This is a genomic window from Ruegeria sp. ABD4_443 (assembly GCF_056160865.1).
Genome location: NZ_JBSWYA010000004.1, coordinates 223,751 through 414,348 on the forward strand (window position 1 = coordinate 223,751; position 190,598 = coordinate 414,348).

Below are 190,598 nucleotides of genomic sequence, written 5' to 3' on the forward strand. Positions count from 1 at the left end.
CGGCAATGGGCCTATGCCATGGGCACGATGGCGGCCTATTTCGCCCTTGGCCTGGTGACTTGGCTGGCGGCGCGCCGTGCGCTGGTAACCGGGTGGGCTACCTGGGTGGTTTCAGCGGCGGATTCGCTGTTTCTTGTCGTCAGTGTCTGGCTGGGCATGCGCAATGTCGGCTTGTCCGGTGACGCGGTTTTCGTTCTGCCGTCGGTCTGGCTGGTCCCGGTTGTTCTGGCGTTTGGCGTGTTGCGCGGCAATGCCCGCGTCATGGCGGTGCAGGTGTCATTGCTGGTGGTGGGGTTGCTTGCGCTGGTGGGCCTGAATGCGGCATCGGCAAGAGGCCAGCAGGACAACGCGATCTGGCTGTTCCTGTCATTGCCGCCAAACCTGATCCGGGTTTTCATGATTTCCCTTGCGGGCGTCGTCATGATCATCGCGGCGCGGCGGGTGCATGCGCTGCTGTTTAAGTCGCTTGCCGAGGCCGAACAGAGGGCCAACCTGACGCGGTACCTGCCTGCGCAGGTGGTTCAGGATCTGGGCAGCGCGGGCCTGGAGGCGCTGAAATCCGGACGCCGCCAGATGGCCGGGCTGATCTTTATTGACCTGCGCGGGTTCACGCGCCTGTCCCAGCAATTGCAGCCCCAGCAGGTCTCGGAACTGATCGCGGATTTCAGGCGCCGCGTGGCTGGGGTTGTGCGCCGTGAAAACGGGATTATCGACAAATTCATCGGCGATGCCGTGATGATCGTCTTCGAAGGTGACCGCGCCGCCGAACGATGCCTGGCCTGCGGGTGCGGGCTGCGCAGGGAAATGCTGCGCTGGACGGCCGAACGCCGGCAGGCGGGGCTTCCTTCGATCGGGGCGGGGCTGGGCATGCATTGGGGCGAGGTGTTCATCGGCGTCATAGGCGACGAAGAACGGCTGGAGTTTTCCGTCTTTGGTGATGCCGTCAACATCGCAGCCCGGCTTGAAGGTCTGACGCGGTCGCTGGACATGGACCTGGTCGTGTCGGCAGACCTTTTAGATGCGGCGGGGGCGTCGGCGGATGGGCGCGTTGACGGCGATGTCCTTGTGCCGCTTCCGCCGATCCAGGTCCGCGGCCGCAGTGGCACGTTGGACCTGCTGGGGTTTGCATCTTGTGAAACGGGGAAAGACGCGCCGGGATCATGACCCCCATTCTATTGAATGGACAGATCCAAAGTGTAGCCAACGGTTTTGCCCGTATCCCTGTCATTGCCCATCAGATAGACTCGGATTGTGTAATCCCCACTTTCCGGCAGGTCGATAGTCGTGGCGTTTCCATCAATCGAGCCGTTGTAGATCGCGCCACCGTCGCTGCCCGGAGGCAGGATGTTGAAGTAAATGACCCCATGTCCGTTCGTGTCGCTGACGGTTAGCTCTGCGAACATCTTCTGGTTCGCCTGTGCGTCCAGGTGATAGTCGAAATAACCGTCCCCGGTGATCGTTCCGCTGACCGTTGTGCCGTAGTTTCCCGGCTCAAACTTCACCACGGCCGTTTCCTGCGCCGCGCAGATCGTTGCCGGACCCGTCATCAAAATGACCAAAGCAAGTGTTCTGAACATACCATACTCTTTCTGAATTTCCCGGACCGCACCCAGTGTCGCACGCCTTTGCGCATGGCACAAACCGCGCCCGCGTTTGCGTGAGATCAAAGACGCGCCCGTCCGGGGGTGGTTGTGATAGATTGAAACCGCGAACGCAGGAGAAGACATCAATGTTGGAGATTTCGGCAAGAAAAGTCGCCCAGGTCGCGATGATGGCCCGCGAGCTTGATCGCGCCGAAGGAGAATTGCGCGCCTTCATCGACCGCATGAGCGAGGATGAACAGGCAGAGCTTGTGGCCGTGATGTGGGTCGGGCGGGAAAGTTTCTTTGCCGAAGACCTGGCCGAGGCCATTTCAACCGCCAAGTCCGAAGCCTCGACCCCCTGCGCGGATTATTTGCTGGGCACACCTCACCTGGCAGACCACCTTGAGAACGGGCTGGATGCGCTGGGAATTTCTGCCGAGGATGTCGAAAACGGCCTGATGTAGCCGCGGGTGCGGATGCGCGCGGGGCGCGCATCGCAGGGGCTGCGCGTCCGGGTGTCAGGCCAGGTGATCCACCACCTGCAGATGCTGGGCCAGCCTGTCAATTTCGGCCATCCAGTCGCCAACCAGTTTCGGGTCGCTTGGGGCCGCGTGAACTCCGGCGGGGATGGAACGGGTCAGAACGGCCTCGACCGCCAGCGAAACCGGGACCGATACCAGCCGCGCCATCGCCGTGCCGCGCGCATCGCCCCAGGCATCCATGACATAGGTTTTGTGCCAGATTTCAGTGCCGTCTTTCTCGGCTTTCAGCCCCACGCACAGGACAACCCGGTCAGGTTCGCCCTCGTCATAGGCGTTCTCGGCCCAAAACTGATCCGACATCTCTTTCAGGCGCGCGTCGCCTTCGGGGCCGGAAAGGGTCTCGATCTCGGTGAACACGTCCGACCATGCATCTGCCCAACCGTTCAGGCGCAGGGTACCGCGGACGAATTCCTTGACCGGCCAGTGATCCTCGAACTGGTACTGCGCCATGAAGGGGAGCGAGTCGCGGTTTGGATAAACCTCAAAGCTTTCCGGCGCGGGCAGCGGCGCGATATAGCTGCTGATCGCGTCCCAGGGGCGGGCAACGTCCAGCGGGGCATAGTCGCGGATCGACTTGGATGGTGAGCGCAGCGCCTTCAGAACACCCAGGGGCGACCAGCTGAATTTGTACCGGAACGGGTTCGGGTTCTTGGGGATGCCGCCGCAATACGAGATAAAGCTCAGGTGGTTTTGCGGATCGAACGCGGCCGAGGCGCGGTAATCATCGACCAGCGCATGCGCCATCAGGTGGTCGATGCCCGGATCAAGCCCCACCTCGTTGACCAACGCCACACCGGCCTCACGCGCCCTGTCGTCCAACGCGCGCATTTCGGGCGCGATGTACGACGACGAGACGAAATTGGCCTGTTTCAAGATCGCCAGTTCCGCCAGCGGCACATGCCAGTCGCCTGGCAGCATCGACACGATCACATCGCCTTTCTCCAGCACCGCACCGAGGGCGTCGATGTCAAAGGTGCGAATGTCATCGGTCAGGTCACCGACTTCGGCCCTGGCTTTTTTGATTGTCCGGTTCCAAACCACCACATTGTGTCCGCCCTGAAACAGGCGGCGCAGGCCGGGGATGGCCGACAGGCCGGTGCCGCACCAGTGAATCATCATTTCTCAGATCCCTTTGATATGGGTTTTGAAGGTTGCTTCTGCCCGGCCCCAGACGCCGCTGTCCAGGTCGGTCAGGGTCAAAAGGGACGGCAGCAATTGCGCCGCATAATCCGCCGAGCTTTCGACCGGCAGCATCGACGGCAGGTTGTCGATCGCCGTCACGTCCATCACCGGATCGGTTGCCACCCGCAGGGCGGGGGCCTCCCAGGTGGTGGCGCGGTCATAGACCGGCACCGGGTTGTAATCGCTGTCCGGGTCGCAGGCCACGTCGCCGATGGCGGTCAGGTTGCGCGGGGCGGTCAGAGCATCGCGCGGAACAAAGACCGGCGTCCCAGGACGCGCAAGGATGCAGTTCAGGAACAGGTCATGATCCAGTATCTGGGGAAAAGGCCCGCCGCTGGCGGTTTCGGCCATGTCCCACTTGGTGACGCTGACGCCCATCGCTTCGCATAGGTCTGCCGCGCCTGCACCCACGCGGCCCAGCGCGCCGATGACTATGGCGCGGGGGCGGTCTGTGGCACTTGCGTCCAGTTCGGCCAGGACCTCGGCGTTCAGGGCGTCCTTGCTTGGGTAAACCCCGACGGGCGGACATTCTTCACCGCGTTGCTGCGCCGCCCATGTTTTCAGCGTGACCGCAGCCCCGGCATACCCGGCCCAATAGCCAAAGGCGGCAACCCGGCGGCCGTCCTCATCCACCAGGTATTCAAGGTCATAAAGCGTTCCGCCACCGGCCTTGAACCGCTCCAACAAGGCGCGGCCGGAATGCTGCCCCTTGTAGGCATGGCCAAACATGATGTGGCGATGGGGCAGGGGCGTGCCGTCTTCGGGCAGTTCCTTGAGCCCGAAGATGATCGCATCCAGCGGCGCGTCGGGCCACGCGTTCTCGGCCGCGATTTCACAGCCCGCTTCCTTGTAGCCGTCCAGCGGGATCGCACGGACCGAGCTTTCTTCGACGGTCACGCGGATGCCCGCGGCGATCAGCCTTTCGGCACCTTCGGGGGTCAGCCCCACCCGTTCTTCATTCGGGCGCTGCTCGGCCCGGACCCACAGATGTGTCATGTGATATCCCTTATGTCACAAGAACCCGGCGGCTCGGATCGCCTGAACCGAAGGCCGCGCTTCCATCGCCGCGCGAAAGGCGACTATTGCCGGAAAGGCCGAAACATCGACGCCATCACCTTCCAGCCAGTTGCACACCACATAGAGGTAGGGATCAGCGATCGAGAATGCCTCACCCAGAACAAATGGCCCGCGCAGCCCGTTTGACGAAATATAGGCGCAGGACTCAGTCATGGTCTCGGCGACCTTGTTGGTCATGTCCGCCCGGCTGGCATCCTTGTCGGCCCAGCGATGCCCGCGCTTTTTATGCGCGTGGTTCACATGCATGGTCGAGGCCAGATAGTACATCACCTCGCGCATCCGCGCCGCCAAAAGCGGGTCGGCAGGAACCAGCCCGGCCTCGGGGGCCTTGGCGGCGATATACTCCAGCAGCGCACCGGTCTCGGTCAGGATGCCGCCATCAACCACCAGCGCCGGCACCCGGCCCTTGGGGTTGATCTGCTTGTATGCAGGCCCGGTCTGCTCGCCCTCGGCGACGTTCAGTTGGATGGCCTCATAGTCAAGGCCGCTTTCTTCCAGCGCAATCGCGACAGCGACCGAGATCGTCAGCGGGGCACAGTAAAGTTGCATCGGGAAACCTCCGAGGGGCTACAGGTGGGTCTGCGCGAATTGCCGGTCGCGCGCTTCAAGATGGGGAACGGCGTTGAACAAGACCGGGCTCATCCGTGCGCCAATCGGGTGCAGACGATGCATCGAGGTGTTCATGATGGCAAGGGCAACCCGCGCCATGGCCGGGATATCCAGCCCCATCGCCTGACGAACCGCCATCGAAATCAACCCGCCCGAGGTCACGACGATGGCCGGGCCCGGTTCCGTTCCGATATCCCTCAGCGCGCCGGCCACACGGGTTTCGAAGTGTTCAAATGTTTCGGGCGTATCCTGGATGTCACCATTGGCCCATGCTGCAAACGTCATGGGAAGATGTTCGACAAAGCCTTCGCGATCGGTGGGAATCGCGACCCCATGCTGTTCTTCGAACAGTTTTGCTATGGTGAAATACTCGATCTCATTCAGGCGCTCGTCCTGGGACGGGGCGGGCAAACCCATGCTGCTGGCGGTTTCGACATGCCGGACAAGCGTCCCGCAATAGACGCGGGGATAGTGCGCGCCGGTCTCGTTCAGATGTGCCCCCAACCAGCGGGCCTGCTGATGTCCAAGGTCGCTGAGCTTGTCGTAATCGGCCTCGTTCCGGGCCTCAGTGTTGGCCTGGCCGTGGCGCACCAATGTTATATATGACATTCGGGTCCCTCTGCTGGGCAGAGTCTTAGGGCAGGTTCTTTCCGGGGGCCAGAGGGGTTCGAAGCTCAAGCCCGCTTTTCCCGGTCCACGCCAGTCAGCGCCTGCTGCGAAACCTCTGCCCGACCGGGCCAAACGGTCGATTTCTCATGTTGCGTAACGGAAAAAAGTTTCCTATAGGATACAAAACCGCCGCATGCGGCCGTATACCCCACATACCCGAGCCAGATTTGGGCACGCCCATGACCGCTGAAAACACAAACATGTCGTCGTGCGACGCCGGTTCACAACCACCGGTGTCAAACCACTGTTGCCCGATGCCGACAGGGTATCACAGACCGCGCAACATGACCGGGCTGGCGCTGGTCGCGCAATTCAACAGGAAAGGTCCCTGAGATGGCCGATGCTCTGAAACGAACCCCGCTATATGACCTCCACGTCGAACTCGGCGGCAAGATGGTCGATTTTGCCGGGTGGGACATGCCGGTCCAATACCCGATGGGCATCATGGGCGAACACAAGCAATGCCGCGAAAAGGCCGCCCTGTTCGATGTCAGTCACATGGGTCAGGTCATTCTGCGCGGGCCGGATGTCGGCCAAAAGCTCGAAACCCTGTGCCCACAGGCCTATGCGACACTTCCGGAAGGCAAGGCGCGGTACGGCTTCTTTACCAACGCCTCGGGCGGGATCATGGACGACCTGATCGTGTCGAATGCGGGCGATCACTACTTTGTCGTGGTGAACGCGGCGCTGCGCCACCAGGATATTCCGCATATGCAGGCCAACCTGGATGGCGTCGAAGTGACCGAAATCTTTGATCGTGCCCTCATTGCCATCCAGGGCCCCGCCGCCGAGGATGTGGTGGCGGCCCACTGCCCGGCGGCCCGTGACCTGACCTTCATGGAAACTACGGTTGCGCGGATCATGGGCGCCGAATGCCGAATCTCGCGGTTGGGTTACACCGGTGAGGACGGTTACGAAATCTCGATCCCCGAAGGCAAGGCCGTCGAGATTGCCCGTGCCTTCCTGGCGCATGACGATTGCGAACCAGCAGGCCTAGGCGCCCGCGACAGCCTGCGGCTCGAGGCCGGCCTGTGCCTCTATGGCAATGACATCGACCAGGGCACATCGCCGATCGAGGCGGCGCTGGGGTGGGCCATTCAGAAACGCCGCAAGGCCGAAGGCGGCTTTCCGGGTGCGGCACGTATCCAGAAAGAACTGGCCGAAGGCCCCGCACGAAAACTGGTCGGTATCAAGCCCGCAGGCCGCGCACCCGCCCGCCAGGGCGTCGAAATCCAGGATGATCAGGGCAACACCATCGGGCAGATCACGTCAGGCGGGTTCGGCCCAACCGTTGGAGGCCCCGTCGCCATGGGCTATGTGTCTGCAGACCATTCCGCGCAGGGCACCGCCGTCAACCTGATCATCCGGGGCAAGCCGCAGCCGGCCCAGATCGTGGCGCTGCCCTTCGTAACCCAAAACTACAAGCGTTGAAGTCAGGAGAGTTAGATCATGGCAACCTATTATTCCGAAGAACATGAATGGATCGACGTCGACGGCGACACTGCCACTCTGGGCATTACCAAACATGCCGCCGAGCAATTAGGCGACGTCGTGTTCGTGGAACAACAGGACGTGGGCGAAGAATTCGCCAAAGACGGTGAAATCGGCGTGATCGAATCGGTCAAGGCCGCGTCCGAGCTCTACGCGCCGGTCGACGGTGAAATCATCGAGATCAACGAAACCCTGGCGGACAATCCCGGCGCCCTGAACGAAGACCCCGAAGGCGAGGCCTGGATTTACAAGATCAAAATCACGGACGCCGCACAGCTTCAGGACCTGATGGACGAGGCCGGGTACAAGGCCTTCATCGGCTGACCCCGCCCCGGAGCCCTGCTATCGGGGCTCCGCCCTTTCATCTTTTTGCAAATACTCCCGCCGGAGGCGTCCACCAGAGCCGCCGGGCGAAACATCCCACCAGGAGCGCAACAATGGCCTTCAAACTGACTGACTACGAAGCCTACGATTTTGCCAATCGTCGCCATATCGGCCCAAGCCCGACAGAAATGCGCGACATGCTCAAGGTGATCGGCTTCAAGACGCTCGACCAGTTAATCGACGCCACCGTCCCGCCTGCGATCCGGCAGAAGGAACCGCTGGACTGGGGTCCGGCGATGACCGAGCGGGACGCGCTTTTCCACATGAAACAAGTGGCCGGCAAGAACAAGGTCCTGACCTCGCTGATTGGTCAGGGCTATTATGGCACCACCACGCCTGCGCCGATCTTGCGCAACATTCTGGAAAACCCGGCCTGGTACACCGCCTACACCCCCTATCAGCCCGAAATCAGCCAGGGCCGTCTTGAGGCGCTGTTGAACTTCCAGACCATGGTCAGCGACCTGACCGGTCTGGACGTGGCCAACGCGTCCCTGCTGGACGAAGCCACAGCCGCGGCCGAAGCCATGGCAATGGCCAAGCGCGGCGGGCGGTCCAAGGCCAACAACGCGGCCTTCTTTGTTGACCGCAACTGCCACCCGCAGACCATCGCGGTGATCAAAACGCGGGCCGAGCCTCTGGGCATTGACGTGCAAGTCGCCGATCCCGACGATCTGGATGCAGGCGCGGTCTTTGGCGCGATCTTCCAGTATCCGGGCACCTATGGCCATGTGCGCGACTACACTGCCGAAATCGCGGCGCTGCACGAACACAAAGCTATCGCCATCGTCGCCGCCGATATCCTGTCTCTGGCGCTGCTGAAATCCCCCGGCGAGATGGGGGCGGACATTGCCATCGGCTCGACCCAGCGCTTTGGCGTGCCGATGGGATATGGCGGACCGCATGCCGCCTACATGGCGACCACGGACAAGCTCAAGCGGGCGATGCCGGGCCGGATCATCGGTGTCAGCATCGACAGCCGGGGCAACAAGGCCTATCGCCTTGCGCTGCAAACCCGTGAACAGCATATCCGGCGCGAGAAAGCCAACTCGAACGTCTGCACAGCGCAGGCGCTGCTGGCGGTGATTGCCTCGATGTATGCGGTCTATCACGGCCCTGACGGGATCAAGGCCATCGCGCAAACGGTCCACCGCCGCGCGGCGCGCCTGGCGGCCGGGCTGGAAGAGGCGGGCTTTGTCGTCGAGCCGCACGTCTTTTTCGACACGATCACCGTCGATGTCGGCCACCTGCAAAAAACCGTCATGGAGGCCGCAGTCGCCCGTGGCGTCAACCTGCGCAAGGTGGGCGATACCAAGGTCGGCATCAGCCTGGATGAACAGACCCGGCCCGAGACCATCGAAGCCGTCTGGGGTGCCTTCGGCATCGACAAGAAAGACGACAACTCGAAAGTGGCCTATCGCCTGCCGGACTACGCGCTGCGCGAGACGCCCTATCTGACCCACCCGATCTTTCACAAGAACCGGGCCGAGGCCGAGATGACCCGCTATATGCGCCGTCTGGCCGACCGCGACCTGGCGCTGGACCGGGCGATGATCCCGCTGGGGTCCTGCACCATGAAACTGAACGCCACGATCGAGATGATCCCGGTCACCTGGCCCGAGTTCGGCAATCTGCACCCGTTCTGCCCAAAAGATCAGGCGCAGGGCTACACGCAAATGATTGCCGATCTGAACGACAAGCTGTGCCAGATCACGGGCTATGACGCGATCAGCCAACAGCCCAACTCGGGCGCGCAGGGGGAATATGCGGGGCTGCTGACCATCCGCAACTATCACATCGCCCGCGGCGAAGGGCACCGCAATGTCTGCCTGATCCCGACCTCGGCGCATGGCACCAACCCGGCCTCGGCGCAGATGGTGGGCTGGCAGGTGGTGCCGGTGCAATCGGATGAGAACGGCAACATCGACCTGAATGACTTCCGCGCCAAGGCGGAAAAGCATTCCGATCATCTGGCCGGTTGCATGATCACCTACCCCTCGACCCATGGCGTGTTCGAGACCACCGTGCAAGAGGTCTGTCAGATCACCCATGACCATGGCGGTCAGGTCTATATCGACGGCGCCAACATGAACGCCATGGTGGGCCTGTCGCGTCCCGGTGACATTGGCGGTGACGTCAGCCACCTGAACCTGCACAAGACCTTCTGCATTCCGCATGGCGGTGGTGGCCCCGGCATGGGTCCGATCGGCGTCAAGGCGCATCTTGAGGAACACCTGCCCGGCCACCCGGAATACGGCACCGCCGTGGGTCCGGTCTCGGCCGCGCCCTTTGGGTCTCCGTCGATCCTGCCGGTCAGCTGGGCCTATGTGCTGCTGATGGGCGGCGCGGGTCTGACGCAGGCGACCAAAGTGGCGATCCTGAACGCCAACTACATCGCGGCGCGTCTGGCCGATGCCTATCCGATCCTCTACACGTCCGAGTCCGGTCGTGTGGCGCATGAATGCATCCTCGACACCCGTCCGTTGGCGGATGAGGGCAATGTAAGTGTGGACGATGTCGCCAAACGCCTGGTCGACAGCGGCTTTCACGCGCCAACCATGTCCTGGCCGGTGGCCGGAACCCTGATGGTGGAACCCACCGAGTCGGAACCCAAGGACGAGCTGGACCGCTTCTGCGACGCGATGCTGTCGATCCGGGCCGAGGCGCAGGACATCATCGACGGCAAGATCGACGCAGAGAACAACCCGCTGAAAAACGCCCCCCATACGGTGCGCGATCTGGTCGGCGACTGGGACCGGCCCTATAGCCGCGAACAGGCCTGTTTCCCTCCGGGTTCGATGGGTGTCGACAAATACTGGTCGCCCGTGAACCGCGTCGACAACGCCTATGGCGACCGCAACCTTGTTTGCACCTGCCCGCCTATGTCCGAGTATGAGGACGCGGCCGAGTAACACCTGAAAACCCCGCCGAGTTTCGGCGGGGTTTGTTGCTGATCGGAAACTTGTGTTCCCGCATATGCCCTTTTGGGGTGTCGTTTTCCGCATCGAAAGCGTCTTTTTCGCTTGCTGCAGCTGCATTGCCCCCATACCCCTGTCCGCGGGACACCCCTCCCCAACGAGGGGCGTGTATCTGGAAGGGTAATACACATGACTATCGAACAACCGGCGACGCGGCCGGCGAATCCGCGTTTCTCCTCGGGCCCCTGTGCCAAACCCCCCACATTTGATCTGTCCAAACTGGCCGACGCTGCGCTGGGCCGTTCGCACCGTGCCGCTGTCGGCAAGGACAAGCTGAAGGCAGCCATCGAAGGCACGCGCGAGGTGCTGGGCATTCCGGCGGATTACAAAATCGGCATCGTTCCCGCCTCGGACACCGGCGCGGTTGAAATGGCGCTGTGGTCGCTGCTGGGTGAACGCAAGGTCGAGATGCTGGCGTGGGAAAGCTTTGGCGCGGGCTGGGTGACCGACGTGGTCAAGCAGCTGAAGATCGACGCCGAGGTAAAGACCGCAGAGTACGGTCAACTGGTTGATCTGGCCTCGGTCGATTTCGCCAATGACGTGGTATTTACGTGGAACGGCACAACTTCGGGCGTGCGGGTTCCCAATGGCGACTGGATCGCCGATGACCGTCAGGGTCTGACGATCTCTGACGCGACCAGCGCAGCCTTTGCGATGGACCTGCCCTGGGACAAGCTGGATGTGACAACATTTAGCTGGCAGAAAGTGCTGGGCGGCGAAGCGGCCCACGGGATGCTGATCCTCAGCCCGCGCGCGGTTGAACGGCTGGAAAGCTATACCCCCGCATGGCCATTGCCCAAGATTTTCCGCCTGACCAAGGGTGGCAAGCTGATCGACGGCATCTTTACCGGGGCTACGATCAACACGCCCTCGATGCTGGCGGTCGAAGATTACCTGTTCGCGCTGGACTGGGCGCGCTCGGTTGGTGGCTTGCAGGGGCTGATCGCCCGTGCCGACGCTAATGCCGGTGCGGTTCATGCCTTCTGCGACCAGAATGACTGGATCGCCAATCTGGCCGAAGATGCGGCGACGCAGTCGAACACGTCCGTATGCCTGAAATTCACCGATGATCGCATTCAGGACGGCGCGAGCTTTGCCAAGGCCGTGGCCAAGCGTCTTGAGGCCGAGAATATCGCGCTGGATATCGGCGCCTATCGCGACGCGCCTGCGGGCCTGCGCATCTGGTGCGGTGGCACGGTCGAGACCTCGGATATCGAGGCGATGCTGCCGTGGCTGGCATGGGCCTTTGAGGCCGAGATCGCGGCGCAGTCTGAGGCTGCCTGACTTTTCACCGGGCCGCCCAAGGCCCGGACCTTTCACAAAATTCAAGGACCAGAGAAATGGCCCCCAAAGTACTCGTATCCGACAAGCTTAGCGAAACCGCCGTGCAGATCTTCCGCGACCGCGGCATTGACGTGGATTTCATGCCCGACCTGGGCAAGGACAAGGACAAGCTGGCCGAGGTGATCGGTCAGTATGACGGTCTTGCCATCCGTTCGGCCACCAAGGTGACCCCGGCCATTCTTGAAAAGGCCGACAAGCTGAAAGTCATCGGCCGCGCCGGGATCGGCACGGACAATGTCGACAAGGAAGCGGCGTCCAAGAAGGGTGTGATCGTGATGAACACGCCGTTCGGCAACATGATCACCACCGCAGAACACGCGATTGCGATGATGTTCGCGGTAGCACGGCAAATCCCCGAGGCCAGCGCCTCGACCCATGCGGGCAAGTGGGAAAAGTCCAAATTCATGGGCATCGAGCTGACCAACAAGACCCTCGGCGTGATCGGCGCGGGCAACATTGGCGGCATCGTCTGCGAACGCGCGCTTGGCCTGAAGATGAAGGTTGTGGCCTATGACCCCTATCTGGGCGAAGAGAAAGCCGCCAAGATGGGCGTGGAAAAGGTCGAACTGGACGAGTTGCTGGCGCGCGCCGATTTCATCACTCTGCACGTTCCGCTGACAGATCAGACCCGCAACATCCTGGGCCGCGAAAACCTGGCCAAAACCAAGAAGGGCGTGCGTATCGTCAACTGTGCCCGCGGTGGTCTGGTCGACGAGGAAGCGCTGGCCGAGGCGCTGCAATCGGGTCATGTAGCCGGTGCGGCCTTTGACGTGTTCAGCGAGGAACCAGCCAAGGAAAACCCGCTGTTCAACCTGCCAAACGTCGTCTGCACGCCGCACCTTGGTGCCGCAACGACCGAAGCGCAGGAAAACGTGGCCCTGCAAGTGGCCGAGCAGATTTCCAACTATCTGCTGACCGGCGCCGTTGAAAACGCGCTGAACATGCCCAGCGTGACCGCCGAAGAGGCCAAGGTCATGGGCCCCTGGATCAAACTGGCTGGCCATCTGGGCAGCTTCATCGGCCAGATGACGGATGAACCGATCAAGGCGATCAACATCCTGTATGACGGCGTCGTGTCCGAGATGAATCTGGCGGCGCTGAACTGTTCCGTCGTGGCGGGGATCATGAAAAAGTTCAACCCCGAGGTGAACATGGTGTCTGCCCCGGTTGTGGCCAAAGAACGCGGAATTCAGATCTCGACCACCAACCAGGACAAGTCGGGCGCATTCGAGGGGTACATCAAGGTAACCGTCGTGACCGACAATCGGGAACGTTCCATCGGCGGAACCGTCTTCAGCGACGGCAAGCCGCGCTTCATCCAGATCAAAGGCATCAATATCGACGCCGAGGTCGGTGCCCACATGCTGTATACCACGAACGAGGACGTGCCCGGTATCATCGGCGCGTTGGGGCAGACAATGGGCAGCCACGGCGTCAATATCGCCAACTTTACCCTTGGACGTTCAAGTGCGGGCGGCGGCGCAATCGCCCTGCTGTATGTTGACGAGCCTGTCCCGGCCGAAGCACGGGCAAAGCTTGCGGAAACCGGCCTGTTCACGCAGATCAAACCGTTGGAATTCGACGTCGCCTGAACTGGGCCGTTGACTGTCTGAAAGACAAGATTGCCCGCGCCGGTCTGGCGCGGGCAATTCATTTTTCAGCCATCGTGTATCTGCCACCAGGCAATCATGGCCGCAGCCAGGGGGCCGCCGATGAAAGATCCAGTTTACGCCGTGGGCAACCTGCATGGAAACCAGCCCGAGTTCGAATGGGCCAGGTCCCTGATCCCTGGCAAGGCCGCGGGCTTTGGCATCCCTTTGTGACCGGCCGCCGATGGCTGTCAGATTTGCGTCGTCATGCGGTATCCAGCCGCAAAATACAGCTTGGCCAGGGTGACGGGTTGCCCCTGCAGCCAGGTGATGCGTTCGGTCGTGAAAATGGGCTCGCCCTCGGGGACGTCCAGAAACCCGGCGAGCGATGTATCGGCACGGCTGGCAAGAAAAGTCAGTTCGACATTGGTGAACGGGATGGTTTCGACCAGCCATTCGTTCGGGCCGGTTCCGGTGAAATCGGCCTGCGAAACCTGCGGCACGCTTTCAACCACGATCCAGCGGTCTTCGTATTGAAACGGCGTGTTGCCGGAATAGTGCATGCACCGCACATGCATGACGTCCTGACCCGCCCGCAAGGCCAGCCGCGCGCTGAGCCAATCGGGCGCGGTGCAGACCTCGCTGGAAACCAGGGCATAGCGGTAGGTGCCGCCCATTGCCTCGACCTCGTCCCGGACAAGCGGGATGGTAAACCGCGCCTGCCTTTGCGGCGCGCTCAATACCCGCGTTCCGGCCTTGCGCCTGCGTTCAAGAAACCCCTCATCGGCCAGCTCGCGCAGCGCCCTGTTGACTGTCGTGCGCGTGCAGGAAAAGGCAACGGCCAGTTCCTGTTCGTTCGGCAGTAGCGAATCCGGACGCCATTCTCCGGATCGGATGCGTTCAAGAACGGTTTGCTTGATGTCTTTATAGCTTGTGGTGTCGCTGTGCCGGGTCATCGTGATTTGGTCCTTTCGGCGGGTCTAAAGCCCAGCCGCAAGGCTGGCAACCGCCTTGCGATAAGACGCGACGATCGACGCGCGTGCGATGTGACACCGGCCACGGACCATGTGGCGCCCGGCGGACCACAGATCGGTTAACACCCCATCCGGCGCCGCAAATATCAGCCCGTCCAGCAATTGGTCATCTTTCAGGCCACAAAACGCCGGGTGGGTTCGGTCCAGGGCCACCAGATCGGCCAGCTTGCCCGGGGCGATCACACCTGAATTGCGACCCAGCGCCTGTGCGCCGCCTGTTGCGGCACCGGAATAAAGGGTCTGCCCAACCGACCCGGCCCCCCGGATCATGACCGCGCGTGTCTGATCCTGCAGGCGTTGGGAATATTCCAGGGTCCGCAACTCTTCGGTCAGGGAAATCCGGATGTTGGAATCAGACCCTATTCCATAGGCCCCGCCGCTTTCGACAAAGAGGCGGCCGTTGAAAATTCCATCGCCCAGGTTGGCTTCGGTGACGGGGCACAGGCCCGCAACCGCCCCGGACCTGGCCAGCGCCTGGGTTTCGGCCCTGGTCATATGGGTGGCGTGAATCAGGCACCACCTGTCGTCGACATCGGCATTGCCCAGCAACCATTCAACCGGTCGGGCACCCAATGCGGCCTGAACATCGGTGACTTCCTGTTGCTGTTCCGCAATGTGGATGTGAACCGGCCCCTGCGAGGCCTCGGCAAGCGCCACCTCAAGGTCCTGTGGCGCGGTTGCGCGCAGCGAATGGGGCGCAATGCCGACAGCCATGTCCGGGTGACATGTCGCGGCCCTGCATTCGTCGCGCAGCTTAAGGAACCTGTCGATGTCATTTCCGAATCGCAACTGGCCACCGGCCAGCGGATCACGCGATACGCTGCCATAGGTGTAGAGAACCGGCAAATGGGTCAGACCGATTCCGGTCATCTGGGCCGCCGCGAAAATGCGCTGGCTCAGTTCCGACAGCGCCGCATAGGGCACGCCGCCGGGTTGGTGATGCACATAATGAAACTCTCCGACCGAGGCATAGCCCGCCTCTTGCATTTCCATGAAGACCAGCGCGGCGATTGCTTCGACATGGTCCGGGGTCAGCCTGTCCAGGAACCGGTACATCAGGTTGCGCCAGGTCCAGAAGCTTTCGCGCCCTGCGACGCGCTGCTCGGTTCGGCCGGCCATCGCCCGTTGAAACGCGTGGCTGTGCAGGTTGGCAGGCGCGGGCAACAGAACATCGACCCGCGTGTCACCTGCAACCGCGGGGACACCATGTTCGATCTTGTTGATGTGCCCGTGCCCTGTTTCGACCCTCAGGTTCGAAACCCAGTCAGAGCCTAATAGGGCAGTTTTGGCGTGAATCATCATCCCACTTCCATTTTGTGTAGACTTTAAACTTTTACCCGTATACGAAAAATCCACAAGCAAGGGGAGTCCCAAAGAATCGCCATGACAGAAAAATCCGTTCTTCATGTCGCACGCATGGCGACCATGGCCGAAAGTTCCGCACCTTACGGGCTGATCGAAGACGCGGCACTTGTGATTGACGATGGCGTGATCGCCTGGGCCGGTCCGCGCGCCGGGTTGCCGGGTGCCTATGCGGATTGGCCTGGCCAGGAATTGGGGGACCGGTTGCTGACACCGGCGCCAATTGATGCCCATACCCACGTCGTATTTGGCGGCGACCGCGCGTCAGAGTTCGAGATGCGCCTGAACGGCGCAAGTTACGAGCAAGTGGCGCGCGCCGGGGGCGGTATCCTGTCGACGGTCACCGCAACGCGCGCAGCCAGCGAAGAAGACCTGTTGCAGGCTGCATTGCCGCGGGTCGACGCGCTGCTGGCCGAGGGGACAAGCTGTATCGAGATCAAGTCCGGCTATGGGCTTGATACCGACACCGAGTTGCGCATGTTGCGTGCCGCGCGCCGGATCGCGATGGTGCGCCCTGTCCGGGTGCGGACCAGCTTTTTGGGCGCGCATGCCATTCCGCCGGAATTTGCCGGACAGGCTGATGCCTATATTGATGATGTCTGCATTCCGACCCTGCAAGCGGCCCATGACGCGGGTCTTGTGGATGCGGTAGACGGGTTCTGCGAGGGGATCGCGTTTGATACCCGGCAGATCGCCCGCGTATTCGACGCTGCGCGCGAATTGGGCATCCCGGTCAAGCTGCACGCGGAACAATTGTCCAATTTGGGCGGGGCCCGGCTGGCGGCGTCATATGGTGCCCTGTCCGCGGATCATATCGAATATCTGGATGCAGGTGGCGCAGGGGCCATGGCCGCGTCGGGCACGGTCGCAGTCCTGTTGCCGGGCGCCTTTTACACGTTGCGCGAAACGCAAATGCCGCCGGTCGATGCCTTGCGAAAGCACGGTGTTCCTATTGCGCTGGCCACGGACTGCAATCCCGGGTCGTCCCCCATGACGTCCTTGCTGTTGACGATGAACATGGGCTGCACGTTGTTTCGCCTGACACCGGAAGAGGCGCTGGCGGGGGTCACCCGCAACGCCGCCCGCGCCCTGGGCCTGGATGACACCGGCGTCATTGCGGTTGGAAAGCGGGCCGACCTGGCGGTGTGGGATGTCGCGCACCCGGCCGAGCTTGCCTATCGCATCGGCTTTAACCCGCTGCATCGGCGTATTTTCGGAGGCACTGCATGAAACCGCTTACTCTTGTCCCAGGTCAGGCCAGCTTGGCGCAACTGGCAGACGTGTACCGGAACGAAACCCCGGTCCGGCTGGACGACGCCTGTCGCCCGCACGTGGAAGCCGCCGCAGCCCAGATAGCCGAGGCCGCCGCGGGATCAGAGCCTGTTTACGGGGTGAACACCGGGTTTGGTAAGCTGGCCAGTCTCAAAATTGCACCCGGCGACACATCGCGCCTGCAACGCAATCTGATCCTCAGCCATTGCTGCGGTGTGGGCGCACCGATGCCGCGGGCTCTGGTCCGGTTGATGATGACGTTGAAACTGTTGTCTTTCGGGCGTGGCGCGTCAGGCGTGCGTTGGGAGCTGGTCGAATTGTTGCAGAACATGCTGGCCCGCGGGGTCGTTCCGGTGATCCCGGCGCAAGGCTCCGTCGGAGCCTCTGGCGACCTTGCGCCGCTTGCCCATATGACGGCGGTCATGATCGGCGAGGGCGAGGCCGAGGTCTCGGGCCAGGTGCTGCCTGGCGCCAAGGCGCTGGAAATGGCTGGATTAGAGCCTGTTGAGCTTGGCCCCAAGGAAGGGCTGGCCTGTATAAACGGAACCCAGTTCTCGACCGCTTACGGGTTGGCGGGCCTGTTCGATTCCTGGCGCGCGGCGATCAATGCCCTGGTGATTTCGGCGGCGTCAACGGATGCGATCATGGGATCGACCGCGCCCCTGCGCCCCGAGATCCACACCCTGCGCGGGCATCGCGGGCAAATCGAGGCCGCAGGCACGATGCGAGCGATTCTGGACGGGTCTGAAATACGCGAAAGCCACCGTGACGGCGACCACCGGGTTCAGGACCCGTATTGTATCCGGTGTCAGCCTCAGGTCACCGGCGCCGCGATGGACGTGCTGCGCCAGGCCGCGACCACCCTTGTGACCGAAGCAAACGCGGCGACCGACAATCCGCTGGTTCTGACTGATCCGGCCGCGATTGTTTCGGGCGGGAACTTTCACGCCGAACCCGTGGGGTTCGCGGCGGACATGATCGCGCTGGCCCTGTCCGAAATCGGCGCAATTGCCCAACGGCGGATCGCCCTGATGGTGGACCCGACGCTCAGCTTTGATCTGCCGCCCTTTCTGACGCCGGAACCGGGGCTGAATTCGGGGCTGATGATTGCCGAAGTCACCACCGCCGCGCTGATGAGCGAGAACAAGCACCTGGCCAATCCCTGCGTCACCGACAGCACGCCGACCTCGGCCAACCAGGAAGACCACGTTTCGATGGCCGCGCATGGGGCGCGTCGGCTTGGCCGGATGGTTGAAAACCTCAATTACATTCTGGGGATCGAACTGCTGTGCGCCGCGCAGGGGATCGAGTTTCGCGCGCCGCTGGCCACCAGTCCGGCGTTGCAACGCGCCATTGCGCGCGTGCGGGCTGACATCCCGGCCCTGGCCGAGGATCGGTTTCTTGCGCCCGACCTGGAACAGGCCCGCGGGCTGGTCGCAGGCGGTGCCTTGCTAGAGGCGCTGGACCTGTCCATGCCGGACCTGGCGTGATGCAGGTATTCGATGTTCATAAGGGCAGCGGTCCGATTGTTCTGGGTCAGCCCCATGGCGGCACTTTTGTGCCGCCCGACATCCGAACGCGTCTTGACGCAAACGGGCAAACGCTGAAAGACACTGATTGGCACATAAACAGGATCTATAAAGGGCTTTTGACGAATGCGACCGTCGTTCGGTCCAATGTCCACCGCTATGTGATTGACTGCAACCGCGACCCGGCGGGCGCGTCGCTTTACCCCGGGCAGAACACAACGACATTGGTGCCGCTGACCGATTTCGATGGCGTGGCTATTTGGCGCGCCGGGCAAGAGCCGTCGGCGGACGAGATCGAACATCGTCGTCAAGCCTATCACGCGCCCTACCACGCCGCGCTTGAGGCCGAGTTGCAGCGCGTCCGGGACAAATATGGGTTCGCAATCCTGTTTGATTGTCATTCGATCCGCAGCGTCATTCCCTTCCTGTTCTCAGGCACATTGCCGGACATGAATATCGGCACCGATGATGGTGTGACCTGCGCGCCGGAAATCGAGTCTATTACACAGGAATTCGCCGCATCTTCGCCGTACAGCACCATCCTGAACGGCCGGTTTCGAGGCGGCTGGACCACGCGCCATTACGGCCGACCGTCCGAAGGGGTGCATGCCCTTCAGATGGAGCTTTCGCAATCCACCTATCTGACCACCGAGGCCGCGCCGTGGAGCTATGACACGGCCAAGGCCACCCGCCTGCGCCGCTGGTTGCGCGATATTCTGGACGCCATCCAGGGCACTGCATTGGAGCTTACGCCATGACTGATCCTCGCAAGAACACCCGTGACATCTATCCGCCCACTGGCCCTGACCTGAACGCCAAAAGCTGGGTCACCGAGGCGCCGCTGCGGATGCTGATGAACAACCTGCATCCCGATGTGGCCGAAAACCCGCACGAGCTGGTGGTCTATGGCGGAATTGGTCGGGCCGCGCGCACCTGGGAGGACTTTGACCGGATCGTCGCGGGCCTCAAGGACCTTGAGGCGGACGAGACCCTGATCGTCCAGTCGGGCAAACCGATTGCAATCATCCGCACGCATAAGGATGCGCCGCGTGTTCTGATCGCCAATTCAAACCTCGTGCCACATTGGGCGAACTGGGATCATTTCAACGCGCTCGATAAGAAGGGCCTGATGATGTACGGCCAGATGACCGCCGGGTCGTGGATCTATATCGGCACGCAGGGCATCGTTCAGGGCACCTATGAAACCTTTGCCGAGGCCGGGCGCCAGCATTATGGCGGCGACCTGACCGGCAAGTGGATTCTGACCGGCGGTCTGGGCGGCATGGGCGGGGCGCAGCCATTGGCCGCGGTCTTTGCCGGGGCCAGCTGTCTGGCGGTTGAATGCAACCCGGACAGCATCGATTTCCGCCTGCGCACGAAATACCTGGACGAAAAGGCCGAGACACTGGACGAGGCATTGGAAATGATCGACCGCTGGACCAAGGCGGGCGAGGCGAAGTCCGTCGGCCTGCTGGGCAATGCGGCCGAGGTTTTTCCGGAAATCTACCGCCGGATGGCCGATGGCGGCATGCGCCCCGATATCGTCACCGATCAGACCAGCGCGCATGACCCGATCAACGGCTACTTGCCTCTGGGCTGGTCAATGGCTGAATGGCGAGACAAGCGCGAAACAGACCCTAAAGCGGTGGAAAAGGCCGCGCGGGTCTCGATGAAGCAGCATGTTGCGGCAATGGTTGATTTCTGGAACGCGGGTGTGCCGACGCTGGATTACGGCAACAACATCCGACAGGTCGCGCAGGACGAAGGGCTTGAGAACGCCTTTGCCTTTCCCGGCTTTGTGCCTGCTTATATCCGCCCGCTGTTTTGCAAAGGGATCGGGCCGTTCCGCTGGTGTGCCCTGTCGGGCGACCCCGAGGACATTTATAAGACCGACGCCAAGATGAAGGAGCTTTTCCCCGAGAACGAGCACCTGCATCGCTGGATCGACATGGCGCAGGACCGTATTGCGTTTCAGGGTCTGCCAGCCCGTATCTGCTGGATCGGGCTGGGGGATCGGCACCGCGCGGGTCTGGCCTTCAACGAGATGGTTGCCAATGGCGAGTTGAAGGCGCCGGTCGTAATTGGCCGCGATCACCTGGATTCGGGGTCCGTCGCCAGCCCCAACCGCGAGACCGAAGCGATGCTGGATGGCTCGGACGCGGTGTCGGACTGGCCGCTGTTGAATGCGCTGATCAACACCGCCAGCGGCGCGACCTGGGTGTCGCTGCATCATGGCGGCGGTGTTGGCATGGGCTTTAGCCAGCACGCCGGCGTCGTGATCTGCGCGGATGGGACAGAAGACGCGGCAAGGCGGCTGGAACGGGTTTTGTGGAACGACCCGGCCTCGGGCGTCTGGCGCCATGCCGACGCAGGCTATGAGATTGCCAGGGATTGCGCCCGCGAGCACGGGCTGAGATTGCCGGGCATCCTGGGGTAGGGCGCATCAAACTGCCTCTGGCGAAAATGCTGCGGCTGCGATATGCGCAGGAGACCCCGCAGGAGACCTCAGATGTTCATCGCCACATTGCTGACCGACCCAAACGCACCTTCGCTGGAACCGTCTTTGGTCGAAACCTTGCGCAATGCCTGGGGCGGCGACGAAATCCGGTGGCTCAGCCCCGCAGAGGCGGCTGAGTTCGCGGTTGCGGCCTTGCCTTCAAACCAGTGGGACGTTTGGGGCGACTTGCAGAAGCTGGGCGTGGATCTTGTCGTTCAACCGGCCGAAGGTCGGCGCAAGCGGATGTTGCTGGCCGATATGGACAGCACCATGATTCAACAGGAATGCATCGACGAACTGGCAGACGAGGCCGGCGTGGGCGATCGGGTCAAGGACATCACGGCCCGTGCCATGAATGGCGAGCTGGATTTCGAAGGCGCGCTGACCGAACGTGTCGGCCTTCTGGCGGGGCTGGACGAGGCCGTGATCGACAAGGTCTTGCAGGACCGCATTACATTGATGCCCGGTGGCAAGGCGCTGGTCGCCACGATGCGCGCGCAGGGCGGCTTTGCGGCGCTGGTGTCCGGCGGCTTCACCGCGTTTACCGCGCGGGTCGCTGCCCTGCTTGGCTTTGACGAGAACCGGGCCAATACCTTGCTGGCCGAGAACGGCAAACTGACCGGGGATGTGTTGCGTCCGATCCTTGGACGGCAGGCCAAGGTTGACGCTCTGGAACAGATCACCGCGCGCCTGGGATTGTCAGAAGCGGATGTGATTGCCGTGGGTGACGGTGCCAATGACCTGGGAATGCTGGGCCGGGCCGGAACCGGCGTGGCCCTGCACGCCAAACCGTCGGTCGCCGAACAATGTGACGTGCGTGTCAACCACGGCGACTTGTCCGCGTTGCTGTTCCTGCAAGGGTATGCCCGGTCCGAATTCCTGGACCCCTGACACCGCGCATCCGACCCCGGCCTTTCAATTATTTAACTCTTGTGTTAAGTAATGGGGCATGGCTGACCTTTTGACTGCATTCTCGGCGCTTTCCGACGCCACCCGGTTTTCAATTGTCGAGCAATTGATGGAACGTGGCGAATTGCCCGCCGGGGACCTGATCGAAGGCAAGGGCATGTCCGGCGCCGCGATTTCCCGCCATCTGAAAGTGCTGCGTGAGGCCGGTCTGGTTCAGCAGCGCGTTCAGGGAACCCGGCGGATGTATTCGGTTCAGCCCGATGGCCTGCGCGCCATTGCCGAATGGACGATTTCAAAACGCCAGTTCTGGGAAATCAGCCTGGACCGGTTGGGAAGCATCCTGGAAGGGGAAACGTCATGGCCGACCTGACGCTGGAACGGGAATTCCCTGTCAGCCCGGAAACCCTGTTTGCATGGATCAGCGATGGCGCAAAACTGTTGCAGTGGTGGGGCCCGGAAGGCGTGCATGTTCCCGAGCATGACCTGGATTTCTCGGGGTTGGGCCCGTGGTACTCGGTCATGGAAAACAGCGAAGGCCAGACCTTCAAGGTTTCCGGCCAGGTCACCCATGTCGACCCGCCCAATTCCGTTGGGTTCACGTGGGCCTGGCACGATGATCAGGATCGGCGGGGCGCCGAAAGCCATGTAACGCTGACGGTGGCCGTCACAAAGACCGGTGCCCGGCTGGTTCTGAACCATCGTGATCTGGCCGATGCCGAGGCGGCGGCAAACCATGAAGCGGGCTGGACATCGTCCCTGCGCAAGCTTGAGGCCCGCTGCAGCTGAGTTTTCACTAGGGAGAGAAAAGATGCCACAATTCTTGTTTGTCTATCACGGCGGTCATACGCCGACCGACCCGGCCGAAATCGAGGCGACAATGGCCGCCTGGGGCGCGTGGTTCGAAAACATGGGCGCTGCGGTGGACATCCCCGGAAACCCGGTCGGCCAGTCCTATACCGTCAGCGCCAATGGCGTCGCCAGCGACGGCGGGGCAAACCCCGCCTCCGGGTTTACGGTTGTCACCGCCGACACCATAGATGCCGCGACCGATATGGCCAAAGGGTGCCCCATGGTCGTGAACGGATCGGGCTCGGTCGAAGTGGCCGAGATACATCCGATCGAGATGTGACGCCCGTCAGGACGGAAAACCCGGCGCAGGCTGAATAACGCCGCATTCCAGCCCGCGGCGGCTGTATTGCGTGGCGTTCATGAACTTGAGGGTGGCCGGGTGATCGGCCTCCAGCACGCCAAGGCTGACCAGGATGGCCGCGATGGCGCATTCGCTGGCGCGGGTTGTGCCATCGGTGATCTTTAGCGCCACGCCCATACGCTTTTCGGGAATTATGGCGACAAAAACCGCCTCGGCCCCGGTTTTGATCGCCGCACGCCCATTCATGGCGCGCATCAGCTCGGTGCAGGCGCGGGTTTCGCCCGCCACCAGTTCGGGGTGCTTGATCATTGCGGCGGTCAATTGCCGTGCCGCGTCGCTGGCGCGGTCGGACCGGTCTGCGGCCGACGCAAACCAGGCCATTGACCGCGCAAGCCCCACCAGCGAGGTCGCGAAATTCGGGGCCGAACAGCCGTCAATGCCGTAACACGGGCTGGTTTCATTGGTCGATTCTTCGAGCGCGGACAGCGCCGCCTGTTGAACGGGGTGGTCGATCTCAAGATATTCCGGCCCTGCGCCCATATGCTGTGCCACGGTCAGAAACCCGCAATGTTTGCCCGAACAATTATTGTGAATCTGGCACGGCGTGTCATCGGCCAGAATAAGCCCGTCACGCGCCGCCATATCGTCAGGCTCTTGCGGGCCGCAGCGCAGGTCAGACTCGCCCAGGCCCAGGTGATCGAGCCAGGCGGTTACACGCTCGGTGTGGATCGCGGCCCCATTGTGCGAGGCGCAGGCAAGCGCAAGGTGTTCGGTGTTCAGGCCATATTTGGCCGCCGCGCCAGAGGTGATCAGAGGCAGGGCCTGGATCATCTTGGCCGAAGACCGGGGATAAATGATTTCCCCTGGGTTTCCCCAGCTTTGCACGATCTGCCCCGTATCATCGCATATTACGGCATGCCCCAGATGCAGGCTTTCCAGAAGGGGCCCGCGTCTGAGTTCGGTCATCGGGATGGGTTGCGTCATGGCGGCCTCCGGAATTATGCGCAAAATTCTGCCAATCGCCCTTTCGCCTGTGGCGAAACCTGCGTTAGTGTGTGTATGTCGGCAATTATCGGCATGCGCAACTATCCAAAGACGAGCCGGGCAGGGTTCGCGGGCATCGCTGTCGAGTTTGAGGTATGGGTCGAGCTAGGAGGCTGGACAGATGGGATCGAATCTCGTCCGCGTGATTGCGGGCTTGTGCATGGCAGGAATGGCCACAACTGCAATCGCCCAACAGGCGACCAGCACCAATCGCGTCGCTGCAAAAACGGATTGGAGCGTTTTCGTCGAAGACGACCCCACCGAATGCTGGAGCGTTTCGGCGCCCAAGGAAACCGTGAACACTCGCGGTGGGCGCGTGGTGTCGGTGCGGCGCAGTGACATTCTGCTGTTCGTGTTCTACCGCCCCAATGCCGAGGTCAAAGGGCAGGTCACATTTACCGGCGGCTATCCGTTTGCTTCGGGGTCGACCGTCAACCTGGCCGTGGACGGCAATGAATTTGAACTGTTCACCGAGGGCGAGTGGGCCTGGCCGGCAACTGCGGCGGACGATGCCAAGATCGTAACCGCGATGAAACGCGGGACCGAGGCGGTATTGACTGCCAGGTCCGAGCGCGGCACGCAGACCAAGGACACGTTCTCGCTGTTGGGCTTTACCGCAGCAATCGAAGACGCCGAGAAACGCTGCACCAACTAACCCGGACATCCGGTTTGTGATCATTGCCCCGTCAATCTGGCGGGGCTTTTCGTTTGGGCCATTGCGCCCCGGGGAACGCGGGGCAGGTTGACGTGGCGTCGCGCGGTTTTCTTGATCGGGATCAAAGCCGTCACCTCTGAATCTGAACTAATTGGTTCAGGAACAATGCGAGGAGTCTGAGAGATGTTGAACAAATCCATTGCAGCGGTGTTGCTGGTCCTAGCCACAGTGTTGAGTGGCTGTGAAAAGTCAGCCGACACATACCCTGTGACCGGCGAACAATGCGGGCCGGAAGACCCGGTAAAGACATTGGATGCCGAGGATTGCTATGTCCCGGCGGCGGGCGTCTAAGCGCGCAGCGCAGCTAGACCAGAGAATACGGTGTGGGCCGCGGGGCAATCCCCTGCGGCCGGTGCCGTTTCCGGTGATCCAGCCATCGGTGGCGCAAAATGGTGGGCGAATTCTTTTGATCTTTGCGCGTGATCCTATATAGAGGCGCATCCCAAGCCAGAATCCGCAGAGATACGCCACATGTCGCCCAAAGCGCCGATCACTCAAGACGTCATGACCATTCCCCGCAAATTGCCCGAGGGGAAGGTGAACCTTGTCGGTTTGACCCGCGATCAACTGCGCGAGGTGCTGATCGAACATGGCACGCCGGAAAAGCAGGCCAAGATGCGCACCGGCCAGATCTGGCAGTGGATCTATCAGTGGGGCGTGCGCGACTTTGCCGAGATGACCAACCTGGCCAAAGCCTATCGCGCGCAACTGGCCGAGCAATTCGTGGTCGAGATTCCCGAGGTTGTCACGCGTCAGGTGTCCGAGGACGGCACCCGCAAATACCTGTGCCGCATCGCGGGCGGTCACGAGGTCGAGGTGGTGTATATCCCCGAGGATGATCGCGGCACGCTGTGTATCTCGTCGCAAGTGGGCTGCACGCTGACCTGTTCCTTCTGCCACACCGGCACGCAGAAACTGGTGCGCAACCTGACCGCGGCCGAGATCGTGGGTCAGGTGATGATGGCGCGTGATGATCTTGACGAATGGCCCACCCCCGGTGCGCCAAAGGACGAAACCCGCCTGCTGTCGAACATCGTTCTGATGGGCATGGGTGAGCCGCTGTATAATTTCGAAAACGTCCGTGACGCGATGAAGATCGCCATGGACCCCGAAGGGATTTCCCTGTCGCGCCGGCGGATCACCCTGTCGACCAGCGGAGTGGTGCCGGAAATCGCGCGCACGGCCGAAGAAATCGGCTGTTTGCTGGCGATTTCCTTCCACGCGACCACCGATGAAACCCGCGACGTGCTGGTGCCGATCAACAAGCGCTGGAATATCGAAGAGCTGCTGCAGGCGCTGGCCAGCTATCCCAATGCCTCGAATTCCGAGCGGATCACGTTCGAATACGTGATGCTGGACGGTGTGAATGACAGCGACGAGGACGCGCATCGTCTGATCGAGCATATCAAGCGTCACAAGATCCCGGCCAAGATCAACCTGATCCCGTTCAACGAATGGCCCGGCGCGCCGTATAAGCGCAGCTCGAACAACCGTATCCGGGCTTTTGCGAATATTATCTATCAGGCGGGCTATGCCTCGCCCATTCGCAAGACGCGGGGCGAGGATATCATGGCGGCCTGCGGTCAGCTGAAATCAGCCACCGAGCGCGCCCGCAAGTCCCGCAAACAGATCGAATCCGAGGCCGGGCTGGGCTGAACCGCCGCCCCGCGCGGGCGCCGCCAAAACCGCGGATCATCGGTGCGCCTGTCCTTTTGGCCGGAAATTTGCTAATATCGGTTGCGTCGAACCGGTCTGCCCAGGGGGGTCATCCGTCGAAACTTGGCGGGGATTGCGTGGTGTGGCCGACGGCGATTTTCAGAAGGGCCGCCAATATTATTTTCAGGTTCAGGGCGGCGTTCCGTCAATTGATAGGTGGGGATGGGCCAGGAAATGATTCTATGTCGTCGATTTTTTTCGAAACTGTTGGTGGTGTCGGCGGTCCTGTTGGGCTGGGCGGCCGCATCCTTTGGCCAGTCGCTTGACGATCAGGCGCATCTGGCAATTGAAAACCCGGCCGAACTGACGCCCGACGAGGCGCGCAGGAACTACAAGTCGCTGGCGCGTCGCATGGCGCGGGGGTATTCGGCGGCCCAGCTTGACCCGATCCGAAATTACCAAAGCTGGCCCGTGTTCAACACCGCGCCCTACATTTCGGCCACGCATGGGCAGCGCTATGTGAACTCTTACGCCAATCGTATGGCGCATAACTATGGCAGCTTGAAAGCAGGCGAGGTTCTGCCTGCGGGCTCGGTGCTGGCAAAGGACAGCATGACCGTCACCGACGAGGGCAACATCCATCCCGGCGCGCTGTTTGTCATGATCAAGCTTGGGCAAGGTGCAAGCCCGGCCACCGCTGACTGGCGTTACATCATGGTCATGCCCGACGGGTCGCTGTTCGGGGATACGATGGGCAATCGCGCCGATGCCGTGGCCTATTGCCACGAGTGCCACGAACAGGTGGCAGATCGCGACTTTACCTTTTTTGTCCCCGAGGCGTTCCGGCTGTCGGATTGAGCGCTGCGCCAAACGGGGCCACCCCGGTGCGATGCCGGCCGAGGCTGGTCTAGTCCTCTGGCGGCTGGAAACGCGCCGCGCCGATTACTTTGATCAGTTGGGCGCGCACAGGTTCAGGCTGCGTCTGGACCGCGTTCAGGACCTCTCGCAATTCGGCGCGCAGGCCATGCATCCGATCAATCAGTGAAATCATCATCGCCAGCGCGTCGGCCTCCATGTCGTATTGGTCATGCAGCTCGCAGGCCAGTTCCAGGCGTGCGACATCAATCCTGTGATAGACCAGACCCTGGTCCGACTGCTGCGGGATCACGATCTCGGCTGCCAGATACTCGGTCAGGCGGTCCGAGGTCAGGCGGGCAACCGTTTCGATCAGTTCCTTTTCGGTCAGGGTCATGACGCCATTCCTTTGCGCGGATCATAGCGATGGGACTGACGCCATGTTTCCATGAATTCCATCAACGTGTCGTCGATCTGGTCCGGCAGTGTGACCGTCAGTTCGATCAGCTGGTCGCCGCGTTCGGACGAGCCGCGCCGTTTGACGCCCTTGCCGCGCAGCCGCAGGGTCTTGCCGCTGCTGGTGCCGGGCGGGACACTGACATTCACGCCCCCATCGATTGTCGGGGCCGCGACCTTGCCGCCCAGGACCGCTTCGTCGATCGTGATCGGCAGCGTGATGTGAATATCGTCGCCCCGTCGGTCGAACAGCGGGTGATCTGCAACCGATATGGTGACCAACGCGTCCCCCGCGGGCCCATCGCCATAACCCGGCGCCCCCTTGCCGCGCAGGCGGATGGTCTGCCCGTCGGTTATGCCAGCCGGAATTTTGACCTCGATCCTGTTGCCATCGGGCAGGGTCAGTTTCTGGCTGGCGCCGAACACCGCATCCAGAAAGCTGATCTGCAGCGAATAGTTCAGGTTGTGGCCGGGCGCATGAAACGCCTGGCCACGCTGCTGGCCGAAACCGCCGCGCCCGCGCATGAACTCGGCAAAGATGTCCGACATGTCATCGGGGTCGCCAGCGGCCCCGCCGGTCCGATAGGGATTGCCAGCGGCCTCGGCATAGTCGCGGTAATATTGCTGTTGCGGGCGTTCCTGACCCGAGGCGTCGATCTCGCCGTTGTCAAAGCGCGCCCGCGTTTCGGGGTTTTTCAGCAGGTCATAGGCCGCCGCGGCCGCTTTGAACCGGGCCTCGGCCTGGGCGTCACCCGGTTTGAGGTCGGGGTGGCAATCCTTGGCGATGCGCCGATAGGCTTTCTTGATCTCGGCTGCGCTGGCATCCTTGGGGACGCCCAGAACCGAATAGGGATCGTCGCTCATCTCAGTCTCGCTGCTGCTGTTGTCGGGCGGGTCTGACCCTGATGAAGGTGTTTTACCATGTGATTTCAACAGGTCAAAAAAGAAGACGGTTGAAAACTCCTCGCCAAATCGCCTTTGGCTGGTAATATCGGGACATCCTGAACCGTTGTGAAAATGGGGTTGTTCGAATGTCGCGCAAGATCATGTCTGCTTTGGCCTTGATGGCCGGGAATGCCATCGGGCTGTTGTTGGCCTCGCTCCTGTTGTCGGGATTCGCGATCCGGCCCCTGTCATTCATCGTGGTGGTCATCGTCTTTACGGTGGTGCAGGTTGTGGCCGAGCCGCTGATTACGAAGATCAGCGAAAAGAATGTGCCCGCGCTGAAAGGCGGGATCGCGCTGGTGGTCACATTCGTGGGCCTTCTGATAACCGACATGGTTACCGCGGGGCTGACGATCGGCGGTATCTCCAACCTTTTGGCGGCGACGCTGCTGGTGTGGCTGGGCGCGTTGATCGCCAGCGTGGTTCTGCCGATCTACGTGTTCAAGGACCTGCGCCAGCCCAAGCCCTGATCACAGGGCGTTCAGGCTGGCCTCAAGGGCCTGCCACAGTTCTTCGACCGGTTCGCACCCCACGGACAGGCGGATAAAGGCCGGGTCGACATCGTCCCCCCAGCGCGCGCGCCGTTCGGCCGAGCTGTGAATCCCGCCAAAGGATGTGGCGGGACGCAAAAGCGAGCAGGCATTGATGAATTGCTCGGCTGCAGCCTCGTCGCCCAGCGTGAGCGTCAGCAAAAAGCCAAAGCGTGCCGTCTGTGCCTGTGCCAAACCATGGGACGGGTCACCTGGCAGACCGGGATACCGGATCGTTTTGACCGCCGGATGGGCCGACAACCGCTCGGCAATCACCTGGGCCGAGGAACACATGCGGTCAAAGCGTATGTCCAATGTCTCTAACCCGCGATGCAGCAACCAGGCTTCGTGCGGGCCGGGGATCGCACCGGATATGCGCCGCCATTCCTCGACCCGCGCGATGATCTTTGCGTCGCGGCTGGCGACGTGGCCCATCAGCAGGTCGGAATGCCCGCCCATCGCCTTGGTGTCCGAGGACACGACCACGTCGATGCCCAGATCCAGTGGGCGTTGGCCCAATGGTGTCATCGTCGTGTTGTCGGCAATCGTGATACCGCCCGCCGCCCGCACGTCACGGGCCGTCGCGGCAAGGTCGATCATGTCCAGCCCGGGGTTCGAGGGGCTTTCGACGAAAACCACGTCAAACCCGTCGAACCCTCCGTCGGCGAAACCGGTGGTTGGCCGCTCGACCACGGATACGCCGAGGTTTGACAGGAACCGATCCGCCAGCAAACGGGTGACGTAATAGCCATCCGACGGGATCAGGATGCGCGATCCGGCCTTGACCGTCGCGAAAAGCGCGGCCGAGACCGCCGCCATGCCCGACGGAAAGCTCAGGCAGGGGGCGTCTTCCAGATGCGACAGGATATGTTCCAGGTGTTCCCAGGTCGGGTTGTTCACCCGCCCATAGAAATCGTGCCCGTCGGGCGCGCCGGGCAGATGATACATGCTGCTTTGCGTCAGCGGCAGCGCCACCGGGTCGCCCTTGCCCAGGGCGTTGCCGCGCAGGTGGAGCATTTCGCCGGTCTTGGGGGCCTTCATCGTTCAGCGCCCAGGTATTTCATCGCGCGGCGGCGCGGGTTCCCAGTTTTCGATGATCTCGACCGCTTCCTGCGCGGTGTCGACAAAGCGGAACAGGTCCAGGTCCTGGTCCGAGATGGTTCCGGCATCGGCCAGAGCTTCCCAGTTGATGACCTTTTCCCAGAATGCGCGGCCAAACAGCAGGAAAGGCACGCGTTCCATCCGGCCCGTCTGGATCAGGGTCAGGGATTCGAACAGCTCATCCATGGTGCCGAAACCGCCGGGAAAGATGGTGATGGCGCGGGCGCGCATCAGGAAATGCATTTTGCGGATGGCGAAATAGTGAAAGTTGAAGCTGAGGTCAGGCGTCACGTACAGGTTCGGCGCCTGCTCGTGCGGCAGCACGATATTCAGGCCGATCGAACAGCCACCGGCGTCCTGTGCCCCGCGGTTGCCGGCCTCCATCACGCCGGGGCCGCCGCCGGTGACGATGACGTTCTCGCGGCATCCGGTCTTGTTCGAAATCTCTGTCATCAGCCGCGCGAATTCGCGGGCTTCGTCGTAATATTTCGACAGCCCGGCCAGGGTCTCGGTCCGGGCGGTATGTTTCTGTGCGGGTTCCGGAATGCGCGCGCCGCCGAACATGACGATGGTCGAGGTGATCTGGCGTTCGCTCATGATCATCTCGGGTTTCAGCAGTTCCAGCTGCAGGCGCACCGGGCGCAGTTCGTCCCGGCACAGGAAATCGTCATCGGCAAAGGCAAGGCGATAAGCAGCCGAGCGGGTCTGCGGCGTATCCGGCACCTCGCGCGCGGTCGAGCGGTCGGTCTGGGCGTCGCGGAAGGGGCTGAGGCGGTCTTCTCTCATTGCGGGGGTTCCCTGCTTGCGTGTTTTCAAAACAGCTATAGGGTTCGCGGGCAGAGTGCCAGTCACGGAAAGACAAGAATGGATTGGAAGACGGAAATTTCGGCAGCCCGGGCGCGGGTCGCGGGTCACACGCAGGTGACGCCAGTGATGGAAAGCACCGGTTTGGGTCTGGATTACCCGGTCGAACTAAAGCTTGAGCAGTTGCAACATACCGGCAGCTTCAAGGCGCGGGGCGCGTTCAACACGCTGCTTAGCCAGGATGTACCAGCGGCGGGGGTTGTGGCGGCATCCGGGGGCAATCACGGGGCTGCGGCGGCTTTTGCGGCGCGGTCTCTGGGCTATCCTGCCAAGATTTTCGTGCCCGAGATGGCCGGTCCTTCGAAAATTTCGCTGATCCAGAGGATTGGCGCTGATCTCAGCGTCGTGCCCGGTGAGTACGCCAATGCGCTGAGCCAGGCGCAGGCGCATGAGGGGGCCACCGGCGCCATGCAAATACATGCCTATGACGCCCCTGCGACCGTGGCCGGGCAGGGCACCTGTTTCGCCGAATGGCAGGGGCAGGGCTTGCAAGCCGACACCGTTCTGGTCGCCGTCGGCGGTGGGGGCCTGATCGCCGGTGCCCTGGCCTGGTTCGGGGGCGCACGCAAGGTCGTCGCGGTCGAGCCCGAGACATCCTGTGCGCTGAACGCGGCGTTGCGGGCGGGGTCCCCGGTGGATGTGTCGGTGTCCGGTATCGCGGCCAACGCGCTGGGCGCGCGCCGGATCGGGTCGATATGTTTTGACCTTGCGCAGGGGATGACATCGGTGCTTGTGACGGATGAGGCCATCGCGCAGGCGCAGGCCAGGCTGTGGCAGGCGCATCGCATTCTGGTCGAGCCTGCCGGTGCCACCGCGCTGGCGGCTTTGACCTCGGGTGTTTATCAGCCCGAACCGGGCGAACGGGTGGCGGTTCTGGTCTGTGGCGGCAACATCGCCCCGGACCCGTTAGAGGTCTGAATATTCGGCTTGAGGGTCGGGTGCCGGGATTTTATCTATAATCCCCATGACCGCCACCATTGCCGATTCCATTTTTGACACTCTGAGCCAGCGGATCGTTACCGGCGACTTGCCGCCGGGGGAAAAGCTGCGTCAGGATCACATCGCGCGGGCCTTTGACACCAGCCATGTGCCGGTGCGCGAGGCCCTGTTGCGGCTTGAGGCGCGCGGGCTGGCGCGCAGCGAACCGCGGCGCGGGATGCGGGTCACGGCGCTGGACCCGGCCGAGGTCCGCGAGGTGATCGAAATGCGCGCCGTGCTTGAGCCGCTGGCGCTGCGGCATGCGATCCAGAACCTGACGCCGGGTGCCCTAAAACGCGCCGATGACGCCCGAATTGCCTGTGACGAGGCAGCCGATATGCCCACATGGGAAACCCGCAACCGGATATTTCACCGGGCGATCCTGACACCCTGTGCCCGCCCCCGGCTGTTGCACGCAATAGACGACCTGCATATCGCCAGCGCGCGGCATCTGTTTGCCCATTGGAGCAAGCGGTGGACACACCGCGTCGACGCGGATCACGCGGCCATTGTCCAGGCGATGAAGCGCCGGGATACGGAAACCGCCACGTCCATTCTGGTGCGCCACATACGCCGGGCCAGCTGATCTGGTCGGAAATCGCCGGTGATTGCCGCAAATTGTTGGTTCCGCGTCGCATTGCGGCCAAGGGCCTGCTTGCTTATACGCAACACGAAGTGACGAGAATCTGCAGGGAGCCTTCCGATGTCCAACGCGCAACTGGAAACCGCAATCGAAGCAGCATGGGAGGCCCGCGATACGATTACGCCGGCGACCTCTGGCGAGCAGCGCGAAGCGATCGAAGACACGCTGAACGCGCTGGACAGCGGTTCGCTGCGCGTGGCCGAAAAACAGGCCAGCGGTGATTGGCATGTGAACCAATGGGCCAAAAAGGCGGTCTTGCTGGGCTTTCGCATCAAGGACATGGAAATTCAGACCGGCGGGCCGCAGGATGGCGGCTGGTGGGACAAGGTCGACAGCAAGTTCGCGGGCTGGGGCGACAACCAGTGGCGCGCGGCCGGGTTCCGCGCGGTGCCCAACTGCGTGGTCCGCAAATCGGCCTATGTTGCGCCCGGCGTCGTGCTGATGCCCTCTTTCGTGAACCTTGGCGCCTATGTGGACGAAGGCACCATGGTCGATACCTGGGCCACCGTCGGGTCCTGCGCGCAGATCGGCAAGAACGTACACCTTTCGGGCGGTGTCGGTATCGGCGGCGTGCTTGAGCCGATGCAGGCCGGTCCGACCATCATCGAGGACAACTGCTTTATCGGCGCGCGGTCCGAGGTGGTCGAAGGCTGTATCGTGCGCGAAGGCTCGGTTCTGGGCATGGGCGTGTTCATCGGCAAGTCGACCAAGATCGTCGACCGCGAAACCGGCGAGGTCATGTATGGCGAGGTGCCGCCCTATTCGGTGGTGGTTGCCGGGTCGATGCCGTCCAAGAACAATGTCAGCCTGTATTGTGCCGTGATCGTCAAGCGGGTCGATGAAAGGACCCGCTCGAAAACCGGGATCAACGAATTGCTGCGCGACTAAGGCTTACGCAATACCAAAGTAAGGCCGTGGCGATGCGCTGCGGCCTTTTTCTATGGCTTAATGGGATAGCGATCCGGTTCCTCGAACACGTCAATGGCCCGCGTTCCGGCCTTGATCCGGCCGCCATGTTCGACGCCTGACGGGATGGAATAGGTGTCGCCGGGGCCGTAAGTTCTGGTTTCCCCACCAATCGTCAGTTCGGCCTCGCCCTCGATCACTGTTCCCCATTGCGCCTTGTGCGAATGCGCGGGCAGTTCAAAATCCTTCAGAAACGTAAAGAACGCGACGATCCCGGCATCTGACCGGATCACCGAGGTTTGCACCACGTCCTCTGGGAAGGGCACATCGAGGCTGGGAAAGTTATTGATGAAATCAGGATAAGACATGAAACGTCCTTTGTGAGGCCAACAAACAGCTTGTGCCGGTACTATGGTGGCAATGCGCCCGGTTGGCAATTTCCCGGCGGCTTGACCGGGGAAGTGCGCGCGGCTATGGCCCGGGGCATGGAAAAACAAAAGAAACCCTCGCGGCAGCAGGTCTATACCCTGCTGGTGCAAATCGGCCGCAAGGATGGCGACGGGCTGCCGGATGACGCGACAGGCGCGGCGCTGATGTGTTTTGCCAGCGGCGTGGACGAAGCCGAAGCCGTGCGTGAAACGGTTGCCATTCTGAAACAGGCCGACACGGCCCCGCTGGATGTCACCGGATACGGCACCATGGCCGAGCGCGAGGCCCAGGGCCACGAGATCGAGCCGCAGGAACGGGCGCTGATGCAACGGGCGCTGGACGAAAACGCGGTGATCGTGGCGCAGGTGACCCCGTTCTATGGCGACGGCGACAGCCAGCCCTAGTTCCGCATACCGAACCACTTGCGGTAAATCTCGTCATATGTCCCGTCTTCGCGCAGCGCCAGCAGCGCCTGGTTGACGTCTTCGACAAGCGGCGACCCGGTGGGAAAGACGATGCCGTAATTCTCGCGCAGGAATATGCCGCCGGTCATTGTCGCGATCTTGCGCCCCTCGTGCGAGGCAAAATAGGACAGGATCGGCGCGTCAAAGACAACGGCGTCCAGTTCCTTGTTCTCGAACGCTGTCAGCATATCGGTCAGCCCGGGATAGCCGGTAAACTCGATCTCGCGCCGGGCCAGGAAACTTGCAGCGGTGGAATTGTCGATTGTCCCCACGGTCTTGCCGTAAAGGTCACTGACCGAGTTCACGTTGGTGCTGATGGCATCCACCGTCATGACCGACGCGATCCGCGCGGTAAAGACCGACACGATGAACAAGGAAGACACGACCAGGATCACGCCCAGAACCCGCCCGAACGGCGTCCGCGGCATGCGTTCTTCAAAGCCGCCATTGACCACAAGGTTCAGGGCCCACCAGAATGACGGGAACCAGGCATCGTCCAGCTTGCGGTCGAAATAAGGCTGTGCGCGGCGTTCAAAACACCACATCAGCATTCCGCCGCCCAGAAGGATGGCAAAGGCAAGCCCGATGGCAATGAAAAGCTCTTTGGACAAAAGCGCCCGCGCCAGCGACGGGCGGCGGGCCGCGTCGGACGGAACCATGATTTGCAAACCGGCCTCGAAAATAGGCTGGCTAAAGTCCATCAGGGTTTCGCGCTGCGCTGTGATCGAGATATTGGCGATGGCCAGATCGGACGTTCCGGCCTGGACAGCCCCCAGCATCTCTCCGAAAGTTTCGACCCTGTTTACGGTGTAGTCCCAATCAAGAGATTCAGCCAAAGCCTGCAGAAGGTCCATCGAGAATCCTACATCGCTTCCGTCTTCCACGTAGGAAAACGGTGGCCGGGTCACGGTGGACACCGAAAGGGTCTGCGCCTGGCTTTGCTGCGCAAGAATGGCGAAAGTCAGGCAGACAAAGGCAAAGAAGGCTCGGATCATCGTAAACATACCTGTTTCGCGGCGCTGTAGCGCAATTTTGACCAGCGCGGCAAGGCGGTCGCAGGGTAAATGCCAATGTTTCCCGCATGTGTGCGAACCAGTTGGCGTTTGTTTAGGCCGGACAAAATTGCGCGAACGGGGTTGGCAATTCGGTCAAATCGTTGAATCTGTGTGGCAACAGGCACAAACCCGGGAATGAGAGGCGAATAAATGACCGATCCAGTCCAACTGACGGCGGACCTGATCCGTTGCCCTTCTGTCACACCAGAAGAAGGTGGCGCATTGGTTCTTTTGGACCGGGTTCTGTCCGCAGCCGGATTTGATTGCGTCCGCGTCGATCGTGGCGGGGTCAGCAACCTTTTTGCCCGGTGGGGGCAAAAGGGCCACCCGCGCAGCTTTGGGTTCAACGGGCATACCGATGTTGTCCCGCTTGGCGATGAGGCCGCATGGACCATGCCCCCGTTCGGGGCCGAGACGCGCGATGGCTTCCTGTATGGTCGCGGCGCCACGGACATGAAATCCGGCGTGGCCGCCTTTGTCGCGGCGGCCGTGGATTTCGTACAGGCCACGCCCCCCGATGGCGCGGTGATCCTGACGATCACCGGAGACGAGGAAGGCGACGCCATCGACGGCACGACCGCTTTGCTGGATCATATGGACAAGACCGGCGAACGGATGTCGGTTTGCCTGGTCGGAGAGCCGACCTGCCCCGACAGGATGGGCGAGATGATGAAGATCGGCCGGCGCGGGTCGATGACGGCCTGGTTTACCGTAACAGGCGTTCAGGGGCATTCGGCCTATCCGCATCGGGCTCGGAACCCCTTGCCGGCCATGGCGCGCCTGATGGACCGGCTTGCCAGCCACGACCTGGACCAGGGCACCGAGCATTTCGACGCATCAACGCTTGCCGTGGTGAATATCGACACCGGGAACACGGCGACAAATGTCATACCCGCCCAATGCAAGGGCGTCGTCAACATCCGGTTCAACGATCTGCACTCGGGCGCCAGCCTCAGCGATTGGTTGCAGGCCGAAGCAGAACGCGTGGCGCAGGACTTCGGGGTCGCGGTCGACACGCGCATCAAGATTTCTGGCGAAAGCTTTCTAACGCCCCCCGGCCCCCTTTCGGACCTGGTTGCACAAGCGGTTCTGGCCGAGACCGGTCTGACCCCGGAAATGTCGACAACCGGCGGCACCTCGGATGCACGGTTTGTCAAAAATCACTGCCCGGTGGTCGAGTTCGGTCTGGTCGGCCGCACCATGCACGAGGTCGACGAACGCGTCGATATCGATCAGGTGCACCAGCTCAAGGCCATTTATGGCCGTATCCTGTCTGACTATTTCGCCTGATCGATGCGCCGGACATTGGTGATCATGGTCAAGGAACCGCGTCCGGGCCGGGTCAAGACGCGCCTGGGCCGGGACCTCGGCATGGTCGCCGCCGCCTGGTGGTTCCGGCACCAGACAAGGGCATTGATCCGGCGCCTGCGCGACCCGCGATGGACGCTTGTTCTGGCGGTCTCGCCGGACCGGGACGGTTTGTCCAGCCGAACATGGCCCCGCGATCTGACGCGGGTTGCGCAGGGGCGCGGTGATCTTGGTGCGCGGATGGGGCGGATGCTGCGCGCTATGCCGCCCGGCCCGGTCTGCCTGATCGGGGCGGATATTCCGGGCATTTCGAAAACCCACATATGGCGCGCCTTTGGCGCCCTGGGCCGCAATCAAATGGTATTCGGGCCTGCCCCGGATGGCGGGTATTGGCTGGTGGGCGCGCAACGCTATGGGGCCTTGCCGCGGGGTTTGTTCTCGGGGGTGCGCTGGTCAACCGACCAGGCGCTGGCTGATACGCTGGCCTCGGTCCCCAGGTGCAGGATCGCCTTGCTGGACATGTTGCACGATGTGGATACGGCAGCCGATCTGCAACGATGATCCCCTCGCCGGAATTTGGTCATGACGCGGTCGCATCGGCGTGCTAGGGCGGAGATATGACACGTATCCCCACCAAGCAGGAGATTCTGGACTGGATCTCGGCGAACCCTACGCTCACTTCGAAGCGCGACATCGCAAAGGCCTTTGGGATCAAGGGCGCGGACCGCATCGACCTCAAGCGCCTTTTGAAAGAGCTTGAGGCCGAGGGGCATCTGGAAAAGCGCAAGCGCAGCTATCGCGACCCCGACCGGTTGCCGCCGGTCAGCGTGTTGCAGGTCAAGGCCCCGAACGCGGATGGAGACCTGTTCGCCCGTCCGCTGGAATGGCATGGCGAAGGTGTCGAGCCGGTTGTCCTGATCATTGCGCGGGCCAGCGACCCGGCGCTGGGAGAAGGGGATCGCATTTTGGCCCGCCTGACGCTGGTGCATGAGGCAGACCACAATTACGAAGCCCGGCTGATCCGCCGCATCGGTGCCAATCCGCGGCGCATCGTCGGCATCTTTCGCAAAGGTGCCGAAGGCGGCCGCATCGTGCCAATCGACAAGGCAGGTCAGACCGAATGGCTGGTTCACGACGGCGCCGTGATGGGCGCAAAGGACGGTGAACTGGTCGAGGCTGAGCAGGCCGGACCGAAAAACCGAATGGGTTTGCCCCGCGCCCGGATCGTGGAACGTCTGGGCGACCCGTCAGCTCCGCGCGCGGTGTCGCTGATTGCCATCCATCAGCACGGAATCCCCGATGATTTCCCGGACAAGGTCATATCCGAAGCGGATGCGGCCAAGCCCGCAGGTCTGAAAGGCCGAGAGGACCTGCGGGACCTGCCGTTGCTGACCATCGACCCCGCCGATGCCCGCGATCATGACGACGCCTGTTATGCCCATGCGGATGACGACCCGAACAACCCCGACGGTCATGTCATTTGGGTGGCCATTGCGGATGTTGCGGCCTATGTGCAGCCCGGCACTGCGCTGGACCGCGAGGCGCGCAAGCGCGGCAATTCAAGCTATTTTCCCGATCGGGTGGTTCCCATGCTGCCTGACCGGCTGTCGGGCGACCTGTGTTCCCTGCACGAAGGCGTCCCGCGCGCCTGTATCGCGGTGCGGATGCAGATCGACGCCGATGGCAACAAGCTGGGCCACCGCTTTGTGCGCGGTCTTATGCGGTCAGCCGCATCGCTGAATTATGCCGAGGTGCAAGAGGCCATCGACGGCACGCCCAATGACCGGACCGGGCCGCTTTTGGAGAGCGTGTTAAAACCGCTCTATCGTGCCTATGAGGCGCTGAAAAAAGCCCGCTCTGCCCGGCAGCCGCTGGACCTGGACCTGCCGGAACGCAAAATCGTGCTGAGCGAAGCGGGCGAGGTCGAAAGCGTTGCCTTTCGCGACCGGCTGGACGCGCATCGCCTGATCGAGGAGTTCATGGTCCTTGCCAATGTTGCCGCGGCCGAGACCCTGATCGAAAAACGGCGTCCGCTGTTGTTCCGGGTACACGAGGAACCCGCGCCCGAAAAGCTGGAAAGCCTGCGCGAAACCGCCCAGGCCGCGGGGCTGAACCTGGCCAAGGGGCAGGTGCTGCAGACACGGCATCTTAACGCGCTGCTGAATGCGGCTGCGGGGACGGAAGAGGCCGAACTGATCAACCTCAGCACCTTGCGGTCCATGGCGCAGGCCTATTACAGCCCCGAGAATTTTGGGCATTTCGGCCTGGCCTTGCGCAATTACGCGCATTTCACCTCGCCCATCCGGCGCTATGCGGATTTGATCGTGCATCGCGCGCTGATCTCGGCGCATGGCTGGGGCAAGGACGGTCTGACCGAGGACGAGATCGCGCGGCTGGAAGAAACCGCAAACCATATCTCGGACACCGAACGCCGTTCGATGATGGCCGAACGTGATACTACGGATCGCTATCTTGCGGCCTATCTGAGCGAACGTATCGGCAACGAGTTTTCGGGCCGCATCAGCGGGATCGCCCGGTTCGGCGCATTCGTGAAACTGGACGAAACCGGAGCAGACGGGTTGGTGCCCGTTCGTTCGTTGGGGCGTGAGTTCTTTCACTTTGACCGCGAGGCGGGCACCCTGATGGGGTCTGATACGGGCCTGTTGATCAGCATCGGCCAGCGTGTAAGCGTGCGCCTGACCGAAGCGGCGCCGGTGACCGGCGGGTTGCAGCTTGAACTGCTGTCGATCGAGGACAAGGCCATGCCGCGCGGGGGCGGCCGGTCAGGCAGCCGCGCGCCCCGCCGCAAGGCCGTGAGCGCCCGGCGCAAGAAGGACAAGGTCAAACGCAAGGTGGAACGCAAACGCCGTCAAAGGTGATAGGTCAGCGCCCGTGCGATAAGCCAGCCGTGCCGGACAGGGTCGATCTGGCCTGGATCGTCGAACAGGACGGCGCGGGTACCGTCCAGGCGGTCTTCGTCCGGAAAGGCCAGTGTGAAATCACCGATCAGGCGGCTTTGGCAATGTACAAACAGGGCAAATGGCGCTGATTTGTGCCCGCCCAGCCGGAGCGTTGACCCGCGTGGCGCCAGGTAGGCGGGCTGCCCCCACCGCAGCGCTTCTTGCAGGGGCTGGGCCTGTGGCAGTTCCCGTGCCGTCGCAAGGACCAGATCCCGCAGCGCCAGTGCGCCGGTGCGGGTGGCGGGCGCAAACGCGTCAAAGGCTGCGGCAACCGCGGGATCCGAGAATTTTGTCATGACAGCGGTATCGCCTGTTCTACACGGTCGAGATATCCGCTGAGAAGGCTATCGTTTTTGATCCGCCGCGTCAGGGGGGTATCTGCCGGCGTTGCCCGCATCGCATCGAGAACCGGCCAGACGCTCATGTCTGCCGAGGTCGGCTTTTCCCCCATGAGGAACGGATTTTGCCGCAAATAGGCCGAAACCGCTTCGAGATCGCGATTAAGCCGGTCCATACGCTCGGTGCCTGAAAAGCGGGACACGCCTTGGGCATCAAGCCCCTTTAACACGGATTTCCGCACCGAATTCGACACCGGCCTGCGGATGAGGGCGGGGATTTCGACAAAGAATGTACCCCGCAGGATCGGCCAGACCTCGGCATTGGTCCAGCGGTCGTGGACGATATGAAAATACAGGTGTTCCTCGGCCAGCCGGATCAGGGCGCGGGATTGGCTTTTCTGCGTTTCGCTGAGCCCGGCGTCAAAGTCGGCCCCCTGAGATTCGAGCCAGTCGCGGATCAGTTCGCTGTCGGGCACAAGCCGGTCGGGCGTGCGCAGGACGGGCAGTTTCCGATGCGGCATCTTGCGCGGGTCCAGCATGTCCGACCGTCGCCATTGCACGCCTGCGGCTTGCAGCATGCAGGCGGTTTTGACGCAGAACGGGCTGGCGCTGTAGAGACCGAAGGCGGCGGGAAAGGTGAGTAGGGTCAGCATCGAAAGCTCCTAGTTTGGGGCCTTTTAGGTAATCGGGACTCATGACAATTTCTGTCATTAGGGATAGGCTAGGATGTGACATGTCCCGAACGACCCGCCTGTTTCAGTTGATGCAAGCCTTGCGCTCTGGCCCGTCCCCGAAAACCTCGGGGCAACTGGCCGGGGATTTGGGTGTTTCGGCGCGGACGGTGCACCGCGATATCGACGCGCTGCGGGGGCTGGGGGCAGTGATCGATGGCGAGGCCGGATTTGGTTTCACGCTGATCGAGGACGCTACGCTTCCGCCGCTGGGCTTTACCGATGATGAGCTTGAGGCCCTGGTTCTGGGCCTGCGCGAGGTGCAGGTCATCGGGGACCCGGCCCTGTCGGATGCGGCGGGTACGGCCTTGCGCAAGTTGCAGGGCAGGTTGCCACAGCGGCAATCGCACCGGCTGAGCCATGCGGTGCTGAGCGCCACGCGTTTTGAACGCCCTGCTGTTCCGACGATTGCGGTGGGTGAATTGCGGCAGGCGGCCTGGGATGAACGCGCGGTCGAATTCGCCTATACCGACGCAAAGGGGGACAATACGCGCAGGCGGGTCCGGCCGCTGAGCATCGTGTACATGGATCGGGCCAGCGTGTTGCTGGGGTGGTGTTGTCTGAGGCGGGATTTCCGTGTGTTCCGCCTGGACCGGATGCAGGAGATGACGGTCACCGAAGACAGTTTCAGGCCAAACCGGGTGCCGTTGCTGCGCGACGCGCTGGCGCAGATTCGGGCCAAGCGGTCGCACAGGCGCACGGATGATTGAACGGTAGGAATTGGCGGATGGGGGCGTGGGAGCCTGAGCCTGGCGGTGGTCAGGCGGGGGGCGCGGGGGAAAGGGGGCTCTGCCCCCGTCGCCATTCGGCGACTCCCCCGGGATATTTTCAGCCAGATGAAGCTGCGCGGATCAGGACGCGGCCTTCATCAACCCTTTGTCGATGATGTCGGCTTGCGCCTCGTCCAGTGATTTGTGGATGCGAACGAACATCTCGTCGATATCCGAAGGGGTCAGGACCAGCGGCGGCGAGATGATCATCCGGTCGCCGACATGGCGCATGATCAGGTTGTTGCCAAAGCAGCGATCGCGGCAGACATAGCCGACCGTGCCGGGCGAAGATGCGAATTTGGCGCGGCTGGCCTTGTCCGGTGTCAGCGCGATCGAGGCCATCATGCCGACGATTTTCGCCTCGCCCACCAGGGGGTGATCGGCCAGAGCCTCCCATTTTTGTTTCAGGTAGGGTGCCGCAACATCGCGCACATGCTCGACGATCTTTTCCTCTTCGAGGATACGCAGGTTTTCCAGTGCCACAGCGGCAGCGACCGGGTGGCCGGAATAGGTGTAGCCGTGGTTGAACTCGGTGCCGCCGATCACCTGGGCGATTTCGTCGTTGACGATGGAGCCGCCAATGGGCGCGTAGCCCGAGCTGAGGCCCTTGGCGATGGTCATGATATGCGGTTTGATGCCGACGGTTTGTGACCCGAACCAATTGCCGGTTCGGCCAAAGCCGCAGATGACCTCGTCCGCGATCAGCAGGATCTCGTACTTGTCGCAAATGCGCTGGATTTCGGGCCAATAGGTGTCGGGGGCCACGATCACGCCGCCCGCGCCCTGCACGGGTTCGGCGATGAAGGCCGCGACGCGGTCTTCGCCGAGGTCCAGGATGGCTTGTTCAAGTTCGCGCGCACGGGCTAGGCCGAAATCCTCGGGGGACATGTCGCCGCCTTCGGCCCACCAGTTCGGCTGGTTGATATGGTGGATGTTCGGTATTGGAATGCCGCCCTGCGCATGCATGCCCGCCATGCCACCCAGCGAGGCCGACCCGACCGAAGACCCGTGATAGGCGTTGTGCCGGCTGATGATGATGTTCTTTTCCGGCTTGCCTTTTTCGGCCCAATAGGTGCGGACCATGCGGATATTGGTGTCGTTTGCCTCGGAGCCGCCAGCGGCAAAGAACACGTGGTTCAGGTCACCCGGCGCCAGTTCTGCCAGCTTGGCCGCCAGGGCGATTGCGGGCACGTGGGTGGTTTTGAAAAACGTGTTGTAATAGGGCAGTTCACGCATCTGGCGGGCGGCGGCTTCGGCCAGTTCGTCGCGGCCATAGCCGATATTGACGCACCACAGCCCGGCCATCGCATCCAGGATATGTTCGCCTTCGCTGTCGGTAAGATAGACCCCCTTGGCGCTGGTGATGACGCGCGCGCCTTCCTGGCCCAATGCGCCATTGGCGGAAAACGGATGCATGTGGTGGGCTGCGTCCAGGGCCTGCAATTCGGCCGTCGGCATGTGGTTGGTGATGGTCGGCATCCTGGGAACTCCTGCGTCAGCGGTTGTGGATCACAATATGATCAAATTATTTCCTGTCAATCCGATCCCACCATTTGTGGTGTGACCGGGGTGTCGGCCATCAGTTCCATTCCCTGTTCGATGTCCTGCACCGTCGCCAAAGCGGCCTGTTCAGCGTCACCGAGGCGAAGCGCGGCGATGATTTCCTTGTGCCGGTCAGGCAGGCTTTGGGTTCCGAACCTGCCGCAGACAACGCGCAGCGACGGGCCAAACCTGAGCCACAGCCGTTCCGTCAGGTCCAGCAGGACCGGCGCATCGGCATGGGTGTAAAGAGTTTCATGAAACGCGTGGTTGAGGCGCAAGTAGCCGCTTACGTCACCGGCGGCGATGGTTTGATCCAGGTGCTTGTCGATCTGTTCCAGATGATCAATGTCAGACGGGCGCATATTCAGGGCAGCGCGCCTGCAAAGCTCTGATTCTATTGCCTTTCGTGAAAAAATGACCTGTTCGACATCGCTTGTGGCCAGCAGCGGGACACTGACGCGCCGATTGCCCTGAAAGACAAGCGCACCATCCGAGATCAGCCGGCGAATCGCTTCGCGTACCGGGGTCATTCCGACCCCGAGCGAGGCGGTCAGACCCTGTATCGTGACCGGCTGTCCGGGCACCAGGTCCCCGAACAGGATCTGCGATTTGAGGGTTTGGTACACCTGTTCATGCGTCGGGCTTTTCCTGTCGGTCATCTGCTTTGCGGGTGCCTTATTTTTGATCAAATCCAAGCGGTTCATTCAAATACGGCAGACTTTAACTTGTCTGGTCCATCGCCTCGTGGAAGCATACGCCCAATGGGATGAAAACGCAAAACTTGATCAAATCAAAAAAAGCGTGAAAATACACGAACACTTGCAGGGGAGACTAAAATGACAATCAAGACGCTGACGTTTACGGCGGTCATCGCGACGGGGGTTTCGGCTGCGTATGCAGATGAGGTGCGCGTCTACAACTGGTCCGACTATATCGACGAAGAGTTGCTGAGCAAATTCGAGGAAGAAACCGGTTTGACGCTGGTCTATGACGTGTTTGACAGCAACGAGGTGCTGGAAACCAAGATGCTGGCCGGAGGGTCCGGGTACGATGTCGTGGTGCCGACCGGGACGTTCCTGCAACGCCAGATTCAGGCGGGCGCCTTTCAGAAGCTCGACGCCGAAAAGCTGTCGAATGCTGGTAACCTGTGGGACGTGATCCAGGACCGGACTGCCGGTTATGACCCGGAAAACGCGTATTCGATCAACTATATGTGGGGTACCACCGGGCTTGGGGTCAATGTTGGCAAGGTTCGGGAAATCCTGGGCGACGATGTTCAGCTGAACAGCATGGACCTGGTATTGAAGCCTGAGAACATGGAGAAGCTGGCCGCCTGTGGTGTCCACTTCCTGGATGCTCCGACCGAGATTTTTCCGATGGTTCTGCAATATCTCGGGGAAGACCCGGACAGCCATGATGCGGATGTGATCGGCAAGACCGAAGAGGTTCTGGCCGCCGTGCGTCCGCATATTCAAAAGTTCCACAGTTCCGAATATATCAATGCGCTGGCCAATGGTGATATCTGCGTGGCCGTCGGGTGGTCCGGCGACATCCTGCAGGCGCGGGATCGGGCGGCAGAGGCCGACAATGGGGTCGAGATCGAATATCACCCCTTTGCCGAAGGATCGCTGATGTGGTTCGACCAGATGGCCATTCCGGTCGATGCTCCGAACCCGGAAGGTGCCCATAAATTCCTGAACTTCATCCTGGATGCCAACAACATGGCTGCGGCATCGAACTATGTGTACTACGCCAACGGAAACAAGGCGTCGCAGGAGTTCCTTGAGGAAGACGTGATCGGGGATCCGGCGATTTACCCGGATGATACGACCATGGAAAACCTCTATATCACCACGCCCTACCCGGCCAAGACCCAGCGGGTCGTGACCCGTCTGTGGACCAAGATCAAGTCGGGAACCTGATCCGATTTCGCGCAAGGCGGCGGGGATCGCCTTGCGCCCACTTCCAGATTGTCGAACGGGGGCCGTTTTGAACTCTGCTGTTTTTGCGCCGTGGGAAGACCCGCAGGCAAAGCCATTGATCCAGTTCCAGAATGTCACCAAACGCTTTGGGGACTTTACCGCCATCGACAGCCTTTCGCTGGACATATTCGAACGGGAGTTCTTTGCGTTGCTGGGGCCTTCGGGCTGCGGCAAGACCACGATGATGCGGATGCTTGCCGGGTTTGAAACCCCGACCGAAGGGCATATTCTGCTGGGTGGTCAGGACATCGACCCGATCCCGCCCAACAAGCGCGCGGTCAATATGATGTTCCAGTCTTATGCCCTGTTCCCGCACCTGAGCGTTTGGGAGAATATCGCCTTTGGCCTGCGCAGGGACAACATGCCCAAGCCGGAGTTGACGGCCCGGGTCGAAGAGATGCTGCGTCTGACCAGGCTGGAACGATTCGCCCGACGCAAGCCGCATCAGATATCGGGCGGGCAGCGTCAGCGGGTGGCGTTGGCGCGGTCGCTGGCCAAGGCGCCGAAACTGCTGTTGCTGGACGAACCCCTGGGCGCGCTGGACAAAAAACTGCGGCAGGATACCCAGTTCGAATTGATGGATATCCAGGAAAAGACCGGAACCACATTCGTGATTGTGACCCACGATCAAGAGGAAGCCATGACCGTGGCCAGCCGCGTGGCCGTCATGGACCAGGGCAAGCTGATGCAGGTGGCGACGCCGGACCGCATCTATGAAAACCCGAATTCTGTCTATGTCGCGGATTTCATCGGCGACGTGAATATCATTTCCGGGCGCGCCACGTCCAGCGCCGAGGAAACCTACTCAATCGAATGGGCCGAGGGGCAAACCCCGCTGACGGCGACCTCGGCAACCGCATTCTCGGCGGGCCAAAGCTGTCACCTGGCGATCCGCCCCGAAAAAGTGACCATTTCGTCTGAGCGCCCGGCAGATGCGGCCAATGCGATTCAGGGAAAGGTGCATGACATCGCCTATCTGGGCAACCTGTCCACCTATCACGTCGAACTGCCTGACGGCACCATCATCAAGGCGCAGACGGCCAATACCCGCCGCATCTCGCGCCGGTCCTTTACCTGGGAAGACCCGGTCTGGTTGTCGTGGACAGCCACCGCCGCGGTTCTGCTGGCGGCCTGATGCGGCGCGCCATCCTGATTGCGGTCCCTTATGTCTGGTTGCTGGCGCTGTTCCTGGTGCCGTTCTTCATCGTGCTCAAGATCTCGCTGTCGGACATTGCCCTGGCCATTCCGCCCTATACCCCGACGTTGGACCTGTCCCAGGGATGGGCCGGTGTCCGGGACTTTTTCGGGCAGCTGGATCTGGAAAATTTTGTCTGGCTGACCGAGGATGACCTGTATTGGAAAGCTTATCTTTCCAGCGTCAAGATCGCACTGGTTTCGACCGTCCTGACATTGCTGGTCGGTTACCCGATCGCCTATGGCATGGCGCGCGCGCCCGAGGAATGGCGGCCAACGCTGATGATGCTGGTCATTCTGCCGTTCTGGACCTCGTTCCTGATCCGGGTCTATGCTTGGATGGGCATCCTCAGCAACGAAGGCTACCTGAACCAGTTTTTGCTGTGGACCGGGCTGATCTCGACGCCGCTGACCATTCTGAACACCCAGACCGCCGTTTATATCGGGATCGTTTACACCTATCTGCCCTTCATGATCCTGCCGATCTATGCCGCGCTTGAACGTCTTGACGGGTCGCTGATCGAGGCTGCCGAAGACCTGGGATGTTCGCGCCTGCAGGCGTTCTGGCTGGTGACCGTTCCACTGTCACGCCCCGGCATCATTGCCGGGTGTTTCCTGGTCATGATCCCTGTTATCGGCGAGTTCGTGATCCCGTCGCTGCTGGGCGGGTCCGGGACCCTGATGATCGGCAAAGTCCTGTGGGAGGAGTTCTTCTCGAACCGCGACTGGCCGGTTGCCAGCGCCGTGGCCGTGGTCTTGCTGTTGATCCTTGTCGTTCCGATCGTTCTGTTCCAGCGCAATCAGCAAAAACAGACGGAGGCGGGGCAATGAACAGGCTCAGCTGGTTCAATGTCGTGTCCCTGACGCTTGGGTTCGCGTTTTTGTACATCCCGATGATCATCCTGATCATCTTCAGCTTTAACGAAAGCAAGCTGGTCACGGTCTGGGCCGGGTTTTCGACCAAATGGTACGGCGAACTGGTCCAGAACGAGGCGTTTCTGAACGCGGCCTGGGTCACCATCCGGGTCGCGGTGTTTTCATCGACGCTGGCAACCATTCTGGGAACCGCAGCGGCCTATGTTCTGATCCGGGGCGGGCGGTTCTTTGGCAGAACGCTGTTTTCCGGCATGATCTACGCACCGCTGGTCATGCCCGAAGTGATCACCGGCCTGTCGCTTTTGCTGCTGTTCATTGGCATCGGCCTGGATCGTGGCATCGTCACGATCGTATTGGCGCACACTACTTTTTCGATGTGCTATGTCTCGGTCGTCGTCTCCTCGCGGCTGGTCACCTTTGATCAGTCGCTGGAAGAGGCGGCGCTGGATCTTGGGTGTTCGGCCGCGCAGGCCTTTCGGCTTGTCACGCTGCCGATCATCGCACCTGCTGTAATCTCGGGGTGGTTGCTGGCCTTTACGCTGTCGCTGGACGACCTGGTGATCGCGTCCTTTACGTCCGGCCCCTCCGCGACGACCCTGCCGATCAAGATATTCTCGGCGGTGCGGCTGGGTGTCAGTCCTGAAATCAACGCCTTGTCGACCATCATGATCGCGGTTGTCACGGTCGGGGTCATCGCCGCCTCGCTGGTTTCCAAACGCGCAGCGGTCCGCCGCAGGCTGGAAGAACAAACCGCCGCCCGCACGGAATGAAACGGATTTACCCGGATTATACCTATGGCAACGGGCCAAGGGCGGGTTGCTGGTGGGATGAAACCATCGCGGCCCCGCCCTGGCCGGTTCTGGCTGGCGAACATCATGCGGATGTGGCCATAATCGGCGGCGGGTTTACGGGTATGTCGGCGGCTCTGCATTTGGCCGAAAACGGCGTTCGGGTCGCTGTATTAGAGGCCGGTACGCCCGGATGGGGGGCCTCGGGCCGCAACGGCGGCTTTTGCTGCCTTGGCGGATCCAAGCTGAGTTCGGATGCAATGGTTCGCCGGTTCGGGGCTGATGCCGCCACTGAATATGCCCAGGCCGAGGTCGACGCGGTCGCGCTGGTGGCGGAACTGCTCGACCGCCACCAGATCGAGGCCGACACCCATTCGCATGGCGAAACGATACTGGCCCATTCGTCGCGTGCGATGCGCCGGTTGCGGCGGGCCGTTGGTGATGCCGGTGACGTTCACGAGGCGGATGACCTGCCGGGTCTGGGGTTCGGTGGCGGGTTCCATGGCGGGTTCACGACGCCGGTCGGCTTTGCCCTGAACCCGCGAAAATACCTGTTTGGTCTGGCGCGCGCTGCTGCGGCGGCTGGCGCAGACCTGTTTCAGGCCTCACCTGCCGAGGCCATCCGACGCGCCGCGGGCGGATATGTCCTGACCACTCCGACCGGATTGGTTCGGGCAAAGACGGTCTTGGTCTGCACCAATGGATATTCCAGCGAGGACGTGCCGGGCTGGATGGCCGGACGCTATCTGCCTGCACAATCCACGGTTCTGGTCACGCGCCCGCTGACCGGCGCCGAACTGGCCGCGCAGGGCTGGACCACCGAGCAGATGAGCTATGACACCCGCAACCTGCTGCACTATTTCCGCCTGATGCCCGACAGGCGGTTCCTGTTTGGCATGCGGGGCGGGTTGCGGTCCTCGGACCGGGCCGAGGCGGCCATCCGCAAAACGGCTCTGCGCGACTTTGGGCGGATGTTTCCCGCCTGGAGCGCCGTGGACGTGACACATATGTGGTCCGGGATGGTTTGTTTTTCGCAGGGGATGACCCCGTTTGTCGGCCCGGTTCCCGGGCAGGCGGGCATGTTTGCCGGTTTTGCCTATCACGGGAATGGGGTGGCCATGGGGACCTATTGCGGGCGGGCACTGGCGCGGATGGTCATGGGGCGCGACCCTGAACTGCCGCATCCGGTGTCCCTGCCACCGCGGCGGTTTCCGCTGGGCCGGTTTCGAAGGGCCCTGCTGCCGCCAGCCTATGCGCTGTTGGCCCTGGCAGACCTGTAAACGGTCAATGGCCCCTGATCGCCGCGCGTTCAAGCTCATAGGCCTGGGCGTAATCGGGTGCTCCGGTCTCGACCCGCCACAGGCAATACGCCGCCATCCGCCAGGAAAACCAGGGGCGAAGCGCCCTGTATCGCCGGACAATGGCGGGGCTTTCATAAGCCTGCAGGAAACGGGCCTCATCCCCGGGGCCAAGGGGGGCACCACGGTAAAGGTGCTGCATGGCAGGAGAAAGGAACATCGCGATATCCTCGGACGGGTCACCAATCGCGGGGCATTGCCAGTCGATCAGCGTGATCCCGGACCCGGCCACCAGGATATTGCCCGCGACCGGGTCGCCGTGAATCAGACAGGTGTCCGGGGTTGGCGCAACCGGTGCAACAGGTCGCAGCGGGGTCAATTCCTGCTGCCCCTGCTGGCTGCATCCGGCCAGAATCTGTTCTGCATGCCGGGCAAGATCGGCGCTGCCGTTACAGCCCACCGGTGCCGAAAGGGGCAGGCGCAGGCCGTGAAGCTGGTGCAACAGGGCGGCGACCGTTTCGACCCCCGACTGCCAGGGCGCGCCCGGTGCGTGATCGTACATCACCCAGCGGTCCTTGCGAAAACGCCCTGTCGCGGCCAGCCGCGGGACAAACCCCGTATGGCTCAGCGCGCGCAGGCAGGCAGCCTCCAGCGTGGCATCATTGCGAAACAGCGGATTTGAAAACCCCGATTGATAGAGTTTGAGGACCTTGTCGCCATCACCGCCCAGAACCTTCCAGACCTGGTTCGTGCGTCCCCCATACATCTGGTTGAATTCCACACCGGCCGAGATCACCCCCTCGGCAACGAGCTGGGCAATTAGGTCAGGGGGAGGAGGCGGCAGGTCGGGCAGGTTTGATACCAGTGCAGTCGGACGATTCTGTTACCGGCATGGTTTGGCCCGTCCTTGGCATCAAATCAAGAACCGGCGCGAACGGCCACCACATCTTCGGCCGAGACAATACCACCGCCGCTGAGCGTCAAAAGCGTTTCGCCGTCAGAAACCTGGACCTCGACCACACGGTCATAGGTGGCGGCCATCTGCGTCGAGAGGATTTCATCTTGGCTGTAGCTTTCGACATATGCCGAATAGGTTCCCGCCGGAAGCGGTGCGCCCGAGCTGTCGACGCCCGCCCATTGAAACTGGGACTCGGTGACCGAGACTGAAACGCGATCAACTTCGGTTCCGGACTCGTCGCGGATGACCAGAGAGGCCTCATCCGCCGCGCTGTCGGGTTGGGCATACAGGCTGATTGGCGAATCGCTGAATGCAAAGGCCGAAGGCGCGCGCACCTCCTGTCCGACCCAGTTCGACAGGGCGTTCAGATTGGAGCCGCCCAAGGCCAGAACCAGCTCGCCCAGCAGGTCGTTGGCCTGGACTTGCTGTTCGACCATGGAAAACTGGGCGAGTTGCGACGCGTATTCCGACGAATCCAACGGCTCCAGCGGGTCCTGATTTTGTGCTTGCGTCGTCAGCATCAACAAAAAGGTCTCGAAATCCGATGTCAGGACCGAGGCCTGTGACGCGGCGGACGTCGCGGATTGCGTGCTCTGCGTTGCGGATGTGGTTGCCGTGATCATCTTTATATCCTTATGTCGAGGCCCCGGTCCGAGGCGGACCGCACCGCGGCGCGCGGGTCTTCGGTGAGCGCTGTACCCTCGGTCGTTTCAACGAAAACCTCTGCGCCCGAGGGCGCATCATCGCCGGGGCTTTCCTGTGACAGATCAAGGTCGAACGACAGGTCGCCGAACCCTATGTCGCGAAATTCGTCCGACAGGATGGAAATGTGCCTGCGCATCAGGTCCAGCGTTTCGGGGCGTTCGGCGGTAATGCTGAGATGCATGCCGTCATCGCGCCCGTTCACGGTGATCGTCAGGCGCCCAAGCTCTTCGGGGTTGAGCGCGATATCAATCGCCCCGCCGCCGGGTCGCGCCGACACAACCGCCGCCATTTGCCCTGCGACGGCGCGTGCCGTTTCTGCCCGGTTCACCACCGTGGCGGGCCCGTTTGCAGGCGCGGTTTCCCGTGTCGTTTGGGCGTGTTGCGTGTCCCCGGCCGAAAGGGTTTCGGGCATTTCAGCATGATCCGCGGATTTTTCCGCAGCGCTCAGCTGTGCTTGTGCGGCCAGCTGAAGCTGGGCAACCGCCGGTACCTGCGGGGGCGGCGCGGTCGCAGCGGCGTGGCTTGTCGGAGAGGTTGGTGCGGCAGGGATGGGTTCGCGGGTCAGCGATTCCTGCATCTCGGTGTTCCGGACAAGTGCGGGCGTCGCCGGTGCGCCGCGACCCACAGTGACGTCGGTGGCGCGATTTGCAACCGGGGTCTGGTTCGCATTGGGCGTGCCGAAATCAACCGACGCGCGCACCGGGCTGGACTCGCGCGCGCTGGGCCAGGTCGATGTTGTCAAAGGCTCGGTCCGAACCGGCCTGCCCGAGCCTTCAAATGCGCCAAAAAGCGGTGTCGGGTACCCGTCATCTTCGAAGTCGACGGCGGGCTGTTCTATATCGGGCGGATCGCGGCGATCCGGCTCGGCTTTTGGCGCGATGTCACTGGGGTCTGGGGTAAGGCCAATGGACCTGGTCACCTGCTCGGGATCGTCCGAAGGCTGTGGGATATCCGGATCGACCTCGCCGTCGATACTGTCGTCGGAAACAATCTCAGGATTTGCCACAAGAGGCGCGGCAGCGGCGTCTTCGATCAGGAAATCGCTAAATTCCGCGCCGCGACCTGCCGCCTCGGCCTCGGCTTCGCTTGCGGGCAGGCGGGCGGTGGGCGTTGCTGGGGTCGTGGTCAATATAGTCGGGATGGGCATTTTGCTCCGGCTCCGTTGGGACGGGATCAGAATTGCCGCATGAGGTTACGTTTATTTTAACTGCTTTCCTTTTTGATCGTGAAAGTTCGAAACAATTTTCAGAGGTTGAAATGGAAATATCGGCGACCACTCATTCAACGCGATCTACGGGAACCGAGGCCGGGCTTCGGGCCGCCGCGGTCGAGCTTGAGGCGACCTTTCTTGCACAGATGCTCAAATCTGCGGGGCTGGGCAAGGCGCAGCACGGTTTTGGTGGCGGCGTCGGAGAAGAACAGTTCGCGTCCTTTCTGGTTCAGGAACAGGCGCAACAGCTTGCCCGGTCCGGCGGGGTCGGCCTGTCGGAAATTCTGTTCAATGCAATGTTGGAGAATCACGATGCCTGACGATGCGAACGCAACCCTGATCAAAGCCCTGGAAGAGGTGCTGGATCTTGAACGGACAGCTTTGGTCAATGGCGAGCTGGGCTTGTTGGACCAAATGTTCCCCGAAAAGGAAAAACTTGTTGAGGCCATCAACGACATGCATGTGCGCGACAGCGCCGAGTTGATCAGGGTGCATCGCAAACTGGAGCGAAACCAGGCCCTGTTGGAAAGCGCATCCGAAGGTATCCGCGCCGTTGCCGCGCGCATGACCGAACTGCGGCGCGTCAGGCAGGAATTCAGCATGTATGATTCCGCGGGAAAGCGAAACGGATTTGCCGTTCGAAGCCATTCAAAGCTGGAAAAGCGCGCCTAGGTGCGGGGTTTGATTCAAATCCGACGGTTTCGGCCTTTGGCCCTTAGCATTCCGTTAGGGGATAGCGCTCAATACTGACGGGGCACCTAAAAAGCGGGTGGCGCGATCACCGTCCGGTACATCGCACAGGTCAGAACGACAGAATGCCCGCCCGCGTGGCGGGGTCAAATAAGCGTCGAAACGCTTGAACAGTAAAGGATGACAAAGCATGTCCAGCATTCTGACGAACAATGGCGCAATGGTTGCGCTGCAAACCCTGAAGTCGGTCAACAAGAACCTGGCCGCAACTCAAAACGCGATTTCAACCGGCAAGGATGTTGCCACGGCCAAGGATAACTCGGCTGTTTGGGCGATTTCGAAAGTCATGGAATCGGACGTGAACGGTTTCAACGCGATCAAGGACAGTCTTGCGCTGGGTGAATCCACCGTGGCGGTTGCGCGGAATGCGGCCGAAACGGTCACTGACCTGCTGACTGAAATGAAAAGCAAGATCGTCGCCGCGCAAGAGGACAATGTCGACAGAAGCAAGATCAATGACGACGTGACCGCGTTGCGTGATCAGATCGCATCGGTTGTTGGTGCGGCGCAGTTCAACGGGCTGAACCTGGTCAATGGCACCTCGGGCACCGCATCCATTCTGGCATCGCTTGACCGCGACAGTGCCGGCAATGTCTCGGCGTCTTCGATTTCCGTGACCGGTCAGGACCTTTCGACCGGTGGCTATGCCAGCAAGGGCGTGTTGGCCGGTTCTGACAATGCGACCACCGATAACGATGCCGCGGGCTTCACCATGGACAAGACCGGCGGGTCCGGCGACCTCGTGATTGACAGTTCGACTGACAACTTTGCGGCAGGCGACAAGGTTTCGATCACCATCGGCGACAAGGTTGCATCCTACACTGTCCAGGCCGGCGACATTGACCCTTCGGGCACCTATGATTCGGCCTATACCGATGCGCTGGTTGCGGTTGGTCTGAAAAACCAGATCGACGCGCTGGGGATCACCGGTGTTGAAATCGACTATGACTCGGCAAACCCCGGAACATTGGCGTTTGTCACCGGCGCTGGTGGCGTTGACGCGGATCGTGACGTAACGGTTGCCGCCCAATTCACCAATGCCGGTGCCGGTGGGCTTGGGGCATTGTCTTCGATCGATGTCTCGACTGATTCCGGTGCCGCAGCGGCGCTGGGAACCATTGAATCGTTGATCGACACCGCGATTGATGCCTCGGCGTCGTTCGGTTCCGCCCAGGGCCGTATCGAGACACAGCAGGAATTCATCTCGAACCTGGCCGACTCGTTCACCTCGGGTATCGGTTCTCTGGTTGATGCCGATATGGAAGAGACGTCTGCCAAGCTGCAGGCCCTGCAGGTTCAGCAGCAGCTGGCGACGCAATCGCTGTCGATTGCCAACCAGTCGCCGCAGTCGATCCTGTCGCTGTTCGGCTAATCGAAAAGCCCGGCCGGGGCATCCGCGTGATGCCCCGGCCATGATGCCCAAGACTGCCCAAAGGAAGGATTTCCGGTGACACCACAAACGCTTGCCCGGCGCGCCTATGCGCAGCCAGCCGCGCCGACGCGCACGCCACGGGATACAGAATACGAGGCGATCTCGCGGATTACGCAACGACTGAAAGCCGCCGCTATCCACAAAAAAAGTGACTTCTCGGCATTTGTCCAAGCTCTGCACGCAAATCGGCAATTGTGGAGCGTTTTGGCACAAGGGGTGTCGAACTCGCATAATGGCCTGCCCGAGGAGTTGCGTGCAAAGATCTTCTATTTGGCCGAGTTCACCGAGTTGCACAGCAGCAAAGTTCTGGGTCGTACCGCCGAGGTCGAGCCGCTGCTTGAGATCAACATGGCCGTTCTGCGCGGATTGCGACAGAAAGGGGCCGCGTGATGGGGGGACTTGTGCTGAAACTTGCCCCAAAGGAACGGGTTCTGATCAATGGGGTGGTGATCGAAAACGGTGACCGCAGAAGCCGGTTTTCGATCATGACGCCTCAGGCCAATGTCTTGCGATTGCGGGACGCCATTCATCCGGAACAGGCAAACACCCCGGTGCGCCGCGTGTGCTATGCCGCGCAACTGGTATTGTCCGGCGACATGGATCCCGGCGAGGCGCGCCAGCAATTGCTGCGCAGGGTCGAAGAGCTGAGCCAGGTGTTCACCGATGCCGACAGCAGGCGTGTCCTGACCGAAGCGACCGAGGCCCTGGTGACCGAACAATATTATAAATGCCTCAAATCCCTGCGTTCACTTCTTCCGCGCGAAGAACGGCTGATGGCGTATCGGCAATGACGTTTCAGGCGGTCGTTCCCTCAGGCGGGCTTGTGGGGTGGCGGTTCCTGCAGCGCACCTATGATGCGCAATTGCAGACATTTTCGGCATCGCCAGTGAACGAAAGAGATACGGAGTATTTTTTGGAAAACATCTCTTCGGTGCGCACGGCCGAAGACCTGGTGAGCGATCGCAGGCTTTTGCAAGTGGCCCTTGGCGCCTTTGGGTTGCAGGATGATCTGGACAATCGGTACTTTGTTCAAAAAGTGCTGTCCGATGGAACGCAGGCGGATGACGCGCTGGCCAACAAGCTGTCCGACAGCCGATACAGCGCCTTTTCCAAAGCGTTCGGCTTTGGCCCAGGCGATGTGCTGAAAACCGGCAATGCCGCCGAGATGGCGGAAGTGGCCAAGGACAATTTGGCAGCCCAGTTCGAGATTTCGGTCGGTGAATCAGACGAAACGCTGCGTATCGCACTTTATGCACAGCACACCTTGGCTGACCTTGCGGCCGAGGACAGCACCGAGGACACGAAATGGTATGATCTGATGGGTCTCACGGCGCTGCGGTCCATGATGGAAACCGCATTGGGTCTGCCATCGGACTTTGCCCAGCTGGATATCGACAAGCAGTTGGAAGTATTCAAGGAAAAACTGTCCAGGGTTACCGGGTCTTCTGACCTGGCTCAGTTTTCCGACCCCGAGGTTTTGGGCCAGATTACCGACACATACCTCGCCCGCAGCCAGATTGCAGAGATTCAGAACTCGATCTCGCCAGCCCAAACCGCCCTGATTTTGCTGGGCGCAGGCACTTGAACCAGATTTGCCCCGTCGGGTTTGCGTTGCACGTCGGGTCCTCGGCAAGCCATCTGACCCACGTCGAGCTGCGGTAGCAGTTTCGGGCGCGTCGTGGCCATCGCGTGCCGGTGGTGCGGGCGGCGCCTGTGCTGACAGGGGCCAGGGCAACCATAGCGTTTTGTCAGGCGTCCAGGATGGCGTCCGCCTCTGTCCGCAAGGCATAAGACCGGACCGGTCGCGAAACATTGTGCAGTTTGATATCCCCAAGTGGAACCGCCTGGCTGCAGGCCGGTTCGATGTCTTCCGAAACCACGATCCGGTGGTTGGCGATTTTTCCGAATTCACCAAGTCGGGCCGCGATATTTGCGGCCTGTCCGATCACCGTGAAATCCAGCCGTTCGCGCGAACCGACATTGCCATAGGTCACGCGGCCAAAGGCGACGCCGATGGAACAATCGCAATGGTGGTCCGTTTCGGTTGTGCGCAACTCTGCCAGTTTCCTGACGATTTCGATCGCCGTGCGCTGTGCGTTCGACCGGGCCTTGTGCGCATCCTGGCCGGCCGGAAAAACGGCCAGGACGGCATCGCCGATGAATTTCAGAACTTCGCCGCCATTTTCGTGGACTATGCCAGAAACGGTTTCGAAAAACGCATTCAGCAAAGTGATATAGGCGCTGCGACCTAATTGTTCTTCGAGGATGGTCGAGTTCCTAAGATCGCAAAACATGATCGCCGCATCGATATCGTCGCCATCGCCGCGGCGGATGTCGCCACCCAGAACCCGCGCTCCGGTTCGTTTGCCGACATAGGTTTCCAACAGGGCCTGGGCGTTTTCCCGTTGCATGAACACTTCGTAGAACCGTGCAATGACCGAGGAACATTCGAAAACCAGCCCCAGGTTTTCGGTCGTGAACCCATCGGGGTGGTCACATGTCAGGGTCAGGACGTTGGTACGCCCGTCGGAAAACGGCAGCGGCATGGCCACGTAATCCGTGGCCCCTTTGGCGCGCAGGTCCTGAAGGATTGGAAAACCGTCTTGCGGGGTTTGTTCGTTCAGCCGCTGACGCACGCCGCCAAGCCCGTTTGAAACATGCCGCAGGGGGCTGTTGATAAAGGCCGGGTGATCATGAATTTCATAGGTCGGGGCATGGGTCGAAATCTCGGCCTTTCCCTTTTCCCAGATATAGTGTTTGCCCGCGATCAGCGGGTGAAGCGACCAGACCAGGATGCTGAGCCGTTGAATGGCGATGCCATGATCCAGCATCTTTTCGGCCAGCGCCGCGGTCAAGGCCTCGGGCGTCGCCAGACCAGACGCGCCGCGCATCAGCCAGTCGATCAGCGGGCCGCTGATATTGCCGTCATCGGGTTGGCGCAGCCGGTTTTCGCCCAGGTCAATCCGGGTATAGGCATTGGGCATAAAACCGATATGGCCCTGGATGTCCCTGCTTTCGGGCAGGGCCTGTTCATAGGCCCACACCGAGTTCGTCAACCTTGCGTCCGGCAGGTGCACGTCATGATAGGTCGCGGTGCCTTTGAACGGGCAAAACGTCTGCAACTCGGTTTCGGGCCCAAGCTCGATGCAGACATCTTCGCGCGGGATGTAGATCGACGGCGGCAGCCGTGTCTCGTACATGACCTTTGCGCGCCGGCTTTGGGCCAGCAGGACATCATCACGGTAAATGGCGACCGGGCCATCCAGTTTTTCAACCGAAATCCCGTAGCCTGCACCTTTCGGACTGGAGTGAACGTTCATCAGCAACCTCCCTTGGCCGGGCCCTTCTTAGGATGGGCCTTGAACGGGAATATTCCAAGGGGGGAACACAGAATTTACCCGACGCGTCCAAATCGGATCGACAATCTGATCAAAGGGTCAAACCATCTGAATCACGTCTTTTTCAATGGATAGCATATAGCCCTTTTTGGCGATGTTCTTGACCAGTAACTCGCTGACCATCTGATTGCCCAGCGCATCCCTAAGGCGTTTGATGCGGGTGGCGCCTGCGGCCTCGTCACAGTCGGCGGCGGATTTGCCGGAAATGACCGCCTCGATCTGGGCGCCAGACAGAACCTCGTCATCAAGCCGGGATTCCGCCAGAACCGACAGCGTTTCCATCGCGGCAGGGGTCAGCTTGAAATCCATGTTGTTGAGATAGACGGTGTTTTCATCCCGGCTGATCATCAGGGACGTCACCTGAATTCCTGTCCGTTCGATCTGGGCCATGCGGCGGTTCAGCAAGACCAGCATCACAAGGAAAACAAGTGCCGTGACCAACATGGCGGTTGCAAAGACCAACAGGACAAAGATGACGGTCCGATAGCTGGACAGCGTATCGGCAAAGGCAGTGCCGGACTGGGCCAGGATTTCAAGCAGCTTGATCTCGGCCTGGGTTGTCAGATCGCTTTCGACAAACAACCGCTCGACCCGCGCGTTGAACGCATTCGCGTCCGGCAGGGTCCAGAACAGGAACGCGGCGGCGGTGACCAGGATAAGGATGATCGCGGCGATTCCTGCGCCGACCAGCCGTGTCCCTGATCGGCGGGCATCAGAAACGGAGATAGAATTTTCCGGCATTGGCCTTCCTTTGATCCAACCCTTCCGGTCCGAACACGGACATAACGTTCAACAGGGTCCAGCCCGAGGATTGAAGCCGCTGGGCGACCTCTTTCTTGGCTGGGCCCTTCTTGCAGGCCGAAACCTGCATGACGCCATAATGCAAGCGCAGCGGGTTGTCCCGTTTCGCTTTGTAATCCGCATAGCAATCAGCCGCCGTGGCAGCCGATCCAACCGATATCAGGGCCGCGATGGCCAGTGAAGTGATGATCCGTTTCATGGGCTTTATCCTGCGCACGGGTTGCCGTGATATTCAATAACCGAGGGGGGTTTGCGTGTTTGATATCGGATAACAAGCCGCCGTTATTGCTTGTCCGAATGGTGGCGGCCCAGGGTTGTGTCATCGAATGCGCGGTCTGTCGCCAGGCCGCATCCACACCGAAAAGGACAGCCATCATGCACAAGAAATTCATTGCCCTTATCGTTGCAACGGCCATCGCAGTTACCGGCGTTTCCGCCTCGCAGGCGCGGGCGGCCGATGCTCATGACATCCTGGGCGGGCTTGCGGCCATCGCCATAATCGGCGCGGCCGTGAACCACTATCACAAGGACAAGAACCGCGATCGGGTTTCGCGGCAACAGAACCAGGTATACGTGCCGCCAAAGGCCAAGCACCGGGACCTGCGCCCACTGCCCAGGAAAGTGGCGCGGTATGACCTGCCCCAGCGCTGCTTGCGGACCTATAAGGGGTACTCCCGCACCCGTCCGCTGCTGGGGACTTCGTGCCTGAACAAGCACTACAAACACAGCAATAGCCTGCCCCCGCAATGCAAGGTTGGTTTCTGGAATGGCACAAAGGTAAGCCGGGCATACGAACCCGCATGCCTGCGCCAAAAAGGATACCGCGTGGTTTTCAAGTAACGGGTTTCGAGCAGGAGCGGTGCCAAAGAAGCGCCGCGCTGAGAGGGGGCGGCCAAGGTCGCCCTCTCTTTTTTGTTGCAGCCGGGGCCGAAACACGCTTTGCCGGGGTCATGACAGGACCAAGTTTTGAGCTGGAGCAGGCGCTGTTCGCGCAGGGATATGTCAGGGTCGCAGGCGTTGACGAGGTGGGCCGTGGCCCCTTGGCCGGACCGGTGGTCGCGGCGGCCGTCATACTGAACCCGGCCGACATTCCCGATGGTCTGAACGATTCTAAAAAGCTGACGGCCAAGCGGCGCGCGGTGCTTGAGGCCCGATTGCAGGACTGTGCAGCGATTGCTGTCGCCGAGGCGTCGGTGGCCGAGATTGATGACCTGAACATTCTCAGGGCGTCGCATCTGGCGATGGAACGGGCGGTCGCTTTACTCAGCCCCGCGCCGGATTTTCTGCTTGTTGACGGAAATCTCATCCCGCGCGGCTTTGCTCTGCCTGCGCAGGCGGTGGTCAAAGGCGACGGTCGGTCATTGTCGATTGCCGCAGCTTCGATCATCGCCAAAAACTGGCGCGATCGGCTGATGGTGGATTTGGCGCAACAGCATCCGGGTTACGGCTGGGAGACAAACGCAGGATATCCGTCAAAACAGCACAAGCAGGCGCTGCGAAATCTGGGTGTGACCCCACATCATAGACGTTCGTTCAAACCGGTCCACAATATCTTGTATCAAGAGTAAATCGTAAGCCCCTGATTCAAAAAAGAATTTGACGGCGAATCGTCTTTGAATCATCCTTGTCTCAACCAAATGAGCGCAAAAGCGCCGTGGAACCGAGGCAGTGAAATGACCACAATTAAGACCAAGGAAGCAGCGACGCTTCCGCTCAATACGATTCTGTCCGGCGACTGCATCGACATGATGAACAGTCTGCCCGAGGCGTCCGTTGACCTGATTTTTGCAGACCCGCCCTATAACCTTCAGCTCAAGGGTCAGTTGCACCGGCCTGATAACAGCCAGGTTGATGCCGTCGACGATCATTGGGACCAGTTTTCCAGCTTTGCCGCCTATGATCAGTTTACCCGCGCATGGCTGAAGGCGGCGCATCGCCTGCTCAAGCCCAATGGCGCAATCTGGGTGATCGGGTCCTATCACAACATCTTCCGCGTGGGGTCGGCCCTGCAGGATGCGGGTTACTGGATCCTGAACGATGTGGTCTGGCGCAAGTCGAACCCGATGCCGAACTTTCGCGGCAAGCGGTTCACCAACGCGCATGAGACTATGATCTGGGCCAGCAAGCAGGAAGGCGCGAAATATACCTTTAACTACGAGGCTCTGAAGGCCCTGAACGAAGGTGTGCAGATGCGCAGCGACTGGGTGCTTCCGATCTGCACCGGGCATGAGCGGCTCAAGGATGAAAACGGCGACAAGGCGCATCCGACGCAAAAGCCCGAATCCCTGCTGCATCGCGTTCTGGTGGGGTCGACCAACCCCGGGGACGTGGTTCTGGACCCGTTCTTTGGGACCGGCACGACCGGCGCGGTGGCCAAGATGCTGGGCCGCGAGTTCATCGGTATCGAGCGCGAGGACTCCTATCGCAAAGTGGCCGAAAAGCGCATCGCCAAGATCCGCAAGTTCGACCGCGACGCGCTGGAGGTCAGCGCCAGCAAACGCGCCGAGCCGCGGGTGCCGTTTGGCCAATTGGTTGAACGCGGGATGCTGCGACCGGGCGAAGAGCTGTTTTCCATGAACCAGCGCCACAGGGCCAAGGTGCGTGCCGACGGAACCCTGATTGGCGACAATATCAAGGGTTCGATCCACCAGGTTGGGGCGCATCTGGAAAATGCCCCGTCCTGCAATGGCTGGACCTATTGGTGTTTCAAACGCGATGGCAAAACGGTTCCGATTGACGTGTTGCGTCAGCAGATCCGGGCCGAGATGCACAACTGATCAAGCAATACCGCCGGTGCCTGTGGCCTGACACAAGGCACTACGCCTTGCCCCGCCGTTTTCGGCGGGGTCTTTTGTTTTGGCCTGTGGGGTGTTTGGATGGGCCGCACTCCCCATATCCGACAGGACAGCATCGGAGCATAAGGTATGCCAGATACCACGGCGGGCGGATCCCGTATCGACAGGTTCTTTGTGACACAACCCGACATTATCGACCTGGACAACAAATACACCGAAGCAGCCCTGGAACGGCACAAGCGCGAAGGGCTTGAGCTTGCCGTGCGCGCCCGATGGATCGCGATGGGGCTGACCGCGGTGCTGTTGATCTTTCTCAACCCGCAGTGGGAGGTTCTTTGGTATCACTTCATCCTGCTGCTTATTTGCGCCAATGGCTGGCTGATCCGCCGCGCCGGGCGGGTAGGGCAGTCGCGGACCGAACTGGCGCTGATTTTCGTCGACCTTCTGATCATGACGCTTGGTATGATCATCCCCAACCCGTTCAGCGATGATGTGCGGCCCCTGGCCATGCAGTACCGGTTTGACAATTTTCAGTACTTTTTCATCATCCTGGCCGCAGGTACGCTGGCCTATTCCTGGCGGACGGTTATCGCTATCGGTACCTGGACCGCCGGGATGTGGACCCTTGGCTGGATCGTGGCCTGGTGGGTGGCCACCCCGTTTCCGGGCCTCAGTGAACGTGTCGCCGAGGCGTTGAGCGGTTTTCCCGATGTGGCCGAACGTCTTGATCCCAACAGCTTTATGGCCCCTGAACGTATTCAGCAGGCCGTTGTGTTCCTGATGGTTGCGGTCACGCTGGGGGTCTCGATGCGGCGGCTCAACAGGCTGTTGATCAGCAATGCCGGGCTCGAACGCGAGCGGGCAAACCTGTCGCGGTATTTCTCGCCCAATGTTGTCGATGAGCTCAGCCAGAATGACGAACCGCTCAAGCAGGTCCGCAAGGAAAATATCGCGGTATTGTTTATCGACATCGTGGGGTTCACGAAATTCGCCGCCGGGCGGGACCCTTATGATGTGATTGCTGTCCTGCGCGGGTTTCACGCGCGGATGGAGGCCGAGGTCTTTCGCCATCACGGGACGCTGGACAAATATCTGGGCGATGGCCTGATGGCCACGTTCGGAACGCCGGTGACGACACCGCTGGATGCCAGCAATGCGTTGGCCTGTGCACGAGCGATGGTCGATGTCATCGATCAGTGGAACCACGAACGCGCCCAAGCGGGCGAACCGCAGATACAGGTAGGGATCGGCGTTCATTTCGGCCCCGTCGTTTTGGGCGATATCGGGGCGAACAGGCTGGAGTTTGCGGTGATCGGAGACGCGGTGAACGTGGCTGCCAAGCTTGAATCGCTGACACGTCAGTTCGGCGCGCGCGTCGTGGTCAGCGATCACCTTCGTGTTCAGGCCCTGTCGGAAGGAGGCTCGCGGCCCGATTTGCTGACCGGGTTCTCGCACCGCGCAGAACAGGCGGTTCCGGGCGTTGCTGCGCCGATGGATGTCTGGGTTCTGTAGGCGCCGTGCGCTCAGCGTCGCGGCAGCGGGTTGAGCGCCTTGTTATATGCCTTCCAGTCGGTGATCTCGGGGTAATATTGCTGCCGCCAGGCGCGGACGCGCGGGTTCATGACGCGCCGCCACAGGGGCGGGATCATCGCCGCGACCGTCATCACCGGATACCCATAGGGCAATTGCGGCGCGGCCTCTTGTGCGTGGTGCTGCAGCAACGGAAACCGGCGGTTGGGTTTATAGTGGTGATCCGAATGGCGCTGAAGATTGATCAGCAGCCAGTTCGACACCTTGTAGGACGCGTTCCAGGAATGGCGGGGGTGGACATGTTCGTATTTCCCGTCGCCAAGGTGCTTTCTGGTCAGGCCGTAATGTTCGACATAATTGACCAGTTCAAGTTGCCAGATCGCAACACCGGCCTGAACCAGGAAAAGCCCAACCCCGGCCCAGCCGCCTATCAGCCCGGCCAGGGCCAGCATGCCACCCTGAAGCGCCCAGTAACGCCAGAATGGGTTGGCGCGATCGGTCCAGGGGCGGTCCTTTCGTGCCAGCTTGTCGCGCTCTGCGCCAAAGGCGGACACCAGGCATTCGCGCAGTACCCGGGGGTAGAACCGGTGAAACCCTTCGTTGTACCGCGCAGTGACGGGATCTTTGGGCGTGCCGACATACCGATGGTGAACCAACAGGTGTTCGGACCGGAAATGCGAATACAGGACCATGGCCAACAATATGTCGCCCAACCAACGCTCAACCCGGCCTTTCTGGTGCATCAATTCGTGGCTGTAATTGATGCCGATTGTCCCCGATATGACGCCCATGCCGAAAAAGAGGCCAAGCTTTTCAAGCACTGACAGGTGATCGGTATGGGTCGTGTACCAGATCAGGCCGAACAGGGTGAGAAATTGCACAGGCACCCAGGCTGTCGTCAGCACGATGTACCAGCTCAGCGCGGAATCCGGCGTTTCGGGGTCTGCATTGTTCAGCTCAAGACCGGCCAGCCGGTCCAGCACGGCAAACAGCCACCAAGTGGATACCGGGACCAGCAAAATCCAGACCCCCCCTGCCAGGGCTGACACCCAGATGACCGGGACAAGCAGGAACGAAACCCAGAATGGCAGGGCAGATCGCCAATGTGACATAGGTTCAGGTGCGGTCATCGTGGTGCTCCGGTTGGTGCCGTATCCTTACGCCCCAACAGGGCGATTGCACGGCGGCTATTGGCCGCGCCACAGGGCATGGACCTTGCGCATGACCGTCGGCAGCGTCTGCGGGCGAAAACTGTGCCTGTCCACGGCTTCGGTGCCGTCGGGCACCCTGTCGTCGGCAAGCTCGGCCACCCAGACCTGCAATATCAGGTGAAAATGGGTGAAAGTATGACGCACCTCGCCCGGCAACAGGCGCCATTGCGCCGGATAGGGCGGTATGTCGGACGGGCTGTCCGACCAGTCGGAGCAGGGCCAGCCCAGCATTCCGCCCAGCAGACCCTTGGCGGGGCGACGTTCCAGCAAAAGGGCCCCATCGCGGCGCTGTCCGATATAGGCATGGCCATAGCGCGTAGGTTTGCGTTTCGGCGGCGATTTCGCAGGCAGATCGGCCTGGCTGCCTGCGGCGCGGGCCCGGCAGCGTGCGCGCACCGGGCACAGGCCGCAGGCCGGGCTTTTGGGCGTGCAAATCGTGGCCCCAAGATCCATGACGGCCTGCGCATAATCGCCGGGCCGCAGCATGGGCGTATGGTGTTCCGCCCGGGCCTTGAGTTGCGGCTTTGATCCCGGAAGCGGATCGTGAATGTCATGCAGCCGGGCCATGACCCGTTCGACATTCCCGTCCAGCACGGTTTCCGGCAGATCAAACGCGATGGCCGAGATCGCGGCGGCGGTATAAGGGCCGATGCCGGGCAGTTTCAAAAGTGCGTCATGTGATCCGGGAAACCGCCCGCCGTGATCCTGTGCAACCACGCGGGCACATTTCAGCAGGTTGCGCGCCCTGGCATAATATCCCAGCCCGGCCCAGGCCCCCATGACGTCTTCGTCCCGGGCCGCGGCAAGGGCGAATACATCCGGCCAGCGCGTGACAAACCGCATAAAATAGTCGCGCACTGCGGCAACGGTGGTTTGCTGCAACATGACTTCGGACAGCCACACCCGATAGGGGTCCGGCAGGATGCCCGCGGCGCGGTCAGCCGGACCGACGCGCCAGGGCATTTCCCGCGCATTGGCGTCATACCATTCCAGCAGCGTATCGCTCAGGTCGGGGTCTTGGGTGTCACGCAAGTTTTATCTGTCTTTCTGTCGGGTTTCGCTGGCGCCTGCCTGTGCGACAATTACAATAGCGGCGCAGAAGTTGGAAACCAGATGCAACGCAGACGTTCTTCCACGCGCGGGTTCAAGCGGACCGCGATCTTGCTGAATGATCAAATTCGGCACGCGGGCGAAAGCCGCGGCTTTGCCGTGTCGCGCTTGCTGACCCATTGGGCCGAAATCGTCGGACAGGATATTGCCGAGATCGCGCGGCCCATAAAGGTCGGCTATGCCAAGGGCGGTTTTGGCGCGACGCTGACGGTTCTGACCACCGGCCCGCAGGCGCCCATGCTGGAAATGCAAAAAGAACGCCTGCGCGACAAGGTAAACGCGGTTTACGGGTACAATGCCATAAGCCGCATACGTATCACCCAGACTGCGCCAACGGGGTTTGCCGACGGTCAGGCCAGTTTCGAACACAAACCCAGACCCAAGCAGGCCCGGTTGGACCCCACTATCGCAGCCCAGGCCGACAAGGCCGCCTGCGACATACATGACCAAGATCTGCGGGCAGCCCTTGAACGTCTGGGCCGCAACGTTCTATCCAAGACAAAAAGTTGAGAAAGGGCTGAGAATGAGCCGAATTGCAACCGTAATCTGCGCGGCCGTCGCCGTTGCCGCGGGTGGGTATTGGCTGACATTGTCGCCAAACAGCACACCGGCCAATTTCCTGGTGAGCGAAGCAGGCGCGCAAGAAGCAGAGCTGGACACCTCCAGCATCGTTGACATGGTCCTGGGGGCCGAAGACGCTCCGGTCGAGATCATCGAATACGCCTCTTATACCTGCCCGCATTGCGCCAATTTCCATCAGGGGCCGTATAAGCAGCTCAAGCAGGACTATATCGACACGGGCAAGGTGAAATTCACTTATCGCGAGGTCTATTTCGATCGCTTTGGCATCTGGGCTTCGATGATCGCCCGTTGCGGTGGCCCCGAAAAGTTCTTTGGCATCACCGACCTGCTGTACAAGGGACAGTCCGACTGGACGCGCGCTGGTGGACCGGCCGAGGTGGTGGATGAGCTTCGCAAGATCGGTCGTCTGGCCGGTATCGAAAGCGATCAGCTTGAGGCGTGCCTGCAGGATGGCGAGCATGCACAGACCCTGGTTGCGTGGTACCAGGAAAACGCCGAGCGTGACGATATCAGCGCAACACCGTCATTTGTCGTGAATGGCAAGAAGATCGACAACCCAAGAACCTATGATGATTTCAAGGCCTTGATCGAAAAGGAACTGGGTAACTGATGACCGCACCGCTTGCCGGTCTGAAAGTTGTTGAACTGGCACGCATTCTGGCTGGCCCCTGGGCCGGCCAGACTTTTGCCGATCTCGGGGCCGAGGTGATCAAGGTCGAATCGCCTGACGGCGACGATACCCGCGCCTGGGGGCCGCCTTTCATCACGCGCGATGATGATGTCTCGGCCGCCTATTTCCACTCGACCAATCGCGGCAAATCTTCGGTTGTCGCTGATTTCTCAACCGCCGAAGGGCAGGAAAAAGTCCGGGCCCTGGTCGCCGACGCCGATGTCGTGATCGAGAATTTCAAGGTGGGCGGGCTGCGCAAATACGGGCTGGATTACGAAAGCCTTCAGGCGCTGAACCCCGGTCTTGTCTATTGTTCGATCACCGGCTTTGGCCAGACAGGGCCATATGCCCATCGGGCGGGGTATGATTTCATCATTCAGGGCATGTCGGGGTTGATGTCGGTGACCGGTGAACCGGACGGCCAGCCGCAAAAAGCCGGGGTTGCCATCACGGATGTCTTCACCGGCATCTATGCGGTGACCGGAGTTCTGGCGGCCCTGCATCAACGGCAACGCACCGGGCGCGGTCAGCATGTCGACATGGCGCTGCTGGACGTTGCCGTGGCCGTGACCGCCAATCAGGCTTTGAACTACCTTTCGACCGGGAATGTGCCCCAACGGATGGGCAATGCGCATGTCAACCTGGCCCCGTACCAGGTGTTCGACTGTGCGGATGGCCACATCATCATCGCAACCGGAAATGACCGGCAGTACCAGCGTTTGTGCCGGGTGCTGGACCTGGAGGATATGGCGCAGGCGCCCGAATTCGCGCGCAACAAGGACCGGCTGGCCAACCGGCGAGTCATGATCGCCCGTCTGAACGGGGCCACGGCCCGACGGGGCAAGGCCGAATTGCTGGCAGCCTGCGAGGCCGAGGGTATTCCGGCAGGTCCGATCAACACGCTGGACGAGGTGATGGCCGACCCGCAGGTACGGGCACGCGGGCTGCAGATAGAGCTGGATGGCGTTCCCGGTATTCGTGCGCCTTTTACCTTTTCCGACGGCGCATTGTCGCTGACCAGGCCTGCGCCCAAACTGGGACAGGACGATTGATCAGGGCGCCGGTGCCGCCTTCAGCAGCAGGTCGCGGACAAAGGCGGTGTCTGACACGCCCAGGCGAACCGGCAAGGTGATGACCTTGCTTCGAAACGAAAGGGGCAGGCGCACAGCGTCTTTCTCGGTGGTCACCATCTGGGCGCCCAACGTGCGCGCCTCGGATTCCAGCCGCGACATCAGCGCAGGCGTCAGCTGCTGGTGATCATCCAGCGCCTCGGCCCGCAACAGGCGGGCCCCCAAGTGCCGCAGGGTATCAAAGAATTTTTGCGGATGCCCGATCCCTGCAAAGGCCAGAACCGGCGTATCGGCCCAATCCATGCCCGTTTGCAGCGGGGCGACCGCTCCGGTTGCATGGGCAACGGGGATGGCTGGACCCCAGCGGGCCGCGAAACTGGCCTGGGCGGGCGCATCCCCTAGCGACAGCACAAGATCAGCCCGGCTAAGCCCGGCGGCAACAGGTTCACGCAGGGGACCAGCCGGCAGGCACAGGCCATTTCCGAACCCGCGTTCAGCATCGACCACGACGATCGAAAAATCCTTGGCCACCGATGGGTTTTGGAACCCGTCATCCAGCACGATCACCGTTGCGCCGTCATCTGCGGCGGCCCGCGCGCCGGCGGCGCGGTCCTTGGCGACCCAAACCTCGGTGAATGCGGCCAGCAGCAGCGGTTCATCCCCGACCTGCGCGGCGGTGTGCCGCGCCGGGTCCACCCGCACGGGGCCTTCCAGCGACCCGCCATGCCCGCGGGTCACCACATGCGGCTTGTGCCAGGCATCGCGCAATTGTTCGACCACCCAGATTGCCGTGGGCGTTTTGCCGGTGCCTCCGGCGTTGAGGTTGCCGACGCAGATGACGGGGATATCCGGGTCAAATTCAGGGTCCAAGGCGACGCGGCGGGCCGTAGCGCTTGCATAAATGCGCCCCAGGGGGGCCAGCATTCGCGCCCTCAGGTCCAGCTGTTCGGCGGATGTGTACCAGAATTCAGGTGCCCGCATGGTCGGCCCTCCGGCGGTCCAGGTTTTCCTGTACCATATCAATCAATGTATCCGCATGGGGCGCGCCTTCGGTAACGATCCGCCATCCTGCCAAGGCCATGTCGGCGGCACGGTCGGGGGCAAGCAGTTCGACAACCGCATCCCCAAGCTCGGTCGCGGACCGGATGGCGCAGGCGGCCCCTGCGTCGTTCAACTGATCATACAGGCCCTGATGCCGGCTGACATGGGGGCCGTGAATGACCGCGGACCCAAGCGCCGTCGACACCAAGGGGTCCCGCCCTCCGGCACCGCGCTCAAGCGAGCTTCCCATGAATGTGACCGCAGACATGCGGTACCACAATCCCAGATCCTCTGGCTCGGATGTCAGGATGACCTGCGTCGTGTCTTCGATCGGCGCCCCTTCGTCCCAATTGGCACATCTGAGGTCCATGGATTCCAGTCGCCGGTGCAGCGGTGCCGCCTCGGATATATCCGCCACATGCAGCACAAGCGCCAGCCGGGGCAGCATCCGCAAGGCTTGCCGATGGGCGCTGAGAACCGAGATGAATTCCTTGTCCTGCACCCAGGCGGCAAGCCACACCGGGCGCCCCGCAAGCGCATGGTTGGTCTCGATCAGCTCATCCTCGGGCCAGGGCGTCGGGTTCGGGCTGATATGCAATGGCGGGGCTACCGAAACCTTGGACGAGGGTATGCCCAGGCGCCTTATTTGCCGCGCGGTTTCTTCGCTGGTGGCCAGAACCTTGTGAAAGCAGTCGATCGTATACCGGGTCAGGTCCGGCAGCCACTTGACGCCGCGCCCGGTGCGGATGCCAGTTTCGGCTTCGATCAGGACCATCGGGATGTCGCGTTCTTCGGCGCGGGTGATCACGTTGGGCATCAGCCCGCCGCCAACCCAGATGCCCATATCCGGGCGCCAGTGGTCCAGAAACCACCGGGCGGCGCCGGTGTTTTCGATCGGCAGATTGGTTCGGATGAAATCCTTCCCCGCGCTGCCCTCCAATTCCGTATCCGGCGGAGCGGTCAGCAGCAGCGACAGCCCCGGCCGCGCCGGCCGCAGCCTTTGGCACAGGTCGTCCACGGCGCGCAGACGTTCGGGTCTGTCGACATGTATCCACAACAGCTCGCCTTCGGGGCGCGCCTCGGGGGCGCTGTTTCCCACATGCGGTACCCCCCAGGACAAGACCCTGTAGGCCGCCAGGCTGAGTGAGCCGGGCTTGCTCATGCGACTATTCCAGCCCCCGCCGGGTCAAGGCGCGTGCAGATCAGGTCATGGATACCCGGCGCCGTTCCAACAACGCCGTTCAGCCGAGGGTGCGCATTGTTAAAGCGCAGCGGCCTGCATTGCCGGTCGGAACAGATGCCGCCTGCCTCGCGCAGGATCAGATCCCCGGCTGCGATATCCCATTCCCAGCTGGGGCGCAGGGTCAGCATCCCGTCAAACCGGCCCTGTGCCACCAGGGCCATTCGATAGGCCAGCGACGGCCGATGGGCGCGTTTGAAGCCCGGTGTGCGGCGGTCGCGCCAATGGCGGGGTTCAAGCGTCGGTTTGGCTGCCAGGATATCGGCCGCCTCCAGGCTGTCGCAGGCCGAAGCGCAGATCGGCGCGTCATTGAGCGTGGCGCCCGCACCCGAGGCAGCTGCGAACAGCCGGTCCCGCAGCGGCAGGTAAACCACCGCCGCAGTCACCTGGCCATGCTCTGCCACCGCAAGCGAATGCGCCCAGGTGCGACCGCCCTCGGCAAAGCTGCGCGTTCCGTCGATCGGGTCGACGATGAAAACCCGTTCGCGCGACAGCCTGTCGGGGCTGTCCTCGGTTTCTTCGCTCAGCCAGCCATATCCTGGCCGGGCCGAGGGCAGCCGCTGTTCAAGCATCGCGTTGACGGCCAGGTCGGCCTCGGTCACGGGGCCTGCACCGTCGGGCTTGTCCCACCGCTGCGCCTCGCGCCCCGAGAAACGGGTCGCGATTTTCCCGGCTTCCAGCGCGGCATCGATCAGCAGGGGCAGGTCAGTTGCCGGCAAGTGTCATTCCTTCGATCAGCAGCGAAGGCACGACGCGCGACAGATAGCTGCGCGCGTCGTTTGCCGGAATAATCCGGCCAAGCATGTCGCGCAGGTTCCCGGCAATTGTACATTCGTTGACAGGATGCGTGATTTCGCCGTTCTCGACCCAGAACCCCGAGGCGCCACGGGAATAGTCGCCGGTATTGGGGTTGATCGTTGACCCGATCATCGACGTGACCAGCAACCCGGTCCCCATCTCTTTCAACAGGTCGGCGCGGCTGGCGGTGCCCTGCGTCAATGACAGGTTCCAGTTGCCGGGGGACGGAGGCCCCGAAACGCCCCGCACCGCGTTCGCGGTCGATGCAAGGTCCAGCTTGCGCGCGCTGGACAGGTCCAGGGTCCAACCGGTCAGCACACCGTTTTCGATGATCGCGCGCCGCCGTGTCGGCAATCCCTCGGCATCAAAGGGCCGCGACCCCGAAATGCGCGGGCGATGCGGGTCTTCGACAAGCGAAAGAGATTGCGGAAGAACCTGCTGCCCCAGACCATCCTTGAGCCAGGACGCGCCACGGGCAATCGCCGAGCCGTTGGCCGCCGCCAATAGATGCCCGATTAGCGATGACGAAATCCGCTCGTCGAAAAGGACGGGATATGTGCCCGTTTCGGGCTGGCGCGCACCGATGCTTTGGACGACGCGGTTTCCGGCGGTCTGCCCGATATCTTCGGGGGTCCTCAGGTCTGCCTGAAAGGTTCTGCTGTCGCCGTCATAATCCCGTTCCATTCCGGTGCCCTCGCCCGAGATGGCCACACAGGAAATGGACCGGTTGGTGCGGCTGTAGCCGCCGGAAAAGCCGTTCGTCGCCGCAACATGCACATGATGGGTGCCAAATGACGCCGCCGCATCCGAGACCTGTGTCACACCGGACACTGCCAGCGCGGCGGCTTCGGCCCGCAACGCGTCATGCATCAGGGTTTCGGCATTTGGCTCGTCTGTCGGGTCGAACAGCTCAAGCGCGTCGATATCCCAGTCTCGTGCCAGTTGATCGGGATCGGCAAGGCCGGAAAACGGATCTTCGGGCGTTTCGGCTGCCATGGCAACGGCGCGCTCGGCCATTGCGGCAAGCGTTTCCGGGCGGCTGTCCGAGCTGGAGACAATGGCTTGCCGGTGCCCCAGAAATACCCGCAGGCCCAAATCTGTTCCCTCGGACCGTTCGGCATGTTCCAGCGCGCCCGCGCGCACTTCGACCGACACCGAAGAGCCGTCAATCACGATTGCATCCGCCGCTTCGGCCCCAGCCGCGCGTGCGGCGGCAAGCAGGCGTTGGCTGATTTCTTCGGGCGTCTTGGTCATGGAACCTCCGTCTGATTGCCTTGGACCTAGCCTTGGACAGCCGGTGCCGCAAGACCCGTGCGCCAATTGAAGACAGCCACGTCGATCATCCGAAGGGGGAAAGCGCGATCAGGGCGGGCCCGAACGCGCCAGGAAAAGGGAAAAGACCGCGCCTGCGGTCTTTTCCGTCAGGTCGCGTTACTTGATGCGCTGACCATTGGCCAGGATCTGGCCATTCTCGGTGAATTCGATGGTGGATTTCAGCGTGTCGGGTTCGTCGCCCGGCACCGCCATCATGCCCATCATCATACGTGCGCCCATCGCGTCATTTTCCGACACGAAGCCCATCGCGATCAACTTGTCGATCAAGGCGTTGGCACCAACCAATTGCAGGTTGGCGACCCCCGACGGGGCGGGCAGGCCGTCGAATTCCTCGGTGTTGGAATTGTCGAACGCAAAATCCCCGTCGCCGGTCAGCTTTGCCCCAACCAGCGAAACAAGCAGTTCGTTGATTTTGAGCGTATGCAGCTCGCCAGGGATGATGTCCGAGGTTTCAAGGCTTTCGGCAACAGCCGGGTCCAGGAAATTGACCAGGACCTTGGCCGTGCCCGTGGCATCCAGCGCGATGCTGGCCGGATCACGCGGCAGGGCACCGGCAGGGTCGAACATGCTCCACAACACGTCGGACATGGTAAAGTCGGTCATGTTCACGGCCAGACCAAAGGGCTGGATCTCTTCGGATGCTTTGATCGGGAACTCGAACTTCAGCCCGGCATTCTTCATGGCGATTTCGATCGGGAACGGCAGGTCCGCGGTCGTGACCGCCAGTTTGGCGTCGTTCTGTTCGACATCATAGGCAAGCCGTTCGGCATCCATGCTGACCGCAAAACGCCCGCCCTGCGAGCTGCTGTCCATCGAGAAGTCCTGGCCTTCGCTTGTACCGGCCATGCTGGTCTGGCCCGTGCCATAGGTGAAGACGCCAGAGAACGAGAACCCGGTCTCGTACATCTGGCTGGAATCGACCACGTTGAACCCGGCCGGGATCACGTTGGCGCCTTCAAAGGTCAACTTGTCCAGCTGTCCGTTGATATTTGCCTGTTCGTCCGTACCCGGCTCGGCAAAGGTCATGGCATAGGTCATCGTGTCGGCGGTGAACTGTTGGTCGATCGTGCGATCTTCGCCGATCAGCATCTTCGAGTCCCCGGCCAGGTTGCCGATGTCGAACGCAGCCGACAGCGTGTTTTCCGGCAGGGCCTCGCCGTTCACTTCGACTGCACCAACCGAAATGCCCAAACGCTTGGCGGTATAGTCATAGATCATTTCCTCGGGCGAGCCGGACACGTCCATTTCCAACTGATCATGGGTATAGATCAGATCGACCGAGAAATTCTCGCCCTCGATATTGCTGGTGACCGTCAACGGAAAGCTTTCGGGGATACCGATGCTGACGGTTCCATCACCGTTATCGGTAAAGGTCACTTCGGGCATGACCATGTCGAACGAGCCTTCTGCGTCGGGCATCGGCATGCTGAGGGTCATGTTGGACACAGTGGTCACGTCGCCGGACACGCTTTCCTCGCCGGAAATGCCGTACCCCATGCCACCTAGGTAAGCTTGCCAATCTGCCCAGACATCGCTGGCGGTCACATCGGCAAATGCGCCTTGGGTGACAACGGCATAGGCCAGGGCGGCGCCGCAACTGCGGCGAAGGAAAACAGACATTGGGGAACCCTTCTTGATCAAATTCGTCCGCATGGTCGTGCCTGTGGCGGCGGTCGTCAAGGGGGCAAGGGCTGGACCAATTCCCCGTTGGCGCGGTACGAGTTTACGTAAACGCAACACAAGGGGCCTAAAAGATGGATATGCAGGGAAAAACGGTGCTGATCACCGGGGCAAGCCGGGGCATCGGCGCCGAAGCGGGGCGCGTATTTGCCGCGGCCGGGGCGAATGTTGCCCTGGTGGCGCGCAGCCGGGCCGAGATTGAAACGCTGGCTGACGCTTTGGGCGACAAGGCGCTAGCGCTGACCTGTGACGTCAGCGATTTTACGCAGGTTGAACAGGCGGTTGCCGATTGTGTCGCCCGGTTTGGCGGGGTCGATGTGCTGGTTGGAAATGCCGGGGTGATTGATCCGATCTTTCATTTGGCCAACGCCGACGTTACGGCTTGGAGCAAGGCAATCGACATAAACCTCAAGGGTGTCTTTTACGGCATGCGTGCGGTTCTGCCGGTCATGCGTGCGCGTGGCGGCGGTACGGTTCTGACGGTGTCCTCGGGGGCTGCGTCTAACCCGGTCGAAGCGTGGAGCCATTATTGTTCGTCAAAGGCCGGTGCCAGAATGCTGACCGAATGCCTGCATCTGGAAGAGGCTCATAACGGTATTCGCGCGATGGGCCTGTCTCCGGGTACGGTGGCGACCGAAATGCAGCGGAGCATCAAGGCCAGCGGCATCAACCCCGTCAGTCAACTGGACTGGGCCGACCATATCCCGGCGGACTGGCCTGCGCGGGCCCTGCTGTGGATGTGCGGCGCTGACGCGAATGAATTCCTTGGAACCGAAATTTCGTTGCGGCGTGATGATATCCGCCAAAGGGTTGGGCTGACGTGATTGACCTGCACAAACAGGACGGGTTGTGGACCGTCACGCTCAACAATCCGGACAAGGCCAACGCCCTGACCGGGGCGATGCTGACCGAACTGGCCGAGATTGCCGAATCCGCCACCGAGGCCCGCGCGTTGATCCTGACCGGCGCGGGCAAGGTGTTCAGCGCCGGGGCCGACCTTGCCGAAGCCCGCGCCGGGCTGGCGACCTCGGACGTTTGGGAACGGTTGTCTGGTGCAATTGCGGCGTTGCCATGCCTGACCGTTGCCGCGCTGAACGGCACGTTGGCGGGCGGTGCCAATGGGATGGTCCTGGCCTGCGATTTGCGTATCGCGGTGCCGACGGCCAACATCTTTTACCCGGTCATGAAGCTGGGTTTCCTGCCGCAACCGTCCGACGCCCGGCGCATGCGCGCATTGATTGGCCCGGCCAGAACCAAGCTGATCCTCATGGCGGGGCAGAAAATCACTGCGGCGGACGGGTTCGCCTTTGGGCTGATCGACCGTGTTGTCGCGCCCGAGGACCTGATGCAGACGGCCCATGCGCTTGTCTCGGACAGCCTGGCGGCAGACCCCGGCATTGCCGCGGGAATTGCCGATTTGTGCGCATGAGGCTGTCGGCCCTGCGATTGCGCGTTCCCGACCCGGCCGGGCTGGCTGGGTTCTATCGCGACAAACTGGGCATGCGGGTCAGCCGCCAGGGGGCGAACTGGCGCGTCGGCTATGGTGGGCAGGACGCCGATTTGCTGTTGATGCCCAAGGGCGCGGGGTATTGCCATGACAGGGCGCAGCGTTTCTGGAAAATCGGCCTGACGCTGCCGGATGTTGATCTGGCCGCAGCGCAGCTGCGCCGCTGCGGTGTGGCCGTCACGGACCCGCAGCAATTCCTGGACATCGGGTATATGTGCCACCTGTCCGATCCAAACGGGTTCGTGATTGAGCTGTTGCAACATGATTTCCAGGGAAACCGACCCGATGGCGCAGCCGATTCCGCCGCTCCGTTTGCGATGGCGCGGCTGGGTCAGATAACCCTGCGCACAGGGGATATCGCCGCCGAACAGGAAATTTGCACCGCGCTGGGCATGAAATGCCTGTCGATACAGGATGTCGCCCCGCACGGGTTCGACCTGCATTTCTTTGCCTTTTCCGACGACACCCCGCCTGACCCTGATCTGTGGGCGGTTGGCAACCGGGAATGGGTGTGGAAACGCCCATACACGACGCTGGAATTTCAGCATGTACGGGGTATGACCCCCGTACCGGTCCCGGATTATCGCGGGATCGAGGTCGAGGGGCTGCCAAGCCCCGTGTCCGATGCGGCGGGCGACCCGATCTTACCGGGCTGACCCGCGACCGCGCCGCCGTCCGGGTGTGCGGGCGTTAAAGCCCGCCGGTCTTTTCTTTACCCATGTCAGGAACTTTGCAATCGCCGGGTGTGACCGCAGGGCTTCGACCGTGGCGAAGTCCCGGGCCAGCTCTGCCTCGGACAGGGTGGCGTGAATTTCCTTGTGGCAGATTTGGTGCAACAGAACGGTGGGTCCGCCCTTGCCACCTTTGAGTTTTGGGATCAGATGGTGCAGGCTGCCGCTCCGGCTTGGGATCGGTCGGCCGCAGAGCGGGCAGATCGGATCAGTGTTTGTCATGACAGAATCAGGATCGCGTCGAAGGGCGGGTAAGGCAAGAGGTGGCAAATGGCGCAAACTGTCGTGATCGGAGCGGGCCCGGCCGGTTTGATGGCCGCAGAACAGCTGGCTGTCGCCGGTCATGCTGTGACCATCGCCGAGGCCAAGCCATCCGCCGCGCGCAAGCTGTTGATGGCTGGGAAATCCGGTTTGAACCTGACCAAGGATGAGCCGCTCGATACGCTTATGCACGCCTATGCCGAGGCGGCGGACTGGCTGCGCCCCATGATTGCCGAATGCGACGCCACGGCCGTTCAGTCCTGGGCCCAGGATCTGGGGCAGGTGCTTTTTTCAGGGTCGACAGGGCGCGTTTTTCCCGTTGGGATGAAGGCATCACCGCTGTTGCGGGCCTGGCTGCGGCGGCTTGAGGCGGCCGGGGTTGTTCTGAAAACCCGGTGGCGTTGGGCCGGATGGGATGGCACGGCCTTGGTGTTCGAAACGCCGGACGGCACACAGAGGCTGGCGGCGGATGCGACCGTTCTGGCGTTGGGCGGTGCCAGTTGGGCGCGCCTTGGGTCCGACGGCGCATGGGCGCCGCTGTTGGCAGAGCAGGGTGTTGCGCTGGCCCCGTTCTCCCCGGCCAATGCGGGGCTCGAGGTCGCCTGGTCAGACCATATGAAACCGCATTTCGGGTCGCCGCTGAAAGGCGTCGCCTTTCAGGCCGGGCACTTGCGCACCCGTGGCGAGGCCGTGATTTCCGCGCGGGGTCTGGAAGGTGGTGGTATCTATACGATGTGCCGGGCCGTCCGAGAGGGCGCGCCCCTGACCATCGACCTGATGCCCGATGTGCAGCAGGACAGGGTTTCGCAACGGCTGCGAAAGCCGCGCGGCAAGTCAAGCCGGGCCAATCATATACGCAAAACACTGAACCTTGGCCCGGTTCGGGCGGCCCTGCTGATGGAATTCGGCCGCCCCCTGCCGGACGATCCCGAAACGCTGGCCGCGCTGATCAAGTCGCTGCCGGTCTCGCATGTGGGTCTGCGCCCGCTGGACGAAGCGATCTCGACCGCAGGTGGCGTCATGTGGCAGGACATGGATGACGGCCTGATGCTGCGCCGCCTGCCGGGTGTTTTCTGCGCCGGTGAAATGCTGGATTGGGAAGCGCCAACCGGCGGTTACCTGCTTACCGCGTGCCTGGCCACCGGCAGATGGGCCGGGCGTTCGGCCGCGAATTGGCTGGCGCAACCCGGCAAGGTCTAGGTGGCCTGGGCCAGTTCCCCAAGTTTTTGGTACGCGGGCCGGTTGCGAAGGGTCTTGCTGTAATTCATCAGGACGTCGGAATTCAACGGGAACCCCGCCGACTTGGCCCAACTTATGCAATGCACACACAGGATATCGGCGATGGTCATCGTCTCACCTTGCAGGAACGGGCCCTGAAACCGGTCTGCCATACGCTGAAAATTCTGGTCGAAATCCCATTTTGCAGAGTCCGAGATTTCCGGAACGCGCCTGTCCTCGGGCAGGATGAACTTGTTTCGGGTCGTGACCCACAGCAAGCCGTCGAATTCATCAAGCATTGCAAAGAACAGCGAATCTTGAATGGCCCGTTCCTTGCTGCCCGCCGGATGGGTAACAGCGCCGTGCTTGTCGGCGAGATAGGTCATGATCGCGGAACTGTCCGACAGGATCAGGTCGCCGTCCTGCAAAACCGGTATCTTGCCGGTGGCGTTCAATGCCCGGACCTTTGGGTCATGTGGTCCGACATTGATAAACTCATAGGGCTGGCCCAACTCCTCAAGCAGCCATATGACCCGCGAGGCGCGGCTTTGGATACGTCCGTAGATCTTGTACATTGTGGGCTCCTGCCATTCCGGTCTGCGCTCAATCTGAACCGATGACGCGGCAGGTCAAGCGCGACGGCCCGTGATCTTACGTCATCGTGATTGCGCAAGCATCGCCAGCCGGATCATCGCCCGTTCGACCACGGCCATGGCCGGTGCCGTCTGCCCGGCCGATCGCAGGGTCAGGTCGGTATCCGTCAGCAGGGTCAGCGCGGTTTGCAGCTTTGCCGCCCCCCAGCCCTGAGCCTGCCGGAGAATGCGGTCGCGCCGCTTGCCATATATCGGAGGCCTGAGCTTGCCGATGCCCTGCGCGGGCCCGCCGGGGTCGGATGCGCAGGCGTAAAGCGTCTGGAAATGCCGGGTCGCGCCGATGCACAGCGTTACGGCGTTGGTTCCTTGAGCCTGCAGGCGGCGGATAAGCGGGCCAATTTCGCCGCGGCGCCCCTCGGCCACGACGTTCAGCACGTCATCCAGACCCGCTTCGGTGGATTGGGGCGCGCAGGCGTCAATATCTTCTATCGTCAACTCTGACGGGTCGCCGCGTTTGAAAAGCGACAGCTTTTCCAATGTCTGGGCAAAATCGCCGGGGCTCAGCCCGGTGGCCAGATCGGCAATCGCGGCCATGGGTTCGCGGGGGATGTTCTTTAGCCCGGCATTTGCCAGAACCCGTTCGATCTCGGCCCGCGACGGTGGGTCGTCATAGATGCCGACCGAATAGGTGGCCGGATTGGCCTCAAACGCCTTGCGAATCTTTGAGCTGGGTTTGAGCTGCCCGGCGGTCACGATGATCTGGGCGTCGCCCGGTTGCCAGTCGTCAAGCGCGGCAAGGATGGCCGGGGCGGCGGTTTCTGTCGCGTCTTCGACAAACACGGCGCGCGGACCGGGAAAGAACCCAACCGCCTTGACCGCGTCCAGCAGCAATGCCGGGTCGCCGCGCAGGTCTGATGCTGGCATGCGGGTCAGACGCATTTCTTCCTCGGCTGCGGGGCCTAAAAGGGCGGCCAGAACCTGTTGCCGCTTAAGCGCAACGCGCATCGCGTCCGCGCCGTAGATCAGCAACCCGGTCTTGTCCGCGTCCGGCTTGGCGAAATACCCTTCGGCCTCGCGCGGGTTCAGCTTCATGCGGATTGCCCCTGCAGGGCATAAAGTCGCGTCACGATCTGATCGGAAAGGATCACCATCAGGCGTTCCTTGGCGGCCCGTTCATCGGCCAGCGTCGAAACGGTTGATCCTGCCGCCGAATAGCTGACGAAATCCGAAACCTCGCCCGAGGCTACGATCTGACCCGTTTCCGCCGACCGCAACGCGTATTTCGCGGTACCGTCGATGGTATAACGGTTGGTTTCGTTCGTCGTCGTGATGGCCGCGCCGCGGGTAACGGTCGTCACCTCGACCTTAAGGGCATATTCGCCGCCTGAACTGGCGCTGCGGCCAAGTTGCTGTTCCAGATTCTGAACCAACAGATAGCTTTCGACCGTGTCCGGTGCCGACACGGTAACCTTCCCGTAAAGCGCGGACCCCGAACCGCCCGGCGCATAAACCGGCTGAAACCCGCAAGCGGCCATCGCCAGCGGGAGCATCAGGATTGTTCTGCGGTTAAACGACGACATTCACGATACGGCCCGGAACCACGATTATCTTTTTCGGAGCAGCGCCATCCAGCGCCTTTTGCACAGCTTCGGTGCTGAGCGCGATTTTTTCAACCTGCGTCTTGTCCATATCCTTGGGCACGCTGATTTCCGCGCGGCGCTTGCCATTGATCTGAATCGGCAGGGTGACGGTGTCGTCAACCAGCATCGATTCATCGGCAACCGGCCAGGCGGCCGTCGCGACAAGGCCCTCGCCACCCAGCATCTGCCAAAGTTCCTCGGACAGGTGCGGGGTCATGGGCGACATCAATTGTGCCAGCGTCCGGGCCGCCTGGCGCCTGGCGCCTGTACCGGCCTTGGATTTGGCCAACACATTGGTAAAGGCGTAAAGCTTGGCAATGGATGCGTTGAAACCAAAGGATTCGACGCCGCCGGACACATCGTGGATGGCTTTGTGCATCTCGCGCAGCAGGGTTTCGTCCTCGGCATTGGCCGGTTCATCGGATGCGGCGATTTCCGAGGCGATCCGGTGCACGCGGCTGAGGTGCTTGAACGCGGCCTCGGCGCCCGAGGCGGTCCATTCCACGTCCCGTTCAGGCGGCGAATCGGACAGGACGAACCAGCGCGCGGTATCGGCCCCAAAGGCCGAGATGATGCTGACCGGGTCCACCACGTTTTTCTTGGATTTCGACATCTTGGCCGAAGGGATGATCTCGACCTCGGTGCCGTCTGCCAGTTTGCCGTCGGTCACGTCCTCGGGCAGGTGATAGACCGGGCGGCCATTGGCGTCGCGGGTCTGGTAGATCTCGTGCGTGACCATGCCTTGGGTGAACAGCGCATCAAACGGTTCGATGGCCTTTTTCGGCAGGTGGCCGGTGATCTGCATCGCCCGCGCGAAGAACCGCGAATAGAGCAGGTGCAGAATCGCATGCTCAATCCCGCCGATATACTGGTCGACATTCATCCAATACTCGGCCTCGGCCATTTCGGTTGGCGTTTCAGCCCGCGGAGCGGTGAAACGGGCGAAATACCAGGACGAATCGACGAACGTGTCCATCGTGTCAGTTTCACGCTTGGCTGGCGCGCCGCAGGCCGGGCAGGCACAGTCGCGCCAGGTCGGGTGACGGTCCAGCGGGTTGCCCGGTTTGTCAAAGGTGACATCGTCGGGCAGTTGCACCGGCAGGTTCTCTTTCTTTTCGGGCACCACGCCGCAGCTTTCGCAATGAACAACCGGAATCGGGCAGCCCCAATACCGTTGACGGCTCAGGCCCCAGTCGCGCAGGCGGTATTTGGTGACACCTTCGCCCCAGCCCGCCTTTTCCGCGAAATCCACGGTGGTGTTGATGGCGTCTTCGCCGGTTGCCTCGGTCAGGCCCGCGAAATGGTTCACCCAACGCACCTTTTCGCTTTTCGGTGGAACAAAGGCGAGTTTGTCCACCGGCGTATCATCGTCCAGCGCAAAAAACGTGTCGACGACCGGCAGATCATATTTGCGGCAGAAATCCAGATCGCGCTGGTCATGCGCCGGGCACGCAAAAATCGCGCCGGTGCCGTAATCCATCAGGATGAAGTTTGCGATCCAGACCGGCAGTTCCCAGCTTGGGTCCAGCGGGTGTTTGACCTTGATCCCAGTGTCATAGCCCAGCTTTTCGGCGGTCTCAATAGCCTCTTCCGTGGTGCCGCCCTTGCGGCATTCGGCAACAAATTCAGCGACTTCGGCGTTTTCGGCCTCAAGCTGCTTGGCAATCGGGTGATCCGGCGAGATACCAACGAAAGACGCCCCCAACAACGTGTCGGGGCGCGTCGTATAGACGGTGATCGGATCGCCGCCATCGGTCCGTTCAAAGCCGAATTGCAGGCCACGCGACTTGCCGATCCAGTTTTCCTGCATCAGGCGAACCTTGGCGGGCCAGTTTTCAAGCGTGTCGAGCGCGTCCAGCAATTCTTCGGAATAGTCCGAGATCTTGAAAAACCACTGCGTCAGTTCACGCCGTTCCACCAAGGCACCCGAGCGCCAGCCGCGCCCCTGTTCCACCTGTTCATTGGCCAGAACGGTCATATCGACCGGGTCCCAGTTCACCACGGCGTTCTTGCGATAAACCAGCCCGGCCTCGAGCATATCCAGGAACAAGGCCTGCTGCTGGCCGTAATATTCCGGGTCACAAGTGGCAAACTCACGCGACCAGTCGATCGACAGGCCCAAAGGTTTCATCTGCCCGCGCATGTCGGCGATGTTGCCATAGGTCCAATCCTTGGGGTGGCCGCCGATCGCCATCGCGGCGTTTTCGGCGGGCATCCCGAAAGCATCCCAGCCCATCGGGTGCAGCACGTTGTGCCCCGTAGCCAGCTTGTGCCGGGCAATCACGTCGCCCATCGTGTAGTTGCGCACGTGACCCATATGGATTCGGCCCGACGGATACGGGAACATCTCAAGCACATAGTATTTGGGCTTGTCCGCCTTGCGACTGGCGGTGAAAATCCCGGCTTCGTCCCAGGCCTTTTGCCATTTTGCTTCGATTTCGTTGGCCGAATAGCGCGACATCGTGCGGTCCTTCGTGAATGAAAACGCCGGGTGAGAACCCGGCGTGGTAATATTGCGATTTTCTGCGGGTTGCTAGAGCTTGTTGTCAGCTATGCGTAGCTGGCGCGCCCGCGAAAGGATTGCGTCTTCGACCGCCCGTGTCGTCGCGGCGCTGACCGGCGCGCCGCCGCTGGTCTGAAGCGCAACCGACAACGAGCGTGCCGCCAGGGCCGGATCGCTGATATGCACCGTCGCCCGGTATTGCCGCCCCCCGCCCGGAGGCGTGCCATAGCCGGTTACGATCACACCGGTGAACGGATCAACCTCTTGCACGGGCAGAAAATTCAGCACGTCCAGCGATGCTGCCCACAAGTAGCGGTTCACGTTGGTGGTCTGCTCGGCGTTGTTTGGCCCGAAGACATCCCAAATGGTCGAACGATTCGGATCGTTCAGCTCGCGCGCCTCTGATGAGCTGCCATCGGCATAAAGAACATTGGGGTTGGGCGACGTGCTTCGATTCTGTCCACATGCAGAAACGGAGGCGGTCAAAACGGTCAAACCCAAAATCGTCAGCAGGCGCATCGTCGGCAGGTCCTGTATTCACATATATTGCATTGCTACGGGATACTCCTAGACAAGGTACTGTGCTGCAACAACCCTATTCTTGGGTTACAGGGCTGTGCCGCTGAAATATCGGGTGAAAAGGACTGTGGCATCCTTGCACCAATTCAGGACCAAAGAACCAGCGCTTTCCATGGCATGCTTGCGCAACAGGGGCAAAACGAGCGACACGGTGTCCGTGCTGAGACATGTGCAGCAGGCATATGTCGAGTAGAAAATTATTGAAACCGAGGGAAACAAGATGAAAAAAGTTCTCTTCGCAACGACCGCGCTGATCGCGACCGCAAGCGTTGCAGCAGCCGAAGTGAAGTTCAGCGGTTACGGCCGTTTTGGTATTGGTTACATGCAGGATCGCTCCGGCACCGTAACCAACGTTAACACTGGTGTAACCACCACCACCGCAAGCGGCGCGACCGTCACTGGTCAAACCACGACCGGTACAGCAACCGTCGACACCGACAACACCATCCTGGTCTCGCGCTTCCGTCTGAACATCGACGGCATCGTTGAAACCGACGGTGGCGTTCGTTTCGAAGGTCGTGTTCGTCTGCAGGCTGACGAAGATGCCGGCACCGGCGAAGCCAACGCAGCTGGCCTGAACGGCGCACGCTTCTCGGTCATCTACGGTGGTCTGCGTGTTGACGCCGGCAACGTTGCAGGTGCCTTCGACAACTTGGCAAACTACTACGGTAACGAGCCGGGCCTGGAAAACTTCATCGGTCAGTACTCGGGCGTTGACTACAGCTTCCTGGGCTACTCGTCGACCGGTGCAGGCGCAAACGCTGTGTTCTTCCAGTACGCAGTTGGCGACTTCGCCTTCGGCGCATCGTATGACCAGCGCACCATGGCGTTCAACGGCGTTGCATATGACGGCGACCGCTGGGACATCAGCGCAACCTACAGCTTCAACAACGTAACCGCAGCTCTGGCCTACGGTCAGACCGACGGCGCACCTGGTGTTGACAAGCAGTCGCTGACCGTCCTGACCCTGGGCGCAGAATTCGGCGACTTCTCGGGCACCCTGTTTGTTGCTGACGATGACGTTCTGGACGATGCCAAAAACGGCACCGCATACGGTCTGTCGGCTGCCTACAATGTTGGCGCAGCAACGACCCTGACCTTCGCTTACGGTGACGGTTCGGCTGACAACGATACCCAACAGTATGGTATCGGTGCGATCTACGACCTGGGTGGCGGTGCATCGCTGCGCGGTGGTATCGGCCGCTCGAAAGAAGGCGACGGTGACGGCGTTACCCGCGCTGACTTTGGTGCTCAGTTCAACTTCTAAGTTGATCTGAACCACAAGGTTCAAGGGCAGGTCTTCGGACCTGCCCTTTTCTTTTGGGGCAACATGGTGTTTTGCTGCGCGCAAAGCTGATTGAGGTCCCCATGTCCCTGCAAGACATCACTGCCCGCATCGCCAAAGCCGAGAAATCGTCCAGTCGGGCGCAAGGTTCGGTCCGGTTGATTGCCGTGTCCAAAGTTCAACCCAACGACCGGGTCGCCGCCGTCTTGGACCAGGGCCACAGGTGTTTTGGCGAAAACCGCGTGCAAGAGGCCGCTTCCAAGTGGCCGGATTTCAAACAGCGCTATTCCGGCGTCGATCTGCACCTGATTGGCCCTTTGCAGACCAACAAGGCCCGCCAAGCCATGGATCTGTGCGACGCCATCCATTCCGTCGACCGCCCCAAGCTTGCCAATACCCTGGCGCGGCTGGCCCAGGAAAAAGGGGCCTGCCCGGATCTGTTCATTCAGGTCAATACCGGGGAAGAGGATCAAAAGGCCGGTATTCTGCCCGCCGAGGCCGACGGTTTTATTGCCGAATGCCGAGGGCTGGATCTTCCGGTACGGGGCCTGATGTGCATCCCGCCGGTTTCCGAGGAACCCGCATTGCATTTTGCCCTGCTGGCCAAGATCGCCGCGCGCAACGGGCTGGACGGGCTGTCCATGGGGATGAGCAGCGATTTCGAAACCGCCATCGCCCTGGGTGCAACCCATGTGCGCGTGGGCTCGGCCATTTTCGGCGCGCGGGTCAAACCGGAGGAATGATCACCCGCGTTCCGGGGGCAATGCGCCGCGCAATCCATCCAAGGTGATCGCGTCGAAATGCGATGCAGCCCTCGGTCGGGTATCCGGGGCGACGCCATTGGTGCAAAAAGATTGCGGACCCGCGCCCGGCAACGGCATTTGGCCAGTTCCAGTCGGTGACCAGAACCAAATCATATAGCGGGTCAGGCCGCCGCAACGCCTCGTGGCCAAATGCATGGGGCGCGCGCACAGCGTGGTTGTACCGGGTGTCGTTCACATCATCCGACCACAGGTCGCGCGGCCCGATTGGCCGGGCCCAAGCGGCGGGTGGGCCGATCCTGTCTGGCCGGTACAGCATGCCAACGATCCGATGGCACCCGGTGGGCGTTGCCCCGTCACCCTCGCGCTTGTCGTCGGTTCGGCCGCCGCGCCCGATGGTGCAGGGGAAAACCCGGCCACCAAACCTTACCCCTGCCGGGGTAAGCACCAGGTCATCGGGTGTCACAGCAAGTGCCCGGATTTCGCGGCTTTGGTGGCCAGATACCCCCTGTTATGCGCGGTCTCGCCGATTTTCAGCGGCACGCGTTCGGTCACCGCGATGCCGGTTCTTTCCATCATCGCGATCTTGGCGGGGTTGTTTGTGAGCAACCGAACCGAGGCAAAGCCCAGAGATTTAAGGATATCCGAACCCAGGCGGAAATCGCGCTCATCATCTTCAAAGCCCAGGCGGTGGTTGGCCTCGACCGTGTCAAACCCCTGATCCTGAAGGAAATACGCGCGCATCTTGTTGGCCAGTCCAATGCCGCGACCTTCCTGGTTGAGATACAGCAGCACCCCGGCGCCTTCTGTGCCCATCTGGGCCAGCGCGCCGCGCAGCTGCGGCCCGCAATCGCATTTCAGGCTGCCCAAGAGGTCGCCGGTGAAACAGGCCGAATGCAGGCGGGCAAGCACCGGTTTGCTGCGGTCGGGGCGCCCGATTTCAACGGCGTAATGCTCTTCGCCGCCATCGTCGGGGCGAAAGACATGCAGGCGCCCGGCTTCCGAGACTTCCATCGGCAAACGGGCGGACACGACGTCGCGAAGGGGGCTGCGGTCGGCCAGATGCGGCGCGGCGCGTGCGTGGTCGATGCGGGTCAATCCGTGTGCAGCCGCGAACGCTGCGCCATTTTCGACCCCGACCACGACCGCGGCGGGCAAAAGTCGCGCCGATTTGGTTAGCGTGATGGCCACGCGGTGCAGGTTTGCACTGCCCTGCCGCTGTGTCATCAGCGGCCCCTTCATCGGGGCGTTCAGGTCGTCGGACGGGTCGGCAACCGCCTGAACCCACCCGATATCCGCCTCGGCCGGGATGACAACGCGGGCCAGGTCCCCGTCATAGGCCCGCGCCTTGAGCGTTTCGGCCCTGCGGTCGGTGATAGCGACCACCGGTTCGCCGCCAAGGCCGCGCAAATCCGCCAGGCGCTGTGGGCCAAGCGTTTCGGTTGCCACGGCCACAACGCTGAATCCGGTATCATCGGTCACGACAACCGGCACACCCATGCGCAAATCCGCCCGCGCGCGTGCAAGCAATTCGGTGGTTTCTGGATTGAGACTCATATGGGTTAACCTGTAACGCTCTGCCCTTTTTCCTAGCCCTTTCGCTGACAAATGTGAAACATTTCCGCCGCGTCGGACACGAGGGCGTGAGACCGTTGCAGCAATTCTTGCGATTGCAATCCGCGAGCGCAAGTGATGCAAAAGGCTTTGGAGGAACGGGACATGGCTCAACTCAAGAAAATCCTGCTGGTGGATGACGATGAAGACCTGCGCGAGGCGCTCAGCGAGCAGCTCGTGATGACCGAGGATTTCGATGTATTCGAGGCATCCGACGGCCAGTCTGCGATGGAACGTGCCCGCGAGGCGATTTATGACCTGGTCATTCTGGATGTCGGCCTGCCCGACACCGACGGACGAGAGCTGTGCCGCCTGATGCGCAAACAGGGCGTCAAAAGCCCGATCCTGATGCTGACCGGCCATGACAGTGACGCAGACACCATCCTGGGCCTGGATGCCGGTGCAAATGACTATGTGTCCAAGCCGTTCAAATTTCCCGTTCTTTTGGCCCGTATCCGGGCGCAGCTGCGCCAGCATGAGCAATCCGAAGACGCGGTGTTTGTTCTGGGCCCTTACACGTTCAAACCCGCGATGAAGATGCTGATCACCGAAGACGATCGCAAAATCCGGCTGACCGAGAAGGAAACCAATATCCTCAAGTTCCTGTACCGTTCAACGGATGGTGTCGTTGCCCGCGACGTGTTGCTGCACGAGGTTTGGGGATACAATGCCGGTGTGACCACGCACACGTTGGAAACGCACATCTACAGGTTGCGCCAAAAAATCGAGCCCGATCCGTCGAATGCACGCCTTTTGGTCACAGAATCCGGTGGATATCGGCTTGTTTCGTAACTCGCAGTAGATTGACGTGGATCAAAGTGATACCTTTGACCACATAATAGGTTTACTCCCAACCCGTTCATGTCCGGGTAATGACATGTACCTCCCTGTTGGACTGCCGGGCCTGATGGCCCGGCTTTTTTTGTTGAGCGTCTTCGCGATCACTCATGTCTCGGTTGTGGACTGCCAGCCTCCACTCGCTCATAAAGGCTTGGATCACCGGGATAGATGCGTCTTTTGAACCAGTGCCTGAGGCTCAGGTTCTTTAACGGCCTACGCAATTCGGGGGTTGCGCTACGGTCGACCGGATGCCATGTGTTCCTGATATGTTCCAAATATATCGCGAGGTATTCTATGTCCCTAAATTACGTGATGATCGGTTCGAACGATGTCGCAAAAGCGAGGGATTACTTCGATGCCGTCCTGCCTCTGATTGGTGGAACGGTGGTCATGGAATTCATGCCCCATGGATTTTGCTATGGTCTGCGCGGTGGTGGGCGGATTTGGGTCACGCCGCCGTTCAACAAGGAAGCAGCGACGCCAGGCAATGGGAATATGGTCGGTTTGCTGTGCGAAAGTGAAGAAGAAGTGCAGGCAGCCTATGCGGCGGCACTCTCTGCTGGCGGAACCAATGAAGGGGAACCGGGCCCTCGCCCGCAATATGGCCCTGACTTCTACGGAGCTTATGTCCGGGATATTGATGGCAACAAAATGAGTTTCGTCTATTTCGCCGATGCGGACTGATCGCAGCAAAAGCTCGTATCGCCCGCATAGCGGTCATTGACGAACCCTAGCCGTTTGTGGCCTGTTCCCGTTGCGCCCAACGCCGTGCTGCGTCAAGCCAATCGCGACAAAGGAATTCGACCCATGCCCTTTACCCTAGCCACCTGGAACATCAATTCAGTTCGCCTGCGCGAGCCTATCGTGTTGAAATTGTTGCAGGAAGAGGCGCCCGATGTGCTGTGTTTGCAGGAATGCAAATCGCCGGTGGACAAGATTCCGACCGAAGGGTTTGCGGAACTTGGCTATACCCACATGGTGGCCCGTGGGCAAAAGGGGTATAACGGCGTTGCCATCCTGTCGCGCTTGCCTCTGGAAGAAGTGGGCGACAAGGATTTCGCCGGTCTCGGCCATGCGCGCCACATCGCGGGGCGGTTGGAAAACGGCGTTACGATCCACAATTTCTATGTCCCGGCGGGTGGGGACGTTCCGGATCGTGAGGTGAATGAGAAGTTCGGGCAAAAGCTCGATTACCTCACTGACATGCGCGACTGGTTCCGCGCGGAAAAGCCCGAGAAATCCATTTTGGTGGGCGATCTGAACATCGCCCCGCGCGAAGATGATGTCTGGTCGCATAAACAACTGCTCAAGGTTGTGTCGCATACCCCGATCGAGGTTGAGCACCTGGCCGAGACACAGGATGCGGGCGGTTGGGTCGATATCACCCGTCAGGATATCCCCGAAGGGCAGCTTTACAGCTGGTGGTCTTACCGCGCGCGGGATTGGGGTGCGGCAGACAAGGGGCGGCGGCTGGATCATGTCTGGGCCACGTCCGACATTTCGAACGCAGGCCATTCCAGCCGGGTTCTGCGCGCCGCGCGCGGCTGGGAAAAGCCCAGCGATCACGCCCCGGTATTTGCCAGCTTTGATCTTTGAGTCAAACAGCCTGCCAATTCTGCACTTGGTTTCCGGGGCGCGGAGTTGCATATAGTGCGCAAGTTCGAACCAGAGAGTGAATTGTCATGGACCTTTTGAACGCCGCAGCCAGCCCCGCAGCCGCCGACCTGATCAAGGACGGGTCCGAGGCCACGTTCATGGCCGATGTCATTGATGCATCGCAGGACATACCGGTGATCGTCGATTTCTGGGCGCCGTGGTGTGGGCCATGCAAAACGCTCGGCCCCTTGCTGGAAGAGGCCGTAACAGCCGCAAAGGGTGCGGTGAAAATGGTCAAGATCAACGTGGACGAGGCGCAGATGATCGCGTCGCAGCTGCGTATCCAGTCCATTCCGACCGTATACGCCTTTCACAAGGGGCAACCTGTCGATGGCTTTCAGGGGGCCGTCCCAGGGTCCGAGATAAAGGAATTCGTGAACCGTGTGATCGAGGCCGCAGGCGGCGAAAGCCCCGGCGGGCAACTGGATGACGCTGTTCAGGCCGCCGAAGAGATGCTGGCCGAAGGCGCAGCAACAGATGCCGCGCAGACCTTTGCCGCGATCCTGGGTGAGGATCAGAACCATGCCGGGGCCTATGGTGGGCTTGTGCGGTCTCATATCGCGCTGGGTGATCTTGATCAGGCCGAGGCGATCCTGAACGGCGCGCCCGCCGAAATCTCGGCCTCGCCCGAGCTTGAGGCCGCCCATGCGCAGCTTGAGCTGGCCAAACAAGCCGCGGATGCCGGGCCTGTTGCCGATTTGACCGCGGCGGTCGAGGCCGACCCGGACAATCACCAGGCGCGGTTTGACCTTGCGCAGGCCCTGCACGCCAATGGCGACGTCGAGGCCGCAGTCGAACAACTGCTGGACCTGTTCCGCCGTGACCGTGAATGGAACGACGGCGCAGCCAAGGCGCAACTGTTCACGATCTTTGATGCGCTCAAGCCCAATGACCCGGTTGTGCTGAACGGTCGGCGCAAGCTCAGCTCGATGATATTTGCCTAAATCGGGAACAGGGCTACACTCGGTTACATGATGCATCCTGCCGACCTGCCGGAAACGGTCCCCGTTTTCCCGCTGCCCGGGGCGCTTTTGCTGCCCCGGTCGCGCCTGCCCCTGCATATTTTCGAACCGCGCTATCTGCAAATGCTGGACGACGCGTTGAAGACGCAGGAAAGACTGATCGGGATGGTTCAGCCGAACCCGTGTCAAAGCAAAGATGACAAGTTGCATCAGATCGGCTGCGCGGGCCGGGTGACCCAGTTCTCCGAAACCGAAGATGGCCGTTACCTGATTACGCTGACCGGAATATCGCGGTTCCGCGTCAAATCCGAGCTGGATGGGTTTACCCCCTATCGCCGGTGTTCCGTCTGCTGGGACGGATTCGACCGCGACCTGGGAAAAACAGAGATCGACGACAGGTTCGACCGCAGCCGGTTCCTGACCCTGTTGGAGAAATTCTTTGCCTCGCGCCAATTGTCGACCGATTGGGAAACACTGAAAGACGCCGAGGACGAACTTTTGGTGAATTCGCTGTCCATGCTTTTGGACTTTGACGCCGAAGACAAACAAGCCCTGCTTGAAGCGCCCTGTTTGCGCACGCGCCGCGAAACCCTTGTGACATTGATCGAATTTGCCATGCGCGGCGGATCAAATGAGGAAGCAATGCAATGACCGAAGCCCAATTTGCCTTTGATCGCCACATGCTTGAGGCGCTGATCTGCCCGCAAACCCACACCACGCTGCATTACGATGCCGACCGGCAAGAGCTGGTGTCAAAGGCTGCTGGGCTGGCATTTCCTATTCGGAACGGCATTCCGGTGATGCTTGTGGACGAGGCCCGCGCGCTGGACTAGATCGCGCGACCCTGCAGCAATTTCGGCAGGTCTCCGGTCAGGCCGGCGGCCTCGCGCACGAAGCCCCGGCGCAGCCCGGGCAGGGCACCCACGACGCCCATACCGATATCGCGCCCGAGGCGCAGCAATGGGTTGTCGTTGGAAAACAGCTTGTTGAACACGTCCGTGGCCATCGCCAGGGCGGCCGTGTCGAACCTGCGCCATTCCTGATACCGCTCCAGAACCAGGGGCGACCCGATATCCTCGCCTCGTCTGCCCGCCAGGGTCAGCACTTCGGCAAGCGCGCCGACATCACGCAGCCCCGCGTTCAGGCCTTGCCCCGCGATCGGGTGCATGCCATGCGCCGCATCGCCGACCAGTGCCAGCCGCTCGCCAATAAAGGAATTGGCGATTGTCAGGTTCAGCGGATAGGTAAAGCGATCACCCTGAAGGCGGATGTCGCCCAGGAAATCTCCGAACCGAGGTCTGAGCACCTGCAGGTAATCGGCTTCGGACATGGCCGCGATGCGCCGGGCGGTCTCGGTGCGCTCGCTCCAGACGATCGAGCTGCGGTTGCCGGTCAGCGGCAGGATGGCCAATGGGCCGGGCGGCATAAAGAACTGATGCGCAATTCCATGATGCGGCAGGTCGTGTTCGATTGCGCAGACAAGCGCGGTCTGGCCGTAATCCCACCCGGACCGCCGTATCCCCGCGCGTTGGGCTGTGCCGCTGCGGCGGCCGTCACACCCGACCAGCACGCTGCCCGCAATTACCGATCCGTCATCCAGGGTCAGCGAAACCCCGGACGGGGCGGTTTCCTGCGCAACCACGGTGCGGCCGCTGATTTCAGTGATACGGCTGTCTTCGGCCATGGCATCCAGAAACGCGCGGCGCAGATGGCGGTCTTCGACCATAAAGCCCATCGGGCCTTCTTCGATTTCCGCGTGGTCAAAATGCATGAAAAAGGGCGATGGCCCCATGCCCGCATGGCCATCGGTGACCTTGATCTCAAGCATCGGCTGCGCGTGATCGGAAACCCGGTCCCAGACGCCCGTGCTGTGCAGCAGACGCTGAGATGCCAGCGCAAGGGCATAGGCACGACCGTCAAATGCCGCGTTCTTGCGCACCTTCTGGGCCAGCGCGTCGACAACCGTTACGGTGCTGCCTGCCTGCGCCAGAGCCAGCGCCAGGGCTGGCCCGTTCAGGCCGCCGCCCACGATCAAGATATCTGATGCCTGTGTCATGACACGCAATATGCGCGCCCTTTCGGGATTGTCCATGTGCGGTCCTGTCGCTACCGTCCGTCCAGCGTGAAAACGACGGGGGACGCGATGCAGGACTGGTTGACCATGACGGCGTGTGATCTGGGGCGCGGTATCGGCATGGGGCAGATCGACCCGGTTGATCTGACGGAAACCTACCTTGCGGCCATCGACGACCATCCCCATCGCGACAGGATCTACGTCAGGGTGACCCACGACCGGGCGCGAGCCGAGGCACAAGCCGCCAGCGAACGGGCCGGGCTGGGGTTGCGCCGCTCACTTCTGGACGGGGTGCCGATCAGTTGGAAAGACCTGTTCGACACGGCAGGGATCGAGACCCAGGCCGGGTCCGATCTGTTGAAGGGCCGGGTGCCGGATGCTGATGCGGCGGTCTTGCGCAATGCCACCTCGCTGGGGGCGGTCTGCCTTGGCAAGACCCATATGAGCGAGCTGGCCTTTTCAGGGCTTGGATTGAACCCGATCACCAGCACGCCCCCCTGCATCAATGACCAGGACGCGGTCCCCGGCGGGTCATCTTCGGGTGCTGCGGCATCTGTTGCCTGGGGGTTGGCCGCCTGCGGAATTGGCTCGGATACCGGGGGGTCGGTGCGCATCCCGTCGGCCTGGAATGATCTGGTTGGATTGAAAACCACCGCCGGCCGCGTCAGCCTGGAAGGCACCGTGCCGCTGTGCCTGCGGTTTGATACCGTGGGGCCGCTTGCGCGTTCGGTCGAAGATGCGGCGCATATGCTGGCCCTGCTCGAAGCGGGCAGCCCGGCGGATCTGCGTGGCGCAAGCCTGAAGGGCAGGCGGTTTGCCGACTTGCAAACCGTGGCGCAGGACGACCTGCGGGATGCACCAAAACGCGCTTATGATGAGGCGCTGCTTCGCCTGTCAGACGCAGGGGCCGAGATCGTTCCCCTCGACGTCCCTGAACTGACCGTGGCCATGGGGCTTTCCGGTGTTCTTTACACGACCGAGGCCTATGGCCTGTGGCGGGATGTGATCGAAGCCAACCCCGATGTCATGTATCCCGAAATCCTCAAACGTTTCCGCGCCGGTCGTGATGTGCCGGGTCACGAATATATCGCAGCGTGGTCCCGGCTGAAGGCCTGCCGGAGCGCGTGGGACGCAGCCACAGCCGGTTTCGATGCCGTTTTGGCCCCCACTGCACCCATCATGCCCCCCAACCTGGACCGCCTGATGAGTGATGAGGCATATTATGTGACCGAAAACCTGCTGGCGCTGCGCAATACACGCATCGGCAACCTGATGGGGCTGGCCGCGCTGACCCTGCCGACGGGAACCGCTGGTTGCGGCCTTATGATGATGGGGTATCCGGGTTCGGAAGAGGCGCTGTTGCGGCTGGGTTCCGCCGCCGAGGCAGCTTTGGCCTGAATGCCACAATCCCCTGATTCGGAACCTCTTTGTCTGGACGAAGCGGTGTGCGATCTGTAACCTGTCTGGCAAACGGGGCGAAAATGATCCCGGTATTGAGGCAGTTGTTATGAATTTCCCCGAGCGGTTTTCGGACCTACCGGCCTATGCATTCCCGCGTTTGCGCGCCTTGCTTGACCATCACAAGCCGGGCGGTGACGTTATTCACATGACCATCGGAGAGCCCAAACACGCCTTTCCGGCATGGGTGACGGATGTCATCATGGAAAACGCGGCCGGGTTTCAGGGATACCCGCCGAACGAGGGGTCGCCGGACTTGCGCGCGGCCATTTCCGGCTGGATCAACCGACGTTATGGCGTCGAGATGGACCCCGACACCAGCATCATGGCCCTCAACGGCACGCGCGAGGGGCTGTATAACGCGGCGATGGCGCTGTGCCCGGAACAGAAGAACGGCCAGCAGCCGGTCATCCTGTGCCCGAACCCGTTCTATCAGGTCTATATGGTGGCTTCGATCTCGGTTGGGGCGCAGCCTGTTTTTGTACCGGCAACAGCGGCCACCGGGCATTTGCCCGACTATGCCGGACTGCCCGAGGACGTGCTGAACCGCACCGCCGTGGCCTATATCTGTTCGCCTGCCAATCCGCAGGGTGCGGTTGCATCGCGCGATTACTGGGCCGATCTGATCGGGCTGGCCGAGAAATACGATTTCCGCATCTTTGCCGATGAATGCTATTCCGAGATTTATCGCGACACGGCCCCCACCGGTGTTCTGACCGTGGCGAAAGAGCTGGGCGCCGATCCCGAGCGGATCACGCTGTTCAACTCGCTGTCCAAACGGTCGAACCTTGCCGGGCTGCGATCGGGCCTGATTGCAGGCGGCCCCGAAACGATCAAACGTGTCAAGCAGTTGCGCAATTATGCAGGGGCCCCGTTGCCGCTGCCATTGCAGGCCGCCGCCGCGCGCGTCTGGTCCGACGAGGTGCATGTGGCGGAAAACCGTGCCCTGTACCAAGAGAAATACGCCATCGCAGACCAGGTCTTTGCCGATGTTCAGGGCTATATGCCGCCCGAGGCGGGGTTCTTTCTGTGGCTGCCGGTGGATAACGGCGAAGAAACGGCATTGAAGCTGTGGCAGGAAACCGGTGTCCGTGTCCTGCCCGGCGCATATCTTTCACAAGGTGATCCGGGCCAGAACCCGGGCGAAGAATTTATCAGGGTCGCGTTGGTGGCCCCAAAAACAGAGATGCAGCGCGGGCTAAGAACGCTTCGCGACTGTGTCTATTCGTGAGGTACGAGGGCAAAATGGCATCTTACAACGCGCGCAACCGCGATCCATTGCTGGACAGCACCACTCAGGCCGCAATCGAACGGCGCAGCAAGGAACTGATCGGCATCGCACTGATCCTGCTGGGCCTGGCTTCGGCGGCCATGATCTGGTCCTACACGCCGGACGATCCGAACTGGATGGTGTCGACCGACGCACAGGTGCAGAACTGGATGGGCCGCTTTGGCGCATCTCTTGCGGCGCCCCTGTTCATGATCGTTGGCTGGGGCAGTTGGAGCATTGCGCTGGTCCTGATCGGCTGGGGCGTTCGCTTTGCCGGACATTTCGGCGAGGACCGCGCCGTTTCGCGCCTGATCTTTGCCCCGATCTGGATCGCGATCGTGTCGGTCTACGCCGCCACGCTTGTCCCCGGAGATGAATGGCGCGCGACGCATAGTTTTGGCTTGGGCGGCCTGTTCGGCGACACCGTAATGGGGGCATTGCTTACGGTTCTGCCGGTTTCTTCCCATTTCGTGGTCAAGCTGATGTCGCTGGCAATGGCCGTGGGCATGTTGGCGCTGGGCCTGTTTGTGCTGGGCTTTTCCAAGGCCGACGTTCAGCGCGGGTTCCGTTCGTTCCTGCTGGGACTTGTCATGTCCTACGACTTTTTGATGACCATGCTGGGCCGTGGCGCGGCCGTAACCGCCCGTGCTGCCCGTGACCGGCGGTCGCAGTGGGAAGAGCGCAAGGCCGACCGGACCGAACCTGCCCTGGCCAGTTTCGATGACGAAGTGGCCTATGACGATCTTTACGAAGAAGAGCCGGAGCCTATTGCACCGGAACCGGCGGCCAAAACAGGGTTGCTGGCACGCATGCCGGCCCTGATCCGCCGCCCCGAACCGATGCCGGTTGCCGAACTGATCGACCCCGAACCGGTGGACGGGTATGACGAAATGCCGGGCGAGGACCGTATCCGGTCCAAGATTTCCGCAGCCGTGCGCAATCGCAAAGTGGCGACGGGTGAAATGGCACCGGTTCCGGACCCTGATCGCCCGCTGACCAAGGGGCGCGGGCGCGGGCCTGATCCGCTGATCCTGAACGCGCAGCAATCGGGGCAACTGCCGCCCGAGCCGCCATTGACCGCGGATAGCCTGCCGCCGGAACCGACAGTGTCGGCCCTTGACGTGCAGGAATGGACCGAACCGCAGGACCCATCTGTTCAGGAATCGCGCGCCGACACACAGCCTGCGGTGCAGGAACCGGACGACGATGACGAGGCCGTCTTCGAAGACCCCCAGACCCCCCGGCAGGCAATGAAGATACCCGCCGCCGAACCGCGCAAGCCCGTGGTGGCCCAGCCCGTGCGCCGCAATGTCCTGCCGTCACGGCGGGCGCAGGCCGAGGCTCAGCCTGCCTTGTCCTTTGAAGAACGGCATTCGGATTTCGAATTGCCGCCGCTGGGTTTGTTGTCCAACCCGTCGGCCATTCAGCGCCATCACCTCAGCGATGAGGCGCTGGAAGAAAACGCGCGCATGCTGGAAAACGTGCTGGATGACTATGGCGTCAAGGGCGAGATCGTCAGCGTGCGCCCCGGTCCGGTCGTCACGATGTACGAGCTTGAGCCCGCGCCGGGTTTGAAAGCCAGCCGCGTGATTGGTCTGGCCGATGACATCGCCCGCTCGATGTCGGCGCTGTCGGCACGGGTTTCGACCTTGCCGGGCCGCTCGGTAATCGGGATCGAACTGCCCAACGAGAACCGCGAAATGGTGGTTCTGCGGGAGATTCTGGCCAGCCGGGACTTTGGCGATGGCAACCAGGCGCTGCCGCTGGCGCTGGGCAAGGATATCGGTGGCGAATCCGTCGTGGCCAACCTGGCCAAGATGCCTCACCTGCTGATTGCGGGGACCACCGGGTCGGGTAAATCCGTTGCCATCAACACGATGATCCTGTCGCTGCTCTATAAGCTGACGCCGGATGAATGCCGCCTGATCATGATCGACCCCAAGATGCTGGAACTATCCGTCTATGATGGCATTCCTCACCTGCTGTCGCCGGTTGTGACAGACCCGAAAAAGGCGGTTGTCGCCCTGAAATGGGTCGTGGGCGAGATGGAGGACCGCTATCGCAAAATGTCCAAGATGGGCGTGCGAAACATCGCGGGTTACAATGGTCGCGTAAAGGACGCGCTCGACAAGGGCGAGATGTTCAGCCGCACGGTCCAGACCGGTTTCGATGACGAGACCGGAGAGCCGATGTTCGAAACCGAAGAATTTGAACCCAAGGCGATGCCCTATATCGTTGTCATCGTCGACGAAATGGCCGACCTGATGATGGTCGCAGGCAAAGAGATCGAAGCCTGCATCCAGCGTCTGGCGCAAATGGCGCGGGCCTCGGGCATTCACCTGATCATGGCGACACAGCGCCCCTCGGTCGACGTGATCACTGGCACGATCAAGGCGAACTTCCCAACCCGGATTTCGTTCCAGGTGACCTCGAAAGTCGACAGCCGGACCATTCTGGGCGAAATGGGGGCCGAGCAGCTGCTGGGGCAGGGCGATATGCTTTACATGGCGGGCGGCGCCAAGATCACCCGCTGCCATGGTCCGTTTGTCTCGGATGAAGAGGTTGAAGAAGTGGTCAACCACCTCAAGCAGTTCGGACCGCCGGATTATGTCGGGGGTGTTGTCGAAGGCCCGGCAGATGAAAAGGCCGACAATATCGACGCCGTCCTGGGCCTGAATACCGGTGGCAACACGAACGGAGAAGACGCGCTGTATGATCAGGCGGTGGCTATCGTGATCAAGGATCGCAAATGCTCGACCTCGTACATTCAGCGAAAACTGGCCATCGGGTACAACAAGGCCGCGCGCCTGGTCGAACAGATGGAAGACGAAGGCGTAGTTTCGCCGGCCAACCATGTCGGCAAGCGCGAAATTCTGGTGCCCGAACAATAGGGCATTCCCAAACGGGGGCAGAGTGCATATCTGCAATGTCATGAAACAGATTGCCTTTGCCCTTGCCCTTACCCTGGCTGCTCCGGCGGCCTGGGCTGCCGAAAAGCTGCCCCTGTCCGCGATCTCGAACTATCTGAACCAGCTCAAGACGGTTCAGACCACGTTCACGCAGGTCAATGACGACGGGTCGTTGAGCACCGGAAAGCTCTGGCTTCAGCGGCCCGGCAAGATGCGTTTCGAATACGATCCACCGACCAGCGCCGTGGTCCTTGCCCAGGCGGGTACGGTGATGATCTTTGACCCGAAATCCAACCAGCCGCCGGAACAATACCCGCTCAGGCGGACACCGCTTTCGCTGGTGCTAAGCCGAAACGTCAACTTGGGTCAGGCCAACATGGTTGTGGGGCATGACTTTGACGGCACCGCAACGGTCGTGACCGCGCAAGACCCAAAGAACCCCGAAACAGGCCGGATCGAACTGATGTTCACAGGCGACCCGATCGAGCTGCGGAAATGGGTCATTCACGATAACGCAGGGACGCAGACAACCGTTCTGTTGGGGCCCCTGACCACCGGCGGAACCCTGAACCAGAACCTGTTTTCGAAAAAAACACGCAGCGGATCAGACGACCGCTGATCCGCCCGTTTTGTGTCCCGGCTCAGTGGCGACAGCTGGCCAGCTGCGCCTGGTATCGCTGCGCGCGCGCGTCTACGTCATTGGCAACGTTCAAAAGCCATGACTTGCTGTTATAGCTGCCGCGGGCATATCCGGTGTGGCCTTCGTGATAGGCCAGATACTGGTTGCGCGTGTCCGCCGGGTGGATTCCGTTGCGTTCATAGCTTTTGTTCATGTACCAGCCCATGAAGTCCGACGCGTCCCGGATGCGATCCCGCTTGGCGCGGCGTTTCCCCGTTTCGCGCTGGTATTGTTCCCAGGTGCCATCTAGGGCCTGGCTGAAGCCATAGGCGCTGCTTTGGCGGCCCATAGGAATTACGCCCAGCACATATTTATGCGGCGTGCGCGCGTCGTGCTTGTAACGGCTTTCCTGGTAGATGGTCGCCATCTGAACGTGAACGGGAATGCCCCATTTACGCTCGGTGCTTTTGAACGCCTTGATGTAATCGGGGCGTTCGCGCGCAATGCTGCACGCGTTGTTCAGGTTGCTGGGCGGGCGTTGCGACCCACCCCCACAGGATGCCAAAAGCAGCACCCCGAAGAGTACGAAAAGAAGTCTGCTCATGTGCCTCGTATGCCTCGGGCCGATTTTTTCCGGCATTCTAGCGCAGATTGAGCTTTGAGGAAATCACTTTCGTTACAAAACAATAGCCAGGATGACCGAAAGCGCACCAACCGACATCGCGGTCGAGACCATCACCATGCCCGCAACGGCATCAGCATCTGCCTCGAAGCGTTCGGCCAATAGGTACGAGGTGACCGCCACGGGCATGCAAGCCTGCAATACAAGAACGCCAAAGGCGACATCGTCCAGGCCGAAAGCCAGCGCCAAAAGCCATCCCAGTGCGAAACAGACCACAAGTTTCAGAAGGGACAGCCAAACGGCCTGCCCCAGCTTTTGCGTCGACAGGCGGGCAATCGCGACGCCCAGGGTGATCAACATCAGCGGGATGGCCATCTGTCCCAGCAGGTCCAGCGTATTGGTCAGAAAGACGGGCGTTTGCCAGCCGCGCCACAGGAACAGTGCGCCCAGCAGGGTCGCCCAGACCATCGGTTCCCGGATGACCTTGGTGATCGACCCCTTGCCCGCCACAAGATAGATGCCAAGGGTGAATGACAACAACGCCGTGACCGCCAGGAACACGACCGCATATCCCAGTCCGGCCTGCCCGAATGCGAACATGCATATCGGTATCCCCACATTCCCGGTATTTCCGAATATCAGCGGCGCCAGGTACGTTCTCTGGTCTAGATGCGCCCCCCGCGCGATCAGCCAGAACCCAACCGCCAGCGCCCCGTTGACCAAAAACGCCGCCAGCGTAAAGCGGGACAGCTCGCCGCCGGGAATGTCGGTTTGCATCAGGGCCACGAAAATCAGGCTAGGAACCGCAAGGGTCATGGCAAATCGGGTCACGAATTGCAGGCGGTATTCGAAACCCAGCCTGACCCAGGCATATCCGACCCCCGCCAACAAAAAGACGGGGGCGACGATTTCAAACACTGTTAGAACGAGGTTCACAGACTGTTTCCCTGATTTTCAGATCAATGATTGGCATTCCGGTTCGGAAAGAGGTAGTAAATGGTTTGGGGGCTGAAACAATGCTGAAGACACATGCCAAGTACCGCCTGGGTCAGGTGGTTCGCCATAAAAAACATCCCTTCCGAGGGGTGATTTTTGACGTGGACCCGGAATTTGCAAACACAGAAGAATGGTATCAGGCGATCCCGGAAGACAGCCGTCCGATCAAGGATCAGCCGTTCTATCACTTGCTGGCCGAGAACGATCAATCCTTCTATGTGGCTTATGTTTCTGAACAAAATTTGATCGCTGACCAGTCTGGCGAGCCCGTGGACCACCCGGATATTCCCAACATGTTCGGTCCTTTCGAAGACGGATCGTACCCGTTGCATTTTCAGCTGAACTGATCCGGCACGGACGCACCGAAGGGGCGTCAATACCCCAGGGCGCACCCGTCCTTGCGGGGGTCGCTGGCGCCTTGCAGAACCCCGTCTGGCCGGATTCGAATGGCCTGGGCCCCTCCGATCGGGCTGTCAGGCGTGACAACAGTGTGGCCTAATTCGGACAATTGTTTCCCGACCTGTGGCGCAAAACCGCTTTCCAGTTTCAGGACCGCACCGTCGGCAAAGGCGCGCGGCGCATCAATGCTGTGCTGCAAACCCAGGTCATAATCGACAAGGTTGGTCAGCAGGCGCGCATGCCCTGCGGGCTGGTACGCCCCGCCCATGACGCCAAAGGGCATCGCCACTTTTCCATTGGCGCGCAGCATACCGGGGATGATCGTGTGCATGGGGCGTTTTCCACCACCCAATTGGTTTGGATGCCCTGGTTCCAAGGTGAACCCGGCGCCGCGGTTTTGCAGCAAAATCCCAAACTTGTCGGATGCGATGCCCGAGCCGAACCCGTGATAGATCGAATAGATCAGCGAAACCGACATCCGGTCCCGGTCAACAACGGTGATATAGACCGTGTCTTTGTGAACGGCCTCTGTCAGCGGTGCCGCAGCGGGGATAACCCGGCGCGGGTCGATAAGGTCAGCCAGGCGCGCGGCGGTTTCGGGGGCAAGAAATTGCTCGGTTCGCGCGGATATGTCGGGGTCCGCGATGAACTGGTTGCGCGCGTCATAGGCCAGCTTGGCGGCCTCGGCTTCGATATGCACGCGTTCGGCGCCAAAGGGATCGAGCTTTTCCAGATCGAATTGTTTCAGAATACCAAGCAACAGGATCGCAGTGGCCCCCTGACCGTTTGGCGGATGCTCAAGCAGTTCGACACCGTTATAGGATCCGGCAATCGGCACAGTGTGGGTGCATTCGGTATCGGCAAAATCCGTGTCAGTATGAACACCGCCCCGTTCCGCAAGGGCCGCAATCATGTCGTCGGCAATTTCGCCCGTGTAGAACGCGTCTCGCCCGTGCCGTGCGATGCGGCGCAGGACCTCTGCCTGCTGCGGGGCCCGGAATATCTGCCCGACACGAGGTGCCTGCCCGTCGATCAGAAAATGCTGGCGGGCCGCGCCTTGCAAAACCTTTGCGTCATCGGCCCAGTCGAAGGCCACGCGTGGCGCGACGGGGACGCCTTCCTCGGCATAGTGGATTGCCGGTTGCAACAGCGCCGCAAGGCCCAGCCGCCCTTCGGTCTGGGCCAGGTGGCAGAATGCGTCGACGGCACCGGGGATTGTAACCGCTTCGGGGCCATGCAGCGGAACAGCGGTCAGGCCGCGGTCGCGCAGCATCTGCGCGTCGGCCGCCGCCGGGGCCCGGCCCGACCCGTTCAGGCCGCGCACCTCGTCTTCTCCGGCGCGGTTGTACAGAACAAAACAATCCCCGCCGATCCCGGTCATCTGAGGCTCGCAAATGCCCAAAAGAACCGCTCCGGCGATGGCGGCGTCCATGGCGTTGCCGCCGTCGGTCAGAATATCCAGTGCCACCTTGGCTGCCAGCGGATGAGAGGTTGCGCACATCCCTTGCGTTGCCAACACCTCGGACCGGCCCGGCCTGTGAAAATCTCGCATTGTCAGGATCCCCTTGGAACAGCCTGACATTAGGCGGCGTCAGGGCAATGTCCAGTCGTATCGGGGGGGGAGGTCCTCGGCGCCGTTCACTGGGTGGGGGCTGTGACACATGGCGCCGAGGGAAGCTATCTGAGCTACCCTGTCTGTATGAGGGTCCATTGCGGCGCGACAATGGTCCGATCTGGGCGTTATTGTGGCCAGTTAGCGTGGGTCGCGCAGGTCGAACAGCAATGTCAGCTGGTTCTGACCGCACCGCCGCTGGTACCGGATTTCACGGGTCAGTTCGCGGATCAGGAACCAGCCGAACCCGCCCTCGGGCAGGTCCTGGATGGTGGTTCCTATTTCCGATGGTATCCCGTCGGGCGCCTGAAGACCGGGCAAGGGTTTGCCGGTGTCAGAAATAAGAACCTTCAACGTGTCCTTGCACAAACAGCAGGTCACTTGCACCGCGGCGGGCGCAACATCTGAATAGGCATGTTCGACAACGTTGTTGATCGCTTCGGCCAGCGCAATTTTCACGTCACCGGCCCTGTGTAGGGGCAGCCCGTGTTCTGTCAGCCGTGCGCTGAGGGTCGCGATACCGCTGCTTGCATCCGCCTCGGCGGCGGGGAAGCTCAGCTCAAGGCAACCATTGTCACAAAAGCGGGTCACGCCTGCACACTCCTGCCGGTTGTCAGTCCGCGCCGGTCGACAGCGCGTCGTCCAAAGAGGGGAACAGGCGAAACACCGTGTCCATTCTGGTCAGGCGGAACACCTTTTCGACCACCGGATGCAACCCGGCCAGATCAAGAACCCGGTCGCCGCCCAGTTGCTTCATCGAGGCGACGATGGCCCCCAAGCCGCTGGAATCAATGAATTCCACCAGAGATATATCCAGAACGACCCGTGACGCATCGGTTTCTGTCTGGGTGCGCATGTCTTCCTTGAACTGGATGGCCATGGCCGCATCGATCCTGTCCGCGTGAACCGTGATTACCTGGGTCGAACCCGTTGTCGTGCTAGTCAGGGCCATCAAGCGCGCCCTCCGGAATTGAAATTGCTTCGTAGAAATACGCTAGACGGGAAATCTTACCATTCTGTATCCAAGGCAGGGAAAACAGGAGGAGTGTCAGATGAAAGAGGTGGTGATCGCAGGGGCGGCGCGCACGCCCATGGGGGGCTTTCAAGGCATGTTTGACGGTGTGGCGGCGGCCGATCTGGGCGGGGCCGCGATTCGGGCCGCCTTGCAGGGGGCCGGAACCCAAAGCGTCGATGAGGTTCTGATGGGTTGCGTGTTGCCGGCAGGGCAGGGTCAGGCGCCTGCACGTCAGGCAGGATTTGCCGCGGGGCTGTCCGAGGATGTGCCCGCGACCACGCTGAACAAGATGTGCGGTTCGGGGATGAAGGCCGCAATGCTGGCCTTTGACCAGATCGCGCTGGGCCAGGCCGACACGATCGCCGCCGGTGGCATGGAAAGCATGACCAACGCCCCGTATCTGTTGCCGAAAATGCGCGGCGGCGCGCGGATCGGTCACGGGCAGGTGGTTGATCACATGTTCCTCGATGGCCTTGAGGATGCCTATGACAAGGGCCGCCTGATGGGCAGTTTTGCCGAGGATTGCGCCGAATCGTATCAGTTCACCCGCGAAGCGCAGGATGAATACGCGTTGCAGTCGCTGTCGAATGCGCTGGCGGCCCAAGAAAGCGGGGCGTTTGACGGCGAGATCACCGCAGTGACAGTGCGCACCCGCAAGGGGTCCGTCGACATTGACGCTGACGAGCAGCCCAAATCGGCGCGGCCCGAGAAAATTCCGACGCTGAAACCGGCGTTCCGCAAAGATGGGACCGTTACGGCGGCCAATTCCTCTTCTATTTCCGACGGGGCTGCGGCGTTGGTTCTGGCCTCGGCCGAGGCCGCGCAGGCGCAGGGCCTGACAGTGCGGGCGCGCATTCTTGGCCATGCAAGCCATGCGCAGGCTCCGGGTCTGTTCACCACTGCGCCGGTGCCTGCTGCGCAAAAGCTGTTGGCGCGCATCGGGTGGCACAAGGATGACGTGGACCTGTGGGAAGTCAACGAGGCCTTTGCCGTGGTGCCGATGGCGTTCATGCATGAAATGGGCCTGCCGCGGGACAAGGTGAACGTCAACGGAGGCGCTTGTGCCTTGGGGCACCCGATCGGGGCCTCTGGCGCGCGGATCATGGTCACCCTGTTGAACGCGCTGGAAAAGCGCGACCTCAAGCGCGGTGTTGCGGCGATCTGCATCGGCGGGGGCGAGGGCACCGCGATTGCAATCGAACGGGTTTGACCGGGCATCGGTTTCGATTTATCCCGGCAGCGCGGCCGGGGGCAGAACCTTGGCGAAGGTGCATCAGGATACCCCAGGATGAAAGCTGATTACCGGGTGTTGGCCAAGACCGTGGCCGCGTTGACCGAAGATGAAACCGACGTGGTTGCCCTGATGGCCACCGTAACCTGCGAGGTGCATCACGCCGACGACAGGTTCGACTGGACCGGTTTTTACCGTGTCACCGCGCCCGAGCTTTTGAAGATCGGCCCCTATCAGGGCGGTCACGGTTGCCTGACCATTCCGTTCGGACGCGGTGTCTGCGGTGCCGCGGCACGCTCGGGCGAGGTGCAGTTGGTTCCGGATGTCGACGCGTTTCCGGGCCATATCGCCTGTGCGACATCGACCCGGTCCGAACTTGTCCTGCCGGTGCGCAACCGGGACGGAGACTTGATTGCTGTGTTCGATATCGACAGCGATCAGCCGGATGCATTCAACGCCGAAGACGCCACAGCGCTGGGTGACATTCTGGATCAGGTCTTCGGGCAATAGACAGGGCAGGCGCCCGCCGCTGCGCCTAGGGCGCGGTCACAGCCCCCGACAGCAAAAGATACCCAAGGCTCGCTTGGGCCGCGGCGATGGCCAGCAACCAGGCAACCGGTCCGCGGCTGCGGGTCTTGACCCGGAAAATCCAACACCCAAGCAGCGCGCCGGGGCTGCCGCCCAGAATGGCCAGCCATAACATCCTGCGTTCCGGGATCTTGCGCCTGCGTCGGCGCGCGCGCGACGCGCCCCAGCCAAAAGCCAGCAAAGCCAGCAGGTTGATCCCCCAAAGATAGGCCACGGCAAACCACATGGGTCCGCGATACCGAAGCGGAGGCCAAGCCGCAAATGAAAAAATGCTTGGAATTTTCAGAGACTCAGTCCATCGTGAAATTTGACGTGAAAATTTCATGAAGGTGAGAAGCGGTCGATGAACGATCAGGCCATGCACAGCGCGACATTGGGGGCGGATTTGCGTGCCTTGCGCAAGGCACGCGGGCTGACTCTGACCGATATCGCCGCGCGGCTGGACCGATCGGTCGGCTGGCTCAGCCAGGTCGAGCGCGACAAATCCGAGCCGTCCATTTCGGACCTGCGTCAGATCGCCGAATGCCTGAGCGTGCCGATGTCGATGCTGTTTGCCCATTCGGCAGCCCCAGCCGAGGAACAGGGTTACGTGGTCCGCGCAGGATCGCGCCGCCCGATGGGATCGGGCGAAGAGGGGCTGATCGAAGAGCTTCTTTCACCCGATCTGACGGATGATTTCGAGATGGTGCATTCCACGTTCGAACCGTTCTCGAAGATGCAGAAACCGGCCGACCGGCCGACGCAAGAGGTCGGATACATGATCTCGGGCCGCCTGGACCTGGCCATAGGCTCTGGCAGGTTTTCCGTCGGGCCAGGTGACAGTTTCCGAATTCGCAACGAACCCTATCACTGGGCCAACCCATATGATGAACCGGCCGTGGCCATCTGGGTCATCGCGCCACCGGTGTATTGATGAGCGTCGAGGCCTGGACCATATTCGCTCTGTTCTGGGTGGTGTTTGTTACCACGCCGGGTCCCAATGCGGTCAATTGTATCTCGAACGGGATGAGCCTGCCGTTTCCCAAGGCAATGCTGGGGGTTCTGGCGATCCTGACCCAGGCAAGCGCTTTCCTGGTCTTGTCGGCGCTGGGCGTTACCGCGCTGATTGCGGCGTCGCCGACCGGGTTCTTCGTGGCCAAGCTGGTCGGGGCCGCGTTTCTGATCTGGATGGGTGTGCGGGGCTGGATGAATTCGGCCCGGCCTGCGCCGGCCTCGGCGCGCCCGGCCCGGCACGTTTACCTGCACGCGTTGGCCGTTGCCACGATCAACCCCAAAAGCGTTGCGGGCTACCTGGCCGCCTTTTCCCAATTCGTGCAGCCCGACATTCCGATCTGGCAGCAGATGTGGATCATCATCCCCACCGCCTTGGGCATCACGACGCTCAGCTATACCGGGTTCACCCTGCTGGGTGCGGCGATGGGCAAGGCTGCGCTTGGGGCCGTGTTCAACACCTGGGTGCGCCGCGTGATGGCCGCCTTCTTCATCATCTATGGCGTGATGCTGGGGCTAAGTTCGACACCAGCAGCAAAGGGGTAAAGGCATGCAAACCGGTTCCTGTCTGTGCGGTTCCGTGGCATTCACGATCAAGGGCGAGCTGTCGCCGCCCTCAGTGTGCCACTGTGGCCAATGCCGAAAGCAATCCGGCCATGTCTGGGCGTCAACCTGGACGCAACAGGACAACGTGACCTTTTCGGCGCGCGAAACGCTCTGCTGGTTCCGGGCCTCGGACGTCGCACAGCGCGGGTTTTGCGGGACATGCGGATCGTTTCTGTTCTGGCAGCATGATGACGAAGACACGATATCCATCTCGATGGGGGCCTTGGCCCAGCCCACGGGACTGACGCTATCGAAACACATCTTTGTCGCCGACAAGGGCGATTACTACGACATTTCAGACAACCTGCCTCAACAGGCACAATAACAGGGATCATGAACTCATGAGCGACTTTCCAACAAAAGCCCGCGTCGTCATCATCGGCGGCGGTGTAATTGGGGCCTCTTCGCTGTACCATCTGGGCAAGAAGGGCTGGACCGATTGCGTCCTGCTTGAAAAGAACGAACTGACCGCTGGTTCGACCTGGCACGCGGCGGGCAATGTCCCGACCTTTTCCACGTCCTGGGCGATCATGAACATGCAGCGCTATTCAACCGAGCTGTATGCCCGCCTGGGCGACGAGGTCGATTACCCGATGAACTACCACGTTTCGGGTTCAATCCGGCTGGCGCACAACAAGGAGCGGATGCAAGAGTTCGAGCACGCCTGTTCCATGGGTCGTTATCAGGGCATCCCGATGGAAATGTGGACCCCCGAAGAGGCCAAAGAGCATTACCCCTTTTTGGAAACGCATGATCTCGAAGGGGTTCTTTTTGACCCGACCGATGGTGACATCGACCCGGCGCAGCTGACGCAGGCCCTGGCCAAGGGTGCGCGCGACATGGGGCAAAAGATCCTGCGGTTCACACCGGCAACGGGCGTGACCCAACACGACGATGGGACCTGGACCGTGCATACGGACAAAGGCGACATCGCCTGTGACTATGTGGTCAATGCCGCAGGGTATTACGCACAGCGTGTTGGCGAATGGTTCAAACCCTTTGGAGGGCGCACCGTACCGGCAATGGTCATGAGCCACCAATACCTGCTGACCGACGAGATCCCCGAGGTCGAGGCCTGGTCCAAGGAACATGGCGGCAAGCTGCCATTGCTGCGCGATGTGGACGTGTCTTATTATCTGCGGCAGGAAAAGAACGGCTTCAACCTTGGCCCCTATGAGCCCAACTGCAAGGGCCACTGGATGACCGAAGACGACCCGATGCCCGAGGATTTCAGCTTTCAGCTGTGGAATGACGATCTGGACCGGATCGAGGACATCATCACAGACGCGATGGAGCGGGTGCCGCTGATGGCGACCTCGGGCGTTGGGCGCGTCATCAATGGCCCGATCCCCTATGCGCCTGATGGCCTGCCGTTGATCGGTCCGATGCCGGGTGTGAAAAACGCGTTCGAGGCGCACACATTCACCTTTGGCATTGCCCAGGGTGGTGGTGCAGGCAAGGTGTTGGCGGAATGGATCGTCGATGGCCATACCGAATGGGATATGTGGGCCGTCGATCCGCGCCGGTATACAGATTACACCGATCAGGATTACTGCAACCAAAAAGGGTTGGAGGTCTATGGCAACGAATACTCCATGCACTTCCCGCATCACGAATGGCCTGCCGCGCGCGACAAGAAACTCTCGCCCGTTCATGCAAAGGTCATGGAAATGGGCGGCGTCATGGGCGTCTATAACGGCTGGGAACGTGCCAACTGGTTTGCGAAACCGGGCGACGACACCTCGCTTGAGGCCACCCATACATGGGGCCGCTCGGGTCCGTGGGAACAACGGATCAAGGAAGAATGCGAAGCGGTGCGTGATCACTGCGGCGTGCTGGACCTGCCGGGCTTTTCGCGTTTCATGGTCAAGGGCGAAGGCGCGGCCGAGGCGTTGCGCTGCCTGGTCACCGGCGGATTGCCCAAGGTCGGACGGATCAACCTGGTCTATGTTTCAGATGACCGGGGCCGCATCCTGACCGAGATGTCCTGCATGCGGCTTGGGGACGACGAATTTGTCATGATCACCGCCGCGCCCGCGCAATGGCATGACCGGGATATTCTGGTACGGGCAATGCCCGCAGGCGTTTCGGTCGAAGACGTGACAACGACCCGCGATACATTGATCGTCACCGGACCAAAATCGCGCGAGATCCTTTCCGGGCTTACGGATGCCGACCTGACCTCGGGGTGGCTGACCCACCAGTCTGCAACCGTCGCCGGCCAGCCCGCGCATCTGATCCGGGTTTCCTTCGCAGGCGAGCTGGGCTGGGAGGTGCATGCCCTGAACGAGCATACCCCCGCGATCTATGACGCGGTAATCGGGGCCGGGGCCAAGCCCTTTGGTATGTACGCTTTGAATGCGCTGCGTATCGAAAAGGGATACCGTGCATGGAAAGGCGACCTGTCAACGGATTATTCGTTGCTCGAAGGCGGGCTGGGGCGCTTTGTCAAACTGGACAAGCCACAGGATTTCGCCGGCAAGGCGGCCATTCGCAATGAGATACAGCAGGGCATCAAAAAGACCTTTGTCACGCTGGTCGTCGATGCTGCGGATGCGGATGCGCCATATATGTCCTGCATCTGGCAAGGCGATCAGATCGTCGGCGAGACAACGTCGGGCGCTTGGGGTTATCGCGTGAACGCGTCGATTGCCCTGGGAATGATCCGCCCTGACCTGGCCGTGCCGGGCACCGAGCTGGAGGTGGAAATCTATGGCCGGAAATGCCGCGCGGTGGTGCAAGAGGATCAGCCGCTGTGGGACCCTGCCAACGAACGGTTGCGGGCCTGAATGTGTCCGGTACCATGCCGGACAGCGCAACTTTGCCGCCCGAATCTTTCGGGCGGCCAGCCCAGGCGGCTTTTGGGCGTGCGAAAAGACCATTGATCTTTTGCCCGCTTCCGCTGCATGACATCGCGCAAGCATGCGGGGGCGGGGTTCCTTTGCAAGACCTGTAACCGGGGTCACGCCCTGTTTCCCCAAGGAGAAATGGTCATGGCAGACATTACGCTTTTGGATGGATCGATAGGCCAGGAACTGGTCAAGCGCGGTGGCAAAAAACCGACGCCGCTGTGGTCCACGCAAGTCATGATCGACGCCCCTGACCTGGTCTCCGATGTGCATGCCGAATATTTCCGGCGTGGTGCGACCGTTGCGACCACCAACACCTATGCGGTTCACCGGTCACGGCTTGAACGCGTAGGGTTGGAGGACAAGCTTGGCTTGCTGATTGATGCCGCTCTGACCCAGGCGGAAAAAGCGCGCGGTGACGGCCCTGGTCGCATTGCCGGGGCGCTTGGCCCGCTTTTGGCCACCTATCGGCCCGATCTGAAACCTGACCCCGACGATGCGGCCGAGAAATATGCGGACCTGGTCGGGATGATGGCCGACAGGGTCGATCTCATCCTCATCGAAACCGTGTCATCCGTGCTCGAGGCCGAAGGCGCGTTGCGTGGGACGCAGGGCTGTTCCAGGCCTGTCTGGATTGCCGTAACCGTAAAGGACGAGGATGGCACACAGCTCCGCTCGGGCGAGCCGGTCGAGGCGATTACCCCATTGATCGAACGGTTTGCCCCCGCAGCGGTGCTGGTCAATTGCTCGAAACCCGAGGCGATTCCGGCCGCCCTTGGAATTCTTGCCACGATGGGTCGCCCGTTTGGGGCCTATGCCAACGGGTTTACCGGTATCACGCAGGGGTTCTTGCAGGACGCCCCGACCGTGGATGCGCTGGAACAACGCCATGACCTGGGCCCCGATGCCTATGCCGATCACGCGATGGCGTGGGTCGCGCAAGGCGCAACAATTGTCGGTGGCTGCTGCGAGGTCGGCCCGGACCATATCGAGACCCTGGCCGCCAAGTTGCGCGCCGCAGGGCATCGGATCGTCTGAGAGGTCGGTGGTGGGCAAGTCCGGGATCCGCGACGCAAGCCAAAATGCCGAAACCCAACGGCATTTCGACATACTCGTTGCACCCGGTTTTGTCCTGCTGGAGCTTGCCTCGCTGGTCGAGGTGTTGCGCCTTGCCAACCGGGTCTGCCCGCGGCCGCCCTTTACCTATGCGTATCGATCCCTGCGGGGCGGTTCTGTCGCCAGCAGCAGCGGGGCCTCGGTTCCGACCGACGCCGTATCCGATCAGCCCCGGGCCGATTACCTGTTTGTCATTGGGAATTCCGACCCCGACATGCCCGACCTGTCGCTTGGCCGGATCGTGTCGGATTACACCTATCGCGGGGCCCAGGTTTTTCTGCTGGCCGAAGCCGCCAGCCGATACATTGATGAGCAGGGCACCAACGATCTTGCAACTCATTGGGAAAACGCATCTTTTCTACGTGAACGGGGCGCGCGATTCGAGGCCAAACTGTCGCTGGCCACAGCGCGGGGCGCGGTCGTGACCTGCGCGGGGATGGGGGCGACCACCGATATCGCGCTGGCTGTAATCGGCCGCCATATCTCGGGACCGGCCAAAATGACGGTTGCGGATATCATGTTGCACGAGAACATCCGCGATTTTTCGTCAATGCAACCCTTCTCGGGCACCCGAACGACGGCGACGGGCGACGCCAAGCTGGACCAGTGCATCAAGCTGATGCAGGCCAATATGGAAGACCCATTGCCGATCAAGGCGCTGGTTGCGCTGCTGCACCTGTCGAACCGGTCGCTCGAACGCAAGTTCAGGGCTGTCTTCGCAACCACACCCAACAGTTTTTATCGCGAGATGCGTCTTGCCAAGGCAAACAACCTGTTGCTGAACACGACCATGTCCATTCACGAGGTGGGTTTGGCCTGCGGGTTTCCGAACGGGTTCTCGGCAGTTTACAAGTCCCATTTCGGCATGACCCCCAACGCGGTACGGCGCGAAAAACGACAAGCAGCACATCGGTGATTTTTGCTGCTGGTGTGACGTTTTTAGTGGGTTATCTGCCGCACTTCCGTGCCAGTCTGAGCGCAGTCATTTATCGGAGTCTTTATGATGGTTGATCTTCCCAATAAGGCCCGCGTGGTCATTATCGGCGGTGGTGTGATCGGGTGTTCGGTTGCGTATCACCTGGCCAGGAAAGGCTGGTCAGACGTGGTTCTGTTGGAACGCAAGCAACTGACCAGCGGAACAACCTGGCATGCGGCGGGCCTGATCGCACAGCTTCGCGCGACAGCCAACATGACAAAGCTGGCCAAATACAGCCAGGAACTTTACGGCGCGCTGGAAGAGGAAACCGGCGTTGCAACAGGGTTCAAGCGCGTGGGCTCGATCACCGTCGCCCTGACAGAAGAGCGCAAGGAAGAAATCTATCGGCAGGCGGCCATGGCCCGGGCCTTCGGCGTCGAGGTCGAAGAGATTTCGAACGCGCGGGTGGGCGAGCTGTATCCACACCTGAACCTCGATGGGGTCAAAGGTGCGGTTCACCTGCCGCTGGACGGCCAGGGTGACCCGGCCAATATCGCGCTGGCGCTGGCCAAGGGCGCGCGTCAGCGGGGCGCCGTGATCCGCGAAAGGGTAAAGGTCACCGGAATGGCGCGGGACGGGCGCAAGATCACCGGCGTTGACTGGCAGGCCGATGACGGCAGCGCATCGGGACATATCAAGTGTGACATGGTCGTGAACTGCGCCGGCATGTGGGGGCACGAAGTCGGCCGTATGGCCGGCGTCAACGTCCCGCTGCACGCCTGCGAACACTTCTATATCGTTTCCGAGCCGATCGCGGGCCTCAGCCAGTTGCCGGTCCTGCGCGTGCCGGATGAGTGTGCCTATTACAAGGAAGATGCCGGAAAAATGATGCTTGGGGCATTTGAACCCAATGCCAAGCCCTGGGCCATGCAAGGCATTCCCGACAGTTTCGAATTCGACCAGCTGCCCGAAGATTTCGATCATTTCGAACCTATTCTCGAAGCCGCCTGCGACCGCATGCCGATGCTGGCCGAGGCGGGAATACACACGTTCTTCAATGGCCCCGAATCCTTTACTCCGGACGACGCGTACCACCTGGGCCTTGCCCCGGAGATGGACAATGTCTGGGTTGCGGCCGGGTTCAACTCGATCGGAATCCAGTCCGCCGGCGGCGCCGGAATGGCATTGGCCGAATGGATGGACAACGACCAAAAGCCGTTTGACCTGGGCGATGTAGATATCAGCCGCATGCAACCGTTTCAGGGCAACAAGACCTATTTGTTCGAACGCTCGAAAGAGACCCTGGGCCTGCTTTACGCGGACCACTTCCCCTATCGCCAAAAGGCCAGTGCCCGCGGGGTGCGGCGTTCTCCGTTCCATCACCACCTGAAGGAACATGGTGCCGTATTCGGAGAGCTTGCGGGTTGGGAGCGCGCCAACTGGTTTGCCAATGAGGGGCAGGAGCGCAGCTATCAATACAGCTGGAAGCGCCAGAACTGGTTCGAAAACTCTGCCGCCGAACATCGTGCGGTTCGGGAAAACGTGGGCATGTATGACATGTCGTCCTTTGGCAAGATAAGGGTCGAAGGCCCCGACGCCGAGGCATTTCTGAACTATGTGGGGGGCGGAGATTATTCCGTTCCGAACGGCAAGATCGTCTATACCCAATTCCTCAACAGCACTGGCGGGATCGAGGCCGATGTCACCGTGACCCGGTTGACGGAAACGGCGTATCTGGTTGTTACCCCGGCCGCCACCCGGCTGGCCGACCAGACCTGGATGATGCGCCACGCAGGGGCGTTTCGCGTAACGATCACCGATGTAACAGCCGCCGAGGGCGTATTGGCCGTTATGGGCCCAAATGCGCGCGCGTTGCTGGAAAAGGTGTCCCCAGCCGACTTTTCGAATGCGGTGAACCCCTTTGGGACGGCGCAAGAGATCGAAATCGGGATGGGTCTGGCGCGCGCCCACCGCGTAACCTATGTGGGCGAACTTGGTTGGGAAATCTACGTGTCGTCAGATATGGCCGGGCATGTTTTTGAAACCCTGCACGAGGCAGGCCAGGATATGGGTCTGAAACTGTGCGGCATGCACATGATGGATAGCTGCCGGATCGAAAAGGGCTTTCGCCACTTTGGCCATGACATCACCTGCGAAGATCACGTCGTCGATGCCGGGCTGGGATTCGCAGTCAAGGTGGACAAGGGCTGCGACTTTATCGGGCGCAAAGCCGTGGTCGCTCGCAAGGAAAGCGGACCTCAAAACCGGTTGTTGCAATTCAAACTGACGGACGCCGAACCATTGTTGTATCATAACGAACCCATCCTGCGGGATGGCCAATACGTGGGATATCTCAGCTCAGGGAGTTACGGCCACACTTTGGGTGCCGCAGTGGGGCTGGGCTACGTCCCATGCTCGGGCGAGAAAGTGGCGGACGTGCTGGCGTCAAGCTATGAAATAGACGTCTGCGGCGTGAAGGTCAGCGCGGAAGTCTCGCTCAAACCGATGTATGATCCCAAGTCCGAACGTGTGAAGGCGTAGACGGAGGAGGGGGCTCTGCCCCCGCCGCGGCAAGCCGCGACTCCCCCGGGATATTTAGAGCCAGATGAAGCAGGGGATCCGTTCTTCATCTGGCCAAAAATATTCCCGGAGCGCGAGGCAGAGCCTCGCAGATAGGTCGGCTGCCGCCCGGCGCTTGCCTCCGAGGCGCGCGCATCATGGTTCATGATGGGTGACATAACGGAATTCGCGGTATTCAAACGGGTAGAAATCGCCGAAAAGGACAAGGTGACCAACCGGAGATGGCGGGTGTCGAAGACCCAGGACGACCTTCAGAACGCTGACACACCCAAGGGGCTGGCCCTGGCTGTGACGGCCTATGTGTTGTGGGGGTTCTTGCCCTTGTACTTGAAGGCCATGGACCATGTCGGGCCCGTCGAGATCGTGGCGCATCGGGTCATCTGGTCGGTGCCGTTGGCGGGTTTGTTGTTGATGGCCCTGGGGCGCACCCGCGATTTGAAGGCGGCTTTCCTGAACCCGCGCATGTTGGGAATGGCCTGTGTCACGGCGGCCCTGATCTCGGTGAACTGGGCGATCTATGTCTGGGCGATTGCCAACGGCCGCGCGTTGGACGCGGCCTTGGGTTATTACGTCAATCCCCTGTTCAGCATTGCCCTTGGCGCGGTGTTGTTGCGCGAGCCGCTTGGCCGAACACAGCTGGTTGCCGTTGCTTTGGCCGCGTTGGGTGTTCTGGTATTGGTGTTCGAGGCCGGTCGTTTGCCGTGGGTCGCTTTGGGTCTGATGTTCAGTTGGGGCTTTTATGCCTTTTTCAAACGGTCGCTTCCCATCGGTCCAAACCAGGGTTTTTTGCTTGAGGTGCTGATCTTGTTGGTGCCGGCCCTGTCATATGTGACGTGGTTGGCGGCGTCCGGGTCGGGCCATTTCGGCGTTACCCTGTCCGACACGGCGCTATTGGCGGGTGCGGGGGTGGTCACTGCGGTTCCGTTGCTGGTTTATGCCAACGCGGCCAAGCTGGTACGCCTGACAACGATGGGCATTCTGCAATATATCGCTCCGACGATGATATTCATTACCGCAATCACCCTGTTCGGAGAGGAAATCGATCGGGGGCGGATGATCGCATTCCCGTTGATCTGGGCGGCGCTGGCCGTTTATTCGATCCCGATGATCAGGCAGGCGCGCGCACGCTCCTGAAGCGGGGGGCCGCCAAGCCGGGGGCCCATCCGTGGGTGGGCCGCCCGGTCTGCAAGGTCAACTCAGCGCGTCTTTGTACGCAAGAAACCGGGGGTCGGTCATGACCCGGGCCATCATCGCTTCGCGCAGGGCACCGACTGTCTTGTGCGGGCGCATCGCGACTTCGAACTCCTGGATCAGCCCGTCTTCGTTCAGGGTGATCAGGTCGACGCCCACCGCATCCAGGTCACCGACCTTGCACTGGAACTCCAGCGCCCAATCCCGGTCAGCGCCCATGATCCGGCGGTAATGGAAATCGGAAAACACCTTGCCGACATGCCCAAGCACCGCCGCGACGGGCTCGCGCCCGGTCCAGGTGCTGTAATAGGTGGGTGGCAGAAACCGGACATCTTCGGCCAGCAACTCTGCGATCAGGCTTTCGTCGCCTTTTGCAACAACATCCTTCATCCGTTCGATTGTCGGGTGCATGGCGTATCCTCCGTTTTGGCAAGAGTTACCGAACGCTCAGAGCCAGGCAAGGACGACGTTGCGAGAGGGCGCAGCCTGCGATAGGCAGGCCGCCATGACCGAGACCTACAATCCGCCGCAATCACCGCTGGACATATTGCACGAAGATGCGCAGCTGATTGTCGTCAATAAACCGGCTGGCCTGTTGTCGGTGCCGGGGCGCGGGGCGCATCTGGCCGATTGTCTGCTGTCGCGTGTTCAGGCGGCCTTTCCGCAGGCGTTGCTGGTGCATCGGCTGGACAGGGATACATCCGGGGTGATGGTCTTTGCGCAGACCCCTCATGCGCAGCGGGTTCTTGGGCAACAGTTTGAAAAGCGCCTGACGCGCAAAACCTATGTCGCCAGGGTCTGGGGGCATGTCGAGCCGAAATCGGGAACCGTCGACCTGCCTTTGATTGTGGACTGGCCCAACCGCCCGCGGCAGATGGTGTGTCACGAGACCGGCAAACCTGCGGTGACGGATTGGCGGGTCATTCGCCGTGACGGGAATACAACCCGAATGCGGCTGCTTCCGCGAACCGGGCGATCCCACCAATTGCGCGTGCACATGCTGGCGCTAGGGCACCCGATCCTGGGTGATCCGTTTTACGCCGAAGGCGCTGCGCGTGAATTTCCCCGGCTGATGCTGCATTCCGAAGAACTGCGCCTGAAGCATCCCGAAGGCGGGGTTTCCGTCAAGTTCAGGGCACCGGCAGAGTTCTGAGCGCCATCAGGCGGTCCGGCGCCACAGCATCTTGAGCGTCCCCAATGAGAACCTGCCGGTTTTCTTCCGGCCGATGGATTTCGAACGATGGCGCTGGGCCATGATCTCGCGTTCAATCTCGAACCCGCGGGGCGGGTGGCCGTGTGACCAACGCTCTAGTTTCAGCTTCATCATGATGTGATGGTCGAGGCTTGGCATGGCGGTTCTCCGTTTTGGTGTCCTGCCAAGTTTTGCGCATCGCTCCTGACACCACCCTGTCAGGGGGGTGTGCTAAGGTGACAGCAGACATCAGGAGATTTCCATGCGCCGTTCCACCCGCCTTTTCGAGACTATCCAGATTTTGCGGGCCGCCAGCGCGCCGGTGACGGCCGAAACCCTGGCGGCCAAGCTTGAGGTGTCCGTGCGGACGGTTTATCGCGATATCGCGGCACTTCAGGCGCAGCGAACGCCGATCGAAGGAGAGGCCGGGATCGGGTATCTCATGCGGCGCGGTTATGATTTGCCGCCGCTGAATTTCGACGCCGAAGAGGTCGAGGCGCTGTGGGTCGGCCTGTCGATGTTGGCGCGCACCGGCGACAGCACGTTGCAACAGGCAGCGGACCGGGTTTGCCGCAAGATCGAAGCCCTGCGCGCCCCGGCGGACTGGCTGCAGGTCGCACCCTGGGGGGCGCCGGTTGATGACCCGGCCAAGGGATGCGTTCCGGTGGCGACCTATCGCGAGGCGATCCGGGCTGAACAAAAACTGCGGATTACCTATGTGAATTCAGGCGGGGAACGCACCGAACGGGTCGTGCGGCCCGTCGCGCTGATCTATCATATCGAATGCACGATGCTGGCGGCCTGGTGCGAGCTGCGCGGCGGGTTCCGGCATTTTCGCACCGACCGCGTGTGGTCCTGCGACGCGGTGCCCGAGCATTTTCACGGTCAGGGCCAACCCCTCAGGGCGATCTGGCAGGAACAGGACATGTGGGAAGACACCGCGGATATGGCCTGACAGGCAGGTATTTGCCGATTTCACCGACTTGTTGCTTGAGCCTGTTCATCGCTGCCGTGCTATAGAGGTCAGCAAGAGGCAAACCCGGCGAACGGGCGCCAGAGCAGAAGGTGATACCATGACGATTTCCAAGTTTGTTTTCTCGGCGGGGCTCTGCTCTGCTCTGGTTTTGGGTGCCTGCACCGACCCCGGAACCCTGACGGTTCAGGATGACCCCAATCAAAACGCCAAGCAGGGCGCATTGCTGGGTGGGTTGCTTGGGGCAGGCGTTGGAGCCATCGCCAATGACTCGAACCCGGCCCTGGGTGCTTTGGCCGGTGCCGCCATTGGTGCCGCGGGCGGGGGCGTTATCGGAAACCAGCTGGACAGGCAGGCCGCCGAGTTGCGTCAGCAACTGGCCAATGACGGGATCACCGTCGTCAATGCCGGTGATCGTCTGATTGTCACCGTTCCCAATGACATCACCTTTGACACCGACAGTTCCACCGTGCGCCCGGCGCTGCGCTCGGATCTGGTCAAGGTTGGACAGAACCTGGTCAATTACCCCAATTCGAATGTTCAGATCTTTGGACATACCGACAGCGACGGCGAAGCCGAGTACAACCTGCGCCTGTCCGAACGCCGCGCCAATGCCGTGGCCGATATCCTTCAGGCAAACGGCGTCAGCTATGCGCGTATCACCACGATCGGCAAGGGCGAGAACAACCCGATTGCGTCAAACCTGACCCCCGAAGGCAAGGCGCAGAACCGCCGGGTCGAGATCGTCGTCGTGCCCAGCGCGAACGGCTGATCGCCCGAGCTGGGCGATACACAAGGGCAGGTGATCCTGCCCTTTTTCGCACATTGACTGCGCGTCAATCGGGCTATGGCCTTGGGGCGGTCGCGTTACACTGCCCCAACACTGAACGACGGAGAGTCCCATCATGTCGAAACCCATCCTGCTGGCCCTGTCCGGCTCGCTTCGCCAGAACGCCACCAACCGGAAACTCGTGCGCGAGGCCGCGCGGCTGTTCAATCCCGGCACATTTATCGAAGCCGATCTGAACTTGCCTTTGTACGATGGCGATGTCGAGGCACAGGACGGTATCCCGGAAGCGGTTCAAATCCTGGCGGATCAGATCTCGCAAGCCGATGCGGTGGTTATCTCGACGCCCGAATATAACAAGGGGCCATCCGGCGTTCTCAAGAACGCGCTGGATTGGGTCAGCCGGACGCAGGGAAACCCATGGCAGGACAAGCCGGTTGCGGTCATGTCGGCCGCCGCGGGCCGGGCCGGGGGCGAGCGGGCGCAAATGGTCTTGCGTGCCTTCATGGTTCCGTTTCAGACCCGCATCCTGCAAGGCCCGGAAATTCACCTGGCCAACAGTGGACGCGAATTTGATGACCAGGGAAAACTGGTCAGTGAACGGTATGAAGCCGCGCTTGGTACATTGATGCAGAAACTGCGCGCCGAGGCCGGGTTCTGAGCCGTTACAACGAGGCTTCGGGGCGGAAATCGTCGGGGATCGCGTCGCGGTCTTCCAGCATCAGGTCGGCCATGACTTCGGACAGTTTGGGGGCCATCCCAAAGCCGATCTTGAACCCGCCATTTGCGATGAACTGACCCTTGTGCAGCGGATGCGCACCCATCATGGGCGCTCGGCTGCGGCTGCGCGGGCGCACACCTGCCCACCGCTCGATGACCTCGGCGCCATGCAGGACGGGCACGGCGCGCATGGCGCGTTCGATCACCGCGTCCAACGCATCGTCGGTACCGGTCGGATCGTCATAGTCCCGTTCAGAGGTCGAGCCGATGGCCAGCGTCCCATCCGCGTGCGGGACCATGTGGATCGCGTCGGCAAACAACTGTGGCACGGGGCCCGCGTCAAACCGCAGCAATGCGGCCTGCCCCTTGACGCCATTGCCGACGGTCTTGCCAAGGGCCTGGCTCAGTTCCTGAAGACCTGCCAGGCCGGTTGCGTGTACAACCCGGCCCCGGTCCGGGGCCTCGGCTGCGATCTGAACCCCCATGACCGACAGCGCGGCGACCAGGGCGGCACAGGCCCGGCGCGGGTGCATGCGGGCGCTCAGCGTGTCATGAATGACATACCCGCTTGCGCTGGGCGGGCACCAGGCGCCGACCTCGGTGCATCTGGTCACGGTCCATTCCGCTTGCCCCTGCCACAAGGTGCGCGCGGTGTCTTCGCGCTGGCGGGCCAGATCAAGCGCCTTTTGGTCTGCGATGGGCTGGATACGACCCAGCCGCCCGTACCCTGCCGAAACGCCACTCGTCGCCTCGACCTGTTTCCAGAAAGGGGCTGCCATGATCAGACTTTCGAACTGAAAGGCTTTCTTGGCGTTCCAGTTTTCGGGCACATGGGGTGCCAGGGCACCGACCAGCCCGCCGCTGGATCCCGCGCCGGGGCCAAAGGGATCGACAACCTGAACAGCCGCGCCGCGCCGGGCACAGGTCCAGGCGATTGAAAGGCCGAAAATTCCCGCACCACGCACCGTGATATCGACCATTGTCAAACTCCTTGTCCTTGTTCAGTGTCGCGCTGCCTAGCTACAGGAATACCCGATGGCAGACCAGCACGCCAAACTGACCTGGACACAGGATGCGATCCCGGTCTCTGACCGGTTCGATGACCCGTATTTCTCGCTCCAGAACGGTTTGGAGGAAACCCGGCACGTTTTCCTGGCCGGCAACGGCCTGCCTGCGCGCTTTGCGCCGGGGTTCCATATTGCCGAGCTGGGATTCGGCACCGGCCTGAATATGCTGACCGCCTGGTCCGCATGGGAAAGGTCAGGGCAAACCGGCCCGCTGACATTCACCAGTTTCGAGGCATTTCCGATGCAACCGGCAGACATGGCCCGCGCTCTGGCAGCCTTTCCCGAACTGGCGCCGTGGGCGGACCGGTTCCTGGCGCGATGGGATGGCCGATCCTGCACGCTTGAAACCCTGGCGCTGCACGTCGTCGCGGGGGATGCCCGGGACACCCTGCCCCAATGGCAGGGCGCGGCCCAGGCGTGGTTTCTTGACGGATTTTCGCCAGCCAAGAACCCGGAACTGTGGACGCCCGAGCTGATGCATCAGGTCGCGCGCCATACCGCACCCGGTGGGACGGTCGCGACCTATACGGCAGCAGGTTTCGTGCGCCGGGCCCTGCAAGAGGCCGGTTTCACCGTGACCCGCTGCCCCGGTTTCGGGCGCAAACGACATATGACACAGGGTGTCCGAACGTGACGCAAAGCAACAATATCCGCGCGGGTATCGCCCTGATGATCTGCGCAACCATCGTTTTCGCCCTGCAGGATGGTATCTCGCGGCATTTGGCGAGCCGGTACAACACCTACATGGTCGTCATGATCCGGTATTGGTTCTTTGCGGCCTTTGTCATTGTGCTTGCCCTGCGAACTGCCGGGGGTCTTGGTGCCGCTGCCCATACCAAACAACTGGGGTTGCAAGTGTTCCGGGGCGTCTTGCTGGCCGGCGAGGTCTGCGTTGCCGTCTATGCCTTTACCATTCTGGGGCTGATCGAAAGCCAGGCGGTATTCATCTGCTATCCGCTTCTGGTTGCCGCGCTCAGCGGGCCGGTTCTGGGCGAACAGGTCGGATGGCGGCGCTGGCTGGCAATCGGTGTGGGCTGCGTGGGCGTTTTGATAATCCTGCAGCCGGGAATGGGCGTCTTTAACCCGTGGGCCATCATTCCGCTGATTTCGGCGCTGATGTTTGCGCTTTACGGTCTGCTTACGCGATACGCGGCGCGCAAGGACGGTTCGGCCACCAGCTTTTTCTGGACCGGCATCGCGGGGGCCGTTGCGATGACATGCGTGGGCCTGTGGTTCTGGGAGCCGATGGCCCGCGAAGACTGGGCCTGGATGGCGCTGCTCTGCGTCAGCGGAGTGCTGGGCCATTGGCTGCTGATCAAGTGCTATGAGCTGGCCGAGGCCAGCGCGGTGCAGCCCTTTGCCTATTTCCACCTGGTCTGGAGCGCCATTCTGGGCATTTCGGTATTCGGCGAGACCTTGCGCCCGGCCGTGGTGGCGGGCGCCGCTCTGGTCGTGTGCGCGGGTCTGTTTACCTTATGGCGCGAAAGACGACAGGGTTGATCCGATCAGTTCCTGGGAAAAAGGGACCGGCAGGGCAGGCTGCCCCAGTCGCGCGCGATAGACCGGAAGACTTTCGGCGACACGCATGACATAATTGCGGGTCTCGCTGAACGGAATGGTCTCGATCCAGTCGACCACGTCCACATTGCCCGCGCGCGGGTCGCCATAGCGTTCCATCCACGAGATCGGCCGCCGCGGTCCGGCATTGTACCCGGCCGCCATCATGACGACGTTGCCGTTGAAATCGGCCGCAAGGCTGGCCAGGTAGTTCGCGCCCAGCTTGGCATTGTATTGCCAGTCCGAGGTCAGGCGCCCCGTCTGGTGACCGCTCAGGATACCCAGGTCCTGCGCCACCAGCTTGGCGGTTGCGGGCATGACCTGCATCAGCCCGCGCGCGCCTGCACCGCTGATGACCACGGGGTCGAACTCGCTTTCGCGGCGGGCAATCGCCAGGGTCATTTCCTTGGCCATGGGCAGCCCCATATCGGCGACGGGATGAACAGGATAATAGGCGGCTGGCAGGACCACGCCGGTCCTTGCCGCGCGCTTGGCAATCATCACCGCCAGGTGGGGCTCTTTCAACTCCAGCACCAGGTCGCCCAGTTGCCCGGCCTGAACCGGGTCAAGCTCTTCGACGAGATGCGTCAGAAACCGCTCGGCCAGGTTTTTCTCTCCGGCGCGTAGCAAAAGCTGACCGGCCTCCAACACGCTTGAGCTGGCAAACTCGGCCTGTTTCCAGTGCGGCGCCCGCCGGGGATTGGCCAATTCGCTGTCAAAGGGGCGGCCGATTTGTTCAGCCGCCAGCAAACCATAGAACGAGGTTTGGTACGCGGCCCCTTGGGCAAAGGCTTCGTGGGCCTTTTCGGCGTTGCCCTGTGCGGCATAGGCCCGGCCCAGCCAATACCCGCCACGGCCCTTCGAGATTGGCGATTCAATGGCGGCCGAGAAGTTTTGGAAATGGCGCACCGCGGTGGTCGGGTCATCCAGCTTGCGCAGGGCCAGGAACCCTGCCAGCCATTCAAGATCGGCATAGCCATAGCCCATCTCGGGCGTCATGTGATGGTTGGCCGCAATCGCATAGGCGCGTTCGGGGTCTCCGCCGCGCATTTCCAGCCGCGCCAGCCTGCGCCGCCCTTCGGCCCATTTGTCGGGTTCGCCCAGCGATGCCGGGCTGGTCGAGCGTTCAAGCATGAGGTCAATGGCGCTGTCGTCCAGTTCCTTGCGGTCCCGCCACACAAAGCGGTCAAAGGCTAGCCCCGGTGCCGATGCAAGCGTGTCCGGCACCGCCGCGATCTTGCCGTCCACACCCGGTTCGCGCTTTTGCAATGCGATCCGGGCCTCGGCCAGTTTGCGGTCACCGGCGCTGACCAGCGGCAGCATCTGGCGCGCGCTGACCAGGTGCCCATCCCATAGCATCCGGTCAAGCCGGGCCTGGTGATGCGGTTTCAGCAACGTCCCGAAATTCTCGACGAAATCACCCTGCAGGCCCGACCCCATCGGCATGGTGCGCCAGGCGGCCACGATATCGGCCTCGGCGTCGCCCCGGCGGCCCTGTGCCATCAACGCAACCGCATAGTTCAGCGCGCCTTCGGCGGTTTGCGGCGGGTTGGCGGCATAGAACCTCAGGGCCCGGTCAGGGTCGGCGCCCGTGAATGCGGGTTCGCTTTTGCGGCGCAACCAGTCCAGACCGGGCCAGTCCGGACGGCGGTCCAGAAAGACCAGCACATCGCCGGAACTGCCAAAGCCTTCGCGCAGCCAGTGCCAGACGATGATGTCGCGCGCGACCGATCCGCGCTGGCCCGAAACACGCAAAGCGGCGTTCCAGTCCCCGCGGCGCATTTCATATAGCCCCGCACGCAGATCACCCACGGCGTCGGCTTGCGCCTGCGCAACCGAGCCAAGAATCATCGCTGTCAAAAACGCCAGTATGCGTGTCATCCCTTGCATTCCCCAACCAACCAAGGATACAGCCATTCAGGATAAACCTTGCGCCGCCGGGATCAACTCACAAACCTAGGATCTTGGCAATTCAAGGCGTGATAGACGATAACCGCACCTTAAGGAGCGTTCCATGTTCAAAGGCTCGATGCCAGCCCTCGTCACCCCGTTCCGCAACGGCGAGTTGGACCTGGACACGCTCAAACATCTGACGGAATGGCAAATTCAAGAAGGCTCGACCGGTCTGGTCCCCGTGGGCACCACCGGCGAAAGCCCGACGCTGAGCCATGAAGAACACGAAACAGTCGTGCAAGAGGTCGTGAAGGCAGCCGCAGGCCGGGTGCCGGTGATTGCCGGTGCCGGGTCAAACAACACGGTCGAGGCGATCCGCTTTGTGCGATTCGCCGAGAAGGTCGGCGCCGATGCGGCGCTGGTGGTTACGCCCTATTACAACAAGCCGACGCAAAAAGGGTTGTTGACGCATTTCCGGGCGCTGCATGATTGCGCGGATATTCCGATTGTCATCTACAATATTCCGGGCCGTTCCGTCGTCGACATGACCCCGGAAACAATGGGCGAATTGGCCCAGTTGCCGCGGATCGTCGGGGTCAAGGATGCCACCGGCGACCTGGCCCGTGTCAGCCAGCAACGTGCGTCCTGTGGTCCTGATTTCTGTCAGCTGTCGGGCGAGGATGCCACGGCGCTGGGGTTCAATGCCCATGGTGGCGTTGGGTGTATCTCGGTCACGGCCAATGTGGCGCCGGGCCTGTGCGCCGAGTTCCAGCAGGCCACGCTTGACGGTGACTATGCCCGCGCGCTTGAATTGCAGGACCGCCTGATGCCGCTGCACGAGGCGATCTTTATCGAACCCGGGCTGGTTGGCGCGAAATATGCGCTCAGCAAGCTGGGCCTGTGCAGCGACGAGGTTCGCTCGCCCCTGACCGGGTTGGAAGACAGCACGAAATCGGCAATCGAAAAAGCGATGGCGCATGCCGGTCTGACATAAACCGGCCTAGCCAAGCAATTTGGCCAGGTGCCGGGTCTTGTCGGGGTTGCGAACCATGTAGATGGCCGCAACCCGGCCCTGTTCTATCTTCAGCGATGTGGCCTGCAACGCGCCACCCGGTTCCCTGTTGATGATTGCCGGCATCCCGTTCAGCCAGCATAACCTCCAGGCGCCGGTTTGTGATACGGCGGCTTTGCGCGCCAGACCGGAAAAGAACCGGATGACCTTGTCGCGCCCGTTGATCGGGTTGAGCGTTGCGATGATCTTGCCGCCCCCGTCCGAATGCAGCCGGACATCGCGGGCAAGCAACGTGGTCAGGGTCTGCGTGTCGCCGCTTTTGGCGGCGTCGAAAAAGGCGCGGGTCAGTTCTTCGCCCTTGTCGCGTTCGACATGGGTGCGGGGTTTCACCTGTGCGACGTGTTTCCGGGCGCGGCTGACCAGTTGGCGGCAGCTGGCCTGGCTGCGGTCAAGCGCCTGCGCAAGCTCGTCATAGGAATGTTCAAAGACATCATGCAAAAGGAAAGCGGCCCGTTCCAGGGGCGACAGCCGTTCCAGCGCCATCAACAGCGCCACCGAAACGTCGCGGTCCAGGCGGTTGGTTTCGTCCTGCGTGATCAGCGGCTCGGGAAGCCATTCGCCGGGATAGGACGCGCGGACCGATTGCGCGGCGCGCAGGTGATCCAGGCAAAGCCGTGTGACAATGCGGATCAGGTAACCGGTCTGATCGCGCACCTGTTCGGGGTCAACCCGCCGCCAGCGCAGATAGGCCTCTTGGACGATATCTTCGGAATCGCTGACCGAACCGACCATCCGGTAGGCAACCGCGAACAGACGCGGTTGCAACCGGACAAAGGCCCGGTCGGGCGAGGGCGCGCCCGCGCCGGTCATGCAGCCGAGGCCGCAGGGGCGACAGGGTGCGGCATCGCAAAGCCGACCGCCAGCCGGTTCCAGGCATTGATCGTGGTGATCACCAGGGTCAGCGCAACCTGATCGGGTTCGGAAAACTGCTCCGCCATCGCGTCATATATCCGATCCGGCGCCCGGTTGGTTTCGATCCGGGTCAGGGCTTCGGCCCATGCAAGTGCGGCACGTTCGCGGTCTGAATACAGCGACGATTCATGCCATGCGTTCAGCAGGTGCAGGCGGTCCTCGGTCTCGCCATGGGCGCGGGCGTCATGGGTGTGCATGTGGATGCAATAGGCGCAGCCGTTGATTTGCGACACCCTCAGTTTGACCAGCTCGATCAGGCTGTGTTCCAGGTCCGTTGCGCGCAGGCGGTCCTCAATGTCGAGCATGGGTTGCAGCAGGTCCGGTGCGACGGCGAAATGGTTGATCCGGGGGGACATCGTGATCTCCTGTTATTGGATTGAACAAAAACAGGACGGGCAAGTCACCGGGTTTGTGACATGTCCGGGCAAAAAAAGTCCGGGCAGGGACGCAGCCGCGGATCAGCGTTTGCCGTAATACAGCCCGACGACATGTTCAGCCTGGGCGAAAAACAGCCAGCGCGACAGGGCCACGCCGCCCATATGGGACAGAACGGCCAGCAGGGCGAAGACGTGATGGAAAGGCACCACCAGCAGCACGATGGGAAGGGCAAAGGCCAGCACGAATGAAATTACCCGCAGTTTCTCGGCGTGCTTTCTGCCCACGACGTGAACGAATTCGCGCAGCAGGTAGTTGGTACCGGTATGGGGGTGCTCAAACGCGCGGACGCTGTGGTCTGCGCCCAGGCCCGTTGCGGTGCCCATATCTGTTTTGGACTTGGCAAAAGCCTTGTCCCCAAGGTGCCAGTAGAGGATCTGCACCAAGGCCGCGATCAGCAACAAAGGCTGGGCAATCGCGGTCTGCCCCGCCAGAAGGGCACCCCCCGCCAGGCTGAAGCTGATAAACAGCGCGGGCGTCAGTTTCATGTTCCAGCGCGGAATGGTCTTTAATTGCGTATAGATCATCGAGGTGGTGAATACGGTCAGAACCGAGGCCAGCGCCCCGCACCACCCGACCAGTTGCCACCTTTGGTCAAGGAACACGACCCCAAAGGCATAAAGCGCCATGACCAGCAACGCGGTGACCGCACACCAGCCCTCGCGGCTGAGCCAGCTTGTCTTCCACTGGCTGAACGCCTTCCATGCGCGTTCCGGGTGGCCCAGGTGAAAGGTCGACGCCAAAAGCCCGCCGATGGCGAGCGCGAAGGCGATGACAAAAAACACCAGCGCGATCCAGCTGGACACGTTCGGCAGGCCCAGGCCCAGAAAGGCCAGCAGCCCGAAGCCGAGCCCGGACAGGGTGGTGAAGATGATAACCGAGGGGGCCGGGTGCATCAGAATTTCTCCAGCGTCTTGTCAAGCCAGGCCAGGAACCCTTTGGGGTCTTCGGCGACGGGGGCCAGTAGCGGGGCCAGGATGTCGATCTTGTCCTCGACCGTATCCTTTGGGCGTGGGGGCAGGTATTTATTGACCGGTTTGGTGCCCATTTCAGGCATCAGGTCCATGCCGCCGCGTTCGGCAACCAGCTGGCTGACGTCGCTGTCAGGGTCGCCGAGGTCTCCGAAATGGCGGGCACCGGCCGGGCAGGTGCGGACGCAGGACGGAACGCGGTCAACTTCGGGCAGGTTTTCGTTGTAAATCCGGTCGACGCACAAAGTGCATTTCTTCATCACGCCTTCGGCCATGTCCATTTCCCGCGCGCCATAGGGGCAGGACCAGGCGCACAGGCCGCAGCCGATGCAGTCGCTTTCGTTGACCAGCACGATGCCGTCTTCGACGCGCTTGTAGCTGGCACCCGTGGGACAGACGGTGACGCAGGGGGCGTCTTCGCAATGCAGGCAGGATTTCGGGAAGTGGATCAATTGGGCGTGGCCTTGGGCCGGTTGCACCTCGTAGGAATGCACCCGGTTAAGGAATGTGCCCGACGGGTTTGCGCCATAGGCGTCCTGATCAGACAATGGCGCGCCGTAGTTTTCGGTGTTCCAGCCTTTGCAGGAAATAACGCAGGCGTGGCAGCCGACACAGGTATCCAGGTCAATGACGAGGCCCATTTTGCGATCAGTGGATTCGGGGAGCTGGGTCATGTCAGGGTACCTCTGCCAGGACGGGCGGGGCAGGGGGCCAGCCCCCTCTTGAGCCTTTGGCTCAATTCACCCCCGGGATATTTTCGGCCAGATGAAGAGCGGATCATTTGCCTACCTTCCAGGCGAGGTCTTTCGGGCCTGTACCGACGGGGGAATTTATCGGGGCAAATTCGGGTTGGCTTTCCGCGTCTTTTGGGGGGGCGGCTTTTTCGATTTTGACCTTGAGGTCGAACCATGCAGCCTGGCCGGTGATCGGGTCTGAGTTTGCCCATCTCATCCCATCGCCCTTGGGGGGCAGGAGTTCGTGGATCAGATGGTTGAGCAGGAAACCCTTGGTGGCCTCGGGGGCGTCTTCTTGCAGGGCCCATGCGCCTTTGCGTTTGCCGATGGCGTTCCAGGTCCAGACGGTGTTGTCGTTCAGCGCGGCCATCTCGATCACGGGGACGGTTATTTCGCCATGGGGTGAGGTGACCTTGGCCCAATCGCCGTCTTGCAGCCCGTGTTCGCGCATCAGCTTGGTGGGCACGTAGAGAGGGTTGCGCCCGTGCAGCTGCCGCAGCCAGGCGTTCTGGGTGCCCCAGCTGTGATACATCGCCATCGGGCGCTGGGTCAGGGCGTTGACGGTAAAGCCCTCGTTGCCCTGCTGGTCGGTCTCGTACCATATCGGCAGCGGGTCCATCGTGTCCGTGATGCGCTGGCGCAGGTGTTCTGGAGGCTGGCGGTCTCCGTGTCCTTGGGCGGCCAGTTGGAATTTGCGCATTGGTTCCGCGTAGAGTTGGAACAGATAGGGTTGCGGGCTGTCATATATCCCCATGCCGACGGCCCAGTCCTGATAGGCGGTGTTCCAGGGTTTGTAGAAATCCGCGCCCTGGGGGATATGGGCCACGTAGAAACCGCCGTTTTCGATATAGCGGTTCAACTGGTCCGGGTTGACCTCTCCGCGGCCTTCTTTGGAGCCGTCCTCGCCCCGGAATCCGGCCAGGGGGCCAATGCCCGGCTTGCGCTGGTGGTTGACGATATAGTCGGCGTAATCCTTCCACTTGGGCGTGCCGTCTTCGTTGGTGAAGCCCGGCAGGCTCATACGGTTGGCGAGTTGGATCAGCACCGACTGAAACCCGCGCACGTCGCGGTCAGGTTCCACCACGGGCCAGCGGATCGCGTCGGCGGCGGCGTCGGCCTCGCAGATCGGGCGGTCCAGCAGCGAGATACAGTCGTGGCGTTCCAGATAGGTGGTGTCGGGCAGGATCAGGTCGGCATAGGCGACCATTTCCGAGGAGTAGGCATCGGAATAGATGATCCGCGGGATGACATATTTGCCGTCTTCGTTGCGAGCCGACAGCATCTCCATCACGCCCTTGGTGTTCATGGACGAGTTCCACGACATGTTGGCCATGTACATGAACAGCGTGTCGATCTTGTAGGGATCGCCCGCGGCCGCGTTTGAGATGACCATATGCATCAGCCCATGGGCCGACATCGGGTTTTCCCAGGTGAACGCCTTGTCGATGCGCTGGGCGGTGCCGTCTTCGTTCAACAACAGATCCTCTGGGCCGCGCGGGAAGCCCAGATGCGGGCCTTCCAGCGGGCGGCCCGGCCGGCGGTCGCCATGGGGCGTGGGATGGGCCTCGACCGGTTTGGGGTAGGGCGGTTTAAAGCGGAAACCGCCGGGGACCTCGACCGTGCCCAGCAGGATTTGCAGCACATGCAGGGCGCGGCAGGTCTGGAACCCGTTGGCATGGGCCGAGATGCCGCGCATGGCGTGGAAGCTGACCGGGCGGCCTGTCATTTTGGTGTGGGTTTCACCCCGGAAGTCGGTCCATTCCTGGTCCAGCTCGATGGCCTCGTCAAAGGCCACGCGGGCAATCTCGGCTGCGATGGCGCGGATGCGTTTGGCTGGGATGCCGCAGCGATCGGCCACGGCTTCGGGGGCGTGATCGTCGCTTAGGTATTTCTCGGCCATCAGGTGAAAAACCGGGCGGTGAGTTACGCCATCTTTTTCGTAAGCGGCCGACAAATCGGGGCGGATGCCCGGCGTGTCAAAGGCGGCAGGCGCGCCCGTCACCCGGTCGATCACCAGCGGTTTGCCGTCTGCGTCGCGCAGGAACAGGCCCTTTTCCGGCCCTTCGGCGGCGTTCACCAGAACCGGTGCGTTGGTATAGCGGGCAAGGTAGTCGAGGTCGATCTTGCCCGCCTTCATCAGCACATGGATCAGCGACAGGATGAACAGCCCATCGGTGCCGGGCGTGATCCCGACCCAGTCATCGGCCACCGCGTTATAGCCCGAACGGATCGGGTTTACCCCGATCACCCGCGCGCCGCGCGCCTTGAGTTTGCCGATACCCATCTTGATGGGGTTGCTGTCGTGATCTTCGGCGACACCGAACAGCATGAACAGCTTGGTGCGGTCCCAGTCGGGCTGGCCGAACTCCCAAAACGCGCCGCCCATCGTATAGATGCCGCCTGCCGCCATGTTGACCGAGCAGAACCCGCCATGGGCCGCATAGTTCGGCGTGCCGAAATTCTGTGCCCAGAAGCTGGTGAAGCTTTGGCTTTGGTCGCGTCCGGTGAAAAAGGCCAGTTTGTGCGGGGCTGTCTCGTGCAGCTCGTTCAACCAGCCGACGGCGGTGCTGATGGCCTCATCCCATTCGATCTCGCGGAATTCGCCGGACCCGCGCGGCCCAACCCGGCGCAGGGGTTTGCGCAGGCGCGAGGGCGCGTTGACCTGCATGATCCCCGCGGACCCTTTTGCGCACAAGACGCCCTTGTTCACCGGGTGATCGCGGTTGCCTTCGATATAGGCGACCTGACCGTCCTTCATGTGCACGTTGATGCCACAGCGACAGGCGCACATGTAACAGGTGGTGCGGCGGATCTCGTCCGACACTTTGGGCGACGTGTCTACGTCGGGTTGCTGGATTGTCATCTGGCCTCCCTTGGTATTTCGTTTGTCAGGTCAGTATACCGATCCCTGCAAGGATGAACCCTGCGATGAAAATGGTCTCGGCCACGATCAGCGCTATTGCCGCCCCTCCTACGGACAATACCTGCCTGAGGTTTGTTTTCATCCCGACAGCGGCGATTGCCGTCAGCAACAGCCAGCGCGAACATTGGCCGAGGAATTCGCTAACCGCCTGTGGAATCAACCCAAATGAATTGAGCCCGGCCAGGATCAGAAAAGCAATGACAAAACCCGGCAGGACCGGCGGGCGTTTCCCGCCGGATGGCAATTGGGCAAAGCTTCGGATCAGGATGGACGAAATCAGGACAACTGGTGCAAGCATTGCGACGCGCATCAGCTTGACCAGCGTTGCGGTTTCGCCGGTTGCATCCGAAATCGAGAAACCGGCCCCGACGACCTGGGCCACGTCGTGGATCGTGCCGCCCAGGAAAACCCCGGCCTGGATTGAATCCAGTGCCAGAGCGTTCACGACGATCGGGTAGGCGATCATTGCGATCGTCGACAATACGGTCACCCCCAGAACGGTGAAGATCAGGCGCTCTTCGGAGCGTTCGTCGCGGGGCAGGATTGCGCTGATGGCCATGGCTGCGGAGGCGCCGCAAATCGCGACCGAGCCTGCCGTCAGCAGGGCAAAGCGCCACTTGTGTCCGAACATCGGGGCGACCAGCAGCCCGAAGGCAATTGTGGCCACAAGCCCGGCGATCACCAGGGCGATCAGGCCGGGGCCAAGGCCCAGCATCAGCATCATCGACACCCGCACCCCCAACAGGGCAACGCCGACCCGCAGCAATGTCCTGGCCGAAAAGGCGATACCGGGAACGGTTTTTCCCTCTTCCCCCAGAAAGCTGACGGCGATGCCCAGCAGCAGCGCCAAAAGCATGGCCGGTGTCGCGTAATGCTCGGCCAGAAACTGTGCTGTCATCGCAACGATAACCGATACGGCGATGCCGGGGAAAAGATCACGGGTGATGGCCTTTGCCCGGTCGTAATCCAGGGCAAGCGGGGTCAGTTTTGCAAACATGGACCACCCGATATTGCGGTTGTCTGACCGTCCGTCATTGGCGCGCGCGCGTCCGGTCTTTGGGGCAAAGCTGACATCACGATCATACTACGTCACCCGCCGCTGCGGGCGGGCGCATCAAGCAGCCGCATTGTGTCACGCGCGATGCAACCCTCTTCGTCGGCGGGTATGACATGCAGCGGCAATGGCCCCAGAAAGGCAAGATGCTGCATGATCTGGTCGCGGACGGGGGCCGCGTTTTCGCCGATCCCGCCGGTAAAGGCGATGGCATCCACGCCGCCCATGGCAACGATGGCACTGCCCGCATGGCGGGCTGCCCAGTAACAGAAATGGTCGACGGCAAACCGGGCCGCGTCATCCGGGCGGGCAAGAAGCTGCGCCATGTCATTGGTGCCGGCCAGGCCGGTCAGGCCGCTGTCCTTGTTCAACAGGCGGTCTGTTGCCTCAAGCCCATGTTCCCGGGCCATGCGAAGGACGGCCATGCCGTCGATCTCGCCGCTGCGGGTTCCCATCGTCAGCCCGGCCAGAGGGGAATAACCCATGCTGGTTGCCACGCTCTGACCATCGCGGATGGCGCACAGGCTGGCCCCGTTGCCCAGATGCAGCGCCAGCAGACGTGACGGCAGCGTATCGCCGAAATGTTCGACCATCGAGGCATAGCTTATTCCGTGAAACCCATAGCGCCGAATGCCCTTGTCGCGTTCCTGAACCGGCAGGGCATAGGTTGTTGCCAGGTCGGGATTGGTGGCATGAAAGGCCGTGTCGAAGGACGCGAATTGCGGCAGGTCCGGCAGACGATCCGACAGGATGGCGATGCCGGTCAGGTTATGCGGGTTGTGCAGCGGGGCCAGGGGGATGCAGGCCTGGATCTGGTTCAGAACGTCCTGCGTCAATCGGCACGGGGCGGTCAGTTCGGCCCCGCCATGAACAACCCGGTGACCCGCCGCCGAAAGGTCCGACAGGGCGTGGCCGCGGGCCTCGATCCCGGCCAGCAGGCAATCCAGGGCGGCGTCGTGATCGGCCGCCATGATCTGTTCGTCGACCGATCCCAGCTTTAACCGCGCCGCGCCGCCAATGCCGCTGACCGACCCCGACAGGACCGGATCGAGCTGCATTGAGAACAGCTCGATCTTGATCGATGACGATCCGGCATTCACGACAAGGATCACGCGTGGCCCTTTCTGATTGCCAGAGGTCTCACCCTTTGCCGGGGCGCGGTGGAACCGGCCACCTTGGATCAGACCTGCGACCGGTTCATGTCGTCGGCAGAAACACCGGCGACGGCCACAGGTTTCTTCATTGCGTCCCTGCGGAAGGGCTCACCCAGTTCCTGGTTGATCATCGCTTCGATCAATGTGGTTGTGCCGTTCTTCTGGTCTTCGATCGCCTGGGCCAGCGCCGCGGTCAGCTCGTCCTGGGTTCTGGCGATTACGCCCTTCAGGCCACAGGCCTTCGCAATGCCGGCATAGGAAACCTTGGTGTCCAGTTCCGTCCCCACGAAGTTGTCGTCGAACCATAGCGTCGAATTGCGCTTTTCCGCACCCCACTGATAGTTGCGGAACACGATCTGGGTCACGGCAGGCCATTCCTCGCGGCCGATGGCTGTCAGCTCGTTCACCGCGATGCCAAAGGCCCCGTCACCGGCAAAGCCCACGACCGGCACGTCCGGGCAGCCGATCTTGGCGCCCACGATGGCGGGCAGGCCATAACCGCAGGGGCCGAACAGGCCAGGGGCCAGGTATTTGCGGCCCTCGTCGAAGGACGGATAGGCGTTGCCGATGGCGCAGTTGTTGCCGATATCGGAACTGATGATCGCCTCTTTCGGCAGTGCCGCCTGAATGGCGCGCCACGCCATGCGGGGGCTCATCCAGTCGGGCTTGGCGGCACGGGCGCGTTCGTTCCAGCTGGTGCCGGGGTCGTCATCCTCGTGGTCCATGCTGGACAATTGCTGCGCCCAGGCGGATTTCTTTTGTGCGATCTTCGCCTTGCGCGCATCCCGGCCAGCGTCACCTGCGGTGTCGGACAGCTGTGCCAGAATACCGCTGGCCACCTTGGCGGCGTCACCCACGATGCCGACGCTGACCTTTTTGGTCAGGCCGATGCGGTCGGGGTTGATATCGACCTGGATGATTTTCGCATCCGCGGGCCAGTATTCCATGCCATAGCCCGGAAGGGTCGAGAACGGGTTCAGGCGGGTGCCGAGGCACAGCACCACGTCGGCCTCGCTGATCAGCTCCATCCCAGCCTTTGAGCCGTTATAGCCCAGCGGACCGGCAAACAGAGGGTGACTGCCGGGGAAGGCATCATTGTGCTGATAGCCGACGCAGACCGGCGCATCCAGACGCTCGGCCAGCGCTTTCGAGGCGTCGATGCCGCCTTCGGACAGAACCACACCCGCGCCGTTCAGAATGACGGGGTTCTGGGCCCCCGACAGCAGCTCGGCGGCCTGTGCCACAGCGCTTTCGCCGCCCGAGGGGCGCTCGAACTCGACAATCGCGGGCAGGTCAACGTCGATCACCTGGGTCCACATATCGCGGGGGATGTTCAATTGTGCAGGCGCGCTGGCGCGTTTGGCCTGCATGATCACGCGGTTCAGAACCTCGCAGACACGGGTCGGGTCGCGGACCTCTTCCTGATAGGCGACCATGTCTTCGAACAGCTTCATCTGTTCGACTTCCTGAAATCCGCCCTGGCCGATGGTCTTGTTCGCCGCCTGCGGTGTCACCAGCAACAGCGGGGTGTGGTTCCAATAGGCGGTTTTGACGGCGGTCACGAAATTGGTGATGCCGGGGCCGTTCTGCGCGATCATCATCGACATCTTGCCGGTGGCGCGGGTATAGCCATCCGCCATCATCCCGGCGCTGCCTTCATGCGCACAGTCCCAGAACATGATCCCGGCCTTGGGGAACAGGTCCGAGATCGGCATCATGGCCGAGCCAATGATCCCGAATGCATGTTCGATCCCGTGCATCTGCAAAACCTTAACAAAGGCTTCCTCGGTGGTCATTTTCATTTCGGTGCTCTCCAAGATCATGTGGATTTTGCCGGGCAAGCCGCCCTGGCCTTGACTCGGTTTTGACCCAAGGGTGCCCGTGGCGTTAGGGCCAGTCGTTAAGGCGAAATATGTCCAGAACGGGGCTCAGCTGGCGCGTATCGCCTCTGCGATCAGTTTGATCCCCGGCCGGATGTGCTCGGACGAGATCGAGGAATAGCCCAGACGGAAATAGTTTCGCGGCCTGTCCGGGCCGGAAAAAAAGGACTCGCCGGGCTCGATATGCACGCTTTGGTTCTGCAACGCGCGCGCCAGAACCTGCGTGTCGACATGGTCTGGTGCCTTCATCCAGATGGACGACCCGCCAAAGGCCCCGTGCCCGGCAACGCTCAGCCCGTGTTCGGCCACGGCGTCTTCGATGGTCTTGCGGCGTTGTTGCAGCGCCTTAGACATGCGCCGGATTTGTGCGTCGTAATGGCCAAGGGACAGGAAATAGGCAGCCGTGCGCTGGATGTGCCCCGGTGGATGGCGCAGGACCAGCGACCGCAGGGCGCGCGCTTCGCGAATGAACCGCTCGGAACCGACCATGTAGCCAAGGCGCAGCCCCGGAAACAGCGATTTCGAAAAGCTGCCGACATAGATCACGCGGCCGTCCCGATCCAATGACTTGAGCGCAGGCGACGGCGCCCCCAGGAACGCCATTTCGAATTCATAGTCGTCTTCGACGATCATCGCGTTCAGGTCACGGGCCTTGTCCAGCAAGGCGTTGCGGCGTTCGACCGGCATCGTGGCAGTGGTCGGGCATTGGTGGCTGGGGGTGGTGAAAATGACATCTGTTCCGGCGGGGATCGCCTCGGGCGGCAAGCCGTCCCTGTCGACCCGCAACGGGGTTGTCTGGCATTCCGACCGGGCCAGCAATTCGCGCAAAACGTAGTAACACGGGTCTTCGATGGCGGCCCGGCGATCCTTGTTCAACAGGATACGCGAGGCCAGCCAAAGCGCATTTTGCGCGCCCAGCGTAATCAGGATTTCCTCGGGCCGGGCCGCGATGCCGCGCCGGGGCAGGGTGTGGCGGGCAATGAACTCGACCAGAAGCGGGTCGTCGAGGTCTTCGTAATCTCCGGTCAGCGAATCAAAGTCCTTGTGCCCAAGGGCCCGGACCGCGCAAAGCCGCCAATTCGTGTGGTCAAACAGTTTTCTGTCGGCTTGCCCATAGATGAAGGGATAGCGGTAGTCGCGCCAGTCTTTCGGTTTGGACAGCAGATCGTTGTCCGCGAATTCCCGCGCAAGCGCTTTGGACCAGTCGACCGAATCCTCGCCCCGCTGAACCGGCGTGTATTTTGGCGGAACCGGCGCGTTTTGCGACACGTAATACCCCGACCGACCCTTGGCGGTCAGATAGTCGTTGGCCAGCAATTCGGTATAGGCAAGCGTGACCGTGATGCGGCTGACGCGCAGATGCGCCGCCAGTTTGCGTGACGAGGGCAGCTTTTCCCCGACATGGTAGCGGCCGGACAAAATGCCTTCGGCAATCATCTGCTGAATTTGGGCCTGCAGCGTTCCCTGCCCGTCCGACTTCAGAAAAAAAGTGTCAACTGATATCCCCATGCCGCTTTATAGGGTGGACTTATGGCGGGGGCAATCTGGACTTAACTCGCTGCGCGGTCGTTTCCGCGGCAAGAACGATTGACAGGGGGCGGCAATATACCTATTAAACTAGAAAACTGGTTTAATAGAGGTGTGACCATGTGGGAAGAAGCTGCGGCAGGGTTTTCTGCGATGGGGTCCGAGGCGCGTCTGCAGGTGCTCAAGACCCTTGTGCGTGCGGGTGAGGCCGGGCTGACGGTTGGTGAAATCAAGGACCGTACAGGTATGGCACCGTCGACCCTGGCTCATCACCTGCGGTTTTTGTCCGCAGGCGGCGTTGTCGAGCAAGAAAAGGCCGGGCGCAACACGATCAACCGGGCGCGCTTTGACGAGTTGAGGAAACTGGCACAGTTCATCCTCAGCGAATGTTGTGCCGATGCGGTTGGAAAGGTGGCAAACGATGGCTGAACTTTCGCAAAACCCGAAACCCCTTGCACGGGGGGCAATCGACCTGATCAAGACGCCCTGGGCGCTGATCGTGGCGCTTTTGGTTGCGGTTGCCGCTTTTGACCCCGGCAACTGGGTCGCGGTCGTCACCTTCGCGGTCAAGGCGTTGGCGCATACGGGCCAGTATATCCTGTTTGCCGTTTTGCTTTTGTCATACCTCAAGGCCACAGGGGCCGAGGTGATGGTGGCCCGCGCCTTTGAAGGCCGTGAAACGCGGATGATCCTGCTGGCGGCGCTGTTTGGCGGGCTTGCCCCGTTCTGCTCGTGCGAGGTCATTCCGTTCATTGCGGGCCTGCTTGCGCTGGGCGCGCCCCTGTCCGCGGTAATGGCATTCTGGCTGAGTTCGCCGCTGATTGATCCGCCGACGCTGTTGATCACCGCCGGGGCCCTTGGCTGGCCGTTTGCCATCGGCAAGGCCGTGGCCGCTGTTGCGCTGGGGCTTTTCGGAGGGTTTGCTGTGCGCCTGCTGATGCGGCGCGGTGCCTTTGCCCAGCCCTTGCGCGAGTACAAGCCCGCCGGGTGCTGCGGCTGCGGCCCCAAACAGGATGACACGCCGCATTGGAAATTCTGGCAGGTACCCGAACGGCGCGCTCGCTTTCGGTCCGAGTTTCTTCACAACGGCCTGTTCCTGCTCAAGTGGCTCGCATTGGCCTATGTGCTTGAGGCGCTGCTGGTGAACTATGTTCCTGCCGACCTGATCGCGCGGGCGGTGGGTGGCCAGGGTGTGGCGCCCATCGTCATCGCGGCGCTGGTCGGAATGCCCGCCTACCTGAACTCTTACGTCGCGCCGCCACTGCTGGCGGGGTTGATGGAACAGGGCATGAGCGCGGGGGCCGCAATGTCATTCATGGTGGCCGGGGCCGTCAGTTCCATCCCGGCGATGGCGGCCGTGTGGTCACTGGTCCGGCCACGGGTTTTCGCGACCTATCTGGGGCTGGGCGTCAGCGGCGCCATCGTGGCCGGTATCCTGTTCCAGATGTTGTAAATCACGCCGTCGCCCGGACTGGTTTCCGGGCGTCGGCACCCAAGGCCGCGCGGTGTCAGCTGTTTTCGCAATATCGCGGCAGCTTGAACCGATAACGGGCTTCGCCGCTTTCGACATATACGCGTTTCTCGACACATGCGCTTGTGGTGACGGATTGCGCAATGGGGGCCTCGGTCGAGGTGATCGACGTGGCCGTTCCATCCGGCAACCGGACCGAGGCGATAATGCCGTTCTTGGTATCGCCGTTGATCGGCGTCGCCGAAAGCACATCCACCGTCATGAACGCCTCGTGTTCATGTTTGCCATCATCGTTGAGCAACAGCAAAGCGGCAACGATACAGATCAGGGCCAGTCCGCCCGCCAGGGCCAGGCCCTTGGTCCTGACAAAGGCATAGACGGAAACGGCCCCGTGGGGGCCCAGGATCGCGGACAGAATGTTCAGCATGTCTTACCTGCAAAAAAAGCGACCCCGGCCATGTCGGGCCGGGGTCGAAACCGGATCAGGTGCGGGGATCTTCATCCGCGTCGTCGCCGTCACCCTTGGGAAGGTTGAAGAAGCTGTCGGCATCGACCACGTCTTCTTCTTTCTCGTCGTCAGGTTCATTGGACAGCGAGAACGTTTCCAGCCCCTCGATCGCCGATGGAATCTTGGGTGCATTGTCCATTTCAAGCGACTGCTCGGTCGAAACCAGCTTGCGGCGCTCGTCATCGCTCATGACGCCACCCTCGGCGGCTTTCTTGGCCGCGGCTTTCTGCACGATCGCGTCCAGCTCGGATTGTTTGCACAGGCCCAGGGCAACCGGGTCGATCGGCTGCATGTTGGCGATGTTCCAATGGGTGCGCTCGCGGATCGACTGGATCGTCGGCTTGGTGGTGCCGACCAGCTTGGCGATTTGACCATCGCTGAGTTCGGGGTGGAACTTGACCAGCCACAGGATCGAGTTCGGACGGTCCTGCCGTTTCGACAGCGGTGTATAACGCGGACCGCGGCGCTTTTCTTCGCCCGCCGCAGCAGCATTGAACTTGAGTTTCAGCTTGTGAAGCGGGCTGTCCTGCGCCGCGTCAATCTCTTCCTGGGTCAGCTGGTTGTTGGCAATCGGGTCGAACCCTTTGACGCCAGCGGCCACATCGCCATCCGCGATGCCCTGCACCTCAAGCTCGTGCATACCTACGAAATCCGCGATCTGCTTGAAGCTGATCGTGGTGTTGTCCACCAGCCATACGGCTGTTGCCTTGGCCATAAGCGGTTTTGCCATCAGCCCGTCTCCTTTAAATACATCTGTCCCGTCGCCGGAATTCGGCGGCCCCTTGGTCTTGGGGCAGGTTTCCGTTGTCGGGGAACTTGGGGCCTATATAGTCGCGGCAAGGCAAGAAGGGAAGAGGCGAATGCGCCAAGGGATTCTGGGGTTGGTTTTGGGGGCTTTATGCGCATTGACCGCGCAGGCCGAGGGCGAAAAGGCGGGCGCGTTCGACTATTACGTCCTGTCGCTCAGCTGGTCGCCCAACTGGTGCGCCCGCGAAGGCGATGCGCGCGGGTCGGACCAATGCGACGCGCGGCATGACCACGGTTGGATTCTGCATGGCCTTTGGCCGCAAAACCATCAGGGCTGGCCGTCCTACTGCCGCACGCCCCATGCGCAGCCCTCGCGCAGCATGACCCGCGCAATGGAAGACATCCAGGGCAGCGCGGGCCTTGCCTGGCACCAGTGGAAGAAACACGGCACCTGCTCGGGCCTTAGCGCTGCGGATTATTTCGCCTTGTCCCGGCAGGCCTATGCCGGTGTGGCGCGACCCGAGGCCTTTCGCAAGTTGGACAGGGCGGTCAAACTGCCCGCGTCGGTGGTGGAGCAGGCTTTCATGCAAGCCAATCCCGGGCTTGAGGCGGACATGATCACGATCACCTGCAGGCAGGGCTATATCGAAGAGGTCCGGCTGTGCCTGTCGCGCGAGCTTGATCCCGTCCCCTGCGGCCGCGACGTGATCCGTGACTGCGCCGCCAAAGACGCCGTGTTTGATCCGATTCGTTAAAGCTTTTTGTTCTGGCAGTCGCGCGCATATTCCAGCGCTTTGGCGGTGCCCTTCAGATCAATCGCCATAACAGTCTGCCCTTCGGGGTTGTAGACGGTCATGGTCTTGTTTTGCGCGATCGAAGTGACAAAGCTTCGGTCGGTGAAAAACACAGTCGCGCCGGGAATACGGTCCTGCTTGAACCCGATGGCGGTGGCATCAAAGTTTTTGCCGTCCAGCTCGAACCGGATCGGATAGCTTTGCCCCGGTTTGATGTCGCCCCAGGCCTTGTTGTAGACGGTGAAATAACCGCGATTGTCCAGCGCATCATAGCCGATGCGCACCAACGAGAGGTCCTGATACACCGTCTGGATCAAGCACCCGTTCCCAAGCGCGGGGTCCATCATGATGTTCCAGCCTTCGACAAAGCCTTTGTCTATGAGGTCTTGGGCGAGGGCGACCGTGGCGGTGAAGGCGGCGAAGGTCAGGGCGAGAAGGCGGGTCATCTGGGAAACCTATGCTCAATGCAGGAATTAGTATCTGATCGTTCCACCATGAATAGAACTGGTCTATTTCTAATGCTAGGCAATATTTCCTGTATCTGCTTGCGCTTGTTTTCGAATCTCGAGCCTTTGGTCTTCTTCCGCCCATACATATGCCATTGATAATATGGATGCTGTTAGAGCGCTGCTGAAGACGCCAAAGAAAGTAATACCGACATTATAGGCGGTGTTAGCAGCAGTGATTGCCGAAAAACTCTTGGGGAACGGTGGAAAGTCTACAAAGCTACCTAGCTGTACCAATGCGGTCATCAGGACGACTGAATAAAGCGCAGGTCCAACGAATAATCTCCAGAAAATAAACCAAAAGGTTTTACGACTACGCTTTAATGCGGCCTTGAAACCTGTCGATGCCCCAATCGTGGCCGATGGCAACATGGTCCCGACCGCAGACAGAAGAATGCCTAGGAAGATGAATGAGAGTACAATTGCGTACCCAATCTTTGCATTTCCAACCAAAGCTTCAGCTGGAAATGTCGCCTCAATTAACGGCAACAAAAGAAAAAGAGAGGCTATTGCAGCCAGTAAAGGGAAAGCAAATGCAAACCAGAAATGTCGGTTTGGAGCTTGCCCTTTCGCTTGTATTCCAAGCATTTTGACAGTTCGGCCCGTCAGTAGGTTCAGATGGAAGAAATACACCAGAAATCCATACAATATGACTTCTGAGACAATAGTCCTTGACCAGCGTTCTTGACCCCAGATGTCGAGTAAAAATAGTAATACTGACGCTAATAGTATGATAGGCCAGAGAACTCGAAATAGATGAAAGGAAAGTATGTACAATCGGAGCACCTGCTCTGTAAGAAATTGAAACTTCGTTCTTTTGGCAGGCTGAACTGCGGAATGCAACCGGCGGGAAACTGGTTCAAATCTCCTTCCGCGCGCGCAGGGCCGCGGTGATCGTTCCATCGTCCAGATAATCCAGCTCGCCTCCAATTGGCACACCTTGCGCCAGCGAGGTTAGGCGCACCTGACCCTCCAATTGATCGGCGATGTAATGGGCTGTGGTTTGGCCATCGACGGTGGCATTCAGCGCCAAGATGATCTCGGTGATACCCTCGGCCACAACCCGATCTTTCAATCTGGGAATGCGCAATTCATCCGGGCCGATGCCGTCCAGCGCCGAGAGCGTGCCGCCCAGTACGTGGTAGCGGCCTTTGAAAACAGCGGCGCGTTCCATGGCCCACAGGTCGGCCACGTCTTCGACAACGCACAGCTCTCCGGTTGCGCGGTCCTCGGAGGTGCAGATGTCACAGATGTCCGTGGTGCCCACATTGCCGCAATTCAGGCACTCGCGCGCCGTGGCGGCCACCTGCTGCATCGCGTCCGACAGGGGCGTCAGCAGCAGGGCGCGTTTGCGGATCAGGTGCAGAACGGCGCGACGGGCCGAGCGGGGGCCGAGGCCCGGCAGCTTGGCCATCAGGTCGATCAGATTGTCGATGTCGCTGTTCGAGCTCACGGTCTGTCCTGGGTGGCGCCGGAAGACGCCTCCGGCGGGAGTATTTTGGAAAAGATGAAGATCAGAAGGGCAGTTTGATGTCCTTGGGCAGACCCATGCTTTCGGTCAGCTTGGCCATTTCTTCCTGCGACCGTTCCGTCGCCTTGGTCTGGGCGTCCTTGATTGCGGCCAGGATCAGGTCTTCGACCACTTCCTTGTCGTCGCTGTTGAAGATCGACGGGTCGATGTCCAGGCCCTTTAGCTCTCCTTTGGCGGTGGCAGTCGCCTTGACCAGGCCGGCGCCGGATTCGCCGACGACCATCATGGTGTTCAGCTCTTCCTGCATCTCGGTCATCTTGGTTTGAAGATCCTGTGCGGATTTCATCATCTTGGCCATGTCGCCCAGGCCGCCGAGTCCTTTGAGCATTTAGTGTCTCCTCGAGTGTAATCGCCTCAGGCGAATATATGCTGTGTAAAGTGTCATCCCAGCACATAGCGCAATTGCCAAGCCAATGAACAGGGTAGAATGGCCGACGCAGCCGAGGTCTGCGGCTGAACGGCGCGCATCATTCATCATGTCGGCACCGAGAATATGGCCAGTCCAGACCGCCCACAACAGCGTTGCCGCCAAAGCGATCCAAAGGCTCTTGTGCCAAAGGGCAAATGTAGAAATGATCAACAAGGCTATCGAGACGGGATGCGATGCTAGAACAAATGCCTCATGCCATTCGCTGACCGTTTCGCCGTTCCATCCGGGATTAAAGACGTCACATGCTTCGTGATAGACCGCATCGATACGTGGGAAATGCACCTATCAATCCTCTTCGAACGGGTCCCATTCGTCTTCGACCTCGGGCAGGGCCTCGGTTTCGACCTGCGCGGCAAGTTGTTCGGGGGTTTCGATCCTTGTGATTGTCGCCTTGGGGAAATGTTCCAGCACGGCGCGCACCGTCGGGTGTTCAAGCGCCTGGGCCCTGAGCGCCAGTTCGGCGGCGTCGCGGATCTCGGCGATGGTTGGGGACTGGCCGTCGGATACCACGGAAATCGCCCATCTGTTGCCGGTCCATCGTTGCAGCGATGCCCCCAGGCGCTGTGCCAGATCGGTCGGGGCCTGATCCGTGGGGGTGAATTCGATGCGGCCGGGTTGGTAGGACACAAGGCGGATGCCGTTTTCAGCCTCGACCAGCAGTTTGACATCGCGGTTGGACCGGATCAGTTCGATCACGTGGTCAAATGTCGGATAGCGTGCCAACGCGGCGTCGAGATCTTGCGCCAGGGCGGTTGTCGGGGCTGCGCCGCCGGTGCCGCGAGGCGCCGACATGTAGGCACCAGAAGCAGGTTGCGGGGCCTGAGCCGCGCCCGGTCCGGCACTGGCGGAAACGCCGGAGCCATTGCCGCCCGGCGGCGGTGGGGGCGGTGCCGATTGCAGGCGTCGGATCAGGTCTTCGGGGCTGGGCAGGTCGGCCACATGGGTCAGGCGGATGATGGCCATTTCCGCCGCCATCATCGTGTTGGGCGCGACCGAGACTTCTTCGAGCGTCTTGAGCAGCATTTGCCACATGCGGGTCAGCACCCGCATCGGCAAGGCTTCGGCCATTTGCAGCCCGCGCGCGCGTTCGTCGGGGGAAACCGTCGGGTCAGCGGCTGCATCGGGGGTGATCTTGACAACCGAGACCCAATGCGTGATTTCAGCCAGGTCGCGCAATATGGCAAGCGGGTCGGCGCCTTCGGCATATTGCCCGCCAAGCTCGGCCAGTGCGCCGGCTGCATCCCCGCGCAGGATCATGTCTGTCAGGTCCAGCACCCGCCCCCGGTCGGCCAAGCCCAGCATCGCGCGGACCTGCCCGGCGGTGGTTTCGCCCGCACCATGGGAAATCGCCTGATCCAGCAGCGAGGTCGCATCGCGGGCCGACCCTTCGGCGGCGCGGGTGATCAGCGCCAGCGCGTCCTGTGCGATCTGCGCGCCCTCGGCCTGGGCTATCTTGTTGAGCAGGGCGATCATGTCTTCCGGCTCGATCCTGCGCAGGTCGAACCTTTGGCACCGCGACAGGACCGTGACGGGAACCTTGCGGATTTCGGTGGTGGCGAAGATGAACTTTACATGCTCGGGCGGTTCTTCCAGCGTCTTGAGCAGCGCGTTGAATGCGCTGGTCGACAGCATGTGAACCTCGTCGATGATGTAGATCTTGTAGCGCGCGCTGGCGGCGCGATAGCGGACGCTGTCGATGATCTCGCGGATGTCGTTCACACCGGTGCGGCTGGCGGCGTCCATCTCCATCACGTCGACATGACGGCCTTCCATGATGGCCAGGCAATGTTCGCATTGCCCGCAGGGTTCGGTCGTGGGGCCGCCGGTGCCGTCGGGGCCGATACAGTTCATCCCCTTGGCGATGATCCGCGCGGTGGTTGTTTTGCCGGTGCCCCGGATGCCGGTCATGATGAAGGCCTGTGCAATCCGGTCCGCCTCGAACGCGTTTTTCAGGGTGCGCACCATGGCATCCTGGCCGACGAGATCGGCAAAGGTTTCGGGGCGGTATTTACGGGCAAGAACCTGATAGGCGGTGGTTGGCGTGTCGGTCATGTCTGCTCTGGCGGATTCGTCCTGTCGAGACAGCGTAGAGGCGCCAGTCTCTGGCGTCCACTGCACAGGGCGACGTTTTTCATTTTGGAAACCGCCCCGATCCGCGTAAAAATGTCAGAACAGGTTTCAAAGGTTGATTTTGACAGTAACGAGTTTGAAGGGGGTGGGCCTGATGTCACAACTGGTGATCTATGCGCTGCAGGTCGGGGGCGGTACGCTTGCGTTGACCTCTATGCCGGGCCGTAGCGGTGATTACCCAGGCGATCTGGACCTGATTTCGGCTTGGAAACCGGGGTTGGTGATCTCGACGACCACCGAGGTTGAAATGCTTCAGGATGGCGCACAGAATTTCGGCAGCGACATTCAGAGCCGCGCCAGCCGCTGGGCGCATCTGCCGGTTGATGATTTCGGCGCACCGGGTCCGTCCATTCAAGAATCATGGCCCGAGGTCAGCGCCGCGGCGCGGCACGCCTTGTCGGGCGGTGGGCGCGTGCTGGTGCATTGCCGCGGCGGGTGCGGACGGTCAGGAATGGTTGTGCTGCGACTGATGGTCGAATGCGGTGAACCCTCAGAGGCCGCGCTAAAGCGCCTGCGCAAGGTGCGAATCTGCGCCGTCGAGACCGAGGAACAGATGAACTGGGCCTTGGCGCCCGCAGGCGCGCGCCTGGCTTTCTAGGTCAGGGCGGTGGGGCCGCCGCAATTTCCACGGGCTGCTGGGTGCTGCGGGGTTGCGCCTGAAGCATGGCGCAGGGTGGGTGCGCCAATGTGCCTGACGGCAAGGGCCCGTCGTGACCGCTGAACATCATGTCCGCATACCGGTCCATTCTTTCGCAGCTTGCACCGGCTTGGGTGCCGCAGAATATGCGGATCATCTGGTGGGTGGCCCTGAACGCCGCCATGCACCCGTCGGCACAATGGGTCAGTTCGCTGCTGCCTTCGATTTCGAAATCCGCCTGTGTGACGGGGGCTGCCGTTTCCAGCGCGCGTGCCACGGCCCGCGCCAGCCGGGCCAGTGCGGGGCAGGGGGCCCCGGTGTGCTGGCACACGGTCGCGGTGAAAATATGGGATTGTGTTGACCAGTTCATCGAGCGCCCTCCGCGCAGGGGGCGACGTGTCTGGCACAGGAAGACCCGAACGTTGCGGTCAGACCCTGCCCGGACACCCCGCCCGAGTTTCAGTTTCGCGTTTGATGGCAGGTCTCCTGACTTGCGGGTCGTTGCTTTGCCGACCTTCCCGGCCTGTTGGCCAGTGGTGATTTCGGCAGTGCTCACCGCTTACAGTTGCGGGGGCAGTCGCGGCTTTGGTCGTTTCCGGCTTTCCGGTGTTGACCGCACCGTGTTCCCTTTTCATCCCGGCCCGGTATGGGCGCGGAAACCATCATGCAACGGCTATCGACTGATGACGGGGCAAGTCAAGATGATTGAGACCTGCCCTTCCATGATGGCGCGCCAATGCCGGTCCGGTGGCCGGGTAACCGGACGTTTGGTCATGCAGGAACCCGCTTGACAGGAACGGGTCGCATGGGGCCGAGTGAAAAGTGAACCACACAGTTCAGAAGCTGGAGGCGGCTCAGGATGCTGGACTTTTCACAAGCTGTTGCAACCGAAGATTTCCGGTTCCCTGCGGGCGATGTTGAATTGTCGGCCCGCATTTACGTGCCGCAATCCGCGCCGGAGACGGTTGTGGTTCTGAACAGTGCAACAGGGGTACCGCGCGCGTATTACCAACATTTCGCAAGCTGGTTGGCCGCCGAGCACGGGATCGCCTGCCTGACCTATGACTATCGCGATTTCGAAACCTCGCTGCGGGGGCCGTTGCGCGGGTCAAAGGTCACCATGGCGGATTGGGCGGTGCAGGACATGCCCGCGGCGCGGTCCGAGATGCGGCGGCGTTATCCGCGGGCGAAACTGTGGGTGATCGGTCATTCTGTCGGCGGTATGCTGGGCCCGGTCCAGCCTGATATTGACCGGGTTGACCGGATGATCTGTGTCAGTGCCGGGATGGTGTCGCTTGCCGATCATCCCTGGCCCTATCGGGCCATGGCGGCGTTGTTCTGGTTCGGGCACGCACCCCTGGCGGCCCGCGTCATGGGGTATTTGCCGGGCAAGGCGCTGGGCTTTGGGGCAGACCTGCCGGCCCCTGTCTATTGGCAGTGGCGGAAATGGTGCACGTCGCCGTGCAGTTATCTTGCGGATGTTGGTGCCGATCTGCCTGCGCTCAACCCTGCGGGCGTGGGCGGTCGGATTGATCTGTTTGCCTTTGCCGACGACCAGATGGTCCCGCCCCAGGCGGTATGGCGCCTGGCCGCGCTTTACGGGCCGAACGCGCAGCGTCACCTTGTTGCGCCGCAAGATCACGGCCTGCCCGAGATTGGCCATATCGGCGCATTTGCACGCCGAAACGCGGCTGTTTGGCCCCGCCTGATCGCCTGATCGCCTGATCGCCTGATCGCCTGACGAATCGCATCCGCTTGACGCTAAGCCGGTCAAGTCGACCGCAAGGGGCAAGGGGGGCACCACGCGCCGCCTGTCCCGCACGAACCCGGCTTTGGCCAGCTTGCCGAACAGGATCACGAACCACATGCGCGGGCCGCGTTACTTGTTTTTCTGGGGAAAGGGCCGGCAGAGGGCGCCAGGTAAGTGGCAAGTGAGAGGCTGGACATCGACCCAAGCGGGACTCGTTGTGGCTGCTTCCTTCCGGACCTGACCAGGTTGGCGAGGCGCTCGCCCGCGCCAACCTCTCAGGCGTGGATATAGGGCCGCCGGGGCGAAATGACAACCCGTCACAAGGACAGGTGCAGTTTCATGAACCCGTCGGCATCCCGGTCAAGCACACGCGGCGAAAAGTGCCCGAGTTCGTCCAGGTACTTGGCCGCGCCCGGTCCGGTCTTCAAAATGGCCTGCCTTGCGGATCGGGGTTTCAACCGGAACGGATCGGCGGCCATTTCCAGCGGGTCGCCGGGCCGCGCGCCCGAAAGATAGTCGCGAAGGATATCCTGTATCGGCGCCTGCGGCAGCTCGATCTGCCGGGCCTTGGTGGCGAACGGAAAATGCCCGCCGCCATTGGCCCTGTAGTTGTTGAGCGCAACGACAAACCGTTGTTCGGGCGCTACGGGGCGCCCGTCAAACCGCATTTCGGAAATACGAAAGGCGTCCGGGTTCCCCAGCACGCCCCGGTCATCAAAACGCGCAGGGCAGGACGGGTCGATCCGGTAGGTCAGCCCGAAGATCACATCGAAATTATGCCCTGCCCGTTTCGGGTCGATCAACGCGGGGGCAAAGCCGTTGGGCAGGCGATTGAATATCCCGGCGGACATTTCCAGCCAGTCGCGCAGATCGTCACCGGAAACGATCACGGCGCGCAATTCATTCGGGAAAATGTTCAGGTCCGCGACATGGCGCATCGAAAGCGTACCCGCGGCAATATCGGTATAATGGCGCGGCCCGGCGCGGCCTCCGAATTTGGACGGGGCGGTCGCTGACAGAACCGGAAGATCGGCCGCAGGCGTTCCGGCCAGATAAGGCCGCAACGCCGCCGCTTGCGCCGCCGCGACAGTGGCAAGACCTTTGTCGGGGACGCAAAAACTGAAATAGCTGTGCATCGGTTGCGCGACCGTGCCCACGGGGCGGGCAGCACGAAGCCGGGTCTGTTCATGCCCGTGGGCAAAGAGTTTGACCAGTTTGGTGTCCTCGGGCACGGCGGGCGCGTCGGCTAGGCCCGGCCCGCCCGCCACGGCGCGCAGGTCAGCGCGCGACGTGACCACGCGCCAGCCGTTGCCCGCATCCAGGGTCAGCGCCAGGTCAATGACACCAAGGTGAGATCCCGCCGATCCCGGCATGACCGCAGGCGTGCCGTGGATATGTCCGGTGACGCTGTCCACAAAATCCAGATCCGCATGGCCGGGGCCCGGCAGGGTCAGGTGGGTATGACCGGCGACCAACGCGTCGATATCGGGCAATGCGGCGATCGGAACGGCGGCGTTTTCCAGACCGGGTGCCGCCTCGGCCTGCCCCAGGCCGGAATGCGCAAGGGCCACGACCAGATCGCATCCCCGGCGTCGCAAATCTGCCGAGACTTCTTGCGCCTGTTGCAGCGCGTCGGTGACGCTGACTTGCCCTTTCAGCCGATGCGCTTCCCATAGGGCTGTCTGGGGCGGAAGAACGGACAGGACGCCGATCCGAATGGGAACATATCGCCCGCCCATCCGCACTTGCCGCGTCAGAATGGCCGATGGCGACCAGACGGGCAGGGGGTCGGCCATATGCGCATTGCTGGACAGGACGGGGCATGGTGACTGGGTCAGGATGCGGTCCAGGCTGGCAAGCCCAAAGGAAAAGTCGTGATTGCCCAGGCCAATCGCGTCATAGCCCAGCTCTGAAAAGGCCTGCATCAGCGGATGGGACCGCTGCGAACTGGTTGCCGCCCAATCGCCAAACGGCGTGCCCTGAAACGCATCCCCGTTATCGAACAGCAAGACCGTGCCCCCGTTCCGCTCGGCTTCGGCCCGTGCCTGTCGGATCAGGGTCGCCGTGCGGGTAAGGCCGATGCTGCCGTCGGCTTGGTCTGCATAATAATCGAACCCCATCACATTCATGTGAAGGTCCGAGGTTGCGAGGATGCGGATATGCGCCCGGTCCTTGTCGGACTTGTTCGGCGGCGGCAGGGTGTCAGGCTTCAACGTCGGGGCTTTGGAATAATGTCTTACAAGAGAATTCAATAGTTCGAATACTATATGCAAATTCCGCGACGTCCATGCGGCCTTTCGACGGCAGAGGCATTTCGGCTGCGCGAATTTCCGTTGCACCACGGGGTCAGACGTGGCAGCCCCGGACAAAAGTTCGGGAACCACGGAATGAAGCACGCAGAACAGGTAACATTTGGCGGTTCCGGTCTGGATCGCGCGGCGCATATCCGCAATGACCCGGACCGGCTGGCCGAGATCCAGACAGACCCAGAGGCCCGGTGCCTGTTGCTTTGGCGGGGCAAGCCGCTGGTCATGGGCGAGGCGCTGGACAGCCTGGCCCTGGTGCCGATGTCGCATGGCCTGGTACAGGGCGGGCCCGGCGGGGCGCTTGAAGCGCCGTTGTTTCTGGGTTTGACGGAAGCGGGGACGGGACTGTTTGCGATGGATGTCTCGGGCTGGGTCCCCGACGGGGACGATCTGTCCGGCCTCGGGGCGTTTGTCGACCAAAGCGAACAGCAACACCCGGACCTGCCCCAGGGCCACGTCTTTGCCGAGCTGCGCCGGATCATGACCCGGCTGTCCGCGCGCGACGCCGAGCTTGCCGCGACGGCCAAGGCCGTTATCGGCTGGCATGAAACCCATGGCTTTTGCGCCAGGTGCGGCGCGCGCAGCGATATCTCTCAGGCCGGGTGGCAACGCAGCTGCCCGTCCTGCGGCGGCCAGCATTTTCCAAGAACCGACCCGGTGGTCATCATGCTGATCACATATGGGCAATCCGTTCTGGTCGGAAGGTCACCAGGCTGGCCCGAGGGGATGTATTCCTTGCTGGCAGGCTTTGTTGAACCCGGCGAGACCCTTGAGGCGGCTGTTCGGCGCGAAGTCATGGAAGAGGCCGGCGTCCCCGTCGGGCCGGTCCGCTATCTTTCCAGCCAACCCTGGCCATTCCCTGCGTCCTTGATGTTTGGCTGCGCGGGCGAGGCATTGTCACAGGACATCCGCATCGATCCGGTCGAGATCGAGGACGCGATATGGGTCACCAAATCCGAGATGATGCAGGCCTTTGCAGGCGAGAATCCCAAGCTTTTGCCTGCCCGCAAAGGTGCAATTGCCCATTTTCTGTTGCAAAACTGGCTTGCAGATACGCTGGACTGACAGGACACTGACCCAAGACCTCTGGATACATAGACGAATATGCAGTTTTCAGCCCGCGAAGATATCGAAGCCCCCATCGATGCCGTTTTCGAAATGGTTTCGGATTTTGAGCGATTCGAACGGATGGCGATGCGGCGCGGCGTGGATGTCCGGCGCACCGTCATGCAATCGCCCCCGGCGGCGGGCATGACCTGGGAAACCGAGTTTCGGGTGCGTGGCAAGCCAAGACAGGTCTCGGTCGTCATGAGCGAATGCGAACGCCCGGTTCTGATGCAGTTCCAATCGGCCAGCAAAGGCATGACCGGTTTGACCACGGTTGAGTTTCTGGCCCTGTCGCAACGCCGAACCCGGTTGAACGTCGAAATGTCGCTGGCGGCAAAATCCCTGCCGGCGCGGCTGTTGCTACAGTCCTTCAAGCTGGGCAAATCCCGGTTCCGCCGCCAGATGCAACTGCGGCTCAGCGAATTTGCGCGGGAACTGGAAGAACGCCACCTGCACGGCGCATGACCTGACCGCCGAAGGCCGCGGTCAGGCTGCCCGCCACGGGTGCATCTGCCGGGGTTCTGGCTCAGCCGCGGGGTTGCGCGGCGGGATAGACCCCCAGGATTTCGACATTCGTGGTGAAATGGGCCAGCTCCTCCATGGCCAGTTGAACGTTCCGGTCATCGGGGTGCCCAACGATGTCGGAATAGAACTGCGTGGCGGTAAAGGACCCGTCGACCATATAGCTTTCCAGCTTGGTCATGTTGATTCCGTTGGTGGCAAATCCGCCCAGCGCCTTGTAAAGCGCGGCCGGAATGTTGCGGACCTGGAACACGAAGCTGGTGATCATCCCGTGGGTCCCGCGCCGCGAATCATCGGCTTGGCGCGACATGACCAGAAAACGGGTGGTGTTGTCGCCATGGTCCTCGATATGCCGGGCCAGCACGTTCAGGCCGTATATCTCTGCCGCCAGTTCACTGGCCAGAGCGGCCGAATGCTTTTCGCCCGCTTCGGCCACCTCGCGCGCGGCGCGCGCATTGTCGGGGCTGACGCGGCCACGGATATCGTGTTCCTTAAGGAAGCCCGCGCATTGTGGCAGCAAAACCAGATGGGAATGCGCCTCGGTGATGTCGTCAAGCTGTGCGCCGGGGACGCCAAGCAGGTTGATATGAACCCGCACAAACGCCTCGTCGACAATATGCAAGCCGCTATGGGGCAGTAGCCTGTGAATGTCGGCCACACGCCCATAGGTCGTGTTTTCGACGGGCAGCATGGCCAGATCGGCCTGACCCGCGCGCACTGATTCGATCACATCCTCGAAAGTACGGCAGGCCAGCGGCTCCATGTCGGGGCGCGCGTCGCGGCAAGCCTCGTGGCTATAGGCGCCGGGTTCTCCCTGAAATGCAATGCGTTTGGTCATTTGGTCGATTCCGTGCAACAAGTTCGTTATTTGGGCGTTTAGTCGCGGTGTCTATACCTTGCCTCTTGTCAGGGGAAGCCTTAGACACCCCGCAGACAGCTGAAATGGACAAGCGATCAATGTTCGACACGATGACAGTTACAAAGGCCGCAGCAGGCCTGTTTGGCACCTTCCTTGTATTGCTTCTGGCCAAATGGGGCGCGGATGTTCTTTACCACGTCGGAGGGCATGGCGACGCGGCATATGTTATCGAAACCGACAGTGCCGGTGCATCCGGGGGCGATGAGCCTGAAGTCGCGTTCGAGGAAATGCTTGCCGCAGCCGACCCGGAAAAGGGCGCCAAGGTGTTCCGCAAATGCACGGCCTGCCACAAGCTTGAAGACGGCGCCAACGGAACCGGCCCGTATCTTTACGGTGTTGTTGACCGTCCGGTTGCCTCGGCCCAAGGGTTCACCGGGTATTCTGCCAGCATGCAGGCGCATGGCGGCAACTGGACACCCGAAGCGCTGGATGCGTTCCTGACCAAGCCCAGCGCCTATATTTCCGGCACCTCCATGAGCTTTGCCGGTTTGAAAAAGCCCGGAGATCGCGCGGACCTGATCGCGTATCTGCAGACGATCGGCAACTGATCCGGTTCAGGATCATGAAAATCCAAGGCCGCTGCCCCGCGCAGCGGCTTTTTTGTCTCAAGAAATCTTCACAAAGCGTTCACGCACTCTAAACTTGCAACTGTCACCGCTGGCAATTTAGCTGGCGCGCACAAGATACAGGTTCATAAAGACCGCAGGAGAGCAGCAATGGTGAAGAAAGATGAGCGAACCTTCAGGATTGAAGTCGATCGCAGAACCACGTTGCAGATGCTTGGGGCGGGCGCGCTGACCTCGATGGTGCCGGGCGCCGGTCTGGCGACCGGGGCGGACCAGGATGAAATCATCCGGGCGCACGGGTATTCCTTTTTCGGTGACCTGAAATACCCGGCAGATTATCCGCATTTCGACTATGTGAACCCCAATGCGCCGGTGGGCGGCGAAATCTCGGTCAGTACGCGCGGGACCTTTGACGGGATGAACCGCTGGAACTGGCAGGGCAAGGCGGGGCTGTATTCAGGCCTGGTGGCCGAAGGGATGTTCGGCGACGGCCCGTTCGGCACGCAGACCCCGGCAGATTCCATTACCGAACTATATGGCCTGATTGCCGAGGCGGTCGAATACCCCAAATCGAAAAAATGGTGCGTGTTCCACATGCGCCCCGAGGCCAGGTTTTCGGACGGCACGCCGCTGACGGCGCATGACGCCGCCTTTACGCATGATCTGTTCCTTGACCAGGCGATCCGCAGTTATGCGCGCGCGGTCAAGCAGCGCATCGAAGGCTACGAGATCATCGACGACCACACGATCAGGTACAATTTTGTGGATGGTATCTCGCGCCGGTCGCTGATTTCCCAGGTCGGCAGCACGCCGGTTTTCTCGAAAGACTGGTATGAACGCACCGGAGAGAGGCTGGACAAGCAAAGCTGGAACATTCCGCTGGGTAGCGGGCCCTATGTTCTGGACAGCTACGAGGCGAACCGGTTCATCGTCTACAAGCGCAACCCCGACTATTGGGGCTGGCACCTGCCGATCAACAAGGGGCGGCACAATTTTGAACGGGTGAAGGTCGAGTATTTCGCCGATGACGCGGCCGAGTTCGAGGCGTTCAAAGCCGGGCTATATACGTTCCGGGCCGAGGGCAGCACCAAGAAATGGGCGACAGGCTATGATTTTCCGGCCGTTGAAAAAGGCTATGTCAAACTGGAAACCCTGCCGGACATGACCCCTCCGGTGGCGTCGGGATTTGTATTCAACTTTCTGCGCGACCCCTTTACCGACATCAAGGTCCGCGAGGCGCTGGGCCTTGCGTTCAACTTCGACTGGACGGCGGCATCTTTGCAATATGGCCTGACGACCCAGCGCCATTCGTTTACCGAGAACTCCGAAGCCCAGGCCTTTGGCGTGCCCGAGGGTCAGGAAAAGGCGTTTCTGGAAAGCCTCGGCGACGTGGTCCCGGCCGAATTGTTCACCGAAGAAGCGGTCATGGCGCATACGTCGAACCCCGATCGCCCGACCGACCGGCGCAACAAGCGCCGCGCGCTGAAGCTGCTGGAAGAGGCGGGCTGGACCGTCGGCAGCGATGGCAAGCTGCGCAACGCCGATGGTGAATTGATGCAGTTCAAGATCATGTTGTCGGGCGCTTCGTCGGACACGGTCGAGGCAATCATCACGACCTATGTTGAAACGCTCAAGAATTTTGGCGTGTCGGTCGAGGCGGAAAAGGTCGACACGGCCCAGTATGCCCAGCGCTATTACGACAAGGACTGGGACATGATGTTCTTCCGCAACCAGCCGTTTGAGACCGCCAGCACCGGTCTGAAACAGGCCTATGGTTCGGAAACGGCCGTGGTGTCGTCCTATAACCCGCAATCGTTGCAGGACCCGCTGATTGACGCGATTATCGAAAAGTCGCTGCTGACCAATTCGCGCGAAGAAGAGATTGCCGCGCTCAAGGCGCTGGACCGTGCGCTGCGGTTCCGGCGTATCCAGATACCGGCGGGTTACGTCCCGGAACATTGGGTTGCCTATTACGACATGTTCGAACACCCCGAGGAATTACCGCCGCGGGGGCTTGGCTATCTGGACTTTTGGTGGTTCAACCAAGAGAAATACGAAGCCCTGAAAGCCGCTGGCGCGTTGAGGTAAAAAACCCTTGGGAGCATATATTCTAAGACGCCTGCTGTTGGTCATTCCGACTTTGCTGGGCATCATGATCGTCAACTTCACGCTGGTGCAATTTGTTCCGGGCGGGCCGATTGAACAGATTCTTGCGCAGATGCAGGGCGAAGGCGACGTGTTCGCCGGGTTTGCCGGCGGCGAAGGGGCCACAAACGAAGAAACCTTTGGTTCCGACAGCGATTATGTCGGCGCACGGGGCCTGCCCAAGGAATTTATCGAAGACCTCGAGAAAGAGTTCGGCTTTGACAAGCCACCGCTCGAGCGGTTCCTGACCATGATGGGCAATTACCTGACGCTGGATTTCGGCGAAAGCTATTTCCGCTCGATCAGTGTGATCGACCTGGTGGTCGAAAAGATGCCGGTATCCATCTCTCTGGGGCTATGGTCCACGCTGATTGCGTATCTGGTGTCCATTCCACTTGGCATCCGCAAGGCGATCAAGGACGGGTCCAGCTTTGATACATGGACCAGCGGGATGATTATCGTCGCCTATGCTATTCCGGGCTTCCTGTTTGCGATCCTGTTGCTGGTTCTGTTTGCGGGCGGGTCTTATTGGCAGATTTTCCCGCTGCGCGGGTTGACCTCTGACAATTGGGAAAGCCTCAGCCTGTTTGGCAAGGTTGCGGATTACTTCTGGCATATTGCGCTGCCGATCATCGCCCTGACGATTTCCGCCTTTGCAACGCTGACGCTGCTGACGAAAAATTCGTTTCTTGACGAGATCAAGAAGCAATATGTCATGACCGCGCGCGCCAAAGGGCTGAGCGAACACCGCGTGCTGTATGGTCACGTCTTTCGCAATGCGATGCTGATCGTGATCGCGGGGTTCCCGGCGGTGTTCATCGGGGTCTTTTTTGGCGGCTCAATCATCATTGAAACCATCTTTTCGCTGGATGGCCTGGGCCGCCTGGGGTTCGAGGCCGCCGTGGCGCGGGATTACCCGGTGATATTCGGCACACTCTTCATATTCGGCCTGATGGGCCTGATCGTCGGTATCATCAGCGACCTGATGTATGTGCTGGTCGACCCACGCATCGACTTCGAAAAGCGCGAGGGGTAAATGGCACTTTCTCCCCTCAACCAGCGCCGCTGGCGCAATTTCCGCCGCAACGGCCGGGCGTTCTGGTCGCTGCTCATATTCTCGGTTCTGTTCGGGCTGTCCCTGTTTGCCGAGTTCATCGCCAATGACAAACCGATCCTCATCAAATACCGAGGCGATTTTTATACGCCGATCTTCCATTTCTATGCCGAAACCGAGTTTGGCGGGGATTTCCAGACCGAAGCGATCTATCGCGACCCCGAAGTGCGCTGCCTGATCGACAGCGGCGGGCTGGAGCAATGTTTTGACGACCCCGAAGGCATCATCGCGCAGATCGAGGCCGGAACATTCGAGGCAGACGGGTTCGAGCGGGGATGGTCGGTCTGGCCGTTGATCCCGTATTCCTACAACACATCGGTCGACCGGCCCGGCGCGGCCCCCTTGCCGCCCAACGGTCAGAATCTGCTGGGTACCGACGACACCAAACGAGACGTTCTCGCCCGCGTGATCTACGGCTTTCGCCTGTCGATCCTGTTCACGCTTGTCGTCACTGGTGCGGCCAGCCTGATCGGCATTTTCGCCGGTGCCATACAGGGGTTCTTTGGCGGCTGGCTGGACCTGATTTTCCAGCGGGTAATCGAGATCTGGTCGGCGACACCGTCGCTTTACGTCATCATCATCATGTTTGCGATCCTGGGGCGAAGTTTCTGGCTGCTGGTGGCCCTGATGATCCTGTTCGGCTGGACCGGGCTTGTCGGCGTTGTCCGGGCCGAGTTCCTGCGGGCGCGCAACCTTGAATATGTTCGCGCCGCGCGGGCCCTGGGGGTTGGCAACATGACCATCATGTTCCGCCACATGCTGCCCAACGCAATGGTTGCCACGCTGACCTTTATGCCGTTCATCGTGACCGGCACCATCGGCGGGCTGGCCTCGTTGGATTTCCTTGGCTTTGGCCTGCCATCCTCGGCCCCGTCGCTAGGCGAGCTGACCTTGCAGGCCAAGCAGAACCTGCAGGCGCCGTGGCTGGCCTTTACCGCGTTCTTCACCTTTGCCGTCATGCTGTCGCTGCTGGTCTTCATTTTTGAGGGCGTGCGCGATGCGTTTGATCCCAGAAAGACCTTCTCATGAGCCTTTTGGATGTGAACAACCTCAAGGTCTCGTTCCGGCAAGACGGGCAGGTCTCGGCAGCGGTCAAGGGCGTTTCCTTTACCGTGGATCGTGGCGAAACGGTTGCGCTGGTGGGCGAATCCGGGTCGGGCAAATCGGTTACCGCGCTCAGCACGGTGTCTTTGCTGGGCGACAGCGCCATTGTCGAAGGGTCGGTCCGGTATGACGGCGACGAGATGATTGGCGCGTCGGAAAATAAGCTGATGGGCGTGCGCGGCAACGATATCAGCTTTATCTTCCAAGAGCCGATGACCTCGCTCAACCCGTTGCACACGATCCAGAAGCAGATGGCGGAATCGCTGGCCCTGCACCAGGGCGTATCGGGCCAAGCGGCGCGGGACCGGATTGTCGAGCTGCTGACCAAGGTCGGTATTCGCGATCCCCAGGATCGTCTGGACAGCTACCCGCACCAGCTGTCCGGCGGGCAGCGTCAGCGGGTGATGATCGCGATGGCGCTGGCCAACAAGCCGGATATCCTGATCGCGGACGAGCCGACCACGGCGCTGGACGTGACCATCCAGGCGCAGATTCTCGAATTGCTGGCAGAGCTTCAGAAATCCGAGAACATGGGGATGCTGTTCATCACGCATGACCTGGGCATCGTGCGCCGCATCGCCGACCGGGTCTGCGTCATGAAGGATGGCGAGATCGTCGAATCCGGTGTGACGACCGAAATATTCGACAACCCTCAGCATCCCTATACGCGCAAATTGCTGGCCGCCGAGCCGTCGGGCCAGCCCGACCCCGTCGACACGGACGCCGAAGAGGTCGCGCGGACCGATCATCTGAAGGTTTGGTTTCCGATCCAGCGGGGGTTCCTCAAGCGCACGGTGGGCCATGTGAAAGCCGTCAATGACGCATCGCTAAAGGTCCGCGCGGGCGAGACATTGGGCATCGTCGGTGAAAGCGGTTCGGGCAAGACGACGCTGGCGCTGGCGATCATGCGGCTGATCGCCTCCGAAGGCGGCATCACCTTCCGCGACCAGGATGTGCGCCGCTGGTCAACGCGCGAATTGCGCAGGCTGCGCAAGGATATGCAGATCGTATTTCAGGACCCGTTCGGCAGCCTCAGCCCGCGCATGACCTGTATGCAGATCATCGCCGAGGGGCTGGCAATTCACAAGGTCGATCCCCACCGCGCGCCACGCGACCTGGTGGCCGAGGTGATGACCGAGGTTGGACTGGACCCCGCCGCGATGGACCGTTACCCGCACGAGTTTTCGGGCGGTCAGCGGCAGCGCATCGCGATTGCGCGGGCCATGGTGCTGCGGCCCAAGCTGTTGGTGCTGGACGAACCGACCAGTGCGCTGGACATGACCGTGCAGGTGCAGATCGTCGATCTGTTGCGCGATTTGCAACGCAAATACGGGCTGGCCTATCTGTTCATCAGCCACGACCTAAAGGTCGTGCGGGCCATGTCGCACAACGTGATCGTCATGCGCAACGGCGACGTGATCGAGATGGGCGCGGCCGAGGATCTGTTCGAAAACGCCCAGACCGAGTATACGCGGGAACTGATTGCGGCGGCGGGGTGATACGACCCCGCGGCGCGCCGGGTTCAGGCGTTCTCGACCTTTTCTTGCGATGCCGATTTCGGCACCGGGCCACGCAGTTCTTCGTAATGGTCGAAACTCAGCCTGACCCACCCGGTGCCGCGCGTCGCGCTGGCCAGGGCACGGTGCAATTCATCCTCGGCCACGGCAGGCAGCTTTGCGTTGAAGATTTCCCAGCCCGAGGCGTTGGGATTGCCCTCGAACCCAAGAACCTGACCCTGTAACGTACTGATCGTGGGAACAAGATCCCCGACAAAATCCGATGGCAGGTGTATTTCAGCGTTCAGAATGGGTTGCAGGACAACCGGCTTGGCCTGCGGCAGGGCCTCGCGCACAGCATTCTTGCCCGCGGTGCGGAACGCGTAATCGGAACTGTCCACGTTGTGATGCTTGCCGTCGCTCAGCGTGACTTTGACATCGACGACCGGATACCCTTGGGGGCCCGTCACCAGCGCATCCTTGGCGCCGTTCTCGACCGACGGGATATAGTTCTTTGGCACCGCGCCGCCCTTGACCACTTCTTCAAAGCTGAACCCCGAACCGCGCGGCATTGGCGCGACGGAAATCACGACATCGGCAAACTGGCCCGCGCCACCTGATTGCTTGCGGTGGCGGTGGCGATGTTCGATGGATGTACGGATGGTCTCGCGATAGGCCGTTTCCACGGCGTCGCACTGAACCTCGACGCCGAAATCCTCGGCCAGTTTTGCCGTTACACGGCGCATGTGCTGTGGCCCCTGTGCGCCCAGAATGGCGTGCCCGCTCAGTTCATCCTGTCCCATATGCAGACCCGGATCAATTTCGACCAGCCGGGCGAGCGCATTGGACAGGCGGACATCGTCGCGTTCATGCGCCGGTGAAACACGTTGCCGGTGTGCCGCCGGGTGTGACGAGGCCCATTCGGGCAGGGGCGATGCGGATGCCTCGTCATACAGAAAACCGGGGTTCAGGTGATCTGACTTGACCGCCAGCCCGATCTGGCCGGCCTCAAGCGCGCCGATCTGGGTCTTGGCATCCAGTGCCGTCAGGCTGCCCACGGTTTCGCCGCCCAAGGGTTCGTGCGCCTTGATGCCCCGGCCAAGGCCACGCAGGACGATGATCTTGCCGATGTGCTTTTTCACATCGGCAAACCCGGCAATGGCGCAGGCGGTGTCCGCGGCCTCGTCGCGCCCGGCCGCAATGTCGAATTCCGGCGCTTCGTGCCGCAATGCCTTCATCAGGCGGGTCAGGCCGTTGCCATGGCTGGCGGCCCCAAGACAGGCGGGAATGATCTGGTGGTTCTGCAACACTTGCGCCGCAAGGTCATAGACCTCTGTGCTGGGCGGCTGCTTGTCCTCGATCAGCTGTTCCAGCAGGGCGTCGTCAAAATCGGACAGGGTTTCCAGCAATTCGGTGCGGGCTTCCTGTTCGCGAACCTCGACCGATTGCGGCAATTCGATAAGGGCCGAAGGCTGCCCCTCCTGGTACTTCCATGCCCGTTCCGAGATCAGGTCAACCGCGCCAACGATCGTGTCGCCCTCGCGGATCGGCACCTGGCGCAGGGCGATATGGTGGGTGCAATAGGTCTGAAGCGCGGCGATGATGTCCCGGATACGGCCGTTGGGATTGTCCATTCGGTTGAGGAACAGGAAACAGGGAATACCGGCTTCTTCGACCAGGCGCAGATACGGGGCGCACAGAACAGCCGCGTCCGGGTCCGGCGGAACAACCACGACAGCGGCGTCTGATATCGCCATGGCCGGGCCGACATAGGCCAGCGTGTCGCTGCCGCCATCCACGTCGATGGCACACCATGGTTCGTCCAAATAAGAAAAACCGTGCAAATGCACGGTTCCGGAAACATCGAAGGTTGTGGGCCGGCCATCTAGGCGGCTGATGGCCTCGACCAGGGTGGTTTTCCCTGACTGGCTGGGGCCGAGGACTGTGAAAACGCGCATGGGTGCTGTCCCTCTTTCCGGTTGCGGTGCGTCTGCACGAAAGGGGGCGCCCGTTGCGGGGCGTCGGCACGATCTGCCTGATTTTCAGCCTGCCTCGGCTTTGGGTGGCATGGCCGCCCATGGTGCAAGTGTGGGGAAAACCCCCCGCGCGCGTCAAGTCCCGCGTTCTTTGTTCTGCGCAAGGAGACGCAACCGGACCGGCCTGTATCCGGTCAGATTGCCGAGCTGTGGCCTGCCTTGCTCAGGTCATAGGCGTCAAAGTTACGCGCGATCATACGGGTCAGCGCGCGCGCCTCGGGCGGTATGATCAGCTTGTCGCCGGTCACACGCAGCAGCCCGTCGAACGCGGCGTTTGCGGACCTGAACATGTCCTGCAATTCACTGGCCGAGATGTCGTGGTCACGCAGAATTTCCCGCGCGTCGATTTCGAAATCGCACATCAGGGCCTCGATCAGGCGCGCGCGCACGATGTCCTGCCCCTTGAACAGGTGACCGCGCGAAGTGGAAAAGCGCCCTTCGCGGATCGCCTTGTTATAGGCGGACGTGGCGGGGGCGTTCTGGGCATAGCCCTGCGGAAAGCGCGAGATTGAGCTGGCGCCAACCCCGATCAGGACCTGGGCCTGGTCGTCGGTATAGCCCTGGAAATTGCGCTTTAGCCGACCCGCGCGCAGGGCATGGGTCAACCCGTCATCCTGGGTGGCGAAATGGTCGATGCCGATCTCGGCGTAGTCGTCCCACATGAACAGGCGCCGCGCCGTATCGAACAGGTCCAGACGCTGTTGCGGTGTGGGCAGGGCATCCGAGGGGATCAGCTGTTGGCGCTTGGCCATCCACGGCACATGCGCATAACCATAAAGCGCAACCCGGTCAGGGGCCAGCGACAGAAGCTTCTGCACGCTTTCGGTCATGCGCGCACGGGTCTGGTGGGGCAGGCCATAAAGGATATCGGCATTCAGGCTGCCGATCCCGCGTTCGCGGATCATGTCGATGGCGTGCCGGGTCGTGTCATAGCTTTGGATACGGCCGATGGTCTTCTGAATTTCGTCGTCGAAATCCTGTACACCGATAGAGGCGCGGTTCATCCCCGAATCGGCCAGCGCATCCAGCCGGTCTTCATCAATCTCGTTCGGGTCGATTTCGACCGAGAACTCGGCATCCGGGCCCAAGGGAACGATGCCAAGGATATGCCCGGCCAGGTCGCGCATCAGGTCCGCATTCAGCAGGGTCGGCGTGCCGCCGCCCCAATGCAGGCGCGACAATGTCACCCCCGACGGAAGCCGGGCGGCCAAAAGGTCCAGTTCGGCCTTCAGGACATCGACATAGGCGATGACCGGATTATCCGTTTGCGTGCCTTGCGTCCGGCAGGCGCAGAACCAGCACAGGCGGCGGCAAAACGGAACGTGGATGTAAAGCGACACCTGGCTTCCGGGTTCAATACCCGCGATCCAGTTGCCGAACATGTCCGGCCCGACGTCATTGTTGAAATGAGGAGCGGTGGGATAGCTTGTGTAACGCGGAACCTTCGCGTCAAAAAGTCCAAGCTTTGCCAATTGAGGTTTCACTATCATAGCGATACCGTTAGAGGGCGAACAGGTCGGATACCTTGACCGAGATCAAGTGGAAACGCGAATGACACTCAAAGCCCAATTTGACCATTCCAACTGTGACGACTGCCCGATCCGCCACCGCGCGGTCTGCGCACAATGCGAAACGGACGAGCTCGAAGAGCTTGAGGACATCAAATATTACCGAAGCTTCGAGGCAGGCCAGACCATCATCTTCTCCGGTGATCCGATGAATTTTGTCGGTTCGGTGGTATCTGGAATAGCGTCGCTGACGCAAACGATGGAAGATGGCCGCACCCAGATGGTCGGGCTTTTGCTGCCCAGTGATTTTGTCGGCAGGCCAGGGCGGGAAATCGCCCCCTATGATGTGCAGGCGACAACCGATGTGGTCATGTGCTGTTTTCGCAAGAAACCCTTCGAAGACCTGATGGGCAAAACCCCGCATATCGCCCAACGCCTGTTGCAGATGACTTTGGACGAGTTGGACGCCGCGCGGGAATGGATGCTGGTGCTGGGCCGCAAGACGGCACGCGAGAAATTCGCCAGCCTGCTGTCCATCATCGCGCGCCGGGATGCTTCGGTCAGCAAGACGGCCATGGCCGGTCCCATCACCTTTGACTTGCCGCTGACACGCGAAGCGATGGCGGATTATCTGGGCCTGACGCTGGAAACCGTCAGCCGACAGGTCTCGGCGTTGAAAAAAGACGGCGTGATCTCGCTGGAAGGCAAGCGCCATGTCACGATCCCGGATATGGGCCGCCTGATGGAAGAGGCCGGCGACGACTCGGATGGCGGGTTTCCGGTGTGACACCGGCCGACCCTCTGCCCGGTTTCGCCTGACCCGACACCCGATCCGCGCGGGCGGTTCAGAGCGGCACACTCAGCGGGGTCCGACATCTTCGGTGTGACTTGTATTGCCTGACATGGTCTACTGCGATTGCGCAAATCATCGGACCAGGAGTTGATTATGGAATTCAGTAGCGTTTTGGCAATGCTGATTATCGGCGCGATTGCGGGTTGGCTGTCGGGCAAGATCATGAAAGGCCGGGGCTTTGGCCTGTTGGGAAACGTCATCGTCGGCATCGTAGGGGCGTTCCTGGCCGGAACGCTTTTTCCGGCGCTCGGTTTTGCCGTGGGCGGCGGCGCGATCTCGTCCATTTTCTTTGCCACCGTAGGCGCCGTAATCCTTTTGTTCCTGATCGGCCTGATCAAAAAGGTCTAAGCAGGCAAAACCGCCCCCTTGGGGGCGGCGCGGGTGTTTGATCCGGTCTGCCGTCAATGGGCAAGGAAAACCGGCACCGTGGCTTGCTCAAGCATGTTCCGGGTCGCCCCGCCCAGGATTGCTTCGCGGAACCGCGAATGCCCATAGGCCCCCATCACGATCATGTCGGATTCGGTGTCGGTTGCGTGGCGGTTGAGGATGTCGGACACGCGGGTCATCGTCTTGCTCAGCACGTCAATTTCGCACTTGATGCCGTGGCGTGCCAGCATCTGTGACAGCATCCCGCCGGGGTCGGATCGGTCGGGCCCGTGCCGCGGCGGGTCGATCACCACAATCCGTGCAAGCTCGGCCTGTTTCAGAAAGGGCAGGGCGCACCGGATGGCGCGCATCGCTTCGCTGCTTTCGTTCCAGGCGATCATTACGGTGCGTGGGGTTGAAAACGGCTCGCCCTGCTCGGGTACGATCAACACCGGGGCGTGGCCTTCGAACATCGCGGCCTCGACAATCGGTTCCGCCTCGGCCGGGCAATCCTTGCTATAGGGTTGCGGCAGAACGACAAGGTCCGAAAACCGCGCCCGATGCGCAACATGGCGCCCGATATCGGCCAGTTGGGCAACGCCATTCTCGGCTGACCACCGGATCCCGGCCTTGCCCAGAAAGGCCTGTGCATGGCCCAGAACCTCGTCAGCCTCGGCATTCGCGCGGCTGAGCGTTTCCTGCAGAATCAGCGCGTTGGCCCCGGCATAGTAATAGCCCGTCTGACTGCGATCGACCCCGAGGCACAGCGCCTCGGCATGGGCATCCATGGCCTGGGCCAGTGAAACCAGCTGGGCCAGGGCGCGTTCGGCGCGCCGGGTTTCCGTCATAACTGTAAGCAGGGATTTATACGCCATCTGGACCTCATTTGTCGGAAGAACGGTTCTGGCACGTCGGCTAACCCATTCGTTGCGTTATGCCTGTCACAGAAAACCGGCTATTGTCTTGATACAGATCAAAGCAGCATTGCCTGCTGTCGATCATTAAAACAGCCAGTCAAAAAGGCCCTGCGCGGCAATGGAATCACGCGGGGAATGGCAAAGGGACGCAATATGTCGAATTACATCAAGCTGATCGCGCTTGGTCTTGTCGTGGTGTTTGCCGCGATCGGAACCAATTACGCGCGGGATTTGGCGTATCAGGTGCACGCGATTCTGGTGATGTTGATCGCCGGTGGGTTGTTCATCTGGACGCTTCGAAACACAGATGAGCCAGATATTCTTGTCGACCGCTCGGGCGAGTACATGGACGACGTGATCCGATACGGCGTGATCGCAACGGCCTTCTGGGGTGTCGTGGGGTTCCTGGCGGGAACCTTCATCGCATTTCAGCTGGCCTTTCCGGTGCTCAACTTTGAATGGGCGCAGGGCTATCTGAACTTTGGCCGTTTGCGCCCGCTGCACACGTCGGCGGTGATTTTCGCCTTTGGCGGCAACGCGTTGATCGCAACCTCGTTCTACGTGGTTCAGCGTACAAGCGCCGCGCGCCTGTGGGGCGGCAACCTGGCGTGGTTCGTGTTCTGGGGTTATCAGCTGTTCATCGTCCTGGCCGCGACCGGCTATGTTCTGGGCGGCACGCAGTCCAAAGAGTATGCCGAGCCCGAATGGTATGTCGACCTGTGGCTGACCGTTGTCTGGGTGGCCTACCTTGCGGTTTACCTCGGCACGATCATCAAGCGGAAAGAGCCGCATATCTATGTGGCCAACTGGTTCTACCTGGCCTTTATCGTCACCGTCGCCATGCTGCACCTGGTCAACAACATGACCATCCCGGTCAGCATCTGGGGTTCGAAATCGGTCATCGTCTGGTCGGGCGTGCAAGACGCCATGATCCAGTGGTGGTACGGACACAACGCCGTGGGCTTTTTCCTGACCGCCGGTTTCCTGGGCATGATGTACTATTTCATCCCGAAACAGGCTGAACGCCCGGTGTTCAGCTACAAGCTGTCGATCATCCACTTCTGGGCGCTGATCTTCCTGTATATCTGGGCTGGTCCGCACCACCTGCACTATACCGCGCTGCCTGACTGGGCCTCGACGCTGGGCATGGTGTTCTCGGTCATCCTGTGGATGCCGTCCTGGGGTGGTATGATCAACGGTCTGATGACCCTGTCGGGTGCATGGGACAAGCTGCGCACCGATCCGGTGATCCGGATGATGGTGATCTCGGTCGGCTTTTACGGCATGTCCACCTTTGAAGGCCCGATGATGTCGATTCGCGCCGTCAACAGCCTCAGCCACTACACCGACTGGACCATTGGTCACGTACATTCGGGCGCGCTGGGCTGGAACGGCATGATCACCTTTGGTGCGCTGTACTTCCTGGTGCCTGTGCTGTGGAAACGAGAGCGTCTGTACTCGCTGCAAATGGTCAGCTGGCATTTCTGGCTCGCCACCATCGGCATCGTGCTTTACGCGGCGTCGATGTGGGTCACCGGTATCATGGAAGGCCTGATGTGGCGTGAAGTGGATGCCAACGGCTTCCTGGTGAACTCGTTCGCCGACACCGTGGCTGCCAAGTTCCCGATGTATGTGGTGCGTGCTTTGGGTGGCGTGATGTTCGTCGCTGGCGCCGTGATCATGTGCTACAACCTGTGGATGACTGTGCGGAAGGCACCGGCCAAAGAGGCCAGCCTGACCGTCGCGGTCCCGGCTGAATAGAGGGAGGGCCGGAGCAATGGCAATTCTCGACAAACATAAGATCCTCGAGACCAACGCGACCCTCCTGCTGATCTTCAGCTTTCTGGTCGTGACCATCGGTGGCCTGGTGCAGATCACCCCGCTGTTCTACCTTGAGAACACCATCGAGAAGGTTGAGGGCATGCGCCCTTACACCCCTCTCGAAATGGCGGGGCGCGAGATCTACATCCGCGAAGGCTGCTATGTCTGCCACAGCCAGATGATCCGCCCGATGCGGGACGAGGTCGAACGGTACGGCCACTACTCGCTGGCGGCTGAGTCGATGTATGACCATCCGTTCCAGTGGGGGTCCAAGCGCACCGGGCCTGATCTGGCGCGTGTGGGTGGCCGTTACTCGGACCAGTGGCAGATGGACCACCTGCGTGATCCGCAATCGGTTGTGCCTGAATCGGTGATGCCCAAATACGGCTTCCTCGAACACCGCAAGCTGGACGGCAAGTATATCGGCGACATCATGACGGCCAACGCCATTGTCGGAACGCCCTATACCGACGAAATGCTGGAAAACGCCGAAGCGGACTTCCGCGCGCAGGCCGATCCGGACAGCGATTACGACGGTTTGCTGGAACGCTATGGGGACAAGGTCAACGTGCGCAACTTTGATGGTCAGCCTGAACTGACCGAAGCCGACGCGTTGATCGCCTATTTGCAGATGCTGGGTACGCTGGTCGATTTCTCGACCTTTACCCCGGATGCAAGCCGCTAGGAGGGTGTGATGGAAGAATATACTCTCTTACGGCAATTCGCGGATAGCTGGATGCTGCTTGTCCTGTTTGTCTTCTTTGTCGGCATCATCATCTGGGTTTTCCGCCCCGGTGCCAGCAAGGAATACAACGACACCGCAAACATCCCGTTCCGGCATCAAGACAAACCCGCCACATCCAAGGAGGCGCGGCAATGAGCAAGACACCTGAAAAGCAGGCGGGCGACCCGAATACGACCGGTCACGTCTGGGACGGTATCGAAGAATTTGACAATCCCATGCCGCGCTGGTGGCTATGGACCTTCTACGCCACGATTTTCTGGGGATTGATCTATACGATCATGTACCCGGCATGGCCCCTGGTACAGTCGGCAACCGCCGGTGTCCTGGGCTGGTCGTCGCGCGAACTGGTCCAGCAAGAGATGGTCGCATTCGAAGAGGCCAACGCCCCCTGGAACGCCCGGCTTGTTGAAACACCGCTGGAAGAAATCTCGGCGGATGCAGAGCTGCAGCAATACGCGGTCAACTCGGGCGGTGCCGTGTTCCGGACCTGGTGTGCGCAATGCCACGGGTCGGGCGCACAGGGCGCACCGGGCTTTCCGAACCTGCTGGACGATGCCTGGCTTTGGGGCGGCACGATGGACGACATCGTGACCACTGTCAGCTATGGCATCCGCAACGAAGAAAGCGATGATGCGCGCTATTCCGAGATGCCGGCCTTTGGCGAGATCCTCGAACATGACGAGATCACGCAGGTTGTGCAGTATGTCATGTCGCTGACCAACGCACAGACCGACGACGCGGCGGCGCAGGCGGGCAAGGTTGTCTTCGAAGACAATTGCGCAGCATGTCATGGCGATGACGGAACCGGCGACATCTATCAGGGTGCGCCCAACCTGACCGACGCGATCTGGTTGTTTGGCGGCGATCAGGAAGCACTGACCGAAACGGTGACCAACAGCCGCTTTGGCGTCATGCCTGCCTGGGAAAACCGCCTGAGCGACGCGCAGATCCGCGCAGTTTCGGCCTATGTCCACCAGCTGGGCGGTGGTCAGTAACCCAATGTGAATACCTCCGGGCGGTTCGCCGCCCGAAGGGTGCGGCACCGGCTGTTCCATCTGTTCGCGCGTTTCCTGAACAGCCGGTGCCAACTTTTCTCACAGAAATACAGTTTCCGCCTGTCGCCGTCCAGAATGCGTTCTGGGGGCGATCACAGGGTGTTTGGGTCGATCTCGCGGCGAAAGCGCAGTTTCCAATGGTCCGGCGCCGACCACTTTTTGCGCTTGCTGGGAGTCGCGCGCGGCACCTGGCGCAATTTCGGGGCGTTGATCCTGGTGGCCGTCATGAAAGTATCAGCATAGATCGAGAGCATCTGGCATCCCTCCGGTTTGGGTTCATTCATGCCATTACAATTGACCTTTTGGGGGAATAATGCGACTTAAACGATATTCTGGTATGTAAGGATAGATTACATATGGACTGGTTGAGGATGCCGCCTTTGGCCGCGCTCAGGGCATTTGCGGCCTTTGCTGAGACCGGAAATGTCGTTCAGGCCGGGCGGGCTCTTAACGTCAGTCACGCGGCAATAAGCCAGCAATTGCGGGGCCTTGAAAAGCATCTTGGTGTCGGCTTGCTGGACCGCAGCGGCAAAGCCCTGGTTCTGACCGCCGAAGGAGAGCGGCTGGCGCAGGCTTTGCAACTTGGGTTCGGCGCGATCGGGACGGCGGTTGCCGATGTGATGAAACGGACAGAGGACCGGCCGGTTCATGTCTCTTTGACAGCCTCCTTTGCCGCATCCTGGCTGATGCCGCACTTGCCCGAGTTTCAGGCCCGCCACCCCGAGATCGACCTGGCGCTGGACCCGTCCCCGCAACTGGTCAGCCTGCGACCGGGCGGTGTCGATATTGCGATCCGCTATGGCGCGGGGGGATGGCCCGGCGTTCAGGCGGAAATGTTGCTGCGCAGCCCGGTTGTGATCGTTGCGGCGCCCAGCCTGCTGAAGGGCAAATCGGATTGGACACCATCTGACCTTGGTGCCCTGCCGTGGCTCGAAGAGTTTGGCACCACCGAGGCGACGACCTGGCTGGCGCGCCACGGGGTTGGCCATGGGCCCAATGCCGGTCGTATCGCACTGCCGGGAAACCTGTTGCTGGAAGGTTTGCGCGCTGGTCAGGGGGTAACGGCCACCGTGCGGCATTTTGTCGAGCCCGACATCGCCGCGGGCCGCGTCGTCCAGCTGTTTTCGGAACCTGACGAGCGCGGATACCACATCGTGACAGGGCCCGCGCCGCTGCGGGCCTCGGCCAAGATATTCATCCGCTGGCTCAGGCGGCAGGTCGATCGCATGTGACGACATGTGACAAAAGGTGTCTTTGTGATGTGCTTTTGACCCAAATCAAAGTTGGGCGGTGTATGATCTGGGACAAGTCGCCTGACAAATTGCCAGATCCGGAGCCAGCCAGTGAGCGATTCGAACCCCGCCCCCAGCCTGTATGCTGCCAGGGAGCCGATTTTCCCCAGACGTGTGTCCGGGCCGTTCAGAAACCTCAAATGGCTCATTCTGATCGTCACGCTTGGGATTTACTACGTGACGCCCTGGTTCCGGTGGGATCGCGGCCCCAGCCTGCCGGATCAGGCCGTGTTGCTGGACCTGGCCAATCGGCGGTTCTATTTCTTCTGGATCGAGATCTGGCCGCACGAATTTTACTTTGTTGCCGGTCTGCTGATCATGGCCGGCCTGGGCCTGTTTCTGTTCACCTCGGCTTTGGGGCGCGTTTGGTGCGGCTATGCCTGCCCGCAAACGGTCTGGACGGATCTCTTCATTCTGGTCGAACGCTGGATCGAAGGGGACAGAAACGCCCGCCTGCGTCTGCATCGCCAGAAAAAGATGGATTTCCGCAAGCTACGGCTGAGGGTGACGAAATGGACGGCCTGGTTCCTGATCGGGCTGGCGACCGGCGGGGCCTGGGTGTTCTATTTCGCGGATGCGCCGACGCTGTTGCGTGACCTGGTCACGGGCAACGCGCACCCCGTCGCCTATACGACCATGCTGATCCTGACCGCCACGACGTTTTTCTTTGGCGGCTTCGCGCGTGAACAGATTTGCATCTATGCATGCCCCTGGCCACGCATTCAGGCCGCGATGATGGACGAAGACACGCTGGTTGTCGGATACCGCGAATGGCGGGGCGAGCCGCGCGGCAAGGGCAAGCGGCAGGCGGATTCGGACCTTGGGGACTGTATCGACTGCATGGCATGCGTAAACGTCTGCCCGGTGGGGATCGACATCCGGGACGGCCAGCAGCTGGAATGCATCACCTGCGCGCTGTGTATCGATGCGTGCGACGACATGATGGCCAAGGTCGGCAAGCCGCGCGGGCTGATCGACTACATGGCGCTCAGCGACGAAGGGCGCGAACGGGCGGGCGAGCCGCCGAAAAGTGTCTGGAAACATATCTTCCGCGCGCGCACGATTTTGTACACGTCCCTGTGGTCGCTTGTCGGGCTCGGTCTGTTGTTTGCGCTGTTCATTCGGTCCGACATCGACCTGACGGTGGCACCGGTGCGCAACCCGACCTTTGTGACCATGTCCGACGGCTCGATCCGCAATACATATGACGTGCGGCTGCGCAACAAGCATGGCGAGGACCGCTTGTTCAAACTGACCCTTGCCGGGGACCCGGCGCTGAAGCTTGAAATCGAGGGCACGCAGATCGACACCGTGAATGTCACCGCCGACACCGCGCAGTTGACACGGGTCTATGTTGTGGCATCCAAGGACACCGGGCCTGCGGGTGCGGATGCGACGCCGGTTCGGATCTGGGTCGAGGACCTGGTCAGCGGTGAACGCGCCTACAAGGACACCACCTTCAATGGACGAGGAAACTAGGCATGGCCGAGCGTCAATTTACCGGAAAACACGCATTGGCCGTCTTTGTGGCGGCCTTTGGCGTGATCATAGCGGTTAACCTTGTCCTGGCCTATAGCGCCGTCAAGACGTTTCCGGGGCTCGAGGTCAAGAACTCGTATGTCGCCAGCCAAGAGTTCAATGACCGCCTGCAAGAGCAGCAGGCCTTGGGCTGGGATGCCCGGGCGGAAACCGCGGGCGGTCTGCTGATCCTGTATATCACCGATGAACAGGGCGTGCCGGTTCGGGTTTCCGAGTTGCAAGCCGTCGTCGGGCGGGCCACCCATGTGCGCGAAGATTTCGCCCCTGATTTTACGTTTGACGGGACAGCCTATTCCGCACCGGCCGCCCTGGGCGAAGGCAATTGGAATATCCGCCTGGTTGCCCGCGACCACGACGGTGCCGAGTTTACGCGGCGCATTCCGCTGTATGTAAAGGGTTAGGCATGACTGCGCAGTTGACCACTGGAACGGCTGCTTGCCCCGGATGCCTTGCCGCACCGGCCGAACCCGCGCGACCCATGCCCGAGGATGTCCAGATTGCGCTGTCCCTGCCGGGAATTCACTGCTCGGCCTGTATCGCGACGGTTGAACGGGAACTGAACGCCTGTCCGGGGGTCGAGGATGCGCGGGTGAACCTGACCCTCAAGCGGGCCATGATCAAGGCCGGTGCGGGGGTTCGCGCGGCCGATTTGATTCCGGTCCTGGGGCAGGCCGGGTTCGAGGCGCACGAGCTGGACGCGGGCGCCCTGTTGGCCACCCAAACCGACAAGGCCGGGCGGGACCTGCTGATGCGGCTGGCCGTGGCCGGGTTCGCGTCGATGAACGTCATGCTCTTGTCGGTGTCGGTCTGGTCGGGGGCGACGGACGCAACGCGGGACATGTTCCACTGGATTTCCGCCGCAATTGCCCTGCCGGCCATCGCCTTTTCCGCGCAACCGTTTTTCATCAATGCCTGGAGCGCCTTGCGCGTTCGGCGGCTGAACATGGATGTGCCGATCGTTCTGGCCATCCTGCTGGCCCTTGCGACATCGCTTTGGGAAACCGCGCTGAGCGGTGCGCATGCCTATTTCGATGCGGCGCTGACATTGACGTTTTTCCTGCTGGCCGGGCGGTATCTGGATTACCGCACCCGTGCGGCCGCGCGCTCGGCTGCCGAAGAGCTGACCGCGCTTGAGGTTCCGCGTGCGATCCAGGTGATCGATGGCCGCGAACACGAGGTCGCTGTCGGTTCTTTGGCCGTGGGCGACCATGTTCTGGTCCGGCCCGGAGGCCGCATGCCGGTCGATGGGCAAATCATTTCGGGGCAGTCCGAACTGGACCGGTCGCTTTTGACTGGCGAAACCGTTCCGGTCTTTGCCGAAACCGGGCAAACCGTCAGCGCAGGCGAAGTCAACCTGACCGGCCCCCTGACGATACGCGCGACTGCGGTCGGGACCGATACGTCGCTGCACCGGATGGCCGACCTTGTGGCCGTGGCCGAGTCGGGCCGATCGCGGTATACGTCGCTGGCGGACAAGGCCGCCAAGCTTTATGCGCCCGGCGTTCATATCCTGGCGGCCCTCAGCTTTGTGGGCTGGTATATCTATTCGGGCGACATTCGAACCGCGCTGAACATTGCGGCCGCCGTCCTGATCATCACCTGCCCCTGCGCGTTGGGGCTGGCCGTGCCTGCCGTGACCACGGCGGCGTCTGGGCGGCTGTTTCGCAAGGGGATGCTGATCAAGCACGCCACCGCGCTGGAACGGCTGGCCGAGGTGGATACCGTCGTTTTCGACAAGACCGGAACGTTGACCGAAGGCACGCCCGAGCTGGTCAACCTGAAAGACCAGACACCCTGTGACCTTGCCATCGCCCTGGCCCTGGCCGAAGGGTCCTCGCACCCGCTGTCGGTTGCCCTGGCGCGGGCCGCGCGCGATGCCGGGGTCCGGCCCGCCGCAGTCAGCGACCTTGTCGAGCGCCCCGGTTTCGGGACCGAAGGCACGTTTGACGGGCAGCGGGTCCGGCTGGGCCGCGCCGCCTGGGTCGGTGCCGAGGGCGGGTCCGGGACAAGTGCTTGGCTGGCAACGGGCGATGGTGCGCCGACGGGGTTCCACTTTGCCGATTCCCTGCGCCCGGGCGCGGCCGCCGCGGTCGAGGCGTTTCACCGGGCAGGCAAAACGGTTGTCCTTCTGTCCGGCGACACGCAGGGGGCCGTCGAGGTATTGGCCGAAAAACTGGGAATTCGGGATTGGGTCGCCGAGGCCCTGCCACAGGAAAAAGCGGGCAAGATACAGGCGCTGACGGAACAGGGTCGCCGGGTCCTGATGGTGGGCGACGGGCTGAACGACACGGCCGCGCTGGCGGCGGCGCATGTCTCGATTTCCCCAGCGACCGCCTTGGATGCTGCACGAGTTGCGTCGGATATCGTGTTGCTGGGCAATGATCTGGCCCCGATCGCCGAGGCGTGTAAAACGGCCGAAAAAGCCACCCGGCGCATACGCGAGAACTTTCGTATTGCCACCATATACAACGTGATTGCGGTGCCGCTGGCCGTGGCAGGTCTGGCGACGCCCTTGATCGCGGCCCTGGCGATGTCGACCTCGTCGATTACCGTATCCCTGAATGCCCTACGGCTGAGGTGACCTGAATGGAAGTTCTTGCCTATCTTATTCCGATCTCGCTGTTTCTGGGCGGCGTAGGGCTTGTCGCATTTATCTACACGGTCCGATCGAACCAGTATGACGACCCCGAGGGGGACTCGCGCCGGATACTGAGCGACGAATGGGACGATCGCCCGAAACCCTGAAACGCCGCGCGGGGCAATCTCCCAAAGGTCGGGCCATGTGCCCTTGAAATTGCCTCAATGCCCGGCTATGTCCGGCGCAATCGCTAGCAGAAAGTAGATGCCAAATGGCCACCATCAACCCGATCCAGTTCATTCAGCAGGTCCGAGCCGAAGTCGCAAAGGTCGTTTGGCCGACCCGTCGTGAGGTGCTGTTGACCACGGTCATGGTGTTCATCATGGCGGCCCTGACAGCCGTGTTCTTTGCTTTTGTCGATCTTGGTATTCGGGGCGGTCTGCAACTGATCCTCGGGGCCTTCGGCTAAGCCTGTTCAGACGGGCAGAGACGCCACTGACCCCTTGCGCCCCGCGCGATGTCAGAGTAGGTGACGCGGGACTATTCGGAATGGGCGTGCGGCGATTCGGACCGCGCGCCGCTTTTTATTCCGGGTGATGCGACAATAATTCAATACCGGTGCGATTGATTGCGCCGAAGGCAAACAAGGACGACAGGTTCATGGCGAAACGGTGGTACTCGGTCAGCGTTCTTTCGAATTTCGAAAAGAAGATCGCAGAGCAGATCCGCACGTCGGTGGCCGAACAGGGCCTTGAGGATGATATCGACGAGGTTCTGGTGCCCACCGAAGAGGTGATCGAAGTGCGCCGGGGCAAGAAGGTCACGACCGAACGCCGTTTCATGCCCGGCTATGTGCTGGTGCATATGGAAATGTCCGACCAGGGCTATCACCTGATCAACTCGATCAACCGCGTCACCGGCTTTCTGGGTCCGCAAGGTCGCCCGATGCCGATGCGCGACGCCGAGGTGAACCAGATCCTCAACCGTGTTCAGGAAGGCGAAGAAGCGCCCAAGCTGATGATCACCTTCGAGGTGGGCGAGAAGGTCAAGGTCAACGACGGCCCGTTCGAGGATTTCGACGGCATGGTCGAAGGCGTCGACGACGAGAACCAGAAGCTGAAGGTCTCGGTCTCGATCTTCGGTCGGGAAACCCCGGTCGAGCTGGACTTTACGCAGGTCACCAAGCAGGGCTAAGCGTTCCGCAATCGCATGTTTCAGCGCCGTGTTGCCCCCGAGCAGCGCGGCGTTTTTGGCAAATGCGGGTGGCATGCTGAGTTATGCGCGCTACTGCGCCTTCGCCAAGAAAATCCGGGTGTCAATTTCTGGCATTAAGTCCTGACCTTGGTGCTGCGTCATAATCGTGCAAGCGGGTGATACGCACCCCTTGCCAACCCCCGCATTCCCCTATAAACGCCGCCTCTATCGTCTTCGGGCGAGATTCTCTCGTGGGAGGTTGCCGGGATCGCGATCCCGGGCCGGACCACGCAACATAATCTGGTTGGGGCGCGCCCCGACTTAGTTGAAAGGAAAACCAAATGGCCAAGAAGCTTGCTGGTACAATGAAACTGCAGGTTCCTGCAGGTCAGGCGAACCCGTCGCCGCCAGTTGGTCCGGCGCTGGGTCAGCGCGGCATCAACATCATGGAATTCTGCAAGGCGTTCAACGCCAAGACCGCAGACATGGAGCAAGGCGCCCCTTGCCCGACCGTGATCACCTATTATCAGGACAAGTCCTTTACCATGGACATCAAGACGCCGCCCGCGTCTTATTACCTGAAAAAAGCCGCTGGCCTGAAGCCGGTCGGCAAGCGTAACCGCCCCCGTGGCGCGGAAAACCCCGGTCGCGAGACCGTGGCCACCGTGACCACCAAGCAGGTTCGCGAAATCGCCGAAGCCAAAATGAAAGATCTGAACGCCAACGACGTCGAAGGCGCAATGCAGATCATCCTGGGCTCGGCCCGCTCCATGGGCATCGAGGTAAAGTAAGATGGCAAAACTCGGTAAACGTACCCGCGCTGCGCGCGAAGCTTTCGCCGGCAAGGAAAACCTGTCGGTCGACGAAGCTGTTGCCCTGGTCAAGGCCAACGCAACCTCGAAATTCGACGAGACCATCGAAATCGCTCTGAACCTGGGCGTTGACACCCGTCACGCGGACCAGATGGTTCGTGGCGTCGTCGGTCTGCCGAACGGCACCGGCAAAGCGATGCGCGTTGCTGTATTCGCGCGTGGCCCCAAGGCTGATGAGGCGAAAGAAGCTGGCGCGGATATCGTTGGCGCAGAAGACCTGATGGAAACCATTCAGGGCGGCACCATCGATTTTGATCGCTGCATTGCCACCCCGGACATGATGCCGATCGTTGGTCGTCTGGGTAAGGTTCTGGGCCCCCGCAACCTGATGCCTAACCCCAAGGTCGGCACTGTGACCATGGACGTGAAAGCGGCCGTGGAAGCAGCCAAAGGCGGCGAAGTTCAGTTCAAGGCTGAAAAAGGCGGCGTCGTGCACGCCGGTGTTGGCAAAGCGTCGTTCGACGAAGCCAAGCTGGCCGAAAACGTCCGCGCCTTTATCTCGGCCGTGGCCAAAGCCAAGCCGACTGGCGCCAAAGGCACCTTCATGAAGAAGATCGCACTGAGCTCGACCATGGGCCCGGGCGTGACCCTGGACGTGGCTGCTGCTGCGGGCGAATGAGCTTTCGCCTGAACAAGTGAAACTTGAAACCCGGGCGGTGCGAACCTCCCGGGTTTTTTGTCATTCCGGCCGGGTATCATCCCCTGCGGGGATGTCTGCCGCGACGCGGTTCTTTCGGGTCACGTCGAAACGGCTTTGCAGCAGAACCCGCAGTTTTTGCGGTTTCCGGTGAATCGCAAGCCTGATCACCCGCCCCATCATCCTTTGCTGTTTCAGGGATTTGACCAGGTTGTGGTTGATCCCCTTCAGAATGAAGTGGTTGAGCGCAGGGTCGACCGGAAACCGTCCCCAGTGAACCTCTTCGACAGCCGCATCGCCGTGAAAGATGTAGTAGTCGCACGCATCAGTATCCAGCGACCCAATGGTTTCATGGACAAAGCCGGGGAACCTGTTGCGCCAGTATTGCCAACGGGTTTCTTCGGGGACGTGGTCGGGATGCATCGAATATTGCGGTGAAAACGCAATGGCGCAGTTGACGCGGGTCAGTTGCGGCAGCACCAGCGCCATGAACCCGCCCATGCTGTTTCCGATCGAGACAACGTCCTGAATATCCTCTCGTGCGACGATTTTTTCGACCTCGGTGACGATCGCGTGGGACAGAGCGGTGTCATTCATCCATGTTCTGCGCCGGTCAGAGATCAACAGGACGTGATTGCGCCCGCCATCCGATGCCGATCCGATGAACTCGTAGCCGGGCATCTGATCCCGTTTGCTGCCGACGCCGCTGAATGACACCACCAGCCGGTCAGAGGTTCCCGGCACATAATCAATCTTGTGGTCTTCGCAATCCACAAGGCTGGTAAAGGGAATGGAATTCGGGTTTGCGGGACGTGTCATTCAATCGTAACCCTGTGGGGGCGGCCCGCTGATCCGCATCGCGGAATACCGGGGCTGCTTGTCGGCTCTATCTCCTGACAGAGAGCGCCCCGCCTGGCAAGCCTGTTGCGCGGCGCGCCAGGGCCCGCCGCCTGGGCGCGGCCATGGCGTTGGCCATGCACGGGAAATGCGCAAATTTACCCCTTGGAAACCCCGGCTATCTGCCCTAAGTAGGGCTGCGGAATAAAGCGTGCGATTCGTCGTGCGCTTTATTTCGTTTCGTCCAAGACGGTGGGTGGCGCCATATGGCGTCTTAATTCCCTGCCTGAGACGGGTAGACCAAAGAATTTCGAGGGTCCCGCCCTCGGGCGCATTTTGGCCAATCCCGTAAAAACGGACCTGAACGCCGGGGTTGTTGCCTCGGCAAATATGAGCCGGGGTGAGATATCACCCCAAACTTGGAGAGAACTGTGGATAGAGCCCAGAAAGAGAAAGTGGTCGAGGAACTCGGCCAAATCTTCGAAAGCTCTGGCGTCGTAGTGGTTTCGCACTACGCCGGTCTGACAGTTGCCGAGATGCAGGACCTTCGCGCACGTGCTCGTGACGCGGGTGGCGCCGTGCGTGTTGCCAAGAACAGGCTCGCCAAAATCGCCCTTGAGGGTAAGCCGTGTGAAAGCATGGCCGACCTGCTGACGGGGATGACCGTTCTGACCTATTCCGAAGACCCCGTGGCAGCAGCCAAGGTGGCCGAGGACTATGCCAAGGAAAACGACAAGTTCGAAATCCTTGGCGGTGCAATGGGCGAGAACGCACTGGACCGTGCTGGTGTTACAGCCGTGTCGAAAATGCCGTCGCGTGAAGAGCTTATTGCTACGATCGCCGGTATGCTTGGCGCGCCTGCTTCGAACATCGCCGGTGCAATTGGCGCACCTGCAAGCAACATCGCAAGCATCCTTTCCACCATCGAAGAGAAGGCGGAAGCTGCGTAAGCGGTTGGCACTGAATGATCTGCGTAGGGTAGCTACCCTGACGTTGGAACACACACTGTAAAACGGAAAGAGCTAATACAATGGCTGATCTGAAAGCACTCGCAGAAAGCATCGTGGGTCTGACCCTGCTGGAAGCACAAGAACTGAAAACCATCCTCAAAGACGAATACGGCATCGAGCCCGCAGCAGGCGGCGCAGTTGTCATGGCAGCTGGCGGCGACGCCGGTGGCGCAGCCGAGGAAGAAAAAACCGAATTCGACGTCGTTCTGAAGAACGCCGGCGCATCGAAAATCAACGTCATCAAAGAAGTTCGCGGCATCACCGGCCTGGGCCTGAAAGAAGCCAAGGAACTGGTCGAAGCCGGCGGCAAGATCAAAGAAGGCGTGGACAAAGCAGAAGCAGAAGACATCAAAGGCAAGCTGGAAGCAGCTGGCGCCGAAGTCGAGCTGGCCTAAGCTTGGTCTCAGGTGCATCGCTGATGCGCCGCAAAATTTGGCTGGACCCGGAGAAATCCGGGTTCAGCCGAACCTGTCTTAGAAAGGGCCTCATGCAAAGGGGCGTTTTCTAAGACGCGGTTCGCGGATCGGGAGGCCGCCACTCGGGACGGTGGCCATGAATTGATCCGGACGTGTCGTCTCTAATGTGCAAGGCGCCGGGGCCCGACGGTGTCTTTGCCCGCTGAGAACATCGAAAGGTGACATCTGACATGGCTCAAACGTTCCTTGGCCAGAAACGTCTTCGGAAATATTACGGCAAAATCCGCGAAGTGCTGGAGATGCCGAACCTCATCGAGGTACAGAAATCTTCTTATGACCTTTTCCTGCGCTCCGGCGATGCAGAACAGCCCTCTGATGGCGAAGGCATCAACGGTGTGTTCCAGTCGGTCTTCCCGATCAAGGATTTCAACGAAACCTCCGTTCTGGAATTCGTGAAATACGATCTGGAGAAACCGAAATACGACGTCGAAGAGTGCATGCAGCGCGACATGACCTACAGCGCGCCGCTGAAGGTCACCCTGCGTCTGATCGTGTTTGATGTCGACGAGGACACCGGCGCGAAATCGGTCAAGGACATCAAGGAACAGGACGTGTTCATGGGCGACATGCCCCTGATGACGCCGAACGGCACCTTTGTCGTCAACGGCACCGAACGCGTGATCGTGTCCCAGATGCACCGGTCGCCCGGTGTGTTCTTTGACCACGACAAGGGCAAGACCCATTCCTCGGGCAAGCTGTTGTTTGCCTGCCGCATCATCCCGTACCGCGGCAGCTGGCTGGACTTTGAGTTCGACGCCAAGGACATCGTTTTTGCCCGTATCGACCGTCGCCGCAAACTGCCTGTGACCACCCTGCTTTATGCGCTGGGTCTGGACCAGGAAGCGATCATGGACGCGTATTACAAAACCGTGTCCTACAAGCTGGACAAGAAAAAGGGCTGGATCACCCCGTTCTTCCCCGAGCGCGTGCGCGGCACCCGCCCGACCTATGATCTGGTTGATGCCAAATCCGGTGAAGTGATCGCCGAGGCGGGCAAGAAAGTCACCCCGCGCGCGGTCAAAAAGCTGATCGACGAGGGCAATGTCACGGACCTGCTGGTTCCGTTTGACAATATCGTCGGCAAGTTCGTCGCCAAGGACATCATCAACGAGGAAAACGGCGCGATCTATGTCGAAGCCGGTGATGAGCTGACCCTGGAATACGACAAGGACGGCGACCTGATCGGCGGCACCGCGAAAGAACTGATCGACGCAGGCATCACCGACATTCCGGTTCTGGACATCGACAACGTCAATGTCGGCCCCTACATGCGCAACACCATGGCGCAGGACAAGAACATGAACCGCGAAAGCGCGCTCATGGATATCTACCGCGTCATGCGTCCGGGCGAGCCGCCCACCGTCGAGGCCGCGTCGGCCCTGTTCGACACCCTGTTCTTCGACAGCGAGCGGTATGACCTGTCCGCCGTTGGCCGCGTAAAGATGAACATGCGCCTGGCGCTGGACGCGCCGGACACCATGCGCACCCTGCGCCGCGAAGACATCGTGGCCTGCATCAAGGCGCTGGTGGAACTGCGCGACGGCAAAGGCGACGTGGACGATATCGACCACCTCGGCAACCGTCGTGTGCGTTCGGTCGGCGAACTGATGGAGAATCAGTACCGCGTCGGTCTGCTGCGCATGGAACGCGCGATCAAAGAGCGTATGTCGTCGGTCGAGATCGACACCGTCATGCCGCAGGATCTGATCAATGCGAAACCGGCCGCCGCTGCTGTCCGTGAATTCTTCGGCTCGTCGCAGCTGTCGCAGTTCATGGACCAGACCAACCCTCTGTCCGAGGTGACCCACAAACGCCGTCTTTCGGCGCTTGGCCCGGGTGGTCTGACGCGCGAGCGTGCGGGCTTTGAGGTGCGCGACGTACACCCGACCCATTATGGCCGGATGTGCCCGATTGAAACGCCCGAAGGTCCGAACATCGGTCTGATCAACAGCCTCGCTACCTTTGCCCGCGTGAACAAGTATGGCTTCATCGAAACACCGTACCGCGTTGTCAAAGAGCGTCAGGTGACCGATGAGGTCCACTACATGTCCGCGACCGAGGAAATGCGTCACACCGTGGCGCAGGCCAACGCGCAGCTGGACGAAAGCGGTAAGTTCAAGAACGATCTGGTGTCGACCCGTCAGTCCGGCGACTACACCCTTGCGCCGTCCGAAAATGTGGACCTGATCGACGTGTCGCCCAAACAGCTGGTGTCTGTTGCGGCCTCGCTGATCCCGTTCCTTGAAAACGACGACGCCAACCGCGCTCTGATGGGCTCGAACATGCAACGTCAGGCGGTTCCGCTCTTGCGGGCCGAGGCGCCGCTGGTCGGTACCGGGATCGAGGAAAAGGTCGCGATCGACTCGGGTGCTGCGATTCAGGCGAAACGCGCCGGTATCATCGACCAGGTCGATGCCCAGCGTATCGTTATCCGCGCCACCGAGGATCTGGAACTGGGCGACGCTGGCGTTGACATCTATCGTCTGCGCAAATTCCAGCGTTCGAACCAGAACACCTGCATCAACCAGCGTCCGCTGATCAAGGTGGGTGACACCGTCCGCAAGGGCGAGGTCATCGCCGATGGTCCGTCGACCGATATGGGTGAACTGGCCCTTGGTAAGAACGTGGTCGTCGCGTTCATGCCGTGGAACGGTTACAACTACGAAGACTCGATCCTGATCTCGGAACGTATCGCGCGTGACGACGTCTTTACCTCGGTCCATATCGAGGAGTTTGAAGTCGCCGCCCGTGACACCAAGCTGGGTCCGGAAGAGATCACCCGCGACATCCCGAACGTCGGTGAAGAAGCGCTGCGCAACCTCGACGAGGCAGGCATCGTTTACATCGGCGCGGATGTTGAGCCGGGCGATATTCTGGTCGGCAAGATCACTCCGAAGGGCGAAAGCCCGATGACCCCGGAAGAAAAGCTGCTGCGCGCCATCTTTGGTGAAAAAGCATCTGACGTGCGCGACACCTCGCTGCGCGTGAAGCCGGGCGATTACGGTACGGTCGTTGAGGTCCGCGTTTTCAACCGTCACGGCGTCGAGAAAGACGAGCGTGCGCTGCAGATCGAGCGTGAGGAAGTCGAACGTCTGGCCCGTGACCGGGATGACGAGCTGGCGATCCTTGACCGCAACATCTATGCGCGTCTGCAAGGCCTGATCCTGGGTAAAACCGCTGTCAAAGGCCCGAAAGGCGTCAAGGCAGGATCGGTGATCACCGAGGAACTGCTGGAAACCCTGACCCGCGGTCAGTGGTGGCAGCTGGCGCTGGAAGGCGAGCAGGACGCACAGATCGTCGAAGCTCTGAACGAGCAGTACGAAGTGCAAAAGCGTGCTCTGGACGCCCGTTTCGAAGACAAGGTCGAAAAGGTCCGCCGTGGCGACGACCTGCCGCCGGGTGTGATGAAGATGGTCAAAGTCTTCATCGCCGTGAAGCGTAAGCTGCAGCCGGGCGACAAGATGGCCGGTCGTCACGGGAACAAGGGTGTGATCTCCAAGGTTGTTCCGATGGAAGACATGCCGTTCCTGGCCGATGGTACGCCGGTAGACTTCTGTCTGAACCCGCTGGGTGTGCCTTCGCGTATGAACGTTGGTCAGATCCTTGAAACCCACATGGGTTGGGCCGCACGCGGTCTGGGTCTGAACATCGACGACGCCTTGGGTGAATACCGCCGTTCCGGCGACCTGACCCCGGTGCGCGAAGCGATGAAGCTGGCCTATGGCGAGGATGTCTACGAAGAAGGCATCACCGGTCTGGACGAGGATGGCCTGATCGAGGCTGCGGGCAATGTGACCCGCGGTGTTCCGATCGCAACCCCGGTCTTTGACGGCGCCAAAGAGGCTGATGTCAACGACGCGCTGGTGCGGGCGGGCTTCTCGGAAAGCGGTCAGTCGGTTCTGTTCGACGGTCGTACCGGTGAGCAGTTTGCACGCCCCGTAACCGTTGGCATCAAGTACCTGCTGAAACTGCACCACCTGGTGGATGACAAGATCCACGCGCGTTCGACCGGGCCGTACAGCCTGGTTACCCAGCAGCCGCTGGGTGGTAAGGCGCAGTTCGGTGGTCAGCGCTTTGGTGAGATGGAAGTCTGGGCTCTGGAAGCTTACGGCGCCGCCTACACCCTGCAGGAGATGTTGACCGTGAAATCGGATGACGTCGCCGGCCGGACCAAGGTCTATGAGTCGATCGTCAAGGGCGAGGATAACTTTGAAGCGGGCGTACCGGAATCGTTCAACGTTCTGGTTAAAGAAGTCCGTGGCCTCGGCCTGAATATGGAACTCCTGGATGCGGAGGTTGAGGAGTAAGGGCGTTGCCCTTTCTCCCGTCCCCCCTTCCGCAAGATTTGAGGTAACAAATGAACCAGGAAATCACCAACAACCCGTTCAACCCGCTGACGCCCCCGAAGGTCTTTGACGAGATTAAGGTCTCGCTGGCGTCGCCCGAGCGGATCCTGTCTTGGTCCTATGGCGAGATCAAGAAACCCGAAACCATCAACTACCGGACGTTCAAGCCTGAACGTGACGGCCTGTTCTGCGCGCGTATCTTTGGCCCGATCAAAGATTACGAATGTCTGTGCGGCAAATATAAGCGGATGAAGTATCGCGGCGTTGTCTGCGAAAAGTGTGGCGTGGAAGTCACCCTGCAAAAAGTCCGCCGCGAGCGTATGGGCCATATCGAACTGGCCGCGCCTGTTGCACATATCTGGTTCCTGAAGTCGCTGCCGTCCCGCATCGGTCTGATGCTGGACATGACGCTGCGCGATCTGGAACGCGTTCTGTACTTTGAAAACTATGTCGTCATCGAGCCCGGTCTGACCGACCTGACCTATGGCCAGATGCTGACCGAAGAAGAGTACATGGATGCGCAGGATGCCTATGGCATGGACGCGTTCACCGCGAATATCGGTGCCGAAGCCATCCGTGAGATGCTGGCCCAGATCGATCTGGAAGCCGAAGCCGAGCAGCTGCGCGCTGATCTGGCCGAAGCAACCGGCGAACTGAAGCCCAAAAAGATCATCAAGCGTCTGAAGGTTGTTGAATCCTTCCTCGAGTCGGGCAACCGGCCCGAGTGGATGGTGATGACCGTGATCCCGGTCATTCCGCCAGAACTGCGTCCGCTGGTTCCGCTGGATGGTGGCCGTTTCGCGACCTCGGATCTGAACGATCTGTATCGCCGCGTCATCAACCGGAACAACCGTCTGAAGCGTCTGATCGAACTGCGCGCGCCTGACATCATCGTCCGCAACGAAAAGCGGATGCTGCAGGAATCTGTTGACGCTCTGTTCGACAACGGCCGTCGTGGCCGCGTGATCACCGGCGCCAACAAGCGTCCGCTGAAATCGCTGTCGGACATGCTGAAAGGGAAACAGGGTCGTTTCCGTCAGAACCTTTTGGGGAAACGCGTCGACTTCTCGGGCCGTTCGGTCATTGTGACCGGTCCGGAACTCAAGCTGCACCAGTGTGGCCTGCCCAAGAAGATGGCGCTGGAGCTGTTCAAGCCGTTCATCTACTCGCGCCTTGAAGCCAAGGGTCTGTCTTCGACCGTGAAACAGGCGAAGAAGCTGGTCGAGAAAGAGCGCCCCGAAGTGTGGGATATCCTTGACGAGGTGATCCGCGAACACCCTGTCATGCTGAACCGTGCGCCGACGCTGCACCGTCTTGGCATTCAGGCGTTCGAGCCGGTCCTGATCGAAGGTAAAGCCATTCAGCTGCACCCGCTGGTCTGTTCGGCCTTTAACGCCGACTTCGACGGTGACCAGATGGCCGTTCACGTGCCCCTCAGCCTTGAGGCGCAGCTGGAAGCGCGCGTTCTGATGATGTCGACGAACAACGTTCTGTCGCCTGCAAACGGCGCGCCGATCATCGTTCCGTCGCAGGATATGATCCTGGGTCTCTACTATGTGACCCTGGAACGCGAAGGCATGCCGGGCGAAGGCAAAATCTTTGGCTCGATCGACGAGGTTCAGCATGCGCTGGACGCGGGTGAGGTGCATCTGCACACGAAAATCACCGCGCGGATCACGCAGATCGACGACGAAGGCAACGAGGTTCAGAAACGGTTTGAAACCACACCGGGCCGTGTGCGCCTGGGTGCATTGCTGCCGATGAACAACAAGGCGCCGTTCGAACTGGTCAACCGCCTGCTGCGGAAGAAAGAAGTGCAGCAGGTGATCGACACTGTCTACCGTTACTGCGGTCAGAAAGAGTCGGTCATCTTCTGTGACCAGATCATGTCGATGGGCTTCAAAGAAGCGTTCAAGGCGGGCATCTCGTTCGGTAAGGACGACATGGTCATTCCGAATGACAAGTGGGGCATCGTCGATGAAACCCGCGGTCAGGTGAAGGACTTTGAACAGCAGTACATGGACGGCCTGATCACTCAGGGCGAAAAGTACAACAAGGTTGTCGATGCCTGGTCCAAGTGTAACGACCGCGTGACCGAAGCAATGATGAGCACGATCTCGGATGTTGCCAAGGACGAAGACGGGTCCGACAAGGAACCGAACTCGGTCTACATGATGGCCCACTCCGGTGCGCGTGGCTCGGTCACTCAGATGAAACAGCTGGGCGGTATGCGCGGCCTGATGGCCAAGCCGAACGGTGACATCATCGAGACGCCGATCATCTCGAACTTTAAGGAAGGTCTGACCGTTCTCGAGTACTTCAACTCGACCCACGGTGCCCGTAAGGGTCTGTCGGACACCGCTCTGAAGACGGCGAACTCGGGTTACCTGACCCGTCGTCTGGTGGACGTGGCGCAAGACTGTATCGTGCGTGAGATCGACTGTGGCACCGAACGTGCGATCACGGCCGAAGCCGCCGTGAACGACGGTGAGGTTGTCGCCTCGCTGGCCGAACGCGTGCTGGGCCGTGTCTCGGCCGACGATGTTCTGCGTCCGGGAACGGATGAGGTCATCGTCGCTGCCGGTCAGCTGATCGACGAGCGTATGGCCGACGCGATCGACGAGGCCGGTGTTGCTTCGATGCGCATCCGTTCGCCTCTGACCTGCGAGTCCGAGGAAGGCGTCTGTGCCACCTGCTATGGTCGTGACCTTGCGCGCGGCACCATGGTGAACACGGGCGAGGCTGTCGGCATCATCGCTGCCCAGTCCATCGGTGAACCCGGTACACAGCTGACCATGCGGACCTTCCACATCGGTGGTGTTGCACAAGGTGGTCAGCAATCGTTCCAGGAAGCCAGCCAGGAAGGTGTCGTATCCTTCGAGAACCCGCAGATCCTGATCAATGCCGCAGGCGAAAGCCTGGTCATGGGCCGGAACATGAAGCTGGTGATCAAGGACGAACACGGCGAAGAGCGCGCCAGCCACAAGCTGGGCTACGGCTCCAAGCTGTTCGTCAAGGATGGCGCAACAGTGGCCCGCGGCGACAAACTGTTCGAGTGGGACCCCTACACCCTGCCGATCATCGCCGAGAAAGCCGGTACCGCGAAATACGTTGATCTGGTCTCGGGCATCGCTGTCCGCGACGAGACCGACGATGCAACCGGCATGACCCAGAAAATCGTGATCGACTGGCGCGCGGCCCCCAAGGGCAGCGACCTCAAGCCCGAGATCATTCTGGTCGGCGAAGATGGAGAGCCGGTCCGCAACGATGCGGGCAACCCGGTTCACTATCCGATGTCGGTTGACGCGATTCTGTCGGTAGAAGACGGCCAGCAGATCGAAGCCGGTGACGTGGTTGCGCGTATCCCGCGTGAAGGTGCCAAGACCAAGGACATCACCGGTGGTCTGCCGCGTGTGGCCGAACTGTTCGAGGCACGTCGTCCGAAAGATCACGCGATCATCGCAGAAGCCGATGGTTACGTGCGCTTTGGCCGCGACTACAAGAACAAGCGCCGCATCAGCATCGAACCGGCTGACGAGTCCATGGAGACCATCGAATACATGGTACCCAAGGGCAAGCACATCCCGGTCGCCGAAGGTGACTTCATCCAGAAGGGTGAATACCTGATGGACGGTAACCCGGCCCCGCATGACATCCTGTCCATCATGGGTGTCGAAGCGCTGGCGGATTACATGATCGACGAAGTGCAGGACGTCTATCGTCTGCAGGGCGTGAAGATCAACGACAAGCACATCGAAGTCATCGTGCGCCAGATGCTGCAAAAGTGGGAGATCCTGGATTCAGGCGACAGCACCCTGCTCAAGGGCGAACATGTCGACAAACAGGAATTCGACGCGGCGAACGAAAAGGTTCTGGCGCGCGGCGGACGTCCCGCGCAGGGCGAACCGATCCTGCTGGGCATCACCAAGGCTTCGTTGCAGACTCGGTCGTTCATCTCGGCGGCATCGTTCCAGGAAACCACCCGCGTGCTGACCGAAGCCTCGGTTCAGGGCAAGAAAGACAAGCTGGTTGGCCTGAAAGAGAACGTCATCGTTGGCCGCCTGATCCCGGCCGGTACCGGCGGGGCAACTCAGCGTGTCCGTCACATTGCCCAAAGCCGTGACAACGTCGTGATCGAGGCCCGTCGCGAAGAGGCGGAAGCCGCAGCCGCGCTGGCGGCCCCGGTTCTGGATGACGACATGATCGGTGACGAGCTGGACGTTCTGGTGGAAACACCCGAAAGCCGCGAATAATCGACGCTTATAGAAACAGATCAGGCCCCGCAGTTTTCTGCGGGGCCTTTTCATTTGCGGCCTACTCAGGGGCGGGCATGTACCTGTCTGACCCTGGCCTGGTCCATGGCAAACCGGGCGATGAACTCGCCTTCCTGATCGGCATCAAGAGGCAGGACATTGGCCTGGCTGTGTCGTGCATGCGGCGAGTCGTTGAACCGGCTGAGGGTACGGACCCACATCGGTGCGTCAGGGTAGCTGATGACCGGCATGAAATTCCCGATCCGGTGATGGGCGAAATTCATGATCGTCAGGGGGCATCCGCCACTGACATACATCCCGAACCCGACACCCAAAAGGGCCCGGTACACCCGCGCGGCCTGAATGCCGTTTGCGTCAAGCCGGGCGAAAAAACCGCAATTGAAATCAATTGCCACCGTCTTGTTGTTGTCCATCAGCCCCTTGCCTTCGCGGGCGGCAATGCGCAACCGCTCGACAAAATCCACTGAAACCGCATCGTCATCGTCATGCCGGAACTGCAGGCAGGGCGCATCCGGGTCGGCCCGCGCACCGTTGAGGATTTCCTTCATCACCTTGCGGTGCCGGTCCGGCGGTCTGGACACGATCCGAACCTGTTTCAGGTTCGCCGTCAGGTCATGCAACCGGTCGAACGCGGCGCGGGGCAGGCAGTCGCCAATGACAACCAGCAATTCGAAATCGCCGTCGGTCTGTTCCCGGAAACAGGGCAGGGTGGCGGTTTCGAACAGCCGAAACCGTTCTTCCAGCCGTTCGGGGTCGTAAAGATAGCGCCGGCGGTCCTCGATGGTTTCATGCTCGACTTGAAATCCGCCAAGGGCAGGATAGGAAAAGCGGCACAGGCCGATGACTTGCATGGTTCATCCGTTGTCAGGGGTCTTGTCGGGACTATGCATTTCCCGGAGCATCCCCGCAACCAATGCCGAAATCGCCTGTTTTCGATGGCCTGACGCCCAGGCCGCGTGCCCGATGCCAGCCGGGGCCGGTGGGCTGTTGACAGCGCGCCCGCAACCCCCTATTACGCGCGTCATCTCGGTGCCGGGGGCCGCCCCAAAACCGATTCCAGTAATGAACTGGTCAAGGCCCGGACAATTTTGCAGTTCGCGCCCTCTGAGAAACAACCGCGTCGTTCACCTCGGAATGGGAACGTTCGCGGGTTTTGCGCTTGTGGACGCATAAGTGCAGCAAGTTTAACCGCACGCAATGCGCGTGCATGTCATGTGTGTTGCAAAACGGGGAAAGAACCGGAATGCCAACTATTCAACAGCTGATCCGCAAACCGCGGCAGCCCAAAGTAAAACGCTCAAAGTCCATGCACCTGGAGCAGTGCCCGCAGAAACGCGGCGTCTGCACCCGCGTGTACACCACCACACCGAAAAAGCCGAACTCGGCTATGCGTAAGGTTGCCAAGGTGCGCCTGACCAACGGGTTCGAGGTCATCTCGTACATCCCCGGTGAAAGCCACAACCTGCAGGAACACTCGGTTGTTCTGATCCGTGGCGGCCGTGTGAAAGACCTTCCCGGTGTGCGTTACCACATCCTGCGCGGTGTTCTGGATACTCAGGGCGTCAAAGACCGTAAGCAACGTCGTTCGAAATACGGCGCGAAGCGTCCCAAGTAAGAAGGAGAGGCTGATATGTCACGTCGTCACGCCGCCGAAAAACGCGAAGTCCTGCCTGACGCCAAATTTGGCGACAAGGTTCTGACCAAATTCATGAACAACCTGATGATCGACGGCAAAAAGTCGGTCGCAGAGCGCATCGTCTACAACGCCTTTGACCGCGTTGAAGGCAAGATCAAACGCGCTCCTGTCGAAGTGTTCCACGAAGCGCTCGACAACATCAAGCCGTCGGTCGAGGTTCGCTCGCGCCGGGTTGGTGGTGCAACCTATCAGGTTCCGGTCGAAGTGCGCCCCGAGCGCCGCGAAGCTCTGGCCATCCGCTGGCTGATCACCGCCGCGCGCGGCCGCAACGAAAACACCATGGAAGAACGCCTCGCCGGTGAACTGCTGGATGCTGTACAATCCCGCGGTACTGCCGTTAAGAAGCGCGAAGACACCCACAAGATGGCCGAGGCGAACAAAGCCTTCAGCCATTACCGCTGGTAATTCTAGAGGCTTATCCAAATGGCACGCGAATATCCGCTCGAACTGTACCGTAACTTCGGTATCATGGCGCACATCGACGCAGGTAAGACCACCTGCTCGGAGCGTATCCTGTTTTACACCGGCAAATCCCACAACATCGGTGAGGTGCACGATGGTGCAGCCACCATGGACTGGATGGAGCAGGAGCAGGAACGCGGCATCACCATCACTTCGGCTGCGACCACCACTTTCTGGGAGCGCACCGAGGACGGTCAGACCGCAGAAACCCCCAAGCACCGCCTGAACATCATCGACACCCCCGGCCACGTTGACTTCACCATCGAAGTTGAACGCTCGCTGGCGGTTCTCGACGGTGCCGTCTGCGTTCTGGACGCAAACGCCGGTGTTGAACCCCAAACCGAAACCGTGTGGCGTCAGGCTGACCGCTACAAGGTTCCGCGTATGGTTTTCGTCAACAAGATGGACAAGATCGGCGCAGACTTCTTCAACTGCGTTCGCATGATCGAAGACCGCACCGGCGCACGTGCTGTTCCGGTTGGTATTCCGATCGGCGCCGAGAACGAGCTGGAAGGTCTGATCGACCTGGTCACCATGGAAGAATGGCTGTGGCAGGGCGAAGATCTGGGCGCAAGCTGGATCAAAGCTCCGATCCGCGACAGCCTGAAAGACATGGCTGACGAATGGCGCGGCAAGATGATCGAAGCGGCCGTCGAAATGGACGACGACGCGATGATGGAATACCTGGAAGGCAATGAGCCCGACGTTCCGACCCTGCGCGCCCTGCTGCGCAAAGGCACCCTGGACATCGCGTTCGTTCCGGTTCTGGGTGGTTCGGCGTTCAAGAACAAAGGCGTTCAGCCGCTGCTCAACGCTGTGATCGACTATCTGCCCAGCCCGCTGGACGTTGTCGATTACATGGGCTTCAAACCCGGCGACGAGGAAGAAGTTCGTGACATCGCACGTCGTGCCGATGACAACATGGCCTTCTCGGGCCTGGCGTTCAAAATCATGAACGACCCCTTTGTTGGCTCGCTGACCTTCACCCGGATCTACTCGGGCACCATGAACAAGGGTGACTCGATCCTGAACTCGACCAAAGGTAAGAAAGAGCGCATCGGTCGTATGATGATGATGCACTCGAACAACCGGGAAGAGATCGAAGAAGCGTTTGCAGGCGACATCATCGCGCTGGCGGGTCTGAAAGACACCACCACCGGTGACACCCTGTGTGACGCCAAGGAACCGGTGGTTCTGGAAACCATGACCTTCCCCGATCCGGTGATCGAGATCGCGGTCGAGCCCAAAACCAAGGGCGACCAGGAAAAGATGTCGCAAGGTCTGGCCCGTCTGGCCGCCGAAGACCCCTCGTTCCGTGTGGAAACCGACCTGGAATCGGGTCAGACCATCATGAAGGGCATGGGCGAACTTCACCTGGATATCCTGGTTGACCGTCTGAAGCGCGAGTTCAAGGTCGAAGCGAACATTGGTGCACCGCAGGTGGCCTATCGCGAAACCATCTCGATGCCGGTCGAACACACCTACACCCACAAGAAACAGTCGGGTGGTTCGGGTCAGTTCGGTGAGGTCAAGCTTGAGATCACTCCGACCGAGCCGGGCGAAGGTTACTCGTTCGAAAGCCGCATCGTTGGTGGTGCCGTTCCCAAGGAATACATCCCGGGTGTCGAAAAAGGCATCCAGTCGGTTATGGACAGCGGCCCTTTGGCTGGCTTCCCCGTGATCGACTTCAAGGTTGCCCTGCTGGACGGTAAGTTCCACGACGTTGACTCCAGCGTTCTGGCCTTCGAAATCGCAGGCCGTATGTGTATGCGTGAAGGCATGCGCAAAGCTGGCGCGAAACTGCTGGAACCGATCATGAAGGTCGAAGTGATCACCCCGGAAGAATATACCGGCGGTATCATCGGCGACCTGACCTCGCGTCGTGGCCAGGTGTCTGGTCAGGAACCGCGCGGCAACGCCATCGCGATCGACGCGTTTGTTCCGCTGGCGAACATGTTCGGCTACATCAACACCCTGCGTTCGATGTCGTCGGGCCGTGCCCAGTTCACCATGCAGTTCGACCACTACGATCCGGTTCCGCAGAACATCTCGGACGAGATCCAGGCGAAATACGCATAAGCGAAGATTTGAGGGAGCTCCGGTCGGGGGCTCCCTTCATTACCGACAAAGGAGGCCATCATGGCAAAGGAAAAGTTTGAGCGTACAAAACCGCACGTCAACATCGGCACGATTGGCCACGTTGACCATGGTAAAACCACGCTGACCGCAGCGATCACCAAGTATTTCGGTGACTTCAAAGCGTATGACCAAATCGACGGCGCGCCGGAAGAAAAAGCGCGCGGCATCACCATCTCGA

191 protein-coding genes, 1 other RNA gene and 1 riboswitch (1 of these 193 cut by a window edge) are annotated in these 190,598 nt (G+C 61.2%); of the genes, 115 read left to right on the plus strand and 77 right to left on the minus strand.

Translation table 11 applies throughout. From position 1 onward, the window contains the following. Positions 1-1,164 carry the 3' portion of an adenylate/guanylate cyclase domain-containing protein gene (locus ACXAG8_RS10070; protein WP_475223735.1) on the plus strand. Its footprint begins 168 nt before the window's first position, so the window shows 1,164 of its 1,332 coding nt (coding positions 169-1,332); the start codon falls outside the window, past its left edge; it ends in the stop codon at positions 1,162-1,164. Positions 1,165-1,172: 8 nt separating this feature from the next. On the opposite strand, the gene ACXAG8_RS10075 is transcribed toward ACXAG8_RS10070, so the two are convergent. Beyond that, a complete protein-coding gene (locus tag ACXAG8_RS10075; RefSeq protein WP_475223736.1) occupies positions 1,173-1,577 on the minus strand; it encodes a hypothetical protein in 405 nt (134 codons plus the stop codon). Between the two features lie 152 nt (positions 1,578-1,729). Between ACXAG8_RS10075 and ACXAG8_RS10080 the strand changes: the two genes are divergently transcribed. Then, positions 1,730-2,047 (plus strand): DUF3775 domain-containing protein, encoded by a 318-nt coding sequence (locus tag ACXAG8_RS10080; protein WP_475223737.1) that lies wholly within the window; start codon positions 1,730-1,732, stop codon positions 2,045-2,047. A 54-nt stretch (positions 2,048-2,101) separates the two neighbouring features. On the opposite strand, the gene ACXAG8_RS10085 is transcribed toward ACXAG8_RS10080, so the two are convergent. From ACXAG8_RS10085 to ACXAG8_RS10100, 4 genes are read right to left on the minus strand one after another with little or no spacing between them, the layout of a single operon-like run. Next, positions 2,102-3,244 (minus strand): saccharopine dehydrogenase family protein, encoded by a 1,143-nt coding sequence (locus ACXAG8_RS10085; protein WP_475223738.1) that lies wholly within the window; start codon positions 3,242-3,244, stop codon positions 2,102-2,104. 3 nt (positions 3,245-3,247) lie between these two features. Continuing rightward, complete coding sequence (locus ACXAG8_RS10090) at positions 3,248-4,303, minus strand: saccharopine dehydrogenase (protein ID WP_475223739.1); 1,056 nt, start codon at positions 4,301-4,303, stop codon at positions 3,248-3,250. A 15-nt stretch (positions 4,304-4,318) separates the two neighbouring features. Further along, on the minus strand, positions 4,319-4,933 hold the full coding sequence (locus tag ACXAG8_RS10095) for a glutathione S-transferase family protein (protein WP_475223740.1): 615 nt from the start codon (positions 4,931-4,933) through the stop codon (positions 4,319-4,321). 18 nt (positions 4,934-4,951) lie between these two features. Then, positions 4,952-5,602: a histidine phosphatase family protein gene (locus ACXAG8_RS10100; protein WP_475223741.1), complete on the minus strand. Its 651-nt coding sequence runs from the start codon at positions 5,600-5,602 to the stop codon at positions 4,952-4,954. A gap of 393 nt (positions 5,603-5,995) precedes the next feature. Here ACXAG8_RS10100 and gcvT point away from each other — a divergent pair, with 393 nt between their 5' ends. The 5 genes from gcvT to serA all read left to right on the plus strand — a co-directional run bounded on the left by gcvT (position 5,996) and on the right by serA (position 13,448). Continuing rightward, on the plus strand, positions 5,996-7,093 hold the full coding sequence (gene gcvT, locus ACXAG8_RS10105; RefSeq protein WP_475223742.1) for a glycine cleavage system aminomethyltransferase GcvT: 1,098 nt from the start codon (positions 5,996-5,998) through the stop codon (positions 7,091-7,093). A gap of 18 nt (positions 7,094-7,111) precedes the next feature. Then, positions 7,112-7,477 carry a glycine cleavage system protein GcvH gene (gcvH, locus tag ACXAG8_RS10110; RefSeq protein ID WP_475223743.1) on the plus strand — a complete coding sequence of 122 codons (366 nt, stop codon included), beginning with the start codon at positions 7,112-7,114 and terminating at the stop codon, positions 7,475-7,477. A 113-nt stretch (positions 7,478-7,590) separates the two neighbouring features. Continuing rightward, the gene (gcvP, locus tag ACXAG8_RS10115; RefSeq protein WP_475223744.1) at positions 7,591-10,446 is read left to right on the plus strand and encodes an aminomethyl-transferring glycine dehydrogenase; all 2,856 of its coding nucleotides are present in this window, start codon (positions 7,591-7,593) and stop codon (positions 10,444-10,446) included. 195 nt (positions 10,447-10,641) lie between these two features. Continuing rightward, the gene (locus tag ACXAG8_RS10120) at positions 10,642-11,796 is read left to right on the plus strand and encodes a phosphoserine transaminase (RefSeq protein ID WP_475223745.1); all 1,155 of its coding nucleotides are present in this window, start codon (positions 10,642-10,644) and stop codon (positions 11,794-11,796) included. 56 nt (positions 11,797-11,852) lie between these two features. Continuing rightward, a complete protein-coding gene (gene serA, locus ACXAG8_RS10125; protein WP_475223746.1) occupies positions 11,853-13,448 on the plus strand; it encodes a phosphoglycerate dehydrogenase in 1,596 nt (531 codons plus the stop codon). A 248-nt stretch (positions 13,449-13,696) separates the two neighbouring features. Here the strand turns inward: serA and ACXAG8_RS10130 are convergent, their stop codons facing one another. Together ACXAG8_RS10130 and ACXAG8_RS10135 are read right to left on the minus strand one after the other, a co-directional pair. After that, positions 13,697-14,401 (minus strand): UTRA domain-containing protein, encoded by a 705-nt coding sequence (locus tag ACXAG8_RS10130; protein WP_475223747.1) that lies wholly within the window; start codon positions 14,399-14,401, stop codon positions 13,697-13,699. Positions 14,402-14,425: 24 nt separating this feature from the next. Then, a complete protein-coding gene (locus tag ACXAG8_RS10135; RefSeq protein WP_475223748.1) occupies positions 14,426-15,781 on the minus strand; it encodes a formimidoylglutamate deiminase in 1,356 nt (451 codons plus the stop codon). An 81-nt stretch (positions 15,782-15,862) separates the two neighbouring features. On the opposite strand from ACXAG8_RS10135, the gene hutI reads away from it, so the two are divergent. From hutI to ACXAG8_RS10175, 8 genes are all read left to right on the plus strand, one after another. Further along, positions 15,863-17,071, plus strand: a complete 1,209-nt coding sequence (gene hutI / locus ACXAG8_RS10140) for an imidazolonepropionase (RefSeq protein ID WP_475223749.1) — start codon at positions 15,863-15,865, stop codon at positions 17,069-17,071. Continuing rightward, a complete protein-coding gene (hutH, locus tag ACXAG8_RS10145; protein WP_475223750.1) occupies positions 17,068-18,603 on the plus strand; it encodes a histidine ammonia-lyase in 1,536 nt (511 codons plus the stop codon). Before hutI ends, hutH begins: the two co-directional genes overlap by 4 nt. After that, complete coding sequence (gene hutG / locus ACXAG8_RS10150) at positions 18,603-19,400, plus strand: N-formylglutamate deformylase (RefSeq protein ID WP_475223751.1); 798 nt, start codon at positions 18,603-18,605, stop codon at positions 19,398-19,400. Before hutH ends, hutG begins: the two co-directional genes overlap by 1 nt. Then, entirely contained in the window at positions 19,397-21,079 is a 1,683-nt protein-coding gene (gene hutU, locus ACXAG8_RS10155; protein ID WP_475223752.1) for a urocanate hydratase, read from the plus strand. Before hutG ends, hutU begins: the two co-directional genes overlap by 4 nt. A gap of 72 nt (positions 21,080-21,151) precedes the next feature. Beyond that, a complete protein-coding gene (gene serB, locus ACXAG8_RS10160; protein WP_475223753.1) occupies positions 21,152-22,030 on the plus strand; it encodes a phosphoserine phosphatase SerB in 879 nt (292 codons plus the stop codon). A gap of 58 nt (positions 22,031-22,088) precedes the next feature. Next, the gene (locus ACXAG8_RS10165; protein WP_475223754.1) at positions 22,089-22,418 is read left to right on the plus strand and encodes an ArsR/SmtB family transcription factor; all 330 of its coding nucleotides are present in this window, start codon (positions 22,089-22,091) and stop codon (positions 22,416-22,418) included. Continuing rightward, a complete protein-coding gene (locus ACXAG8_RS10170; RefSeq protein WP_475223755.1) occupies positions 22,406-22,834 on the plus strand; it encodes an SRPBCC family protein in 429 nt (142 codons plus the stop codon). The genes ACXAG8_RS10165 and ACXAG8_RS10170 overlap by 13 nt, the downstream gene beginning before the upstream one ends. Before the next feature lie 22 nt (positions 22,835-22,856). Further along, positions 22,857-23,177, plus strand: coding sequence for a YciI family protein (locus ACXAG8_RS10175; protein WP_475223756.1), 321 nt, complete (start codon positions 22,857-22,859; stop codon positions 23,175-23,177). A gap of 6 nt (positions 23,178-23,183) precedes the next feature. On the opposite strand, the gene ACXAG8_RS10180 is transcribed toward ACXAG8_RS10175, so the two are convergent. Continuing rightward, entirely contained in the window at positions 23,184-24,182 is a 999-nt protein-coding gene (locus tag ACXAG8_RS10180) for an asparaginase (protein ID WP_475223757.1), read from the minus strand. 181 nt (positions 24,183-24,363) lie between these two features. On the opposite strand from ACXAG8_RS10180, the gene ACXAG8_RS10185 reads away from it, so the two are divergent. The 4 genes from ACXAG8_RS10185 to ACXAG8_RS10200 all read left to right on the plus strand — a co-directional run bounded on the left by ACXAG8_RS10185 (position 24,364) and on the right by ACXAG8_RS10200 (position 27,471). Further along, complete coding sequence (locus ACXAG8_RS10185; protein WP_475223758.1) at positions 24,364-24,897, plus strand: invasion associated locus B family protein; 534 nt, start codon at positions 24,364-24,366, stop codon at positions 24,895-24,897. 183 nt (positions 24,898-25,080) lie between these two features. Further along, a complete protein-coding gene (locus ACXAG8_RS10190; RefSeq protein ID WP_475223759.1) occupies positions 25,081-25,248 on the plus strand; it encodes a hypothetical protein in 168 nt (55 codons plus the stop codon). 180 nt (positions 25,249-25,428) lie between these two features. Continuing rightward, positions 25,429-26,613: a dual-specificity RNA methyltransferase RlmN gene (gene rlmN / locus ACXAG8_RS10195; protein ID WP_475223760.1), complete on the plus strand. Its 1,185-nt coding sequence runs from the start codon at positions 25,429-25,431 to the stop codon at positions 26,611-26,613. A 273-nt stretch (positions 26,614-26,886) separates the two neighbouring features. Next, entirely contained in the window at positions 26,887-27,471 is a 585-nt protein-coding gene (locus ACXAG8_RS10200) for a cytochrome P460 family protein (protein ID WP_475223761.1), read from the plus strand. A gap of 49 nt (positions 27,472-27,520) precedes the next feature. Here the strand turns inward: ACXAG8_RS10200 and ACXAG8_RS10205 are convergent, their stop codons facing one another. Together ACXAG8_RS10205 and ACXAG8_RS10210 are read right to left on the minus strand one after the other, a co-directional pair. Continuing rightward, positions 27,521-27,865, minus strand: coding sequence for a hypothetical protein (locus tag ACXAG8_RS10205; protein ID WP_475223762.1), 345 nt, complete (start codon positions 27,863-27,865; stop codon positions 27,521-27,523). Further along, complete coding sequence (locus ACXAG8_RS10210; protein ID WP_475223763.1) at positions 27,862-28,788, minus strand: DnaJ C-terminal domain-containing protein; 927 nt, start codon at positions 28,786-28,788, stop codon at positions 27,862-27,864. The genes ACXAG8_RS10205 and ACXAG8_RS10210 overlap by 4 nt, the downstream gene beginning before the upstream one ends. Positions 28,789-28,955: 167 nt before the next feature. On the opposite strand from ACXAG8_RS10210, the gene ACXAG8_RS10215 reads away from it, so the two are divergent. Then, positions 28,956-29,339, plus strand: a complete 384-nt coding sequence (locus tag ACXAG8_RS10215) for a hypothetical protein (RefSeq protein WP_475223764.1) — start codon at positions 28,956-28,958, stop codon at positions 29,337-29,339. Here ACXAG8_RS10215 and ACXAG8_RS10220 read toward each other — a convergent pair whose 3' ends face one another. After that, complete coding sequence (locus ACXAG8_RS10220) at positions 29,340-30,440, minus strand: cystathionine gamma-lyase (protein WP_475223765.1); 1,101 nt, start codon at positions 30,438-30,440, stop codon at positions 29,340-29,342. 3 nt (positions 30,441-30,443) lie between these two features. After that, entirely contained in the window at positions 30,444-31,286 is an 843-nt protein-coding gene (locus tag ACXAG8_RS10225; RefSeq protein ID WP_475223766.1) for an LOG family protein, read from the minus strand. Positions 31,287-31,364: 78 nt separating this feature from the next. Here ACXAG8_RS10225 and ACXAG8_RS10230 point away from each other — a divergent pair, with 78 nt between their 5' ends. From ACXAG8_RS10230 to dapD, 3 genes are all read left to right on the plus strand, one after another. Then, positions 31,365-32,282, plus strand: a complete 918-nt coding sequence (locus tag ACXAG8_RS10230) for a threonine/serine dehydratase (protein ID WP_475223767.1) — start codon at positions 31,365-31,367, stop codon at positions 32,280-32,282. A 46-nt stretch (positions 32,283-32,328) separates the two neighbouring features. After that, complete coding sequence (locus ACXAG8_RS10235) at positions 32,329-32,928, plus strand: GntR family transcriptional regulator (protein WP_475223768.1); 600 nt, start codon at positions 32,329-32,331, stop codon at positions 32,926-32,928. Positions 32,929-33,045: 117 nt separating this feature from the next. Continuing rightward, on the plus strand, positions 33,046-33,873 hold the full coding sequence (dapD, locus tag ACXAG8_RS10240) for a 2,3,4,5-tetrahydropyridine-2,6-dicarboxylate N-succinyltransferase (RefSeq protein ID WP_475223769.1): 828 nt from the start codon (positions 33,046-33,048) through the stop codon (positions 33,871-33,873). Between the two features lie 50 nt (positions 33,874-33,923). Here the strand turns inward: dapD and ACXAG8_RS10245 are convergent, their stop codons facing one another. Beyond that, complete coding sequence (locus ACXAG8_RS10245) at positions 33,924-34,259, minus strand: cupin domain-containing protein (protein WP_475223770.1); 336 nt, start codon at positions 34,257-34,259, stop codon at positions 33,924-33,926. A 117-nt stretch (positions 34,260-34,376) separates the two neighbouring features. Here ACXAG8_RS10245 and ACXAG8_RS10250 point away from each other — a divergent pair, with 117 nt between their 5' ends. Next, positions 34,377-34,724 carry a hypothetical protein gene (locus ACXAG8_RS10250; protein WP_475223771.1) on the plus strand — a complete coding sequence of 116 codons (348 nt, stop codon included), beginning with the start codon at positions 34,377-34,379 and terminating at the stop codon, positions 34,722-34,724. Here the strand turns inward: ACXAG8_RS10250 and ACXAG8_RS10255 are convergent. Then, entirely contained in the window at positions 34,721-35,779 is a 1,059-nt protein-coding gene (locus tag ACXAG8_RS10255; protein ID WP_475223772.1) for a transporter substrate-binding domain-containing protein, read from the minus strand. The genes ACXAG8_RS10250 and ACXAG8_RS10255 overlap by 4 nt on opposite strands. 210 nt (positions 35,780-35,989) lie before the next feature. On the opposite strand from ACXAG8_RS10255, the gene dapE reads away from it, so the two are divergent. The 3 genes from dapE to rnr are packed head-to-tail and all read left to right on the plus strand — an operon-like array spanning position 35,990 to position 40,026. Beyond that, positions 35,990-37,129: a succinyl-diaminopimelate desuccinylase gene (dapE, locus tag ACXAG8_RS10260; RefSeq protein WP_475223773.1), complete on the plus strand. Its 1,140-nt coding sequence runs from the start codon at positions 35,990-35,992 to the stop codon at positions 37,127-37,129. A gap of 3 nt (positions 37,130-37,132) precedes the next feature. After that, positions 37,133-37,708, plus strand: a complete 576-nt coding sequence (locus ACXAG8_RS10265; protein ID WP_475223774.1) for a TIGR04282 family arsenosugar biosynthesis glycosyltransferase — start codon at positions 37,133-37,135, stop codon at positions 37,706-37,708. A 56-nt stretch (positions 37,709-37,764) separates the two neighbouring features. Next, positions 37,765-40,026: a ribonuclease R gene (gene rnr / locus ACXAG8_RS10270; protein ID WP_475223775.1), complete on the plus strand. Its 2,262-nt coding sequence runs from the start codon at positions 37,765-37,767 to the stop codon at positions 40,024-40,026. Here the strand turns inward: rnr and ACXAG8_RS10275 are convergent. Continuing rightward, a complete protein-coding gene (locus tag ACXAG8_RS10275) occupies positions 40,017-40,403 on the minus strand; it encodes a DUF1801 domain-containing protein (protein WP_475223776.1) in 387 nt (128 codons plus the stop codon). The genes rnr and ACXAG8_RS10275 overlap by 10 nt on opposite strands. Further along, positions 40,400-41,098, minus strand: a complete 699-nt coding sequence (locus ACXAG8_RS10280) for a glutathione S-transferase family protein (protein WP_475223777.1) — start codon at positions 41,096-41,098, stop codon at positions 40,400-40,402. The genes ACXAG8_RS10275 and ACXAG8_RS10280 overlap by 4 nt, the downstream gene beginning before the upstream one ends. Before the next feature lie 80 nt (positions 41,099-41,178). Between ACXAG8_RS10280 and ACXAG8_RS10285 the strand changes: the two genes are divergently transcribed. After that, positions 41,179-41,886 (plus strand): helix-turn-helix transcriptional regulator, encoded by a 708-nt coding sequence (locus ACXAG8_RS10285; protein ID WP_475223778.1) that lies wholly within the window; start codon positions 41,179-41,181, stop codon positions 41,884-41,886. 141 nt (positions 41,887-42,027) lie between these two features. On the opposite strand, the gene ACXAG8_RS10290 is transcribed toward ACXAG8_RS10285, so the two are convergent. Both ACXAG8_RS10290 and ACXAG8_RS10295 read right to left on the minus strand, forming a co-directional pair. Then, positions 42,028-43,425 carry an aspartate aminotransferase family protein gene (locus ACXAG8_RS10290; protein WP_475223779.1) on the minus strand — a complete coding sequence of 466 codons (1,398 nt, stop codon included), beginning with the start codon at positions 43,423-43,425 and terminating at the stop codon, positions 42,028-42,030. A 56-nt stretch (positions 43,426-43,481) separates the two neighbouring features. Next, positions 43,482-44,147: a GntR family transcriptional regulator gene (locus ACXAG8_RS10295; RefSeq protein ID WP_475223780.1), complete on the minus strand. Its 666-nt coding sequence runs from the start codon at positions 44,145-44,147 to the stop codon at positions 43,482-43,484. A gap of 177 nt (positions 44,148-44,324) precedes the next feature. Between ACXAG8_RS10295 and ACXAG8_RS10300 the strand changes: the two genes are divergently transcribed. From ACXAG8_RS10300 to ACXAG8_RS10320, 5 genes are all read left to right on the plus strand, one after another. Next, the gene (locus tag ACXAG8_RS10300) at positions 44,325-45,410 is read left to right on the plus strand and encodes a polyamine ABC transporter substrate-binding protein (protein ID WP_475223781.1); all 1,086 of its coding nucleotides are present in this window, start codon (positions 44,325-44,327) and stop codon (positions 45,408-45,410) included. Positions 45,411-45,477: 67 nt separating this feature from the next. Then, the gene (locus ACXAG8_RS10305) at positions 45,478-46,605 is read left to right on the plus strand and encodes an ABC transporter ATP-binding protein (RefSeq protein WP_475223782.1); all 1,128 of its coding nucleotides are present in this window, start codon (positions 45,478-45,480) and stop codon (positions 46,603-46,605) included. Then, positions 46,605-47,495, plus strand: a complete 891-nt coding sequence (locus tag ACXAG8_RS10310; protein WP_475223785.1) for an ABC transporter permease subunit — start codon at positions 46,605-46,607, stop codon at positions 47,493-47,495. Before ACXAG8_RS10305 ends, ACXAG8_RS10310 begins: the two co-directional genes overlap by 1 nt. Beyond that, a complete protein-coding gene (locus ACXAG8_RS10315; RefSeq protein WP_475223788.1) occupies positions 47,492-48,310 on the plus strand; it encodes an ABC transporter permease in 819 nt (272 codons plus the stop codon). The genes ACXAG8_RS10310 and ACXAG8_RS10315 overlap by 4 nt, the downstream gene beginning before the upstream one ends. Further along, on the plus strand, positions 48,307-49,608 hold the full coding sequence (locus ACXAG8_RS10320; protein WP_475223790.1) for an NAD(P)/FAD-dependent oxidoreductase: 1,302 nt from the start codon (positions 48,307-48,309) through the stop codon (positions 49,606-49,608). Before ACXAG8_RS10315 ends, ACXAG8_RS10320 begins: the two co-directional genes overlap by 4 nt. Positions 49,609-49,612: 4 nt before the next feature. Here ACXAG8_RS10320 and ACXAG8_RS10325 read toward each other — a convergent pair whose 3' ends face one another. The 3 genes from ACXAG8_RS10325 to ACXAG8_RS10335 form a co-directional block, all read right to left on the minus strand. After that, positions 49,613-50,392 (minus strand): phosphotransferase, encoded by a 780-nt coding sequence (locus ACXAG8_RS10325; protein ID WP_475223792.1) that lies wholly within the window; start codon positions 50,390-50,392, stop codon positions 49,613-49,615. Between the two features lie 152 nt (positions 50,393-50,544). After that, a complete protein-coding gene (locus ACXAG8_RS10330) occupies positions 50,545-51,207 on the minus strand; it encodes a flagellar hook capping FlgD N-terminal domain-containing protein (protein ID WP_475223794.1) in 663 nt (220 codons plus the stop codon). A gap of 2 nt (positions 51,208-51,209) precedes the next feature. Beyond that, the gene (locus tag ACXAG8_RS10335; RefSeq protein WP_475223796.1) at positions 51,210-52,418 is read right to left on the minus strand and encodes a flagellar hook-length control protein FliK; all 1,209 of its coding nucleotides are present in this window, start codon (positions 52,416-52,418) and stop codon (positions 51,210-51,212) included. Between the two features lie 128 nt (positions 52,419-52,546). Here ACXAG8_RS10335 and ACXAG8_RS10340 point away from each other — a divergent pair, with 128 nt between their 5' ends. The 6 genes from ACXAG8_RS10340 to ACXAG8_RS10365 all read left to right on the plus strand — a co-directional run bounded on the left by ACXAG8_RS10340 (position 52,547) and on the right by ACXAG8_RS10365 (position 56,266). Next, positions 52,547-52,819: a rod-binding protein gene (locus ACXAG8_RS10340; RefSeq protein WP_475223799.1), complete on the plus strand. Its 273-nt coding sequence runs from the start codon at positions 52,547-52,549 to the stop codon at positions 52,817-52,819. Continuing rightward, entirely contained in the window at positions 52,812-53,171 is a 360-nt protein-coding gene (locus ACXAG8_RS10345) for a flagellar biosynthesis protein FlgN (protein ID WP_475223802.1), read from the plus strand. Before ACXAG8_RS10340 ends, ACXAG8_RS10345 begins: the two co-directional genes overlap by 8 nt. 208 nt (positions 53,172-53,379) lie before the next feature. Continuing rightward, entirely contained in the window at positions 53,380-54,621 is a 1,242-nt protein-coding gene (locus ACXAG8_RS10350; protein WP_475223804.1) for a flagellin N-terminal helical domain-containing protein, read from the plus strand. Positions 54,622-54,696: 75 nt separating this feature from the next. Then, a complete protein-coding gene (gene flaF, locus ACXAG8_RS10355) occupies positions 54,697-55,071 on the plus strand; it encodes a flagellar biosynthesis regulator FlaF (RefSeq protein WP_475223807.1) in 375 nt (124 codons plus the stop codon). Next, a complete protein-coding gene (gene flbT, locus ACXAG8_RS10360; protein WP_475223810.1) occupies positions 55,071-55,472 on the plus strand; it encodes a flagellar biosynthesis repressor FlbT in 402 nt (133 codons plus the stop codon). The genes flaF and flbT overlap by 1 nt, the downstream gene beginning before the upstream one ends. After that, positions 55,469-56,266, plus strand: a complete 798-nt coding sequence (locus tag ACXAG8_RS10365; RefSeq protein ID WP_475223812.1) for a DUF1217 domain-containing protein — start codon at positions 55,469-55,471, stop codon at positions 56,264-56,266. Before flbT ends, ACXAG8_RS10365 begins: the two co-directional genes overlap by 4 nt. A gap of 163 nt (positions 56,267-56,429) precedes the next feature. On the opposite strand, the gene ACXAG8_RS10370 is transcribed toward ACXAG8_RS10365, so the two are convergent. The 3 genes from ACXAG8_RS10370 to ACXAG8_RS10380 form a co-directional block, all read right to left on the minus strand. Further along, positions 56,430-58,001 (minus strand): DUF427 domain-containing protein, encoded by a 1,572-nt coding sequence (locus ACXAG8_RS10370; RefSeq protein ID WP_475223816.1) that lies wholly within the window; start codon positions 57,999-58,001, stop codon positions 56,430-56,432. 117 nt (positions 58,002-58,118) lie between these two features. Beyond that, complete coding sequence (locus ACXAG8_RS10375) at positions 58,119-58,820, minus strand: winged helix-turn-helix domain-containing protein (protein WP_475223819.1); 702 nt, start codon at positions 58,818-58,820, stop codon at positions 58,119-58,121. Further along, positions 58,792-59,079 (minus strand): hypothetical protein, encoded by a 288-nt coding sequence (locus tag ACXAG8_RS10380; RefSeq protein ID WP_475223821.1) that lies wholly within the window; start codon positions 59,077-59,079, stop codon positions 58,792-58,794. Before ACXAG8_RS10380 ends, ACXAG8_RS10375 begins: the two co-directional genes overlap by 29 nt. A gap of 176 nt (positions 59,080-59,255) precedes the next feature. Between ACXAG8_RS10380 and ACXAG8_RS10385 the strand changes: the two genes are divergently transcribed. The 4 genes from ACXAG8_RS10385 (at position 59,256) to ACXAG8_RS10400 (ending at position 63,187) form a co-directional block, all read left to right on the plus strand. After that, a complete protein-coding gene (locus tag ACXAG8_RS10385; RefSeq protein ID WP_475223823.1) occupies positions 59,256-59,720 on the plus strand; it encodes a hypothetical protein in 465 nt (154 codons plus the stop codon). A 110-nt stretch (positions 59,721-59,830) separates the two neighbouring features. Beyond that, entirely contained in the window at positions 59,831-60,448 is a 618-nt protein-coding gene (locus ACXAG8_RS10390) for a ribonuclease HII (protein WP_475223825.1), read from the plus strand. Positions 60,449-60,553: 105 nt separating this feature from the next. Continuing rightward, on the plus strand, positions 60,554-61,657 hold the full coding sequence (locus tag ACXAG8_RS10395; protein ID WP_475223827.1) for a DNA methyltransferase: 1,104 nt from the start codon (positions 60,554-60,556) through the stop codon (positions 61,655-61,657). A 147-nt stretch (positions 61,658-61,804) separates the two neighbouring features. Then, complete coding sequence (locus tag ACXAG8_RS10400; RefSeq protein WP_475223829.1) at positions 61,805-63,187, plus strand: adenylate/guanylate cyclase domain-containing protein; 1,383 nt, start codon at positions 61,805-61,807, stop codon at positions 63,185-63,187. A gap of 11 nt (positions 63,188-63,198) precedes the next feature. Here ACXAG8_RS10400 and ACXAG8_RS10405 read toward each other — a convergent pair whose 3' ends face one another. Together ACXAG8_RS10405 and mutY are read right to left on the minus strand one after the other, a co-directional pair. After that, entirely contained in the window at positions 63,199-64,335 is a 1,137-nt protein-coding gene (locus ACXAG8_RS10405) for an alkane 1-monooxygenase (RefSeq protein WP_475223831.1), read from the minus strand. Between the two features lie 57 nt (positions 64,336-64,392). Then, positions 64,393-65,448 (minus strand): A/G-specific adenine glycosylase, encoded by a 1,056-nt coding sequence (gene mutY, locus ACXAG8_RS10410; protein WP_475223833.1) that lies wholly within the window; start codon positions 65,446-65,448, stop codon positions 64,393-64,395. An 81-nt stretch (positions 65,449-65,529) separates the two neighbouring features. On the opposite strand from mutY, the gene ACXAG8_RS10415 reads away from it, so the two are divergent. Genes ACXAG8_RS10415 through ACXAG8_RS10425 form a run of 3 tightly spaced genes read left to right on the plus strand, consistent with a single transcriptional unit; the run spans position 65,530 to position 67,830 of the window. Then, positions 65,530-66,036 (plus strand): DUF721 domain-containing protein, encoded by a 507-nt coding sequence (locus tag ACXAG8_RS10415; protein ID WP_475223835.1) that lies wholly within the window; start codon positions 65,530-65,532, stop codon positions 66,034-66,036. Positions 66,037-66,049: 13 nt separating this feature from the next. After that, positions 66,050-66,718, plus strand: coding sequence for a DsbA family protein (locus ACXAG8_RS10420; RefSeq protein ID WP_475223837.1), 669 nt, complete (start codon positions 66,050-66,052; stop codon positions 66,716-66,718). Further along, positions 66,718-67,830, plus strand: coding sequence for a CaiB/BaiF CoA transferase family protein (locus ACXAG8_RS10425; RefSeq protein WP_475223840.1), 1,113 nt, complete (start codon positions 66,718-66,720; stop codon positions 67,828-67,830). The genes ACXAG8_RS10420 and ACXAG8_RS10425 overlap by 1 nt, the downstream gene beginning before the upstream one ends. Here the strand turns inward: ACXAG8_RS10425 and lpxK are convergent, their stop codons facing one another. From lpxK to ACXAG8_RS10450, 5 genes are all read right to left on the minus strand, one after another. Continuing rightward, a complete protein-coding gene (gene lpxK, locus ACXAG8_RS10430) occupies positions 67,831-68,829 on the minus strand; it encodes a tetraacyldisaccharide 4'-kinase (RefSeq protein WP_475223842.1) in 999 nt (332 codons plus the stop codon). Then, positions 68,816-70,051 (minus strand): 3-deoxy-D-manno-octulosonic acid transferase, encoded by a 1,236-nt coding sequence (locus tag ACXAG8_RS10435; RefSeq protein ID WP_475223844.1) that lies wholly within the window; start codon positions 70,049-70,051, stop codon positions 68,816-68,818. Before ACXAG8_RS10435 ends, lpxK begins: the two co-directional genes overlap by 14 nt. Further along, positions 70,048-70,848 (minus strand): 3'(2'),5'-bisphosphate nucleotidase CysQ, encoded by an 801-nt coding sequence (locus tag ACXAG8_RS10440; RefSeq protein ID WP_475223846.1) that lies wholly within the window; start codon positions 70,846-70,848, stop codon positions 70,048-70,050. The genes ACXAG8_RS10435 and ACXAG8_RS10440 overlap by 4 nt, the downstream gene beginning before the upstream one ends. After that, positions 70,835-72,181 (minus strand): TldD/PmbA family protein, encoded by a 1,347-nt coding sequence (locus tag ACXAG8_RS10445; RefSeq protein ID WP_475223848.1) that lies wholly within the window; start codon positions 72,179-72,181, stop codon positions 70,835-70,837. The genes ACXAG8_RS10440 and ACXAG8_RS10445 overlap by 14 nt, the downstream gene beginning before the upstream one ends. 177 nt (positions 72,182-72,358) lie before the next feature. Next, a complete protein-coding gene (locus ACXAG8_RS10450) occupies positions 72,359-73,882 on the minus strand; it encodes a DUF2125 domain-containing protein (RefSeq protein WP_475223851.1) in 1,524 nt (507 codons plus the stop codon). A gap of 134 nt (positions 73,883-74,016) precedes the next feature. Between ACXAG8_RS10450 and ACXAG8_RS10455 the strand changes: the two genes are divergently transcribed. The 3 genes from ACXAG8_RS10455 to ACXAG8_RS10465 are packed head-to-tail and all read left to right on the plus strand — an operon-like array spanning position 74,017 to position 76,105. Continuing rightward, positions 74,017-74,766: an SDR family oxidoreductase gene (locus ACXAG8_RS10455; RefSeq protein ID WP_475223855.1), complete on the plus strand. Its 750-nt coding sequence runs from the start codon at positions 74,017-74,019 to the stop codon at positions 74,764-74,766. After that, positions 74,763-75,371, plus strand: coding sequence for an enoyl-CoA hydratase/isomerase family protein (locus ACXAG8_RS10460; RefSeq protein ID WP_475223859.1), 609 nt, complete (start codon positions 74,763-74,765; stop codon positions 75,369-75,371). The genes ACXAG8_RS10455 and ACXAG8_RS10460 overlap by 4 nt, the downstream gene beginning before the upstream one ends. Then, positions 75,368-76,105: a VOC family protein gene (locus ACXAG8_RS10465; RefSeq protein WP_475223862.1), complete on the plus strand. Its 738-nt coding sequence runs from the start codon at positions 75,368-75,370 to the stop codon at positions 76,103-76,105. The genes ACXAG8_RS10460 and ACXAG8_RS10465 overlap by 4 nt, the downstream gene beginning before the upstream one ends. On the opposite strand, the gene ACXAG8_RS10470 is transcribed toward ACXAG8_RS10465, so the two are convergent. Then, a complete protein-coding gene (locus tag ACXAG8_RS10470; protein WP_475223865.1) occupies positions 76,094-76,402 on the minus strand; it encodes an HNH endonuclease in 309 nt (102 codons plus the stop codon). The genes ACXAG8_RS10465 and ACXAG8_RS10470 overlap by 12 nt on opposite strands. A gap of 48 nt (positions 76,403-76,450) precedes the next feature. Here ACXAG8_RS10470 and ACXAG8_RS10475 point away from each other — a divergent pair, with 48 nt between their 5' ends. Then, positions 76,451-77,641 carry a TIGR03862 family flavoprotein gene (locus tag ACXAG8_RS10475; protein ID WP_475223867.1) on the plus strand — a complete coding sequence of 397 codons (1,191 nt, stop codon included), beginning with the start codon at positions 76,451-76,453 and terminating at the stop codon, positions 77,639-77,641. On the opposite strand, the gene ACXAG8_RS10480 is transcribed toward ACXAG8_RS10475, so the two are convergent. The 5 genes from ACXAG8_RS10480 to ACXAG8_RS10500 form a co-directional block, all read right to left on the minus strand. After that, a complete protein-coding gene (locus ACXAG8_RS10480) occupies positions 77,638-78,234 on the minus strand; it encodes a glutathione S-transferase family protein (protein ID WP_475223869.1) in 597 nt (198 codons plus the stop codon). The genes ACXAG8_RS10475 and ACXAG8_RS10480 overlap by 4 nt on opposite strands. Before the next feature lie 81 nt (positions 78,235-78,315). After that, positions 78,316-79,344, minus strand: a complete 1,029-nt coding sequence (gene holA, locus ACXAG8_RS10485) for a DNA polymerase III subunit delta (protein ID WP_475223872.1) — start codon at positions 79,342-79,344, stop codon at positions 78,316-78,318. Then, positions 79,341-79,832, minus strand: coding sequence for an LPS assembly lipoprotein LptE (gene lptE / locus ACXAG8_RS10490; RefSeq protein ID WP_475223875.1), 492 nt, complete (start codon positions 79,830-79,832; stop codon positions 79,341-79,343). Before lptE ends, holA begins: the two co-directional genes overlap by 4 nt. Next, the gene (gene leuS / locus ACXAG8_RS10495) at positions 79,819-82,353 is read right to left on the minus strand and encodes a leucine--tRNA ligase (RefSeq protein ID WP_475223878.1); all 2,535 of its coding nucleotides are present in this window, start codon (positions 82,351-82,353) and stop codon (positions 79,819-79,821) included. Before leuS ends, lptE begins: the two co-directional genes overlap by 14 nt. Positions 82,354-82,425: 72 nt before the next feature. Then, positions 82,426-82,914: a DUF3576 domain-containing protein gene (locus tag ACXAG8_RS10500; protein ID WP_475223880.1), complete on the minus strand. Its 489-nt coding sequence runs from the start codon at positions 82,912-82,914 to the stop codon at positions 82,426-82,428. Between the two features lie 280 nt (positions 82,915-83,194). Between ACXAG8_RS10500 and ACXAG8_RS10505 the strand changes: the two genes are divergently transcribed. Further along, positions 83,195-84,241 carry a porin gene (locus ACXAG8_RS10505; RefSeq protein ID WP_475223882.1) on the plus strand — a complete coding sequence of 349 codons (1,047 nt, stop codon included), beginning with the start codon at positions 83,195-83,197 and terminating at the stop codon, positions 84,239-84,241. A 101-nt stretch (positions 84,242-84,342) separates the two neighbouring features. Then, positions 84,343-85,002 (plus strand): YggS family pyridoxal phosphate-dependent enzyme, encoded by a 660-nt coding sequence (locus ACXAG8_RS10510; RefSeq protein ID WP_475223884.1) that lies wholly within the window; start codon positions 84,343-84,345, stop codon positions 85,000-85,002. Here ACXAG8_RS10510 and ACXAG8_RS10515 read toward each other — a convergent pair. Then, positions 84,986-85,486 carry a L,D-transpeptidase family protein gene (locus ACXAG8_RS10515; RefSeq protein WP_475223886.1) on the minus strand — a complete coding sequence of 167 codons (501 nt, stop codon included), beginning with the start codon at positions 85,484-85,486 and terminating at the stop codon, positions 84,986-84,988. The two genes, ACXAG8_RS10510 and ACXAG8_RS10515, sit on opposite strands and share 17 nt — an antisense overlap. Continuing rightward, the gene (ribA, locus tag ACXAG8_RS10520) at positions 85,483-86,577 is read right to left on the minus strand and encodes a GTP cyclohydrolase II (protein WP_475223889.1); all 1,095 of its coding nucleotides are present in this window, start codon (positions 86,575-86,577) and stop codon (positions 85,483-85,485) included. Before ribA ends, ACXAG8_RS10515 begins: the two co-directional genes overlap by 4 nt. Positions 86,578-86,739: 162 nt before the next feature. Between ribA and ACXAG8_RS10525 the strand changes: the two genes are divergently transcribed. The 6 genes from ACXAG8_RS10525 (at position 86,740) to ACXAG8_RS10550 (ending at position 90,925) form a co-directional block, all read left to right on the plus strand. Continuing rightward, positions 86,740-87,426 carry a response regulator transcription factor gene (locus ACXAG8_RS10525; protein WP_093964262.1) on the plus strand — a complete coding sequence of 229 codons (687 nt, stop codon included), beginning with the start codon at positions 86,740-86,742 and terminating at the stop codon, positions 87,424-87,426. Between the two features lie 360 nt (positions 87,427-87,786). Next, entirely contained in the window at positions 87,787-88,158 is a 372-nt protein-coding gene (locus ACXAG8_RS10530; protein WP_475223892.1) for a VOC family protein, read from the plus strand. 123 nt (positions 88,159-88,281) lie between these two features. Continuing rightward, the gene (locus ACXAG8_RS10535; RefSeq protein WP_475223894.1) at positions 88,282-89,070 is read left to right on the plus strand and encodes an exodeoxyribonuclease III; all 789 of its coding nucleotides are present in this window, start codon (positions 88,282-88,284) and stop codon (positions 89,068-89,070) included. Between the two features lie 86 nt (positions 89,071-89,156). Next, entirely contained in the window at positions 89,157-90,074 is a 918-nt protein-coding gene (trxA, locus tag ACXAG8_RS10540; protein ID WP_475223896.1) for a thioredoxin, read from the plus strand. A 27-nt stretch (positions 90,075-90,101) separates the two neighbouring features. Continuing rightward, positions 90,102-90,743, plus strand: coding sequence for an LON peptidase substrate-binding domain-containing protein (locus tag ACXAG8_RS10545; protein ID WP_475223898.1), 642 nt, complete (start codon positions 90,102-90,104; stop codon positions 90,741-90,743). Beyond that, complete coding sequence (locus ACXAG8_RS10550; protein ID WP_475223901.1) at positions 90,740-90,925, plus strand: Trm112 family protein; 186 nt, start codon at positions 90,740-90,742, stop codon at positions 90,923-90,925. The genes ACXAG8_RS10545 and ACXAG8_RS10550 overlap by 4 nt, the downstream gene beginning before the upstream one ends. Here ACXAG8_RS10550 and ACXAG8_RS10555 read toward each other — a convergent pair. Beyond that, positions 90,922-92,148, minus strand: coding sequence for an FAD-dependent monooxygenase (locus ACXAG8_RS10555; RefSeq protein WP_475223906.1), 1,227 nt, complete (start codon positions 92,146-92,148; stop codon positions 90,922-90,924). The genes ACXAG8_RS10550 and ACXAG8_RS10555 overlap by 4 nt on opposite strands. An 87-nt stretch (positions 92,149-92,235) precedes the next feature. Between ACXAG8_RS10555 and ACXAG8_RS10560 the strand changes: the two genes are divergently transcribed. From ACXAG8_RS10560 to ACXAG8_RS10575, 4 genes are all read left to right on the plus strand, one after another. Continuing rightward, entirely contained in the window at positions 92,236-93,564 is a 1,329-nt protein-coding gene (locus ACXAG8_RS10560; protein WP_475223908.1) for an amidase, read from the plus strand. Positions 93,565-93,673: 109 nt separating this feature from the next. Further along, complete coding sequence (locus ACXAG8_RS10565) at positions 93,674-94,855, plus strand: aminotransferase class I/II-fold pyridoxal phosphate-dependent enzyme (protein WP_475223910.1); 1,182 nt, start codon at positions 93,674-93,676, stop codon at positions 94,853-94,855. A gap of 14 nt (positions 94,856-94,869) precedes the next feature. Continuing rightward, positions 94,870-97,785, plus strand: a complete 2,916-nt coding sequence (locus tag ACXAG8_RS10570; protein WP_475223912.1) for a DNA translocase FtsK — start codon at positions 94,870-94,872, stop codon at positions 97,783-97,785. 40 nt (positions 97,786-97,825) lie between these two features. After that, positions 97,826-98,422, plus strand: coding sequence for a LolA family protein (locus tag ACXAG8_RS10575; RefSeq protein ID WP_475223914.1), 597 nt, complete (start codon positions 97,826-97,828; stop codon positions 98,420-98,422). A 22-nt stretch (positions 98,423-98,444) separates the two neighbouring features. Here the strand turns inward: ACXAG8_RS10575 and ACXAG8_RS10580 are convergent, their stop codons facing one another. Together ACXAG8_RS10580 and ACXAG8_RS10585 are read right to left on the minus strand one after the other, a co-directional pair. Beyond that, a complete protein-coding gene (locus ACXAG8_RS10580) occupies positions 98,445-99,026 on the minus strand; it encodes a transglycosylase SLT domain-containing protein (RefSeq protein WP_475223918.1) in 582 nt (193 codons plus the stop codon). 72 nt (positions 99,027-99,098) lie between these two features. Then, a complete protein-coding gene (locus tag ACXAG8_RS10585) occupies positions 99,099-99,980 on the minus strand; it encodes an AEC family transporter (protein ID WP_475223920.1) in 882 nt (293 codons plus the stop codon). 80 nt (positions 99,981-100,060) lie between these two features. Here ACXAG8_RS10585 and hspQ point away from each other — a divergent pair, with 80 nt between their 5' ends. Then, the gene (gene hspQ, locus ACXAG8_RS10590; protein ID WP_475224154.1) at positions 100,061-100,387 is read left to right on the plus strand and encodes a heat shock protein HspQ; all 327 of its coding nucleotides are present in this window, start codon (positions 100,061-100,063) and stop codon (positions 100,385-100,387) included. A 26-nt stretch (positions 100,388-100,413) separates the two neighbouring features. On the opposite strand, the gene ACXAG8_RS10595 is transcribed toward hspQ, so the two are convergent. From ACXAG8_RS10595 to ACXAG8_RS10605, 3 genes are all read right to left on the minus strand, one after another. After that, on the minus strand, positions 100,414-101,991 hold the full coding sequence (locus ACXAG8_RS10595; protein ID WP_475223922.1) for a gamma-glutamyltransferase family protein: 1,578 nt from the start codon (positions 101,989-101,991) through the stop codon (positions 100,414-100,416). 201 nt (positions 101,992-102,192) lie between these two features. Further along, positions 102,193-102,642: an ATP-binding protein gene (locus tag ACXAG8_RS10600; RefSeq protein ID WP_475223924.1), complete on the minus strand. Its 450-nt coding sequence runs from the start codon at positions 102,640-102,642 to the stop codon at positions 102,193-102,195. Between the two features lie 22 nt (positions 102,643-102,664). Beyond that, entirely contained in the window at positions 102,665-103,003 is a 339-nt protein-coding gene (locus ACXAG8_RS10605) for an STAS domain-containing protein (RefSeq protein ID WP_475223926.1), read from the minus strand. 100 nt (positions 103,004-103,103) lie between these two features. Between ACXAG8_RS10605 and ACXAG8_RS10610 the strand changes: the two genes are divergently transcribed. Beyond that, complete coding sequence (locus tag ACXAG8_RS10610) at positions 103,104-104,276, plus strand: thiolase family protein (RefSeq protein ID WP_475223931.1); 1,173 nt, start codon at positions 103,104-103,106, stop codon at positions 104,274-104,276. 78 nt (positions 104,277-104,354) lie between these two features. After that, positions 104,355-104,807, plus strand: a complete 453-nt coding sequence (locus ACXAG8_RS10615) for a GAF domain-containing protein (protein ID WP_475223934.1) — start codon at positions 104,355-104,357, stop codon at positions 104,805-104,807. A gap of 25 nt (positions 104,808-104,832) precedes the next feature. Here the strand turns inward: ACXAG8_RS10615 and ACXAG8_RS10620 are convergent, their stop codons facing one another. Next, positions 104,833-105,111: a DUF1294 domain-containing protein gene (locus ACXAG8_RS10620; protein ID WP_475223936.1), complete on the minus strand. Its 279-nt coding sequence runs from the start codon at positions 105,109-105,111 to the stop codon at positions 104,833-104,835. A gap of 117 nt (positions 105,112-105,228) precedes the next feature. Between ACXAG8_RS10620 and ACXAG8_RS10625 the strand changes: the two genes are divergently transcribed. From ACXAG8_RS10625 to rarD, 8 genes are all read left to right on the plus strand, one after another. After that, positions 105,229-105,798 (plus strand): helix-turn-helix domain-containing protein, encoded by a 570-nt coding sequence (locus ACXAG8_RS10625; protein ID WP_475223938.1) that lies wholly within the window; start codon positions 105,229-105,231, stop codon positions 105,796-105,798. After that, positions 105,798-106,421 (plus strand): LysE family translocator, encoded by a 624-nt coding sequence (locus tag ACXAG8_RS10630; RefSeq protein ID WP_475223940.1) that lies wholly within the window; start codon positions 105,798-105,800, stop codon positions 106,419-106,421. Before ACXAG8_RS10625 ends, ACXAG8_RS10630 begins: the two co-directional genes overlap by 1 nt. Positions 106,422-106,425: 4 nt before the next feature. Beyond that, entirely contained in the window at positions 106,426-106,806 is a 381-nt protein-coding gene (locus ACXAG8_RS10635; protein WP_475223943.1) for a GFA family protein, read from the plus strand. Positions 106,807-106,822: 16 nt separating this feature from the next. Next, positions 106,823-109,270, plus strand: coding sequence for a GcvT family protein (locus ACXAG8_RS10640; protein WP_475223946.1), 2,448 nt, complete (start codon positions 106,823-106,825; stop codon positions 109,268-109,270). A 204-nt stretch (positions 109,271-109,474) separates the two neighbouring features. Next, positions 109,475-110,368, plus strand: coding sequence for a homocysteine S-methyltransferase family protein (locus ACXAG8_RS10645; protein WP_475223949.1), 894 nt, complete (start codon positions 109,475-109,477; stop codon positions 110,366-110,368). Positions 110,369-110,378: 10 nt separating this feature from the next. Next, positions 110,379-111,362, plus strand: a complete 984-nt coding sequence (locus ACXAG8_RS10650) for a GlxA family transcriptional regulator (protein WP_475223951.1) — start codon at positions 110,379-110,381, stop codon at positions 111,360-111,362. 87 nt (positions 111,363-111,449) lie between these two features. Then, entirely contained in the window at positions 111,450-113,903 is a 2,454-nt protein-coding gene (locus ACXAG8_RS10655) for a GcvT family protein (RefSeq protein WP_475224156.1), read from the plus strand. A gap of 183 nt (positions 113,904-114,086) precedes the next feature. Further along, positions 114,087-115,076, plus strand: coding sequence for an EamA family transporter RarD (gene rarD / locus ACXAG8_RS10660; RefSeq protein ID WP_475223957.1), 990 nt, complete (start codon positions 114,087-114,089; stop codon positions 115,074-115,076). Between the two features lie 57 nt (positions 115,077-115,133). On the opposite strand, the gene ACXAG8_RS10665 is transcribed toward rarD, so the two are convergent. Next, positions 115,134-115,544, minus strand: coding sequence for a nuclear transport factor 2 family protein (locus ACXAG8_RS10665; protein ID WP_475223959.1), 411 nt, complete (start codon positions 115,542-115,544; stop codon positions 115,134-115,136). On the opposite strand from ACXAG8_RS10665, the gene ACXAG8_RS10670 reads away from it, so the two are divergent. Then, the gene (locus tag ACXAG8_RS10670; RefSeq protein WP_475223961.1) at positions 115,543-116,286 is read left to right on the plus strand and encodes an RluA family pseudouridine synthase; all 744 of its coding nucleotides are present in this window, start codon (positions 115,543-115,545) and stop codon (positions 116,284-116,286) included. The two genes, ACXAG8_RS10665 and ACXAG8_RS10670, sit on opposite strands and share 2 nt — an antisense overlap. Positions 116,287-116,292: 6 nt before the next feature. Here the strand turns inward: ACXAG8_RS10670 and ACXAG8_RS10675 are convergent, their stop codons facing one another. Then, the gene (locus ACXAG8_RS10675) at positions 116,293-116,484 is read right to left on the minus strand and encodes a hypothetical protein (RefSeq protein WP_475223966.1); all 192 of its coding nucleotides are present in this window, start codon (positions 116,482-116,484) and stop codon (positions 116,293-116,295) included. 103 nt (positions 116,485-116,587) lie between these two features. Between ACXAG8_RS10675 and ACXAG8_RS10680 the strand changes: the two genes are divergently transcribed. The 3 genes from ACXAG8_RS10680 to ACXAG8_RS10690 all read left to right on the plus strand — a co-directional run bounded on the left by ACXAG8_RS10680 (position 116,588) and on the right by ACXAG8_RS10690 (position 118,746). Continuing rightward, a complete protein-coding gene (locus ACXAG8_RS10680; protein ID WP_475223969.1) occupies positions 116,588-117,280 on the plus strand; it encodes a helix-turn-helix transcriptional regulator in 693 nt (230 codons plus the stop codon). Between the two features lie 118 nt (positions 117,281-117,398). After that, positions 117,399-118,070 carry a YiaD family glycine zipper/OmpA-like lipoprotein gene (locus ACXAG8_RS10685; RefSeq protein WP_475223971.1) on the plus strand — a complete coding sequence of 224 codons (672 nt, stop codon included), beginning with the start codon at positions 117,399-117,401 and terminating at the stop codon, positions 118,068-118,070. A 133-nt stretch (positions 118,071-118,203) separates the two neighbouring features. After that, on the plus strand, positions 118,204-118,746 hold the full coding sequence (locus ACXAG8_RS10690) for an NADPH-dependent FMN reductase (protein WP_475223973.1): 543 nt from the start codon (positions 118,204-118,206) through the stop codon (positions 118,744-118,746). 4 nt (positions 118,747-118,750) lie between these two features. Here ACXAG8_RS10690 and ACXAG8_RS10695 read toward each other — a convergent pair whose 3' ends face one another. Next, the gene (locus ACXAG8_RS10695; RefSeq protein WP_475223975.1) at positions 118,751-119,785 is read right to left on the minus strand and encodes an NAD(P)/FAD-dependent oxidoreductase; all 1,035 of its coding nucleotides are present in this window, start codon (positions 119,783-119,785) and stop codon (positions 118,751-118,753) included. Positions 119,786-119,840: 55 nt separating this feature from the next. Here ACXAG8_RS10695 and mnmC2 point away from each other — a divergent pair, with 55 nt between their 5' ends. Next, entirely contained in the window at positions 119,841-120,506 is a 666-nt protein-coding gene (gene mnmC2, locus ACXAG8_RS10700) for a tRNA (5-methylaminomethyl-2-thiouridine)(34)-methyltransferase MnmC2 (protein WP_475223977.1), read from the plus strand. Between the two features lie 35 nt (positions 120,507-120,541). Beyond that, entirely contained in the window at positions 120,542-121,372 is an 831-nt protein-coding gene (locus ACXAG8_RS10705; protein ID WP_475224160.1) for a DMT family transporter, read from the plus strand. Here ACXAG8_RS10705 and ACXAG8_RS10710 read toward each other — a convergent pair. Next, positions 121,346-123,310, minus strand: a complete 1,965-nt coding sequence (locus ACXAG8_RS10710; protein ID WP_475223980.1) for a lytic transglycosylase domain-containing protein — start codon at positions 123,308-123,310, stop codon at positions 121,346-121,348. The genes ACXAG8_RS10705 and ACXAG8_RS10710 overlap by 27 nt on opposite strands. Positions 123,311-123,443: 133 nt before the next feature. On the opposite strand from ACXAG8_RS10710, the gene dapA reads away from it, so the two are divergent. After that, positions 123,444-124,316 carry a 4-hydroxy-tetrahydrodipicolinate synthase gene (gene dapA, locus ACXAG8_RS10715; RefSeq protein WP_475223985.1) on the plus strand — a complete coding sequence of 291 codons (873 nt, stop codon included), beginning with the start codon at positions 123,444-123,446 and terminating at the stop codon, positions 124,314-124,316. Between the two features lie 6 nt (positions 124,317-124,322). Here the strand turns inward: dapA and ACXAG8_RS10720 are convergent, their stop codons facing one another. The 9 genes from ACXAG8_RS10720 to pdxR all read right to left on the minus strand — a co-directional run bounded on the left by ACXAG8_RS10720 (position 124,323) and on the right by pdxR (position 135,966). Further along, positions 124,323-125,204 carry a sigma-70 family RNA polymerase sigma factor gene (locus ACXAG8_RS10720; protein WP_475223990.1) on the minus strand — a complete coding sequence of 294 codons (882 nt, stop codon included), beginning with the start codon at positions 125,202-125,204 and terminating at the stop codon, positions 124,323-124,325. Beyond that, positions 125,201-125,662: a carboxymuconolactone decarboxylase family protein gene (locus ACXAG8_RS10725; RefSeq protein WP_475223992.1), complete on the minus strand. Its 462-nt coding sequence runs from the start codon at positions 125,660-125,662 to the stop codon at positions 125,201-125,203. The genes ACXAG8_RS10720 and ACXAG8_RS10725 overlap by 4 nt, the downstream gene beginning before the upstream one ends. Before the next feature lie 102 nt (positions 125,663-125,764). Next, the gene (locus tag ACXAG8_RS10730) at positions 125,765-126,637 is read right to left on the minus strand and encodes a dimethyl sulfoxide reductase anchor subunit family protein (protein WP_475223997.1); all 873 of its coding nucleotides are present in this window, start codon (positions 126,635-126,637) and stop codon (positions 125,765-125,767) included. Continuing rightward, positions 126,637-127,386: a 4Fe-4S dicluster domain-containing protein gene (locus ACXAG8_RS10735; protein ID WP_475223999.1), complete on the minus strand. Its 750-nt coding sequence runs from the start codon at positions 127,384-127,386 to the stop codon at positions 126,637-126,639. Before ACXAG8_RS10735 ends, ACXAG8_RS10730 begins: the two co-directional genes overlap by 1 nt. 103 nt (positions 127,387-127,489) lie before the next feature. Beyond that, a complete protein-coding gene (locus ACXAG8_RS10740; protein WP_475224001.1) occupies positions 127,490-130,309 on the minus strand; it encodes a molybdopterin oxidoreductase family protein in 2,820 nt (939 codons plus the stop codon). A 25-nt stretch (positions 130,310-130,334) separates the two neighbouring features. Beyond that, a complete protein-coding gene (locus ACXAG8_RS10745; protein WP_475224006.1) occupies positions 130,335-131,366 on the minus strand; it encodes a YeiH family protein in 1,032 nt (343 codons plus the stop codon). Between the two features lie 92 nt (positions 131,367-131,458). After that, positions 131,459-132,535 carry an acetate/propionate family kinase gene (locus ACXAG8_RS10750; RefSeq protein ID WP_475224010.1) on the minus strand — a complete coding sequence of 359 codons (1,077 nt, stop codon included), beginning with the start codon at positions 132,533-132,535 and terminating at the stop codon, positions 131,459-131,461. 68 nt (positions 132,536-132,603) lie between these two features. After that, entirely contained in the window at positions 132,604-134,379 is a 1,776-nt protein-coding gene (xsc, locus tag ACXAG8_RS10755) for a sulfoacetaldehyde acetyltransferase (RefSeq protein ID WP_475224162.1), read from the minus strand. A gap of 126 nt (positions 134,380-134,505) precedes the next feature. Further along, positions 134,506-135,966 carry a MocR-like pyridoxine biosynthesis transcription factor PdxR gene (gene pdxR, locus ACXAG8_RS10760; RefSeq protein WP_475224012.1) on the minus strand — a complete coding sequence of 487 codons (1,461 nt, stop codon included), beginning with the start codon at positions 135,964-135,966 and terminating at the stop codon, positions 134,506-134,508. A gap of 138 nt (positions 135,967-136,104) precedes the next feature. Between pdxR and ACXAG8_RS10765 the strand changes: the two genes are divergently transcribed. After that, a complete protein-coding gene (locus ACXAG8_RS10765) occupies positions 136,105-136,413 on the plus strand; it encodes an ArsR/SmtB family transcription factor (protein WP_475224014.1) in 309 nt (102 codons plus the stop codon). Further along, a complete protein-coding gene (locus tag ACXAG8_RS10770; RefSeq protein WP_475224016.1) occupies positions 136,406-137,437 on the plus strand; it encodes a permease in 1,032 nt (343 codons plus the stop codon). The genes ACXAG8_RS10765 and ACXAG8_RS10770 overlap by 8 nt, the downstream gene beginning before the upstream one ends. A 55-nt stretch (positions 137,438-137,492) precedes the next feature. On the opposite strand, the gene ACXAG8_RS10775 is transcribed toward ACXAG8_RS10770, so the two are convergent. Both ACXAG8_RS10775 and ACXAG8_RS10780 read right to left on the minus strand, forming a co-directional pair. Then, on the minus strand, positions 137,493-137,882 hold the full coding sequence (locus ACXAG8_RS10775; protein ID WP_475224018.1) for a hypothetical protein: 390 nt from the start codon (positions 137,880-137,882) through the stop codon (positions 137,493-137,495). A 55-nt stretch (positions 137,883-137,937) separates the two neighbouring features. Further along, positions 137,938-138,693 carry a DUF1013 domain-containing protein gene (locus ACXAG8_RS10780; RefSeq protein ID WP_475224020.1) on the minus strand — a complete coding sequence of 252 codons (756 nt, stop codon included), beginning with the start codon at positions 138,691-138,693 and terminating at the stop codon, positions 137,938-137,940. Positions 138,694-138,823: 130 nt separating this feature from the next. Between ACXAG8_RS10780 and ACXAG8_RS10785 the strand changes: the two genes are divergently transcribed. Further along, positions 138,824-139,465: a ribonuclease T2 family protein gene (locus ACXAG8_RS10785; RefSeq protein WP_475224022.1), complete on the plus strand. Its 642-nt coding sequence runs from the start codon at positions 138,824-138,826 to the stop codon at positions 139,463-139,465. On the opposite strand, the gene ACXAG8_RS10790 is transcribed toward ACXAG8_RS10785, so the two are convergent. The 6 genes from ACXAG8_RS10790 to ACXAG8_RS10815 form a co-directional block, all read right to left on the minus strand. Next, on the minus strand, positions 139,462-139,950 hold the full coding sequence (locus ACXAG8_RS10790; RefSeq protein WP_475224024.1) for a hypothetical protein: 489 nt from the start codon (positions 139,948-139,950) through the stop codon (positions 139,462-139,464). The two genes, ACXAG8_RS10785 and ACXAG8_RS10790, sit on opposite strands and share 4 nt — an antisense overlap. Positions 139,951-140,025: 75 nt before the next feature. Continuing rightward, a complete protein-coding gene (locus ACXAG8_RS10795; RefSeq protein WP_475224026.1) occupies positions 140,026-140,658 on the minus strand; it encodes a hypothetical protein in 633 nt (210 codons plus the stop codon). 211 nt (positions 140,659-140,869) lie between these two features. After that, on the minus strand, positions 140,870-141,463 hold the full coding sequence (recR, locus tag ACXAG8_RS10800) for a recombination mediator RecR (protein ID WP_475224028.1): 594 nt from the start codon (positions 141,461-141,463) through the stop codon (positions 140,870-140,872). A gap of 61 nt (positions 141,464-141,524) precedes the next feature. Further along, positions 141,525-141,869: a YbaB/EbfC family nucleoid-associated protein gene (locus tag ACXAG8_RS10805; RefSeq protein ID WP_475224030.1), complete on the minus strand. Its 345-nt coding sequence runs from the start codon at positions 141,867-141,869 to the stop codon at positions 141,525-141,527. Further along, positions 141,870-142,253, minus strand: coding sequence for a hypothetical protein (locus ACXAG8_RS10810; protein WP_475224033.1), 384 nt, complete (start codon positions 142,251-142,253; stop codon positions 141,870-141,872). Positions 142,254-142,256: 3 nt separating this feature from the next. Then, positions 142,257-144,023, minus strand: coding sequence for a DNA polymerase III subunit gamma/tau (locus ACXAG8_RS10815; protein ID WP_475224036.1), 1,767 nt, complete (start codon positions 144,021-144,023; stop codon positions 142,257-142,259). A gap of 172 nt (positions 144,024-144,195) precedes the next feature. Here ACXAG8_RS10815 and ACXAG8_RS10820 point away from each other — a divergent pair, with 172 nt between their 5' ends. After that, positions 144,196-144,699 (plus strand): protein-tyrosine phosphatase family protein, encoded by a 504-nt coding sequence (locus tag ACXAG8_RS10820; RefSeq protein ID WP_475224038.1) that lies wholly within the window; start codon positions 144,196-144,198, stop codon positions 144,697-144,699. Between the two features lies 1 nt (position 144,700). Here ACXAG8_RS10820 and ACXAG8_RS10825 read toward each other — a convergent pair whose 3' ends face one another. Continuing rightward, a complete protein-coding gene (locus ACXAG8_RS10825) occupies positions 144,701-145,108 on the minus strand; it encodes a hypothetical protein (RefSeq protein ID WP_475224042.1) in 408 nt (135 codons plus the stop codon). 89 nt (positions 145,109-145,197) lie between these two features. Then, positions 145,198-145,417, minus strand: a riboswitch (cobalamin riboswitch). A gap of 180 nt (positions 145,418-145,597) precedes the next feature. Here ACXAG8_RS10825 and ACXAG8_RS10830 point away from each other — a divergent pair. Then, the gene (locus ACXAG8_RS10830) at positions 145,598-146,455 is read left to right on the plus strand and encodes an alpha/beta hydrolase family protein (protein ID WP_475224044.1); all 858 of its coding nucleotides are present in this window, start codon (positions 145,598-145,600) and stop codon (positions 146,453-146,455) included. 212 nt (positions 146,456-146,667) lie between these two features. Here the strand turns inward: ACXAG8_RS10830 and ffs are convergent. Continuing rightward, an RNA gene (gene ffs, locus ACXAG8_RS10835) (signal recognition particle sRNA small type) lies at positions 146,668-146,766 on the minus strand. Positions 146,767-146,805: 39 nt separating this feature from the next. Next, positions 146,806-148,701 carry a bifunctional 2',3'-cyclic-nucleotide 2'-phosphodiesterase/3'-nucleotidase gene (locus ACXAG8_RS10840; RefSeq protein ID WP_475224046.1) on the minus strand — a complete coding sequence of 632 codons (1,896 nt, stop codon included), beginning with the start codon at positions 148,699-148,701 and terminating at the stop codon, positions 146,806-146,808. Between the two features lie 174 nt (positions 148,702-148,875). Between ACXAG8_RS10840 and nudC the strand changes: the two genes are divergently transcribed. Together nudC and ACXAG8_RS10850 are read left to right on the plus strand one after the other, a co-directional pair. Further along, positions 148,876-149,859, plus strand: coding sequence for an NAD(+) diphosphatase (gene nudC, locus ACXAG8_RS10845; protein ID WP_475224048.1), 984 nt, complete (start codon positions 148,876-148,878; stop codon positions 149,857-149,859). Between the two features lie 39 nt (positions 149,860-149,898). Continuing rightward, complete coding sequence (locus ACXAG8_RS10850) at positions 149,899-150,366, plus strand: SRPBCC family protein (protein WP_475224050.1); 468 nt, start codon at positions 149,899-149,901, stop codon at positions 150,364-150,366. Between the two features lie 61 nt (positions 150,367-150,427). On the opposite strand, the gene ACXAG8_RS10855 is transcribed toward ACXAG8_RS10850, so the two are convergent. Then, a complete protein-coding gene (locus ACXAG8_RS10855; RefSeq protein ID WP_475224054.1) occupies positions 150,428-151,261 on the minus strand; it encodes a prephenate dehydratase in 834 nt (277 codons plus the stop codon). Between the two features lie 119 nt (positions 151,262-151,380). On the opposite strand from ACXAG8_RS10855, the gene ACXAG8_RS10860 reads away from it, so the two are divergent. The 5 genes from ACXAG8_RS10860 (at position 151,381) to ACXAG8_RS10880 (ending at position 157,770) form a co-directional block, all read left to right on the plus strand. Further along, entirely contained in the window at positions 151,381-151,890 is a 510-nt protein-coding gene (locus ACXAG8_RS10860; RefSeq protein WP_475224166.1) for a c-type cytochrome, read from the plus strand. A gap of 168 nt (positions 151,891-152,058) precedes the next feature. Further along, complete coding sequence (locus ACXAG8_RS10865; RefSeq protein ID WP_475224058.1) at positions 152,059-153,996, plus strand: extracellular solute-binding protein; 1,938 nt, start codon at positions 152,059-152,061, stop codon at positions 153,994-153,996. A gap of 7 nt (positions 153,997-154,003) precedes the next feature. Then, a complete protein-coding gene (locus ACXAG8_RS10870) occupies positions 154,004-155,089 on the plus strand; it encodes a microcin C ABC transporter permease YejB (protein WP_475224061.1) in 1,086 nt (361 codons plus the stop codon). Continuing rightward, positions 155,090-156,196 carry an ABC transporter permease gene (locus tag ACXAG8_RS10875; protein WP_475224064.1) on the plus strand — a complete coding sequence of 369 codons (1,107 nt, stop codon included), beginning with the start codon at positions 155,090-155,092 and terminating at the stop codon, positions 156,194-156,196. Continuing rightward, positions 156,193-157,770, plus strand: coding sequence for an ABC transporter ATP-binding protein (locus tag ACXAG8_RS10880; protein WP_475224069.1), 1,578 nt, complete (start codon positions 156,193-156,195; stop codon positions 157,768-157,770). The genes ACXAG8_RS10875 and ACXAG8_RS10880 overlap by 4 nt, the downstream gene beginning before the upstream one ends. A gap of 23 nt (positions 157,771-157,793) precedes the next feature. Here ACXAG8_RS10880 and ACXAG8_RS10885 read toward each other — a convergent pair whose 3' ends face one another. Both ACXAG8_RS10885 and hemN read right to left on the minus strand, forming a co-directional pair. Further along, positions 157,794-159,725 carry an elongation factor G gene (locus tag ACXAG8_RS10885; RefSeq protein WP_475224072.1) on the minus strand — a complete coding sequence of 644 codons (1,932 nt, stop codon included), beginning with the start codon at positions 159,723-159,725 and terminating at the stop codon, positions 157,794-157,796. 212 nt (positions 159,726-159,937) lie between these two features. Then, positions 159,938-161,293: an oxygen-independent coproporphyrinogen III oxidase gene (gene hemN, locus ACXAG8_RS10890; protein WP_475224074.1), complete on the minus strand. Its 1,356-nt coding sequence runs from the start codon at positions 161,291-161,293 to the stop codon at positions 159,938-159,940. Between the two features lie 61 nt (positions 161,294-161,354). Here hemN and fnrL point away from each other — a divergent pair, with 61 nt between their 5' ends. Beyond that, complete coding sequence (gene fnrL / locus ACXAG8_RS10895) at positions 161,355-162,098, plus strand: transcriptional regulator FnrL (protein ID WP_475224078.1); 744 nt, start codon at positions 161,355-161,357, stop codon at positions 162,096-162,098. Between the two features lie 159 nt (positions 162,099-162,257). Beyond that, positions 162,258-162,512 (plus strand): GlsB/YeaQ/YmgE family stress response membrane protein, encoded by a 255-nt coding sequence (locus ACXAG8_RS10900; protein WP_475224081.1) that lies wholly within the window; start codon positions 162,258-162,260, stop codon positions 162,510-162,512. Between the two features lie 53 nt (positions 162,513-162,565). Here the strand turns inward: ACXAG8_RS10900 and ACXAG8_RS10905 are convergent, their stop codons facing one another. Beyond that, on the minus strand, positions 162,566-163,405 hold the full coding sequence (locus ACXAG8_RS10905) for a universal stress protein (RefSeq protein WP_475224083.1): 840 nt from the start codon (positions 163,403-163,405) through the stop codon (positions 162,566-162,568). 195 nt (positions 163,406-163,600) lie between these two features. On the opposite strand from ACXAG8_RS10905, the gene ccoN reads away from it, so the two are divergent. From ccoN to ccoP, 4 genes are read left to right on the plus strand one after another with little or no spacing between them, the layout of a single operon-like run. Beyond that, the gene (gene ccoN, locus ACXAG8_RS10910; RefSeq protein ID WP_475224085.1) at positions 163,601-165,208 is read left to right on the plus strand and encodes a cytochrome-c oxidase, cbb3-type subunit I; all 1,608 of its coding nucleotides are present in this window, start codon (positions 163,601-163,603) and stop codon (positions 165,206-165,208) included. Between the two features lie 16 nt (positions 165,209-165,224). After that, complete coding sequence (ccoO, locus tag ACXAG8_RS10915) at positions 165,225-165,953, plus strand: cytochrome-c oxidase, cbb3-type subunit II (protein ID WP_475224087.1); 729 nt, start codon at positions 165,225-165,227, stop codon at positions 165,951-165,953. 9 nt (positions 165,954-165,962) lie between these two features. After that, entirely contained in the window at positions 165,963-166,148 is a 186-nt protein-coding gene (locus ACXAG8_RS10920) for a cbb3-type cytochrome c oxidase subunit 3 (protein ID WP_170613588.1), read from the plus strand. Further along, positions 166,145-167,008 (plus strand): cytochrome-c oxidase, cbb3-type subunit III, encoded by an 864-nt coding sequence (ccoP, locus tag ACXAG8_RS10925; RefSeq protein ID WP_475224092.1) that lies wholly within the window; start codon positions 166,145-166,147, stop codon positions 167,006-167,008. The genes ACXAG8_RS10920 and ccoP overlap by 4 nt, the downstream gene beginning before the upstream one ends. A gap of 152 nt (positions 167,009-167,160) precedes the next feature. On the opposite strand, the gene ACXAG8_RS10930 is transcribed toward ccoP, so the two are convergent. Next, complete coding sequence (locus tag ACXAG8_RS10930; protein ID WP_475224094.1) at positions 167,161-167,322, minus strand: hypothetical protein; 162 nt, start codon at positions 167,320-167,322, stop codon at positions 167,161-167,163. Positions 167,323-167,424: 102 nt separating this feature from the next. Here ACXAG8_RS10930 and ACXAG8_RS10935 point away from each other — a divergent pair, with 102 nt between their 5' ends. The 9 genes from ACXAG8_RS10935 to rplA all read left to right on the plus strand — a co-directional run bounded on the left by ACXAG8_RS10935 (position 167,425) and on the right by rplA (position 175,162). Beyond that, positions 167,425-168,300: a LysR family transcriptional regulator gene (locus tag ACXAG8_RS10935; RefSeq protein ID WP_475224096.1), complete on the plus strand. Its 876-nt coding sequence runs from the start codon at positions 167,425-167,427 to the stop codon at positions 168,298-168,300. A 111-nt stretch (positions 168,301-168,411) separates the two neighbouring features. Then, positions 168,412-169,839 carry a cytochrome c oxidase accessory protein CcoG gene (gene ccoG / locus ACXAG8_RS10940; RefSeq protein ID WP_475224098.1) on the plus strand — a complete coding sequence of 476 codons (1,428 nt, stop codon included), beginning with the start codon at positions 168,412-168,414 and terminating at the stop codon, positions 169,837-169,839. 2 nt (positions 169,840-169,841) lie between these two features. Beyond that, positions 169,842-170,300 (plus strand): FixH family protein, encoded by a 459-nt coding sequence (locus ACXAG8_RS10945; protein ID WP_475224100.1) that lies wholly within the window; start codon positions 169,842-169,844, stop codon positions 170,298-170,300. A 2-nt stretch (positions 170,301-170,302) separates the two neighbouring features. Beyond that, positions 170,303-172,480, plus strand: coding sequence for a heavy metal translocating P-type ATPase (locus tag ACXAG8_RS10950; RefSeq protein WP_475224104.1), 2,178 nt, complete (start codon positions 170,303-170,305; stop codon positions 172,478-172,480). A 5-nt stretch (positions 172,481-172,485) separates the two neighbouring features. Then, entirely contained in the window at positions 172,486-172,644 is a 159-nt protein-coding gene (gene ccoS, locus ACXAG8_RS10955; protein ID WP_475224107.1) for a cbb3-type cytochrome oxidase assembly protein CcoS, read from the plus strand. A 104-nt stretch (positions 172,645-172,748) separates the two neighbouring features. Further along, positions 172,749-172,946 carry a preprotein translocase subunit SecE gene (secE, locus tag ACXAG8_RS10960; RefSeq protein WP_475224109.1) on the plus strand — a complete coding sequence of 66 codons (198 nt, stop codon included), beginning with the start codon at positions 172,749-172,751 and terminating at the stop codon, positions 172,944-172,946. A gap of 191 nt (positions 172,947-173,137) precedes the next feature. Further along, positions 173,138-173,671 (plus strand): transcription termination/antitermination protein NusG, encoded by a 534-nt coding sequence (nusG, locus tag ACXAG8_RS10965; protein WP_170427716.1) that lies wholly within the window; start codon positions 173,138-173,140, stop codon positions 173,669-173,671. Between the two features lie 341 nt (positions 173,672-174,012). After that, positions 174,013-174,462, plus strand: coding sequence for a 50S ribosomal protein L11 (rplK, locus tag ACXAG8_RS10970; protein ID WP_113791694.1), 450 nt, complete (start codon positions 174,013-174,015; stop codon positions 174,460-174,462). Position 174,463: 1 nt separating this feature from the next. After that, complete coding sequence (gene rplA / locus ACXAG8_RS10975) at positions 174,464-175,162, plus strand: 50S ribosomal protein L1 (protein WP_475224111.1); 699 nt, start codon at positions 174,464-174,466, stop codon at positions 175,160-175,162. Between the two features lie 60 nt (positions 175,163-175,222). Here the strand turns inward: rplA and ACXAG8_RS10980 are convergent, their stop codons facing one another. After that, positions 175,223-175,999: a hypothetical protein gene (locus tag ACXAG8_RS10980; RefSeq protein ID WP_475224113.1), complete on the minus strand. Its 777-nt coding sequence runs from the start codon at positions 175,997-175,999 to the stop codon at positions 175,223-175,225. A 449-nt stretch (positions 176,000-176,448) separates the two neighbouring features. Here ACXAG8_RS10980 and rplJ point away from each other — a divergent pair, with 449 nt between their 5' ends. The 4 genes from rplJ to rpoC all read left to right on the plus strand — a co-directional run bounded on the left by rplJ (position 176,449) and on the right by rpoC (position 186,102). After that, positions 176,449-176,967, plus strand: a complete 519-nt coding sequence (rplJ, locus tag ACXAG8_RS10985) for a 50S ribosomal protein L10 (protein WP_475224115.1) — start codon at positions 176,449-176,451, stop codon at positions 176,965-176,967. Positions 176,968-177,047: 80 nt separating this feature from the next. Further along, the gene (rplL, locus tag ACXAG8_RS10990) at positions 177,048-177,422 is read left to right on the plus strand and encodes a 50S ribosomal protein L7/L12 (protein ID WP_008559766.1); all 375 of its coding nucleotides are present in this window, start codon (positions 177,048-177,050) and stop codon (positions 177,420-177,422) included. A 251-nt stretch (positions 177,423-177,673) separates the two neighbouring features. Then, positions 177,674-181,810 carry a DNA-directed RNA polymerase subunit beta gene (gene rpoB / locus ACXAG8_RS10995; protein WP_475224118.1) on the plus strand — a complete coding sequence of 1,379 codons (4,137 nt, stop codon included), beginning with the start codon at positions 177,674-177,676 and terminating at the stop codon, positions 181,808-181,810. Between the two features lie 50 nt (positions 181,811-181,860). Next, entirely contained in the window at positions 181,861-186,102 is a 4,242-nt protein-coding gene (gene rpoC, locus ACXAG8_RS11000; RefSeq protein WP_475224121.1) for a DNA-directed RNA polymerase subunit beta', read from the plus strand. A 65-nt stretch (positions 186,103-186,167) separates the two neighbouring features. Here rpoC and ACXAG8_RS11005 read toward each other — a convergent pair whose 3' ends face one another. Further along, positions 186,168-186,974 carry a putative rhamnosyl transferase gene (locus ACXAG8_RS11005; RefSeq protein WP_475224123.1) on the minus strand — a complete coding sequence of 269 codons (807 nt, stop codon included), beginning with the start codon at positions 186,972-186,974 and terminating at the stop codon, positions 186,168-186,170. A gap of 392 nt (positions 186,975-187,366) precedes the next feature. On the opposite strand from ACXAG8_RS11005, the gene rpsL reads away from it, so the two are divergent. The 4 genes from rpsL to ACXAG8_RS11025 form a co-directional block, all read left to right on the plus strand. Then, positions 187,367-187,738: a 30S ribosomal protein S12 gene (rpsL, locus tag ACXAG8_RS11010; RefSeq protein ID WP_005621086.1), complete on the plus strand. Its 372-nt coding sequence runs from the start codon at positions 187,367-187,369 to the stop codon at positions 187,736-187,738. Positions 187,739-187,753: 15 nt separating this feature from the next. Beyond that, positions 187,754-188,224, plus strand: coding sequence for a 30S ribosomal protein S7 (gene rpsG, locus ACXAG8_RS11015; protein WP_008756926.1), 471 nt, complete (start codon positions 187,754-187,756; stop codon positions 188,222-188,224). Positions 188,225-188,242: 18 nt separating this feature from the next. Then, complete coding sequence (fusA, locus tag ACXAG8_RS11020) at positions 188,243-190,360, plus strand: elongation factor G (RefSeq protein WP_475224125.1); 2,118 nt, start codon at positions 188,243-188,245, stop codon at positions 190,358-190,360. Positions 190,361-190,420: 60 nt separating this feature from the next. Next, the coding region (locus ACXAG8_RS11025) for a GTP-binding protein (RefSeq protein WP_475224168.1) at positions 190,421-190,598 on the plus strand (178 nt) is incomplete at its 3' end.

Bases quoted from the DNA above. Each gene is read 5' to 3' on its own strand.
- ACXAG8_RS10075 (WP_475223736.1), bottom strand. From the start codon at position 1,577: ATGTTCAGAACACTTGCTTTGGTCATTTTGATGACGGGTCCGGCAACG.
- ACXAG8_RS10080 (WP_475223737.1), top strand. From the start codon at position 1,730: ATGTTGGAGATTTCGGCAAGAAAAGTCGCCCAGGTCGCGATGATGGCC.
- ACXAG8_RS10085 (WP_475223738.1), bottom strand. From the start codon at position 3,244: ATGATGATTCACTGGTGCGGCACCGGCCTGTCGGCCATCCCCGGCCTG.
- ACXAG8_RS10090 (WP_475223739.1), bottom strand. From the start codon at position 4,303: ATGACACATCTGTGGGTCCGGGCCGAGCAGCGCCCGAATGAAGAACGG.
- ACXAG8_RS10095 (WP_475223740.1), bottom strand. From the start codon at position 4,933: ATGCAACTTTACTGTGCCCCGCTGACGATCTCGGTCGCTGTCGCGATT.
- ACXAG8_RS10100 (WP_475223741.1), bottom strand. From the start codon at position 5,602: ATGTCATATATAACATTGGTGCGCCACGGCCAGGCCAACACTGAGGCC.
- gcvT (WP_475223742.1), top strand. From the start codon at position 5,996: ATGGCCGATGCTCTGAAACGAACCCCGCTATATGACCTCCACGTCGAA.
- gcvH (WP_475223743.1), top strand. From the start codon at position 7,112: ATGGCAACCTATTATTCCGAAGAACATGAATGGATCGACGTCGACGGC.
- gcvP (WP_475223744.1), top strand. From the start codon at position 7,591: ATGGCCTTCAAACTGACTGACTACGAAGCCTACGATTTTGCCAATCGT.
- ACXAG8_RS10120 (WP_475223745.1), top strand. From the start codon at position 10,642: ATGACTATCGAACAACCGGCGACGCGGCCGGCGAATCCGCGTTTCTCC.
- serA (WP_475223746.1), top strand. From the start codon at position 11,853: ATGGCCCCCAAAGTACTCGTATCCGACAAGCTTAGCGAAACCGCCGTG.
- ACXAG8_RS10130 (WP_475223747.1), bottom strand. From the start codon at position 14,401: ATGACCCGGCACAGCGACACCACAAGCTATAAAGACATCAAGCAAACC.
- ACXAG8_RS10135 (WP_475223748.1), bottom strand. From the start codon at position 15,781: ATGATGATTCACGCCAAAACTGCCCTATTAGGCTCTGACTGGGTTTCG.
- hutI (WP_475223749.1), top strand. From the start codon at position 15,863: ATGACAGAAAAATCCGTTCTTCATGTCGCACGCATGGCGACCATGGCC.
- hutH (WP_475223750.1), top strand. From the start codon at position 17,068: ATGAAACCGCTTACTCTTGTCCCAGGTCAGGCCAGCTTGGCGCAACTG.
- hutG (WP_475223751.1), top strand. From the start codon at position 18,603: ATGCAGGTATTCGATGTTCATAAGGGCAGCGGTCCGATTGTTCTGGGT.
- hutU (WP_475223752.1), top strand. From the start codon at position 19,397: ATGACTGATCCTCGCAAGAACACCCGTGACATCTATCCGCCCACTGGC.
- serB (WP_475223753.1), top strand. From the start codon at position 21,152: ATGTTCATCGCCACATTGCTGACCGACCCAAACGCACCTTCGCTGGAA.
- ACXAG8_RS10165 (WP_475223754.1), top strand. From the start codon at position 22,089: ATGGCTGACCTTTTGACTGCATTCTCGGCGCTTTCCGACGCCACCCGG.
- ACXAG8_RS10170 (WP_475223755.1), top strand. From the start codon at position 22,406: ATGGCCGACCTGACGCTGGAACGGGAATTCCCTGTCAGCCCGGAAACC.
- ACXAG8_RS10175 (WP_475223756.1), top strand. From the start codon at position 22,857: ATGCCACAATTCTTGTTTGTCTATCACGGCGGTCATACGCCGACCGAC.
- ACXAG8_RS10180 (WP_475223757.1), bottom strand. From the start codon at position 24,182: ATGACGCAACCCATCCCGATGACCGAACTCAGACGCGGGCCCCTTCTG.
- ACXAG8_RS10185 (WP_475223758.1), top strand. From the start codon at position 24,364: ATGGGATCGAATCTCGTCCGCGTGATTGCGGGCTTGTGCATGGCAGGA.
- ACXAG8_RS10190 (WP_475223759.1), top strand. From the start codon at position 25,081: ATGTTGAACAAATCCATTGCAGCGGTGTTGCTGGTCCTAGCCACAGTG.
- rlmN (WP_475223760.1), top strand. From the start codon at position 25,429: ATGTCGCCCAAAGCGCCGATCACTCAAGACGTCATGACCATTCCCCGC.
- ACXAG8_RS10205 (WP_475223762.1), bottom strand. From the start codon at position 27,865: ATGACCCTGACCGAAAAGGAACTGATCGAAACGGTTGCCCGCCTGACC.
- ACXAG8_RS10210 (WP_475223763.1), bottom strand. From the start codon at position 28,788: ATGAGCGACGATCCCTATTCGGTTCTGGGCGTCCCCAAGGATGCCAGC.
- ACXAG8_RS10215 (WP_475223764.1), top strand. From the start codon at position 28,956: ATGTCGCGCAAGATCATGTCTGCTTTGGCCTTGATGGCCGGGAATGCC.
- ACXAG8_RS10220 (WP_475223765.1), bottom strand. From the start codon at position 30,440: ATGAAGGCCCCCAAGACCGGCGAAATGCTCCACCTGCGCGGCAACGCC.
- ACXAG8_RS10225 (WP_475223766.1), bottom strand. From the start codon at position 31,286: ATGAGAGAAGACCGCCTCAGCCCCTTCCGCGACGCCCAGACCGACCGC.
- ACXAG8_RS10230 (WP_475223767.1), top strand. From the start codon at position 31,365: ATGGATTGGAAGACGGAAATTTCGGCAGCCCGGGCGCGGGTCGCGGGT.
- ACXAG8_RS10235 (WP_475223768.1), top strand. From the start codon at position 32,329: ATGACCGCCACCATTGCCGATTCCATTTTTGACACTCTGAGCCAGCGG.
- dapD (WP_475223769.1), top strand. From the start codon at position 33,046: ATGTCCAACGCGCAACTGGAAACCGCAATCGAAGCAGCATGGGAGGCC.
- ACXAG8_RS10245 (WP_475223770.1), bottom strand. From the start codon at position 34,259: ATGTCTTATCCTGATTTCATCAATAACTTTCCCAGCCTCGATGTGCCC.
- ACXAG8_RS10250 (WP_475223771.1), top strand. From the start codon at position 34,377: ATGGAAAAACAAAAGAAACCCTCGCGGCAGCAGGTCTATACCCTGCTG.
- ACXAG8_RS10255 (WP_475223772.1), bottom strand. From the start codon at position 35,779: ATGATCCGAGCCTTCTTTGCCTTTGTCTGCCTGACTTTCGCCATTCTT.
- dapE (WP_475223773.1), top strand. From the start codon at position 35,990: ATGACCGATCCAGTCCAACTGACGGCGGACCTGATCCGTTGCCCTTCT.
- ACXAG8_RS10265 (WP_475223774.1), top strand. From the start codon at position 37,133: ATGCGCCGGACATTGGTGATCATGGTCAAGGAACCGCGTCCGGGCCGG.
- rnr (WP_475223775.1), top strand. From the start codon at position 37,765: ATGACACGTATCCCCACCAAGCAGGAGATTCTGGACTGGATCTCGGCG.
- ACXAG8_RS10275 (WP_475223776.1), bottom strand. From the start codon at position 40,403: ATGACAAAATTCTCGGATCCCGCGGTTGCCGCAGCCTTTGACGCGTTT.
- ACXAG8_RS10280 (WP_475223777.1), bottom strand. From the start codon at position 41,098: ATGCTGACCCTACTCACCTTTCCCGCCGCCTTCGGTCTCTACAGCGCC.
- ACXAG8_RS10285 (WP_475223778.1), top strand. From the start codon at position 41,179: ATGTCCCGAACGACCCGCCTGTTTCAGTTGATGCAAGCCTTGCGCTCT.
- ACXAG8_RS10290 (WP_475223779.1), bottom strand. From the start codon at position 43,425: ATGCCGACCATCACCAACCACATGCCGACGGCCGAATTGCAGGCCCTG.
- ACXAG8_RS10295 (WP_475223780.1), bottom strand. From the start codon at position 44,147: ATGACCGACAGGAAAAGCCCGACGCATGAACAGGTGTACCAAACCCTC.
- ACXAG8_RS10300 (WP_475223781.1), top strand. From the start codon at position 44,325: ATGACAATCAAGACGCTGACGTTTACGGCGGTCATCGCGACGGGGGTT.
- ACXAG8_RS10310 (WP_475223785.1), top strand. From the start codon at position 46,605: ATGCGGCGCGCCATCCTGATTGCGGTCCCTTATGTCTGGTTGCTGGCG.
- ACXAG8_RS10315 (WP_475223788.1), top strand. From the start codon at position 47,492: ATGAACAGGCTCAGCTGGTTCAATGTCGTGTCCCTGACGCTTGGGTTC.
- ACXAG8_RS10320 (WP_475223790.1), top strand. From the start codon at position 48,307: ATGAAACGGATTTACCCGGATTATACCTATGGCAACGGGCCAAGGGCG.
- ACXAG8_RS10325 (WP_475223792.1), bottom strand. From the start codon at position 50,392: ATGTATGGGGGACGCACGAACCAGGTCTGGAAGGTTCTGGGCGGTGAT.
- ACXAG8_RS10330 (WP_475223794.1), bottom strand. From the start codon at position 51,207: ATGATCACGGCAACCACATCCGCAACGCAGAGCACGCAATCCGCGACG.
- ACXAG8_RS10340 (WP_475223799.1), top strand. From the start codon at position 52,547: ATGGAAATATCGGCGACCACTCATTCAACGCGATCTACGGGAACCGAG.
- ACXAG8_RS10345 (WP_475223802.1), top strand. From the start codon at position 52,812: ATGCCTGACGATGCGAACGCAACCCTGATCAAAGCCCTGGAAGAGGTG.
- ACXAG8_RS10350 (WP_475223804.1), top strand. From the start codon at position 53,380: ATGTCCAGCATTCTGACGAACAATGGCGCAATGGTTGCGCTGCAAACC.
- flbT (WP_475223810.1), top strand. From the start codon at position 55,071: ATGGGGGGACTTGTGCTGAAACTTGCCCCAAAGGAACGGGTTCTGATC.
- ACXAG8_RS10365 (WP_475223812.1), top strand. From the start codon at position 55,469: ATGACGTTTCAGGCGGTCGTTCCCTCAGGCGGGCTTGTGGGGTGGCGG.
- ACXAG8_RS10370 (WP_475223816.1), bottom strand. From the start codon at position 58,001: ATGAACGTTCACTCCAGTCCGAAAGGTGCAGGCTACGGGATTTCGGTT.
- ACXAG8_RS10375 (WP_475223819.1), bottom strand. From the start codon at position 58,820: ATGCCGGAAAATTCTATCTCCGTTTCTGATGCCCGCCGATCAGGGACA.
- ACXAG8_RS10380 (WP_475223821.1), bottom strand. From the start codon at position 59,079: ATGAAACGGATCATCACTTCACTGGCCATCGCGGCCCTGATATCGGTT.
- ACXAG8_RS10385 (WP_475223823.1), top strand. From the start codon at position 59,256: ATGCACAAGAAATTCATTGCCCTTATCGTTGCAACGGCCATCGCAGTT.
- ACXAG8_RS10390 (WP_475223825.1), top strand. From the start codon at position 59,831: ATGACAGGACCAAGTTTTGAGCTGGAGCAGGCGCTGTTCGCGCAGGGA.
- ACXAG8_RS10395 (WP_475223827.1), top strand. From the start codon at position 60,554: ATGACCACAATTAAGACCAAGGAAGCAGCGACGCTTCCGCTCAATACG.
- ACXAG8_RS10400 (WP_475223829.1), top strand. From the start codon at position 61,805: ATGCCAGATACCACGGCGGGCGGATCCCGTATCGACAGGTTCTTTGTG.
- ACXAG8_RS10405 (WP_475223831.1), bottom strand. From the start codon at position 64,335: ATGACCGCACCTGAACCTATGTCACATTGGCGATCTGCCCTGCCATTC.
- ACXAG8_RS10415 (WP_475223835.1), top strand. From the start codon at position 65,530: ATGCAACGCAGACGTTCTTCCACGCGCGGGTTCAAGCGGACCGCGATC.
- ACXAG8_RS10420 (WP_475223837.1), top strand. From the start codon at position 66,050: ATGAGCCGAATTGCAACCGTAATCTGCGCGGCCGTCGCCGTTGCCGCG.
- ACXAG8_RS10425 (WP_475223840.1), top strand. From the start codon at position 66,718: ATGACCGCACCGCTTGCCGGTCTGAAAGTTGTTGAACTGGCACGCATT.
- lpxK (WP_475223842.1), bottom strand. From the start codon at position 68,829: ATGCGGGCACCTGAATTCTGGTACACATCCGCCGAACAGCTGGACCTG.
- ACXAG8_RS10435 (WP_475223844.1), bottom strand. From the start codon at position 70,051: ATGAGCAAGCCCGGCTCACTCAGCCTGGCGGCCTACAGGGTCTTGTCC.
- ACXAG8_RS10445 (WP_475223848.1), bottom strand. From the start codon at position 72,181: ATGACCAAGACGCCCGAAGAAATCAGCCAACGCCTGCTTGCCGCCGCA.
- ACXAG8_RS10450 (WP_475223851.1), bottom strand. From the start codon at position 73,882: ATGTCTGTTTTCCTTCGCCGCAGTTGCGGCGCCGCCCTGGCCTATGCC.
- ACXAG8_RS10455 (WP_475223855.1), top strand. From the start codon at position 74,017: ATGGATATGCAGGGAAAAACGGTGCTGATCACCGGGGCAAGCCGGGGC.
- ACXAG8_RS10465 (WP_475223862.1), top strand. From the start codon at position 75,368: ATGAGGCTGTCGGCCCTGCGATTGCGCGTTCCCGACCCGGCCGGGCTG.
- ACXAG8_RS10470 (WP_475223865.1), bottom strand. From the start codon at position 76,402: ATGACAAACACTGATCCGATCTGCCCGCTCTGCGGCCGACCGATCCCA.
- ACXAG8_RS10475 (WP_475223867.1), top strand. From the start codon at position 76,451: ATGGCGCAAACTGTCGTGATCGGAGCGGGCCCGGCCGGTTTGATGGCC.
- ACXAG8_RS10480 (WP_475223869.1), bottom strand. From the start codon at position 78,234: ATGTACAAGATCTACGGACGTATCCAAAGCCGCGCCTCGCGGGTCATA.
- holA (WP_475223872.1), bottom strand. From the start codon at position 79,344: ATGAAGCTGAACCCGCGCGAGGCCGAAGGGTATTTCGCCAAGCCGGAC.
- lptE (WP_475223875.1), bottom strand. From the start codon at position 79,832: ATGTCGTCGTTTAACCGCAGAACAATCCTGATGCTCCCGCTGGCGATG.
- leuS (WP_475223878.1), bottom strand. From the start codon at position 82,353: ATGTCGCGCTATTCGGCCAACGAAATCGAAGCAAAATGGCAAAAGGCC.
- ACXAG8_RS10500 (WP_475223880.1), bottom strand. From the start codon at position 82,914: ATGCGCCTGCTGACGATTTTGGGTTTGACCGTTTTGACCGCCTCCGTT.
- ACXAG8_RS10505 (WP_475223882.1), top strand. From the start codon at position 83,195: ATGAAAAAAGTTCTCTTCGCAACGACCGCGCTGATCGCGACCGCAAGC.
- ACXAG8_RS10510 (WP_475223884.1), top strand. From the start codon at position 84,343: ATGTCCCTGCAAGACATCACTGCCCGCATCGCCAAAGCCGAGAAATCG.
- ribA (WP_475223889.1), bottom strand. From the start codon at position 86,577: ATGAGTCTCAATCCAGAAACCACCGAATTGCTTGCACGCGCGCGGGCG.
- ACXAG8_RS10525 (WP_093964262.1), top strand. From the start codon at position 86,740: ATGGCTCAACTCAAGAAAATCCTGCTGGTGGATGACGATGAAGACCTG.
- ACXAG8_RS10530 (WP_475223892.1), top strand. From the start codon at position 87,787: ATGATCGGTTCGAACGATGTCGCAAAAGCGAGGGATTACTTCGATGCC.
- ACXAG8_RS10535 (WP_475223894.1), top strand. From the start codon at position 88,282: ATGCCCTTTACCCTAGCCACCTGGAACATCAATTCAGTTCGCCTGCGC.
- trxA (WP_475223896.1), top strand. From the start codon at position 89,157: ATGGACCTTTTGAACGCCGCAGCCAGCCCCGCAGCCGCCGACCTGATC.
- ACXAG8_RS10545 (WP_475223898.1), top strand. From the start codon at position 90,102: ATGATGCATCCTGCCGACCTGCCGGAAACGGTCCCCGTTTTCCCGCTG.
- ACXAG8_RS10550 (WP_475223901.1), top strand. From the start codon at position 90,740: ATGACCGAAGCCCAATTTGCCTTTGATCGCCACATGCTTGAGGCGCTG.
- ACXAG8_RS10555 (WP_475223906.1), bottom strand. From the start codon at position 92,148: ATGACACAGGCATCAGATATCTTGATCGTGGGCGGCGGCCTGAACGGG.
- ACXAG8_RS10560 (WP_475223908.1), top strand. From the start codon at position 92,236: ATGCAGGACTGGTTGACCATGACGGCGTGTGATCTGGGGCGCGGTATC.
- ACXAG8_RS10565 (WP_475223910.1), top strand. From the start codon at position 93,674: ATGAATTTCCCCGAGCGGTTTTCGGACCTACCGGCCTATGCATTCCCG.
- ACXAG8_RS10570 (WP_475223912.1), top strand. From the start codon at position 94,870: ATGGCATCTTACAACGCGCGCAACCGCGATCCATTGCTGGACAGCACC.
- ACXAG8_RS10575 (WP_475223914.1), top strand. From the start codon at position 97,826: ATGAAACAGATTGCCTTTGCCCTTGCCCTTACCCTGGCTGCTCCGGCG.
- ACXAG8_RS10580 (WP_475223918.1), bottom strand. From the start codon at position 99,026: ATGAGCAGACTTCTTTTCGTACTCTTCGGGGTGCTGCTTTTGGCATCC.
- hspQ (WP_475224154.1), top strand. From the start codon at position 100,061: ATGCTGAAGACACATGCCAAGTACCGCCTGGGTCAGGTGGTTCGCCAT.
- ACXAG8_RS10595 (WP_475223922.1), bottom strand. From the start codon at position 101,991: ATGCGAGATTTTCACAGGCCGGGCCGGTCCGAGGTGTTGGCAACGCAA.
- ACXAG8_RS10605 (WP_475223926.1), bottom strand. From the start codon at position 103,003: ATGGCCCTGACTAGCACGACAACGGGTTCGACCCAGGTAATCACGGTT.
- ACXAG8_RS10610 (WP_475223931.1), top strand. From the start codon at position 103,104: ATGAAAGAGGTGGTGATCGCAGGGGCGGCGCGCACGCCCATGGGGGGC.
- ACXAG8_RS10615 (WP_475223934.1), top strand. From the start codon at position 104,355: ATGAAAGCTGATTACCGGGTGTTGGCCAAGACCGTGGCCGCGTTGACC.
- ACXAG8_RS10620 (WP_475223936.1), bottom strand. From the start codon at position 105,111: ATGTGGTTTGCCGTGGCCTATCTTTGGGGGATCAACCTGCTGGCTTTG.
- ACXAG8_RS10625 (WP_475223938.1), top strand. From the start codon at position 105,229: ATGAACGATCAGGCCATGCACAGCGCGACATTGGGGGCGGATTTGCGT.
- ACXAG8_RS10630 (WP_475223940.1), top strand. From the start codon at position 105,798: ATGAGCGTCGAGGCCTGGACCATATTCGCTCTGTTCTGGGTGGTGTTT.
- ACXAG8_RS10635 (WP_475223943.1), top strand. From the start codon at position 106,426: ATGCAAACCGGTTCCTGTCTGTGCGGTTCCGTGGCATTCACGATCAAG.
- ACXAG8_RS10640 (WP_475223946.1), top strand. From the start codon at position 106,823: ATGAGCGACTTTCCAACAAAAGCCCGCGTCGTCATCATCGGCGGCGGT.
- ACXAG8_RS10645 (WP_475223949.1), top strand. From the start codon at position 109,475: ATGGCAGACATTACGCTTTTGGATGGATCGATAGGCCAGGAACTGGTC.
- ACXAG8_RS10655 (WP_475224156.1), top strand. From the start codon at position 111,450: ATGGTTGATCTTCCCAATAAGGCCCGCGTGGTCATTATCGGCGGTGGT.
- rarD (WP_475223957.1), top strand. From the start codon at position 114,087: ATGATGGGTGACATAACGGAATTCGCGGTATTCAAACGGGTAGAAATC.
- ACXAG8_RS10670 (WP_475223961.1), top strand. From the start codon at position 115,543: ATGGCGTATCCTCCGTTTTGGCAAGAGTTACCGAACGCTCAGAGCCAG.
- ACXAG8_RS10665 (WP_475223959.1), bottom strand. From the start codon at position 115,544: ATGCACCCGACAATCGAACGGATGAAGGATGTTGTTGCAAAAGGCGAC.
- ACXAG8_RS10675 (WP_475223966.1), bottom strand. From the start codon at position 116,484: ATGCCAAGCCTCGACCATCACATCATGATGAAGCTGAAACTAGAGCGT.
- ACXAG8_RS10680 (WP_475223969.1), top strand. From the start codon at position 116,588: ATGCGCCGTTCCACCCGCCTTTTCGAGACTATCCAGATTTTGCGGGCC.
- ACXAG8_RS10685 (WP_475223971.1), top strand. From the start codon at position 117,399: ATGACGATTTCCAAGTTTGTTTTCTCGGCGGGGCTCTGCTCTGCTCTG.
- ACXAG8_RS10690 (WP_475223973.1), top strand. From the start codon at position 118,204: ATGTCGAAACCCATCCTGCTGGCCCTGTCCGGCTCGCTTCGCCAGAAC.
- ACXAG8_RS10695 (WP_475223975.1), bottom strand. From the start codon at position 119,785: ATGGTCGATATCACGGTGCGTGGTGCGGGAATTTTCGGCCTTTCAATC.
- mnmC2 (WP_475223977.1), top strand. From the start codon at position 119,841: ATGGCAGACCAGCACGCCAAACTGACCTGGACACAGGATGCGATCCCG.
- ACXAG8_RS10705 (WP_475224160.1), top strand. From the start codon at position 120,542: ATGATCTGCGCAACCATCGTTTTCGCCCTGCAGGATGGTATCTCGCGG.
- ACXAG8_RS10710 (WP_475223980.1), bottom strand. From the start codon at position 123,310: ATGACACGCATACTGGCGTTTTTGACAGCGATGATTCTTGGCTCGGTT.
- dapA (WP_475223985.1), top strand. From the start codon at position 123,444: ATGTTCAAAGGCTCGATGCCAGCCCTCGTCACCCCGTTCCGCAACGGC.
- ACXAG8_RS10720 (WP_475223990.1), bottom strand. From the start codon at position 125,204: ATGACCGGCGCGGGCGCGCCCTCGCCCGACCGGGCCTTTGTCCGGTTG.
- ACXAG8_RS10725 (WP_475223992.1), bottom strand. From the start codon at position 125,662: ATGTCCCCCCGGATCAACCATTTCGCCGTCGCACCGGACCTGCTGCAA.
- ACXAG8_RS10730 (WP_475223997.1), bottom strand. From the start codon at position 126,637: ATGCACCCGGCCCCCTCGGTTATCATCTTCACCACCCTGTCCGGGCTC.
- ACXAG8_RS10735 (WP_475223999.1), bottom strand. From the start codon at position 127,386: ATGACCCAGCTCCCCGAATCCACTGATCGCAAAATGGGCCTCGTCATT.
- ACXAG8_RS10740 (WP_475224001.1), bottom strand. From the start codon at position 130,309: ATGACAATCCAGCAACCCGACGTAGACACGTCGCCCAAAGTGTCGGAC.
- ACXAG8_RS10745 (WP_475224006.1), bottom strand. From the start codon at position 131,366: ATGTTTGCAAAACTGACCCCGCTTGCCCTGGATTACGACCGGGCAAAG.
- xsc (WP_475224162.1), bottom strand. From the start codon at position 134,379: ATGAAAATGACCACCGAGGAAGCCTTTGTTAAGGTTTTGCAGATGCAC.
- pdxR (WP_475224012.1), bottom strand. From the start codon at position 135,966: ATGGGGATATCAGTTGACACTTTTTTTCTGAAGTCGGACGGGCAGGGA.
- ACXAG8_RS10765 (WP_475224014.1), top strand. From the start codon at position 136,105: ATGTGGGAAGAAGCTGCGGCAGGGTTTTCTGCGATGGGGTCCGAGGCG.
- ACXAG8_RS10770 (WP_475224016.1), top strand. From the start codon at position 136,406: ATGGCTGAACTTTCGCAAAACCCGAAACCCCTTGCACGGGGGGCAATC.
- ACXAG8_RS10775 (WP_475224018.1), bottom strand. From the start codon at position 137,882: ATGCTGAACATTCTGTCCGCGATCCTGGGCCCCCACGGGGCCGTTTCC.
- ACXAG8_RS10780 (WP_475224020.1), bottom strand. From the start codon at position 138,693: ATGGCAAAACCGCTTATGGCCAAGGCAACAGCCGTATGGCTGGTGGAC.
- ACXAG8_RS10785 (WP_475224022.1), top strand. From the start codon at position 138,824: ATGCGCCAAGGGATTCTGGGGTTGGTTTTGGGGGCTTTATGCGCATTG.
- ACXAG8_RS10790 (WP_475224024.1), bottom strand. From the start codon at position 139,950: ATGACCCGCCTTCTCGCCCTGACCTTCGCCGCCTTCACCGCCACGGTC.
- ACXAG8_RS10805 (WP_475224030.1), bottom strand. From the start codon at position 141,869: ATGCTCAAAGGACTCGGCGGCCTGGGCGACATGGCCAAGATGATGAAA.
- ACXAG8_RS10815 (WP_475224036.1), bottom strand. From the start codon at position 144,023: ATGACCGACACGCCAACCACCGCCTATCAGGTTCTTGCCCGTAAATAC.
- ACXAG8_RS10820 (WP_475224038.1), top strand. From the start codon at position 144,196: ATGTCACAACTGGTGATCTATGCGCTGCAGGTCGGGGGCGGTACGCTT.
- ACXAG8_RS10825 (WP_475224042.1), bottom strand. From the start codon at position 145,108: ATGAACTGGTCAACACAATCCCATATTTTCACCGCGACCGTGTGCCAG.
- ACXAG8_RS10830 (WP_475224044.1), top strand. From the start codon at position 145,598: ATGCTGGACTTTTCACAAGCTGTTGCAACCGAAGATTTCCGGTTCCCT.
- nudC (WP_475224048.1), top strand. From the start codon at position 148,876: ATGAAGCACGCAGAACAGGTAACATTTGGCGGTTCCGGTCTGGATCGC.
- ACXAG8_RS10850 (WP_475224050.1), top strand. From the start codon at position 149,899: ATGCAGTTTTCAGCCCGCGAAGATATCGAAGCCCCCATCGATGCCGTT.
- ACXAG8_RS10855 (WP_475224054.1), bottom strand. From the start codon at position 151,261: ATGACCAAACGCATTGCATTTCAGGGAGAACCCGGCGCCTATAGCCAC.
- ACXAG8_RS10860 (WP_475224166.1), top strand. From the start codon at position 151,381: ATGTTCGACACGATGACAGTTACAAAGGCCGCAGCAGGCCTGTTTGGC.
- ACXAG8_RS10865 (WP_475224058.1), top strand. From the start codon at position 152,059: ATGGTGAAGAAAGATGAGCGAACCTTCAGGATTGAAGTCGATCGCAGA.
- ACXAG8_RS10875 (WP_475224064.1), top strand. From the start codon at position 155,090: ATGGCACTTTCTCCCCTCAACCAGCGCCGCTGGCGCAATTTCCGCCGC.
- ACXAG8_RS10880 (WP_475224069.1), top strand. From the start codon at position 156,193: ATGAGCCTTTTGGATGTGAACAACCTCAAGGTCTCGTTCCGGCAAGAC.
- ACXAG8_RS10885 (WP_475224072.1), bottom strand. From the start codon at position 159,725: ATGCGCGTTTTCACAGTCCTCGGCCCCAGCCAGTCAGGGAAAACCACC.
- hemN (WP_475224074.1), bottom strand. From the start codon at position 161,293: ATGATAGTGAAACCTCAATTGGCAAAGCTTGGACTTTTTGACGCGAAG.
- fnrL (WP_475224078.1), top strand. From the start codon at position 161,355: ATGACACTCAAAGCCCAATTTGACCATTCCAACTGTGACGACTGCCCG.
- ACXAG8_RS10900 (WP_475224081.1), top strand. From the start codon at position 162,258: ATGGAATTCAGTAGCGTTTTGGCAATGCTGATTATCGGCGCGATTGCG.
- ACXAG8_RS10905 (WP_475224083.1), bottom strand. From the start codon at position 163,405: ATGGCGTATAAATCCCTGCTTACAGTTATGACGGAAACCCGGCGCGCC.
- ccoN (WP_475224085.1), top strand. From the start codon at position 163,601: ATGTCGAATTACATCAAGCTGATCGCGCTTGGTCTTGTCGTGGTGTTT.
- ccoO (WP_475224087.1), top strand. From the start codon at position 165,225: ATGGCAATTCTCGACAAACATAAGATCCTCGAGACCAACGCGACCCTC.
- ACXAG8_RS10920 (WP_170613588.1), top strand. From the start codon at position 165,963: ATGGAAGAATATACTCTCTTACGGCAATTCGCGGATAGCTGGATGCTG.
- ccoP (WP_475224092.1), top strand. From the start codon at position 166,145: ATGAGCAAGACACCTGAAAAGCAGGCGGGCGACCCGAATACGACCGGT.
- ACXAG8_RS10930 (WP_475224094.1), bottom strand. From the start codon at position 167,322: ATGCTCTCGATCTATGCTGATACTTTCATGACGGCCACCAGGATCAAC.
- ACXAG8_RS10935 (WP_475224096.1), top strand. From the start codon at position 167,425: ATGGACTGGTTGAGGATGCCGCCTTTGGCCGCGCTCAGGGCATTTGCG.
- ACXAG8_RS10945 (WP_475224100.1), top strand. From the start codon at position 169,842: ATGGCCGAGCGTCAATTTACCGGAAAACACGCATTGGCCGTCTTTGTG.
- ACXAG8_RS10950 (WP_475224104.1), top strand. From the start codon at position 170,303: ATGACTGCGCAGTTGACCACTGGAACGGCTGCTTGCCCCGGATGCCTT.
- ccoS (WP_475224107.1), top strand. From the start codon at position 172,486: ATGGAAGTTCTTGCCTATCTTATTCCGATCTCGCTGTTTCTGGGCGGC.
- secE (WP_475224109.1), top strand. From the start codon at position 172,749: ATGGCCACCATCAACCCGATCCAGTTCATTCAGCAGGTCCGAGCCGAA.
- nusG (WP_170427716.1), top strand. From the start codon at position 173,138: ATGGCGAAACGGTGGTACTCGGTCAGCGTTCTTTCGAATTTCGAAAAG.
- rplK (WP_113791694.1), top strand. From the start codon at position 174,013: ATGGCCAAGAAGCTTGCTGGTACAATGAAACTGCAGGTTCCTGCAGGT.
- rplA (WP_475224111.1), top strand. From the start codon at position 174,464: ATGGCAAAACTCGGTAAACGTACCCGCGCTGCGCGCGAAGCTTTCGCC.
- ACXAG8_RS10980 (WP_475224113.1), bottom strand. From the start codon at position 175,999: ATGACACGTCCCGCAAACCCGAATTCCATTCCCTTTACCAGCCTTGTG.
- rplL (WP_008559766.1), top strand. From the start codon at position 177,048: ATGGCTGATCTGAAAGCACTCGCAGAAAGCATCGTGGGTCTGACCCTG.
- rpoB (WP_475224118.1), top strand. From the start codon at position 177,674: ATGGCTCAAACGTTCCTTGGCCAGAAACGTCTTCGGAAATATTACGGC.
- rpoC (WP_475224121.1), top strand. From the start codon at position 181,861: ATGAACCAGGAAATCACCAACAACCCGTTCAACCCGCTGACGCCCCCG.
- ACXAG8_RS11005 (WP_475224123.1), bottom strand. From the start codon at position 186,974: ATGCAAGTCATCGGCCTGTGCCGCTTTTCCTATCCTGCCCTTGGCGGA.
- rpsL (WP_005621086.1), top strand. From the start codon at position 187,367: ATGCCAACTATTCAACAGCTGATCCGCAAACCGCGGCAGCCCAAAGTA.
- rpsG (WP_008756926.1), top strand. From the start codon at position 187,754: ATGTCACGTCGTCACGCCGCCGAAAAACGCGAAGTCCTGCCTGACGCC.
- fusA (WP_475224125.1), top strand. From the start codon at position 188,243: ATGGCACGCGAATATCCGCTCGAACTGTACCGTAACTTCGGTATCATG.